147 protein-coding genes and 1 tRNA gene are annotated in these 172,997 nt (G+C 63.2%); 83 read left to right on the plus strand and 65 right to left on the minus strand.

The annotated features are described in order from the left end of the window. Nucleotides 1–112: 112 nt before the first annotated feature. Nucleotides 113–751 (minus strand): helix-turn-helix domain-containing protein, encoded by a 639-nt coding sequence (locus BMW89_RS31655; RefSeq protein WP_177196463.1) that lies wholly within the window; start codon nucleotides 749–751, stop codon nucleotides 113–115. A gap of 179 nt (nucleotides 752–930) precedes the next feature. Between BMW89_RS31655 and BMW89_RS31660 the strand changes: the two genes are divergently transcribed. From BMW89_RS31660 to BMW89_RS37565, 5 genes are all read left to right on the plus strand, one after another. Further along, on the plus strand, nucleotides 931–1,689 hold the full coding sequence (locus tag BMW89_RS31660; RefSeq protein ID WP_092033776.1) for an ABC transporter substrate-binding protein: 759 nt from the start codon (nucleotides 931–933) through the stop codon (nucleotides 1,687–1,689). A gap of 39 nt (nucleotides 1,690–1,728) precedes the next feature. Beyond that, the gene (locus tag BMW89_RS31665; RefSeq protein ID WP_092033779.1) at nucleotides 1,729–2,382 is read left to right on the plus strand and encodes an amino acid ABC transporter permease; all 654 of its coding nucleotides are present in this window, start codon (nucleotides 1,729–1,731) and stop codon (nucleotides 2,380–2,382) included. Further along, entirely contained in the window at nucleotides 2,379–3,110 is a 732-nt protein-coding gene (locus BMW89_RS31670) for an amino acid ABC transporter ATP-binding protein (RefSeq protein ID WP_092033783.1), read from the plus strand. The genes BMW89_RS31665 and BMW89_RS31670 overlap by 4 nt, the downstream gene beginning before the upstream one ends. Before the next feature lie 12 nt (nucleotides 3,111–3,122). Next, the gene (locus BMW89_RS31675; protein ID WP_092033787.1) at nucleotides 3,123–4,406 is read left to right on the plus strand and encodes an NAD(P)/FAD-dependent oxidoreductase; all 1,284 of its coding nucleotides are present in this window, start codon (nucleotides 3,123–3,125) and stop codon (nucleotides 4,404–4,406) included. A 64-nt stretch (nucleotides 4,407–4,470) separates the two neighbouring features. Next, nucleotides 4,471–4,935 carry a DUF4279 domain-containing protein gene (locus tag BMW89_RS37565; protein ID WP_143062864.1) on the plus strand — a complete coding sequence of 155 codons (465 nt, stop codon included), beginning with the start codon at nucleotides 4,471–4,473 and terminating at the stop codon, nucleotides 4,933–4,935. 13 nt (nucleotides 4,936–4,948) lie between these two features. Here the strand turns inward: BMW89_RS37565 and BMW89_RS31685 are convergent, their stop codons facing one another. Then, on the minus strand, nucleotides 4,949–6,541 hold the full coding sequence (locus BMW89_RS31685; RefSeq protein ID WP_092033793.1) for a gamma-glutamyltransferase family protein: 1,593 nt from the start codon (nucleotides 6,539–6,541) through the stop codon (nucleotides 4,949–4,951). Between the two features lie 111 nt (nucleotides 6,542–6,652). On the opposite strand from BMW89_RS31685, the gene BMW89_RS31690 reads away from it, so the two are divergent. Further along, the gene (locus BMW89_RS31690; protein WP_092033797.1) at nucleotides 6,653–7,426 is read left to right on the plus strand and encodes an enoyl-CoA hydratase-related protein; all 774 of its coding nucleotides are present in this window, start codon (nucleotides 6,653–6,655) and stop codon (nucleotides 7,424–7,426) included. Between the two features lie 22 nt (nucleotides 7,427–7,448). On the opposite strand, the gene BMW89_RS38180 is transcribed toward BMW89_RS31690, so the two are convergent. Beyond that, complete coding sequence (locus tag BMW89_RS38180; protein ID WP_177196464.1) at nucleotides 7,449–7,625, minus strand: hypothetical protein; 177 nt, start codon at nucleotides 7,623–7,625, stop codon at nucleotides 7,449–7,451. Nucleotides 7,626–7,634: 9 nt separating this feature from the next. Further along, nucleotides 7,635–7,868 (minus strand): DUF6894 family protein, encoded by a 234-nt coding sequence (locus BMW89_RS31695; RefSeq protein ID WP_092033802.1) that lies wholly within the window; start codon nucleotides 7,866–7,868, stop codon nucleotides 7,635–7,637. A 202-nt stretch (nucleotides 7,869–8,070) separates the two neighbouring features. Between BMW89_RS31695 and BMW89_RS31700 the strand changes: the two genes are divergently transcribed. The 3 genes from BMW89_RS31700 (at nucleotide 8,071) to BMW89_RS31710 (ending at nucleotide 12,193) form a co-directional block, all read left to right on the plus strand. Then, nucleotides 8,071–10,143 carry a PQQ-dependent sugar dehydrogenase gene (locus BMW89_RS31700; RefSeq protein ID WP_092033805.1) on the plus strand — a complete coding sequence of 691 codons (2,073 nt, stop codon included), beginning with the start codon at nucleotides 8,071–8,073 and terminating at the stop codon, nucleotides 10,141–10,143. Next, nucleotides 10,100–11,041: an SMP-30/gluconolactonase/LRE family protein gene (locus BMW89_RS31705; protein ID WP_177196465.1), complete on the plus strand. Its 942-nt coding sequence runs from the start codon at nucleotides 10,100–10,102 to the stop codon at nucleotides 11,039–11,041. The genes BMW89_RS31700 and BMW89_RS31705 overlap by 44 nt, the downstream gene beginning before the upstream one ends. Nucleotides 11,042–11,167: 126 nt before the next feature. After that, the gene (locus BMW89_RS31710) at nucleotides 11,168–12,193 is read left to right on the plus strand and encodes a histone deacetylase family protein (RefSeq protein ID WP_092033810.1); all 1,026 of its coding nucleotides are present in this window, start codon (nucleotides 11,168–11,170) and stop codon (nucleotides 12,191–12,193) included. A 3-nt stretch (nucleotides 12,194–12,196) separates the two neighbouring features. Here the strand turns inward: BMW89_RS31710 and BMW89_RS31715 are convergent, their stop codons facing one another. The 4 genes from BMW89_RS31715 to BMW89_RS31725 form a co-directional block, all read right to left on the minus strand. After that, nucleotides 12,197–13,174: an LLM class flavin-dependent oxidoreductase gene (locus BMW89_RS31715; RefSeq protein ID WP_092033813.1), complete on the minus strand. Its 978-nt coding sequence runs from the start codon at nucleotides 13,172–13,174 to the stop codon at nucleotides 12,197–12,199. Beyond that, nucleotides 13,174–13,905: a 4'-phosphopantetheinyl transferase family protein gene (locus BMW89_RS31720; RefSeq protein ID WP_092033816.1), complete on the minus strand. Its 732-nt coding sequence runs from the start codon at nucleotides 13,903–13,905 to the stop codon at nucleotides 13,174–13,176. Before BMW89_RS31720 ends, BMW89_RS31715 begins: the two co-directional genes overlap by 1 nt. Before the next feature lie 219 nt (nucleotides 13,906–14,124). Next, nucleotides 14,125–14,292 carry a hypothetical protein gene (locus BMW89_RS38185; protein WP_177196466.1) on the minus strand — a complete coding sequence of 56 codons (168 nt, stop codon included), beginning with the start codon at nucleotides 14,290–14,292 and terminating at the stop codon, nucleotides 14,125–14,127. Between the two features lie 142 nt (nucleotides 14,293–14,434). Then, nucleotides 14,435–20,881 (minus strand): non-ribosomal peptide synthetase, encoded by a 6,447-nt coding sequence (locus BMW89_RS31725; RefSeq protein WP_092033821.1) that lies wholly within the window; start codon nucleotides 20,879–20,881, stop codon nucleotides 14,435–14,437. A 136-nt stretch (nucleotides 20,882–21,017) separates the two neighbouring features. On the opposite strand from BMW89_RS31725, the gene BMW89_RS31730 reads away from it, so the two are divergent. The 5 genes from BMW89_RS31730 (at nucleotide 21,018) to BMW89_RS31750 (ending at nucleotide 27,178) form a co-directional block, all read left to right on the plus strand. Continuing rightward, nucleotides 21,018–24,488 carry an ATP-binding protein gene (locus BMW89_RS31730; RefSeq protein ID WP_092033826.1) on the plus strand — a complete coding sequence of 1,157 codons (3,471 nt, stop codon included), beginning with the start codon at nucleotides 21,018–21,020 and terminating at the stop codon, nucleotides 24,486–24,488. Next, complete coding sequence (locus BMW89_RS31735; protein WP_092033833.1) at nucleotides 24,485–25,279, plus strand: protein-L-isoaspartate O-methyltransferase family protein; 795 nt, start codon at nucleotides 24,485–24,487, stop codon at nucleotides 25,277–25,279. The genes BMW89_RS31730 and BMW89_RS31735 overlap by 4 nt, the downstream gene beginning before the upstream one ends. 107 nt (nucleotides 25,280–25,386) lie before the next feature. Further along, nucleotides 25,387–25,653: a type II toxin-antitoxin system Phd/YefM family antitoxin gene (locus tag BMW89_RS31740; protein ID WP_092033837.1), complete on the plus strand. Its 267-nt coding sequence runs from the start codon at nucleotides 25,387–25,389 to the stop codon at nucleotides 25,651–25,653. A gap of 8 nt (nucleotides 25,654–25,661) precedes the next feature. Next, entirely contained in the window at nucleotides 25,662–26,132 is a 471-nt protein-coding gene (locus BMW89_RS37570) for a hypothetical protein (protein WP_143062865.1), read from the plus strand. A 95-nt stretch (nucleotides 26,133–26,227) separates the two neighbouring features. Then, nucleotides 26,228–27,178: a DUF6492 family protein gene (locus tag BMW89_RS31750; protein ID WP_092033843.1), complete on the plus strand. Its 951-nt coding sequence runs from the start codon at nucleotides 26,228–26,230 to the stop codon at nucleotides 27,176–27,178. Between the two features lie 36 nt (nucleotides 27,179–27,214). On the opposite strand, the gene BMW89_RS31755 is transcribed toward BMW89_RS31750, so the two are convergent. Beyond that, a complete protein-coding gene (locus tag BMW89_RS31755; protein ID WP_092034257.1) occupies nucleotides 27,215–28,282 on the minus strand; it encodes an endo-1,4-beta-xylanase in 1,068 nt (355 codons plus the stop codon). Between the two features lie 97 nt (nucleotides 28,283–28,379). Next, the gene (locus BMW89_RS31760) at nucleotides 28,380–29,465 is read right to left on the minus strand and encodes a glycosyltransferase (RefSeq protein ID WP_092034259.1); all 1,086 of its coding nucleotides are present in this window, start codon (nucleotides 29,463–29,465) and stop codon (nucleotides 28,380–28,382) included. A 287-nt stretch (nucleotides 29,466–29,752) separates the two neighbouring features. Here BMW89_RS31760 and BMW89_RS31765 point away from each other — a divergent pair, with 287 nt between their 5' ends. Both BMW89_RS31765 and BMW89_RS31770 read left to right on the plus strand, forming a co-directional pair. Further along, the gene (locus tag BMW89_RS31765) at nucleotides 29,753–31,189 is read left to right on the plus strand and encodes a lipopolysaccharide biosynthesis protein (protein ID WP_092033846.1); all 1,437 of its coding nucleotides are present in this window, start codon (nucleotides 29,753–29,755) and stop codon (nucleotides 31,187–31,189) included. Between the two features lie 253 nt (nucleotides 31,190–31,442). Continuing rightward, the gene (locus BMW89_RS31770) at nucleotides 31,443–33,008 is read left to right on the plus strand and encodes a L,D-transpeptidase (protein WP_092033849.1); all 1,566 of its coding nucleotides are present in this window, start codon (nucleotides 31,443–31,445) and stop codon (nucleotides 33,006–33,008) included. A gap of 42 nt (nucleotides 33,009–33,050) precedes the next feature. Here the strand turns inward: BMW89_RS31770 and BMW89_RS31775 are convergent, their stop codons facing one another. The 6 genes from BMW89_RS31775 to BMW89_RS31800 form a co-directional block, all read right to left on the minus strand. After that, a complete protein-coding gene (locus BMW89_RS31775) occupies nucleotides 33,051–33,857 on the minus strand; it encodes a class I SAM-dependent methyltransferase (RefSeq protein ID WP_092033853.1) in 807 nt (268 codons plus the stop codon). A gap of 59 nt (nucleotides 33,858–33,916) precedes the next feature. Further along, on the minus strand, nucleotides 33,917–36,226 hold the full coding sequence (locus BMW89_RS31780) for a caspase family protein (RefSeq protein WP_092033856.1): 2,310 nt from the start codon (nucleotides 36,224–36,226) through the stop codon (nucleotides 33,917–33,919). A gap of 107 nt (nucleotides 36,227–36,333) precedes the next feature. After that, a complete protein-coding gene (locus BMW89_RS31785) occupies nucleotides 36,334–36,873 on the minus strand; it encodes a VOC family protein (protein WP_092033861.1) in 540 nt (179 codons plus the stop codon). A 39-nt stretch (nucleotides 36,874–36,912) separates the two neighbouring features. Further along, on the minus strand, nucleotides 36,913–37,881 hold the full coding sequence (locus BMW89_RS31790) for a Bug family tripartite tricarboxylate transporter substrate binding protein (RefSeq protein WP_177196467.1): 969 nt from the start codon (nucleotides 37,879–37,881) through the stop codon (nucleotides 36,913–36,915). Nucleotides 37,882–37,893: 12 nt separating this feature from the next. Continuing rightward, entirely contained in the window at nucleotides 37,894–38,787 is an 894-nt protein-coding gene (locus BMW89_RS31795; protein WP_092033864.1) for an MBL fold metallo-hydrolase, read from the minus strand. Nucleotides 38,788–38,790: 3 nt separating this feature from the next. Beyond that, complete coding sequence (locus tag BMW89_RS31800; protein ID WP_092033868.1) at nucleotides 38,791–39,996, minus strand: ABC transporter substrate-binding protein; 1,206 nt, start codon at nucleotides 39,994–39,996, stop codon at nucleotides 38,791–38,793. Between the two features lie 169 nt (nucleotides 39,997–40,165). Between BMW89_RS31800 and BMW89_RS31805 the strand changes: the two genes are divergently transcribed. Genes BMW89_RS31805 through BMW89_RS31815 form a run of 3 tightly spaced genes read left to right on the plus strand, consistent with a single transcriptional unit; the run spans nucleotide 40,166 to nucleotide 42,248 of the window. Beyond that, a complete protein-coding gene (locus BMW89_RS31805) occupies nucleotides 40,166–40,864 on the plus strand; it encodes a TetR/AcrR family transcriptional regulator (protein WP_092033872.1) in 699 nt (232 codons plus the stop codon). Then, nucleotides 40,842–41,393, plus strand: coding sequence for a carboxymuconolactone decarboxylase family protein (locus BMW89_RS31810; protein ID WP_092033877.1), 552 nt, complete (start codon nucleotides 40,842–40,844; stop codon nucleotides 41,391–41,393). Before BMW89_RS31805 ends, BMW89_RS31810 begins: the two co-directional genes overlap by 23 nt. A gap of 9 nt (nucleotides 41,394–41,402) precedes the next feature. Beyond that, nucleotides 41,403–42,248, plus strand: a complete 846-nt coding sequence (locus BMW89_RS31815; RefSeq protein WP_092033881.1) for an SDR family NAD(P)-dependent oxidoreductase — start codon at nucleotides 41,403–41,405, stop codon at nucleotides 42,246–42,248. A gap of 11 nt (nucleotides 42,249–42,259) precedes the next feature. Here BMW89_RS31815 and BMW89_RS31820 read toward each other — a convergent pair whose 3' ends face one another. From BMW89_RS31820 to BMW89_RS31835, 4 genes are read right to left on the minus strand one after another with little or no spacing between them, the layout of a single operon-like run. Next, nucleotides 42,260–42,769, minus strand: a complete 510-nt coding sequence (locus tag BMW89_RS31820; protein ID WP_092033886.1) for a DoxX family protein — start codon at nucleotides 42,767–42,769, stop codon at nucleotides 42,260–42,262. Continuing rightward, complete coding sequence (locus BMW89_RS31825) at nucleotides 42,766–43,548, minus strand: HvfC/BufC N-terminal domain-containing protein (protein ID WP_092033890.1); 783 nt, start codon at nucleotides 43,546–43,548, stop codon at nucleotides 42,766–42,768. The genes BMW89_RS31820 and BMW89_RS31825 overlap by 4 nt, the downstream gene beginning before the upstream one ends. After that, entirely contained in the window at nucleotides 43,538–44,446 is a 909-nt protein-coding gene (gene bufB / locus BMW89_RS31830) for an MNIO family bufferin maturase (RefSeq protein WP_092033895.1), read from the minus strand. The genes BMW89_RS31825 and bufB overlap by 11 nt, the downstream gene beginning before the upstream one ends. A 49-nt stretch (nucleotides 44,447–44,495) precedes the next feature. Beyond that, entirely contained in the window at nucleotides 44,496–44,801 is a 306-nt protein-coding gene (locus BMW89_RS31835) for a BufA1 family periplasmic bufferin-type metallophore (protein WP_092033898.1), read from the minus strand. 321 nt (nucleotides 44,802–45,122) lie between these two features. Between BMW89_RS31835 and BMW89_RS31840 the strand changes: the two genes are divergently transcribed. From BMW89_RS31840 to BMW89_RS31870, 7 genes are all read left to right on the plus strand, one after another. After that, entirely contained in the window at nucleotides 45,123–47,219 is a 2,097-nt protein-coding gene (locus tag BMW89_RS31840; RefSeq protein WP_092033902.1) for an adenylate/guanylate cyclase domain-containing protein, read from the plus strand. Between the two features lie 168 nt (nucleotides 47,220–47,387). Beyond that, nucleotides 47,388–48,230 (plus strand): shikimate dehydrogenase, encoded by an 843-nt coding sequence (locus BMW89_RS31845; protein ID WP_092033906.1) that lies wholly within the window; start codon nucleotides 47,388–47,390, stop codon nucleotides 48,228–48,230. Nucleotides 48,231–48,253: 23 nt separating this feature from the next. Continuing rightward, nucleotides 48,254–49,099: an amidohydrolase family protein gene (locus tag BMW89_RS31850; RefSeq protein WP_092033910.1), complete on the plus strand. Its 846-nt coding sequence runs from the start codon at nucleotides 48,254–48,256 to the stop codon at nucleotides 49,097–49,099. A gap of 27 nt (nucleotides 49,100–49,126) precedes the next feature. Beyond that, a complete protein-coding gene (locus BMW89_RS31855) occupies nucleotides 49,127–50,281 on the plus strand; it encodes an ABC transporter substrate-binding protein (protein ID WP_092033913.1) in 1,155 nt (384 codons plus the stop codon). A gap of 256 nt (nucleotides 50,282–50,537) precedes the next feature. Beyond that, nucleotides 50,538–51,059, plus strand: coding sequence for a hypothetical protein (locus BMW89_RS31860; protein ID WP_092033917.1), 522 nt, complete (start codon nucleotides 50,538–50,540; stop codon nucleotides 51,057–51,059). A 58-nt stretch (nucleotides 51,060–51,117) separates the two neighbouring features. Next, a complete protein-coding gene (locus BMW89_RS31865) occupies nucleotides 51,118–51,702 on the plus strand; it encodes a HutD/Ves family protein (RefSeq protein WP_092033921.1) in 585 nt (194 codons plus the stop codon). A gap of 112 nt (nucleotides 51,703–51,814) precedes the next feature. Further along, nucleotides 51,815–53,020 (plus strand): adenylate/guanylate cyclase domain-containing protein, encoded by a 1,206-nt coding sequence (locus BMW89_RS31870; protein ID WP_092033924.1) that lies wholly within the window; start codon nucleotides 51,815–51,817, stop codon nucleotides 53,018–53,020. 40 nt (nucleotides 53,021–53,060) lie between these two features. Here BMW89_RS31870 and BMW89_RS31875 read toward each other — a convergent pair whose 3' ends face one another. Further along, nucleotides 53,061–54,035 carry a LysR family transcriptional regulator gene (locus tag BMW89_RS31875; protein ID WP_092033927.1) on the minus strand — a complete coding sequence of 325 codons (975 nt, stop codon included), beginning with the start codon at nucleotides 54,033–54,035 and terminating at the stop codon, nucleotides 53,061–53,063. Between the two features lie 161 nt (nucleotides 54,036–54,196). Between BMW89_RS31875 and BMW89_RS31880 the strand changes: the two genes are divergently transcribed. The 6 genes from BMW89_RS31880 (at nucleotide 54,197) to BMW89_RS31905 (ending at nucleotide 59,160) form a co-directional block, all read left to right on the plus strand. Continuing rightward, complete coding sequence (locus BMW89_RS31880) at nucleotides 54,197–55,102, plus strand: amino acid ABC transporter substrate-binding protein (protein ID WP_092033931.1); 906 nt, start codon at nucleotides 54,197–54,199, stop codon at nucleotides 55,100–55,102. Between the two features lie 62 nt (nucleotides 55,103–55,164). Next, nucleotides 55,165–55,881 carry an amino acid ABC transporter permease gene (locus tag BMW89_RS31885; protein WP_092033934.1) on the plus strand — a complete coding sequence of 239 codons (717 nt, stop codon included), beginning with the start codon at nucleotides 55,165–55,167 and terminating at the stop codon, nucleotides 55,879–55,881. 2 nt (nucleotides 55,882–55,883) lie between these two features. Then, nucleotides 55,884–56,543: an amino acid ABC transporter permease gene (locus BMW89_RS31890; protein WP_092033937.1), complete on the plus strand. Its 660-nt coding sequence runs from the start codon at nucleotides 55,884–55,886 to the stop codon at nucleotides 56,541–56,543. Between the two features lie 85 nt (nucleotides 56,544–56,628). Next, nucleotides 56,629–57,066, plus strand: a complete 438-nt coding sequence (locus tag BMW89_RS31895; RefSeq protein WP_092033942.1) for a RidA family protein — start codon at nucleotides 56,629–56,631, stop codon at nucleotides 57,064–57,066. Beyond that, entirely contained in the window at nucleotides 57,066–58,259 is a 1,194-nt protein-coding gene (locus BMW89_RS31900) for an aminotransferase class V-fold PLP-dependent enzyme (protein WP_092033945.1), read from the plus strand. Before BMW89_RS31895 ends, BMW89_RS31900 begins: the two co-directional genes overlap by 1 nt. 103 nt (nucleotides 58,260–58,362) lie before the next feature. After that, nucleotides 58,363–59,160: an adenylate/guanylate cyclase domain-containing protein gene (locus BMW89_RS31905; protein WP_092033949.1), complete on the plus strand. Its 798-nt coding sequence runs from the start codon at nucleotides 58,363–58,365 to the stop codon at nucleotides 59,158–59,160. Here BMW89_RS31905 and BMW89_RS31910 read toward each other — a convergent pair. From BMW89_RS31910 to BMW89_RS31940, 7 genes are all read right to left on the minus strand, one after another. Beyond that, nucleotides 59,157–62,186 (minus strand): tetratricopeptide repeat protein, encoded by a 3,030-nt coding sequence (locus BMW89_RS31910; protein WP_177196469.1) that lies wholly within the window; start codon nucleotides 62,184–62,186, stop codon nucleotides 59,157–59,159. The two genes, BMW89_RS31905 and BMW89_RS31910, sit on opposite strands and share 4 nt — an antisense overlap. Nucleotides 62,187–62,456: 270 nt before the next feature. After that, complete coding sequence (locus BMW89_RS31915; RefSeq protein WP_143062866.1) at nucleotides 62,457–62,753, minus strand: DnaJ-like cysteine-rich domain-containing protein; 297 nt, start codon at nucleotides 62,751–62,753, stop codon at nucleotides 62,457–62,459. An 83-nt stretch (nucleotides 62,754–62,836) separates the two neighbouring features. After that, on the minus strand, nucleotides 62,837–63,880 hold the full coding sequence (locus BMW89_RS31920; protein WP_177196470.1) for an FkbM family methyltransferase: 1,044 nt from the start codon (nucleotides 63,878–63,880) through the stop codon (nucleotides 62,837–62,839). 620 nt (nucleotides 63,881–64,500) lie between these two features. Next, nucleotides 64,501–68,778, minus strand: a complete 4,278-nt coding sequence (gene eruA / locus BMW89_RS31925) for an NACHT domain-containing antiphage protein EruA (RefSeq protein ID WP_092033964.1) — start codon at nucleotides 68,776–68,778, stop codon at nucleotides 64,501–64,503. 355 nt (nucleotides 68,779–69,133) lie between these two features. Beyond that, a complete protein-coding gene (locus tag BMW89_RS31930) occupies nucleotides 69,134–70,783 on the minus strand; it encodes an amidohydrolase (RefSeq protein WP_092033969.1) in 1,650 nt (549 codons plus the stop codon). A 315-nt stretch (nucleotides 70,784–71,098) separates the two neighbouring features. After that, nucleotides 71,099–71,174, minus strand: a tRNA-Ile gene (locus BMW89_RS31935). A gap of 346 nt (nucleotides 71,175–71,520) precedes the next feature. Beyond that, the gene (locus BMW89_RS31940; protein WP_177196471.1) at nucleotides 71,521–72,495 is read right to left on the minus strand and encodes a Bug family tripartite tricarboxylate transporter substrate binding protein; all 975 of its coding nucleotides are present in this window, start codon (nucleotides 72,493–72,495) and stop codon (nucleotides 71,521–71,523) included. 107 nt (nucleotides 72,496–72,602) lie between these two features. On the opposite strand from BMW89_RS31940, the gene BMW89_RS31945 reads away from it, so the two are divergent. Beyond that, on the plus strand, nucleotides 72,603–73,568 hold the full coding sequence (locus BMW89_RS31945; protein WP_092033978.1) for a TAXI family TRAP transporter solute-binding subunit: 966 nt from the start codon (nucleotides 72,603–72,605) through the stop codon (nucleotides 73,566–73,568). A gap of 71 nt (nucleotides 73,569–73,639) precedes the next feature. Here the strand turns inward: BMW89_RS31945 and BMW89_RS31950 are convergent, their stop codons facing one another. Together BMW89_RS31950 and BMW89_RS31955 are read right to left on the minus strand one after the other, a co-directional pair. Further along, nucleotides 73,640–74,854, minus strand: a complete 1,215-nt coding sequence (locus BMW89_RS31950) for an ABC transporter substrate-binding protein (protein ID WP_092033983.1) — start codon at nucleotides 74,852–74,854, stop codon at nucleotides 73,640–73,642. Nucleotides 74,855–74,958: 104 nt separating this feature from the next. Then, complete coding sequence (locus tag BMW89_RS31955) at nucleotides 74,959–75,852, minus strand: substrate-binding domain-containing protein (RefSeq protein ID WP_092033986.1); 894 nt, start codon at nucleotides 75,850–75,852, stop codon at nucleotides 74,959–74,961. A 336-nt stretch (nucleotides 75,853–76,188) separates the two neighbouring features. Here BMW89_RS31955 and BMW89_RS31960 point away from each other — a divergent pair, with 336 nt between their 5' ends. Genes BMW89_RS31960 through BMW89_RS31975 form a run of 4 tightly spaced genes read left to right on the plus strand, consistent with a single transcriptional unit; the run spans nucleotide 76,189 to nucleotide 81,335 of the window. Beyond that, on the plus strand, nucleotides 76,189–77,028 hold the full coding sequence (locus BMW89_RS31960; RefSeq protein ID WP_092033990.1) for an ABC transporter substrate-binding protein: 840 nt from the start codon (nucleotides 76,189–76,191) through the stop codon (nucleotides 77,026–77,028). A gap of 54 nt (nucleotides 77,029–77,082) precedes the next feature. Then, nucleotides 77,083–78,189, plus strand: a complete 1,107-nt coding sequence (locus BMW89_RS31965; protein ID WP_092033994.1) for a molybdopterin-binding protein — start codon at nucleotides 77,083–77,085, stop codon at nucleotides 78,187–78,189. A gap of 13 nt (nucleotides 78,190–78,202) precedes the next feature. Beyond that, nucleotides 78,203–80,152, plus strand: coding sequence for a molybdopterin biosynthesis protein (locus BMW89_RS31970; RefSeq protein ID WP_177196472.1), 1,950 nt, complete (start codon nucleotides 78,203–78,205; stop codon nucleotides 80,150–80,152). 55 nt (nucleotides 80,153–80,207) lie between these two features. Continuing rightward, the gene (locus BMW89_RS31975) at nucleotides 80,208–81,335 is read left to right on the plus strand and encodes an FAD-dependent monooxygenase (protein WP_092034002.1); all 1,128 of its coding nucleotides are present in this window, start codon (nucleotides 80,208–80,210) and stop codon (nucleotides 81,333–81,335) included. Between the two features lies 1 nt (nucleotide 81,336). Here the strand turns inward: BMW89_RS31975 and mobA are convergent, their stop codons facing one another. Both mobA and fdhD read right to left on the minus strand, forming a co-directional pair. Beyond that, nucleotides 81,337–81,978, minus strand: a complete 642-nt coding sequence (mobA, locus tag BMW89_RS31980) for a molybdenum cofactor guanylyltransferase MobA (protein WP_092034005.1) — start codon at nucleotides 81,976–81,978, stop codon at nucleotides 81,337–81,339. Then, nucleotides 81,959–82,849, minus strand: coding sequence for a formate dehydrogenase accessory sulfurtransferase FdhD (gene fdhD, locus BMW89_RS31985; protein WP_092034009.1), 891 nt, complete (start codon nucleotides 82,847–82,849; stop codon nucleotides 81,959–81,961). The genes mobA and fdhD overlap by 20 nt, the downstream gene beginning before the upstream one ends. Before the next feature lie 209 nt (nucleotides 82,850–83,058). Here fdhD and mobB point away from each other — a divergent pair, with 209 nt between their 5' ends. The 8 genes from mobB (at nucleotide 83,059) to ybaK (ending at nucleotide 92,924) form a co-directional block, all read left to right on the plus strand. Next, nucleotides 83,059–83,586 (plus strand): molybdopterin-guanine dinucleotide biosynthesis protein B, encoded by a 528-nt coding sequence (gene mobB, locus BMW89_RS31990; RefSeq protein WP_092034012.1) that lies wholly within the window; start codon nucleotides 83,059–83,061, stop codon nucleotides 83,584–83,586. Between the two features lie 9 nt (nucleotides 83,587–83,595). After that, complete coding sequence (locus BMW89_RS31995) at nucleotides 83,596–84,852, plus strand: molybdopterin molybdotransferase MoeA (protein WP_092034016.1); 1,257 nt, start codon at nucleotides 83,596–83,598, stop codon at nucleotides 84,850–84,852. A 44-nt stretch (nucleotides 84,853–84,896) separates the two neighbouring features. Further along, nucleotides 84,897–85,160: a sulfurtransferase TusA family protein gene (locus tag BMW89_RS32000; RefSeq protein WP_092034019.1), complete on the plus strand. Its 264-nt coding sequence runs from the start codon at nucleotides 84,897–84,899 to the stop codon at nucleotides 85,158–85,160. A 320-nt stretch (nucleotides 85,161–85,480) separates the two neighbouring features. After that, entirely contained in the window at nucleotides 85,481–87,136 is a 1,656-nt protein-coding gene (locus tag BMW89_RS32005) for an OFA family MFS transporter (RefSeq protein ID WP_092034022.1), read from the plus strand. 92 nt (nucleotides 87,137–87,228) lie between these two features. Further along, on the plus strand, nucleotides 87,229–87,510 hold the full coding sequence (locus BMW89_RS32010; RefSeq protein WP_092034026.1) for a hypothetical protein: 282 nt from the start codon (nucleotides 87,229–87,231) through the stop codon (nucleotides 87,508–87,510). A gap of 250 nt (nucleotides 87,511–87,760) precedes the next feature. Beyond that, the gene (locus tag BMW89_RS32015; protein ID WP_092034029.1) at nucleotides 87,761–89,470 is read left to right on the plus strand and encodes an NADH-ubiquinone oxidoreductase-F iron-sulfur binding region domain-containing protein; all 1,710 of its coding nucleotides are present in this window, start codon (nucleotides 87,761–87,763) and stop codon (nucleotides 89,468–89,470) included. After that, a complete protein-coding gene (gene fdhF / locus BMW89_RS32020; RefSeq protein ID WP_092034033.1) occupies nucleotides 89,467–92,235 on the plus strand; it encodes a formate dehydrogenase subunit alpha in 2,769 nt (922 codons plus the stop codon). The genes BMW89_RS32015 and fdhF overlap by 4 nt, the downstream gene beginning before the upstream one ends. Before the next feature lie 215 nt (nucleotides 92,236–92,450). After that, a complete protein-coding gene (ybaK, locus tag BMW89_RS32025; protein WP_092034037.1) occupies nucleotides 92,451–92,924 on the plus strand; it encodes a Cys-tRNA(Pro) deacylase in 474 nt (157 codons plus the stop codon). A gap of 13 nt (nucleotides 92,925–92,937) precedes the next feature. Here ybaK and BMW89_RS32030 read toward each other — a convergent pair whose 3' ends face one another. Then, a complete protein-coding gene (locus BMW89_RS32030) occupies nucleotides 92,938–93,621 on the minus strand; it encodes a GntR family transcriptional regulator (protein ID WP_092034046.1) in 684 nt (227 codons plus the stop codon). Nucleotides 93,622–93,769: 148 nt separating this feature from the next. Between BMW89_RS32030 and tcuA the strand changes: the two genes are divergently transcribed. Genes tcuA through tcuB form a run of 3 tightly spaced genes read left to right on the plus strand, consistent with a single transcriptional unit; the run spans nucleotide 93,770 to nucleotide 97,339 of the window. Continuing rightward, a complete protein-coding gene (gene tcuA, locus BMW89_RS32035) occupies nucleotides 93,770–95,161 on the plus strand; it encodes an FAD-dependent tricarballylate dehydrogenase TcuA (RefSeq protein ID WP_092034049.1) in 1,392 nt (463 codons plus the stop codon). Between the two features lie 38 nt (nucleotides 95,162–95,199). After that, complete coding sequence (locus tag BMW89_RS32040) at nucleotides 95,200–96,228, plus strand: alpha/beta hydrolase (protein WP_092034052.1); 1,029 nt, start codon at nucleotides 95,200–95,202, stop codon at nucleotides 96,226–96,228. 4 nt (nucleotides 96,229–96,232) lie between these two features. Then, nucleotides 96,233–97,339, plus strand: a complete 1,107-nt coding sequence (gene tcuB, locus BMW89_RS32045) for a tricarballylate utilization 4Fe-4S protein TcuB (protein ID WP_092034055.1) — start codon at nucleotides 96,233–96,235, stop codon at nucleotides 97,337–97,339. A gap of 3 nt (nucleotides 97,340–97,342) precedes the next feature. On the opposite strand, the gene BMW89_RS32050 is transcribed toward tcuB, so the two are convergent. From BMW89_RS32050 to BMW89_RS38655, 3 genes are all read right to left on the minus strand, one after another. After that, on the minus strand, nucleotides 97,343–98,032 hold the full coding sequence (locus BMW89_RS32050) for an esterase/lipase family protein (protein WP_244547739.1): 690 nt from the start codon (nucleotides 98,030–98,032) through the stop codon (nucleotides 97,343–97,345). Next, on the minus strand, nucleotides 98,025–101,429 hold the full coding sequence (locus BMW89_RS32055) for an acyl-[ACP]--phospholipid O-acyltransferase (RefSeq protein ID WP_092034064.1): 3,405 nt from the start codon (nucleotides 101,427–101,429) through the stop codon (nucleotides 98,025–98,027). Before BMW89_RS32055 ends, BMW89_RS32050 begins: the two co-directional genes overlap by 8 nt. Nucleotides 101,430–101,781: 352 nt before the next feature. Beyond that, nucleotides 101,782–102,048, minus strand: coding sequence for a hypothetical protein (locus BMW89_RS38655; RefSeq protein WP_349516537.1), 267 nt, complete (start codon nucleotides 102,046–102,048; stop codon nucleotides 101,782–101,784). 51 nt (nucleotides 102,049–102,099) lie between these two features. On the opposite strand from BMW89_RS38655, the gene BMW89_RS32060 reads away from it, so the two are divergent. After that, complete coding sequence (locus BMW89_RS32060) at nucleotides 102,100–102,720, plus strand: TetR/AcrR family transcriptional regulator (protein ID WP_177196484.1); 621 nt, start codon at nucleotides 102,100–102,102, stop codon at nucleotides 102,718–102,720. A gap of 15 nt (nucleotides 102,721–102,735) precedes the next feature. Here BMW89_RS32060 and BMW89_RS32065 read toward each other — a convergent pair whose 3' ends face one another. Beyond that, nucleotides 102,736–104,043, minus strand: coding sequence for a GGDEF domain-containing protein (locus BMW89_RS32065; protein ID WP_092034072.1), 1,308 nt, complete (start codon nucleotides 104,041–104,043; stop codon nucleotides 102,736–102,738). Nucleotides 104,044–104,289: 246 nt separating this feature from the next. Continuing rightward, on the minus strand, nucleotides 104,290–105,594 hold the full coding sequence (pncB, locus tag BMW89_RS32070) for a nicotinate phosphoribosyltransferase (RefSeq protein ID WP_092034075.1): 1,305 nt from the start codon (nucleotides 105,592–105,594) through the stop codon (nucleotides 104,290–104,292). A 181-nt stretch (nucleotides 105,595–105,775) separates the two neighbouring features. On the opposite strand from pncB, the gene BMW89_RS32075 reads away from it, so the two are divergent. Next, nucleotides 105,776–106,513, plus strand: coding sequence for a class I SAM-dependent methyltransferase (locus tag BMW89_RS32075; protein WP_092034080.1), 738 nt, complete (start codon nucleotides 105,776–105,778; stop codon nucleotides 106,511–106,513). On the opposite strand, the gene BMW89_RS32080 is transcribed toward BMW89_RS32075, so the two are convergent. Both BMW89_RS32080 and BMW89_RS32085 read right to left on the minus strand, forming a co-directional pair. Next, nucleotides 106,510–107,469 carry a glycosyltransferase family protein gene (locus BMW89_RS32080; RefSeq protein WP_092034083.1) on the minus strand — a complete coding sequence of 320 codons (960 nt, stop codon included), beginning with the start codon at nucleotides 107,467–107,469 and terminating at the stop codon, nucleotides 106,510–106,512. The two genes, BMW89_RS32075 and BMW89_RS32080, sit on opposite strands and share 4 nt — an antisense overlap. 123 nt (nucleotides 107,470–107,592) lie before the next feature. Then, a complete protein-coding gene (locus tag BMW89_RS32085) occupies nucleotides 107,593–108,510 on the minus strand; it encodes a LysR family transcriptional regulator (protein ID WP_092034086.1) in 918 nt (305 codons plus the stop codon). Nucleotides 108,511–108,610: 100 nt separating this feature from the next. On the opposite strand from BMW89_RS32085, the gene pcaH reads away from it, so the two are divergent. Together pcaH and pcaG are read left to right on the plus strand one after the other, a co-directional pair. Beyond that, on the plus strand, nucleotides 108,611–109,393 hold the full coding sequence (gene pcaH / locus BMW89_RS32090) for a protocatechuate 3,4-dioxygenase subunit beta (protein ID WP_092034090.1): 783 nt from the start codon (nucleotides 108,611–108,613) through the stop codon (nucleotides 109,391–109,393). A gap of 3 nt (nucleotides 109,394–109,396) precedes the next feature. After that, nucleotides 109,397–110,023, plus strand: a complete 627-nt coding sequence (gene pcaG / locus BMW89_RS32095) for a protocatechuate 3,4-dioxygenase subunit alpha (protein WP_092034093.1) — start codon at nucleotides 109,397–109,399, stop codon at nucleotides 110,021–110,023. A gap of 3 nt (nucleotides 110,024–110,026) precedes the next feature. Here pcaG and BMW89_RS32100 read toward each other — a convergent pair whose 3' ends face one another. After that, the gene (locus BMW89_RS32100; protein ID WP_092034263.1) at nucleotides 110,027–110,932 is read right to left on the minus strand and encodes a helix-turn-helix domain-containing protein; all 906 of its coding nucleotides are present in this window, start codon (nucleotides 110,930–110,932) and stop codon (nucleotides 110,027–110,029) included. Nucleotides 110,933–110,982: 50 nt separating this feature from the next. On the opposite strand from BMW89_RS32100, the gene pobA reads away from it, so the two are divergent. Then, complete coding sequence (gene pobA, locus BMW89_RS32105) at nucleotides 110,983–112,155, plus strand: 4-hydroxybenzoate 3-monooxygenase (protein WP_092034096.1); 1,173 nt, start codon at nucleotides 110,983–110,985, stop codon at nucleotides 112,153–112,155. A 28-nt stretch (nucleotides 112,156–112,183) separates the two neighbouring features. On the opposite strand, the gene BMW89_RS32110 is transcribed toward pobA, so the two are convergent. From BMW89_RS32110 to BMW89_RS32120, 3 genes are all read right to left on the minus strand, one after another. Then, complete coding sequence (locus BMW89_RS32110; RefSeq protein ID WP_092034101.1) at nucleotides 112,184–114,334, minus strand: adenylate/guanylate cyclase domain-containing protein; 2,151 nt, start codon at nucleotides 114,332–114,334, stop codon at nucleotides 112,184–112,186. An 18-nt stretch (nucleotides 114,335–114,352) separates the two neighbouring features. After that, nucleotides 114,353–115,021, minus strand: a complete 669-nt coding sequence (locus BMW89_RS32115) for a hypothetical protein (protein ID WP_177196473.1) — start codon at nucleotides 115,019–115,021, stop codon at nucleotides 114,353–114,355. A 190-nt stretch (nucleotides 115,022–115,211) separates the two neighbouring features. Continuing rightward, entirely contained in the window at nucleotides 115,212–116,351 is a 1,140-nt protein-coding gene (locus BMW89_RS32120) for a response regulator (protein WP_092034110.1), read from the minus strand. Between the two features lie 287 nt (nucleotides 116,352–116,638). On the opposite strand from BMW89_RS32120, the gene BMW89_RS32125 reads away from it, so the two are divergent. The 12 genes from BMW89_RS32125 to BMW89_RS38190 all read left to right on the plus strand — a co-directional run bounded on the left by BMW89_RS32125 (nucleotide 116,639) and on the right by BMW89_RS38190 (nucleotide 128,816). After that, the gene (locus tag BMW89_RS32125; RefSeq protein ID WP_092034114.1) at nucleotides 116,639–116,962 is read left to right on the plus strand and encodes an STAS domain-containing protein; all 324 of its coding nucleotides are present in this window, start codon (nucleotides 116,639–116,641) and stop codon (nucleotides 116,960–116,962) included. Continuing rightward, a complete protein-coding gene (locus BMW89_RS32130) occupies nucleotides 116,962–117,327 on the plus strand; it encodes a response regulator (protein WP_008142319.1) in 366 nt (121 codons plus the stop codon). Before BMW89_RS32125 ends, BMW89_RS32130 begins: the two co-directional genes overlap by 1 nt. After that, the gene (locus tag BMW89_RS32135) at nucleotides 117,324–119,387 is read left to right on the plus strand and encodes a chemotaxis protein CheA (RefSeq protein WP_092034117.1); all 2,064 of its coding nucleotides are present in this window, start codon (nucleotides 117,324–117,326) and stop codon (nucleotides 119,385–119,387) included. Before BMW89_RS32130 ends, BMW89_RS32135 begins: the two co-directional genes overlap by 4 nt. Continuing rightward, complete coding sequence (locus tag BMW89_RS32140) at nucleotides 119,387–119,848, plus strand: chemotaxis protein CheW (RefSeq protein ID WP_092034121.1); 462 nt, start codon at nucleotides 119,387–119,389, stop codon at nucleotides 119,846–119,848. The genes BMW89_RS32135 and BMW89_RS32140 overlap by 1 nt, the downstream gene beginning before the upstream one ends. A 37-nt stretch (nucleotides 119,849–119,885) precedes the next feature. Beyond that, the gene (locus tag BMW89_RS32145) at nucleotides 119,886–121,583 is read left to right on the plus strand and encodes a methyl-accepting chemotaxis protein (protein WP_092034125.1); all 1,698 of its coding nucleotides are present in this window, start codon (nucleotides 119,886–119,888) and stop codon (nucleotides 121,581–121,583) included. A gap of 36 nt (nucleotides 121,584–121,619) precedes the next feature. Then, nucleotides 121,620–122,108, plus strand: coding sequence for a chemotaxis protein CheW (locus BMW89_RS32150; protein WP_092034128.1), 489 nt, complete (start codon nucleotides 121,620–121,622; stop codon nucleotides 122,106–122,108). A gap of 55 nt (nucleotides 122,109–122,163) precedes the next feature. After that, nucleotides 122,164–123,966 (plus strand): methyl-accepting chemotaxis protein, encoded by a 1,803-nt coding sequence (locus BMW89_RS32155; RefSeq protein ID WP_092034131.1) that lies wholly within the window; start codon nucleotides 122,164–122,166, stop codon nucleotides 123,964–123,966. A 142-nt stretch (nucleotides 123,967–124,108) separates the two neighbouring features. After that, on the plus strand, nucleotides 124,109–124,963 hold the full coding sequence (locus tag BMW89_RS32160; protein WP_092034135.1) for a CheR family methyltransferase: 855 nt from the start codon (nucleotides 124,109–124,111) through the stop codon (nucleotides 124,961–124,963). Between the two features lie 16 nt (nucleotides 124,964–124,979). Then, the gene (locus BMW89_RS32165; RefSeq protein ID WP_092034140.1) at nucleotides 124,980–126,071 is read left to right on the plus strand and encodes a protein-glutamate methylesterase/protein-glutamine glutaminase; all 1,092 of its coding nucleotides are present in this window, start codon (nucleotides 124,980–124,982) and stop codon (nucleotides 126,069–126,071) included. 5 nt (nucleotides 126,072–126,076) lie between these two features. Next, nucleotides 126,077–127,804, plus strand: a complete 1,728-nt coding sequence (locus tag BMW89_RS32170) for a chemotaxis protein (protein ID WP_092034144.1) — start codon at nucleotides 126,077–126,079, stop codon at nucleotides 127,802–127,804. 153 nt (nucleotides 127,805–127,957) lie between these two features. Continuing rightward, a complete protein-coding gene (locus BMW89_RS32175; RefSeq protein ID WP_092034149.1) occupies nucleotides 127,958–128,404 on the plus strand; it encodes a hypothetical protein in 447 nt (148 codons plus the stop codon). A 127-nt stretch (nucleotides 128,405–128,531) separates the two neighbouring features. Next, complete coding sequence (locus BMW89_RS38190) at nucleotides 128,532–128,816, plus strand: hypothetical protein (protein ID WP_177196474.1); 285 nt, start codon at nucleotides 128,532–128,534, stop codon at nucleotides 128,814–128,816. Nucleotides 128,817–128,844: 28 nt separating this feature from the next. On the opposite strand, the gene BMW89_RS32185 is transcribed toward BMW89_RS38190, so the two are convergent. From BMW89_RS32185 to rfbA, 4 genes are all read right to left on the minus strand, one after another. Next, nucleotides 128,845–129,210: a VanZ family protein gene (locus BMW89_RS32185; protein ID WP_092034265.1), complete on the minus strand. Its 366-nt coding sequence runs from the start codon at nucleotides 129,208–129,210 to the stop codon at nucleotides 128,845–128,847. 725 nt (nucleotides 129,211–129,935) lie between these two features. Then, a complete protein-coding gene (locus BMW89_RS38195) occupies nucleotides 129,936–130,109 on the minus strand; it encodes a hypothetical protein (RefSeq protein WP_177196475.1) in 174 nt (57 codons plus the stop codon). A gap of 221 nt (nucleotides 130,110–130,330) precedes the next feature. Next, nucleotides 130,331–131,392 carry a dTDP-glucose 4,6-dehydratase gene (gene rfbB / locus BMW89_RS32195; protein ID WP_092034162.1) on the minus strand — a complete coding sequence of 354 codons (1,062 nt, stop codon included), beginning with the start codon at nucleotides 131,390–131,392 and terminating at the stop codon, nucleotides 130,331–130,333. Between the two features lie 12 nt (nucleotides 131,393–131,404). After that, a complete protein-coding gene (gene rfbA / locus BMW89_RS32200) occupies nucleotides 131,405–132,295 on the minus strand; it encodes a glucose-1-phosphate thymidylyltransferase RfbA (RefSeq protein WP_092034167.1) in 891 nt (296 codons plus the stop codon). Between the two features lie 516 nt (nucleotides 132,296–132,811). Between rfbA and BMW89_RS38200 the strand changes: the two genes are divergently transcribed. From BMW89_RS38200 to BMW89_RS32215, 4 genes are all read left to right on the plus strand, one after another. After that, the gene (locus BMW89_RS38200) at nucleotides 132,812–132,967 is read left to right on the plus strand and encodes a hypothetical protein (RefSeq protein ID WP_177196476.1); all 156 of its coding nucleotides are present in this window, start codon (nucleotides 132,812–132,814) and stop codon (nucleotides 132,965–132,967) included. A gap of 146 nt (nucleotides 132,968–133,113) precedes the next feature. Beyond that, complete coding sequence (locus tag BMW89_RS38205) at nucleotides 133,114–133,284, plus strand: hypothetical protein (RefSeq protein WP_177196477.1); 171 nt, start codon at nucleotides 133,114–133,116, stop codon at nucleotides 133,282–133,284. A 74-nt stretch (nucleotides 133,285–133,358) separates the two neighbouring features. Continuing rightward, nucleotides 133,359–133,625: a hypothetical protein gene (locus tag BMW89_RS38210; protein ID WP_244547740.1), complete on the plus strand. Its 267-nt coding sequence runs from the start codon at nucleotides 133,359–133,361 to the stop codon at nucleotides 133,623–133,625. 51 nt (nucleotides 133,626–133,676) lie between these two features. Further along, on the plus strand, nucleotides 133,677–134,099 hold the full coding sequence (locus BMW89_RS32215; protein WP_177196479.1) for a hypothetical protein: 423 nt from the start codon (nucleotides 133,677–133,679) through the stop codon (nucleotides 134,097–134,099). 22 nt (nucleotides 134,100–134,121) lie between these two features. Here BMW89_RS32215 and BMW89_RS32220 read toward each other — a convergent pair whose 3' ends face one another. Then, on the minus strand, nucleotides 134,122–134,856 hold the full coding sequence (locus BMW89_RS32220; RefSeq protein WP_092034267.1) for a metallophosphoesterase family protein: 735 nt from the start codon (nucleotides 134,854–134,856) through the stop codon (nucleotides 134,122–134,124). Nucleotides 134,857–135,020: 164 nt separating this feature from the next. Next, a complete protein-coding gene (locus tag BMW89_RS32225; RefSeq protein WP_244547741.1) occupies nucleotides 135,021–135,299 on the minus strand; it encodes a hypothetical protein in 279 nt (92 codons plus the stop codon). A gap of 347 nt (nucleotides 135,300–135,646) precedes the next feature. Here BMW89_RS32225 and BMW89_RS32230 point away from each other — a divergent pair, with 347 nt between their 5' ends. Beyond that, nucleotides 135,647–137,071, plus strand: coding sequence for an undecaprenyl-phosphate glucose phosphotransferase (locus BMW89_RS32230; RefSeq protein WP_092034177.1), 1,425 nt, complete (start codon nucleotides 135,647–135,649; stop codon nucleotides 137,069–137,071). Between the two features lie 81 nt (nucleotides 137,072–137,152). Here BMW89_RS32230 and BMW89_RS32235 read toward each other — a convergent pair whose 3' ends face one another. From BMW89_RS32235 to BMW89_RS32260, 6 genes are all read right to left on the minus strand, one after another. Next, on the minus strand, nucleotides 137,153–137,941 hold the full coding sequence (locus tag BMW89_RS32235) for a hypothetical protein (RefSeq protein ID WP_092034181.1): 789 nt from the start codon (nucleotides 137,939–137,941) through the stop codon (nucleotides 137,153–137,155). Further along, entirely contained in the window at nucleotides 137,925–140,135 is a 2,211-nt protein-coding gene (locus BMW89_RS32240; protein ID WP_092034186.1) for a GNVR domain-containing protein, read from the minus strand. The genes BMW89_RS32235 and BMW89_RS32240 overlap by 17 nt, the downstream gene beginning before the upstream one ends. A gap of 18 nt (nucleotides 140,136–140,153) precedes the next feature. Continuing rightward, complete coding sequence (locus BMW89_RS32245) at nucleotides 140,154–140,825, minus strand: hypothetical protein (protein ID WP_244547743.1); 672 nt, start codon at nucleotides 140,823–140,825, stop codon at nucleotides 140,154–140,156. Nucleotides 140,826–141,080: 255 nt separating this feature from the next. Then, nucleotides 141,081–141,722 carry a transglutaminase-like cysteine peptidase gene (locus tag BMW89_RS32250; protein WP_092034194.1) on the minus strand — a complete coding sequence of 214 codons (642 nt, stop codon included), beginning with the start codon at nucleotides 141,720–141,722 and terminating at the stop codon, nucleotides 141,081–141,083. A gap of 158 nt (nucleotides 141,723–141,880) precedes the next feature. Further along, nucleotides 141,881–142,534 carry a hypothetical protein gene (locus BMW89_RS32255; protein ID WP_244547744.1) on the minus strand — a complete coding sequence of 218 codons (654 nt, stop codon included), beginning with the start codon at nucleotides 142,532–142,534 and terminating at the stop codon, nucleotides 141,881–141,883. 17 nt (nucleotides 142,535–142,551) lie between these two features. Next, entirely contained in the window at nucleotides 142,552–143,931 is a 1,380-nt protein-coding gene (locus BMW89_RS32260; protein WP_092034200.1) for an O-antigen ligase family protein, read from the minus strand. Between the two features lie 266 nt (nucleotides 143,932–144,197). Between BMW89_RS32260 and BMW89_RS32265 the strand changes: the two genes are divergently transcribed. From BMW89_RS32265 to BMW89_RS32290, 6 genes are all read left to right on the plus strand, one after another. Then, entirely contained in the window at nucleotides 144,198–145,382 is a 1,185-nt protein-coding gene (locus BMW89_RS32265) for an acyltransferase family protein (RefSeq protein WP_092034204.1), read from the plus strand. A 4-nt stretch (nucleotides 145,383–145,386) separates the two neighbouring features. Beyond that, nucleotides 145,387–146,745 (plus strand): hypothetical protein, encoded by a 1,359-nt coding sequence (locus tag BMW89_RS32270; RefSeq protein ID WP_092034208.1) that lies wholly within the window; start codon nucleotides 145,387–145,389, stop codon nucleotides 146,743–146,745. Between the two features lie 85 nt (nucleotides 146,746–146,830). Beyond that, nucleotides 146,831–147,880 carry an acyltransferase family protein gene (locus BMW89_RS32275; RefSeq protein ID WP_092034212.1) on the plus strand — a complete coding sequence of 350 codons (1,050 nt, stop codon included), beginning with the start codon at nucleotides 146,831–146,833 and terminating at the stop codon, nucleotides 147,878–147,880. A 38-nt stretch (nucleotides 147,881–147,918) separates the two neighbouring features. Beyond that, nucleotides 147,919–149,370: a lipopolysaccharide biosynthesis protein gene (locus BMW89_RS32280; RefSeq protein ID WP_092034216.1), complete on the plus strand. Its 1,452-nt coding sequence runs from the start codon at nucleotides 147,919–147,921 to the stop codon at nucleotides 149,368–149,370. Nucleotides 149,371–149,401: 31 nt separating this feature from the next. Then, the gene (locus tag BMW89_RS32285; protein WP_092034219.1) at nucleotides 149,402–149,953 is read left to right on the plus strand and encodes a serine O-acetyltransferase; all 552 of its coding nucleotides are present in this window, start codon (nucleotides 149,402–149,404) and stop codon (nucleotides 149,951–149,953) included. A gap of 193 nt (nucleotides 149,954–150,146) precedes the next feature. Further along, a complete protein-coding gene (locus tag BMW89_RS32290) occupies nucleotides 150,147–151,331 on the plus strand; it encodes an acyltransferase family protein (RefSeq protein ID WP_092034224.1) in 1,185 nt (394 codons plus the stop codon). Between the two features lie 249 nt (nucleotides 151,332–151,580). On the opposite strand, the gene BMW89_RS32295 is transcribed toward BMW89_RS32290, so the two are convergent. Further along, nucleotides 151,581–155,942, minus strand: a complete 4,362-nt coding sequence (locus tag BMW89_RS32295; RefSeq protein ID WP_092034227.1) for a hypothetical protein — start codon at nucleotides 155,940–155,942, stop codon at nucleotides 151,581–151,583. Beyond that, nucleotides 155,923–156,270 (minus strand): hypothetical protein, encoded by a 348-nt coding sequence (locus tag BMW89_RS37575; RefSeq protein WP_143062867.1) that lies wholly within the window; start codon nucleotides 156,268–156,270, stop codon nucleotides 155,923–155,925. Before BMW89_RS37575 ends, BMW89_RS32295 begins: the two co-directional genes overlap by 20 nt. Before the next feature lie 73 nt (nucleotides 156,271–156,343). Here BMW89_RS37575 and BMW89_RS32300 point away from each other — a divergent pair, with 73 nt between their 5' ends. Both BMW89_RS32300 and BMW89_RS32305 read left to right on the plus strand, forming a co-directional pair. Beyond that, on the plus strand, nucleotides 156,344–157,516 hold the full coding sequence (locus BMW89_RS32300; protein ID WP_244547745.1) for a glycoside hydrolase family protein: 1,173 nt from the start codon (nucleotides 156,344–156,346) through the stop codon (nucleotides 157,514–157,516). A gap of 255 nt (nucleotides 157,517–157,771) precedes the next feature. Further along, complete coding sequence (locus BMW89_RS32305; protein ID WP_092034233.1) at nucleotides 157,772–158,995, plus strand: glycosyltransferase family 4 protein; 1,224 nt, start codon at nucleotides 157,772–157,774, stop codon at nucleotides 158,993–158,995. Here BMW89_RS32305 and BMW89_RS32310 read toward each other — a convergent pair. The 5 genes from BMW89_RS32310 to BMW89_RS32330 all read right to left on the minus strand — a co-directional run bounded on the left by BMW89_RS32310 (nucleotide 158,992) and on the right by BMW89_RS32330 (nucleotide 165,629). Continuing rightward, entirely contained in the window at nucleotides 158,992–160,383 is a 1,392-nt protein-coding gene (locus BMW89_RS32310) for a hypothetical protein (protein ID WP_092034234.1), read from the minus strand. The two genes, BMW89_RS32305 and BMW89_RS32310, sit on opposite strands and share 4 nt — an antisense overlap. A gap of 71 nt (nucleotides 160,384–160,454) precedes the next feature. After that, on the minus strand, nucleotides 160,455–161,666 hold the full coding sequence (locus BMW89_RS32315; protein WP_092034236.1) for a glycosyltransferase family 4 protein: 1,212 nt from the start codon (nucleotides 161,664–161,666) through the stop codon (nucleotides 160,455–160,457). Nucleotides 161,667–161,722: 56 nt separating this feature from the next. Continuing rightward, complete coding sequence (locus BMW89_RS32320) at nucleotides 161,723–162,919, minus strand: glycosyltransferase family 4 protein (RefSeq protein WP_177196480.1); 1,197 nt, start codon at nucleotides 162,917–162,919, stop codon at nucleotides 161,723–161,725. A 33-nt stretch (nucleotides 162,920–162,952) separates the two neighbouring features. Next, complete coding sequence (locus tag BMW89_RS32325) at nucleotides 162,953–164,245, minus strand: glycoside hydrolase 5 family protein (protein WP_177196487.1); 1,293 nt, start codon at nucleotides 164,243–164,245, stop codon at nucleotides 162,953–162,955. Nucleotides 164,246–164,405: 160 nt separating this feature from the next. Further along, nucleotides 164,406–165,629 carry a polysaccharide biosynthesis/export family protein gene (locus BMW89_RS32330; protein ID WP_244547746.1) on the minus strand — a complete coding sequence of 408 codons (1,224 nt, stop codon included), beginning with the start codon at nucleotides 165,627–165,629 and terminating at the stop codon, nucleotides 164,406–164,408. A 544-nt stretch (nucleotides 165,630–166,173) separates the two neighbouring features. Between BMW89_RS32330 and BMW89_RS38215 the strand changes: the two genes are divergently transcribed. After that, nucleotides 166,174–166,317 (plus strand): hypothetical protein, encoded by a 144-nt coding sequence (locus BMW89_RS38215; protein WP_177196481.1) that lies wholly within the window; start codon nucleotides 166,174–166,176, stop codon nucleotides 166,315–166,317. Nucleotides 166,318–166,328: 11 nt separating this feature from the next. Here BMW89_RS38215 and BMW89_RS32340 read toward each other — a convergent pair whose 3' ends face one another. Further along, on the minus strand, nucleotides 166,329–167,489 hold the full coding sequence (locus BMW89_RS32340; RefSeq protein ID WP_092034246.1) for a glycosyltransferase: 1,161 nt from the start codon (nucleotides 167,487–167,489) through the stop codon (nucleotides 166,329–166,331). 82 nt (nucleotides 167,490–167,571) lie between these two features. After that, nucleotides 167,572–168,672, minus strand: a complete 1,101-nt coding sequence (locus tag BMW89_RS32345) for a glycosyltransferase family 4 protein (protein ID WP_177196482.1) — start codon at nucleotides 168,670–168,672, stop codon at nucleotides 167,572–167,574. 270 nt (nucleotides 168,673–168,942) lie between these two features. On the opposite strand from BMW89_RS32345, the gene BMW89_RS32350 reads away from it, so the two are divergent. The 4 genes from BMW89_RS32350 to BMW89_RS32365 all read left to right on the plus strand — a co-directional run. Next, nucleotides 168,943–169,971 (plus strand): NAD-dependent epimerase/dehydratase family protein, encoded by a 1,029-nt coding sequence (locus BMW89_RS32350; protein ID WP_177196483.1) that lies wholly within the window; start codon nucleotides 168,943–168,945, stop codon nucleotides 169,969–169,971. A gap of 165 nt (nucleotides 169,972–170,136) precedes the next feature. Continuing rightward, nucleotides 170,137–171,207 (plus strand): GDP-mannose 4,6-dehydratase, encoded by a 1,071-nt coding sequence (gmd, locus tag BMW89_RS32355; protein ID WP_092034249.1) that lies wholly within the window; start codon nucleotides 170,137–170,139, stop codon nucleotides 171,205–171,207. After that, nucleotides 171,179–172,129 (plus strand): GDP-L-fucose synthase, encoded by a 951-nt coding sequence (fcl, locus tag BMW89_RS32360; protein WP_092034252.1) that lies wholly within the window; start codon nucleotides 171,179–171,181, stop codon nucleotides 172,127–172,129. Before gmd ends, fcl begins: the two co-directional genes overlap by 29 nt. Before the next feature lie 176 nt (nucleotides 172,130–172,305). Then, on the plus strand, nucleotides 172,306–172,997 hold a 692-nt coding region (locus BMW89_RS32365; RefSeq protein WP_143062868.1), incomplete at its 3' end, for a UDP-glucose dehydrogenase family protein.

Below are 172,997 nucleotides of genomic sequence, written 5' to 3' on the forward strand. Positions count from 1 at the left end.
TCTGATGCTGGCCTCCGATCCAGCCAGCATCTTGAATCACAAACCGCCGCCCGACGGAATCCCTCCCGATTCAATCAATCGATGAACCGCTCTAGTGGCGTGAGGCGGAACGCTACCCGGCCGCCGCCGTCACGCAATTCACCCACAGCACCACGGCCTTCGCATCCTCGGCCGGATTGGAAAACCGGTGCGGCCTTCGGCTCGCAAATCTAAAACTGTCGCCCGTCTTCAGCGACCACGTCTCGCTGTCCACCGTCAGCAGCATCTTGCCTTCAAGCACGAGGCCGGCCTCTTCGCCGTCATGGGTGTAGAGCTCGTCGCCGGTGGAGCCGCCGGGCTCCAGATGCACCAGGAACAGGTTCAGCTTGTTGTCGGCGCTGGCCGGGCTGAGCAATTGCTTGGAGACGCCGGTGCGCCAAAGCTTGAGCTCGGGCCGCTGCAGTCCACGCGTCACCACCTGATCGGAGGTGCCGTCGGCGCTCGGGCTCGCACCGAACAGCGCGGCGATGCCGACGCCGAGCACGTCGGCGAGCGTTGCCAGCACGCGCAGCGACGGTGACGACAGGCCGCGCTCGATCTGGCTGAGGAAGCCGATCGACAGCTCCGTGCGCGCCGCGATCGTTTCCAGCGAGAATTGCCTGACGCGCCGGAGATCCCTGATACGGCGGCCGACCGCAACGTCCATCGCAGGCTCGGCCGGCTTCGAGATAGCCTTTGCCTTCGCCTTCTTTGCGGCGGCCGGTTTGCGCATTCTTTTGCCACCGCTCACGTCAAACCGCTTCCTTCATGTGCATGAAAACCGCTTGCATCACCCGTGAAAGTGTGACCAAATTTTCATATTGGTGAAAATAGGCCGAAACGGCTCGGCCCGCAACGTCTGATCACGACATGTGCGAGCGCCGCCATCGGCCGGACCCAAAGGGGAATGCGATGAAGCGTTTTGGTCTGGCCGCAGTCGCGGCACTCGCGCTGGCAGCCATGGTGCCGGCCTCGGCGCAGCAGGTGCTGAAGGTCGGCTCGACGCCGACGGGCATTCCCTTCACCTTCCTGGACACCAAGACCAACACCATCCAGGGCATCATGGTCGATCTCGTCACCGAGATCGGCAAGGACGCCGGCCTCAGCGTGCAGATCGAGCCGATGGCGTTCTCGGCGCTGATCCCGTCGCTGACCTCGAGCAAGATCGACATCATTGCGGCCGCTATGTTCATCACCGCGCCGCGCAAGGAAGTCGTCGACTTCTCCGATCCGATCTACACCTATGGCGAAGGCCTCGTCGTGCCGAAGGCCGACACCAAGGCCTATGCCACGCAGGACGATTTGAAGGGCGAGACTGTCGGCGCCCAGGTCGGTACCGCCTTCGTCGACGCGCTGAAGAAGTCCGGCCTGTTCGCCGACGTCAAGGCCTACGATACCATCCCCGACATCATGCGCGACGTGAACACCGGCCGCCTCAAGGCCGGCTTCGCCGACTACCCGATCCTCGCCTACAATCTGAAGCAGGGCGGCTTTCCCGATGTGCGGCTCGTCGACGCCTACAAGCCCGTTACCGTCGGCTCGGTCGGCATCGGCGTGCGCAAGGGCGAGAGCGCGCTGCTCGGCAAGATCAATGCGTCGCTTGCGAAGCTGAAGGCCAACGGCACCATCGACAAGATCCTCGAAAAATGGGGCCAGAAGGCCCAAGGCTGATAGCGGCTCATCGAAGGCTTTTCTGATGAGGGCTTGCCGATGAAAGGCTTCTGGCACGACGCCGTCGAGTTCTTCCCGATCTTGATGAGCGGCGTCGTGCTGACGATCGTCGTCACCATCGGCTCGCTGCTGCTCTCGACGGTGCTCGGCCTCGTTTGGGCGATGATGCGTGTCTCCGGCATCAAGGTGCTGTCGGTCCTCAGCGCCAGCCTGATCAATGTGATCCGCGGCATCCCGATCATCGTGCTCTTGTTTTACCTCTACTTCGTGATGCCCGATCTCGGTGTCACGCTATCGGCCTTGCAGGCCGCCATCCTCGGGCTCGGCATCGCCTACTCGGCCTATCAGGCGGAGAATTTCCGCGCCGGCATCGAGGCGATCGACAAGGGGCAGATCGAGGCGGCGCAGTCGATCGGCATGGGCTGGTGGCTGACGATGCGCCGCGTGGTGCTGCCGCAAGCCGTGCGCATCGTGCTGCCGCCTTACGGCAACGTCATGATCATGATGCTGAAGGATTCCTCGCAGGCTTCCACCATCACGGTCGCCGAGCTTGCTCTTCAGGGCAAGCTGATCGCGTCCTCGACCTTCAAGAACACCAATGTGTTCACGATGGTGGCGCTGATGTATCTGACCATGAGCATCCCGCTGATCCTGCTGGTCCGCCACTTCGAGAAGCGGGCCGGCAAGAAATGATCGATCTCAAGGACGTTCACAAGAGCTTTGGCGAGAACGAGGTGCTCAAGGGCATCACGGCGTCAGTGCAGAAGGGCGAGGTGGTCTGCGTCGTCGGCCCGTCCGGCTCGGGCAAGTCCACCATCCTGCGCTGTATCAACGGTCTAGAAAGTTACGATCGCGGCGAGATCAGCGTCGAGGAATTGAAGGTCGACCGCGACGCGCCGTCGATCGTGAAAGTCCGCACCCAGGTCTCGATGGTGTTCCAGCGCTTTAACCTGTTCCCGCATCGGACGGTTCTCGAAAACGTCATCGAGGGACCGCTCTACGTGAAGAAGGAGCCGCGCGCGGCGGCGCTCGAGCGTGGCCGCATGCTGCTGGCGCAAGTCGGCCTCGCCGAAAAGGCCGATGCGCATCCGCCGCAGCTTTCCGGCGGCCAGCAGCAGCGCGTCGCGATTGCGCGGGCGCTGGCGATGCAGCCCAAGGCGATCCTGTTCGACGAGCCGACCTCGGCGCTCGATCCCGAGCTTGTCGGCGACGTTCTCGGCGTGATGCGCAAGCTCGCCGACGACGGCATGACCATGGTCGTCGTCACCCACGAGATGGGCTTTGCCCGCGACGTCGCCGACCGCGTGCTGTTCATCGACGGCGGCGTTATCGTCGAGCAGGGGCCGGCCAAGGCACTGCTCAATCAACCCCAGCATCCGCGCACGCAAGACTTCTTGCGCCGCGTGCTGCATCCGCTCTGACCGGACTTCGCCATGACGCGTCTGCCTCTACCGCCCTCGCTCTATGCCGACACCGCCGTCGCGCGGGTGGCCACGCCGCCGCTCGATGTCGACAAGAGCGTCTCCGTCGCCATCGTCGGCGGCGGCTACACGGGGCTTTCCACGGCGTTGCATCTGGCGGAGCAGGGTGTCGATGCCCTGGTGCTGGAGGCGCAGGAGCCTGGCTGGGGCGCGTCCGGAAACAATGGCGGCCACACCAATCCCGGCCTGAAGCACGATCCTGATCAGATCGAGGCCGATTTCGGCGCCGAGCTTGGCCGCCGCATGATCGAGTTCGCCTACGGCACGCCGAATTTCACGCATGAGCTGATCCGCCGCTACCAGATCCCGTGCGAGGCGCGGCAGAACGGGACGCTGCGCGCGGCCTACAACGAGGCCAGCGCTGCCGCGATCAAGACAACGGCAGACCAATGCATCCACCGCGGCATGCCGGTGAAATATCTAAACCGCGAGCAATTGCACGAGATGACCGGCACGGACCGATACATCGGCGCGATGCTCGACTCCCGCGGTGGCGATCTGCATCCGCTCAGCTACGCCCGTGGCCTCGCGCGCGCCGCGATCTCCGCAGGTGCGAAGGTCCATGGCGAGACGCCGGCGCTATCGCTGCGCCGCGACGGCTCGCGGTGGCGCATCGAGACGCCGCGCGCAGTCGTGCATGCCGATAAGGTCCTGCTCGCCACCAACGGTTTTACCGACGATCTCTGGCCGGCAGTCCGCCGCACCATCGTGCCGGTGTTTTCGTCGATCGCTGCGACGGCCCCGCTCTCGGACGATATCGCACGCTCGATCATGCCGACGCGGCCGGTGCTCTACGAGAGCGGCCACATCACCGTCTATTACCGCATCGACCAGCAGAATCGCCTGCTGATGGGCGGCCGCGGCCCGATGCGCTGGATCAACTCGCCCAACGATGTCGCCTATCTCATGCGGTACGCCGAGCGGCTCTGGCCCCAGCTCAAGGGCGTCGCCTGGACCCATGGCTGGAATAGCCGGCTCGCGATCACCAAGGATCATTATCCGCACGTGCACGAGCCCGCTGAAAGCATCCTGATCTCGCTCGGCTGCAACGGCCGCGGCGTCGCGCTCTCGACCGCGATGGGCGCCCAGCTCGCGCGCCGCCTGATCGGCGGCGCCAAGGCCGAGATCGACATGCCCGTCACCGGCATCAAGCCGATCCCGATGCACGCATTCTGGCCGGTGGGTGTGACGACGGCCGTGATCGCTGGCCGTGTCCGCGACCGGCTGGGGATCTAGCTCGCAGGCCCTTTGTTGGTCTATTCTGTCTCGTTGCTGATGGAAACAACGAGAGAGGCTGTCTGTGACGGAAAACGCGAGCGCAAATGCCGGCGAGCCTAAGGTTGTTGATGTTGAATTATTCATCGTCCACCCGACCCTGTCTCCGGCTGAGATCAGTGCCGCGTTAGGGCTTGAAGGACGCGGGCATCGCGTTGGCGATCCCAGGATAACGCCCAAAGGCAGGCCGCTGGAGGGGACATATCAGGACACCAGGTGGCGGCATTCCACCCGTTGCGAGCTCACGGATCAATGGTTCGTCGATAAGATAGTGGCGCTGATCGAAATTCTCACGCCGCATAAGCAATTTCTTCGCCACGTGCGTGCCACGGGTGGCGAGGCGCAGATTATCGTTCAATTCCTGAGCGGCTATCTCTCAGACACTGTGCCGATCGACACGCTGTCCGCGATCGTCGACCTGCATCTGGATTTTGGGATTGAGGTTTTTAACGTGCCTCAATCGAGCCGGGATATCGCCCTCGACACGTAGCGCATTCGAACGATCAGGAGCCCTCCGCCACAGCATCCGCCCAGGGCTGGAAGATCTCGACTGCGCCGGAATTCGTGTCGCCGTTGCGCATCACGACGCTCGGGCAGGCGAATTTTTGCGGCAGGGACTGCACCCGCGCTTCCTCATAGTCGAAGCGCGCGGCGAGCGCCTTGCGCGTGTCAGCTGACAAACGCGCATCGCCGATCACGATCGCCCCCTCGCTGGCGTCGATACGCGGCTGGTGGATGGCGGTATCGAGATCCATTCCAAAGTCCATCGCAAAGGACACGAGCTGCATCACTGACGGCAGGATGCGCCGGCCGCCGGATGCGCCGACTGCGAGACGCTTGCCGTCCTTGGTTTCGGCGATGACGGGCGTGTAATTGGTGAGGCAGCGCTTGCCGGGGGCGAGCGAGTTGGTGCTGCCGGGCGTCGGATCGAACCACATGATGCCGTTGTTCATGGCGATGCCGGTGTGCGGCGTCACATATTTCGAGCCGAAGGACGAGAGCAGGGTCTGCGTCACAGCGGCCATGTTGCCGTGGCGATCGACCACGGAGAAATGCGTGGTGCAGGCGGGCGCCAGATATTCCGCGCCGAGCGAGCGCTTGCCGTCGGCATCGCCCATGTCCTTGAGCCGCTCGCGATAGGCTGCTTGCAAGGCCAGTGCATATTCGGCGTAAGCGGCTGCGTCGGGCGCGCCCGTGGGCTTGAGATTCTCCTGCAACAGGCGCAGTGCATGCGCCATGGTCGGCCCGGCCGTGAGCTCCGGCGTCGCATACACCTTGCCGCCGCGATAAGGGATCGCGAGCGGCTCGCGCAAATGGCTGCGGAACGCGGCGAGATCCTCCACCGACAGCGAGCCGCCGTCCGCCTTGATGTCGGAGGCGATGCTCTTGGCGAGATCGCCCTGGTAGAAATCGCGCGGGCCGGCTTCGGCGAGATGCGACAGCGTCGCCTTCAACGTCTCAAGCGGCAGCCGCGTCTCGGATTTGATGCCCCATGGTGCGCTCGGCGGCAGGCCGTCCTTCAGGAACGTTGCCGCGCTTCCCGGATAGCGCCTGAGATCGGCGGCCGATGCTGCAATCGTCAGCGTGGTCCACCAATCGACCAGCAGGCCTTCGCCGGCGAGTGCCACGGCCGGTGCGACCAGATCCCTCCACGGCAGCCTGGCGTGGCGGCGATGCGCCTCCTCCATGCCGGCGACGACGCCGGGTACGGCGACCGAACCGGGACCATGGATGTTGCGATCGTCCTTCACCCGCTGCCAGGGAAACAGATCGGCGGCCGCGCCCTCGCCGCTGAGCGGATAGTCGGCCGCGCGCAGGCTCTGCGGCGCGCACATGCCGTAGTCGATCACCTCGTAGCGATTTTCCTTGGCGCGGTAGAGCACCATGGCGCCGCCGCCGCCGATGCCGCTGTTCCAGGGCTCCAGCACGTTCAGCGCAAAGGTGGTCGCGACGATCGCGTCCACGCAGTCACCGCCTGCTGCCAGCACCTGCGCCCCCACTTCGGCCGCACGCCGCGATTGCGAGGCGACGATGCCGCCCTTGGATGTGACGGCGGGTTTGCGGACGGTTTGGGCGAGGCTGAACTGATGAGGCATGATGTCGCTTGATGTCTTGTGTCGTGGCTTGGTTGCGATGCTTCTCAATTGGCGAAGCGCGCGGACAATGGCACATTGCCGCCAACGAGAACATCCAAAGGGAGACGCGACATGGCAGGTGTGAAACAGGCGCGGGATGGCGCGGTCGGGATTTTGACGCTCGACGAGCCGGCAAGCCTGAACGCGATGACGCCGGACCTGCTCGGCGCGCTCGCCGCCGCCATCGTCGAGATGACCGGGGATGAGGACGTCCGCGCCCTGGTTCTCACCGGCGCGGGGCGCGGCTTTTGCTCAGGACAGAATTTGAAGGCGTCGGAAGCGCTGGGCGAGGATATCGCCGCAGGCGTGATGCGTTTCTACTGGCCGGCTTTCAGAGCGCTGCGCGAATGCCGTGTGCCGGTGGTCGTCGCCGTCAATGGCGTGGCGGCCGGCGGCGGCTTCAGTCTCGCGATGGCCGGCGACATGATTGTCGCTGCCCGGTCGGCGAGCTTCATCCAGGTGTTCAGCCGTATCGCGCTGGTGCCGGATCTCGGCTCGACCTGGCTATTGCCGCGCCTGGTCGGTCGGCAGCGCGCGCTCGAGCTGATGCTCCTGAACGAGCCGCTGACGGCCGAACGCGCGGAAGAGATCGGCCTGGTGCGGCAGGTCGTCGACGATGCGAAGCTGATGGATGAGGCGCTGGCGCTGGCGCGCCGTTTGGCCGATGGCCCGACGCGCGCCTTGGTCGCAACCCGTGCGCTGGTCGAGGAGAGCGAGCATGCGACCTACGAGGCGCAATTCCGCCGCGAGATCGAGCTTCAGGCCACGATCCGCAAGAGCGCCGACGCTGTCGAAGGCCGCAATGCCTTTGTCGAAAAGCGCAAGGCGAGGTTTACGGGCAAGTAGGGGATAAGGTGGTGGACCGCGCTCAAAGCCTGCGGTCGAGCCGGCTGGCCTGATACTTGGCGTGCCATTTCGGCCCCGGGCCGCGCATGTAGTGGAGTTCGGGGCGGTAGGGATTGCCGGCGATCCTCACCAGCTTCTGCCATTTGGTGGCGACGAAGGTGAGGGGCTGGCGGAGCAGGGTTAGCGAAGCTAACAGCATGGCATCACCTCAATGCGGCTTGCCGAGCATGGCGGTGAAGGGGAGATCGAAGATCTCCTCGCCGTCGGAACCGCTCACATGAATCACCCAGTCGCGCCAGTCTTCAGCGCCGGGCGTCAGGATCATCGAGTTCATGATCTGGGCGGCCCGGTCGCGTGCCTCGGTCAGGTTGGCGACGGCGGCGCCGTAGCGGTCGACCAGCGTGCCTTCGGTGTTGGAGCAGTGAAAATAGACCTGGACCATATGCGTCTCCTGTCGGGAGCGATTGGGATGGCAAACCGATACCACCCGAGGCCTTCGCGAAACATTCGTGTCGAGCCCGGTAAGGGAATTTACGGAGATTGGTCGGCGCCAAGGTCGTTACAGGTTTAATCACAGGCGGGTGATGACTGGACGGCGCCGAGGCGCCATGGAACAAGTTTCCCGGAAAGTCGGGGAGGCCACCGTGAACCAGTTCACATTCGGGAGCGAACGCCGAAATCTTTGCGCGTTTGCAGCGGTTTTGGCCGCTGCACTGCTCGGCTTCACCCCGGCCTCGTCCGAGCCGATCAGGAAGAGCGGCTATGCGATCGGCACCGAAATCTGCGGCAGCGGCGATCTCGCTTTTCCCAAAATCCAGATCGACATGAAGGCGGGATTTTGCGCCGGCCTCGTCGCCAGCGAGGAGGATCACCTTAAATTTCCGCGCTCGATTATCCAGGTGCCGGGCCGAGACCTGTTCGTGGTCGCCGACATGGGCGGCTGGGGCCACACCGACGGACGGCTGCTGCTGCTCGATCCGCACGCGCCCCTGGGCCAGCGCTTCAAGGAGCTGCTGACCGGCGTCGAGTATCCGTTCGGTCTCGTGATCGGCCCGGACAAGAAGCTCTATGCCTCGACATCCGAGACGATCTTCCTGTTCGATCCGCTCGCCGACAATCCGCGGAGCACGGTCGAGACCATCATCCGCCACATGCCGGGCCGCCGGATCACGCTGCCTGACGGCACCAAACTCGACGAGAGCGCGCATCCGCTCAAGCAGTTTGTCTTTGACCGGACCGGTCGGCTGTTCGTCAATGTCGGCTCGCACAGCGACGACTGCATCACGCCGGGGCCGATCACGCGGCCTTGCGCGGCGGCCGAAGGCGCCTCTGCGATGGCGTCGATCTGGCTGTTCACGCCGCCCACAGGCGGCATCTTCCCGGCGCTGAAGCCTGGCGATATCGATCCGCCGCACACCGTCTATGCGCGGGGCTTGCGCAATTCGATGGCGCTGGCGCTGCATCCGAATTTTCCGGATGCCGGCTACGCCTTCCTGCAAGGCGAGAACGGCCGCGATCTGCCTGATATCTTCAGACCGAACGAGGAGATCAACGCGATCGAGCAGGGCAGGCACTACGGCTGGCCCTATTGCTTCGACCTCGCGACGCCGAGCCCCGAGTTCAGGCTCGTACTGCAATCGGGCGTCTACAAATCGCTGTGCACGGCGAACGCGCTCTACAAGGCGCCGTTCTCGCTGATGCCGCCGCACGGCGCGCCGCTCGCGATGCTCTATTATCACGGCGCCAAATTTCCGGAGCTGGAGGGCAAGCTGCTGGTCGGCCTGCACGGTTATCGCCCGACCGGAAGCCGCGTCCTCATCTACGATGTCGACGACCACGGCTTTCCCAAGCCCGCCCCGGCGCCAGTGCGCTATCATGTTAGTTGCGCTGCCGATCCGACCCATAGTTTTCAGACCGACGCCGGCGAGGTCGCCGCCGCCCCCTTCGAAGAGCTGATCGCAGGCTGGCACCGCGTCAACGGCGCGCGGCCGCAAGGCGCGCCGGTCGGCATGACAGTCGCCGAGGACGGCGCGATCTGGCTGGTCGAAGACAAGAACCAGACGGTCATCCGCATCGATCGCGCCACGGGCGATGCGCCTCAGCCGCTGCCCTGCGACACGCGCAGCCAGGCGATGATCGAACAGCTCGCGGCCTTCGTCGCCAGGGACGCGCAAAACAGCACCCGTCTCACCACGCTGCGCAAGGGCCTCGTCGAGAAGCATTGCGTCGGCTGCCATTCTGATTTCGGCCTGAAGGCCGGACAACCCGATGCGGAGAAGGACAAGACGGTGCTCCGCTTCATGCTGTCACAGGACGGCTGGATCTATCCAGGCGATCCGGACTCCGGCAGGCTGCGCACGCGTTTGCGCGGCATCGGTGCCGAGAAGCTGATGCCGCCGGGCGGCGAAAGCCTGCCGAAGACCGAGCCCGGTTACACGCGCCTGCTCGATACCGCCGACCTGCTCGTCGCCAAAATGGTTCCGGGCACGCGGATGCGGATCAAGCCCGGTCCGCCGCAGCGCAAGTTCTTCGGCAAAACCAATAAGGAATGCGGCGAAATACCGGCCGGTAAGGTCGTCGTCGTGACACAAAGGAGCGCTGTAGACAAATCCGGCTTCAGCCGATTCTTCCGGCCGGCCGATCCCTATCTGAATGGCGAGTGCAGCGACGACGATGGCTATTACATCCGGCAGGAATTTCTGGTGCCTGTGCAGTAGCATTTTGCTCGTCGTCGCGACGCCGCTGGCCGCGACCGAGACGAAGCTGTTCGACAGCGTGCAGGTGACGCCCGACAGCGAATACACCTTCGGCATCGAAGGGCCCGCCGCCGATCTCGACGGCAATTTGTTCGTCGTCAATCTCGGCAAGCCCGGCACCATCGGCAAACTGCCTGCGGGTGGTGCGGCCTCGGAGCTGTTCACGGCACTTCCCGAGGGCAGCGTCGGCAACGCGATCCGTTTCGATCGCGGCGGCGCCATGTTCATCGCCGACTACAAGAAGCACAACATCTTCGCGATCCCAAAGGGCGCGACCGAGCCAGTCATCTGGTTTCACTCCGACGAGATGAACCAGCCCAACGACATCACGGTCGCGCGCGACGGCACGATCTACGCGAGCGATCCGAATTGGAAGGGCCGGGAGGGCCACATCTGGCGCATCGCGAAAGCCGCGGATGGATCGGTGCAGGGGCAGGTGATGTCGGCGCCGCGCGCGATGGGCACCACCAACGGCATCGATCTCAGCCCTGACGGCAGGACGCTCTATGTCGGGGAATCCAGCAATGGCCAGATCTGGTCTTACGCGGTGAACGGCAACGAGCTCACCGGTGCAAAGCTCGTCAAGACATTCCAACCCGACACCGTGGACGGCTTGCGCACCGACATTGCCGGCCGCCTCTATATCGCGCGCATCCTCAAGGGCACGATCGCGATGATGAAGCCGAACGGTGCGGTCGAGCGCGAGATTGTCCTGAAGGGCAAGGAGCCGACCAACCTCGCCTTCGGCGGCAGCGATGGCAAGACTGTCTTCGTCACGCAGCGCCAGGGTGGCTTCGTCGAGGCCTTCCGCACCGACCAAGAGGGCCGCGAGCACTGCCTTCAGCGCGGCCGCTGCTGAGCATCAGGGGCGGTCTGCTCTCGGCGCAGAGCGGCGCGGCAGAGGCGGCACTCTTCTTGCTTGCATCTGTCCGCCGCGGGGATCAAGACATCCGTGGCACCTTCAAAGCGACCACGGAGTGTTTGAGTGAAAGCCGTCCATACCGAACTGCACCGCAGCCACGATCCGCAATTCTTCCTGGTTCGCGGTGTCGTCAAGCGCACCACCGAGCAGCCCGAGCGTGCCGATCGCCTGCTTAGGGGGGTGAAGGACGGCAAGCATCAACTGGTTGAGCCGACCAAGTTCGGGCAGGGGCCGCGCGCGCGCATTCACAGCCCGGAATATCTGACGTTCCTCAGCGAAGCCTGGGACGCCTGGACCGCGCTCGGCGATTCCGGCCCGGAGATGATCGGCAACATCCATCCCGTTCGCCACGCCGCGACCTATCCGACCCATATCGTAGGCCGACTCGGCTGGCACACCGCCGACACCGCGGCGCCGATCGGTCCTGGCACCTGGGCTGCGGCGTGCGCCGCGACGGACGTTGCGGTTACCGCGGCGCAGATGGTGATGGACGGTGAAGATGCGACCTACGCGCTCTGCCGTCCGCCCGGCCATCACGCCTATCGCGACATGGCCGGCGGCTTCTGCTTCCTCAACAACAGTGCGATCGCCGCCGCACATCTGCGGCAGAAGCACGAGCGCGTCGTGATCCTCGACGTCGACGTCCATCACGGCAACGGCACGCAGGGCATTTTTTACGCGCGGCCCGATGTCTACACGGTGTCGATCCACGCCGATCCTGTCGCCTATTATCCTTATGTGTGGGGCTACGCGCATGAGCGCGGTGAGGGCCCGGGCCTCGGCACCAATCTCAACATCCCCCTCGCCATCGGCACCGGCGATGACGGTTACATCCGGGCCATGGACGTCGCGCGCAAGGCGATCGAGTCTTTTGCACCCGGCGCGCTCGTCATCGCGCTCGGCCTCGACGCCTCCGAGCATGATCCGCTCAAGGGATTGGCCGTCACCACGCCAGGTTTCCGCCGCATCGGCCAAGCCATCGCGAAGCTCGGCCTGCCGACCGTGTTCGTGCAGGAGGGCGGCTATCTCTCTGAGATTCTGGGCGCGAATTTGACCTCGGTGCTGGCAGGATTCGAAGAGGCGCGGTGAGGTTTAAAACAGCCCGCTTGCCGCCAGCGCCTTGCAGACGTGCTGCATCTCGGCCTCGTCCGCGACCATGTCGAGCATGACAGTGGTCAGGCCCTTCGCCGCAAACTCCTTCAGCTTCGCGCCGATCTCGGTGTAACTGCCGACGAGGTAGGGGCAGTCGGCCTGGAAGGTCAGGAACGGCAATAGCCAGTAGCCGTTGTCCGCGAGCTCGCCGCTCTGGCCGTCATAGAGATGTCGCTTCCACACGGAATCGCTGTTCTCCACGGTGAGCGCGAGCAGTTCGCGATCATCGGGGTTGTCGCGGAAACGAGCCTTGGCCGCCTGCCGCGCCTCCTCGCGACTCTCACGCGCGAAAATGCCAAAATTCATGCCTGATACGTTGAGACCGCGATCGAGATCGGGCGGCAGCATCTGCATCTTGATGCAGCCGGTCTCCTTCGCCACGCGCTGCGCCGCTTCCGACTGGCCAGCGATCAGGAATTCCGGCATCAGCTCCGCCGGCAGGCGCGGGCGAAGCTGCAAATTGCTTGCACGATAGAACCGGCCTTCGAAATTCACCGGCCGCGGGCTCGAGAGCAATTGGCGCATCAGCGCCACGAATTCGCCGAGCCGGACATAGCGCTCGCCATGCGACTGCTCGTCGCCCAGTCCCCGCAAGTCGCTGACCGCGGTCCCCGTGATCATGTTGAGATAGACCTTGCGGCCGTGGAGCTGCGCAAGGGACGAGACGAATTTCGCCGCTGCGAACGGGTGCATGTAGACGGGATTGACGGCGATCAGCGGCGAACTCCGCGTCGTCTCCGCCATGATGTGCTGGGCCATCGCCCAGGGCTCGACGAACACGTCATTGCCTTCGAACAGCAAAATGCCTTCGAAGCCGTTGTGGTCGGCGAACTCAGCCACGCGCATCAGCTCGCCGACATATTTCTTGGGATCGCGGTTGCGCGAGATTGCGGGAAAGACGCGCAGCCGCGCCGGCATTACTCCGCCGCTTCCTGGAGCGGCCACGCATTGCGCGTGATGGGAAGGCCGCCCTCCGCCCGGGAGCCGTCGGCGATTGCAAGGCGGTGCGAGGGTGACGGCGAGCATAGCTGGAATCGCCAGCCCTGGGGATCGTCGGCGATATCGGGCTTGAAGCTGATCTCGATCGCCTCGTGCGACACCTGCATCGCGAAGGCGTCGAGCGGCAGATTGAGCCCAAAGCCCCTGGCCTTCAGATAGGCCTCCTTGAGCGTCCAGTAATCGAAGAAGCGCTCGATTGCAGCGGGCTCCGGCAGTCCGCGCAAGGTCTCGACCTCCTCTGGCGCAAAGAACCGAAGCGCGGTCGACAGTGGTGCGACCCGCCGCGACACGGTCTCGACGTCGACGCCAACGGCTTCGTGCCCGGACACCACGCAAGCAACGCAGCCGTCGGCGTGCGACAGGCTGAAATGCAGCGCGGTCGAGGTCTTTGGCGATGCGACAAACGGCCGCCCATAGCGGCCGGCCGCAAAGGACCAATCGGTGGGATCAACATTCGGCGCGACTTGCGACAGCGCCAGGCGCAGCATCGCGTGCGCGAAAATATACTGTCGTCGATGCCGCTCGAACATGAAGCGATCGGCGCGGTGTCGTTCGTCGACCGAGAGCAAGCATCGGCACGCATCGGCCGCGCCGGGCGCGTCAATGGTCTCGATCAGTCCGACAAACAGTTCAATTCTGTCGTCTGCCATCAAATAGGCCTTTGGCGTCAGGCAGAGGCCTAATCCCCGGCCCTGACGGAAGAATCAACTGAGCAAGAAACGACTGAGCGGACCGCTTCTAACGGTCCACCCGGGCGGATTCTTGTCGATTGCTGGACGGTTTACGGACACAAGCTTGTGCGAGCCCCCCAGCTCGGCAGGCGTGTGGCCGTTGTCCGAAGATTCGTGCGGCGTCTCCGCCGACTAGTCTTACTTTTTCTTCTTGGCCTTCTTCGACCCGCCCAGCACCGAAAGGCTGGCGTCGACGTCCTTCAGTGCGGACTGCAGCTTCTTCTTCTCGGCGCCCAGCAGCTTTTGCAGGGCCTTGCGGTCCTTGTCGCTCAGCGAGGTACCCTTGGTAAATTTGATGAAGCCCATAATAACACTCCCCCGGTTGAAAATACGTCCAAATCAAAAACGCAGGAATAATGTTGCGCGATGGCGGCAAATAATCAAGATGCAACTTGATCACTCACAGCTTTGACGAGTGAACTCCTATTCTCTAGTCTTGTACAGCCGGTCATGCCGCCTTGCGCGCGAGCAATCGGCCGAGCGGCGTGTTGGGTTGGGTGACGGCGGTTCCCAGCAGCGCCACGAGATCCTCCATCCACGCGCCGACCATGCCGCCGTCGAGCAATTCGCGCTTGTAATTGCATGAACCGGTGATTCCGGTCGGGCGTTCCTTGAGCATCAGCGACAGCCAGGTCTGGTCGATCGGCAGCACCGGCTGCCCCTCGCGCGCGACGTTGCCGATCGATTGCACTGCAATGTCCGGCAAATCGAGCGGCTGGCGCAGCGGATTTTGCAGAGTGAAATAGACCTGGAGCGGCGTGGCCGGGTCGATCCCCTCCCGCTCCAGATGGTCGGCCAGCAAATTGAACGGCAGCTCCTGCCGCGCATGTGCATCCAGCACGCTCCCGCGGACCCGGACCAGGGCCTGCGCGAACGACAGATCAGGCGTGATTGTCGTGCGGACGATCACCGTGTTCTCGAACGGGCCGACGATCCGGTCGGTGTCCGGCTGGGCGCGATTGGCCATGGCGGTGGCGACGGCGATGTCGCTGCGGCCGGTCCGGGCGAGCAGCAGGGCCTTCAGGCCGGTGAGGAGGCACATGAACAGCGTGCAATTGTGCTGGCCGGCGAATGTCGTCAGCCTGCCGATCAGCTCGCGCTCGAGGCTGACCGGATGATGCCCGGTGGATGCGCCGGGGCTCGCCTCGCTGTCGAAGATCGGGGCCGCGCCGCGCAAATTCTCCGTCCAGTCGGCGGCCTGGCGGCGGGCGGCGTCGGTGCTGCACCACCAGCGCTGCCAGCGTGCGACGTCTGAAAAGGCCGGCGGCGGCCTCAGTAGCGGCGCTGAAGGGCGTCCGACCAGTGCCGCATAGCGGCTCGACAATTCCTCGAACAGCACGCCGATCGACCAGCCGTCGGCGACGGCGTGATGCAGCGTCAGCAGCAGCACGTGGTCGTCGGCATGGAGGCGCAACAGCCGCGCCCGCAATAGCGGCGGCCGCGCGGTGTCGAACGGGGTGTAGGTCTCCTGCTCGATCAGGAGATCGATCTTCCTGAGCTCGAGGGCCTTGCGCCGCCTGTTGTTGTGCGCCCGCCCGTCACCGATGATTTCGACGGTGAGCGCCGGTCCGAGCTCGCTCGGCGTGGCGATGCGGCTGACCGGCTCCCCGCCGCTCCAGCCGAACCCGGTCCGCAGCGATTCGTGGCGGCGCACGATGTCACCGAACGCCTGCCCGAGGATGGCCGGATCGAGCGGGCCCTCGAGCCGGAAGGCAAAGGGCAGGTTGAACAGCGGAAGTCCCGGCAGGTTCTGCTCGATGCGAATCATCTGATCTTGCGCGATCGAGAGTGTTGGCGGGCCGTTTTCGGTTAACCGAGACAGGCTTGCGGTGGGCTTGTGCAGCTTCGCCGCCACGGCTTCGTCGACCCGACGGGCAAGCTCCTCGATCGTCGGCGCTTCGAAGATGGTCTTGATCGGCAGCGACACGCCGAGCGCACGGGCCACGCGCGCCATCGCCTGGCCCGCCAGCAGCGAATGGCCGCCGAGATCGAAGAAATTGTCGGTGACGCCGAGGTTCTCGACCTTCAGCAGGTCGACCCAGATGTCCGAGAGCACTTTTTCGGTGAAGTGCCGTGCCGGCACGGCGGCGTCGGCCCCGGACGGCGCTTCCTGCTGCGCGGGCGCGAGCAGTGCCGACCTGTCGATCTTGCCATGGGCATTGAGCGGCAGTTGATCCAGGAACAGGAAGGCGGATGGGATGGCGTGGCCCGGCAGCCGGCTCTTCAGGAACTCGCGCAGTTCGCTGGCGCTGCTCTGGCTGCCCGATCTTGCAACGATATGGGCGATCAGCCTGACGTCACCGCTCGCCTCGCGACGCGGCTCGACGATGCCGGCGCGCACACAAGGGTGGTCGGCCAGCGCGTTCTCGATCTCCTTGAGCTCGATCCGGTAGCCGCGGACCTTGACCTGAAGGTCCGCGCGGCCAAGGCATTCGATCGTGCCATCAGCGCGGCGGCGGGCGAGGTCGCCGGTGCGGTAGAGCCGGCTGCCGGCCTGGCGCGAGAACGGATCGGGCAGGAAGCGTTGCCGGCTCTGCGCGGGATCGTTGACATAGCCGCGGCCGATTCCGGCGCCGCCGATGCAGAGCTCGCCGGTCAGGCCGACCGGCAGCGGCTGAAGATTTTGATCGAGCACGTAGAGCTGGGTGTTCGGCAGCGGCGCTCCGACCGGAACGTTGGTCGTCGTGGTCGCTGGCGCCTTGGTCAGGCGATGCAGCGAGACGTCATCAGAACATTCCGACGCACCATAGGCATTGATCAGCGGCACCTTTGGGCAGCGTGCGAACCAGGCCCGGCAGAGGTCGACCGGCAGCGGCTCGCCGGTCGAGATCAGCAGGCGCAGCTTCGCGAAGGCGCGCTGGACCCCTGCCTCGTCCATGCGGTCGAGGATCACGCGCAGCAGCGACGGGACGATCTCAAGCACGGTGATGCCCTCGCGCTCGATTTCGCCCGCGAGCAGGATCGGGTCCTGCACGATCGCGTTGCCGCAGACATGCACGCGCGCGCCGACCATGGGTCCTGCGAGAAACTGCCACACCGAGATGACGAAGCTCTGCGGCGCGGTCTGCGCAATCACGTCCCTGGCCGAGAGATTGAGTTCGGAGATGAGCGACGCCAGATGGTTCGAGAGGCCACGCTGCTCGATCATGACGCCCTTCGGCGCACCGGAGGAGCCGGAGGTATAGATGAGATAGGCAAGGCTCGCGGCCGCGGGCCGCGCCGCGCGGGCCGGTTTGGTCGCCCCTAGCGCGAGTGCGTCCTCAAGCTCCGCCACATGGACGCGCTCGACCAGCGGTTCGAGCAGCGCCTCGACCATGGATGATTGCGCGCGCCCGGTCAGCAGCATGCGGGCGCAGCTCGATCCCAAAATGGTCGCAAGCCGCGCCGGCGGCTGCTCGGGATCGAGGTTCAGGAAGGCAGCCCCCACGCGCTGCACTGCGATCATTGCGGCGAGCAGATCGGGCCCGCGCTCGGCGAGCAAGGCAACCACGCTCTCGGCACCGACACCTTCGCGGGCCAGCCAGCGCGCGATCGCCTGGCTGCGCCGCGCCAGCTCGCGATAGCTCAGGGAGGTGCGGCCGTCCGACACCGCGATCGCGTTCGGCGTTGTCTTCGCCTGACGGTCGAAGCGTTCGCTCAAATTGCCGCGCGCGGTGAAATTGGCCGGCACACCGTGGCCTTTCGTCAGCAACTGGCGTCGTTCGGCCTCGGTCAAAAGCGGCAGGCGCGAAATGCGCTGTTCCGGATTGGAGATGACGGCCTTGAGCAGGGTCTTGAACTGAGCGGCCATGTCTTCGATCGTGGCCGCATCGAACAGATCGGTGGCGTACTCGAAGAAGCCCGTGAAACGGCCGTCGGCCTCGACCAGCTCGAGCGTGATGTCGAACCGCGCCACCTTCGGATCGACCTCCAGCCGCCGTGTCGACATGCCCGGGAAGCGTGCAGCCTCGATCGAGGCGTTCTGGAGGATGAACATGATCCGGAACAGCGGATTGCCGTCGTTCCGGCGCGCGATCTGGAGCGCGCGCAGCACCTCCTCGATCGGAAGGTCCTGGTTGCGATAGGCGTCGAGCGTCACCTGCCGCACCCGTCGCAACATTTCGCCAAAACTCGGATCGCCGGCAAAATCGCTGCGCAGGATCAGGGTGTTGGCGAACAGCCCGATCAGGCGCTCGCTTTCGATCTGGTTGCGGTTGGCGATCAGCGAGCCGATCGCGACGTCCTCATGCGAGGTGTGGCGGAACAGCAGGCACTGGAATACCGCGAGCAGCGTCATGAAGGGGGTGACGCCCTGGTCCTGGCTCAGTGCGCGGACATCGCCCGAGAGGGCCTTGGAGAACTCGAAATAGTGACGGGCGCCGTGACCGCTCCAGACCTCCGGCCGCGGCCGGTCGGTCCGCAGCGGCAGCGTGGTGACGCCGTCGAGCTGCGTCCGCCAGTAGTCGAGCTGCTCCTTCGCCGCCGGCGTCTGCGCCCAGCTCTGTTGCCAGAGCGCAAAGTCGCGATACTGGAACGTGGCCGAGGGCAGCTCCGCCACGCCCTTCTTGCGCGCGGCGGAATAATGCGCGGCGAGCTCTTCCCAGAACAGCCGCTGCGACCAGCCGTCGGTGACGAGGTGATGCACGTTCACGACCAGTGCGTGGCTGGATTTGTCGAACGACAGCAGCGTGACCTTCAGCGGCGGTTCGTGCGCCAGGTCGAACGGATATTGTGCGAGCTTGAGCGCCTCGCGCCTGATCATTGCGGCCTGCTTGTCCGCGGGGCAGGGCTTGAGCTTGATCCGCTCGAATCGCGGCGGCGACTGCAGCACACGCTGCGACGGCTCGCCCTGATGTTCGATGAAGACCGAGCGCAGCGCCTCATGGCGGGCGCAGATCGCAGTGAGGCTCGCAGACAACGCAGCGATGTCGACCATGCCCTTGAGGACAGCGACTTCGACGACATTATAGTTGTAGCGGGTCGGGTCGAGCCGCGACAGCACGTACATCCGCTGCTGCTGGAACGACAGCGGCGCATCCGCGGCCGACGCCTGGCGCCACGCCGGCAGCAGCGTTTGGCGATGGGTCGTGGCGGTCTCGATCCGGGCCGCAAGCGCCGAGACCGTGGCGCAATCAAAGATGTCCTCGAAGGAGAAGTCGACGTTGAAGCGTTCGCGCAGCCGCGAGCGCATCTGCGTTGCCGCGAGCGAGTCCGCGCCGAGCGCGAAGACGTCCTGATCGATGCCAACCTGCGGCAGCTCCAGCAGGCCGGCCCAGATCTCCGCAAGCTGGATCTCCAGCGCGTTGCGGGGCAGCTGCGCCTCGTCGTCGTCCTTTACGGTCGCGATCAGATCGGTCAGCGCATTGCGCTTGACCTTGCCGCTGGCGCCCTTCGGCAATGCCGCCACGCTGCGGATCAGGCTCGGCACCTTGTAGGCCGCAAGCCGCTTTCGCGCGAACTGGCGCAGCTGATCCGAGGTCACCTCGGAATTGGGGCGCAGCACCACGACGGCCGCGACGTTCTCGCCGAGCTTTTGGTGCGCCACGGCGAACACGCCGGCCTCCAGCACCGCTGGATGGCTGAGCAGGACCTCCTCCACCTCCAGCGGCGAGATCTTCTGCCCGCCGCGGTTGATGACGTCCTTGATACGGCCGACGATGAAGAGATAGCCGTCGGCATCGAGATAGCCGAGATCGCCGGTCCGGAACCAGCCGTTGCGGAACGCGGCCTGCGTCGCTGCCTCGTCATTATAATAGCCGCGGCTCATGTTCGCTCCGCGCAGCACGATCTCGCCGTGCCCGCCGGGCGCGAGCGTGCGGCCGGTCTCGTCCATGATCGCGATCTCGGGGCCCGCGGCGCGGCCGACCGATCCGATCTTGCGCAGCTCGAACGGATTGGCCGCGATCTGCGAGGCTGATTCCGTCATGCCGTAGGTTTCGAGCACGGGAACGCCGAACATCGCCTCCAGTCCATTGAGGATCGCAGGCGCGAGCGAGGACGAAGCCGAACGGATCACGCGCAGCGATGACGACCGGGCACGATCCGGGTCGGCTTCGGCCGCTGTCAGCAGCGCGCGATGAATGGTCGGCACCGCCGTGTACCAGGTCGGTCGCAGCTCCCGCATCCAGCCGAAGAAGGACAATGCGTCAAAGCCGTCGGTGCAGATCACGCTGGAGCCCGCGGCCAGCGCCGTCAGGAGACCGGAGATCAGGCCATGGGCGTGAAACAGCGGCAGGGCGTTGAGCAGGCGATCGCGGGATCCGAGCGACAGCACGTGGCCGGCATTATAGGCGGACAGGCACACATTGCGATGTGTGAGCGGCACCATTTTGGGCCGTGCCGCCGTGCCCGACGTCAGCAGGATGAATGCATCGTCGTCGCCGCGCGAGGCGCCGCTGGTGCTCGCCGGCCCGATCACCGGGCCGACGAACGCGCAGCCGCCGAGATCGTCTTTTGGCCCCGGCACGAAATCGATCACTGCGATATCCAGCGCCCTGGCGACATCACGGCTCGGTGAGTTCATGTCCGCCCGGGTGACGAGCGCCCTTGGCTTCAATTCGCTGAAATAGCGCTGCAACTCGTCCGCGGTCAGGTCCGGATTGACGGGGATGCAGGCGCTGGCCGACGCAACTGCGATCATGGCGAGCGCACTGTCGGCGCCGCGCGGCAGTGCAACGGCGATCCGGTCGGCAGGCGCAATGCCGAGCCCGCGCAGCGTGCGGACGAGGTCCTGCGTCCGCTCGCCAAGCGCGCCGTAGGCGAGAGCCGGCCTGCCCGGTGCCATGAGGGCGGGCGCTGATGATGTCTTGCGGGCGTAGAAATCGAGAAGGCCGCCGATATGCGTGAATATCTTCGTTTCAGCGCTTCCGCCGGCCGATCCCTCTCCCGCTCCAGATGCAATGTCCGACAACGCCATTCCCTTTTGATCCGATTGAGCTATTCTTCCCAAGAGTTAGGGAACGCGTCCAGTCTGAGGTGAAGTTTGAGCCCCAAAATCTGTGGTTGAGGGGCCCTAAAGCCCTTCGACGGAGTGATGGTCGGGCAGAATCACCATGCTGGAGAATGAGCCTGTTACGGGGACGGAAGGCGGGCTGAAGCGCTGGCTCGAAGGCATCGGTCTCGGCCACTATACCGATCTCTTCGTACAGCACCGCCTCGATCTCGATGTCATGGGGGATTTGACCGAAGCCGACCTGGTCGAGCTCGGCTTGCCGCTTGGCGATCGCAAGCGGCTCCGGCGGGCGATGGCGGCGCTGTTCCACGCTGAAACCACGGAGCCCCCGGGGACAGTGGCCCGCCCGCAACCCCGGACGGAAGTCGGCGCCGAACGGCGTCAGCTCACCACCATGTTCTGCGACATGGTCGATTCGACTGCGCTCTCCGCGCAGTTCGATCCTGAAGACGTGCGGGACATGATCGCGAGTTTTCGCGAGACCTGCGTCCGCGTGGTCAAGCATTACGAGGGCTTTGCCGCCCGTTACGTCGGCGACGGTATTTTGGTCTATTTCGGCTATCCGACCGCGCACGAGGACGACGCCGAGCGCGCGGTGCGCGCCGGGCTCGAGATCGTGCGGGTGCTGTCGACCGCGCGCGCGATCGAGCCACGCGGTGCACTCAGCCATTCGCCGGCCGTCCGCATCGGCATCGCGACCGGTCTCGTCGTGGTCGGCGACCTCGTGGGGCAGGGCACCGAAGAGCGCGACTCCGCCGTCGGCGAAACCGTCAATCTCGCCGCGCGCCTGCAAGGCCTGGCACCGCCCAACGGCGTCGTGATCTCCGCTTCGACGCAGTCGCTGCTGAAGGGAAAGTTCGACTATCGCAATCTCGGCGTCCATGCGCTGAAGGGCATCTCGGAGAAGGCGCAAGCCTGGCACGTGGTGCGCGCCACGCGGGTGGAAACCCGCTTCGCCGCCGCGATGGGCACGCGGCTGACCCCGCTCGTCAACCGCGAGGAGGAGATCGCGCTGCTGATGGGGCGCTGGCAGCAGGCCAAGGACGGCGACGGCCAGGTCGTGGTCAAGTTCGGCGAGCCCGGTATCGGCAAGTCGCGCATCATTCAGGAGATTTTTGAGCGAATATCAGGCGACCGCCATGGCCAGGTCTCGTTCCAATGCTCGCCCTATTACACGTCCACGGCATTCTATCCGTTCTCCGAGCAGCTCAAATTCTCCCTCGGCATGGACCGCGAGGATGCATCCGCGCAGTCGCTGGCGAGCCTGGAGACCGCGATCGCGGCCGCACATGGCGACATCGAGCAGGTCACGCCGCTGTTTGCTGCGCTGTTGTCGATCCCGACCGGAGACCGCTATCCACCGCTGGAGCTGTCGCCGCAGCAGCAGAAGGATGCCACCGTCGCGGCGCTGGTCAGTCACTTCCTCGGCCTCGCGCGTGAGATGCCGCTGGTGATCGCATTCGAGGATTTGCACTGGATCGACCCGACCTCTCGTGAGGTTCTCGACCTCTTGATCGACCGGGTGCAGAATCGGCCGATTCTGGTCGTCATCACTGCGCGCTCCGAATTCCAGCCGAGCTGGAACGCCCACTCGCACATCACCACGCTGGTGCTGAACCGCCTGAGCCGGCAATTGCGCGCGACGCTGGTCGAGCGTGTCGCCGGCAGGGAGCTGCCCAAGGAGGTCGTCGAGGAGATCATCGTCAAGACTGACGGCGTGCCGTTGTTCCTGGAAGAGCTGACCAAGACCGTTCTGGAATCCAACCTGCTGACCGAACGGCACGGGCGCTACGTACTGTCGGGCCCGTGGCGGCAGCTTGCGATCCCGGCAACGCTGACGGATTCGCTGATGGCGCGGCTGGACCGGATGGGGCCGTTCAAGCGGATCGCGCAGATCGGCGCCACCATCGGCCGCGAGTTCTCCTACGAGACGCTTCAGGCCGTCGCCAACACGCCGGCGGAACAGATCGAAGCCGCGCTCAACCATCTGGAAGGGGCCGGGCTGATCATGCGCCGCGGCCATCCGCCCGATGCGCTCTACTCCTTCAAACATGTGATGATCCAGAACGCCGCGCATGAGAGCCTTTTGCACAGCGAGCGGCGCAAGCTGCATGCACGGATCGCCCAGGTGCTCGCCGAGATGTACCCGGAGAAGACCGACCGCGAACCGGAGCTGCTGGCCCATCACCTGACCGAATCGGGCCAGAGCGAGGGCGCCGCCAGCTTCTGGCTCAAGGCCGGCAAGCAGGCGGCCAAGAGCGGCGCCAATCTGGAGGCGATCGGCCATCTGCGCCGGGGCTTGAGCGTCGTGCAGGCCAATGCGCGCATGCAGGGCGCAGACGAGATGGAGCTCGAGCTGCGCATCGCGCTCGGCAACGCGCTGATCGCCGCCAAGGGCTACGCCGTGCAGGAGGTCGAGGAGAATTATATCCGCGCGCTCGAGCTCGGCCAGCAGCTCGACGACGACGAAAAGGCCTTTGCCGCTACGCGCGGGCTCTGGGTGTGCCATTTCATCCGTGCCGATCTCACCCGCGCGCACGATCTCAGTGTCGAGCTGTTGAAGTTCGCCAAGCGCGAGCGGCTGAACGAGCGGACGCAGCCGGCGCAGCAGACCGGCTATCTGATCGAGGCGCATCGCTCGATCGCGATGACCATGCTCTATCGCGGCCGCTTTGCCGCCGCGCAACACCATCTGCATCGTTGCATCAACCTCTACAGCCCCGATTTGCACTCCGATCTGATGGAGCGCCACGGCACCGATCCCGGCGTCGTTTCGCTGTCTTATCTCGGCTACCTTCTGTGGTTCCTGGGCCGGCCCGACGCGGCACGTCAGCACAGCGAGCAGGCGATCCTGCACGCGGAGAAGATTCATCATCCTTTCTCGCTCGCCTTCGCGCTCGTGTTCGGCGCCTATCTCTGTCAGCATTTGCGCGATATCGAAGGCACGCGCGACCATGCCAACCGCGCCATGATCATCGCCACCGAGCACAATTTCCTGCACTGGAAGCAGCAGGCCGCGATCCTGCGCGGCTGGGCGCTGGCGCAGCTCGGCGAGGCCGACGAGGGCATCAGCCAGATGCGTTTCGGTCTCGACGAATACGAGGCGATGGACTCCTGGCTTGCCGGCTGCTGGTTTCGTTGCCTGCTCGCGGAAGCCTACGCCAAGGTCGGAATGCGCGATGCCGCCTTGCGCGCGCTGGACGGCGCGCTCGCGACCGCAAGGCGGACCGGGGATCACTCCTACCTTGCCGAGGTCTACCGCCTCCAGGGCGAGATCACGCTGTCGGATGGCGGGCCGACGTCGGTGCAAGAGGCCGAGGATTTGTTCGGCCTGTCGCTCGAGGTTGCGCGCAAGCAGGGCGCGCTGTCCTGGGAGCTTCGTACCGCCGTCAGCCTCGCACGCCTGTCGCACGAAGCCGGCAAACGCGAGCATGCAAGTCTCCTGCTCGCACCGATCGTCGGCAAGTTCAGCGAGGGTTTTTACACGCCGGACCTGAAGCAGGCGATGCAGCTGCTCAACGAGCTCGGAGGGGACGTGCCCGTTCGTGAACCCGCCGATCCCGTGAAATGAGCGATCTCGATGCCGCGCGTGCGCGTTACGTCGCGCTGATTGCGAAGCGCGAGCGGATTTCTTCAAAGCGCCTGCTCGCAGCCCTCGGCGCTGTGCCGCGCGAAAATTTTCTGGCGAGGGGGCCCTGGCGCATCAAGAGCGAGGCGGGCAGCAGCTACCGGCTGACGCCGGACGCCGATCCCGTTCATCTCTACGACAATGTGCTGGTCGCGATCGACGCGCGCCGCAAGCTCGACACCGGGCTGCCAAGCCTGTGGGCGCATTTCATCGACGAGCTCGATGTTGGGGAGAAGGACCGTGTCGTCCAGATCGGCTGCGGGCTCGGCTATTTTTCGGCGGTGCTGTCAGAGATCGTGGGCCCAAAGGGCAGGGTGCGTGCCATTGAGTGCGACGAGCGGCTTGTAGCTCGCGCCGCGGACTACCTTCGGAGCTACCGCAATGTCGAGGTGATCAACGGTGACGGATGCATGGAGATCGGCGAACCCGCCGACGTGATCATCGTCCATGCCGGCTTTTCGCACCCGCATCCGCTCTGGCTCCAGTCGCTCCGTCCGCGCGGCCGCCTCCTGGTGCCGCTGACCCAGCGCGACCGCGAAGGCGCCGCCCTCAAGATCACGCGCAAGGGCAAAGGCTTCGAAGCCGAGGCCGTGCAGCAGATCCGGATCTTCCCCGGCCAGGGCCGCGGCGCGACTGCGCTCGACGACCGCGTCGCCGACTGGTGGCAGCGCGCCTCCGCCCTGGCCCCGCTGCGCTTTCGCGGCATCGAGCAGGGGCTGCCGTCGGATAGCTAGGTTTAAGTAATTGATATTTCTATTATTTTCTGACTCTCGATATTGCCATTGAATACATGAATAGTATGAAATACATAATTCGCGGCTTTGATGTTGTGCGGTGACATATGCGAAATCTAAAAGACTTCAGTGCGCAGGACCTCCAAAGGCGGTTAGGGGAGGTTCAGGACGCGGCCCTCGTTGCCCCGATCGCGATCACGCATCGCGGTCGCCGGCGGCATGTCATGATGTCGATCGATGAGTTCAACCGGCTCGAACGAGCCGCGAGCGCGAGGGTCTACACGATCGGAGAGTTGCCGGCCGATCTCGCCGAGGATTTGGCTAACGTCGAGATGGATTCCCGGCATGATCATCTCGACAAGCTGCTCGATTAGGTGACCGCTTGAGCGAGCATCTGCCGGCGCCCGAACCGGGCATGGTTGTTCGCTTCGACTACCAGTGGGCCGATGGCAAGCAACCTCGGAAGGATCGACCTGTCTGTGTTGTTCTCGTCAAGGTTCGGCCGGATCCCCGACTGCAACGGGCAGCCCATGAACCTGCCCTTCTCAACGAAGTCATCTACCTTCCGGTCAGCACCAAGTCGCCCCGCGCAGATCAGTCCGCTGTGAAGATACCTGATCAAGTTCGTCGGCATCTCGATCTTCCCGGGGAATCTTGGATCGTCATCTCCGAGTGCAATGTTCAGTTCTGGCCTAACGATCTGTCGCGCGTGCCGGGGTCCGGAAAGTGGTTGTATGGATTTCTGCCTCCGCGCTTCTTTCGCAGTGTGCGCGACCGGCTCGTCAAAGAGTTGAAGAGCCAGCGGCTGAAGATGGAGAATGTACGCTATCTGCCACCGCGCTCCCGGTCGTAGGCGGTCGTTTCGCTTTACCTTGATTCGAATCGTGAGTTTCCAGCATCTTCCCACGCCGCTATGACTGCGGGTTGATGGCCATTTGAGCGCGCTCCATGCATTCCGTTGCACTGCTGACTGCCAGCTATGCCAAGGATATCGAACGCTTTTCGCTGCTCAGCGAGAGCATCGATACGTGGCTGACGGGATACACGCGGCATTATGTTCTCGTTAACGATGAGGATGTGCCGCTGTTTGCGCGGTTCGCTTCCGACAAGCGCGTCATCGTTCCGGCCTCGCGCTATTTGCCGAAATGGCTCTTCGCGCTGCCGCCGGCGCTTCAGTTCATCAGCAGCCGCCGGGTTTGGCTCTCCTTGCTGTCGTCGCCCGTGCACGGCTGGCACATCCAACAGATCCTGAAGATCGCCGGCGTGCTCAATGCGCCCGAGCAACGCGTCTGCATTCTGGATTCGGACAATTTGTTCTTCCGCGAATTCGACGTCGGCCAATACGCCGGCGCCGAGAAGACGCCGCTGTTCGTCACGCGCAAGGGGATCGACGCCGACCACCCGTTGCATGTGCTGTGGCTCCGCACCGTCGATCAGCTTCTCGGTATCAAGCAGCGCTCCTTCCCCGCGGACGACTATGTCGGCAACGCGCTGGTGTGGGACAAGGACACTGCGCGCGCGATGACCGATGCCATCAAGTCGGCGACGGGCCTCAGCTGGGCTCTGGCGCTGTGCCGGAAGAAAAAATTCTCCGAATATCTGCTCTACGGAAACTTCGTCGCGAACTCGCCGGAACATCTGGCGGCGCATCGGGTGACGGAAGACAGCATCGCGGTGTCGCACTGGGACGATACCCGCCTCGATCGTCCGGCGATTGAAGCACTGATCGCAGCTGCCTCGCCCGAGCAGGTCGCGCTCTGCATCCAGTCCTATTCGTCGACCTCGATCGACGACATCCGCGATGTCTTCCGCCTGAATTCACGCGACCGGCGCGGTCCGAGCCTGTCTCCCGACCACATGGGCGACACGACTGCATTCGAGACGCCAAAGACACGCTAGGCTTGGCGCGCTAGATGTCGCGCGGCGCGTCAGGCCTCAGACGTCCCTGGTGAACTTGCTGATGACGTCCATGAACGGCTTCGGCTTGAACTCGCCGTCGAGCGGCAAGGGACGGTTCGGCTGCTTGTCCGCACGGGCAAAGGTGCCGTTGATCCAGCTATAGCGATCCGACAGGCCCCAGGTCAGGATCGAGCGCACCGGGCCGCTGGTCGAGATCGCGGTCAGGAGGTCGTTGACGCGCTTGGCGACGATGGCGTCGCGTTCGGCCGGATTGCCCGTCAGCTTCTGGTCGTCGACGTCGAGCTCGGTGACATAAACCTCCAGCCCCCAGGAGCGCAGCTCGGTGACGAATTCGGCCAGCCCGTGCGTGTCGATCTCGAGCTCGGCATGCAGATGCGATTGCAGCCCCACGGCGTGGAGCGGAACGCCCTGGTCGAGCAGGTCCATGATGAGATGGCGGTAGGCCGCGCGCTTCGCAATGAACGAGTCCTTCGCCGACTCGATGTCATATTCGTTGATCGCGAGCTTGACGTAAGGATCGGCCGCGGCCGCCGTGCGGAAGGCGAGCGGAATCCAGCCTTTACCCAGATGCTGCGTCCAGAACGTATCGCGCCGGTCGGTGATCTTTTTTGGATTGTCCGGGATCGGTTCGTTGACGACATCCCACGACGTCAGCTTGTCCTTGTAATAGGACACGACAGTGCCGATGTGGTCGACGTAAGCGCGCTCGACGCCCTTGCTGTCCTTGATCTGCTTGGTCCAGTCCGGAATGTCGTGATACCAGGCGAGCGCGTGGCCGCGCATCGTCAGATCGTTTTGCCGGGCGAAATCCAAGATCGCATCGGCGCGCTCGAAAGCAAAGGTGTGCGCGTCCGGCCGCAGCATCGGCCATTTCAGTTCGAGCACCGGCACGACCTGCGTGCAATAGGTGCTGATGGCTTCGCCGAGCCTGGGATCGGCTTGCAGGTCCCACAATGTTGCCGCAGCACCAAAGCCGGGGCGCCGCTGCGCAAGTTTGGACGCCGGCAATGCCGACGCGGATGCGCCCGCCGCGAGTGTCGCGGCGCTGCCGAGAAGAAATTCGCGTCTGTCGAGCCTGGCCAATTTGCGATGTTCCTTTGGGAACCAACGCGCCATCGTACCAAGCGCCGCTTTGCAACGCCCGGGTTTCCGATTGTTGGGTTAACTTTGCCGGACCTCGTCAGCCCGTCTGGCGCTGCAAGGCCGCTTCGGCAATCGTGGAGTAATGAAGCGCGCCCTTCTCGAGCGTCAAATTCTCCATCACATAGTCGCGAGGTGCAAAATCGCCGGCGCTGACATGCGACCAGAAGTCGCCCCACGCAGCGATGAAGCCACCCGCATCGGTGAAAGTCATGCCGCAACGTGCGTCGAAATAGGGCACCGAGGACACGCCGCCTTCGTATCTGACCCTGTGCGGGAAATACTCCGGATCCTGCCACGGACCGCCGCGGTCCCAGGCGAAGACGGGAACGCCGCTCGCCAGCGCCTGCTGGCAGGCGATGCCCTGGCTCTCATGCTCGCACAGGAACACCATGCTGCGGCAGCGCGCCAGCGCGGCCTTGTAGTCGTCTTCCTTGTAGTGGCCGTAGCGGACCAATTCGACCGTGCGGCCGCTTGCCTCGAGATGCCGGCGGATCGGTTCGATCAGCTCAGCATCAAAGCGGTCGTGCTCCCAGCGCACCTTGTCGTAGAGCAACACATCGACGCTCTTCTGCTCGGCAGGCGCAGGCGTCCACAAATCGGTCTCGATGCCGACCGGCCAGATCTCGACATGGGGCCAGGACGGACGGCACATGTCGGCGTACCAGTGGCAGGGCACCAGGATGGTCCTGGTTTGCAAATCGTGCAGATGCGCCGCCGCCTCCACGGGATGGTTGTACATGGCGACGCCCAGCAGGAGCGGGTTCTTCCATTCGAACCAGTCCAGCACGAACGGCCGCCCGATGATGCAGGCGAGCTCCTCCGGATGCTTGCGGATGTAACCGTAATCGTTGACGCGGTAGGGGATGCCGACCCTGTCGAGCCCAGCGCAGAGATTGAGGAACACGCGCCGCTGCCCGCTGATCCACGACTTGCCGAGCAGCATGCGCCGCAGCAGCGGCCGGATGTGACGGTCGCCCGGAAACCAGCGGTCGTCCCGTTCCTCGAAAAACAGGTTGAGCGTCATCCGCCCGCGGCCTTCAGGGGCCGCCGGAACCAGGGGGGCATCAAGGCCACCATGCGGCAGTTGAGCCGGATTTGCCCGTATACGCTCGGCAACGTCCATTTTGGTCACGTCCACGCACGACCAGGACGTCGGGCGACGACCTGAAATCATGGTTTCTTTTCGGTGATCGCGGCGGCCGGTTCAAGGAAAGGGCAAATTTAACGCTAACGCGCGAAAGCGGTGGAACCGCCCCATTCGGCGGCCGATTTGCAGACTTAAATGACTATCTTGGGGGATGCTGCGGCGCAGTCCGATTGCCAAGCTTTTGATAGCCAAGCCTTCGATAGCCAAGCCAAGGTCCAATTGATGAACGGCCGCCCACATCGCGCCGCCGGTCCCGTGCCCGCATGCTGAATCGCCATTTCTCGATCTATCTGGTCGCCTATATCCTGCCTGCCGCGGTGGGTTTCTTCGCGGTTACCGCCTACACGCGGCTGCTCACGCCTGCGGAATACGGCGTCTATGTCGTCGGCATCAGCTTGGCCGGCATTCTCGGCGCGATCTTCTTCGCCTGGATCAAGCTGTCGGTGTCGCGCTATCAGGCGATGTCGGCGGAGGTGGATTTTCGCGGCACGGCGATGGTCGCCTTTGGGCTCACGGTCGCGGTGCTCTGCGCCACGACCCCGCTGGTCTTTCTGTTCCGCAGCGATGTCAGTGTCGAGCTGCTGCTGGCCAGCATGTTCGTCGCGATCATGGCCAATGCGGTCGATGTCGGCCAGGAGTTCGAGCGCGCCAAGCTGCGGCCCTATCGCTTTGCGGCGATCTCGATCGTGCGTAGCGCGTCGAGCGTCGGCTTCGGCCTCGTCGGCATCTGGCTCGGCTGGGGCGGCATGGGCCTGCTCGCGGCGTTCGGCCTGGGTTCGCTGACCGGTATCATCCTCAATCTCATCGGCGACCGCACGAAGATCGCGCGCTTCGAGCGCAGCCAGTTCATGCAGCTCGCGCGCTATGGCCTGCCGCTGACGCTGGCCGGCCTGTCGGTCGCGCTGTACTCGACCTGCGACCGTCTGATCGTCGCTTATCTCCTTGGCAAGGACGCCGCCGGCATCTTCGGCGTTGCCGCTGACCTGCCGCGCCAGTTCATGGTGATGGTCGCCTCCAGCGTTGCTGCTGCGACCGTGCCTCTGGTGTTCCGGTCGCTGTCGGAGAAAAACAATGAGATCACGCGCGAGCGGCTGAACGAGAGCCTCGAGCTGTTGCTCGTCGTCGTCGCGCCGGTCGCGATCTGGCTGGCGCTCGCAGCGGACCAGATCGCAGGCACGCTTGTCGGCGTCGATTTCCGCGCCGGCGTGTCGGCGCTGCTGCCGACCCTGGTGCTCGCCCGCTTCTTCGGCATCGCCAATCAGTTCTACGTCCAGATCAGCTTTCAGCTCGCCGAGCGCCCCTTCATGCTGGCGGCGCAGTCCTTCGTCACGCTGGTGGTGAGCGTGGCGCTGATGTTCGCGCTGGTTGCAGGCTACGGCCTCCATGGTGCGGCGCTGGCGACGCTCGCGACCGAGGCACTCGGCTTCGTTGTCGCAATCGTCCTGATGCGCCGTGCCCATCCCGTCCCGTTCGATATCAACCGTCTCGCCGGCGTGGCTGCTTCCGCAGCAGTGATGGCAGCTGCGATCCTCGTTGCGCGATCGCAGGCGGGGGGCTCCGGCTTCGTCCCGCTCATCGTCGTGAGCCTCGCCGGCGGCCTTGCCTATGCTGCCGCCGCCTGGCTGCTCAACGTCGCAAATGTGCGCACGTTGTCGCTGCGTTTCCTGCGAACGTTCAATCGGAAGGCGCTGGGCGTCTAGCCTGACGTCCGGCCGGGGTCAGCGGTACCCCCGGGAGCAGACGGACCCTCTGCCGCGGCGATAAACCGCCAGCTTCGGACCAGCCCCGGCCGCAAGCCACCTTCCGCCTGCGCCAGCCGTCGTATATGAGAGATTTGTCGCCGGAACGGGCCGAATATCGCCACAGACGGAACGTATGGCGACTGCGATTTCTTAATCCAAAGACCGCAATCTGATATTTGACCGGCGGACTGGCATTTCGACCGAGGATGGCATGAAAAACCTGATGACAACGGCGCAATCCACCGTGGCGATGCGGCGTTGGGGGCCTCCCGGAATTGTGACCTTGGCGGCGATGCTCGCATTTGCCACGGTTGGCCCGGCGACCGCGGCCAAGCAGGCGCGCCAGCCGGCCGAGGCGGTGGCGCCGCGCGAGGCCGGCGAGCCGATCATGGCGGTGGTTTCGATCAAGGGCCAGCAGGTCACCTTCTACGACGCCGACGGCTGGATTTTTCGCGCGCCAGTGTCGACCGGAACGACCGGCCGCGAGACGCCGGCCGGCGTCTTCGCCATCGTCGAGAAGGACAAGGACCACCACTCGACCATGTATGACGATGCCTGGATGCCGAACATGCAGCGCATCACCTGGAACGGCATCGCGCTGCACGGCGGGCCGCTGCCCGGCTATGCAGCCTCGCATGGCTGCGTGCGCATGCCCTTCAACTTCGCGGAAGGCCTGTTCGACAAGACGAACATCGGAATGCGGGTGATCATCTCGCCGAACGACGCGGCCCCGGTCGATTTTTCTCACCCCTCGCTGTTCATGCCGAAGCGGGAGGCCATCGAGGCGGCGCCGCACCGTGTCGACAAGCTCTCTGGCGAGGCTGAGGAGGCCACAAGGGCCGCCGACGAGGCCAAGAAGGCGGCCGCATTGGCCGCGAAAGACGCCGTCTCGCTGCCGGCGTCGCTGCGCAAGCTGGAACAGCAGAAGACCCGTGCCGACGCCGAGCTCGCTTTTGCCGATAAGAAGCTCGCGACTGCCAAGACCGATCAGGCGCGGGCGCAGGCCGAAGAGCTGAAGCAGAAGCTCGCCACCAAGGCTGCGGATGCAGCGACGCAGCTCGACGCCGCCAAGGCGGCGGCGCAGCCAAAGCGCGACGCTGTCGCGGCGACAAAGGAAGCCTCCAAGGCTGCTGCGACCAAAAAGACCGAAGCCGTCAAGGCTGCGACTGACGCAAAACTCGCGCTCGAGCCGGTCTCGGTCTACATCAGCCGCGCGACGCAAAAACTCTATGTGCGGCGGAACACGCACAAGCCGGCGCCGGACGGCGGCGGCGAGGTGTTCGACACCAGCATCGAGGTTCCCGTCACCATCCGCAATCCCGACCAGCCGCTCGGTACGCACATCTTCACGGCGATGGCGAAGAACGATACGGGCCTGCGCTGGAGCGTGGTCACGATCGAAAACGGCGACGACGCCAAGGACGCGCTCGACCGCATCACCATCCCGCAGGAGGTGTGGGATCGCATCGCGCCGACCGCATTGCCGCGCTCGTCGATCGTGATCTCGGACGAGCCGCTGAGCGCCGAAACCAACTACCGCACCGAGTTCGTGGCGGTGCTGAGCAACCATCCGCAGGGCGGCTTCATCACGCGCAAGCCGACCGCGCCGCCTCCGATGGAAGTTGCAAGCGACGAAGGCTGGGGCAATGGCGGCAACGGTTTCGGCTTCTTCTTCCAGCAGCGCAATCCCGAGCCGCAGCCGGTCAATCCGCGCCGGCGCAGTGGCCAGTACCAGTATTATCAGCCGGCGCAACCGGTGCAGCGGGGCTTTTGGTAGGATTGCACGATGGTCTCGCGGCGGGGCTAAAGCCCGCTGCAACTACGGACGCGCCGTGATCACCAGGGCCTGAATTTTGGCTTCGACCGGTCCGGATCCATGGCGCGCCCGGATTGCCTCGGCGACCGCGTCGGTCGCAGCCTGAAGGTCGCCCCGTGTCTCGATCTCGCCACGCATTGGCGTACCCTGGCAGTAGGTGAACGCCACAAGGTCGGGCGTCGGCGCGCGGCTGAGCGCTGGCCGCATTTCGATCGTGATGTCGCGAAAGCCTGCGCGTTCGAGATCGGCCCTGATGATCGCCTGGTCAAAGTAGCCGTGTGGTGTCCGCGCCATGAAACGGGGCGGATCGTCAGGAAACAGCTCGCCGAGCGCCAGCGTCGCATCGTGCGCGAATATATTTTCTTCGATGCGGTCCCAGACATTGAACAGGAACGTGCCGTTTGGCTTCAGGACGCGCTTTGTTTCCGCATACGCCTTGACGCGGTCAGGAAAGAACATGACGCCGAACTGGCAGCAGACCGCGTCAAACTCGGCATCGCCGAATGGCAGGGACGACGCGTCGGCCTGACGCCAGGAAATACGATGGTCTTCACCCTGGCGCCGCGCCGCGACCGCCAGCATGGGATCGTTGAGGTCGGTCGCAACGTAGCGGAAATCGTGAGGCAGCGCGGCGGCCACGGCGCGCGTCACCGCGCCGGTCCCCGCTGCGATCTCGAGCAACGCCGAGGGAGCGAGAGCTGCGACACGTCTTGCGATATCGTCGGCGTACTCGGAGAAGATCATCGGCACAAAATAAGTGTCGTAAATCCCCGGGATCGAGCCCGCGAAAACCTTGTCAGCATCGGACATGGTCGCCTCCCTGAATGTTCAGGCGTGAAGTATGCCACAAAGCCCGCGGCGTCTGTGCTTTACCGCGCCAGCAGTGACATGAACCCCGCCGGTTCCTGCATCGCCTTGCGCGCCTCCATCGACATCGGCTCGTAGCGGCTGCCATTGAAGATGCTGAGCCGGCTTTCGACGCCGTTCGATCCGGCATAGCAGCCTTCCGGCGTGTAGCTGACAAAACCGTCGTCACCGAAGCCGATCGCGGTCAGGAGCAGGCGCCGCTCGGCGACGTCCCAGACCTTGATGGTCTTGTCCTCGCTCGCCGAGATCAGCCGCGTGCCGCCCGGGAAGAACGCGACCGCTTCGATATCTTCCTGATGGCCGGCAAAGCTTGCGAGCAGCCGGCCGCTCTCGGCGTCCCACAAATTGACCGATTTGTCGCGGCCGCCGCCGCCCGTGACGATGCGTTTGCTGTCCGCCGACCAGCTCGCCGACACGACGTAGTCGCGGTGTCCCACAAGGAGCCGCGACGCTCCGCTCCTGACGTCGAACACTTTTGCCGAGCCGAGCTCCGCATCCGAACCGGCGGTGACCACGCGCGTGCCGTCGGGAGAATAAGCCACGCGCAGCGCCTTGCGGCCGTAGGCATCCTTCGCGTCGACGGCACCGCTGGTGCGATAGAACCTGATCTTGCCGTCGTAACCGGCCGAGACGAACTCGCCCGAGCCCGATGGTGCGTAGCTCAGCGAACGCACCGCCGCGCGCGCGGGATCGGGGCTCTGGTGATCGAGCCTGCTCCTGGCGAGTTCGCGGGTGCCGAGATTCCAGATCCGCACCACACCGTCCTCGCCTGCCGAGGCCAGATATTTCAGCGACGGCTCCGGCGCAAAGGCGACCGCGAACTGTTTTGCTCCGGCATCGAAGGTCAGGCTCTGGCCGTCGCTCCTGAGGTCCCACACCTTGACCTTGCCGTCCCAACCGGCGGAGGCGAGCAGCGTGCTGTCGGCCCAATAGTCGAGCGCGTAGACCGCGCCGGAATGTCCCCTCAACACACGGGTCTGCCGGAACGAGGATGCATCCCACAACCGGATCACACCGTCGTCGCCGGCGGTGGCGATTTCCCGGCCGTTGGGCGAGACGGCGATGGTGCGGACGCTCGCACCTTCGACATTCGGCTTGATCGAGACCGGAATGAAGGGACCGCCGACGGCGTCACTGCCGCGCCGTGCGATCCGTGTGGTGCAGCTCGATACCGGCACGGCGGCAACGCTCTTGGTCTCGGTTGCGGGCGGGCTCGCGAGCGTGAGCGGCGTGATGGCGGCGGGCGCAGCCGCGAGCTTCGGTGCGGCAACGGGCTTTGTTGATTCAGGCTGCGGCGGCAGCACGGGTGTCGTCTCCACCTTCTTCGTTTCAATCGCGACGGTGGCCGGTGTTGGGGCAGGGCGGGCGGCAGCGAGCTTGTTGCGCTGGACCTTGGCAAGATCGGTGTAGAATCCGCTCGGATGCGCGGCGATGTAGAGGTCCCAGGCCTCCACCGTGCCGACGCGCTCTGAAAATTCGTAGTCGCGCGACGCGCTCGTGTCGGTGGATGCGACAGGCACGGGTGGTGGCGGAGGAGGCGCAGCCGCCGGTGCCAGCACGACATCGTCGCCGCCGAGCGAGCCGTAGATGAAAGGCTCCTGCCTGTTGGTCGTGGCCTGGAGCACCTCGTCGCGGACATAGCCGAACGCCTTGCGCAGATCGAGGCCCGGCGTCGCAAGGTGATGCGCCAGCGCGGTTGCGAACGGGCTGTTCTTGCCGTCGCCATCGAGCGCGGTGAGGCCAGCCTTCGCGGCAAAGGCAACCAGCGTGTTCGGGCTCGACGGCTCGACCTTCGCCAATCCGCGTGCAACCGCTCGTGACGCCATCGTGCGCTTCATGTTCTTCGAGAACGGATTGTCGCGGCAGGCATCGAGGATGACGAGGCGGAGCTTCTTCGCCGGCTCGATGGCGACGAGAATGCGATCGAGCCCGATGGTCTCGTCATAGACGTCGGTGTCGTTCTCCAGCTGGGCATCGACCGGAACGATATAATTGTTGCCGTCGATCTCGATGCCGTGGCCGGCGTAGTAAACCACGGCGATGTCAGCGCTCCGGGCCTTGGCACCGAAATCCCGCAGCGTGCGCCGCATGTCCTGAGCCGAGAGGTCGTTGCGAGCATCGACGACCGTGAAGCCGGCCTTCTTGAAGGTCTCGACCAGAAGGTTGGCGTCGTTGGTGGCGTTGGCGAGCTTGGGCGCGCGCTGATAGGCCGAATTGCCCATCACCAGCGCCATGCGCTGGTCGGCGAAAGCGGCGGACGGCTGGAAGGCGAGCGCCAGCGCGCTGAGAACAAAGAGACAAAATAATTTCATCACGGCCCCCAAGCCGGGATCTGGAAATGTCGGAAACAATATCCGACCGGGGCCGCAATACAATTTCTATTTGGCGCGGATCGGCGCTTCTCCTCGTCGCAGCGGGCTTACGATTTCGTCCCGCCGACCTCACGGATCGGCCGAGAGCCATCCCAATTCAGGGCCGCTTGCCGGACCTTCTCGAAGAACGGCCCCTTGGTGCCGCTGATGTCGGAGATCTCGACGATGGTTCCCGGATGCGCCTGCGTGTCGAAATAGGCAAAGCGGCCCTTGTCGCCCCCGATCTGGCCCTCGTGGCCGATCCTGTAGCCGAGCCCGAGTGCCTTGTCGTAGAGCGCCTGGTAGTCGTGGCTCCAATACGACATGTGCTGCAGGCCTTCGTGGCCGGCGTCCAGAAACTCCTTGTAGAGCGAGGGCGCGTCGTTGCGCTGCTGGATCAGCTCGATCTGGAGATCGCCGGAATTGGCCAGCGCGATGCTCATCTCGACCGCGGAATCCCGGCCGCGATGGCGGAACCAGTCGGTCTTGACGCGGTCCATGTAATACCAGGGGCCGACGCCCATCACCTCGATCCAGTGCTTCATCGCGGCGTGGATGTCCCGGACCACATATCCGTTCTGGCGCACCGCGCCGAAGATGCGGCTCATGTCCGCGCTCCTCTCTTCACGTTGCTCACTTGACCTCGATCACTTGACTTCAATGTTTGCGTCCTTGGCAACCTGCTTCCAGGCTGCGATATCGCGGGCGTTGATGTCGCGCTGCTCGTCGCCGGGCACGAATTGCGGGGTGATACCGAGCCCCAGTAGCTTCTCCTTCACCTCGGAATCGCCAAGCGCGTCCTTCAGCGCTGCCGACAATTTTTGTGCGATCGGCGGAGCCAGGCCCGCGGGCGCATACATCGCCCAGGACAGGCTGCGGTCGAACGGCACGCCTTGTTCCTTGTAGCTCGCGATATCGGGCAGGCTCGGCGAGCGCTCGCCACAGGCCGCCAGCGCCTTGATCGAGCCGTCCTTCACCAGCGGCGTCGCGGTTGCCACGTCGAGTGTCGCCAGCGAGATGTGGCCGCCGAGCAAATCGCCTGCGAGCTTGGCGATGCCGTTGAACGGGACGTGCTCCATCTTGATGCCGGTCTGCTGCATCAGGATTTCGGCGCAAAATTGTCCGGTCGAGCCGACGCCCCAGCTGCCGTACTGGATCGGCTCGCCCTTCTTGGCGAGCGCGATCAGGCCCTTGATATCATCGGCGGCAAAGTCCTTGGTCGCCACCAGCATGATCGCGGAGACGCCAACGCGGCCGATCGTCGTAAAATCCTTGATCGAATCGTAGGGCAGCTTTGGATAGATCGCCGGCGCCAGCACATGCGTGGTCATGCCGCCGACGGTGATGGTGTAGCCGTCGTTCGGCGACGTCGCGACCATCTGCGTGCCGAGCGTGCCGGCTGCGCCCGTGTGATTCTCGATATAGATGCTCTGTCCGAGCGTCTTGCCCATCTTGTCCGCGAGCAACCGGCCGACCACGTCACCACCGCCGCCGGCCGCGTAGGGCAGCAGCATCCTGATCTTGTGGGTGGGATAGGCGGCAGGATCCTCGGCGCGCGCGGCAGGCACGGCCGACAGCAATGCGAGAAACGAAAGCGTGACGGTGCGCAGCATCATGATGGCATTCCCTTAGTCCTCGAAGCGAAATCGATAGGCGTCGCCGTGCCGGATCACACGGCCCGCAGTCGGCGCCGGAAAATGGCCGGTGAGCAGATAGCTTGGCGTGTCCGCAAGCTCTTCCAGCAGTGCCATCCGCGTCGCGACCGCCGCGGCCGGATCGACATCGGCGGCGTTCGACAGCCATGGCGCGGCACACTGGATCGGGTGATGGATGACGTCGCCCGACATCACCGCATGATCGTGGCCGCCAGTGAGGTGGATCTGCATGTTGCCGGCGGTGTGGCCCGGGGCTGGTGCAAAGCGCAAAGCCGCGTCGCGATCGCTAAACAGGCGATGGTCGGTCTCGACGAATTCGGCGAGCCCGGCCGCGACCACCGGCAGCACAGAATCCGCGAACGAGCCGTGGTTCACCGGGCTCTTCGGTTCAGCATTATGCGCGGCCTCGAAATGGCGGTATTCCTCCCGGCCCATCAGATAGCGCGCGTTCGGAAAGGTCGGCACCCAGCGGCCGTCGAGAAGGCGCGTGTTCCAGCCGACGTGATCGACGTGCAGATGCGTGCACATCACGAAGTCGACCTCTTCGGGCCGAACGCCCAGCGCCTGCATGTTTTCGAGATAAGGCTGGTTGAGATCGTTCCATACGGGCACCCGCGGCCGCTTCTTGTGGTTGCCGCAGCAGGTATCGACGATGGCGGTCCAGTGCGGCGTGCGCACGAGATAGGAGTGATGGCTGAGGATGAAGCGGCCGGTCTCCGGCTCGATATAGCGGTGGTCGAGCCAGCTCCGGTTCTCCGCGATCACCGCGTCGGTGACGTTGGCGAACAGCCAGGTCTTGTCGAACGCAAGCGAAGCGATCTCGCTGACGAGATCGATCCGCATGCTGCCGACTTTGACCTGCAGCATCGCTCAGTTCTTCAGGAGATCGCCGAATGGCACCCAGCGCGTGCCGTCGAAGCGGATCAGCTGGAGGCTCGTCATCGGCGTGGTGTGTTCGGGCGAATTGTTGACCGTGGTGCCGTTGATCAGCATTGGCAGCTTCACGTCCTTGAGCGTCGTCGCCTGCTTCATGACATTGGCGCGGGTGAGATCGTTGCCGGAGGCCTTCAGCACCGTCACCAGCGTCTGGGCGATGGTGTAGCCATAGACATTAAGCCAGTCGCTCTTGTTGGCGTCGGGCAGGTACTTGTCCATGAAGGCGAGCCATTCCTTGTATCCGGCATCGTCCTTCGAGGCCGGGTCGGTCGCGTCCTTCAAATATTGGCTGGAGATCACGCCGGTGGAATTGTCCTTGCCGGCCGGCTCCAGCACGCCGCTGATCGAGGCCGAGACGTTGGAGATGATGGTCACGGGTTTCCAGCCGATCTCGCCGATCTTGCGGATCGCCTGGGCTGCAAATTTCGGCGTCGCTGCCACCAGCACGACGTCGGCGCCGGCGGTCTTCAATTGCAGGATCTGGGTGTCTACCGTCGGCGCCGAGGTCTCATAGGCGGCGCGCGCGACAATCGCTTCGCCGCCGCCGAGCCCTTCCTCCAGCGCCTTCAGATAGTCCTTGCCGAGATCGTCGTTCTGGTAGAGCACGCCGATCTTCGCATTGGCATGGCTCGCCTTGATATACTTGGCGTAGGCGATGGCCTCGTCGCGATAGGTCGGCTGCCAGCCGACCGTCCAGGGAAAGTTCTTCGGATCGTCCCACTTCGCCGCCCCTGAGCCCAGGAACAGCTGCGGCACCTTGCGGTCGTTGAGATATTTGTGCACGGCGCTGTTGGTCGGCGTGCCGACGCCGCCAAAGATCAGCAGCACTTCCTCGCTCTCGACCAGCCGTCGCGTCTGCTCCACCGTCTTCGGCGGGCTGTAGGCATCGTCAGCGATGATCATCTGGATGCGCCGTCCGTTGACGCCGCCGTCGTCGTTCACCTTGCGGAAATAGGCTTCGGCGGATTTCGCGATCTGGGCGAAGGCCGAGACCGGGCCACTCAGTGGCGCGGTGGTGCCGATCTTGATGGTCTTGTCGTCGGCACCGGGATCGTATTTTGCGTTTTGGGCAGAGGCGGTGCCGGCTGCGAGCAGCGGCAACAGGATGCAGGCCGCACGAAGGCTGGCAAAGCGCGCCATGAAATCGTCTCCCAAGATTTGCTCTCCGCCTCTCGATGGAGCGGAGTTGAAACGCGAGAACAGTGCCCGCGGTGAAGCTTGCGGGCCGCGACCCTCGTCGCCAAACTGGCGAAACGAACGATCGTTCGTCTGGTTGACTAGCGAACGATCGTTCGTTAGTCAAGCGATCATGGCTGTCCACACCTCCAGCGCGGCGGAAGCGGCTGCGCCCACGACCCGCCAGCGCATCCTGAGCGAAGCGCTCAATCTGTTTGCGCAGAGCGGCTATGGCGGCGCCTCGATGCGAGAGCTCGCGCGCCGGGTCGGCATTCGCGAAAGCAGCCTATACAATCATTTCTCAGGCAAGGCCGCGATCCTCGAAGCGATCGTCAGCGAGCACGGTCCGGCAAGCTCCGCGAGCCGGCTGGAAGAGCCGCGCTACAAGCAGCTGTCGCGTCAGCCCGCCGCGTTCTGCCGGCAGTTTGCGCTCGACCTCGTCGAGCAATGGTCCGATCCGCGCGAGCACCAGTTCCAGAAGGTCATCACCGCCGAGCGTAACCGCGTGCCCGGTATCCGTGCCAAATTCGCCGATCATTTCTATGCGCGCGAGCAGAGCATGATGACGGACTATTTTCGCGGCTTTGCGCTCGCCGGCCTGGTCTCGACGCCGGACCCGCGCGAGACCGCGCGGCTGTTTGCGGCAGGCCTGATCTACATCCGCCTCGAGCATTACGTGATGGGCGCGGCGCCCTCGCCGCGGCCGAAGGTGATCGAGGCGATCGACCGCTATCTTTCCTTCTTCCTGTCGCTGATTTCGGCAGGAAACGACGACGACAACAAGAAACGAAAACCCAAGGGAGAAACGCGTGGCAAGGCTGCCCCTGATTGATCCGGAGACGACGAGCGGCGACATCCGCGCCTCGTTCGACCGCATGCCGGTCAAGCTCAACATCTTTCGCATGATGGCCCATGCCGAGGCCAACATGATTCCGGCGATGCGGCTCGGCAATTCGATCCTGCACAAGCAGAAGCTCGGCGCGGTCAACCGCGAGCTTTTGATCTTGCAGGCCGCGCAGCTCGAAGGCGGCGCCTATGAATGGCGCCAGCACGTGCCGATCGCGCTCGGCGTCGGCTGCACGCAAGGACAGCTCGATGCGGTCGAGCGCAGCGACTACGACTCAGCCGCATTGAGCGAGGCCGAACGCGCCTTGCTGAAGTTCGGTCGCGAGGTGGTCGAGAACGTCCGTGTTCCCGAAGCCACCTTCGCTGCCGCGCGAAAGCATTTCAGCGACCAGGAGATCGTCGAATCCATCGTCGCGCTCGGCTTCTACATGATGATGGCGCGCCTCACCGAGGCCACCGAAACCGATCTCGATCCCGCAGCCGGCATGAAGGTCTATGACGGCGGCAAGAAATAGGCGGATGAGATGACGGAAACCGACAGCAAGCCGGAACGTTACGTCCGTCCGCCGAGTGCCGAGTCGTTGGGCGAAGCGCCGGGCAGGGGACGACTGAAAGGGCGCCGCATCCTGATCGTCGGTGGCGGCCAGCGCGTCTTCGACGCCGCCAGCGATCCGATCGGCAACGGCCGCGCCATGAGCATCCTTTGCGCACGTGAGGGTGCCAAGGTCGCGGTCGCCGATCTCAACTGCACCTCGGCACAGCAGACCGTCAAGCACATCACCGATGAAGGCGGTGAGGGCTTCGCCATCACCGCTGACGTCACCTCCGAAGCCGACGTCCAACGCATGATCGACGAAGCCCATCGCGCCATGGGCGGGCTCGACGGCATGGTGCTGAACATCGGCACCTTCGGCAAGACCGGGCTCGATGCCGTCAGCCCCGAGGAGTGGAACAGGATCTACGACGTCAACGTCCGCGGCCCCATGCTGTGTTGTCGCGCGGCCGTGCCGAAATTCGACAATGGCGGCGCCATCGTCTTCATCTCCTCGATCGCCGCGCTGAAGGCGGGATCGCAGATGGCGGTGTACGACTCGTCGAAAGCCGCGCTCGGCGGCCTGATGCGCAACATCGCCCATCTCGGCGCGCGCCGCGGCATCCGCGCCAACCTCGTCTATCCCGGTCTCGTCGACACCCCCAACGGCCGCGAAGCCGGCGCCGGCCGTCCCAACCGCGGCAAGGGCCACGTTCCCTTCGGCCGGCAGGCGACCGCGTGGGAGATCGCCTACGCCGTGCTGTTCTTCGTGTCGGACGAGAGCGTCTACGTCACCGCGCAGACGCTCGCGGTGGATAGTGGTCTGAGCGGGATGTGAGCCGCGCGCGCCTATCGCTCGGGCGATAGCGCACGGCCGATCAGATGGTCGAGCGAGACGCGGCCCGGCCCGTAAGCCATGATGGCGAGCGCCATCGCCGCCCAGGTGATATGGATCGGCCAGCCATCGGGCACCGTGAGCTCGACGATCAGCGTCATGAACAATAGTCCGAGCCCGGCAAACCGTGTGCCGAGCCCGAGGATCAGCAGGATCGGAAACATGATCTCGCCGCATCCCGACAGGAAGGCCATCACCGTCGGCGCCGGATAGTGATAGGGTCCGCCCGGCAGGTGCAGCATGAACTCGTCGCTGAACAGCGTCACCGCCGTGTCGTTGAGCTTGAGGAAGCCGGCCCATTTGAGCATGCCGGAGCGCCAGAACGGCACCGCAAGCGCGATGCGCAGCACGAGCTGAACGACCGACGGCAAGGCGATGGTCTGCACCAGATGATTGGCCTTGTCGACGAGGAGCCCGAGTGAGGGGAGACTGCTGCTTGCCGGCATGCGTTGGTCGGTGATCATCCTGCGTCTCCGAAAGAAATTGAGGTGAATGCGCCGGCCTCGATCAGGCCGGCAATGTTGGTGGCGATGTCGAATTCGGCTGATGCGTCCAGCGCCGATGCCGCGGCCTCGCCGAGCGACTGGCCGGACAACAGGCATGCGGCAAAGACAGCCCCGCCGGGCGGAAGGTGGCGCACGACGACGTCGAACTCAGGCCGGGTGATCAGCGCGTCTTCCGCAGCCGAGGCGTCGATGCGCTCAGCCGGTGCGCTATCCCGGTTGGCGGCAATGATCGTCACAGCCGAATATTGCGACCGCACGATCTGCGCTGCCGGATGCCGTGTGAAAACGAGATCGGCCAATCGCTCCGGCGCTACCGCTGCGAGCTGCGTCGGTGCCAGCGGCGCCGCATCGCGCGCGTGGTAGGCGTCGAGCCAGGCTCGCTCAATTCGGGCGACATCGGCGAGCCACGGCATGGTCCGCGCGTGCTCGTACCGTGCAATGAAGCCCGGAAAGCCGTGACCATATTCGAACAGCAGCGGCGAGCTCGGTGGGCTCTCGCGGACATGGACGCGCGCCATGGCGCGGAAGAAGTCGGTGCCGGTGATGCGTTGCACCGCCGGATAGATTGCGGCGAGCGCATCGATCAGGCTGACGGTGACGTTGTTGCGGTAGACGTCATAGCGTCGGCCTGCCGGCTTGCCGCCCCGGCCGGCCACGGCCGCCGGCACGTCGCGTGTGGGATCGAGCAGCGCCGGCGCGAAGGCTGCGGCAAAGCCAAGGTTGACTTCAGGCCGCATGGCGATCCTCCGTCTGCGCGGCCGGTTTGCAGCGATCGAGGATTGCCTGCGCAGCCGCGGCCTCAGCTTGCAGGATCGGCCAATCGGGGATTTTGCTGTCCCATTCGACCAGCGTGGGCACGGGGCCGCGGCGTGCCGCGACGATCTCGAACAGCTTCCACACGGCGTCTGCAACCGGGCCGTCATGGCTGTCGATGAGGAGGAGATTGCCTTCGTCGTCGCTCTGCTCGGCATGACCGGCGAGGTGAATCTCGCCAACGCACGACAGCGGGAAATCGCCGAGATAGTCGAGCGCTGAAAATCCGTGATTGGTCGCGGATACGAAGACGTTGTTGATGTCGAGCAGCAGACCGCAGCCGGTGCGCTCGGCAATGGCTCGGATGAAATCGGTCTCGCTCATCGACGATTCGCGGAAGGTCACATAGGTGGACGGATTCTCCAGCAACAGCGGACGACGGATCGCCTCCTGCACCTCATCGATGTGATCGCAGACATTGCGCAACGTCGCTTCGGTATAGGGCAGCGGCAGGAGGTCGTTGAAGAAGCTGATCTCGTGCGTCGACCAAGCCAGATGTTCGGAGACCAGCGCCGGCTGATAACGCGCGACGAGACTGCGGAAGCGCGCCAGATGCGCCCTGTCGAGCGGCTGGGGGCCGCCGATGGACATGCAGACGCCGTGCAGGGACAATGGATGGTCGCGGCGGATCGCTTCGAGCGCACGATGGGGCGGACCGCCCGCGCCCATGTAGTTTTCGGCATGCACCTCGAAGAAGCCGGCTTGCGGGCCGGCTTGCAGAATCGCCGGAAGGTGCTCGGGCTTGAAGCTGGTTCCGGCGATACCGCCGATCGGAAGCGAAAAGCGGAGCGGCACAGTGGCTGGTTTGTTTGCCGTGATCATGGTGCTTCTCCGCTTCCTCGCTGTTGACGTGATGTGTCGGCTGGCTGCGTCAGACCGGCTTCAGCGAGCCCTTCTTGCCGCCCGGCAGATCGATGCTGGCGCAGGTGCCGCCCTGGACGAATTTCCAGGCGTTGCCCTGGAAGTCAGTGGTCGAGGTGCCCTGGCAGGTCGTGCCCGGTCCGGCGGCGCAGTCGTTCTGGCCCTTCAGCGCGACGCCGAAGCACTTTTCCTTCTTGGCGGCGATGGCGGCATCGGCCTCGGCCTTGGTCAGCGGGGCGGCGGCGGCGAGGGTCGCGAGCGCGGTCGACAGGGCGCCGGCGAGGGCGAGCGTGGTGATGGCAAGTTTGGCAGACATCGCGTTCTCCTTTTGAGATGGCTTCGCTTGGCAAAGCGAGGGGCACATCGTCTCATTCGTCTCGTCCACAACCCGGGTTACTATCGAGCCGCTCACGAGTCCGTGAGATCGTTGGGTGGGGGCGCACAGGCCGTGCGCTTGGCCGGGATTAGCGGGCAAACTGCGCGGCAAAGCCAATGCCCAGGTGCTATCGAGACGTTAGCGGCAGAGCATTGGCGGCGGCGCATGGCGCTTGCGACAGGTAACGAACGCAAGCGCGACACGTAGAGCAGTACCAGGAGATGTGGCCAGTCGCGGCTTTGCCGGAGCACGGAAACTACGATGAACGTTGATCCCGGGCGGCACCTTCGTGCGATCTCAAGGCTGACGGTCAGCATTCGCCTCGCTGTTTCAGCGCTGGTCCTGGCTGCGATCCTGCTGACGGCAGCCCTCTCCAGCCTGTTGTGGTGGCGTACCGCGGAGGCGACCAGCCGGCAGCTCGCGTCCACCATCAACGAGCAGATCGTGGCGGCGGTCCGGAAAGAAGTCGCGGCCATCGTCGACGAGGCACGCGCCGCGCACACCGCGATCCGCACCTTGTTTTTGCAGAACGTGCTCGATACCCGCGAAGCCGACAAGCGCGAGTTCGTGTTCCTGTCGCAACTACAGTCGCAGGCGACGATTTCCTGGGTCGCCTTCGGCTGGCCCGACGGCTCCTTTTTCGCGGCGCACAAGCTCGGCGATCGCCGCCTGGAAATGATGGAGATCTCGCTGACCGATCATCCGGGCCAGCGCCGTGTCGATGAATATGACGTGGTGCCCGGCGATATCGAATTCGCCAATCGCCGCTTCGAGCCGACCGGATTCCATGTCGCCGATCAGGCCTGGTTCAAGGCCGGGCTCACCGCGGACGACCCGCAATGGTTCAGGGTGATGGACCATCCGACCGGCGAGCGGCCGTCGATTGCCTTTGCGGGCCCGATCGACGTCTATCAGGAGCGGCAAGGCGTTCTCGCCGTCGTCATCGAATATACAAGGCTTGCGCGCTTCTTGTCGCAGCTCGAGGTTGGGCGCACCGGAACCGCCTTCATTGTCGATGGCAGCGGCGAGCTCATCGCAGCACCCGACAAGGATGCCGACGAGCTTCATCTGGCGCACGGCGATACGACACTGCTGCCGCTCGCGCGCGTGGCGCTCGAAAAGGCGGGTGAGGCCGGCCGCAAAGAGGCCTGGCGAAGCCGGCTCACGTCCGGCGGCGCGGCTTACGAGGTCGCGCTGACGCCGCTGCCGTTTCCCGGCTGGTCACTCGCAACCGTGATTCCCGAGGCCGAATTTCTCGGCCCGGTCGAGACGACGCTGCGACGGCTGATCCTCGGACTTGCCGTCGGCGCCGTGCTCGCGGCACTGGCGTCGGCGATGCTGGCGCGTTTCGTCATTGCCGCGCCGCTGTCGCGCGTCGTCGGCGAGATCCGCCATGTGGAAACCTTTGCGCTGGAGCGGGTCCGCCGGCATCCGTCGCGCGTGAAGGAAATCGCCAGCCTCTCGGGCGCGATCGCCGAGATGGCGTCCGGACTGTCTGCATTCCGAAAATTCATCCCGGCCGATCTGGTCCGTGCGTTGCTGCGTCAAGGCGTCGAGGCGAAGCCCGGCGGCAGCATCCAGGAGCTCAGCGTGATGTTCATCGACATCGCCGGCTTCACCGGGCTGTCCGAACGGCTGGGCGATCGCGTGGTGCCGCTGCTGTCGCGCTATCTCGACATCACGTCGGAGATCATTGTCGCCAATGGCGGGACCATCGACAAATTCATCGGCGACGCCGTGATGGCGTTCTGGGGGGCGCCGCAGCCGCAAGAGGATCACGCCGCGCGATGCTGCCGTGCGGCGCTCGGCTGCCGCGGGGCGATAGAACAGTCCGGCCTGGCTGATGATCTCGGTCAGCCGCTCCAGATCCGGATCGGAATCAATTCGGGCCGCATGCTGGTCGGCAATATCGGCTCGGAGCTGCGGTTGAACTACACCGTGATCGGCGATGCCGTGAACGTCGCCAGCCGGCTCGAAGGCGCCAACAAATCCTATGGCACGCAGATCCTGATCGGCGAGACCACCGAACGTCTGGCGCGCGGTGCAATCATCGCACGTGAGATCGACAGCATCGCGGTTTACGGACGGGAGGAGGGGCTTTGCGTCCACGAACTGGTCGGGATCGGGAACGAAGGGGCCATCGACGGCGAGACGTTCGGCTGGATCGCGGATTACGAGCGCGGCCTTGCCAGCTATCGCGCGCGGCGGTTTGCCGCCGCGCTCGCCGATTTCGAGGCCGTGTTGAAGCAGCGCGGCCACGATCGTCCGGCCGAACTGATGCGCGACCGCTGTCGGCAGCACATTGCGGCCGCGCCCGATGCCAGCTGGCGACCGGTGGCGGCATTGACGTCGAAATAGCGAGGTCGGGAAATGCCGTGTCGGGCTGCTTCGGGGCAGTGGTCTGGCTGCTTCGCGACCACGAAATTCACGTTGCACCCGCTAGCCATTCCCTCTAACTAGCTTGTACAAACGACCAAATAAAATGGTCGCGCGCCGAAGGGCGTGGTCAGGGATGGAAAGCGCAGCATGTCGCAGGCGGACGGTTTTGGTTTGGCGGGCATCATCGGCATGCCGGTTGCGCATTCGCGATCGCCAATCATCCACAATTATTGGCTGAAGGCGCACGGCATCCGCGGCAGCTATGTGCCGCTGGCGGTGAAGCCGGAGCGGCTCGAGGACGCGCTCGACGGGCTGATCGCGCTCGGCTTCCGCGGCTGCAATGTCACCATGCCGCACAAGCAGACGGCGATGCCGTTGCTCGATCGCGTCAACGAAACCGCAAAACGCATCGGTGCCGTCAACACCATCGTGGTCGAAGCGGACGGTACGCTCTCCGGCTTCAACAACGACGGCAACGGTTTTGTGCAGAGCCTGCGCGACGCCAAGGCCGACTGGCGCGGCGATGCCGGGCCGATCCTGCTGCTGGGGGCGGGCGGCGCCTCGCGTGCGGTTGTGGTGGCGCTGCTCGAAAACGGCGCGCGCGAGATCCGCATCGCCAATCGCACGGCGGAGAAGGCGCAGGCGATCGCCAGGGAATTCGGCTCCGCCATCAGCACCGTCGCGTGGGACGATCGCGCTACGGCGCTCGCCGATGTCGCGCTGCTCGTCAATTGCACCGATCGCGGCATGGTCGGCAAGAGCGCGCTCGAGATCGACCTGTCGCGCCTGAAGCCCGCAACGCTGACCGCCGATCTCATCTACACGCCGCTGGAGACGCCGTTCCTGGCAGAAGCCCGCGCGCGCGGCTGCGTGACGGTCAACGGGCTCGGCCTGCTGCTTAATCAGGCCCGGCTTGCCTTCAAGGCCTGGTTCGGCGTGATGCCCGACGTCACGCCCGAGCTGATCAAGGCCATCGAGGCAACATTCTGAACCAGGTCGGGGAGCTTTGCGCCATGACAATGCCGGCGTCTCCCAGGATCGACTGCCACATCCACGCGATCGATCCCGTCCGCTTTCCTTACGCGCACGATACCCCCTACCGACCGAGCGGGCAGGAGATCGCGCCGGCGGCGCAGCTCATCCGCGTGTTCGACGCCTTTGATATCAGGCACGCGCTCGTCGTCGCTACCAACACCGGCTATGGCAGCGACAGCCGCATCCTGCTCGATACGCTGAGGCAAGGCGGTGGCCGCTTCAGGGGCGTGGCCGTCGTCGAAAACGACGTCGATGTCAAGGAGCTCGAACGCCTGAAGGCGGCGGGCGTGATCGGCGTCGCCTTCAACGTGCCGTTCCACGGCGCCGGCTATTATCTCCAGACAGCGCCGCTGCTGGAGAAGCTGACAAGCCTCGGCCTGTTCCTCCAGATCCAGGTCGAGCAGGATCAGTTGCTCGATCTGCTGCCGCTCATTGAAAAATCAGATGTGCGCCTGGTGTTCGACCATTGCGGGCGCCCCTCGGTCGTGCAGGGATTGCAAGGAAAAGCCTTTCAGGCCCTGCTCGCGATCGGCCGCGAGCGCGACGCGCATATCAAGCTGTCCGGCTATTACAAATTCTCGCAGCAACCGCACCCATACGAAGACACCTGGCCGTTCATCGCAGCGCTGGTCGACGCCTTCACGCTCGATCGTTGCGTCTGGGGCTCGGACTATCCGTTTTTGCGTGCACCCGAACGGCTCGACTACGGGCCGTTGCTCGCGGTGTTGACAAAGCTGTTTCCGGACGCGAGCGATCAGCATCGCCTCTTGTGGCGAACGCCGGCGCGGCTGCTGGGCTTCGACGATACGACAGATCAATCATAAAAACAGAGCAAAGGGGAGGAGGACATCATGAGGCATCTTGCAGGGGCGATCGGCATCGCCGTCGTGGCATCGCTGTTATCAGGTGCAGCCAGCGCGCAGAGCACGGTCTACATCCCCGACGTGATCGAGCTGTCCGGCCCCGGCGCCGTCTCCGGCACCAACTGGCGCGACGGCGTCGTGCTTGCAGTCGACGAGATCAACGCTGCGGGCGGCATACTTGGACGAAAAATCCAGACCGAGCATCTGGACACCCAGAGCAATCCCGGCATCTCGCGCGCGCAGGTGCAGAAGGTTTTGGACAAGGAGCCCTATGTCGTGCTCGGGCCGATCTATTCCGGTTCGGTCAAGGTCAACATGGCGCTGACGCAACAAGCCGAGATCCCGCAGATCGTCGGCGCCGAGGCGGCCGACATCACGACGCAGGGAAACCCATTCGTGTTCCGCACCGCCTTCGGCCAGCAATTCTCGATGCCGAAGATCGCCAACTATCTGCACGACAAGCTGAAGGTGAAGTCGGTTGCGGTTCTCTGGGTCAACAATGATTTCGGCAAGGGCGGCCACGACAATTTTGTCAAGGAGATGAAGACGCGCAACATCGAGGTCGCGTCCGACATTTCTACCGAACAAGGCCAGGTCGATTTCGGCTCCGACGTCATCAAGCTGAAGGGCGCCAAGGCCGATGCCGTGTTCGTCTACACCAACGAGGAGGAGAGCGCCCGCTTCCTGATCGAGGCAAAGCGTCAGGGCCTGTCGACGCCGCTGTTCGGCGAGACCACGCTGCTCAGCCAGAAAGTGGTCGAGCTCGCCGGCCCCGCCGCCAACGGCGTGCGTGGTCATGTCGGCCTGTCCGCCGATGCACCGGTGCCCGCGATCGAGGCGTTTACGACAAAATTCAGCGCACGCTTCAAGTACCGGCCCGACCACAACGGCATCAAGGGCTACACCGCCGTCTATCTCGTCAAATACGTCACCGAGAAAATCGGCAAGTTCGACAGCAACGCCTTTGGCGCGGCGATGAAGGGCCTGACGCTCTCGCCCGACAAGGCGCCCGGCATGCTGATGGAAGCAAGCTGGGACCAGAACGGCGACATCGACCGCGCCAGTTTCCTCGCCGAGATCGTGGACGGCAAGCAGAAGATCGTTGAGACTCTGCCGAAGCTGAAGGGCGGCAAGGGGGAATGACGGTGGACTTGTAGCCCGGATGAGCGAAGCGATATCCGGGGCAGTCCCGCATGTCGCTCCGCTCATGCGGGCTACGAGCGCGCAAGCCTCGCCCCATCATGCGATGGGATCAATCTGCCGGGCAATTTTTGCAGCGTCGCGCGACGTTGAGAGGACACCGGCTGGCTCCGCACGAGAAAGCCGATGAAAATCAACGACACTTTCGTGGCACATAAATTGCTGAATATTTCAACGCAATGACCACAGGAATGAAGCCGTGACCAGAGTCAGCTACACCGTCCCGCCGAACTGGACCGCGGGCTCCGACAAGACGGGTGCGGGCAAGAACAAGAATCCGAACGATCCGAACATGCTGACGACGGGCGCCTATGGCAGCGCGTTCGAGCTGATGCTCGACAGCAAGGCCAACAGCGACGGCAGCACGACGGATACGCTGACCTACAAGAGCTATGACGGCAAGACCAATGGCACGTTCGCCGCGACGGCCGAGACGGGGACGGGAGCCGATCTCGGCAGTGCGTATCAGGCGCTGCTCGGCACGCTCCAGGCCAACGGCGAGATGGACGACAAGGCCGCAGCCCAGCTCAACGACGCCATGGGCCAGCTCGATAGCAAATCCGACGGCGGCGCGAAGGATGCCGAAGTATCCGGTGGCGGCATGCTGGTGCAGGCCGGCGGCCCCGTCTATTTCAACGGTATCTCGGCCTATCAGAACCAGTTCGTGGACTCGCTGGTCAACGAGCTGAGCAGCAGGCTGAACCTCGACGCCAAGGCGTGAGACGAGTAATGATGTGCGGGTGATCCTGGCCACACGCTTTACCGGACGCTCGTAACAGATGAAAACCACGCTGCTCAAATCCGAAGACTACACCCGCTCGCCCTGGAAGAACGGCGGCGGCATCTTCACCGATATCGCGGACGCCCATCGCGCAGGCGCGCCAGCGAAGGATTGGGACAGCCTGCTCTGGCGCTTCGCCTCCACGCCGATCGTTGCGCCCGGTCCTTTCTCCTACATGTCCGGCATCGATCGCCTCCAGATGGTCATCGCTGGACGCGGGCTAGTGCTGAGAGCGCCGGGGCAGGAGTTCGACGAGCGCGAGCCGTTCACGACCGTGCGCTTCACCGGCGAGCACGAGATCGTGACCGTGCTCGAGGCAGGTCCGGTCGAAGTCGTGAACCTGATGGCCCGGCGCGGTGCTGCGGAGATCGAGCTGATCGCGCTCAGGGAGTCCGGCGATCGGCCATTGCCGGCCGGCACGCATCTCGTTTATGCGGTTTCCGGCGATTGCAGCATTCGTCTCAATGGCGAGGATTTTGTCATCCCGGACGGCTGCACGCTGAAGGTCGAGCTGACCGGGGCATCCGGACTGGCATTGGTTTCGGGGCTGGCCGTGTTGGGATCGATTCTGCTCATTGGTTGAGCGGCCATGGTCCCGGTCGGGCGATCGTACAATCCATGCAACTGGCCAGGTTGACGCGGCGGAGCCGGAGCACGATATCTGGCCTGATGCAGACCACCGCCCAGAACAGATCATGACCACGCCCGACAAAAATCCCCCTGCCACGCTGTCCGACGGCGTCGTCCACTGGCTGACCAACGGCACGCGCGACGAGCGCTTCATCGACAACATTTTTGCCGAGATGTGCAACCGCCTCCAGCAGGCGGGCATTCCGCTCAAGCGGTCGACGCTTCACATCGTGATCCAGCACCCGCAATGGTTGGGCGCCCGTATCATGTGGTCCGACGGCATGCGCGAGGCGGAAATCTCGCGGGTCGATTTCGACGTGAGGGAGCGCTCCGAGTATATCGGCAGTGCTGCCAACGAGATGCAGGACGGTGCCGCCGAGGTGCGCGAGAATCTCGAACGCGATCCGTCGCTCGGTCGCCAGCACGCGCTCTACGACGAGATGCGCGCGAAGGGCCTTACCGACTATGTCGCATGGCCGCTCTACCACACGCTCGGCAAGCGTCATCTCGTCACCTTCGCGACCGACCGGCCCGGCGGTTTCGACGATTCGCACATCACCGCCCTGAAGAACGTGTTGCCGGTGCTGGCGCTGGTCAGCGAAATCCGCGTCAAGAACCGCCTGGCGCGAACCCTGTTGGAGACCTATGTCGGCGCCCATGCCGGCGAGCTGATCCTGGCCGGCGCCACCAGGCGCGGCACCGGCACGACGGTGCGCGCCGCGATCATGATCTGCGACCTGCGCGATTTCACAAAAATCTCCGACAATTGGCCGCGCGACGACGTCATCGATCTCCTCAACGACTATTTCGACGCGATGTCCGAGCCGATCGCGCGCCACGGCGGCGAGATCCTGAAGTTCATCGGCGACGGGCTGCTCGCGATCTTCCCGCTCAGCCAGCCCGATGCCTGCGTGAACCTGCTGCATGCCGTGACCGAAGCACGCGAGGCGATGGCTGGGCTGAACGCGCGAAACAACGGCACGGGCCGCGCGCCGCTGAATTACGGCATCGGCGTGCATGTCGGTGACGTCATGTACGGCAATATCGGGTCATCGAGCCGGCTTGACTTCACGGTGATCGGCCCCGCCGTCAACATGGCCTCCCGCCTCGAGGCGCTCACCAAGCAGGTCCGCCGGCCGGTGCTGCTGTCGCGCGACTTTGCGGAGCAGGTCGCGCCGAAGTTCGAGCTGGAGCACGTCGGCAAATACGAGGTGCGCGGCTTCAGCGACCCGATCGAGCTGTTCGCGTTTCAATCGGGCGCCAAGACTTGATCTTTTTGGAAAACCGCAGCGCGCTTTTCCGGACCATGCTTCAGGCCCGTCCCCTGTGAACCGCTGCAGCAAGCTCCGGGAGTTCGACGACCGAGCGGGTTGTGACAAGATGTGACCAAAGGTCTTCCGCCCGCCGGCTGAGACGCCGCTGCGGTCGATAGATCCGGATGTCGAGATCGACATCCAGGTCAGGCAAGCCGGTGCGGACGAGACGGCCGCGGAGGATGTCCTGATGGGTCGTGGTCAGTGGCAGCCACGCAACGCCGAGCCCGGACAAGGCCATCGATCGCAGCCCATCGGCCAGCGAGTTTTCGTAGATGCGATTGAGCTGGGGCAGGTCTGTCGCATCGGCGAGCTTCTGGTCGATGGCCCAGCCGAGTGAGCATTCGCTGCTGTAACCGAGATACGAAATCGACCGCCGCGGCCCCGGCGCCAGATCATGCAGGGGCTGGTTGTCGTTGCCGACCGCCGACAACGGCACGAGCTTCTCTCGCCCAATGGTCAGCCACTGGCAGGTCGAGATCGACAGCGTCTTTCCGCCGGTCGCATTCAGCCGGTTGGCCTGATCCATGTAACAGACGACGAAATCGACAGCGCCGTCGTCGAAGGCGTCGCAACATCCCGGAAGGTTGTCGGACAGGATCGTCAACCGCGTCGATCCGATCGTTGCCTGGATTTGTGGCAGCCACTTTGGAAAGAACGTCACGGACAGCAGGTGAGGGGCGGCGAAGCGCACGCTCCGCGCCGCCTGATCGTGATCTTCGCGCAGGGCACGCCTGACGGCATTGAGCCGTCCGATGACGTCGTTTGCCGTGGCCAGCAATTGTGCTCCGGCATCGGTCAGCTCGATGGGGGATTTGCGGCGGTCGAGCAATGCCGAGCCGGCCCAGTTTTCGAGCGATTGCAGCCGGCGGCTCAGCCCGGATTGGCTGACATTCCGCAACTCGGCGGCACGCGTCAGGTTCTTGGTCTCCGCGACGGCGGCCAGATCCTCAAGCCAGCGGATATCGAGCATGATTGTAGCCTTCCCGCGATCTCTCGTGGTGAGCACGATAGCCGGTTTTCTCCGATCAGCCGATGCAAATTCCGCATCGGATCCCCGCGCATTCGCATTGGAAATATCCGGTATCCGCAAAGTAGCGTGCTGGCGGGCTGAGCGACTGGAAGGGACATCCGATGAGACTGGGCAAATTCGGCATCATGAGAATGGCATCGATCGCGCTGACGGCGAGCTTGGTCGCGGTGGCCTCCGCAGAGCCGCTCCCCGCGCAGCAAGGGCCCGGCAACAGCGTCATTCTCAAACGCATCCTGGAGCGTGGCGCGATCGACATCGGCCATCGCGAGGCCTCGGTGCCGTTCTCCTACATCAACGATGAGCAAAAAGTGGACGGCTATTCCGTCGACCTCTGCATGAAGGTGGTCGATGCCGTGAGGCAGCGGCTGAACAAGCCGGATCTCAAAGTGACGTTCACGTCGATCAACGTGACCAACCGCATCCCGCTGGTGACCAACGGAACAATCGACCTCGAATGTGGGACCACGTCGAATTTTCTGACGCGTCAAGAGCAGGTCGAGTTCTCGCCGATCTATTACGTTACGGGCACGCAATTGCTCGTGAAAGCAGCATCCGCAGTCAAGGAAATCGAGGACCTCAAAGGTCGGCGCGTTGCCGCCCTGCAGGGTTCGTCGAACGAGGCTGCCGTCCGCAAGCTCAACGACGAGAAGGCGCTCGGCGTCCAGCTTGTTTATGTGAAAGATCTCCCCGAGGGCGCACTCCTGGTCGAGAACGACCGTGTCGACGCGTTCGTCGCCGACGGCGTGCAGATCAAGGTCTACGCCGCCACCAAGGCGAGACCGGCAGGCTCGCTTGCGGTCGTCGGTCGCCTGCTCACCTACGACCCCTATAGCGCGATGATGCAGCGCGGCGACCAGGACTTCGCGTTGCTGGTGCGGGCGGCCTTTGCCGACGCCTTCCGGTCGGGAGAGGCCGAAAAGATCTACGCCAAATGGTTCGACCCGCTCGGCCTGAAAATCGAGGGCGAGCTGTTGGCCGCCTTCCGGGTTCAGGCCCTGCCGCGCTGAACGTTCGATCTTTCCTCAACCGGGCCCGCTTGCGATCGGGTCCGCCTGTCGAGCGGCGCCAGATGCAATACCGGTGGAACTGGAACGTCCTGTTCGTCGAGCCTTATTTCGGGTGGCTCCTCGCTGGCGTGACATGGACACTTCTCGTTGCCGGAGCGGCATGGATCGTCGCGCTCGCAATCGGCTGCGCCGTTGGTGTGCTAAGCACGCTGCCGAGCCGGATTTGCCGCGCCATCGCCTCGGCCTATGTGGATGTGTTCCGCAACATCCCTCTGCTGCTCCAATTGTTCCTCTGGTACTTCGTGCTGCCCGAGCTGCTACCCGCCGGCTTCGGATTATGGGTCAAGCGCGACCTGCCGATGCCCGAATACTGGTTCTCCGTCGCCGGGCTCGGCTGCTTCACCGCTGCGCGCATTGCCGAGCAGGTCCGCGCCGGCATTGAATCGATCGGCGTCGGGCAGCGTATGGCGGCGGCGGCCATGGGCTTCACCACCGCGCAGACCTATCGCTACATTCTCCTGCCCCTTGCTGCGCGCAACGTGCTGCCGCCATTGACGTCGGAAGCCCTCAACATCATCAAGAATTCCTCGCTCGCATTGACCATCGGGGTTTTGGAGCTGACTGGCCAGAGCCGCCAGATCGAGGCCAATACGTTCCAGGGGATCGAGGCCCTGACGGCCGCGACCATCATCTATGTCATGCTGACGCTCTGCGTGATCGTCGGGATGCGCGTCGTCGAAAGGCGGGTCGCGATCCCCGGGACGCTGGGACGCGGCTGACCATGCGAAACCTCGATTGGAGCGCCGTGGTTCATGCCTGGCCATTTCTTTGGCAGGGATTGCAAACCAGTTTTGTCCTGGTGGCGCTGGCGATGGCGGGCGGCATCCTGCTCGGGACGATGATCGCAATTGTACGCCTGTCGGCGTCGCGGCCGATCGCTGTGGTCGCGGCCGGTTATGTCAACGGCTTGCGCTCTGTCCCGCTGATCATGGTGATCTTCTGGTTCTATCTGCTGGTGCCGCTGTTCATCGGGCGGCCGGTCGGGGCGTTCACGTCCGCGCTCATCGCATTCACTCTGTTCGAGGCGGCCTACTATTCCGAGATCATGCGCGCCGGCATCAACGGCATCTCCCGGGGGCAGATGGCCGCAGCGCTGGCGATCGGCATGAGCCGGATGCAGGCCTATCGCTACGTGGTCCTGCCGCAAGCTTTGCGCCGCATGACGCCCATCCTGCTCACGCAGAGCATCGCCCTGTTCCAGGATAGCTCGCTGGTCTATGTCATCGGCCTTCACGACTTCATGACGTCGGTTGGCATCGTCGCCAATCGGGAGGCGCGTTTGATCGAATTCTATCTGTTTGCGGCCCTCGTCTATTTCGCGATCTGCTTCTCGGCATCTCGCGTCGTGAAGCGGCTTCAGCGCCGGATGGCCGCCGCATGACGCGTGGCCGGGCGATCGGGGTTGTGACGCCCGCGCGGGCCAAGTAATTTCTGTCGAAGATCCCAAATCACTGAAAGAGACGACCATGAACACTAATCTTCCAAAGACCAATGCGCCGGGCGGCGACTACGTGCCGGTCGTCGTTCACGGCGGAGTTGCCTATGTCAGCGGGCAATTGCCGCGCCGTGGCGATGAACTCCTGTTCAAGGGCAAGGTGGGGACTGAGGTCGATCTCGCGACGGCGCAGCGTGCCGCTGCCGTCTGCGCCGAACTGTGCCTCGCTGCGCTTGCGGAAGCCGTCGGTGGGCTCGACCGGGTCGAGCAGATTCTCCGGATCACCGGCTACGTCGCGTCCGCGCCCGGATTCGCACAACAGTCGCAGGTCATGAATGGCGCCTCGGAAGTCTTGGTCGCGCATCTCGGCAGCAGAGGCCGGCATGCGCGGACGTCAGTCGGCGTGGCCGAACTTCCGCGCGGCGCCCCGGTCGAGATCGACCTCATCGCGGCAATCCGGGCCGGATAATGATCTCCCGGGAGTCGGTGCGACATCCACCTGCGGCAGAGGGCGGGGGAGGCGCCTTCACGCATCTGAACGCCGCGGGGGCCGGTCTGATGCCCGCGAGCGTGGTCGCAGCAATCAAGTCCCACCTCGATCTCGAGGCGCGACGCGGCGTGCACTGGGCGGCGGCCGATGCGAGCGACGCCATTGAAGAGACGCGTATCCTGGCGGCCCGCCTGATGGGCGTGGCCCCGACCCATCTTGCCTTCGGCGAGCAGGCGAGCCGGCTCTGGGCGCTTGCTTTTGCATCGATGCCGCTCGGACGCGGCGATCGCATCCTGATCGCACGGAACGACTGGGGCGGGAATGTTCTGAATGCCCTGCGGCGTGCGGCAGCAGTCGGAGCGGAGGTGGTCAGACTGCCCATGACCGGAGCGGGAATCATCGACGTCGAGCAAGCCGCCGCACTGGTCGATGAGCGCACGGTTGCGATCTGTGCTTCGGCCGTTGCCAGCAGTTTTGGAATGCGCCAGCCGGTCGAAGCGCTTGGTGCCCTTTCACGACCGGATACCTGCCTCTATTTCGTCGATGGCGCGCAAGCCATCGGTCAGTTCGAGCTGACGCTGCCGGGGGCCTCTGCGGACATCATGGTCGCGCCCGGCCGGAAGTGGCTCAGGGGTGGGCGTGGTCAGGCCATGATGGCGCTGTCGGATCGGGCGCTGCGTCGTCTGGCCCAGCCGGTCATCGTCGACCAGAGCGCCGGCACATGGTGTCCGGATGACAGCTTCCTGTCGCGGGAGGATGCGCGACGCTTCGAGGCGTGGGAGTTTTCCGCTGCCGGTCGTCTTGGGTTGCGGGCATCTTTTCAAGAGCTGGATCGTATCGGCCTTGCGAATGTCCGCGCCCACAACAGCGAACAGCTGCGCCGTCTGGGCGCGAACCTGCGCAGTGTCCCCGGTCTTACGGTGTTCGAGGACGAGGAGGCCGGCGCGGCATTCCTGACCTTCCAACATGCGTTTGTGCCCGCGGATGACATTGTGGGAGAGATGGCAATGCGCGGCATCGCGATCGCGTCCGTGGCCCTCGACTATGCACGATGGGAGCTCGAAGCGCGAGGCCTCGAGAGGATTGTGCGTGTGGCACCTCATGTCTACTCGTCGGACGACGATATCGGGCGATTCACCGAAGAGCTCGGGCGTCTCGTGAAGCGGGTTTGAGATCGAGCTGGCCGATCTGCGCACGCTGTTGCCAACGCGCGAACGTCCAACTACGCTCCGTCTCAGGTTCGCCAAAAATGGTCCAGCGATTGGCCGTACATTCATGCCCAAATTCCTTCGCATCGGCCTGCATCAGTCGAACGTATCGGGATACACGTCCAAAGCATGGTGCGTCAGGCGGGTCGGCTCGGCGGTGTTCCTGAAGTGGGGCGCCGTGGAGGTCCAGGGCGCGGGGAGCGGGCGAAAGGTCCATTGGACGCGGCTGCCGCAGGAGAAGACGATCCGCTGCCGCACCGCGGCGCGTGCCCAGGACTACGCAAAGGCCGCGATCGCGCGGCGACGCAGTCATCGCTACGAACCGCTAACCGGGGCGATTGCGAACAGGCGCCCGTCCGCCGAGCCCAGCGCCAGCCTCAAGCAGGCATTCGCCACCATCCTGATCGTCGATATCGTCGGCTCCACCGCCAAAGCCGCAAAACTCGGCGATGCGCGCTGGACCAAGGTGATGGGCCATTATTACGCCGCGGTTCGTAAAGAACTGAAGAGTTTACGCGGCAAGGAAGTCGTCACGACCGGCGACGGCGTGGTCGCGACATTCAAGCTGCCGGCCGCCGGAATCAGTTGCGCGACCTCGATTCAAAAGGCCGTGCGCACGCTGGGCCTCGAGATCCGGGTGGCGCTGCACGCGGGCGAGTACACCATCAGCGGTGGCGAAATGGTCGGCCTCGCCTTTCACATCGTCACGCGCGTCGCCGCCAAGGCGCGCGCCGGCGAAGTTCTGGTGTCGAGCGCGGTCAAGGACCTGATGAAGACACAGTCCACGATCCGCTTCAGGGATCATGGCAGCCATCAGCTCAAGGGCGTGCCGGAGCGGTGGCGGCTGTATCGGTTGGAGGGTTAGGGCGCGAGGGCAGGGACCGGTTCGTCGCTCGCCTTGTCGTGGCTTCGCCGCGCCGGCACCAGGCCTTGCAGCTCGCGGCGAACGCGCTCCACGACGCTGGCCCAGTCGCCTCGCTTCGGTTGCCTGAACAGCCGCATCGACCGATACCACGGGCTGTCGTCGCGGTTGAGCAGCCAGCGCCAGTCCGGGTTGAACGGCAACATCGTCCAGACCGGCGCGCCGAGCGCGCCGGCAAGGTGAACGACGCTGGTGTCGACCGAGATCACCAGATCGAGACAGGACATCAGCGCCGCCGTGTCGCTGAAATCCGTCAGATGGTCCGAGAGATCGACGATATCTGGATGTTCGCCGAGGAAGGCCCGGTCCTGATCCCGGACGTCCTTTTGCAAGCTGACGAACTGGACGTCGCAATCGAGCAGAGGCGCAAGCTCGCGTAGCGCAATCGATCGATCGTGATCATTCTTGTGAGCTGCATTGCCCGACCAGACCAGACCGACGCGGAAGCGATCGCGGGCGCCAAGCCGGTCCTCCCACGCCTTCACGCGCGCCACCGGGGGCGCAGGAAGGTACGGCTCCGCGCCCGGGATCGTATCGAGCCGTGTCTTGAGCGCGAACGGCAGAGTTCCAAGAGGACAGTGCAGGTCGAACGCCAGCGACGTCGCAGACGGTCGACTGACACAATTTGCGACGCCGGACACCCCGGCCAGGAGCCGCTGGATCGGAGGCTGGACCTCCAGGATGACGCGCGCTCCGAGTGCGGCCACCATGGGGGCATAGCGCGCAAACTGAATCGCGTCGCCCAATCCCTCGTCAGCATGAAGCAATATGGTCTTGCCTTCGATCGGCTGGTCACCAAGCCATAGGGGTTGGGAAAAACCGCGATCGAGCAAACCGACAGGAAGTGTCCACCGCGTTTCGCGCCCAAGCCAGCCTTGCTCGAAGTTTCCAGTCAGCAACTGAAGTGTCGCCAGATTGTAGGTCGCCACCGCATTGCCGGGGTCGACCGTCAGCGATCTGTGAAAGGTCGCGGACGCTTGATCCAGCAATTGCAGATTCAGCAATACCAATGCCTTGTTGGAAAGCGTACCGGAAAGATCGGGGCGAAGCTCAAGCGTCCGGTCGAAACACGCAAGTGCCTGTTCCATTCGGCCGAGTTTCGCATGAAGCACGCCGAGCTTGTTGTGCGCGTCGGCCAGGCCGGGGTCCAGCGCGATGGACTTCTCGTAGTCGGCCTCCGCTTCCGCGAACCGGTTCGCCTCCATGAGGCAATCGCCGCGCATTTGATAGAGGGGCGCGGAACCTGGGTCCAACGTCTCGGCGATGTCCAGGCATTCGAGGGCTTCCGCATAGCGGCCGAGATGAAACAGCAGTCTCCCGCAACTGTTCGCTGCGTCCAGATATTGAGGATACAGCTGTAGCGCCCGCTGAAAATGCAGCACAGCCTCGTCCGTGCGTTTGCGTTGCCAGAGCATATTGCCGAGGTCATTCGCGAGAACCGCATCCCGTGGCTTGGTGGTCGGGGTCTTGCTCTGGTGTTGCAATGTTCCCGACCGCCATGCCGAAACCAGCCCGCCGAGTTCGAGGCGAACACGATCCACGACGCTCGCCCAGTCGCCTCGCTTCGGTTGCCTGAACAACCTCATCGACGAATACCACGGGCTGTCGTCGCGGTTGAGCAGCCAGCGCCAATCCGGGTTGAAAGGCAACATCGTCCAGACCGGGGCGCCCAGCGCGCCGGCAAGGTGAGCGACGCTGGTGTCGACCGAGATCACCAGGTCGAGGCAGGACATCAGCGAAGCCGTGTCGCTGAAATCCGTGAGATAGTCCGAGAGGTCGACGATATCAGGGTGTTCACCGAGAAACGCCCGGTCCTGGTCCCGGGCGCCTTTCTGCAAGGAGACGAACTGGACGTCGCAATCGAGCAGCGGCGCAAGCGTGCGCAGGGTCATCGATCGATTGTGATCGTTGTTGTGATCCGGATTGCCCGACCAGGCGAGACCGACGCGGAAGCGGTTGCGCGGACCAAGCCGGTCGACAAGCCGTTCTTGCCACGCCGTCACGCGCGCCGCCGGGGGCGCAGGAAGATACGCGTCCGCGAACGGGATGGTATCGAGCCGCGTCCCGCACGCCAGCGGCAGGCTTCCAAGCGGACAGTGCAGGTCGAACGCCAGCGACGGCGTCGACGATCGGCCGGTGCAAGTCGCGACGCCGGCGATGCCACCCAACAGCTGCTGGATCGGCGTCGGCACCTCCAGGATGACTTGCGCTCCGAGCGCGGCCAGCATGGGTGCGTAGCGCGCAAACTGGATCGAGTCGCCCAATCCCTCGTCGGCGTGAAGCAGGATGGTCTTGCCCTCGATCGGCTGGTCGCCGAGCCAGAGGGCTTGCGAAAAACCGCGATCGACGAGGCCGAGAGACGCTTTCCAGCGGGCCTCGCGTCCCGGCAAGCCCCGCTCGAAATCCCCGGTCAGCATCTGAAGCAGCGCGAGATTCCAGATCGTGTGCGCATTGCCTGGGTCCACCGCCAGCGATCTGTGCAAGGCCGCGAAAGCCTCATCCAGCAATTGCAGGCTCCACAGCGCCCGCGCCTTTTCGGTGAGCGCTGCAGGAAAATTCGGACGCAATGCGAGCGCGCGATCGAAGCTCGCAAAGGCCTGCTCCATCCGGCCCAATCGCGAATGAAGCGTGCCGAGGTTCTTGTGCGTCTCCGCTTCGCCCGGGTTGAGCGCGACAGACCTCTCGAAATCGGCCTGCGCCTCCGCGAACCGGCCGAGCCGCTGCAAGCAAAGGCCGCGCGTTTGATACAGGGGCGCGATACCGGGATTGTGCTTCTCGAACAGGTTGAAGCAGTCGAGGGCCTCGGCATAGCGGCCGAGATCGAACAGCGATTTGCCCTGCCTGGCGGCTTCCAGATGTTTTGGTGCGCTTGGTGGGGATTGCTTTGCCGCGGCCCGGCGCTCTTGACGGTTCATGGATTGGCCAGAAAAGTGGACAAGGTCAGTGGGCTCGCCGATATCTTGAGTCACCAGAAGGAGACGTGCACTGCACTTGCCTTCTCGGGCCGCCGGTTCGCGTGCAGCTGTGCTTGCGAGGCTACGAGCGCGACTGCGGAGCCCCGTCGAGCCAGTCTCTGGTGCGAAGCTGGTGTGAGGCTGGCGGGTGCTGGAGCGGTTCCTATGAGCGGACGAAAGCGGACCCGGCCCTTGCGCGGCGCCAGGACGAGCCCTGAACCCTGCCGAAATCGGCGGAGTCATTGCGTGCACCGGCACCGAAATCCGAGGTTCTCGACCCCGGCATCACCGCACGCCGGTGCCTTTGCAGCGCTGGCACTTCACCACCTTGTCGCCCTTCTTGAGCAAGCCCTTGCCTTCACAGTTCTTGCATTTCTGCTTCTTCTTGATGTTCGGGCCTTTTTCGCTGGTCATGAAATTCTCCTGCCGTGAGAGGTGCTTTGCACAGGCTCCGCTCGACGAGGCGATATCCAGACGGACGCCGACGACATTGCCAATTTCATTCCATACCATCTCCGCACGTGCGGCGACAGCCCAGGGCAATGCCATGCCCGAGGCCCTTTCTCGCGACGTCAGATCCATCCGTGCTCAAGAGAATGTTGGCCGCAATCCGGAATAAGTCTCGTGCCGGCTGCCGTCGCGCGTTGGCTTCGGCGCGGCTCGCCTCAAGAAGTCCTGCAATAGAGCACGGTTTCTTCGGGGTAGATCGTAAAATGATCCAGCCACATCTTGTAGCCGAGGTTCAGGGAATTGATGAAGAGGGGAATGTCGACCCAGTCATTGGGCTTGTGATAGACGCAAATCGCCAATGACGGTTTGAACCGATTGAGCGTGCCCACGGCGCCCTTGAGCGCGGATAGCTCGGCACCCTCGATGTCCATTTTGATGAAATCGACACGAGGCAGTTTCTTGTCACGAACCACATCGTCGATGGAGATGGTTCTGATTTCGGCTGCACCGTGGAAGAGCGGACGCTCGGAAACCTGGCTGCCCGGACCATTGTTCATCATATAGAGTATCTTTTCGGACGTCTCCCATACCGGTCTCTCGATGATCTCGATATTCGACGAATATTTGGGGTTCAGTGCGAGGTTCTCACGCAAGATATCGAGATTGTCCGGGATGAATTCAAACCCGATGACCTTGCCCGTGGGTCCCACCTTCGTTGCAAAATACAGGCTCGTATCACCGTAGCAGCTGCCGGCTTCGATGACGATATCGCCGGTCTTTGCCGCGATCGCCGGCTTTACGCCGCTGTACTCGTATTGCGTTTTCAAGAAGGTGGCGTCGATTCCGATGGGAGCGGAAAACAGATTGAGATCGTAGCCAATGTCCTTCAGATCGAAATGAGTCAGCTCGAAGTTCATATTCTTGATTTTTTTTGCAGGCAGACGGTTCGTCTGCAGACTCCGTGCCAGGCTCCGCTCTTGCCAGTATTTTGGAGAATTTCGAAAGATCTTGACGAGGTCATGCCCGATCACGCGCTGAAGATACAACTCCAACAGGACGTCTTTCGAATATTCGTCTTGCAGCAACTGATAGGTATCCAGCAGGACCAGCGGAAGCGACTTTGAGTTTTTCAGTCGCGCCATGGACAGGAGTTTGCTCTGATAATTTTGCATATCATGGCCCAGCGCTCGCTTGGGCTCAGGTCCATAGCGATCCGCCTCGTGGTTCTGTTCGAGATCTCTCGTGGCAATCTCGTACAATTTGGCCTGCAAGTGAGACAGGAATGAAATCGCAACGTCTGCCGAAATTTGAGCGTCTTGCGACATTTGAATGACTGAGCCTCTCTTCATCCAGCGGTAGGCGGACCCAACGGTGCACCACATTCCGAACCGTCGAACGGGCCAACGGAGTCGCTGACTGCACGGTCAACGTAAATTTGCGTTCCCGTGCCGTCAGTTCGCGTTCAGCTGTGCGTGCGGAGTCCTCCGAGCGCGGCGGGTGCGTGCGGTTGGGGGATTTTCTGGTACGATGCTGGTGCGAGGCTGGCGCGGGTTGAACAGTCCAAGACCCATTCTGGTCCTTCACGGCTTCATCGAGAAAACCGAGAGAGGCCGCCCCTATTAGGGTGACGCGAGCCTCGCGGACGATGCCCTCATGATGCGTGCTGAGGCAAAGCGGGTCAATCTAGTGCACTGTCAACGGAATTCCCAGATCAACACACCTAGCTTGCGGCGGCGGTCGCCTAGTGACAGCGCTTGAAGGACGCGACAAGAGCGCCACTTCGGCTCGACCGCCTTGGAATGAGCTAGGTGATCCTTGGCCGCTTTCGCTGGGCAAACACGTCGAGGCAAGTGTGACCGTTGTGAGTAGAAGCGCGCAGCTAGCAACGCGACTTCGTAGTTTCGCTCACCTTTCTGGCTTTCGACTGTTTGACGACACTATTTTTTGCGCGCTTGACGCTCGTTTTTGAAAGTTTAACGGCGACGTTTTTGACGCGCTTGACACCGGCCTTTGATCCCTTATTAGCCGCTGTTTTACTTAAAGCTTTGGAGATCGGCTTCTTAGCACGGCGCGCCGAAGGTTTCGCTGTTACCCTATTCGCGGCCGTTGTGCGGGTCTTTGTGGTCGCTGCAGACTTTGCGGGAGTTTTGGCAGTCTTCGTCGCCCCTTTTTTCTTCTTGGCAGTCTTCGCACGCGATACGTCGAGGACGTAGACATCTATCTTGCCGGCGAGTTCCGCAGGCATTCTCTTAATGATTTCCTCACGCAGCAGGGCGGGAGAAGTTATCAAAGGGTCTCTTCGGCCGGCGATTCTTTCATCGACGCCGAACCATAAGATCAGGTACACACCCTGATTTGCTGCTCCCGGGTATATGGTGTAACGGCCCGCCAGCTGAACCGAAGCTGCGGTGTAGAGTTCACGGTTCCATTGCCCCTTTAGTTCGGTCACGAGGATGACTTGAGATTTGTCGATTACGGCCGAGGCTGTAAAATCACAGCGCTTCTGGTTGGCCATCTGGTGCTCGACAACCACGCCAAGGTTGAGCGCACGAAACAAATCCTGAAGCCTATCGACGATCCGGTCTCGCGCTTTATTTTCGTCTACGCGCTTGTCGCCTGAATAAAACACCTCGGCGGGATTTGTGGCGTCTCCCTTTAGCCGGAGCTGAAATTCATCAAGAAGCTCGATCAGTAGGGCTCGCATATCCTCTACTGACGCAATTTTGCTGTCGTCGAGAAGGTGCGAAATGTCGGTGGGCGTTGGAGCGCGAAAATCCGATAGTGCTTGCTGCCTGACTGCTTCCGCGCGTTGGCTTTTAACCGAATTCCAAAAGTTAGAAAACCTGGTGTCTGACAAAATCCGATCGAACACTGGGATAGAGTTTGAAGGATCGTCTCTTCCGATGGTGAAAACTACATCGGTCAGGAATCTGTAAGCGATTTCTCCCGGCGGGTCGCCACTGCCCCAACTGTTTGGCAAGGGCAACTTTGGCCATGCTGCAACGAACCCGTCGAGAACACGATAAACCTGTTCGGCGTTGAGTTGCGGCCATCCCTGTGAGTCATGTCGGCCAAGCCGGCCCGAATAGTGCTCGATCTCAAGTATTGATTTCGGATCGGTGCTGAACTCTGCCCATTTTGCATCGGAAGTGAGCAGTATGAAAAAGAAATGGCGAAGCAGCCAGAACTTCCGGCGCTTTATACCAACATCGGAGGGGTCTATTGGGTCGTTGCAGCGCGTCTCAATCAACGCATTGAGCTGAGCTCTGTCCGCGTGAGTTGCGGCGATGCCGAATAGCGTCTCCCGCGAATGCCAGGGCATAGCCGGATACCGTGCGAGCCAATCAATAGCGAGCGCGCCTTTCACGTTCGCGAAGGTTTCATGGTGATCGAGCATGTAGACGTTGGTTGCGGCATCTCCCGGGCGAATCAGCTGCGGCTCGATAAGGCGAGTTATGAACTCGATCTTGTCCGCGTCGGATGAGAAGATCAGGCCGTCTATGGTTCGTTCGAAGCGTTCAGCTTCGCCTTCCTGGTATGCTGATCCCCCGATGCCACTAGCCTTTACGGCACGAAGCATATCAAGGGAAATGCCTGCTAGCGTTCCAGTCTTACGAAAGGTCGCAAGGCAGGCCGCTTCAAGGACCATTGAAACGTTGGTGCTGCCCCGCTCTGCTATAACTGCTATTGAGGGAATCTCAGGAGTAATGAAGCTAAAGCAGTTGAGAAGGGCGGTTTCGATGAGCTTTTCGTCCTTGATAACCAGATCATCTTCGTGTGCGCCGTGAAGATAGCGTTGGGCCAAAGCGATCAACCAGCCCCAGTGTCGTCCCGCTACGATCAGGACACGGTTAGCCTCAAAATTGGCGAGCAGGCCAGCTCTGCGCTCAACCTCCATACGTTTGTAATGTCTGCGCGAGTGACCAAATCTGACATAATCTCTTTGAAACAGCTCGCGACTAGCTCGATTGACCTTGGTCCAGATACGCAACAGTTCGGATGACGTACGAGCCTGAGCTTTCATGCGAGCTCTGGTTGGACTGGGGCCTCTTGCTGAAGTATCGTAAGGACTGTGAGAGACTATCAGATGCTGCCAAAGCACGTGATTTCCGATGGCAAGCGCATGGTCCACAAGCGCGTCGTAATCGCCTTCACGAAAGGCCAATCCGGAATGGGTTGAATTCATGAAAAAATGGACCCGAGTTTCGATGATTTGGTCCGGGTCGGATAATCCGCCTATCATTGAGATCTGGATCGCCCGGCGAAGACCGGCGTTCTGCGACATAGCTTCGACAGACCTGCTTTGGTCACCGCTCTTATGATTTTCAAACACGAGGCGTTCGGTCCACCGCCTGATTTGACATGCATCGTGAGGGCCGACCATAAGCTCGAAGTAATTGTCAAGAAGGTAGCCGGCAATCTTGCTAATTCCTCGGCGGCAAGTGCAACGATGTGGTTTGGTTTTGCCGCATGTGCACGCGAGGTTGCTTGTGACTCCATCAAGAAGGTATCGCGTGTCATTAAGGCTGAAGCTCGATATGACCTTACGAATGAAATATCTCGACCCTAACCCGCGTTCGCGTATTCCGCTTTCGGGATAGAGCATCGCAAGTGCTCTGACGAATACGAGGGCGTGAGGTTGCCCAATACGCGCTATCCCTTCGTCTCGGAGAATCGTCGATGCAATATCAAGCGAGTCCCGCGTCGCCTCCGCAACCAGCGCGTTGAAGTCGTTGATCAGGCCACTTTTCGAAATCGCTGCAATGTTTTGATAGGCCTGGTCCCGGTCATGCTCTTCGGCCTGAGAGTCCAGAAGGAGGGTCCGAAACTCCGGCTCAAGGCCTTTACCTGCTTCTGTGTCGTAAAGGAGTTCGAGTATCAACCCGCGCAAGTGCGTCCTGGAATTGGCTCCAGAAAGGAGAGGGCGGACATGCGCAATCATATCCGCCGTGAAGAACCCCGCGACATTAAACTTCCTCCACGAATCCATGCGCCGGAAAAATGGATCGTTTTCAGCTAGCGACTTTAATTCATTGAGCAGCAACGGTTTGACCGATGCGTGGAGCTGCGATGCATCGCCGTTAGCAAACACTGCATATGGGTCAAGCTTGACAATTGTCTCCTGCGTATTGCGGTTGCCCAGCGACGCCATCCATCCCAGCAGGCCCCGTAGCTCGTTGCGTACCGTGGAATTCGGGGCGACAACCGCAAGGCACCGCCTTAAAGAAAAAGTATTCGTCGGGTCTTCGATGCGCTTGATCAGGTAATCGGCCGCACAATACTCGGCGACGATCCGATGGACGGGATCATGCCGATTGACCGTGTCGGTCGGTTTAAAGAGGCGCGTGTTCAGAGCAAAGTCGGCGATTTCGGCGTTCGACGCGATGCCACGGAGATAGGGATAGACGTAGCCCTCTATTTCTTCGTTAGCTGAAACGCCCAAAGCGCCAGAAAGAAGCAGTTTGGCGAAGAGTTCGCTGGCTGCGGCAACGATGGTGTCGATCTCCGGACGCGCTGTCGCTCCCGGAGCGTTCGTTCGTTCGCTGGCAAGCCTGCGCGCCGCATCAGCGTAAATCTGCTTCTTTGACGAAAAGTGCCGCCCGCCCTGCACGTAAGCGTCGGCGAACAGCTTGAGAAATTGAGGATTTCCTAGGATGGGCGTGAGCTCGAAACGGGTCGCCTCGGCTCGGAACGCCTCGAAGTCTTCGGAAGGTAGATAGTCTGCGAACAACTGTTGTTGTTCGTCGTGATCGAATGGTTCGAGACGCAAAATGGTTGGCTCGACGCCGAAACAATCGCGAACCGCAGTCGAGCGCGCTTGATCCCAAACATATGAACGGCTTGCAAGAATCACAGTTGTCGCCGTCGACGCGCGCGCCTTTACAATGATCTCGTTAATCTTCTCCTCGCCGATCCGCGCCACTTCGTCGAGCGCATCGATCACAAGCACGCTCTTCGTAGCGGGAGCTTCGTGAACAAACTGACTCGCGGGCTGACGGGGAACCTCATAGCTCTTGCTTAGAAAGTCGAGTAAGTCCGACTTTCCAGCGCCGGGCTCGGCAAGAACGACAAATATCCCGCTCTGTCCGACCAACTCGCTGTCCATAGCGAGCTTGTCTCCGCGGTGCAGCTTTCTTTGAATGTAGAATTCCAGCATGGAGAAGCTATAAGAAAAAGAAAAGCAGCCAGCTAGATATTATGCTCGCAAGGCGCGATTCGTTCAACGGACTGATCAATGAGCTCTGAGCAGTGCGGGTCCAACTCCGTAGCCGCCCATCCTTCCCAGGTCGCGTTTCCGGCCTCTGCACCCCGCCAAAGTTCAGTGAAGTCTTACTTTAGGCATCGAACCCCTTCTTCGGTTTCTTCTTGAGCGAGCCATTTACGGTGACAGTGCACTCAATTAATGGGTTTTCGAACCCTGGCGCTCGGTGCGTTATTTCGGTAATCCGAAATGTCGCTGCAACGAACAACAAGCCGAGACCCGTGGGAGCAACACCTCGGCCCTCCAGCTCCTATTTTACGTTCGCGAAAACATCCGCCGCATACACTACCTTCCCGCCCACGAGCGTCAGCAGAGACGCCGTGGCGCCGATTTGCTCGACGGGGACGGACATGAAATCCCGATCGAGAATCGCGAAGTCGGCGAGCTTGCCGGCCTCTAGCGTGCCGCGCCGCGTCTCGTCGAAGCAGAACCAGGCGCTTCCCAAAGTATACAGCCGCAAGGCATCTTCGCGGCTGGGTGTTTCGTCCGGGCCGCGCGTCGCGTGCCCGCCGACCGTCTTGCCGTCGAGCATCCATTGCAGCGCCACGAACGGATTGTAGGATGCGACCCGATGCGCATCCGTTCCGGCCCCGACATGGACGCCGGTGCGCAACGCCGTGACGATGGGCGGCATGCTGCGCGTGGCTTCGCCGGCCTGCGCCACGATACGGTCGCCTCCGAGATACATGGCGTCCTGCATGGTCCAGCCGATACCGAGGGCCTTCATCCGTGCCAGCGTTCCGGGCGAGGTGTTGTCGAGATGGGCGATGGACCAGCGCAGCGGCGCGATCGGCGTCTCCTTGTTGACCTCTTCATAGAGGTCGAGGAGGTGATGGACGGATTTGTCTTCCTGCCAGTGGATGGTGACCGTCAGCCCTTGTTTGGCCGCCCAGCGAATGATCTCGAGGAACTTGTCCCTGGCGGCCGCGTCGGGCGCGTTGTTGTTGTACATGGCGCCTGTGATCCGCTCGCCGATGCCGTTGAAGCGCAGCATGTCGTCGCCGAATCCCATCGGCAGGAACGGCGTGAGGTTCTTGTACTCCTCGAATTCCGCGCCGACATTCTGGGCGAACAGGCTGTAGGCCACGCGCACCGTCAGTGATTTCTCGCGCCAGAGCTTTTGCAAGGCGGCGTAGTGGCTGGGATAGATGCTGAAGCCGCCGGGGTCCACGATCCCGGTAATGCCGAGACGATTGAGCTCGGTGAAGAACTGCCGGGTCCCGGCGACATTCTCCTCGAAATTCGGCCTCGGCAGGCGATCGAACAGCGCGGAGATGCTGACAATGGAGCCGTTGAACCAGCCCGTGGTTTCGCCCGATGCGGCGCGTTCGGCCGTCATGCCGGCCGGCAACTGATCCGCTGATATCCCGAGGGCCAGCTGCGCTTTCGGCGTCATCAGCACCGCCGCATAGAACAGCTGGATGTAAGCGGGATTGTCGGGAACCGCCGACATCACCTCGGCGAGCGTTGGCCGCCGCTTCTCCGCAAATTGCAAGTCGCTCCAGCCACCGGCCACGATGATCCAGGACGCCGGGCGCGCTTTTGCCGCCTGGCGCAAGCGTTCCATGGCCTCAGGGATCGTCTTTGCGCCGATCCAGTTGACCTCAGTCGCGTAGGTGAGGCCGGCGCGCACGGCGTGAATATGGGAATCGATCAATCCCGGAATGATGGTGCGACCACCTGCGTCGACACGGCGCGTCGCAGACCCGGTCAGGCCCTCCATGGCATCGTTGCCGCCGACTGCAACGATCTTGCCTTCGCGGACCGCGAGAGCCTGCGCGATCGTCGATGCGGGATCCAGCGTCACGATCTTTGCGTTCGTGACAACGAGGTCGGCCTTTTGTGCGTAAGCCAAAGTGGCCCAGCACGAGATCACCAAAATCGCGAGATGCTTGCGCATGTTCGGTCCCGAAATGAGAGGCAGGAGTGGAGAGGCAGGAGTGGAGAGGCAGGAGTGGAGAGGCAGGGCGACGCCACACATCCGGCGCTGGATGCCCTCGCGGACGTCGCGTGTCGCAGAGGGGAGTGTGGTGGTCCTGATCATGTCTGGCTCCAACAAAATCAGCCGGTCCACCGGAAAATTTGGCCAAGGCCCGAGGAATTGATTTTCAGCCCGCCTTCGCCCCTTGGGCTTCGGCGCGGCAGCCTTCGCCCGCTTCGCTTTTGATGTGTGGCGCTGGCTTGCCGAGCCGAAGCTCGCGAAGCGAGCGAAGGCTGGTGGGCCCGGCAGGACTCGAACCTGCAACCAGACCGTTATGAGCGGCCGGCTCTAACCATTGAGCTACAGGCCCCGCCGCGAGACGGCCGCTGCTATGCGCGGCCGGCAACGGTGCGCGGTTCGTTTACAGGGATGGAGGCGGGGGTGCAATGCTCGCTGAGCCGCGAGGAACGCAAGGGTGCGTGCGACCCACGCCCGTGACGGATGCTTGGAGATTTCGGAATAATCGCATCATGCCCCTGTTTTGCCCGACGGGTCAACGGATTTTTGCCGGCCATGGCCGGCCCCTCCTTAACTCCTTGAAATCGCTGGCCTCGTCTACTGTGCATGGGGTTGTTTTCGAATTTTGCCGGAGAGACTTCGCGACCTCTCCGACCCCCGTTGCCGGCGAGCTGCAAGCGCGCCGGAGTGAGGCGGGCCTAATCCACCGAGACGCCCGCGAACTCGACCACCTTCTTCCACTTCGCGGTCTCGCTCTCGACCAGCTTGCCGAACTCGGCTGCTGTCATTGGCTTGGGGATGCCGCCGGTCTCGGCGAGCCTTGCCACCACCTTCGGGTCCTTCAGCGCGTCGCCGACGGCCTTGTTGAGGATCTCGACCACTTCGGGCGGCGTGCCCTTCGGCGCGGAGATGCCGTAGAAGCCGACCGACTCGAAGCCCGGGACCGTCTCGGCGATCGCGGGCACGTCGGGCACGCTCGGCCAGCGCTGCGGCGAGGTCACGCCGAGCGCGCGGACGGTGCCGCCTTTCGACTGCTCAAGCGCGGACGGCAGATTGTCGAAGATCAGCTGCACCTTGTTGGAGATGATGTCGGGGAAGGCGATCGCCGAGCCGCGATAGGGCACGTGCACCATGTCGCACTTGGTCATCACCTTGAACAGCTCCGCCGACATGTGCACCGAGGTGCCGTTGCCGGACGAGGCGAACGAGATCTTGCCGGGATTGGCCTTGCAATAGTCGATGAACTCCTGAACCGTCTTCACCGGCATCGCATTGGAGACGACCAGCATGTTGGTGAGCTGCATGATGCTGGCGACCGGCACGGTGTCGCGCAAAAAGTCGAACGGCAGCTTCTTGTAGAGCGAGGTCGAGATCGCGTTGTTGGGCGCGACGAACAGCAGCGTGTAGCCATCGGGGGCGGCGTTGATCGCGGCGCCGGCCGCAATGTTGCCGCCGGAGCCGGCGCGGTTCTCGACGATGAATTGCTGGCCGAGGCTCTCCGAAAGCGCCTGCGCCATGATCCGCGCCACGATGTCGACCGGGCCGCCGGCGGCAAAGCCGATCATCCAGTGCACGGGGCGGTCGGGGTATGCGGCGGAGGCGGGAGGGGAGGCGCTGAAAAGACCCGAAAGCAAAACCAGCCCGAAAACACTGTTACGCAAAATTCGCAACATGACGCCTCCCATTGTTCTATTGTCGTTGGGACGCATGCTTTCACAAAAACGGGCCGCTGCCTACATCGCCGCAAGTCGGTGTTGACGCAGGCTCGCCGGGACCAGTCATGAGATTCGCTTTTCCCCTTTTTCTCGGCGCGGTGCTGCTCGCAAGCCCCGCCACTGCTCAAACCGGAGGCAAGGCCATTCCGACCACGACACTCAGTTTGGGCACCGCCACGCCCGGCGGCGGCTTTCCGCTCTATGGCAATGCTTTTGCCGAGGTGATGAATGCAGCCGATCCGCAAATCACCATCGCCCCCCGCAACACCAAGGGCAGCAACGAGAACATTCCGCTGCTGGAGAAAAGCGAGCTCGATCTCGCGCTGGTCGCGGGCGAGCCGGCCTATGAAGCCTTTGCCGGCATCGGGCGAACGCCGGTGCGGCTGAAGATTCTCACGGCGATCTATTCCAACCCCGGCATGTTCGTGGTGCGCGCGGACAGTCCCTACAAGACCATCCGCGATCTCGTCGGGCAGCCCGTTGCGTTCGGCGCAAAAGGCTCGGGCCTGCCGATCCTGGCGCGCTATGTGCTCGATGGTCTCGGCCTGAAGCAGGACGAGGATTTCAAGGCGATCTATCTCGACCGCGCCGGCGATGGCCCCGCGATGGTCGAGGATGGCCGCGCCGCGGCGCTCTGGGGCGCCGGCATCGGCTGGCCCGGCTTTGCCGCGGTCGCATCCAGCGCCTCAGGCGCGCGCTTCATCGCGCCCAGCGCCGAGGAGATCACGCGCATTCGCGCCAAGCATGCGTTCCTCAAGCCGCTGACGGTGCCGGCCGGCTCCTATCCAAAACAGCCCGAGCCGATCGCCTCGCTCGGCTCGTGGAGTTTTGTGCTGACGCGCGAAGATTTGCCCGACGATGTCGCCTATCGCCTCGCCAAGACGTTGCACGGCGCCGAGGCGACCTTCTGCAAGCAGCTCGCGCAGGCCTGCGAGACCACGGCAGCGAACACGGTCGCGGCAGCGCCGAGCGCGGCGCTGATCCATCCGGGCGTCATGAAATATTTTCGCGAGATCGGGGTTGTGAAGTAGCGAATGGCGAGTGGTGTATAGCGAATGGAGTCTGTCCCCATTCGCCACTCCCTATTCGCCATTCGCCAATCTCACTTCTTCACCATCGCACACGCCGGGTCCGGCGGCCCGAAGGCCTTGTCGCCCGAGATGGTCGTGAGGATCTTGTAATAGTCCCACGGATATTTGCTCTCCTCCGGCGTCTTCACCTGCACCAGCCAGAGGTCGTGCACCATCAGATTGTCATCGCGCAAGCGACCGTTGCGGGCGAAGAAATCCTCGACCGGCTTCTCGCGCATCTTCGCCGCGACCTTGAGCGGATCGTCGGTGCCGGCGTCCTTGATGGCGTTGAGATAGTGGATCACGCTCGAGTAGACGCCGGCCTGCCACATCGACGGCATCTTGTTCATTTTTGCGAAATAGCGCTTCGACCATGCGCGGGTCTTGTCGTCCATGTCCCAATAGAACGACGTCGTCAGCAACAGGCCTTGCGCGGCCTGAAGGCCAAGTCCGTGGATGTCGGTGATCAGCGCCAGCAGCGCCGCCATCTGCTGGCCGCCCTTGAACACGCCGAACTCCGAGCCGGTCTTGATCTCGTTCATGTTGTTGGGGGGACCGGCGGCAATGCCGATGATCTTGGCCTTGGAGGCCTGCGCCTGAAGCACGAAGGAGGAGAGGTCGGGCGTGGCCAGCGGCGGCTTCACCGAGCCCAGCACCTTGCCGCCATTGGCATTGATGACGCTGGAGGCGTCGCGTTCAAGCGAATGGCCGAAGGCGTAGTCGTCAGTGATGAAGAACCAGCTGTCGCCGCCGCGCTTGACCACGGCATCCGCGGTGCCGACCGCGAGCGCGCGGGTGTCGAACACCCATTGCATCGCGTAAGGCGAGCAGAATTTTCCGTGAAAGTCGGCGGTGCCGGTGGAGTGGGTGATGAACAGCCGCTTCTTCTCATTGGCGATGTTCTGTACCGCGAGCCCGACGGCGGAGACCGGCACGTCAACGATCAGATCGACCTGGTCGACGTCGTACCAGCGCCGCGCGATCGCGCCGCCGACATCTGCTTTGAGCTGGTGGTCGCCGACGACGATGCTGATCGGCTTGCCGAGCACGGTGCCGCCGAAATCGTCGATCGCCATCTGCGCCGCCGTCACCGAGCCCTGGCCGGTCGGCGCCGAGGCCGGGCCGTTCATGTCGGTGAGCACGCCGATCTTGACGATGTCGTCGGACACCTGCGCCGACGCCGCGCCCGGCAGCAGCGCTGCCACGAGGGCAGCCGCGACCGGCAGTCCAAATCTCGTTGGATTCACGCTTGTCCTCCCCTGATCCGGCGCGTTGGCCGAAAGTTGCTTGTGCCGGGTATGGCCCGGCTGAATTGGTTTCTTTTGCAACTATTTTGGGGTGGGCGTCAATCTCAGGCCGCGAAGCGGATCTGGCCGGCGGGCGAGGGATCGTAGCCGGTCAGCTCCTCCGCGCGCTGCCGCAGCCGCCGTTCGCTGAGGAGCCGGATCAGGGCCTGCATGGCGGGGAGAAAGTAGCTGCGCTGCCGCATCGCGAGGTCAAGATTCTCCCAGACCAGCGGCACGAAATCGAGCCCGGCCGAGCGCGCCGCGGCGCGCGTCGCGATGCCGCAATCGGCTTGTCCGGCGCGGACCAGCTCGGCGAGATCCGGTCCGGTGAGGGCCGGCGTCTCGATCCGCCGCAAATCGCGCGTCGTGGCGCCCGCGCGCGTCAGCAGCACGTCGAGCAGCATCTGCGCGCCCGTGCCCTGCTGCCGCATCGCCATCCTGGCGCTGAGCGCAAGCACGTCGGCGAGGCCGCGCAGCCGCTTCGGATTGCCCGGCGGCAGCACGAGACCCTGCTCGCGGCGCACGAACGCGATCAGCACCGCATCATGCAGGTCCGGAGCGTCACGCAGCGCCGTCGCACTGGCGTCGGAGGCAAGATTGCCCTCAGCGTCGAGGCTGTGGAAGTGTACCGCCGCAGCCATCACCTCGTCGCGTTGCAGGCGCTCGAGCCCGCGCGCGCTGCCTTCGCTCATCGATCCCAGGCCCGAGCCGGATTCGCGCAGGCTCCAGTCCAGGAGTTCATCCTGGCTGCCGCCCACGACCGGCGGCGGCTCCGCGATCAGCATGCCGGCCGGACGCGCCATTCCCGACAGTACCCAGAGATCGAGCTCGTGCCGCGGGAAGAGCCATTTTCCGGTCACCTTGGTGCATGGGATCGCACCGGTAGTGACGAGTTCGTATAGTTTGCGTTCGCCGAGCCGAAGATAGTCGGCGGCTTCGCTGGTCGTCAGGAATTCCATCCTGCATTCCTATGCAAATTCTTGCTTCTTTTTGACGTCCGACGCAGGTGGAATTCTGCATTGCAACTTATGTCGGCCGGGACCATGCCCGATCATCTCGCTGCTTTGCAACACATCCTCGCGCGCGATTTCTGCTTTGGTGAACGATCTTGGAGTGCTCGAATGGTGCGGGCCTTGCCCCGCACGGGACTTACCGCCTGCGCATGATTGCAATCAGCGTGCCGCTCGGCCGATTGCCGAAATGTCCCGAACGGAGGGCGCAAAGGGCGAACGCGTCACGAGTGCGGCGTAATCGATCACCATCATGCTCGCGTCATAGCCAATGGGAACCTGATCATGGGCCGCCTGTCCGTTGCATGCGCACTTCTCTGCGGCCTTGGCTGCGGCCTCGTCTTGGGCGCTGTGGCGTCATCCGCGGAGGATCGAACTATTGTGCTGGCCTCGACCACATCGACGCAGGAGTCCGGCCTGCTCGATCATCTCCTGCCGGTGTTCCGTGACAAAACCGGTATCGACGTCAAGGTGATCGCGCGGCGCGCCGACGAGGTGCTCGATGGGGCCCGAAAAGGTGAGGCCGACGTCGTGCTGATGCATGCGCGGCCGCAGGAGGAGAAGTTCGTTGCGGACGGCTTTGCCGTGAAGCGTTTCGACGTGATGTACAGCGACTATGTGCTGATCGGGCCGAAGAGCGATCCCGCTGGCGTGAAGGGCAAGGACATCGCCACCGCGCTGAAGGCGATCGAGGCCAAGGGTGCGCCGTTCGTGACGCGCGGCGACCGCTCCGGAACCCATGCCGCGGAGCTCGCGCTTTGGATCGTCGCCGGCATCGACATCGCCGCAGCCAAGGGCGCCTGGTATCGCGAGGCCGGGCAGGGCATGGGTGCTGCCCTCGACACCGCGCGCGCGGCGAACGCCTATGTGCTGTCGGACCGCGGCAGCTGGATTTCTTTCAGGGAGCGTGGCGACCTCGACCTCCTCGTCGAGGGCGACAAGCGGTTGCTCAACCAGTACGGCGTGATGCCGATGAGCCCGGAAAAATTTCCGAGCGTGAAGAAGGAGCTCGCGCAAGGCTTCGTCGATTGGCTGGTCTCGCCGGACGGGCAGGCGGCGATCGCCGGCTACAAGGTCGACGGGCAGCAGCTGTATTTTCCCAATGCGGAGAAGTCCGGAGGCTGATCGCCGGTTTCGGCGCGGTTGCCAAACCGGGCGATGCATGGTCCATCTTGGCACATGACCCAGCGCCTGCCGTCATCGCTGACACCGCTCGACACCGCGCTCGCCGCGTTGCTGCGAGGCGTTGATCCGATCGCGCCGGTCGAGTTGCCGTTGACGGAGGCTGTTGGCTGCGTCGCGGCGGGCGCCCCGCTGGTTGCGGCCTGGCCACCGCACGATATTGCCGCGACAGACGGATGGGCGCTACGCGCCAACGATCTCGTTGGTGTGTCCGCCTATTCGCCGCTGGCTCTGGCAACGGCGCCTGTCTGGGTTGATGCCGGTGATGCGATGCCGCCGGGATGTGATTGTGTGCTTGATGCTGACGTCGTCGAGATATCCGGTTCACTTGCCCAGGTGCTGGCCGAGGGCGTTCCGGGGCAGGGAATCAGGCGCACTGGAGGCGATATCGCCTCTGGCACGCCGGCCGGTGCAGAGGGGCATCCGGTCGGCCCAGCCGATCTGTTGCTCGCGGGCGTCGCGGCGGTGGACAGGCTGAGCGTGCGACGGCCGCGGCTGCGCATCGTCAATGTGCCTGATACGACGACGACGGCGCATATGATCGCCGGGATCGCGCGCGCGGCGGGAACGGATGTGCCGACGCATCAAGCCGTCGCGCGCGATGAAGCATCGATTGCCGATGCACTCGATCCTTCCTGCTGCGACCTGCTCCTGATTGTCGGCGGCAGCAGTGTCGGTCGCCATGATGCTGCCGTCGCTGCGCTGGCTCAGCGCGGTGACGTGATCGCCCATGGCCTTGCGCTCCAGCCCGGCCGTACCGCCGCGATCGGGCGGCTTGGAAAAGTTCCCGTTATAGCCTTGCCCGGCTCGCCGGATCACGCGCTCGCAGTCTGGCTCGCGCTGGTGCTTCCACTCGTTGATCGCCTGTCGGCGCGGCTGCCGCGCCGGCAGGTGGCGTTGCCTCTCGTGCGAAAAATCGCGTCCAGCGTCGGCATCGCCGAAATGGTGCTGCTCGCCGAGGAACATCATGCCTGGATGCCGCTTGCCGTGGGCGAATGGCCGTTGCAGGCCATTGCCCGTGCGGATGCATGGTTGCTCATTCCCGCCAGCCACGAGGGATTTGCGGCAGGCGAGCCGGTCGATGCTTATTTGATGCGGGAATGATATGGGTTCCGGCATGACGATGATTACGAAACCGCACGACCGCAGCGCGCTCGAGCAGGAGCAGTTCCTCAAGATCCTCTCGCGCGAGGACGCGATCGCGCGCTTTGAGGCGGCGTTGTTCCCGCGGGCGATCTCGAGCGAAATGCGTCGGCTTGCCGATGCACTCGGCGCGGCGCTCGCCGAAGATGTCACGGCACCGATCGACGTTCCACCGTTCGACCGCTCCAATGTCGACGGCTTTGCCGTGCGCTCTGCGGATCTCGCCGCGGCTGGCGAAGTTTCACCCGTTCGCCTTGTGCTGAATAATGAGACCATTCACTGTGGCACCGCGCCTACGCTGCAAGTCGCGGCAGGAACAGCGACGCCGATCGCCACCGGTGGTCCGCTGCCGCGCGGCGCGGATGCCGTCGTGATGGTCGAGCATACCCAGCCGGCCGGCTCGGATGCGATCGACGTCCGCCGCGCCGTCTCGCCGGGCCAGTTCGTGTCTTATGCAGGCTCCGACATCGCGCGCGGCGAGGCACTGCTGCGCACCGGCACGATCATCGGCTCGCGCGAGATCGGCATGCTCGCGGCCTGCGGTATTGCAGGCGTGACTGTCGCGCGAAAACCGCGCGTTGCCGTGATCTCCACCGGCGATGAACTGGTGCAGCCCGGCGAGGCGCTCGCGCCGGCTGAGATCTACGACACCAACGGTGCGATCGTCGCCGCCGCGATCGACGAGAACGGCGGCGAGGCGGTTTTCCTCGGCGCCATTCCGGACGATGAAGCCAAGCTCGAAGCTGCCATGCGCAGTGCGCTGGCGGATGCTGATATGCTGGTGCTCTCAGGCGGCACCTCGAAAGGCGCGGGCGATCTGTCCCATCGCATCATCAATCGGCTCGGCGCGCCCGGCATCATCGCGCATGGCGTTGCGCTCAAGCCCGGCAAGCCGCTGTGCCTCGCAGTGTGCGACGGCAAGCCGGTGGTGATCCTGCCGGGCTTTCCGACCTCGGCCATGTTCACCTTCCACGACATGATCGTGCCGGTGCTGCGCAGGATGGCCGGTCTGCCGCCGCGCTCCGATGCCAAGGTGAGCGCGACCGTGCCGGTGCGCATCGCTTCCGAGCTCGGCCGGACCGAATTCGTCATGGTCTCGCTGGTCGAAGGCAATAACGGTTTGATCGCTTATCCCTCCGGCAAGGGGTCTGGTGCGATCACGTCCTTCGCGCAGGCCGACGGTTTTCTGCGCATCGACGCGCTCGCCGACCAGATGCCGGCTGGTACCGACGCCGAGGTGACACTGTTCACGCCGCATGTGCGGGTGCCCGATCTGGTCATCGTCGGCAGTCATTGTACCGGTCTCGATCTTGTCACGGCGCAGCTCGCGCATGCCGGCCTTTCCGTGCGCTCGATCGCGGTCGGCAGCCTCGGCGGGCTTGCGGCGGCGAAGCGCGGCGAATGCGATCTGGCGCCGATCCATCTGTTCGACGACAAGAGCGAGACCTACAATACGCCTTACCTCGTTGACGGGCTCGAGCTCGTGCCGGGCTGGCGGCGGATGCAGGGCATCGTCTTCCGCAAGGGCGACAAGCGCTTCGAGGGTCTCGGTGCGACGGAAGCGGTTGCCGCTGCGCTGGCCGATCCCGCCTGCATCATGGTCAACCGCAACCAGGGCGCCGGCACGCGTATCCTGATCGACCGTCTGCTCGGCGAGGCGCGCCCGGAAGGCTACTGGAACCAGCCGCGTTCGCACAACGCCGTTGCCGCAGCCGTCGCGCAGCACCGCGCCGACTGGGGCATGACCATTGCGCCGGTCGCCCATGCGGCCAACCTCGGTTTCATTCCGTTCGCGGAAGAGCATTATGACTTCGCGCTGGTCACGGCGCGCAAGCAACGCCCGGCCGTGCAGGCCTTTCTCGATGCGCTCGGCTCGGACGAAGCGCGGACGGCACTGGAGCGAGCAGGCTTCCGGCCCGCGTAGGCGACAGACGACGACGCGGCATTCAAGCCGCGCGGAAAACAGGGTGGGAGACGCGATGGCAAGGCCGCTTTCGGTTGCGATCATCGGTGCCGGCATGGGCGGGCTTGCGACGGCCGCAGCGCTCAGGCGCGTGGGCATCGACGTGATGGTCTACGAGCAGGCCTCCCAGTTCGCCCGTATCGGTGCCGGCATCCAGATCGGCTGCAACGCGATGAAGGTGTTGCGCGCGCTCGGGCTTGAAGCGCGGATGCGCGCGCACTCGTTCTATCCGCGCTCGTGGAACAACCGCGACTGGAAGAGCGGTGACATCAAGTTCGACATGATCTTTGGCGAGAGCGCGGAAGAGAAGTTTGGCGCGCCCTATCTGCTCGCTCATCGCGGCGATCTGCACGCGGCGCTGGCGAGCGCGGTGCCGGATGAGTTCGTGAAGCTCAATCACAAGCTGGTCGGCCTCGACGAGACCAACGAGGGTGTCCGGCTGAGCTTTGCCGATGGCACCAGTGCCGTCGCCGATGCGGTGGTCGGTGCCGATGGCGTGCATTCGGCGGTGCGCGACATTCTGTTCGACACCGCACCGGTCAAATTCACCGGCCGCATCGCTTACCGCACTACCTATCCCGCCGCGCTGCTCGGCGCGAAGATCGATGATTGCACCAAATGGTGGGGCGAGGACCGCCACATCGTGATCTATTACGTCAGGCCTGACCGTAGCGAGGTCTATCTCGTCACCAGTCAGCCCGAGCCGGATTTTCGCATCGAGTCCTGGTCGGCGAAAGGCGACGTGCGCGATCTGCGCGCCTCGTTCGCAGGCTTTCATCCGCAAGTCGGCCAGGTGCTCGCGGCGTGCCCTGACGTGCATAAATGGGCGATCATGGATCGCGAGGCGCTCGATCGCTGGGCGGACGGCAAGGTGACGCTGCTCGGCGATGCCTGCCATCCGATGACGCCCTACATGGCACAGGGCGCGGCGATGGCGATCGAGGACGCCGCCGTGCTGTCGCGCTGCCTTGATGGTGTTGACCGCGACGGCGTTGCGGACGCGTTCCGCCGCTTCGAGGCGACGCGGAAAGAGCGCACGACGCGGGTGCAGGCAACCTCGCGCGCCAACATCTGGCTGAGGGAGCGGACCGATACGAGCTGGGTCTACGGCTACGACGCCTGGGAAGTGCCGCTGGCGGCGTGAGCTAGGCCGCATCATCCAGCGCGGCCAACCGTTCAGCCTCGGCGATGTCCTCGACCGTGTTGGCATTGAAGAACGGATCGAGCGGTTCGGCGGGCCACGTCACCGTCGCGAGCGGATAGCGCGCGGTCCAGCGGTCGATCTTGCGGAGGTCCTCGACCACCAGCGCGTGACGCAGCTCGTCGCGCAAGGCCACGCGCCACAGGCCGATCACCGGATGCGACTGGTTGCCGGATGCGGCAACCGCGAGCTGTGCGTTCTCCCGCGCGCGCGCCTCATGCAGGCGTGCGACGAGATTGCGCGGCAGGAACGGGCAGTCGCCGGCGGCGCTGAGCACCCATTCGATCTCCGGACGGTTCGTCGCAGTCCAGTCGAGCGCGGCCAAAATGCCGGCGAGCGGGCCGGGAAAGCCGGGTACTTCGTCGGCGATGACCTGCAAGCCGAATGCGGCGAAACGCGCGGGATCACCGTTCGCGTTGAGGATCAGCCCGCTGCATTGCGGCTTCAGACGCGCAATGACGCGCTCCAGAATCGTGCGGCCGCCGATGGTGCGCATCGGCTTGTCGCCGCCGCCCATGCGCCGCGCGAGGCCGCCGGCGAGCAGCACGCCTTGCGTGGTCGGAATGTCAGTCGTCACTACCTTCACCCTTGCGCTTGTGCTTGGTCGATTCTTCCTCGACGTAAGCGAGGTTCTGGTCGTAGACGATCCGCTCTTCGCCTGCGAGCACGATGAAGCGTTTTCCGCGGGCGCGGCCGACCAGTGTCAGGCCGACCTGGCGGGCGAGATCGACGCCCCAGGCGGTGAAGCCGGAGCGCGACACCAGGATCGGAATGCCCATGCGCACCGTCTTGATCACCATCTCCGACGTCAGGCGCCCCGTGGTGTAGAGGATCTTGTCGGAGGCATCGACGCCGTGGCGGTACATCCAGCCGGCGATCTTGTCGACGGCGTTGTGGCGGCCGACGTCCTCGGTGTAGCAGAGCGGCTCGCCCTCTTTGCACAGCACGCAGCCATGGATCGCGCCGGCCTCGAGGTACAGCGATGGCATCGTGTTGATGGTCTGCGTCATCTGATAGAGCCAGGAGGTGCGCAGCTCGGCTTTCGGCAACGCGACGCTCTCGACCGCCTCCAGCAGATCGCCGAAGGCGGTGCCCTGCGCGCAGCCCGAGGTCTGCGTGCGCTTCTTCAGCTTGGCCTCGAAATTGGTGTGGTGCTCGGTGCGTACCACGACGACCTGAAGATCGTCGTCGTATTCGACCTCGGTGACTGCGTCATTATATTTCAGCATGTTCTGGTTCAGCAAATAGCCGAGTGCCAGATATTCCGGATAGTCGCCGATCGTCATCATGGTGACGATCTCCTGGGAATTCAAATAGAGCGTCAGCGGCCGCTCCATCGGCACCTTGATCTCGATCCTGGCGCCGGCCTGGTCGGTTCCGGTCACGCTCTGGGTCAGGCGCGGGTCGTCAGGGTTGGGGACGATCAGGGGCACCGGGGCTTTGTCGATCTTCATCATGGCCGCGACGTTAGCATGACATTCGGGTCAAGCCGATATAAGCATGCTGACGGAAAGCGAAAATGTCTCTTCTCGTCATTGCGAGCGCAGCGAAGCAATCCAGAAATGCGTCCGTGGAAACACTCTGGATTGCTTCGCTGCGCTCGCAATGACGGGGAGGGGACAGTGGTTCCATCAAGCATGAAGTCGCGCGTGGAGACGGAGCTGGAATGAAAGTCATCGGCCTTGCAGGCTGGAGCGGTGCGGGCAAGACCACGCTGTTGACGCGGCTGATCCCGCATTTCAACGCGCAAGGCCTGCGCGTCTCTGTGATCAAGCATGCGCACCACCAGTTCGACGTCGACGTGCCCGGCAAGGATTCCTGGCGCCATCGCGAAGCAGGTGCGGCCGAGGTGCTGGTTGCTTCGGCTAACCGCTGGGCGCTGATGCATGAGTTGCGCGGGGCGACGGAGCCGCGGCTGCCGGAATTATTGAGCAAGCTCTCCGCGGTCGATCTCGTCGTGGTCGAAGGCTTCAAGCGGGAGCCGCATCGCAAGATCGAGGTGCATCGCGCCGCCAACGGCAAGCCGCTGCTGTTTCCCGACGATCCCGGAATTGTGGGGATTGCGACCGACACTGCGGTTGAAACCCGGCTGCCGACTGTCCATCTCGATGACATCGAGGCTGCTGCGGCGCTGTTGCTGCGCGCGGCCATGCCGGTCGAGGAAGCGGTCGCGAAAAGCGCCGCGATGCGCTGACGAGGCACCATGGCGCAACTGTCGGACGATTGTTTTGCCTTCGGTGGACCGATGATGTCGGTCGACGAGGCCGTTGGCTTGATCACGGCGCGCGTCAACGCGATTGCCGATCTCGAAACGATAGCGCTCGTCGATGCCGATGGCCGCGTGCTGGCGCGCGATATTGCTGCGCCGCTGCCGCTGCCGCCATTCACCAACTCGGCTGTCGACGGCTACGCCGTGCGCAACGCGGATATTCCGGCAAATGAGGAGCGCGCGTTCCCGCTCGACGGCCGCATCCAGGCCGGCGGTCTTGCACAGGTGCCGATCAAGCCCGGCCACACCGCGCGCATTTTTACGGGCGCGCCGATGCCGCCGGATGCCGAGACTGTCTTCATGCAGGAAGACGTCCGCATCGACGTATCAGGCCAAATCGTGCTGCCGCCGGGGCTGAAGCCGGGCGCCAACGTCCGTCCCGCGGGCGAGGACATTCCCGAAGGGCACGTCGCGCTGCGCGCCGGCCAGCGCATGCGGCCGCAGCATGTCGCGCTTGCCGCGGCATTCGGCCTTGTCGGGCTCGACGTCGTCAGGCGCATCCGTGTCGCGGTGTTCTCGACCGGCGACGAACTGGCCTCGCCCGGCGAGCCGCGCGCGGCCTCGCAGCTGTTCGATTCCAACCGCTTCATGCTGATGGCGATGCTGCGCCGGCTCGGCTGCGAGGTCTCGGATCTCGGCATCTTGCGCGACGAGCGGACCTCGCTCGCAAATGGCTTGAAGCAGGTCGCGGGCGCGCATGATTTGATCCTCACCACTGGCGGCGTCTCGACCGGCGAGGAGGATCACGTCAAGGCGGCGGTCGAGAGCATCGGCTCGCTGGTGCTGTGGCGGATGGCGATCAAGCCGGGGCGTCCGGTGGCGATGGGTATCATCGACGGCACACCGCTGATCGGTCTGCCCGGTAATCCCGTCGCGAGCTTTGTCACCTTCGTCCATGTGGTGCGGCCGACGGTGCTGGCGCTGGCTGGAGGTCTTCCCGAGCCGCTGTTGCCGATCCCGGTGCGCGCCGCGTTCGCCTACAAGAAGAAGATCGGCCGCCGCGAATATGTTCGCGTCTCTTTGCGGCGCGGAGAGGACGGCGCGCTGGAAGCCGTCAAGTTCCCGCGTGAGGGGGCCGGGCTGTTGTCGTCGCTGGTCGAGACCGACGGCCTCGTCGAGCTCTGCGAGGACATCATGCGCGTCGAGCCGGGGCAGAGCGTAGGTTTCTTGTCCTATGCCGATCTGCTCTGAGCGCTTGCGTTGACGCCATCGCCTCACCCCGCCATGTTGCGCCCATGACCAGAACGACACTCGATCTCACCGGGTTGAAATGCCCGCTGCCCGCTCTCAAGACGCGTAAGGCGCTGAAACCGTTGCAGCCGGGCGATCAGCTCGAAGTGCACTGCACAGACCCCTTGTCGGTGATTGACATTCCGAACCTGATCCGCGAGACGGGCGACACGGTGGAGATCACCGAGCGCAACGACGCGCGCATCGTGTTCTTGATAGAAAAGGTCGATGGCTCGATAGAAAAAGCCAATGGTGCGCTGCGCTCGTAGCGCGCGGTCACTCGGCTGATACCTACCTTTTATCTATCGACATCAATCATGGCTTCTGCCCAAATTGACTTTCTCCGCGCAGACGCGGAGGTTGAGTCTCGTCTGCGATACGCGGATCAACGGGCCACCCACGAAGCCTGCACGTCGTATCGGGCATAGAGCCCCGCTCAAGGGGTTAGAGTTTCGGACGCGCGTGACGATCCTGGCGCGTGTCGGATGATTGTGCGGAGCAGCAGGGACAAAAGCTGCACTGCAACGGGCTGAGGAACAGGATCGTAGCGGCAGGCTTGCTCGGAAGGGCGGCTGCAGGGGAGGAATGCATGACGACAATTGAGAGCGCTGGAAGAATTTCAGGCGCTGGCGCAGGGTTGCTCGATCGCGAGCACACGGTCGCCAAGGCCGGCTTCAATCGCTGGCTGGTTCCACCAGCCGCACTCTGCATCCATCTCTGTATCGGCATGGCGTACGGCTTCTCGGTGTTCTGGCTGCCGCTGTCGCGTTCGATCGGGATCACCCAGAGCAAGGCGTGCCCGGATATCTCGCTGTGGCAGGAGCTCTTCACCACGTCTTGCGACTGGAAGGTCGCGAGCCTCGGCTGGATGTACACGCTGTTCTTTGTGCTGCTCGGCGTCTCCGCGGCGATCTGGGGCGGCTGGCTCGAGCGCGCGGGTCCGCGCAAGGCGGGCTTCGTTGCGGCATGCTGCTGGGGCGGCGGCCTTCTGATCGGCGCCTTGGGCATCTACGTCCACCAGCTCTGGATCATGTGGCTTGGCGCTGGCGTGCTCGGGGGAGTCGGGCTTGGCCTCGGCTATATCTCGCCGGTGTCGACGCTGGTGAAATGGTTTCCGGACCGCCGCGGCATGGCGACCGGAATGGCCATCATGGGTTTCGGTGGCGGCGCCATGATCGGCGCGCCGTTCGCCAACATCCTGATCAACTATTTCAAGTCCTCGACGGATGTCGGCGTCTGGCAGACGTTCGTCGTGATGGGCCTGGTTTACTTCGTCTTCATGACCATCGGCGCCTTCGCCTATCGGGTTACACCGGCGGGCTGGCAGCCCGACGGCTGGACGCCGCCGAGCGAAAAGAAGTCGATGATCTCCGAGCACCATGTGCACCTCAACAATGCGCACAAGACGCCGCAGTTCTGGCTGATCTGGTGGGTGCTCTGTCTGAACGTGTCGGCGGGTATCGGCGTGATCGGCATGGCCTCTCCGATGTTGCAGGAGATCTTCGCAGGCAAGCTGATCGGACTGCCTGAGCTGACCTTCAGCCAGCTCTCGGGCGAGCAGAAGACCGCGATCGCGGCAATCGCCGCCGGCTTCGCCGGCCTGTTGTCGCTGTTCAACATCGGCGGCCGGTTCTTCTGGGCCTCGTTGTCGGATCACATCGGCCGCAAGAACACCTACTACACGTTCTTCATCCTCGGCATCGCGCTCTACGCACTGGCGCCGACCTTCGCGGCGATGGGTTCGAAACTGCTGTTCGTGCTCGGCTTCGGCATCATCCTGTCGATGTATGGCGGCGGGTTCGCGACAGTGCCGGCCTATCTCGCCGACATGTTCGGCACCCAGTTCGTCGGCGCCATCCACGGCCGGCTGCTGACGGCGTGGTCGACCGCCGGCATCATCGGCCCCGTGGTGGTGAACTACATCCGCGAGTTCCAGCTCGCCGCCGGCGTGCCGCGTGATCAGCTCTACAACACCACCATGTACATCCTCTGCGCCATGCTGATCGCGGGCCTGATCTGCAACTATCTGATCAAGCCGGTCGATCCGAAGTGGAACATGAGCGAGGCGGAGGTCGCCAGGCTCCAGGCCGCGAGCGCCAAGAGCGAGGCGGCGATCCAGCACGGCTCGTTCGGCATCGGCAGGGGCGGACTCGACGGCAAGGCGGCGCTGTTCTGGGCCTTCGTCGGCGTTCCCCTGCTCTGGGGTGTCTGGAAGACGCTGGAGAGCGCGGTCAAGATCTTCTGATCGCCATCGAAACAGCCGCGGGATGCTTATCGCAGCGTCCCGCGGCGTTCGCCTTTCAGACATCATCAAGAATGGGACTTAGGGGGATTGAAATGCTTCGTACTCGAATTTGCCTTGCGGCCGTGTTGCTCGTCGCCGGCCTTCACGCCGCGTCCGCGCAAACCGCGGCGGCGCCTGCCACCACCACGCCGACTGCTACGACCGAAGCCAAGCCGGGCAAGATCAAGCTCACGATGCAGAAGCTGAAGGACATGAAGGCGAAGTGGTCGGCCAACAAGCCCAAGCTCAAGGCCTGCCGCGCCGACGTGAAGTCCAAGGGCCTCGCCGGTGACGACCGCTGGTTCTACATCGAAGAGTGCATGAGCAAGACCTGAGGTCTGGTTCCACGTCGAGTTTGCGTAAGGGGGCGTGGCAGGGCGGCTGCCTGCCCCCCTAAATCATTATAGACACGTTCTAAATTTACTTGGCGTCTGGTATACCAGAGGCTAGAGTTGCACGGAATGAGACCTGATCCGCGGACGCGGGTGACGCGGTTCCTGATGGTCAGGCCTGGAAATAAGGGTGGATCGCGATGGCAATCCCGTCCTGAGATCATCGCGATTTTGAGGAGAACGCGACGTTTCCATGAGCAGCAACGACGACGTTCACGAGGTTCGCGAATTCGAACATCCCGGCCAGGGACGGAAGCGCGCGAAGTCCACGCCCAAAGGGCGTCAGGTCGATCCGACCGCCGCCCATGAGATCGAGCAACTGCTCGGCGACAAGCCGCGGCGGCGCGATCTGCTGATCGAATATCTGCATCTGATCCAGGACAGATATCACCAGATCTCGGCGGCGCATCTGGCAGCCCTTGCCGACGAGATGAAGCTCGCCTTTGCCGAGGTGTTCGAGACCGCGACCTTCTACGCGCATTTCGACATCGTGAAGGAAGGCGAGCCTGATGTCGCGCCGCTGACGATCCGCGTCTGCGATTCGCTGACCTGCGCGATGCTCGGCGGCGAAAAGCTGCTCGAGGATTTGCAGAGTGCAGCGGGACCCGGCATCCGCGTCGTGCGCGCGCCTTGCGTCGGTCGCTGCGACACCGCGCCCGCTGCGGAAGTGGGCCACAACTTCGTCGACCATGCGACCGTCGCCAATGTAATGGCGGCAGCGAAGTCCGGCGATACCCACGCGCATCTGCCAAAGTATATCGACTACGCCGCTTACGTCGCGGGCGGCGGTTACAAGTTGCTCAATCGCGTGCGCTCCGGCGAATTGTCGAAGGACGATCTGCTGAAGGGGCTCGACGACGCTTCGCTGCGCGGCCTCGGCGGCGCCGGCTTCCCGACGGGACGCAAATGGCGCGCCGTGCTCGGCGAGCCCGGTCCACGGCTGATGGCGATCAACGGCGACGAGGGCGAGCCCGGCACGTTCAAGGATCGCGTCTATCTCGAAACCGATCCGCACCGCTTCATCGAGGGCATGCTGATCGGCGCGCATGTGGTGCAGGCCTCCGACATCTACATCTATCTGCGCGACGAATATCCGGCGTCGCGCGAGATCCTTGAGCGCGAGATCGCAAAGTTGCCGCCGGGCGGCCCGACGCTGCACATGCGCCGTGGCGCCGGCGCCTACATCTGCGGCGAGGAGTCCTCGCTGCTCGAAAGCATCGAGGGCAAGCGCGGTCTGCCCCGGCACAAGCCGCCTTATCCGTTCCAGGTCGGCCTGTTCGGCCTGCCGACGCTGATCAATAATATCGAGACGCTGTGGTGGGTCCGCGACATCGTCGAGAAGGGCGCGGATTGGTGGAAGGGCAATGGCCGCCACGAGCGTCATGGCCTGCGTAGCTTCTCGGTCTCGGGTCGCGTGAAAAATCCCGGCATGAAGCTGGCGCCCGCCGGCATCACTGTGCGCGAGTTGATCGACGAATATTGCGGCGGCATGGCCGACGGCCATCAGTTCTATGCTTACTTGCCGGGCGGCGCGTCCGGCGGCATTTTGCCGGCGTCGATGGACGATATTCCGCTCGATTTCGGCACGCTGGAGAAATACGGCTGCTTCATCGGCTCAGCCGCGATCGTGATCCTGTCGCAGAACGACAGCGTGCGCGCGGCGGCGCTGAACCTGATGAAGTTCTTCGAGGACGAGAGCTGCGGCCAGTGCACGCCGTGCCGGGTCGGAACCCAGAAGGCGGCGCTGCTGATGCAGAAGCCGGTCTGGAACCGCGCCCTGCTGGAAGAATTGAGCCAGGCGATGCGCGATGCCTCGATCTGCGGACTCGGACAGGCGGCATCGAACCCGCTCTCCACCGTGATCAAATATTTCCCTGACGAGTTCAAGGAAGCGGCCGAATGACCAAAATTACGTTCGAGCTCGACGGCAAGCAGGTCGAGGCCAATGCCGGCGAGACCATCTGGCAGGTCGCAAAGCGCGGGGGACGCGAGATCCCGCATCTGTGCTATTCGCCGGCACCCGACTATCGCCCCGACGGCAATTGCCGCGCCTGCATGGTCGAGATCGAGGGCGAGCGCGTGCTCGCGGCATCCTGCAAGCGCACACCGTCGGTCGGCATGAAGGTCAAGACCGAATCCGCGCGTGCGGTGTCCGCGCAGAAAATGGTGATGGAGCTGCTCGTCGCCGACCAGCCGGCTCGCGCGACCTCGCACGATCCGGAATCCAAATTCTGGCACTGGGCCGAAACCACCGGCGTCACCGAAAGCCGCTTCCCCGCCGCCGAGCGCTGGGAGACCGATGCCAGCCATCCGGCGATGCGCGTCAATCTCGATGCCTGCATCCAGTGTGGCCTCTGCGTGCGCGCCTGCCGCGAGGTCCAGGTCAATGACGTCATCGGCATGGCTTATCGCAGCCACGCCTCGAAGATCGTGTTCGACTTCGACGATCCCATGGGCGAGTCCACTTGCGTGGCCTGCGGCGAATGCGTGCAGGCCTGCCCGACCGGCGCGCTGATGCCGGCCGTGATGCTCGACGACAAGCAGACCCGCGTCGTCTACGCCGACAAGAAGGTCGATTCGCTCTGTCCGTTCTGCGGCGTCGGCTGCCAGGTGACCTACGAGGTCAAGGACGAGAAGGTGATCTATGCCGAAGGCCGCGACGGCCCCGCCAATCACAACCGTCTCTGCGTCAAGGGCCGCTTTGGCTTCGACTACATCCACCATCCGCATCGCCTCACCAAGCCGCTAGTGCGGCTGCCCAACGCGAAGAAGGATTCCAACGACCAGGTCGATCCGGCCAATCCCTTCACCCATTTCCGCGAAGCGTCGTGGGAAGAAGCGCTCGACATCGCCGCCAACGGCCTGGTCAAGATCCGCGATACCAACGGCGTGAAGGCGCTGGCCGGCTTCGGCTCGGCCAAGGGCTCGAATGAAGAGGCCTATCTGTTCCAGAAGCTGGTACGCACCGGATTCGGCTCCAACAATGTCGACCACTGCACCCGGCTGTGCCACGCCTCGTCGGTGGCGGCGCTGTTCGAAGGCCTGAGCTCGGGCGCGGTGTCGGCGCCGTTCGCAGCCGCGATGGACGCCGAGGTCATCATCGTGATCGGCGCCAACCCGACCGTGAACCACCCGGTGGCCGCGACCTTCATCAAGAACGCGGTCAAGCAGAACGACGCAAAGCTGTTCGTGATGGATCCGCGCCGGCAGACGCTGTCGCGCCACGCGACCAAGCATTTGCAGTTCAAGCCGGGTTCCGACGTCGCCATGTTGAATGCGATGATCAACACGATCATCACCGAAGGCCTGACCGACGACCAGTATATCGCCGGCTACACCGAGGGTTTTGAGGACCTCAAGGAGAAGATCAAGGAATTCACGCCGGAAAAGATGGAGCCGATCTGCGGCATCCCGGCACAAACCCTGCGTGAGGTCGCCCGAACCTACGCGCGCGCAAAGTCGTCGATCATCTTCTGGGGCATGGGCATCAGCCAGCACGTTCACGGCACCGACAATGCGCGCTGCCTGATTGCGCTGGCGCTGATTACCGGCCAGGTCGGCCGTCCCGGCACCGGCCTGCATCCGCTGCGCGGCCAGAACAACGTGCAGGGCGCCTCCGACGCCGGCCTGATCCCGATGTTCCTGCCGGATTATCAGCCGGTCGGTCGTGACGATCTGCGCGCAAACTTCGAGAAGGTCTGGCAGCAGGAGATCGATCCCGTCCGCGGCCTGACCGTGGTCGAGATCATGAACGCGATCCATGCCGGCGAGATCAAGGGCATGTATATCGAGGGCGAGAACCCCGCGATGTCCGATCCTGATCTCCAACATGCGCGCGGCGCGCTCGCCATGCTCGATCATCTCGTGGTGCAGGATCTCTTCGTCACCGAGACCGCGTTTCACGCCGATGTCATCCTGCCGGCCTCGGCCTTTGCGGAGAAGGATGGCTCCTTCACCAATACCGATCGCCGCGTGCAGCTCGCACGCCAGGTGATCAAGCCGCCCGGCGATGCGCGGCAGGATCTCTGGATCATCCAGGAGATCGGCAAGCGCATGGGCCTGCCGTGGAATTATGCCGGCCCCGGCGAGGTCTACACCGAAATGGCGGAGCTGATGCCGTCGCTCAAGAATATCAGCTGGGAGCGGCTGGTCCGCGAAGGCGCCGTCACCTATCCGGCGGACGATCCGAACAAGCCCGGCAACGAGATCATCTTTACCACGGGCTTCCCGACCCCGAGCGGCCGCGGCAAGATCGTGCCGGCTCATGTGATCCCGCCGGATGAACTGCCTGATGCCGAATATCCGATGGTGCTCTCGACCGGCCGCGTGCTGGAGCATTGGCACACGGGTTCGATGACACGCCGTTCGCAGGTGCTCGACCAGATCGAGCCGGAGGCCGTCGCCTTCATGTCGCCGAAGGACATGTACAAGAAGAAGCTCGCGCCGGGCGATTTTATTCGGCTGGAGACCCGCCGCGGCGCGGTCGAGGTCAAGGTCCGCTCCGACCGCGACGTGCCGGAGAACATGGTGTTCATGCCGTTCTGCTACGCGGAAGCGGCGGCCAATCTCCTGACCAACCCGGCGCTGGATCCGTTCGGCAAGATCCCGGAGTTCAAGTTCTGTGCCGCCAGGGCCGAGCGCGCCGAGATGCGGGACGCGGCGGAGTAGGGGAAGTCTCGTCGTCCTCGCGGACGAGGCTTGCCACAAAACGCCGTCATTCCCCGCGAAGGCGGTGAATCCAGTACGCCGCGGCCCATCGATTCAATCACTATTGTCTCGGTGTACTGGATCGCCCGGTCGAGCCGGGCGATGACAGTGAATGTGTGATGCCGTCTTGCCTCACGTCGCTTCGCTCCTCGCAAGGACGGTGCTAAAAGTGGCCCATGTCCAAAGTCACCCCAGCCACGCGTGCGCTTGAAGCCGCCGGTGTTGCCTTCACCGTCCAAACTTACGACTACGATCCCGACGCCGAGAGCATCGGGCTCCAGGCCGCCGCTGCGCTCGGCGAAGACCCTGCGCGGGTGTTGAAGACGCTGATGGCGCTGGTCGACGGCAAGCCGGTCTGCGTGATCGTGCCGTCCGACCAGGAAGTCTCCATGAAGAAGCTCGCTGCGGCCGCGAGTGGCAAGTCGGCGCAGATGATGAAGCCGCCGGAGGCCGAGCGCGTCACCGGCTACAAGGTCGGGGGCATCAGCCCGTTCGGGCAGCGCAAGCAGGTAGGCACCGTGATCGAGCAGAGCGCGCTCGCGCATGACCATGTGTATGTCAATGGCGGCCAGCGCGGCTTGCAGGTGCGGCTCAAGCCGACTGATTTGCGGGATCTGTTGAAGGCGGTTGCCGCGGAATTGGTCGCCTGATCGCCGCGCTCTGCTACTGCTTCTGCAACAGTTTCAACCGGCAGCGCAGCGCCTCGCGGATATGCACGCGCGCGAGCTGCTCGGCCTTGTCGCCGTCGCGCGCGGCGATCGCCTCGATAATGGCCTGGTGCTCGCGATGGCTGGTCGAGGGACGGCCCGTCACGGTGAATGTGGTCGGGCCGAGCAGGGCGATCCAGTCCTGCAATTCACGCGAGGCGTTGTCGAGATAGCGGTTGCGCGCGGCGCGGCAGATCGCCTCGTGGAAGGCACGGTTAAGCCGCGCCATTTCGACGGCGTCGGTCTCGGACGCCTCGACAAACGCTTGCTCGATATCCCGGAGCGCGTCGATCTCGGGCGCCGAGGCGTGCTCGGCGGCCAAGCGCGCGGCGGCGCCCTCCATGATCTCGCGCATGGCGTAGAGCTCGAGCACCTCTGAAATGTCGAGGTTGCGCACGATCAGTCCACGGCCGCCGGCGGGCTCGACGAAGCCACGCGCCGCGAGCCGGCCCAGAGCTTCGCGAACCGGCGTGCGACTGACCTTCAACCGCTGCGCGACCTCTTCCTCGCGCAGCCGATCACCGGCGCGGTAGCTGCCGGCCTGGAGTGCCTCGCAGAGCGAGCGGAACACGGCTTCGCCCAGCGCCACTCCGCCGCCGCGCGCGATCGATCCGCCTGTCTTTGTCGGGCGTCTGGCCATGGTCCCTCAGGCGCATCCTGCCCATGCAGAGATGCCGCTTGCGCTGTCATTGTATATCTTTGTATACAAAAGTACGCAATGGCTGTCAGGTTGACCGGAGCCACCGGCGGGCAGAATGTCTCTAACTTCGTCGCATCGGGCAGACGGCATGAGCAGCAAATACGATGTGCTGGTGATCGGCGGCGGCAACGCGGCGCTGTGCGCGGCGATCAGCGCCCGGCGCGGCGGCGCCTCGGTGCTCGTGCTCGAAGGCGCGCCAAAGTTCTATCGCGGCGGCAACACCCGCCACACCCGTAACATGCGCTGCGCCCATGACGCCGCCACCGAGATCCTCACCGGCCCCTACACCGAGGACGAGTTCTGGGAGGACCTGCTGCGCGTCACCGGTGGGCAGACCGACGAGGTGCTCGCGCGCCACATGATCCGGGAGTCCAAGGACATTTTGAACTGGATCGTGGAGCAGGGCGTGCGCTGGCAGCCCTCGCTCGGCGGCACGCTGAGTCTCGGCCGCACCAATTCCTTCTTCCTCGGCGGTGGCCGCGCCATGCTGAACGCGCTGTATCTCACCGCGGAACGGCTCGGCGTCGACGTCGAGTACGATGCGGAGGTTACCGATCTCGTGATCGAGGACGGCATGTTCCTCGCCGCGCGCCTCAAGCGGCCGATCAAGGGCGAGACCGAGATTCGCGCGACGTCGCTGGTCGCCGCCGCCGGCGGGTTCGAGGCCAACATCGAATGGCTGAAGCAATATTGGGGCGAGGCCGCCGACAATTTCCTGATCCGCGGCACGCCCTATAACCGCGGCTCGATCCTGAAGATGCTGCTCGACAAGGGCGTGCAGGAGGTCGGCGATCCCACGCAGTGCCATGCGGTCGCGATCGATGCCCGGGCGCCGAAATTCGACGGCGGCATCATTACACGCCACGACTCGGTGGTGTTCGGCATCGTCGTCAACAAGCATTCGCAGCGCTTCTATGACGAGGGCGAGGACATCTGGCCGAAGCGTTACGCGATCTGGGGCCGGCTGGTCGCGGCGCAGCCCGACCAGATCGCCTACATCATCTTCGATTCTACCGTCGTCACCAGCTTCATGCCGACGCTGTTCCCGCCGATTGCCGGGCAGACCGTGGCCGAGCTCGCCGGCAAGCTCGAGCTCGATGCGGTCGCGCTGGAAAAAACCGTCACCGAATTCAACGCGGCGGTGCGGCCCGGCACCTTCGATCACACCATTCTGGACGATTGCGTGACCGAGGGCATCACGCCGCAGAAGACCCATTGGGCGCGCAAAATCGAGACGCCGCCTTATCTCGCTTATCCGGTGCGGCCCGGCATCACCTTCACCTATCTCGGCACGCGCGTGAACAAGGAGGCGCGGATGCAGATGGCTGACGGCAAGCCGTCGGCCAACATGTTCGCGGCCGGCGAGATCATGGCCGGCAACGTGCTCGGCAAGGGCTATGCCGCCGGCATGGGCATGACCATCGGCAGCGTGTTCGGACGGATCGCAGGACGGGAAGCGGCGCGCCACGCCAAGAACTAGAATCAGGAACTAGAATGAAGAAAAGACAGGGAGGAATCATGTCGCGCATTGCCATCGCCTCGATCACGGCGCTGCTGGTCGTCGGCCACGCCCGCGCCGCCGAGCCGATCACCCTGCGTGACATGGGTTCGTTCCATGTCGGCGGGCGTCTCGTCGAAATCTCCGGCAAGCCGGTAAGGGAGGTCGTGTTCGCGCCCGGCGGCGTGCCGGCCAAGGTCGATCCCAATGGCACCTATCAGGTCGAGCAGATGTACGTGCAGTATTTTCTGCCGGCCAACGAGAAGGGCGCTTATCCGTTGCTGATGTGGCATGGCGGCGGACTGACCGGCGTCACCTACGAGACCACGCCTGACGGACGCGAAGGCTGGTTGAATTATTTCCTGCGCAAGGGGTGGGCGGTCTACAATTCCGACGCGGTGGAGCGCGGACGCGCAGGCTGGGCGCAATATCCCGACATCTTCAAGAGCGAGCCGGTCTTCCTCACCACGGCCAATCCGTTCGAGCGTTTCCGCATCGGCGACGGGCCAAACTCCTACGATCCCGATCCCGCCAAGCGAAAGGTGCTGCCGGGTAACCAGTTTCCCGTCGAGGGCTACGAGAATTTCGTCAAACAGAACGTGCCGCGCTGGACCACGACCGACGATGCGACCGTCGCCGCCTATATCGCCGAGATCGATCGCGTCGGTCCCTCGGTGATCCTGTTCCACAGCCAGGCCGGCAGCTTCGGCTTCAAGGTCGCGCAAGTCCGGCCAGACAAGGTCAAGGCGCTGATTGCGATCGAGCCGGCCGGCATCGGCGATCCCGCCAAAGCGGATGCGCTGAAGAACATTCCGACCCTCATCATCTATGGCGACTATATCGAGCGCGATTCGCGTTGGCCCAAGATTCGCGCCAACGGCATCGCCTTTGCGGACGCCATCAAGGCGGCAGGCGGCAGCGTCGACATCGTCGACCTCCCGCAGGCCGGCATTAAGGGCAATTCGCATCTCGTGATGATGGACAAGAACAACCTCGAGGTCGCAGCCGTGATCCAGAAATGGCTCGAGGGAAAGAACCTGACGAAGTAGAGCCATGCACGGAACAAAAATTCTGGACGAAGCTGACCGTCTGATGACGGTCTGCAATTCCTGTCGCTACTGCGAAGGCTTGTGTGCGGTGTTTCCGGCGATGGAGATGCGGCGCGCCTTCTCCGACGGAGATCTCAACTATCTCGCCAACCTCTGCCATTCCTGCGGCGCCTGCTACGTCGATTGCCAGTTCTCGCCGCCGCACGAGTTCAATGTCAATGTCCCGCAGACGCTCGCGGTGGCGCGCGCGGAGTCCTACGCGGCCTATGCCTGGCCGCAGGCGTTGTCGGGCGCCTTCGCGCGCAACGGGCTGGTCATCAGCATCGTTGCGGCGCTCAGCATGGCGGCCTTCATCCTGGGCTTCGCCGCGCTCAACGACCGTAGTGTTCTCTTCGGTGTGCACACCGGTCCCGGCGCGTTCTACAAGTTGATGCCGCACAATGCGATGGCCGTTTTGTTCAGCGCGGCGTTTCTCTATGCAATCCTCGCTCTTGCCATGAGCGTGCGTACCTTCTGGCGCGACATCGGCACGCCGATCGGTGGCCGCGCCGACGGCGGCTCGATCTTCCAGGCGATCCGCGATGCCGGCGAGCTGCGCTATCTCCATGGCGGCGGCGTCGGCTGCTACAACGAGGACGACAAGCCGACCGACCGGCGCAAGCTTTTCCATCACCTGACCTTCTACGGTTTTCTGCTGTGCTTCGCGGCAACCTCGGTGGCCACGCTGTATCACTACCTGCTGGCCCGTGAGGCGCCGTATCCGTGGTGGGATCTGCCCGTGGTGCTCGGTACGCTCGGCGGTGTCGGCCTCATCGTCGGGCCAATTGGGCTGTTCATCGCAAAATCGCGCCGCGCGCCGGAGCTGCTTGACGAACAGCGCTACGGCATGGATGTCGGCTTCATCGCCATGCTGTTCCTGACCGGGTTCACCGGCATGCTGCTTCTGCTCCTGCGCGAGACCGCTGCCATGGGGCCGCTGCTGGCGCTGCATCTCGGCGCGGTGTTCGCGTTGTTCATCACCATGCCCTACGGCAAGTTCGTGCACGGCATCTATCGCTTCGCGGCGCTGGTGCGTTACGCGCAGGAGAGGCGGAGCGAAGCCGGCTCTTGAAACTCAGATAGCTTGGAAGCGCCCTTCGCTCAGAAAGGCGATCGTCTGCTCGATCGCGATCGTGTGGCGTGGCAGTCCGGTATGGGACGCTTTCACGACGATATGGTCGGCCATGTCGGGCAGTTTTGCGCTCGCGACTGAGACGCGTCCGTCATTGGGACGAGGCAGGACAAAGGCCGAGGCGATCGGCGCGATGGTGCGGCATCCCGCAATGATGCCGATCGCATAATCGGGTGACGGCAGGGCGGCGAGCACGGGGGCCTGCGTGGTCGTGAGCTGTTGGCCGGCCGGACCAAAAGCGGCACGATAGATCGAAAAATCCTTCAGCAGATCGGCGACCTCGCTGCCGCCGTTTGGCGTGCCAAGCATGACGACACGGCCGAGCCGCGCTGGGCGGTGCCTCGAAATATAGACCCGCGCAAGCAGGCCGCCCATGGAATGAGCGACGAAATGGATTGCGCCTTCGCATTGCTGCGCAAATTCGGCGATCGGCGCGTGGATGTCCTCCGCAAGCGCTTCGAGCGGCTTCTTGCGGCTGGCGTAGCCGAGGTTGAGCGTCGCGAAGCCGCGACGCTGTAGCGCTCGTTCAAGCGGCTTCAGTGACCAGGGACCCACCCCGATGCCGTGCAGCAGCACCACGCTGTCGCACCGCGCATCCGCCGGTGCGACAGCCGCAGGCTGGGCATTACGCAACCTCGCGCTCCGGCGAGGGCGCCTGCTCGCGGGCCATTGTCGTTGCCGTGACATAGTCGGTCTTGCCGGTGCCGAGCAGCGGCACCTTGTCGACCACCATGATCGCCGCGGGCACGGTCAGCTCGGAGGCGCCGATCGCCTTGGCCTGGCCCTGCATCGCACTGCGCTCGGCGTTCTTCTCCGTCGTCAGCAGCACGATGCGCTCGCCCTTGCGCTGGTCGGGGATCGACACGGCGACCGATGCGGCCTGCGGCCACAGCGCTGTGGCGATGTTCTCGACCGCCGAGAGCGAGACCATTTCGCCTGCGATCTTGGCAAAGCGCTTGGCGCGGCCCTTGATGGTGATGAAGCCGGCCGGGTCGATCGCTACGATGTCGCCGGTGTCGTGCCAGCCCTCGGCGAGCACTTCAAGCACGCCTGGATTCTCGGCCCTGAGGTATCCGAGCATCACATTCGGTCCACGTACTGACAGGCGTCCACCTTCCTCGATGCCGGGGACCGGATCGAGCTTGCTTTCCATCAGCGGCGAGAGGCGGCCGACGGTGCCGGGGCGATTGGCCATCGGCGTGTTCATCGCCAGCACCGGCGCGGTCTCGGTGACGCCGTAGCCTTCGAGGATGCGGATGCCGTAGCGCTCCATGAACACCTGCCGGGTGCGATCCTTCACCGCCTCGGCACCGGCGATCACCAGCCGCAGGGTGCGGAAATCGTAGGCGTGCGCCGAGCGTGCGTAGCCGCTGAGGAACGTGTCGGTGCCGAACAGGATCGTGGCGCCGGTCTGGTAGATTAGCTCCGGCACGATCCGGTAGTGCAGCGGCGAGGGATACATGTAGATCGGAATGCCTGCGAGCAACGGCATCATCATTCCGCCTGTCAGCCCGAACGAGTGGAACACCGGCAGCACGTTGAACACCTTGTCATTGGCGTTGGCGTCGACCCGCGCCAGCGCCTGCGCGGCATTGGCGAGGATGTTGCGGTGGGACAGCACCACGCCCTTCGGCGTGCCTTCCGAACCCGACGTGAACAGCACGACGGCTGGATCGTTGGCCTGGCGGACGACGCGCGGCGCGGTGCCGGCGAGCAGGCCCTTGATTTTGTCGGCCGTGCCGATCGAGGCGCGGACATCCTCGAGATAGACGACATGCGCCTCCGCAGAGATCGCGGCCATCAGCTTGTCGAGCTTGCCCTTCTCGATGAAGGCTTTCGAGGTCAACACGGTCTTGACCTGCGCAGCCTTCATGGCGGCGAGGACATTGACCGGGCCGGCGGAGAAGTTGAGCATCGCCGGAACCCGGCCGATGTTTTGCAACGCCATGAAGACGACGGCGACGCCCGCGGAATTCGGCAGCAGCACGCCGACATTCTCGCCGACGGCGGTGCCGGTCTCGAGCTTTCGGCTGAGAACCTGCGCGCCGAGGATCAGCTTGCGATAGGTCAGCTTGGTGCCGAGCGCGTCCTCGACGATGATTTTGCCGGTGTCTCGGTCGCGATAGGCGTGCCCGAGCGCTTCGAACAGCGTGTGATCGAGCATGGCGTTCTTGACCATCGCATCGATCATGACGTCCTGGAGCGCGGCGCCCGCGGCGTTGCGGCGCGCTTTGCCCTTCAGCGCCGGATCGACCGGCAGCTTGACCGGCGGCAGGATGGTGACCGTCACCCGCGGAAACCACGAGCGCTTGATCTGGCTGCCGTTGAGATAGCTGAGATGCGAGCGCTGCGCGCCTTCGATGCGGATCGGCACGACGACCGCGTCGGCCTTGTCGGCAATCATCGCGGTGCCGTCATAGACCTTCATCAGCGATCCCGAGACGGTGATGCGTCCTTCCGGGAAGATCACGACCGGTTCGCCGGCGGCGACGAGCTTGATCAGGTCGCGCGCGGCCAGCGGCTTGCTCGGGTCCATGGTGTAGTGCTTGACCACCCGCAGGAACGGTTTTGCCCACCAGGCCTTGGAGATGCCGGTATCCACCGCGAAGCTCGCGTCGATCGGCAGCACGGCGTGCAACAGCGGGCCGTCGATCAGGCTGACATGGTTGGGCGCGATCAGCATGCGCGTGCCCGGAGGCGGCAGATTCTCGAGCCCGCGAATCTCGGTGCGGAACAGGGCGCGGAACAACAGCCCGCCGAAATCGCGGACGCCTTCCTTGCCCCATTTGGTCAACACGAACCAGACCGCGCCGAAGCTGGCGAGGCCGAGGCCGAGGAAGATCCAGCCGACATGCAATCCGCCCGCCTGCAACAGCGCGACGAACAGCGAGCCTGCCACCATGAAGGCGGCCTGGAGCACGTTGCCGGCGGCGATGATACGGGCGCGCTCGTTCGGAGCCGACCATGCTTGCACGGCGGCGAAGGAGGGAACGACGAACAGGCCGCCGCCGAATGCGAAGGCGACGAAGTCGATCAGCATGCGCAGGCCGGTGAAGGAGGTCGCGAAGTCAACCGCGGCGATGTCCTGACCCTTGCTGGTCGCAGCGATGGCCCAGGCGAGGTCGAGACCCGCAAAGCCCATGATGATCGCGCCGATCGGCACCAGCGCGAGGTTCGGGCGAACATGGCTGAGGCTGGCGGCGAACAGCGAGCCGATGGCAATGCCGATCGCGAAGATCGCAAGGCACAGCGTGACCACGCCCTCGGAGCCACCGACGACGTCCTTGACCAGCGCCGGCAGCAGCGACAGCACGATGGCGCCGACCAGCCAGAACCAGGAGACGATCACGGTGCCGTCCCACAGCCGGTGGTCGGCGTGCAGCGTCTTCAACAGGCTGATCGTCGAGGTCCAGGGATTGGGATCGACGGGCAGCTCGGGCGCGGACGGCGTTGTTTGCGGAATGCGGGAGGCGAAGGCCCACGACAACAGGGCCAGCACGACGACGGCCGATGCGACCCAGCCCATATGGGCGGAGCCGGCCACGAACAGGCCACCGGCGACAGTGCCGAGCAGGATGGCCATGAAGGTCGCGCCTTCGACCAGCGCGTTGCCGGTCGCGAGCTCGCCGAGCGCGAGCTGGTCCGGCAGCATCGAGTATTTCACGGGGCCGAACAGGGCGGCGATGATGCCGAACAGCGCGAGCGCTGTGAACAGCAGCGGCACCGAATGCATGAAGAAGCCGGCGGCGGCAAAGGCCGCGGCAAAAATCTCCGCGAATTTGAGCCGCCGCGCGACGACGGATTTGACGTATTTATCGGCGAGCTGGCCGCCGAGCCCGGACAGGATGAAATAGGGGAAGATGAAGACGGCGCCTGCCACTGTCACCAGGGCATCGCCGTGGCCGGTCGCGGCGCTGTAAAGCAGGATGATGACGAGTGCGTTCTTGAGCACGTTGTCGTTGAGCGCCGAGAAGAATTGCGCCCAGAACAGCGGCGCGAAGCGGCGTGACGACATCAAATCCCTGATCATGACGAGTCCTGTTTTGGAAAGGCAGAGGTTGTTACGCAGTCGGTGAAACGTCACGACCGGAAGGGTATGGGACCAACGATTGCAGGGTGACGACGGTCGCCGGCCTGCCCCCTCGGTTCCTCCGATCCTGTTGGTCTCCAAGCGGTCTTGTTAGGTTCGCAAATTTCTGGTTGCGGCCGGGGTTCGGGCGGAAGGGCCGCACCTATCGCGATATCGCGCCGGGCGATGAGGAAAAGCTGAACCGCATCGCTGAAATCCGTGAGACCGGCTGCGAACGGCGGGACATGGTAATTCCTTCCTTGCAGCCGGATATTGTATTCGAGCCGATCGGAACGTCCCGGCTGTGCCTGCCTCAAGTGAGATGGGCGAGGTGGCGAAAGGGCGAGAGGCGGCCGAGCAGGCTGAAGCGGCGGCCCTCGCGACGGGCGTGGGAGCGATTCGCACGCCACATCCGGAAAGTCGCGCGGCGCTCGGTGAGCACGCCGGCAATGTCGCAGGCATTTGCGATGCGATCGATCGGCGCCATGGCGAGCTTGAGGACAGCTCGGCCAAGGCCAGTCACGAGAGCTGTGGCGTCGTCGACGAAGGTGGTGGCGATATCAACAGCGAGGGTTTGCATTTTGCAGGTCTCCGGGTTAATTTGAACAATGTTCAGGTGAGTAGCTTTAAAATGAACAATGTTCAAGAAGAATCGCTGCGGGACCAAAAAAAGTTTCGGAGGCGGCTCCAGATCCTGGAGATCGCCCGCGGCATCATTGCGACTAAGGGACTGAGATCGTTGAAGGTTCGGGACGTCGCGGAGGCCGCCGGCTGCTCGGTCGGCAGCGTCTATAATGAGTTCGGCGACTTCGACGGGGTGATCCTGACGGTCAATCGGGAGACGGTGCAGGCGCTGACGGTGCGACTCGGGGGCGTTCCAGCCGAAGATCCCGTCCGCCAGCTCTACGGGCTGGCCGAGACCTATCTCGACTTCTTCGCCACGCACGCCAATCTGCTGCGCTCGCTGTTCGAGCACCGGATGGAGGATGACCGTCCCTATCCCGACGACATCCTTCAGATGGTGATGGACGCCTTCGCGCTGATGCACGCGCCTTTGGTGCGGCTGCTGCCGGATGCGGACGACGTGAAGATCGCGCTGTTGTCGCGCACCCTGTTTTCAGCGGTGCACGGCATCATCTCGCTCGGCCTCGAGGAGCGCATGGTGGCCGTGCCGCCGCAGATGCTGCGCCAGCAGGTCGAACAGTTTGTGGACACGCATCTCGCGGGTCTTGGGATTCTGCCCGTCCGCTGAGCGGGCGAGCCGACGTTACGCGCGCGCGGCTTCGCGCGGCCGTGCCGGGACGAGGACGACGTCCGGCCGCAGACTGTCGAACTGAACGCGGTTGCGCCCCTTTTCCTTTGCGCGATAGCAGGCGGCATCCGCGCGTCGCATCGCGGCCTCAAGCGTAGTGCCGCGGTCGGCGATAGAGGTGACACCGATGCTGGCAGTCACCGCGAAGCAACGATCGTCCCAGACAAAGCTGAACAGCTCCAGTGATCGCCGCAGCCGCTCGGCGATATCGACGGCGTTGGCGGGCGAGCACTGCGGCAGGATCAGACCAAATTCGTCGCCGCCGAGCCGCGCCACCAGATCATGCGGTCGCCGGTCCTGTTGCAGCAGGCCGGAGATCTGGCAGAGCAGGCGGTCGCCGGCGAGATGGCCGCAGCTGTCGTTGACGTTCTTGAACTGGTCGAGATCGAGCAGGATCAGGGTGAGCGAGCCGGCGGCGATATTGTCCAGCTCGCTTTGCAGGCGCGCCTCGAAGGCGCGGCGGTTGGCAAGGCCGGTCAGCCAGTCGTGCGATGCCTGAAAGGCGAGGCGCTCCTTCTCGTCATGCAAGGCATCTTCGAACGCCTGCCGTTGTAGCACCAATCGCCGCGTGTGCCAGATCAGGAGCAGGATCAGCGTCACGGCGGCGGCGATGTTGATGCCGGTCAGCGTTACCTTGATGGCGCGGGAGCCCTCGCCGAGGACAGTGGAGAAGCGGTTGGCATGCACCGTGAACTCAGCGTTGAGCTCCGAGAGCCGCGACGACAGGATTTGCAGGCGGCCGCTGTCCTGAATGGGGCCCTTCTCCAGCTCGGACCGGATGACCTCGCCGAACACGCTCAGCTCGAGCAGCATGGGATCGGTGGCGGCCCATTCGTGGATCGCTTCCTGGAGGAAGCTGACGCGGTTGAAATTGCGAAACAGCCAGATCAATCCCGGAACATCGTCGGGGTGGTTGCCGCCTTGCAGGAAGCCGATGCGGGCGGCCTCGACGTCAACCGGATCGCGCTCGAGCGCCCAGCGCGCGAACTCGTCGCCGATGGGAACGGCGAGCGAGGCCTCGTACTGCGCGAACTGGCTCTTGTCGCCCGAATGCAGATAGAGATTGAGGAAATAGACCGCGTTCTTCTGCGAGCGCGACCATAGCGCTTCGCCCGCGACATAGGCGCGGACCGATGACATCACCTCGAGGCTGAATCCCGCGATCACCGCCTGGAGCACGACGACCATCACGAAAGGCGAGACGAGCTTGATGACGTGAAGGAAGCTGTGTCCCTTCGTCGACGACGCTGTTCTGCGAAGCACCCTGCGTTCCCCAAATCGATCAACGACCCCAGCTGAGCGTTGGGCGTGCAACGCCAAGTAGAGGAGAAGGTTGCTTAACTCGACCTGAAAGATGCGGGAGACCGAGGCGCAGGGTGAAGGCGTTGTGAAGTGGAAGCGCGCAAATTGCTGCAAATGCCGACAAACCGGAACCTGCGCGGCATTGGCGAACCAATGCCTCGGATTCGTCCTGCGCGGTTTGCCTGACCGATAGGGTCTGGGCCGGTGTTAAACCAGCACCGGCTGACGCACATGGCCGGCATCGCCGAACACGCGCAGATAACGCTCGATCTCCGAGGGAAGGCCGGTCGACTTCTCCGGATTGTCGGAGAGCTTGACGGCCGGATGGCCGTCGGCCGACGACACCTTGCAGACCAGCGAGATCGGATCGAGATTAAACGAGCCGTCCGGGGGGCAGCCGACGAAGTCGTTGGTGAGGTTGGTGCCCCAGCCGAAGGACAGCCGCACGCGGCTTGAGAAGTGGTGATAGGTCTCCTCGATCGAGCCGACGTCCATCGCGTCGGAAAACACGAGCAGCTTGTCCCTGGGGTTGCGGCCCTTCTTCTCCCACCAGGCGATGATCTCCTCGCCGGCCTGGATCGGCGGCGCGCTGTCGGGGCGGAAGCCGGTCCAGTCGGCGACCCATTCCGGCGCATCGCGCAGGAAGGCTTTGGTGCCGAAAGCGTCGGGCAGTGCGATCAGCAAATTGCCGCCATAGGTTTGGCGCCACTGGTCGAGGATGCGATAGGGCGCCCAGCGCAATTCCTCGTCGTCCTTGGCGAGTGCGGCCGCCACCATCGGCAGCTCATGTGCGTTGGTGCCGATGGCTTCGAGGTCATTGTCCATCGCGAGCAGCACGTTGGATGTGCCGATGAAGGACGGACCCAGGCCTTCCTTGACCGCTTCCACGCACCAGCGCTGCCAGAGGAAGCCGTGGCGGCGGCGGGTGCCGAAGTCGGATAGCCGCAAATTCTCCAGCTTGCGCAGCCGCTCGACCTTGGTCCACAGCTTGGCCTTGGCGCGGGCATAGAGCACGTCGAGCTCGAAGCGGCCGCGGCCCTTCATCGCCGCGCGCGAGCGCAACTCGTTGAGGATCGCGAGCGCGGGAATCTCCCACATCGTGGTGTGGGTCCACGGCCCGTGGAAATGCAATTCGTACTGGCCTTCGACCTTGCGCAGCTCGTATTCGGGCAGCCGGAATTCGGCGAGCCAGCGGATGAAGTCCGCCGAGAACATGTGGGTCTTGCCGTAGAAGGTATTACCGGCAAGCCAGATCAGCTCCTTCTTGCCGAAGCGGATGGTGCGGGCGTGGTCGAGCTGGGCGCGCAGCTCGCCCTCGTCGATGATTTCGGCGAGCCGCACATGGCGCGAGCGGTTGATGACCGAGAAAGTCACCTGCCGATTCGGGTAGTCTTCCCGAATCATCTGCAACATCAATAACTTGTAGAAGTCGGTATCCAGCAGGCTGCGGATGATGGGATCCAGCCGCCAGCTGTGATTGTAGGTCCGGCTCGCAATATCGGTCACTGTCATGGGGCAATTCTAGCGTGGCCGTGGCGGCGCAACCAGTGGGTTTGGAGAAGGACAGGGTATCGGCCGGCACTTGGCGGGAGGCGCCGACCGTAAGGCGCGTGGCCCGAAAGGGTGCGTTAGACAAACGGGTTGCAACTCTCCAAGATTGCCGCGCGATTGTTGGGTCATCCGAGGGGCGTTCATGAAATTCGCGACGGCGGTTGAGTTCCTGAAAGCCGAATTGAAGGGCTGGTTGAAGGACGCAGCTCTTGTTCGGCCGGACCAGGAAGCGATCTACATGGAGTTGTTTCGGAGAGACATCGCAAATGTTGGCGTCAAGGACAGGTTCTATCCCTTGGGAGGCGCCGCAAATTATAGCCTGCTCTATCTGTTGGCCCGCTGCGTTGTGGAATTGAAGCCCGAGATCGCGGTCGAGCTTGGTGCTGGTCAAAGCACCATGCTCTTGAACGATATGAGAAGATCCGGGGCGTGGAGCGGTCGCCGGATTACGGTCGAGCATGATGCCGGCTGGATCGCCGAACTTTCCCGGGACATCGATGACGAGGGCGCCCCGTGCCGGGTCGTTCATTCGCCCCTGATCGAGCAAACGGCGGCTGGACGAAGGATACGCGGCTACGACTTTACCGCTCTTGAAAAGGCCCCCATCAACCTCCTGCTTGTCGACGGTCCGCCGGCATACCGTCGCGGGGAACGGTTCTCGCGGCTTTGTGCCTTGCAGATCGTTGAAAGGCTCGATCCGAGCGGGTTTGTCATGATCATCGATGATTTCGAACGTGGCGGCGAGATCGTCCTGCTGGAAGAATGCATGAATCGCATGAACGAACTCGGCATCTCCTTTCGGAAGGGAGGAGGAGCCCAGGGTCGCAAGCGACAGGCCCTCCTCTGCGGTGGAAACTTTGTCAGGGCCGCGTATTTCTAGCAATCGGGTGCCTTCGGCTGCGCGTGCTCTCTTCGGCGGTGAAACAATTCAATGACCCGGCGCAGCGGCCCGGTGAGTTTCCAAGAGGTGGAGTTGCGGACGGCCGCCAGTTGCGTCCGCGCGGCGTCCCTCTCCGCCCGCAACCCGTGTCCTTCGGCCGCGACGGCCTGGAGTTTGGCCAAGGCGGAGTCCCGCTCCGTCGTGACCCAGTCGCGCATGGCAGCGTCGTCGCGCCACAGGCTGAACAAATGGGAAAACGTCTGACGCATTTGGGGACTCGCATGCTCGCGCAGAGGCGCGGTCATGGCGTCTGCCTCGATCATCCTGAGCCGAGTCGACGGATTGCCGATCCCTGCATAGTGGTGAACGATCGGATCAGGCGCCATGGCAAGACCCGGAATCGAATTCCAGGCGGTGTCGAGACGCGCGAGACAGGACCGGTTGGGCTCGTTGGGGCGGTCCGGTCCCAGTCCCAGACAGTCATCGTAGCCGAGAGCGTGGAGTATGGTCGCCTGGTCGAACCAATGATGAGGTAATTGGCCGATCTCCCAGACGTTCCTGAAAAACGCGCGCGACCAGTCGTTCACCCGGATCAGCATGACTCCCGAATTGAAATGCGGGATGAAATCCTCCGCCATGATCTCGGACGTCTCCGGACCGTGCCAGGCCATATGAAGATGAGCGTCGTCGACCGCCGCCATCCTGACGTCGACATCGCTGCGAAGCACGATGGTGTCGATATCCATCCAGAATATGAAGTCGAATCTGTCGTCGAGGGCCGCCTGGATCGCCTCGATCTTCAGCCATCCGCGCGGACGTTGACAATGATCGCCGTGGATGGCCCGTTGTTCATAACCATGCGCTTCGGCGAAGGCCTGCATGCGGGGGACGGTGAAGGCGGCGAGTGGCTGCTGAACGGTGTCGTAGGCAGTCAGAAGGCATACGATTGGCTTCACACGAGTTCTCCGGACGCCTTTGGCTGGCGCCCCATTCGCACCGTGGCGGAAATCCTAGCGTAGTCCTTGCAGTGCATCCAATAGGCTTGGTGTTAACGGGCATTCGCAATCGGCGCCCGACACTCAGGCTCCGGCCGTCGCCGCCACAGTCTCCAGTTGTGCTCTCATCCAGCGGTGCGCCGGGTCTTTCTGGTAGCGCTGGTGCCAGACCATGAACATCGGCAACTCCGCCAGCGTGCGCGTGCGCGAGGCCAGCGGTATCCGCGTTTGCGCGAAGCCGCGCATCACGCCGGAAGCGAGCAGGCTCGGCATGCTCGCCAGCATCTGCGAACCGCGCAGGAAGGACGGTACGCCGGAAAAGCTCGGCACGGAGATGGCGATGTCGCGATGGAAGCCGTTCGCCGCGAGCCTCCGGTCGAAATCGAGCCGTTCATTGTCGGTATAGACGACGGTGATATGGCGCGCGGCGAGATAAGCGCTGCGGCCGGCAGGTTCCGCACGCGCCTTTGGATCGTAGTAGCAGACGTAGTGATCGCTGAGCAGCCGCTTCTGCACGATGTCGATGCCGGACGGCGGCAACGGCGTGATCAGGAGGTCGCAGCGGTTTTCGCGCAGCATCGCGGGCGAGGGCGACTGCGATGGGATCACGCGCAGGTTCAGGCCCTTCACCTGTCCGGCGACGTGATCGAAGAACCGCGGCAGCAGCAAATCGCGCTGGAAATCATTGGCGGCGATCGTCAGTGAAAGTTGTGCGAGGGCAGGCTCGAAGGTTACGCCGCCGGCAAAGCTGCGCATCTCGTCGATCAGTGCGCGCGCCTTGGCGGCCAGCGCCTGCGCGTGGGCGGTGGCGACGATGCCGCGGCCGGATTTCGCGAACAACGGATCGCCGGCGATCCGCCGCAGCTTGTTCAGGGCGTGGCTGACCGCGGATTGCGTGAGGCCGAGGCGCGTCGCGGCTGCCGTCACCGAGCCTTCCTCCAGCACGGCCAGGAATAGTTCGAGGGCGTGGCCGTCGAGCGCCAAATGATCGATTTTTTTCATGAAATATATTATAATCGATCTATTTATCTATGGAATAGGCCAGCCCATGATCTCCCGATAAGCCGCGTACCCGGACCGGGGCGCCACAGGGAGAGACACGATGAACGCCCAGGCGCCAGCCTTAAGGGATCCCCGCCTCAACCGCCCCGAACCGTTCACGCCGCGCGACGGCGGCTTCTTCCAGCGCGACCGCTCTGTCCATCCGCCGGCGTATGCGCCCGGCTATAAATCCTCGGTGCTGCGCTCGCCGCGCCAGGCGCTGCTGTCGATCGAGAGCTCGGTTTCGGAGGTCACCGGCCCCGTGTTCGGCCATAACGATCTCGGGCCGCTCGACAACGATCTGATCCGCAACTACGCCAAGGACGGCGATCCCATCGGCGAGCGCATCATCGTCCATGGCCGTGTGCTGGACGAGACCGGCCGCGGCGTGCCGAACACGCTGGTCGAGTTCTGGCAGGCCAATGCCGGCGGTCGCTACCGGCACAAGAAGGACACCTATCTCGCCCCGGTCGATCCGAATTTCGGCGGCTGCGGCCGCGCGCTGACGGACGATACGGGCTATTATTATTTCCGCACCGTGAAGCCGGGCCCTTATCCCTGGCGCAATTTCGTCAACAGCTGGCGCCCGGCCCACATCCACTTCTCGGTGTTCGGCTCGGGCTTTGCCCAGCGCCTGATCACGCAGATGTACTTTGAGGGCGATCCTCTGATTCCGGTCTGCCCGATCCTGACGACGATCCCGGACAAGGATGCGCTCGACCGCCTCGTGGCGCCGCTCGACCTCAACGCCTCGACACCATTCGACTCGCTCGCCTACCGCTTCGACATCGTCCTGCGCGGCCAGCGCTCCACCTATTTTGAAAATCGCACCGCGGGGAATTGAGCCATGCCGCAGCCGCTCGACTATCTCAAGGAAACCGCCTCGCAGACCGCTGGCCCCTACGTCCATATCGGGTTGATCCCGGCTATGGCCGGCTTCGACATTTTCGAGAAGAACTTTTCCAACGTGCTGGTGACGCCGAACACGCAAGGCGAACGGGTCACGCTGGAAGGCAAGGTGATCGACGGCAGCGGTTCGCCGCTGCGCGACGTGCTGCTCGAAATCTGGCAGGCCAATGCGGCCGGCCGCTACAACCATCCGGCGGACCGGTCGGCCGGCGCGCTGGAGCGAGATTTCCGCGGCTGGGGCCGCGGGGGCTCGGATTTCGAAAGCGGCGTCGTCACGTTCGAGACCATCAAGCCCGGCGGCATGACCGACAAGACGGGGCGCAAATGCGCGCCGCACGTCAATGTCTGGATCGTCGCGCGCGGCATCAATATCGGTCTCAACACGCGGCTCTATTTCTCGGATGAAGAGGCCGCCAACGCCGCCGATCCCGTACTCAATCTGGTCGAGCCGCCGGTACGCCGCAAGACGCTGATCGCCACGCGCGGCGAGCGCGGCGGCAAGGTCGTGTACTCCTTCACGATTAATTTGCAGGGGTCGGACGAGACGGTGTTCTTCGACGTCTGAGGTCTACGTCTCATCGCCATGGAGCTGTGCGCGAAAGGCGCGCGGCGACAATCCCGTGGCCGCGGCGTAGACGCGGCTGAAATAAGCGGGGTCCTCGAAGCCGAGCGCGTAGGCAATCGTCGAGACCGGCAAATTGGTATAGACGAGGTTGCGCCGCGCCTCGCGGATCAGGCGGTTGAGGATCAAATGTGAGGCGGTGTCGCCGGTCGCCGCCCGCGTCACCCGGTTGAGATGGGTCGGCGTGATCGACAGCGCACCCGCGTAGTCCGCAACGCTCCAGCGTTTCAGATGGTGCTGCTCGATCAGTGCCTCGAAGCGGCGGAACAATCCGCTTTCCGCCGTGCCATTGCTACTGCTCTCGCTCGTGAGTGCGCGGGCGACCAGCCCGATCATGGCTGCCGACAGGGCGCGCAGCACATGCGCACGGCCGAAGTCGCGCGCGGCGTGTTCGGAAAAAATCTGCTTCATGGTGGCGCGGATCTGCGGCGTGCCGCGCACCACGGTTGATCGCGACAGGGCTGCGCGCAGGCCTTCAGCGGCAAGCAGTGCCTCGTCGAGAATCTCGGCGGCGATGGTCAGCACCCAGCCTTGGGTCTCGGGCACGAAGCGGAAGCCGTGGACGTGTCCGACCGGCACGTTGACGATCTGCATCGGCTTCAAGGGCACCACACGTCCGTCGAGCGTTGCCTCGCCGCCCCCGCGCTCGATCAGCAGCACCTGGTGCAGCCGGGCGTGCCGGTGCACGGCCAGCGTCCAGTCGTGCAGCACCGAGCGGGACGCAATCGTCTCGCAATGCACGACATCGGGCAGGTCGCCGGACTCGCCGAACAGATTGTAGACCCGGATTGCCGGGGCGGAGGCTGCGCTTCTCATGTTCGAATAGTACAAGATAAAGGCAAAAGCCTCCATCGGTTTGCGGCTCTGGATCTGCAAAAAGCGCAGTGACGGGAGGACGCAAAATGAAAGTTCAGGTCTGCATCATTGGCGGTGGGCCATCCGGGCTGCTGCTGTCCCAACTGCTGCACCTGAAAGGCATCGACACCATCGTGCTGGAGAAATACAGCCGCGATCACGTGTTGGCCCGTATCCGCGCCGGCGTGCTCGAGCACGGCTTTGCAAAACTGATGCGCGAGGCGCAATGCGGCGAGCGGATGGACCGTGAAGGCGAGATCCACAACGGCTTCGAGATCGCCCATGAGGGCGTGCTCTCCCATATCGACCTGCACAAGCATTCCGGCGGCAATTCGGTGCTGGTCTACGGCCAGACCGAACTGACGCGTGACCTCTACGAGGCGCGCGACCGCCTCGGCGGGAAGGTCGTGCACAACGCCGAGGACGTGACGCCGCATGATCTGGCGTCGGACTGCCCCTACGTGACTTACCGGACGAACGACGAGATCGTTCGCGTCGATTGCGACTACATCGTTGGCGCCGACGGTTTTCACGGTGTCAGCCGCAGATCGATTCCGAAGGACGTGCTGCGCGAATACGAGAAGGTCTATCCGTTCGGCTGGTTAGGGGTGCTGTCGCGCACCAAGCCGGTGTCATCGGAGCTGATCTATGCCAGGCACGAGCGCGGCTTTGCGCTGTGTTCTCTGCGTTCGCAGGTGTTGAGCCGCTACTACATCCAGGTGCCGCTGACCGACAGGGTGGAGGACTGGAGCGATGACGCGTTCTGGACCGAACTGAAGCGCCGCCTGCCGGGCGAGGTCGCTGACCGCCTGATCACGGGCTCTTCGATCGAGAAGAGCATCGCGCCGCTGCGCAGCTTCGTCGCCGAGCCGATGAGCTATGGCCGCCTGTTCCTCGCCGGCGATGCCGCCCACATCGTGCCGCCGACCGGCGCACGCGGGCTGAACAGCGCGGCATCCGACATCTATTATCTCTATCACGCCATGCTCGCGCATTATCAGCGCGGCGATGATTCCGGGCTCAAAGGCTATTCCGTCAAGGCACTGGCGCGGATATGGAAAGCGCAGCGCTTTTCGTGGTGGATGACGATGCTGCTGCATCGGTTTCCTGACCGCTCCGAGTATGAAGACAGGCTTCAACAGACGGAGCTGGAATATCTGCTCTCGTCCGAGACGGCGCAGCGCCTGCTCGCGGAGAATTATGTGGGGTTGCCGTTTTAGCTGGGAGAGGGGAAACTGGTGCTCCCGGCTACTTCCCTTCGAGCGTGTTGACCGGCGTCCACTCCGGCGACGGTGGATTAGCGGCGAGAGCTTTCGCGCGCTTCGCGAACATTGATGACGCAGGATCAATCTTCGCTATCCCGTCGAACGCATCAGCCGCCTTGGCGAATTCGCGTGCGCGCCAGTAGGCCAGTCCCACCGCATACGCTGCGGCGACCTTTGTCTGCTCAGTACTTCCCGCGCTCTTGTCGGCCAGCGGCTCGAACACCTTGATCGCCTCGCAGCGGCCCATCACCCTGATCGCATCGAGCTCGCGCCAGGCAAAAGTGCCGCCGCTCTGCGCCATGGTCGTCTCCGACGCCATGATCGCGGTGCCGTAATATTTGTTGGCGCCTTCCAGCCGCGAGGCGACGTTCACGGTGTCGCTCATCACGGTGTAGTTGAAGCGGCGGCGCGAGCCGATATTGCCGACCACGGCTTCGCCGCTGTTGAGCCCGATGCGGTGCGATAGGCCGCGGCCGGCGAACGCGGCGCTGCTCGCATTGAGCTCTGCGAGCTTCTCGTGGCACTTCAGCGCGGCATGGACGGCGTTGCGCGCGTGGGCGGGATCGTCGGCCGGTGCGCCGAACATGGCGACGATGGAATCGCCGATATATTTGTCGATATAGCCGCCATGGCTTTCGATGATGTCGGTCATCGCCGAGAGATATTCGTTCATCAGCGTGACCAGCTCGCCCGGTGTCATCGTCTCGGCAATGGAGGAAAAGCCGCTGAGATCGGAAAAGAACATGGTGACGTTGCGCATCTCGCCGCCGAGCGCCGGCATCTTGCCGGAGGCGACCATGGTGTTGATGACTTCGGGCGCGAGATAGAAGGCGAAGCTCCTGCGCAGGAAGCGCTCGTCGCGATCGGCCAGCACAAAGCGGTAGCCGATCATCATCGCGAGTGCTGCGAGGCTCGCGAGCGCGGGTTCGGTGAGCGGCAGCGCCAAGGCATGAACGAACGCGGCGACGGCCACGGCCGTGTAAATAGCCGTAAGGCCGAGCCAGGTGATCATCGCGCCGCCCGGCGCGAGCATGCAGGCTGCGAAGGCGATGACGGCGGCAAACGCGACAGTGAGAATGGTCCGTATGGGAAACCCGAGCTCGGTCACGGCGTCGTGCTCGATCAGGTTTCGCACGACGGTGGCATGCACGAACACGCCTGCGACGTCGCTACGCGCCTTCTGTACGCGGCTTATCGGCGCGGGCAGGGCGCATCGCGCAGCGGGCGTTCCGTCATATCCGCCGGACAGTCGCATCGAGGTCAGCTTGCGGTCCTCGAAGTTGAGGATGGTACCGAGCAGCACGACCTTGCCGTCGAAGGCGCGACGGAAGAAATCGCTGTCGCCCTTTTCGAGGCAGGCCCGCAGGTCGGCGAAAGAATAGGTCGGGATGTCGCGGCCCATGCCACGGTAGTTGAGCGTCAGCGTGTTCGGCACTGCGCTTGGGATGGCGTAGCCGGACAATATCGTTGCGCCAGACGGCGCGGTCTGCGGCGCTGCACCGAGTGCGTGCACAGCCAGCTCGACGCCCATGGCGGGCACCTGTTTGTCGCCGATGGAAAAGCTCAGAGGCATCCGCCGGATCACGTCGTCGGTGTCGGTGTGAACGTTGAGGGCGCGGACATTGTTTCTCACCGCAAGTCGCTGTGCGGGGTAAGGCACATCCGGATGGTCATTGCTGAGGATCTCGCCGAGCACCAGCTTGCCGTTGTCGGAAAGCTTCCGCAGTGCGATCAGATAGTCCCGGTCAAAGCCCTTCATGCGGGCGCCGATCGGCCCGTCTCCAAAGGAAATCTCCGATTGCTCGATCGAGCTTGGAAATATGACGTCGAAGCCGATCACCTTGGCGCCGCCGTCGGCGATGCTGGTGAGCACCCGGCCGATCTCGCGCGTCCAGGTCTGTGTCGGCGATCCCTTGAACGGCGGTGTGTCGTAGGTCTCTCCGTCGATCGCGACGACGACGACCGGTGATGTCGAGGGATCGCGGCTGTCGCCGATGATCGTGCCGCGTATCGCCGTGAGGATGTCAAGCGAGAGACCTTGCAGGCTCTGAAGCGGCGGAGACGTGAAGACCGCGCCCGCGAGGAGCGCGATCAGGATCGCCGCAACGAAGTCCCGCCCACCGATCCGCCGCATCGCCTGTCGCTAGGCCGCCTATTCGAGCCGCAGCAGGCGGCCGACGATCGGCGTCGGCGATGACGTGGCGCTGGCGTCGACCTGGAAGGCGTACCGCTTGGTGCCGAGAATGGCGAGATAGCTGCCGCCCGGGGTCAGCGACTTCCCGGCCTTGGCAAAGTCATAGAACTTGCCGCCGACCATGATCTCATTCTTGAGCGGCACGCTGATGCTGGGTTCCTTGCCGTCGGTGCGTTCGATCACCAGCGTGCTGCCGCTCTTGGCCTGCACCAGCGGCGCAACGCCGTAGATCGTGGGTAGCTTTGACTGCGCGCCCTTCGCATCGGATCGCATGGTGCGGAAGGTGGTCGCCGCGCTCTGGTTCGCCTCGCGCTCGGAGAGCTGCGCCGCATTGGTGTCGCAGGGCACCTTGTCCCGCTTCACGTCGCCGAGCTGCACGGTGCTCTGCTCGGCGCCGACCAGAACGACGCCTTCGCTGATGGTCTCGCGCACGCAGGATTTGAGATAGCTGAGCGTCACGCTCGCCTTCGGGCCGAGCTTGATGATCTTGCCCGGCGCCACATAGTCCATGAACGCGATGCCGTCGACCTTACCTTGGACGTCCTCGACGATCGCGGCCGGGGTCTCCGCCAAAGCGGGGGCTGCAAGACAGAACGCGCCGACAACGGCGCCGATCAGGCTCTTCATGGGAATACTCATCCAGTTCGATCGATGTTTTGCCGGTCCCCGTCCTGGTTCGGTGTTTAGCAGCCGCGCGCCCAGGCAAGTGTGACCAGAATCACTCTTTTAGATATTGGTGCCACTTTAGCAGCAACGGGTTCAAACCGGCGACCGGAGAAAACGGAGCCGCGGCAAGCTCTTGCCCGGATTGATCAGGTCAGTCGGCCGGAACGGCCTCGGGCGCGGGAGCCTCGACCGGACGGTTCTCGGCCGCACACTCCATAATAGGAGCTCGTGGAGCCTCGGTCTTCTGGAATGGCGTCGCCTGCTGTCCGGCGGCGATCTCCACGACCTCGTCCCAGCGCGACAAGAAAGCTTCGACGCAGGCCGGATCGAACTGCCGGCCCTGGTTCTCGACCAGATAGCTGCGCGCGACGTCCAGCGGCATCGGCTCTTTATATGGCCGCCGCGTCGTCAGGGCGTCGAAGACGTCGGCAACCGCGACCACGCGCGCGGCAACCGGGATCTCGTCTGCCTTGAGGCCATCAGGATAGCCCGCGCCGTCCCAACGCTCGTGGTGGCCTGCGGCAATTTGCGCACCGAGCTGGATCAGCTCGCAGCTGGAGTCCGCCAGGATTTTCTCGCCGATCGTGGCGTGGGTGCGGATCACCGCCATCTCATCGTCGGTCAGCTTGCCGGGCTTGAGCAGGATCTTGTCGGGGATAGCGACCTTGCCGACGTCGTGCAGGGGGGCGGCGAGATAGATGTCGCGGCAGAGCCGGGGCGGCAGGCCGAGCTGCTCGGCGATGATGCGGCTGTAGCGGGCGACCCGCAGCGTGTGCTCGCCGGTGTCGTTGTCGCGGTACTCGACTGCGAGCGCGAGCCGCAGGATGATCTCTTCCTCGCGCTCGCCGAGCTTTTGGGTCGCGGCGGCGACGGCGCTCGCCAGATCCGCGGCGCGGTCGTTCTGCTTGCGTACGGCTGCACCGAGGTGCACCAGATTACGCAGGCGCACCGTCATCTCGACGCTTTGTGGCTGTTTCGGTAAGAAATCGGTTGCACCAGCCTGCAGCGCTTCCATCTTGACGTCGTCGGTCTGTCGCGACGTGATCATCGCGATTGGGGTATCGGCGCAGCCGGGCAGGGCGCGGAAGGCGCGGATGAAGCTGATGCCGTCCATATGCGGCATCTCGTAGTCGACCAGCACGAGGTCGAACACGCGCTCGCGTGCGCAGGCCAGCGCCTCGACGGGATCGAGGAAGGTCGTGGCCTCGACCAGACCTTCGGCTTCGATATGTCGTTTCAGGAAATTGAGGACAGAGCGGCTGTCGTCAACCAGAAGCGCTTGGGTCAGCATCGGCGGCCGGTCTCGTTCGGATGGCGAGGCATGACCTCAACGAATAGCCTTTACGATTTAACGTGGAGCAAACGTTTGGGCCGTCGCAAACTGCCTCGAGACTGCGCGTGGCGCATGAGAATTGAGCGGGCCATGCACGTCTGCATGCATGCGCGAAGTTCTTCGATATGTGACCCGTAGTTGTACGGTGATGCCCATTAGGGGTTTGCACACTCTCCGTCCCGAATAGTCGTCGCGCGGGATTCGCGCCATACGTGCAACGAGTCCCGAGGAAATTTGGGGGACGAATGTCGTCTGATGCTACGGAGCCGAAGTGGTCCCTACGGCTGCCTGCGGATTGCAGCATCGCTGCGATCCGCAATGTCTATGATCTGATCCGCGAAGCTTTCAGCCGGCAGGACCGGCTCGAGATCGATTGTTCGAGCGTCGACAAGGCCGACGTGACGTCGATCCAGCTTCTGCTGTCGACCGCCAGGACGGGCGAGGCCCAGGGCCGCCCGGTGGTGCTCACATCATTCTCTCAGTCACTGCGCAACACGCTTCGCCGCGCCGGCTTCGCCAGCGAGGCGATGATCGATCAGCATTTCCCGCAAAAGAAAGATGGCACCTAATGGCCACGATTCTCACGGTCGACGATTCCCCCAGCATTCGGCAGATGATCAAGGTCGTGCTCGAGCCGGCCGGTCACAACGTGATCGAGGCCGGCGACGGCGCGCAAGGGCTCGCGAAGGCGCAGGCCGGCAAGCTCGACCTCGTCATCACCGATCTTAATATGCCTGTCATGAACGGGCTGGAGCTGATCCGGGCACTGCGCAAGCTGCCGAGCGCGGTCGGCATGCCCATCGTGTTCCTGACCACCGAATCCAACGACACGGTGAAGCAGGAAGCCAAGAGCGCGGGCGCCACCGGCTGGATCACCAAGCCGTTCAAGCCCGAGCAGTTGCTCGCCGTCGTCGGCAAGCTGGTGCGTGCATGAGCGCGATGGACCCGACCGAGGTCTTTCGCCAGGAAGCCAGCGAGCTGTTCGAGGTCCTGGAAGGGGCCTTGCTCGATCTCGGCCAGCGTCCCGACGACCGCGAGCTGGTCGATTCCGCCTTCCGCGCCCTGCATACGATCAAGGGCTCGGGCGCCATGTTCGGCTTCGACAAGGTCGCCTCCTTCACCCATGAATTCGAGACCGCCTTCGATCGCGTCCGCAAGGGCGAGATCAAGCCGACGCAGGATTTGATCTCGGTCGCGCTTGCGGCCAAGGACTATATCCGCGCGCTGATCGAGGACCCGCAATCGACCGACGACATCATCGGCGAAGCCATTCTCGACGATCTCAAGCGCTACGTGTTTCCCGACCAGCCCGCCGCTCCCGTGGCTGAAATTGCCGAAGCGCCGCCGCTGGCGCCCGCCGCGAGCAAGCAGGCCGGCTGGCACCTTTATCTGGAATTCGAATCCCACATCCTGCGCAACGGCTCGAACCCGCTCGACCTGCTGGAAGACCTTTGCAAGCTCGGCCCGTGTTTCGTCGTGCCCGTGACCGACGGCATCCCGTTCCTCGATGAGATGGATCCGGAAGACTGCTATCTCAAGTGGGACGTCAAGCTGCACGCGGCCTGCGACAAGGACGCAATCGACGACGTCTTCATGTTCGTCTCGGACGAGATGAAGCTGACGCTCTCGCCGCTGGAACATGTCGAAGCGCCCGCGCCGATGCCGCTGTTCCAGTTGCTCGACGAGGAGCCGGCCCCGGTGGCCGAGATGCCGGCGCCGATGGTCGAGGCTGTTGCTGCGCCCGTCGCCGAGCAGCCCGTCGCCAAGGCGGAGCCCAAAGCTGAACCGAAGCCCGAGGGCAAGCGCGACGACCGCGGCATCGCCACCGTCCGTGTCCAGGCCGAGCGTCTCGACGAGTTGATGGACCGGGTCGGCGAACTCGTCATCGCCCAGGCGCGGCTGACCCAGCTCGCCTCGTCCGGCTCGGATCTCTCGATCAAGATGATCGCCGAGGAAATCGAGCGCCTCGCCTCCAGTCTGCGCGATACCACGATGGGTGCGCGCATGGTGCCGATCGGCTCGCTGTTCGGTCGCTTCCGCCGCCTGATCCATGATCTGTCGCGCGATCTGTCCAAGCCGGTCGACTTCGTCACCACGGGCGAGGATACCGAGCTCGACAAGACCATGATCGAGTGCCTGGCCGATCCGCTGGTGCACTTGATCCGCAACGCCATCGACCACGGCATCGAGGACACCGCGACCCGCTCCGCCAACGGCAAGACCGAGCAGGGCCGGATAGAGCTCGCCGCCGTTCATTCCGGCGCGCAGGTGCTCGTCACCGTCAGGGACAATGGCGGCGGCCTCAACACCGCGCGCATCCGCGCCAAGGCGGAAGAGCAGGGGCTGATTGCCGCCGGCGCCGTGCTGACCGATCACGAGATCCACCAGTTCCTGTTCCACCCGGGCTTCTCGACCGCGCAGACCATCTCGGCGTTGTCAGGTCGCGGCGTCGGCATGGACGTGGTCAAGCGCACCATCGAGAACATGCGCGGCACGATCGATTTGTCGACCCGGCCGGGCCAGGGCACCACGGTGACGCTGCGCCTGCCGCTGACGCTGGCGATCATCGAAGGTCTTTTGATCCGTGTCGGCGAAGGCCGCTACATCATTCCGCTGTCGGCGGTGGAGGAATGCATCGAGCTGACCGCCGAGGACGAGCGTTCCCGCGGCCGCAACTTCCTCAACGTCCGCGGCAATCTCGTGCCGTTCTTGAGGCTGCGCGAGATCATGACTGCGTCGGGCACGCCCGACCGGCATCAGAAGACGATCATCATCTCGACCGGCGAGACACACGTCGGTCTCGTCGCCGACCAGATCATCGGCAACCACCAGACCGTGATCAAGTCGCTCTCCAAGCTGCACTCCGACGTCACGATCTTCTCAGGCGCGACCATTTTGGGTGACGGCACGGCGGCGCTGATCCTCGATGTCGCGCAGCTCGTCACGCTGGCGCAGTCGAAGGTCGAGAAGCAGCACATCAGCGAGGCGGCGTGATGACCGAGGGACAGACGGGCGAGCATCAAGCCGACGCGATGCAGGTCGTGATGATCGGGCTCGGCGAGGAGAAATTCGCGCTCGACGCGGGCCTTGTGCGCGAGATCATCGATCCCGTGCCCGTGACCAAGGTCGCCGGCGCGCGGGCCTTTGTTCCCAGCGTGATCAACGTGCGCGGCAACGTCATTCCGCTTGCGGACCTGCGTATCCGCTTCGGCATGCCGCAGCCGGAGAATTCGGCCGACACGCGCATCGTCGTCATCGAGCTTCAGCTCGACGGCGAGCCGGTGCTGGTCGGCGTCACCGCCGACAAGGTCTACGAGGTCACCGAGATTTCGCAGGCTGACGTGCAGCAGACGCCGCGCGTCGGCATGCACTGGAAGCCGGAGTTCATTCGCTTCATCGCCAAATGGCGTGAAGAGTTCGTCATCGTTCCCAACATGGAACGCATTCTGAATTGACATGAAGTCTCGGGCGAGACTGGGTTAGGGGCTGGATATGAGATTCACGGTCAAGGCAAAGCTTGCCAGCGCGTTCGGTGTTGTCATCGTCCTGTCCATGGTTGCGGGCGGCGTCGCCTACACGAAGCTTGGCGACATGATGGCGACCGCCGACAGCATGGTCCTGCGCGCCAAGCGCATGGAAAAGGCGATGGAGGTCGAGAAGGATATTCTCATCCAGCTTCGCGCGGAAAAGAACGCCATCATCGGCAACGAAAGCGAAGTCGAACTGGCCGCCGCCGACGCCGCCAAGCGTCGCGAGTCAGCCCTGAAGACCAAGGACGAAGTCTATGCGCTGGCGAGCGAGTCCGGCAGGAAGTTGCTCGACGGCTTTGCCGTGGCCTTTGCCAAAATGAATGCCTATCAGGAAGAGACGATCCGGTTTGCTAAGACCGACAAGGCCAAGGCGACCGAGCGTTCGATGAACGAGGGCCGCAAGGTTGTGAACGAGGCGCTCGAGTCCATGGGCGCATATGTCGAGAACACCAAGAAGCAGATGGCTGACCAGGCCGTTCAGTCGAAGGAAGAGGGGCATCAGGCGCAGTTCCTGCTGATGACGCTGCTCGGCGTCTCGCTGATCGTCGCGATTATAGCGGCTCTCTGGATTTCGATCTCGATCAGCCGTTCGCTCGGCCGCGCGGTCAACCTTGCCGGTGCGGTGGCTAACGGAGATCTCAGTCAGACGATCAATGTCTCCAGCAATGACGAGATCGGCGATCTCGTCAAATCGCTGAACTTGATGGTCGAAAAGCTCCAGCAGATCGTCCAGGAGGCCTTGACCGCGGCGCAGAACGTCTCCGCCGGCAGCCAGGAACTATCGGCCAGCGCCGAGCAGCTCTCCCAGGGTGCGACCGAGCAGGCCTCGTCCGCGGAAGAAGCCTCCTCCTCGATGGAGGAGATGGCCTCCAACGTGAAGCAGAACGCCGACAATGCCAACCAGACCGAGAAGATCGCCGCGCGATCGGCCCAGGATGCCGAAGCCAGCGGCGTCGCCGTCGGCCGCGCCGTCCAGGCGATGCAGACCATCGCCGAGAAGATCACGATCGTGCAGGAGATCGCACGCCAGACCGACTTGCTCGCCCTCAATGCGGCGGTCGAGGCCGCGCGTGCCGGCGAGCACGGCAAAGGCTTTGCGGTCGTGGCTTCCGAGGTGCGCAAGCTCGCCGAACGCAGCCAGGCGGCAGCCGCCGACATCGGCACGCTGTCGACGGAAACCGTCAAGGTCGCCCGGGAAGCCGGCGACATGCTGTCCAAGCTCGTCCCCGACATCAAGAAGACTGCCGAGCTGGTCCAGGAGATCACGGCGGCCTGCCGCGAGCAGGACGTCGGTTCTGCCCAGATCAACCAGGCGATCCAGCAGCTCGACAAGGTCGGCCAGCAGAACGCCAGCGCCTCCGAGCAGGTGTCCTCGACCTCGGAAGAGCTCGCCTCGCAGGCCGAGCAGCTTCAGTCGACCATCTCGTTCTTCCGCATTGAGAGCGCCGCTCGCAACGAAAGGGCCGCGCCCGCGCCGATCGACCGCGCGGTCGGTCAGCTCCGCGCCAAGGCCGCAACCATGGCGGCTGCTGATCGCAGTGCAAAGAAGCCCGCTCCGGTCCGCAAACCCGCACGTGCGCTGAAGGCGGCGAACGGCGGCGGTTTTGCGTTCGACATGCAGGACGGCGAAGACGACCGCGACGCCGAGTTCCAACGCTGACCGCAATTTGAAAACCATCTGACCCTGGACTGCATCATGGCCGCAACCTCGCAATATCTGACGCTCGGGCTCGCCGGCGAGACGTTCGGCATCAGCATCCGCAATGTCCGGGAGATTCTCGACATGCGGCCGATCTCGCGGCTGCCGCACGCGCCGAACTTCCTGCTCGGCATGATCGACGTGCGGGGTAGCGGTTATCCGATCGTCGATCTCAGGACCAAGCTCGGCCTGCCAGCCGTGCCGGCTACCGAGGCGACCCGCATCATCATCCTCGACGTGCCGATGAAGGACCGTCTGGTCGGCGTCGGCTTCGTCGCCGATTGCGTGTTCGAGGTCACCGACATCGACGAGCAGGCGATCGAGCCCATCCCCGAGGTCGGCGGTAAGTGGCAATCCGACTATGCCGCCGGCATCGGCCGCAAGGGCGAGAAATTCGTGGTGATCTTCGACCTCGCCAAGCTGATGGCGAACGACGAGATCCCGGAAGAACGTAGCGTGGCCGCGGATTCATCCCGCGCCGCCTGAGTTAGCAAATGCGTGGTCAAGCGTAAGCACCCCAATTCGAACCAACGAGACTGACATGAGATTCACCGTCAAAGCCAAGCTTGCCAGTGCCTTCGGCGTCGTCATCCTGCTGTCCATGATCGCCGGTGCGGTCGGCTACTTGAAACTCTCCGACATGGTGGGGACGACCGAGCAATTGGTCAACCGCGCCGGCCGGATGGAGAAGGCCGCAGAGCTCAAGGAAGGCGTCCTGCTCTTGGTCCGCGGCGAAAAGAACTCGATCCTCGCGGCGAGTGACGCGGAATACGATCAGTTCCTAGCCGACCTCGCCAAGAACCGCGAAGCGCTCACCAAGTCCAAGGACGAGATTACCGCTGCGGCCAGCGAAAGCGGCAAGAAGCTGATGGAGAATTTCTCCGTGGCGTTCGCCAAGCTGAACGCCTACCAGGACGAGACGGTCAGGCTCGCGAAAGCCGACAAGCCGAAGGCCCTTGACCGGTCCATGCATGACGGCCGCAAGGTCGTCGCGGACGCCCTGGAGGCGGCCGACGGCTATATCAAGAACGTCAAGAAGAACATGGCCGAGCAGGCCGAGCAGTCCAAGCAGGACGGTGCCCGTGCCGAAATGCTGCTGCTGAGCCTGGTCATCGCTTCACTCTTGATCGCCGTTGTTTCGGCGACCTGGATCGCGATGAACATCAGCCGCGCGCTGGCGCAGGCCGTGGGCCTCGCCGATGCGGTGGCGATCGGCGATCTCAGCCACAAGATCAATGCCTCCAGCAATGACGAGATCGGCGATCTCATCAAGTCCCTGAACGCGATGACGGTCAATCTGAATGCGACGGCGGCGCTGGCCAACCAGATCGCACAGGGCGATCTCACGGTCGAAGCCAAGCCGCTGTCGGACAGGGATACACTCGGCCTCGCGCTCGAGCGCATGGTGGAAAAACTCCGGCAGATCGTATCGGAGGCCCTGACTGCCGCGCAGAACGTCTCCGCCGGCAGCCAGGAGCTGTCCGCCAGCGCCGAGCAGCTCTCGCAGGGCGCGACCGAGCAGGCCTCGTCCGCGGAAGAAGCGTCTTCCTCGATGGAGGAGATGGCTTCGAACGTGAAGCAGAACGCCGACAATGCCAACCAGACCGAGAAGATCGCCGCGCAGTCCGCCAAGGATGCGGAAGCCAGCGGTGCCGCGGTCGGCCGCGCCGTCAACGCGATGCAGACCATCGCTGAGAAGATCACGATCGTGCAGGAGATCGCGCGCCAGACGGACCTGCTCGCGCTCAACGCGGCAGTCGAAGCCGCGCGCGCCGGCGAGCACGGCAAGGGCTTTGCGGTGGTTGCCTCCGAAGTGCGCAAACTTGCCGAACGCAGCCAAGCGGCCGCCGCCGAGATCGGGACGCTGTCGACGGAAACCGTCAAGGTCGCGCAGGAAGCTGGGAATATGCTGTCCAAGCTGGTGCCTGACATCAAGCGGACGGCGGAGCTGGTCGAAGAGATTACGGCAGCCTGCCGCGAGCAGGACGTCGGTTCGGCCCAGATCAACCAGGCGATCCAGCAGCTCGACAAGGTCGGCCAGCAGAACGCCAGCGCTTCGGAGGAGGTGTCCTCGACTTCCGAAGAGCTCGCTTCGCAGGCCGAGCAGCTTCAGTCCACCATCGCCTATTTCCGCATCGAGCAGGGACGCAGCCAGGCGGCCGCGCCGGTCGACCGGGCGGTCAATCAGCTGCGCGCCAAGGCGGCCACCATGGCGGCCGTCGAGCGTCCGGCCAGGAAGCCGCAGGGCAAGCCGGCACGCGCCGTGAAGGCTGCCGGCGGCGGCGGCTTCGCCTTCGACATGAACAATGGCGAGGACGATCGCGACGCTGATTTCCAGCGCTAAGACCGTCCAGAGGATCGGCCCGCCATTCAGCAGTGGGCCGATCCGTTTTCAGGTGCTGGCGTAAACGCGTAGGATTCAAGATGGCCCGTTCGGCCCGACATTCAGTGCAGGCGGCGGCCATCCCGAACGGGGGCACGCAGCGATGATGCCTGCCGTGCAGGATACGGCCGTCCATCTGTCGGACCGCCACTTCCGGACCATCGCCGAACTGATCGAAGGCCAGGTCGGTATCAAGCTGCCGCAGGGCAAGCGGCTGATGCTGGAGGGCCGGCTGCACAAGCGCGTGCGCGCGCTGAACTTCTCCGACCTCAACGAATATGTCGATAACCTGTTCGAAGCCCAGCATTTCGACACCGAGCTCACCCATCTCATCGATGTGGTGACGACCAACAAGACCGACTTCTTCCGCGAGCCGCAGCACTTCACCTTCATGCGTGACGTTGCGATCCCCGCGCTGCTCAAGTCGCACGGGCGCAGGAACGCGAACCTGAAGATCTGGAGCTCCGCGAGTTCGACCGGCATGGAGGCCTACACGACCGCCATGGTGCTCGACGACATGACGCGGAGCGGCTCCCGGTTTGAGTACCGCATCCTTGGCACCGACATTTCGACCGCTGTGCTCCGCCTCGCCAAGACGGCGATCTACACCCGCGATGTGCTCGCGCCGGTGCCGGAGCCCTTCGTGAAGCGATATTTCCTGTCGTCGCGGGATCGCTCCCGTAGCGACGTCCGCGTGGCGCCGGAGCTCAGGCGCATGACGCATTTCATGCGGATGAACCTCATGGACGGGTCCTATCCGGTGGATCGGGATGTCGACATCATCTTCTGCCGCAACGTCCTGATCTATTTTGACAAGCCGACCCAGCGCAAGGTTGTCGAGCAACTCTGCAATCATCTGCGGCCCGGCGGCTATTTACTGGTCGGACATTCGGAATCGATGATTCACAGTGCAGTGCCGGGTTTGAAGCAAGTTCAGCCAACCATTTTCCAGGTCTAGCCGGAGCGCAACCAAAATGCCGAAGGAGAAAGTTCGCGTGCTGATCGTGGACGATTCGGCGTCGGTGCGCCAAATCCTGCAAACCATCCTCAGCGAAGACCCTGATATCGAGGTGATGGGTACCGCGTCCGATCCGTTCGCGGCGGCGCGCCGTCTCCAGAACGAAATCCCCGATGTCATGATCCTGGATCTGGAAATGCCGCGCATGGACGGCATGACGTTCCTGCGCAAGATCATGGCGCAGCGTCCGATCCCGGTGATCATCTGCTCCTCGCTCACCGAAGAAGGCTCGAATGTGATGTTCGAGGCGTTCGAAGCGGGCGCGGTGGATATCGTGCCGAAGCCGAAGATCGACACGCGGCAGGCACTGTTCGAATGCTCCGCGCGGCTGCGCGAAGCCGTGAAGTCGGCGGCGCGCGCACGGGTGCGCCCGCGGGCAGAACGCCGCATGATCGAGAAGAAGCTGACCGCCGATGCGATCATCCCGCCGCCGGTGCAGGGCAAGGTGCGGCCGACGACGGAACGCATCGTCTGCATCGGTGCATCGACGGGCGGCACCGAAGCGCTCAACGACGTCCTCGAGATGCTGCCGCCGCATTGTCCTCCGATCGTCATCGTCCAGCACATGCCGGCCGGCTTCACCGCGGCGTTTGCGAGGCGTCTCGACAGCGTCTGCCAGATCCGGGTCAAGGAAGCCGAGGACGGCGAGCCGGTGCTGCCGGGCAGCGCCTATATCGCGCCGGGCGCCCGTCACATGCTGCTCCAGCGTATTGGCCTGCGCTACCAGATCGCGATCAAGGACGGGCCGCCGGTGTCGCGGCATCGCCCTTCCGTCGACGTGCTGTTCCGCTCGGCAGCCCAGCATGCAGGCGCCAACGCGCTCGGCGTGATCATGACCGGCATGGGTGACGACGGCGCGCGCGGCATGCTGGAGATGCGCAAGCTCGGCGCCTCGACCCGCGCGCAGGACGAAGAGAGCTGCGTGGTGTTCGGCATGCCCAAGGAAGCCATCGCCCATGGCGGCGTCGAGAAGGTGGTCTCGCTGCATCATATCCCGCGCGAGATCATGCTCTGGTACCAGGCCGGGCATCCGGCGCTGACAGGTTGATCGCAATGTCCGCCATTCCGACTCACACGCTCACTGAGGCGACCGCCGCGATCGAGGATGTCTCGTCGCGGATCGAGGACGTCTTCGCGCGGGTCGGGCAGGAGCTCGGCCGTGGCCACCTCATCTTTGGGGAGTTGAACCAGGGCCTCGCGACGCTCTCGGAGGAGCTCTCCGGAGCCGAGATCGAGGGGGCTGCCACCGCCTTGCAGGAGATTTCCGCGCGGCTCAGCGAGCTGGCAGAGGCGCTGCCGGCCGAGAGCGCGCTGCTGGCAACGATCGGCACCAGCACGGCGGAAGCGTCTTCGCTGCTCAAACCGCTGTTCAAGCACATCGGGATGATCACGATCATCGCGCGGAGCGCCCGGATCGAGGCGGCCTCGCTCGACGGCGATCGCGAGGGCTTTCTCGCCTTCACGCGGGAGGCCTACGATCTCGGCAAGGCCGTGCAGGGCTCGATCGAGGGCTGCGCAAAAGACCAGCAGCGTTTGTCGGAAGCCGTCGCCACCGCATCCGGCCGGCAGAAGGAATTCGAGAGCCGCTACGGCAAGCAGTTGGTGTCGGAAAGCGCCGAGCTCGGCGCGGCCTATTCCGGGTTGCGCGACCAGCGCCGCAACAGCAGCCAGCTCGCCGTTCTTGCCAGCACCAGCACCAAAAAGATCGCTGAGGCGGTCGGCGGCGCCATCATTTCCTTGCAGGCCGGCGACAGCACGCGCCAGCGCCTCGAGCATGTCGGTCATGGCCTCGGCTTTGCGTCAGGACCCAGCCCGGGCCTCGTCCCTGATGCGGTTGCGAGCGACGACGGCGCGCGCGCGATCTGCCAGCTGCAGGCGGCCCTGCTCAGGGATGCCCAGCGCGAGTTCGGCGGCGACATCGGCCAGATTGTTCGTGCGCTGACCGCCATCCTGCACGACGCGGGCAGTGTCGTTGGCCATGGTCGCACGCTGTTTGGTGGCGCCGATGGCGGCTCGTCGTCGTTCCTGACGCGCATCAAGCAGACGCTGGCACATGCTTCGACCTTGATCGCCACCTGCGAAGGCGCCGGCCGCGCGGTCGACGAGGCGCTCGCCATCGTCGAGGACACGCTGGCGAAATTTCGCCATGCGATTGCCGGGCTCGCCGAGGCGACCGTCGACATCACGCTGATCGGCATGAATGCCGGCCTCAAGGCGAGCCATCTCGGCAGCCGCGGCAGCGCCTTCGTCGTGATCGCCAACGAGCTCAAGGCGACCGCCGACCAGGTCTCGGCGGGCGCAGGGCGCTTGCGGCCCGTGCTCGACGGCATCGAGCGCTCGGCAAGAGAGCTGAAAGAACTCCGCGTGCAGGGCGACCCCACGCAGCTTGCCAAGCTCGAGCCGCAGATCCTCCAGGCGTTGCGCGAGGTCGAGGCCGGCAACGAACGGCTCGGCAAGCTGATGAGCCGGCTGGTCAACGAAGGCGCGGAATTCGAAGGTCTGATGAATTCGGCCCAAGGCCTGATGACCACGCTCGGCGAAAGCTCCGCGACATTGCCTGCGGTTGCCGCACGGCTCGAGACTGCGAGCGCCGGCGCGCAGCGGCCGCAGCCGGCGGTGCAGGATCAGGCCATGCTCGACGGTCTCTTCGCGCGCTACACGATGGAGCGCGAGCGGGACGTCCACCGCGAATTTTTGCAAGCGCTCGGGCTGGCGTCGATCGCGACCACGCGGCGCGTCGAGGCGGTCGAGGCCGCGGATGACGGCATAGAATTGTTTTGACGTTCGCCGCCGGCTCGCCTCGCGCATCGGCGGCAATTCGACGGATTGGGTTTTTAGAACGTTAACCTTGCCGAAAGCGCTGGCCGTTCGGTCATTGTCGCGCCCCAGAGTTGGTTGCAAATACAGTTCAATTTTCACCTCGGGAAATTTCCCATGTTGAGAGACGGCAAATACGCTGCCTGGTTCAGGACTCCCCGTGGTCAGGGCACCGGCGTCGTGGATCTGATCGCGGGGCGCATCGCGGGCCGCGACAGTTTCTTCACTTACGGCGGCTCGTATCAGGTCGATCAGCAGCGTTTCACGGCCATACTGACCGTGAAACGGCATGCCGAAGGCAATCAGAGCGTGTTCGGTCCTGACGAGGTCGAGGTCACTCTTTCGGGCGACTGCGGCGGCGCAGTGGCAACCTGCTCAGGGACGGCCAGGGAAGCGCCGGATGTGAAGTTCGAGGCGACGCTGATTTACAGCCAGGACGATGCGCCGGCTGCCGACGCCAAATGCGCGATCGTGAGGCTCAATGCCGACAAGCTGCCCAAGGGCCTCGACAGCCGTTCCCGGCCACGTCATCCGTTCACGCCGCCCAAAGCTCCCGCATCTTAGAAGGCGACCGTGTCTTAGGTTTGCATTGACGCTGTCGTCGCGAAAACATGGCGCGACTGCACTGCGGCAACCCTGCCTTTAGAAGTGAAATCTAGGTTGTGGCCCATAACAAAAGGCGGACAGGGACATGCCTCAGATCTGGATGACATATGACGAACTCGCGGCACTCAGCGGCTGTAGTGCTGCCGAGGCCAGGATGCAGGTGATGCATCTGTCGCTCGATCGCCGCAAGAGTCGCGACGGGAACACCCGCGTCAAGCTGAACCTCGCCTTGATGGCCCGGTTCTTCGAGACCATCCGCGAAGCCGAATTCGACCCCAACGACGCGATCACGGCGTTGCGCGAGACCCACCGGCAGATGTCGGGAGCTCTCGTGACCGGGCAGGAGGGGCTCCGGCGCGGCGTGGCGTAAGTCCGCAGCGTCGGCCGAGGCGCTTCCCTTACGAGGGCGGCCTCGGCAGAAAAGTCAGGATGGTTTGGGCAAGAAGGACGCCGACGGTGCCGCCGGCGGCCTTTTGCAGCACATCGATGAATCCTGGGTCACGATCCGGTGTCACCGCCTGCAGGACCTCGAGCCCGACTGCGACGGCCACCACGAAGGCGCAAGCCAGCTTGACGCGTCCCGGCAGCAGGAATGACAGCAGGAATCCCAACAGGCCGTAGGCGCTGAAGCGCTCGATGACGACGACCCAGTAAGCTTCCGCGTGGCCGATCAGCGCCGGTCTGCCCGCGAGCTTGGCCAGCGTGGCATAGGTGATGAGCGCGAGACAGATAACGGCGGCTGCTATGAGAGGGTTGCGGCGCATCGCGCCAACATAACCGGTTGGTCGGCCGACCGCTTTCAAAAGCCAAGAATATCGTTAAGCTTCATAAAGTTTCTGCGGGATGAACCGAGGTTCACGGATCAGCGGCAGAGTCGTTACGACAGCCGGTTCCGTGTCCATTCGTTCTTGCCCAAATGCTCGTCATGGACGAACCAGGCCCACCACGTCAGGCACGTAGCCCCGCGCCTGACGAAGTGGTTCGCAGCGATCGGCGTTCAGCGCCGATTGTAGGACCAGCCCTTGTCAACATTGGTCGGGTAATGGGCCGCGAAATACGGATTCTTGAGGCAGTTTCGCGCGGGATCAAAGATCCAGTCGGCGCATTCCTGGTAATTCAGGAATCGGCAGTCGAAACCGAAGGCACACCATGGTGCGCCGTTCGGAAATCCGAACCGCACGGGGACTTGCGCCGACGCCACTGACGGCAGAGCCAGGGACGGCAGAGCCAGGAGCAAAGCTACGGCGAGTGCGCGGGACAACATGGTGCATTCCTCCAACAAACGATCGAGCGGAGACCGAAGCCGGTCCAGAGACCGTTCTCCACCGGAAAGGGACGATGTTCAATCTTCATCGTCCAATAGCTTAACATCAGGGCGCGGAGAGATCGAGAGTGCTGAGGGCACCGAGGGCTGCGTCGATTGGGGGCCGCCATTCATCGATCGATGAGGCAGGCGCGCCCGTCCATGAAGTGTCGGGCGCGGCCGGGGCTAGCTCTTCTTCGAGCCCTTGGTTTTCAGCGCCAGGCCGAGACGCAAGGCCATGCGCTTGATCGCATCGGGCGAGCGCCCGAGAAGTTTCGCCGCCTCTTCCAGCGAAGTCGAAGACTTGGCCAGCTCCATCAACCGGCGATCTTCCTTGAACGACCAGGGCCTGCGCGCCATAACCGAAATCATCCTCTCATCGACACAACGACAAAGCCGCCAAGCGGACCCATGTTCGCTCGACGGCTTCGCTTGGGTGGGGCCGGGCTTGGGGGAGCCCGGTGTGATGATGGATATGCGATCGGTGTGAGTTCGCAACAAACAACGCTGGTTAAGCTAACTGCTCAACCTTACCGGGATGAAATTGGCGTCTATCGCTCCGTAGTACCACGGGGTTTTCGTCAACCGAGGCCGATCCGCGCGCGCTGGTAACCGCGATCGAGGATGCTCTGCCACCATGTCCGGTTGTCGCAGAACCAGCGGACGGTCTTGATCAGCCCGCTCTCGAAATCCTCGCGCGGGCGCCAGCCGAGCTCGCGCTCGATCTTGCCGGGATCCATGGCGTAGCGGAGATCATGGCCGGGCCGGTCGGTCACGAAGCTGATCAGGCCGCGGCGCCTCGCGGTGCCGGGCGAGATCTCATCGAGCAGATCGCAGATGCGCTCCACCACGTCGATGTTGGTCCGTTCGCAGCGCGCGCCGATGTTGTAGGTCTCGCCGACCCTGCCGTGCTCGACGATCTGCGTCAGCGCCTCCGCGTGATCGGCGACATAGAGCCAGTCGCGGACGTTGCCGCCGTCGCCATAGACAGGCAGCGGTTCATTGGCCAATCCGCGAATGATCATGTGCGGGATCAGCTTCTCGGGAAAATGATAGGGGCCGTAATTGTTCGAGCAGTTCGTCACCATGGTGGGAAGCCCGTAGGTCTCCCGCCAGGCGCGGACGAGATGATCGGACGATGCCTTGCTCGCCGAATAGGGCGAGTTCGGCGCGTAGGCGGTGTCTTCGCTGAACTGGCCACTGGTGCCGAGCGATCCGAACACCTCGTCGGTCGAGACATGAAGAAAACGAAAGCGCGCGCGGCTCGCAGGCGTCAGTCCCCGCCAATGGCGCAGCGCTTCCTGGAGCAGGGTGAACGTGCCCACCACATTGGTCTGGATGAACTCCGCCGGGCCATCGATCGAACGATCGACGTGGCTCTCCGCGGCGAGGTTCATCACCGCGTCCGGCCGATAGGTCTCGAACAGCGCCCGCAAGCCGGCGCTCTCGCCGATGCATTGCTGCGCGAAGACATAGCGCGGATGATCGGAGGCTCCCGGCAGCGAATCGAGATTGGCCGCGTAGGTCAGCTTGTCGATGTTGACGACGCGCGCGCCGGTATCTGTCAGCAGATGGCGGATCACGGCCGAGCCGATGAAGCCCGCACCGCCCGTCACGAAGATGGTGATGCCGTCAAAGCGCATTCGGTCTCTGCTTCAGGCGCCGCCCGCCTCGCGCCCGAACGAGCGGTAGACCGACAGCAGATATTGGCCGTAGCTGCTCCTGGCGTTCTTTTGCGCCAGCTTCTCGAAGGCTTCAAGGGAGATGTAACCCTGCCGCAGCGCAATCTCCTCGGGACAGGCGATGCGCAGCCCCTGTCGCTGCTCCAGGATCTGGACGAAATGGCTGGCTTCGACCAGCGAGGAATGCGTACCGGTGTCGAGCCAGGCCATGCCGCGGCCCATCAGCCGCACGTACAGCTCTCCGCGCGCGAGATAGACCCTGTTGATGTCGGTGATCTCGAGCTCGCCGCGCGGGGAGGGGGTAATTCCGGCGGCGATGTCGAGAACGTCGTTGTTGTAGAAATAGAGCCCGGTCACGGCGATATTGGAGCGCGGCTGCGTCGGCTTCTCCTCGATGGACAGCGCGCGTCCGCTGGCGTCGAGCTCGATCACGCCATATTGCTCGGGCGTGTTGACGGGATAGCCGAAGATCGTGGCTCCGTGCCCGCGTGCCGCAGCCTGGCTCAGTATTTCCGGCAGGCCGTTGCCATAGAAGATGTTGTCGCCCAGCACCAGGGCGACGGAATCCTTGCCGACGAAGTCGCGGCCGACGATGAAGGCGTCCGCCACGCCGCGCGGGCTGTCCTGATGGGCATAGGAGAAGGAGAGGCCGATCTCGGAGCCGTCGCCGAGCAGCCGCTGAAACAGCGGCTGGTCCTGCGGCGTCGTGATGATGAGGATATCCCTGATGCCGGCGAACATCAGGGTCGACAGCGGATAATAGATCATCGGCTTGTCGAAGACAGGCAAAAGCTGCTTCGACACCACGGCGGTGACGGGATAGAGCCGGGAACCCGTTCCCCCTGCCAGGATGATGCCCTTCATATGTCCTCGAAGCCCAAATCCAAGCCCAAATCCAAGCTCAAATCCAAGGCCAAATCCAGGGCCAAAAATCCGAGCCCAAGTCAGCAACCTCCACTTGATAATGGATGGGGCGGCGGGTGCAAGCCGGTTCTGGGCCGCCGATCGGCCCCGCCGGCCGCTCGCCCTTATCAATGATATGAGCCGAGCTGCCGAAGCAGGCGCGACCCGCGCCTCGTCGCTTCGGGGGGCATCGTGAAACCGAATGCTTCGTCCCGCGTCCACACTTGTGCGCGATCAGGAATTATTTGTTGCGGGATCGCGCCGCAGATTCGCAGAATCAATTGGAATTGAATCGCGGCAGGGTCGCGCACAACAGCTTTGAACGAGAACAGATTTAAACGCGATGCGGATCGGCGATCGCGACGAGCAGTATTGCACTTTCGCTCAGACAACCGTCACGAGATCGTCGAATTCGTTCGGCTAAGTTCGCGCGAACGACGACGAACAAATCACAATCGGCGAATCAAGAAGATCAAGATGCTTCAGAAAGCGCGAGCGGCACTTCCCCTCTCGAAGATCAGAGACCGGGCATTCGAAGGCGCATTTTTCAGCGTTGCGCTGATTGCGATGGCGGGCTGGGTGTATTTCATCACGCTGTTGCTGGTGAGATTGTTCGTCTGGTTTTTCGGCTGAGCGCGGCCGGCCACTTCTCAAGCACGTGCTGCCCAAAAAATCTCTTGCATGACAAGAAATTCAGCGGCGCTCATCATGATCTCGACACAACTCGAAGATGAGACTGACGCTTCACGAAGACGAGACGCGCCCGGAGAGAATTTCGCATGATGCTAGTCGCGATCCTGGTCTCGATCCTCGCCGGCTTTGGTGCGGGCTATGCGACGCGCGCGTGGGAACATCGCGAACGCGTGGAACGCGATCCGCTCCGCCGGCTCCACAGTCCCACCGCGTTCCGGCAGAGCAATTCATTGGTGAGGGCGCGGCGAGCATTCTGAGGATTTACAACCGGAATGCGGCGCCTGCTCGTGTCGCGGCAGGGGGGACCATGACGAGAACGCGGGTAGACGCCATGACCGATCCGACGGGCACCGCGCCGCGGCGTTATTTCGTCGATGCGGGAGGCCGGCGGGTCCTGATCGGACTGACGCCCGAGGAGACGTTCGAGTTCGAGCGGCTGGACAGCGGCGAGGCGCAGGCTGCGTCGGACGGTCGCGGTTTGCGGCCGGATGCCGGCGAGCGGCGCCGGCTGGAGCTCTACGAGAAGCACGAAGGGGCCTGGAAGGCCTGGATGGCGCAAAGCCGGACCGAACGGCCAAGCGAATTCAACCTTTATTAACCATCCCGGGCCCATTTTCCGGTCTGGCGCCTCGAACCGGAAAATGCACGCATGTTTCAGCTCTTCCTGCGGGCCCGCACCCATAATTTCCTGAAGGACCGTTTCGGGGGGGAGCAGACGTTCCGCGCGCGCTCGCCCGAGCGCGACGCCGAGACTGATCGCACGCGCGTCGAAGCGATCATGATCGCGATCGAGGACGCCCTTCACGCGGCGGAGCGGGAACAGTCGGGCCTCAACCGCCGGGTGGAAGACGTGTTGGCGCGTGCGGCCGTGACCTTCGGTAATGGCGACGACGAATATCTCGAGCGCGAGGCGCTCGACAATCACCACCAGGATCTGTTCGACAAGGAGATCCTGAATGGTCAGCGCCGGCTCAAGGAGCTCGGCGCCTCGATCGCACATTTCAGGTTCCTGAAAGCGGCGATGCTGAGCCGCTTTCCGGAATACAAGTCTCGGGCAAGCTCCACGAATTAGAAGCCGCCGCGAGCATCGGCCGCTAGATCGCGAGCATGCTGTTGCCTTGAATGGACAGCAGCGTCAGGTTTCCCGTGGCATAGGCGCCCGTGTCGATGTTGGCGCGGTTCTCCAGCAGCTCGGCCTGTTTTACCGGCGTGTGACCGTGCACGACATATTTGCCGAAACGCCGCTTGCTCTGGAGGAACTCGTCCCTGATCCACAACAGGTCGGACTCGCGCTGTTCGGAGAGCGGAATGCCCGGGCGCACCCCGGCATGAACAAAGAAGAAATCGCCGCACGTGAATGTCGACCGCAGCTGGCGCAGGAACGCGATGTGTTCCGGCGGCATCGCGGATGTGAGTTCGCGTACCAGCTCGGACAGCTCGTCCCTGCCGAGGCCGGGCGCGGCCGACACACCGTACGACATCAAGGTCTGGAGCCCGCCGAACTGAAACCATTCTGTGGCGCGGGACGGATCGTCCAGCACCGAGGTGAAGTAAGCCTCGTGATTGCCCTTGAGAAAGACCGTGTTGCGGCGGCGGCTGCGCTGGATCAGGAGCTCGATCGTGTGGCGCGAATCCGGTCCACGGTCGATGTAGTCGCCGAGGAAGACCTCGATCGCGCGATATGGACGGCTGTTCGCCATGTCCGCGTCGATCACGGCGAACATCTGCTCAAGCAGATGCGCGCAGCCGTGGATGTCGCTGATCGCGTAGATGCGCACGCCGTTCGGTAGCTTCGGCCGGGGCGAATTTTGGGGCGCGGTCGTGGGCATGGGGTCCATGCTCTTTCAAAGAGCTTCGCCCGGGATGTCAATATGCTATCGGCGAAATCAGGGCTCCGCGAATAGCTTTTTCTCTACCATCCGCCGGTAAAGGTTGATTTGTGCGCCCGACCGAGTGCGTCGCGAGCCGCTGATTCCCGGCGCTTCCAGGCCGACTAGCCGAAGCTGCGGCCGTCGAACGATGGCGTGGCCTTGCTGCCATGGGCGGATGCCCGTGCGCGAAGCAGAGCCGCGCCGCAGAAATAGCCGAGCTGGAGCACCACCGAAAAGACGAGAATCGTAACAACGGTGTGAGCCGAATCATGTCCTTGCCAGGCCGAGCCCGCACCGAGGACGGCTGCACCGAGAACAATGGCGGGCGGCAGGATGAAGATTCGGAATCGGCCTCCCAGCAACGATCCGATCAGCAGACTGAAAACGGCAACCGTACTCACGACACAACTCCCCGAATTGGTCACGAGTGTTAATCGGGGCGACCTAATACCGGCTTAAGCGGCATGGTTGAACAGCCGTTCAAATGCGCGCGACATGTTGTGTAAAAATGACGCGATTTGGCGGGAAACACGGCGAGATGCCCGCTTAATTGTCACGTGTGTGACAGTAGTTTGAGCATTCACTCACTGCGGCACTGCGTTGCATAAAAATCGATTTGATTTTTTCGCTGCACTGCCGCAATGTCGCTTTGTTTAGTTAAGATATACTCTCCCGCACGTCTAAAGATTTAGATCGATTTGCTCGCAATTCTTCATTGCGAAATGCGCGACGAGGCAGCGAGGTTCGGATGGCTGTAGCAACTTACGGTTCGGAAAATTATTATTCGGTTATATCGAACCGGCGCGGCGCCCTCCAGAGACCCCTCCAGGTGGCCCTGATCGCCGGCGACTTCGTCGCCGTGCTGCTCAGCTATTTCGCGGCGAACGGTCTGTATCGTGTGCTCGTGGCCGATCAGGATTCGTCGGTCGGCGCCGGCCTCGTCGTCGGCGCGGTGTTCGTGATGATCGCCTACTTCCAGGGCGTCTACGATCACCATCGCCTGCTGAACACGATGTGGCAGCTGCGCAAGACCCTGGCGGTGTGGCTGATCGCGCTGACCATTCTCGCCGTCGAGGCGTTTCTGCTCAAATCGTCCGCGGATCTGTCGCGGGGAACCACGCTGCTGTTCGCCGCGACCGGCGTCATCGCCCTTGGCGGGGTGCGGGTGTTGTGGCGCCTGGGCTTGACCTCGAGCTATGCCAAGGGCCGCCTGGTCGACCGGAAGGTCGTGCTGCTCAGCCTCAAGTCGCTCGATTTCACCTCGAGCCGCTTCAAGGATCTGCGCAAGCACGGCTTCAACGTCGTGCGGCATTTCGTGCTCGAGCCTTCCGAACAGGGCGCAGGCTGGGATCGCGAGATTCGCGACATCATTCGTCAGGCCCGGACGGCGGATGTGGAAGAATATCTCCTCGTCATGGACTGGGACGAGATGCCGCTGCTTCAGAAGCTGAGCCAGCATTTGCGCGTCGTTCCGCAGCCGATTCGCCTTCTGCCTGATTTCCCGATCGCCGATCTGGTTTCGCGTCCGTTCCAGCCCGTCAGCGGCACCGTCGCAATCGAGCTCCAGCGCGCGCCGCTCAGCGTGTTCGAGCAGGCGCAGAAGCGCTGCCTCGACATCGGCATTGCTTCGTTCGCGCTTCTGTTGCTGGCGCCGCTGCTGGTGACGGCCGCGATCATGATCAAGCTCGATTCCAGGGGCAAGGTGATCTTCAAGCAGTTCCGGCGCGGCTTTAACGGCAAGCAGTTCGAGATCTGGAAGTTCCGCTCCATGACGGTGGCGGAGAACGGCCACGTCGTCACGCAGGCAACCAAGAGCGACGTGCGTGTCACCCGTGTCGGCCGCGTGCTGCGGCGGACCAGCATCGACGAGCTGCCGCAGCTCTGGAACGTGTTGCGCGGCGAGATGTCGCTGGTCGGGCCCCGCCCACATGCGCTCGCGCACGACAATTACTACGATCAGCTCATCAGCAACTACGTCTACCGGCATCACATGAAACCGGGCCTGACCGGATGGGCCCAGGTGAACGGTTTCCGCGGCGAGACCCCGACCATCGATCTGATGGAAAAGCGGGTCGAGTACGACATCTGGTACGTCAGCAACTGGAGCATCTGGCTCGATATCAGGATCATCCTGAAGACCGCGATGGCGCTGATCCATCAGGAAGCCTACTAGCCTGCGGCGCTGTCGCTCTCCTTCGACTACGAAAAAGCCCGGTCGCTGAATTGGCGCTCGGGCTTTTTCATTTCAGCTCGTTCAGCCGTGCGGGCGATCCTCGAAGGGATAGCAGCGGTGACGAAGCGGCAATCCCTTCTCCGTCACGAAATGCATCAGCAATTCCCGGTCGATGTCCGGGGCGTTGCATGTCCGGTCCAGCAGCGCGGGGCGGGCGCTCGCCGCGGCCGCCTGATAGAGCGAGGCGGCACTGGGAAACAGGCGCGCCTGGAAGATGTCGGCAAAGTCCTGAACGGCGTGATCCCTGAGCTCGGGCGAAGCCGCATTGAAGATGCGGAGCGCCAGCGGCGCGCGGATGAGCTGGAGCCAGGCCTCGTGCGGCGCGAAACGATAGGACAGGTCCAGCAACTGCGCCGTTCGCGGCCCGAAGCCGGCCTGGCGAATCTCGGCCCAGTAGCTGCCGAACCAGCCCAGTCCTTCGGTCGGTGCACAGGCCAGCAAGGCACGGCTCGTGGACCCGACCGCCTCCGCATCGATGTCGGTCTGCTTGAGGTCTCCGGCGCGCGTCGACTCGTCGGCGATGGCGAGCTGGAGCAGCAGGAGTTCGCGCAGCGTCTTGGCGCTGCATAACCGGCGGGCCGATGGCAAATTCTCTGCCACGATCGATCTCAGCCGATCGAGATCATAGCGCTCGCCGCGTGCGACGCGGCCGGCAATCTGCGGAACGGCGGGATCGGTGATATCAGGCGCGACGGATGCGGCCCAGATCACCGTGATCGCGGCGAGAGCGACGGTCGAGCCGCGCAGAACCCAGCGAAACGCCGATCCCGCCGGCTGGGCCGGCGGCTCGCCGCTAGGCTCCCTCGACATAATAGCTGTTGTAGTGCGAGCCCTTGTACGCCTCGATCCGCTTGAGCATCTTCGGATTGGCGCGATTGAGCACGGCGCCCAGGAGCTTCTTCTGGATGCCTTCGGAACTCGCCATCGATTCCTGGAGCGCGCTGCGGGTCGTACGGCCCCATTCGATGACGTAGACCATGGCATCGACGAGGTGGCTGACGGCCTTGGCGTCGGACACCGGCATCACCGGCGCCAGATCGATGATGATGTATTCATATTCCTCGCGAACCACCGCAAGCAGGTCGGCCATCGACTTGGATGCAATCACGTCCGCCGAGTTCACCATGCGTGATGCAACGACCGAGGGCATGAAGTCGAGCCCGCTCTCCTTGCTGCGCTGGATGTGGTAGCCGAACGCGCGCGGGTCCTTGAGGGCTTCGACGAGGCCGGTCTTGGAATGCGGAGCCAGCGCCCGCGTCAGCGAGCGGGTGTGGAGGTCACCGTCGATCAGCAGCGTACGGTGTCCAGTCAATGCGGTCAGATGACCGAAATTGGCCGCGACCGTGGTTTTTCCTTCCTTCGGGAGCGACGACAGGATGCCGATCACCTTGACCTCGCGCGAGAGCCGCGCGACGTCGATCGAGACCTTGATGTTGCGCAGCGTTTCGGCAAATCGCGAGAACGGGTGCTCGACGACATAGCTGGAAACGTTGACGTCCGGGCTGTCCGCCGTCGCCCTTGCCGGACGGATATCGGGAAGCACGCCCAGGCATTTCACGCCGAGCTGATCCTCGACATCGCTCGGCGAGCGCAGCACGTCGCTCAGCAGCTCTCTCGCGAAGGCGGCGCCGAAACCGAAGCACAGGCCGCCGAACAGGCCGCCCATCAGCGCCAGCAGGGTCTTGGGCGAGCTCTTCTTGTCGGGCTTGACCGCCGTGCTGATCATGCGCGATTCGCTGATCGGGAAGCTCTGGTTCTGCGTCGCGTTCTGAAGCTTCTCGAGGAAGCTGTTGTAGAGGTTGCGATAGGTGTCCGCCGCGCTCTCGAGATCGCGCAGCTTGACCTGGGCCTGGCTGGTGCTGCCGGCCTGGGACACGAGAGTTTTGAGATTTTCCTCGAGCGAGGTCTCGCGGCTCTTGGCGATCTCGTATTCGCTGCGATACGCATCCGCGATACGGCGCACCTCGTCGGCGATTGCCTTGCGCAGCTCGTCCATGCGGCTAGCGAGGTTCATGGCCGCCTGGTGGGTCTTGCCGTAACGGCTCGACCAATCGGCGTACTGAGCCGCGAGGTCGAGATATTGGGCGCGCAGACGCGTGATCACGGTGTTGTTGAGGGCATCCGTCACGGTGGGCTGGACCAGGTCCTTGTCGAGCAGCGCCTCGATCCGGTCGAGCCGCGCCTTGGCCTCTGCGGTTGCGGCATGTGCGGAGATGAGCTGAGAATTGACGTCCGCAAGCTGCTGCTCGCTCATCAGGCCCCGGCTGGTGCCGACGATGTTGTTCTCCGCCTTGAAGGTCTGCACGGCGCGGTCGCTCGCGGTGGCCTGCTCGCGCAGCTCGGCGCTGCGCTGCTGGAGCCACTCGCCGGCGCGCTTGGTCGACTGATACTTCGCCTCCAGCGCACCCACGATGTAGGCGTCCGCGATTGCGTTCGCGATCTTCGCGGCCTTGTTCGGATCAATCGAGCGGTAGTTCAGGGAGAGGACGTAGGTCGTCAGCACGCGCTCGACCTTGAGATTCTTCTGGAGCAGCTCGACCGCGCCCCGCTCGACCCGCTCCTTGCTGGGAGGGCCGTCAGATCCGAACAGCGACATGACCTTGCCGACGACCAGCGGAAGCAATCCGGGCTCGGAGCCGTTGAATTCAGCGTCTTCGGTGAGCTTCAGGCGGCGGACGATCGAAAGGATCAGGTCGTCAGACTGGAGAATCTCGACCTGACTGTCGACGAAGCCCGGGTCGATCAGCGCGTTGGCGGTCCCGCTGTCCTTGTCCAGCACCTGGGTCTGACGTGTGTCCATCAGGATGCGCGCATTCGCCGTGTACATCGGCGTTGCGCTGATCAGGTAGACGAGAACGAGTGCGAGTGTACCGGCCAGGATGGCGGCGATCAGCGGCCATTGGCGACGCACGATGTCCAGAGCGCGCTCGGCGCTGAGCGTCGTGCCGCCGACTTCGATGGCATATCTCGGACGTTGCGGAAACTGATCTCGTGGCTGAAACATTTATGAATCTCGAGGTTGTCACTCGGGCAGGGGGACGGGTTTGAACGGATCGGCGAGTTCGGTCCTCCATTCACCCGTCATCAGGCCGGCGCTCGAGCTCGGACCTGCCGGCAAGTTATTGGCTGTAGGTGGAGCGGGGATACCCGGAGCGGGCGCCATCGCGGTGTCCTGATCCGCGTAATATCCCTTGAGCACGGCGCCGTCATGCAGCTTGTCGACGAACTCGCTGATCCTGCGTGCGACGTCGGGCTTGGTGGACACGCAACGGCCTTCGGCACGATGAAGCCCGACGCCGATCGCGATGCGATCTGCCTGGCTGGCTTCACGCAACATGTCGCGGACCGAATCGAGGGCCGCGATATCGGTCACCAGCAAACCGGTCAGCCGGCCCGTCAGCTTGTCTCTGTCATTCTTCGACAGCCGGAGGATGACCGACGGGTCCAGGATGAAGGCGCTGACGGCGCCCGGAGGCGCGCGCTCGGCGCGATCGACGCATTGAGCCCGCGCCGGCGCTGCAAATGTTGCAGACAGCGCAACGGCCACGACCATGGCGATCCGTGAGGTCCGAAGCGGACCACGCAACAAGTTATCGAGTTTGAGGAGCATCGCGCTCATTTCTCGTTGCGAACTATTGAATGTATCGATTGAGGTGAACGTATCGATTTGGACCGTAGGTCTTTGATGAACCAAAACTATGTCAAATTCTTGTGCAGCGCAAAATATAAACCAGCGCGGACCAAATTGCCATCCTCGTCGGGCTTCGCACCTTGATTCAACATGAACGACGCTTGTGCTGCGATCAGGCGCAGATTCAGCGAAAGATTGCTCACGTCTGCACAGGTTAAGCACGATTCTTAGGCAGGGTCATACAAAGACAAAGGCGCGAGGAATCTCCTCGCGCCTTTGGCAACCTGCGATTGGGGGGCTCGCGAAACTTCGCGCGATCTATTCGACGGTCCGCAGTACCGCAAGACGCGTGGTGCGCAGCCGCTCGCCGTGGTCGCCGACCGCGACCCAGAAGCGCGGGTTGCCGCCGGACTGCATCGAGATCCACTCGTACTCCGCAGCGTTCCACGGACGCACCGAGGCGGACAGATTGTCCAGAACGAAGTCGCCGTCTGCAAGACGAGCGACCAGCACGAGATGGCCCTGGCCGCCATTGGTCAGGACGACTGCAAGGCGCAGCGCCGACTTGGGCCAACCCATCTCGATCAATTGATGACGCTTGGTGACTGCGTAGTCGTTGCAATCGCCGGCAGAGGGCGAAAGCGTCCAGCGCGCAACCATCGGATTGGTCGATTTTTGCATCGGCGTGATCGACGCGTTGACCGAGCTGTTCACCTCGCGCAGCATGCTCATTGCCCGGTCGCCCGAAGGCAGTGTCCGGTCGGCGGCGTCGGCTGCACATTCGGTGTCGTTGTTCATGCAGAACTTGACGAATTGCAGCGGCGCCAGCGCATTGTCGTATTCGCGGATGAACGCGCTTTTCGCTTGGTTGGGCGAACTGTCGTTCACTATCTCGGCCTTTGCGGCGGTCCCGGTCGTCGCGATCCCGATCGCGACCAGCGATTTGATAATCCAGCTCATGACATCCCCGTCTCGTCTTTTCTTTTTGACGCTACGGGTATCTCACAAACGATTTGAGCTTTGGTTCCGCGGAAATTTACAATTTTAACGAAATCGGCCGGTCGCTGGACCGGCCGGGGTGGTTGGTTAACGCGCTGCCAATGCAGCGGTTCCGGCCGTCAGCGCGACGGGCTTACGGAGGTCAGAACCGCGGTGGTTGTTGCCGCAAACAGCGTCTGCTGGGAGGCCGCACCGGGGCCGCTCTGATTCACGACCGTGGGCTGGGTCGAGCTCGCCGCACCACCACGCCCGTCCGCCGCGGTCGAACCCGGCCCGCCGCCAGCCGAGGTCTCGCCGGTCGGATCTGCACCGTTGGTCGCTTCCGTCGGGATATCGCCGGTGATGCTGGTGAACGATGCGATCAGGTCGGGATTCTCTGTCTTGAGAACCGCCTCCTGGATCAGCTGGGCAACCTGAGGCTGCGACAGGACACAGGTGGAGGCGGCCGTGCCGAGGCCCGCGCCGATGGCGCGGCTTTGATCCGTGCTGCTGGCCTTCGCCAACGAGCCGATGCCCTCGACGGTCTCGGGGCGGGCGGTCAGGAGGTCACGGACAGCCGAGGCGAGACCGCCCTGTCCGTCCTTGAACTGATCGAGCAGGCCGCTCGGATTGGCCAGAAAGTCGGTGGCGCGCTCTGCCGAAACGATGCCGGTGTTGGCAACGCAGCCCGAGCTGACGCCCGTCGCGCCGAACGCTGCCGGCATTCCGGCGAAAATCGCCAGCGCTCCGACGACCAGGGTAAAGCGCGTACCAGAATTCCAAATCATTGCCATGCCCATTTCCAATAAATTTAGCTTAACTCGACTTGCACAGATTTGCCACGTTCTTTTCGCATGTGTGATGGTAGCGATTGCGCGAGGCCGCACCCGACGATCGCCGCGAAGAACACGCCGTAACCCGGTATTTGCAACGAGAAATCGATGCAGCTATGCGCAACTCCCAATACAGCGACGCTGGCACCGATCACGGGTATGTAGCGGTCGCGCTTTCGGTGCAAGCTTCCGGTAAATAAATGGTAAAAATACCAGAGGCTCGCGAGCGCGATGACGATGAAGGCGGGAATGCCCAATTCGACGGCAATTTCAAGCGGCGTACTGTGAGCGCGGTCCCAGATGCCGAGGCTGCCGAGTGCTGTGGGTCGTTCGGCGGGAAAGACTGCCTCGAAATTGCCCAGCCCGACACCGAGTAGCTGATGATCGGCGATGATCCCCAATGAGGCCTCGTAGGCTGCAAGCCTCTGAGGATCGATCAACCCGTGTTCGACGATGCGTCCCGCGACCAGGCCGCCGACGAGCTGCAGCAGCACGAGGCCTGCGGCCGCCGAGCCGCCCAGAACCAGCCATTTCCGTGATCTGCCGAGCTCGAGCGGCACGAGATAGAGGATGATGGCCAGCACGAACGTGCCGACCGACAGCAGCAGACCCGCTCGCGATCCGGTCATGGCAAGCGCGATGGTGCAGATTGTGAAGCCTGTGCCGAGGGCAACCGGCGCGGAGAGCATCTGCTCCAGCCGCGCCCGCCAACCCGGTTGCGCCGCCGGGCCGCCGTCCTGACGGTGCATGGTGCGCAGGAGCGGCACCAGAAACAGCAGGGCGCAGGTGCCCCAGAACGTCGCCGCCGTATTTCGGTTAACGAACGTTCCGGTGGCAAAGCCGAGATAAGCTTCCTTCTGCCTGAACAGAATCATGTCGGGCGCGAACAGCTCCGCCAGGATTCCGTAGAGTGCGTACAGGCAGCCCGCCCATGCCAGTATGCGTAGCAGCGAGCGCGCGTCGCTCGCGTCGCTTGCAAGAATCACGGCGCGTGCGAAGGCGAGCGACAACAGCAGAACCGATCCGAACGCCAGCCACGGGCCACGCGCGGTCGTGGAGAGGCGGTCGGGCAATGCAAGACCGAAAAGTTGCCGCGGCAGTTCCCAGACGGTCGCTGATTGCGCAGCAGGGATGCTCCACATTTGCAACGCGACCATGACGCCGACGGTCGCGATCATCGCTGCCAATGGAATGAGCAACATGCCGTTGCGACGGCTCACAGCCGACAGATCGGCGGTGAGCAGGCTGCAAACGAGCAGAAAATTCCAGAAACAAATCCACGCGAGGTCGATGGATCCCAGCGGAAGTGGCGCCAGCACGAACACGGCTGCGGCGAAAAATCGCGATATCGCGCCCAAAGGCCCCTCTGTCGTTCAGCTCAGCGACGATGGAGCTATCAGAACTTCGCGCGAGATCAAGTTAATGCGCGTCCGGTCACGATTTCAGCACGATCGGCGCGTTTACCTCCACGCGATGCAACACCGGACGTCGAGCGACGATGAGCGCTAAGCATTTCGGTAAATCTCGGTTCAATTTGACGGTTAACGGTTGAACCGCAGGTCGAAGAAAGGCATTATGCTGCGACGCAGCATTTCGTTTCTAGCTCATTGTCAGGTGCTCTGCCGTGGTGGTTCATAAACCAAAAGCGCACTACGTGCCGCTCGACAGCGTTCGAGGTCTCGCGGCCCTGTGCGTGGTCGTGCACCATTTCGTCGGCTCGGAGACACTCAAGACGGTCCTGCCGAGCAGGGCGTGGATCGACGTCGCGTTCTTCCACAATTCGTGGCTCTTCGTCGATCTGTTCTTCGTGCTCAGCGGTATCGTCATTTCGATGAGCTACATGCAGTCGGAACTCAGCGGGTTCGACTTCCGTGACTTCGTCGCGCGGCGCATTGCGCGAATCTATCCACTTCATTTGGCGACGTTGCTCGCCTTCCTGTCGTTTCGCCTAATGAAGCTCGGCCTGGTGGCGGTCGGTGTCCTGCATTTCGTGCCGCCCGAAATGCCGGTCAACAACTATGTCTCCTTCATCGTGAACCTGCTGCTGCTCCAGGCGTCCGGCGTCATCGGCTATATCAGCTGGAACGGGCCGAGCTGGAGCATCAGCGCGGAATTCTACACCTACCTCGTGTTTGCAGCCGTCATGCTCGCGGCGCAGGCCGCGAGGAACCTCCGGATGGTCTACGCCCTCTCGATATTGCTCGTCGTCGGCAGTCTCGGCATCATCCTGTTCGTGCTCGGCATGGAAAGCCTCGATTTTCACTACGAGTTCGGCATCGTTCGCTGCATCCTCAGCTTCTTTCTGGGCGTGCTGACGGTTCGCGCCGTGGCAATTGTGCGGCCGGGCGCGAGCCCGCTGCTGCAGTCGGCCGTCCAGATCGGTGCGGCGGTCACGGCGATCGTGATCGTCTCGGTGGTCGGATGGGTGCCTTCCATCAGCTTCGTCGCGCCGGTGGTGTTTGCGATCCTGCTCGGCTCGCTGATGCTGTTTCCCAACTGCCCGTTGCCCGTACTGCTGACGGCAAAGCCCCTGGTGTGGCTCGGGAAGCGGTCCTATTCGATCTACATGGTCCATGCACTGGTGCTCGTCCTGCTCGAATATTTCGCGCGCGGCGTTGGACTGGCTCGCTTCCAGTCGCTGGATGGCCTGATGTCTGGCCTGCCTTCGTCGCTGCTCCTCGCCGTTTTTATCGCCGCCGTGCTCGCGCTCTCGAACCTGACCTACGCCACCATCGAAGTGCCGGGTTCGCGGCTGTTCCTCGGGCTGCTCAGGCCCCGCCCGGCCAAAGCGCTCGCTGCAGCCGAGTGACCTGATGGCCGCCAATTATTCATCCCCAGCGCTCGCCGCCTCGGACTTCCGCTTTGCGGAACCGCCCGTTGACGACGGCATGCAGGCGAGCGGCCCGACCTTCAATCTCGAGGCGATCGCTCTGTTTCTCTACTTCTATCGCGACGCGCTCGCCGGCGCATTGCGATATTATCTGTCGGTCGCCAAGATCGATGCCATCTGGTTCCTGCCCGACATCTTCGCGATGGTGTGCATCCTCGCGTTCATCCAGCGCTACATCCTGATGGGGAGGAGTCTGGTTGCCATCCTGACGCTGCTCTACATGGGGTTTGCGCTCTATCTCGGATACGTCTTCCTCGGCTACTTCACCGGCATGATTTCGTCGTTCAAGATGATCGCGCCGGTGTTCGTGGGGTTCTGCTTCTGCGGCCGCAATTTCGGCGAGTACCGGCGACTGCTGGCCTGGATTCATCCCCTCTTTTACATCACGATCTTCGGGATTGTCCTGTCCTCCCGCATGCAGCTGCCGTGGGTCGGTTTCGCCTACGAGGCCTTCGGAGGAACGCGGCAAGCGAGCCGGCTCTGGTGGGCGGCGTCGGAGGCGCGGCTGGCCGGCTTCGCGGCCGATAGCACGATGGCGGCCTTCTTCGTGTTCATCACCTACGTGGTGACGTCCGCGCGTCGCAGCCTGCTGTGGTGCCTGTTCTGGGCGCCGATCGGTCTCTATGCGATCAAGCTGACGACCAGCAAAACCTCGCTGGGCGTGATGGCGATCTACGTCGTTTGTCTCGTCATCGTCCGGCTCATGCCCGAGCGCGAGAAATTTCCCATGCTGCGCCGAATGGCGCTGCTTTCGTTCCTGTCGATCCTCGTACCGGCGCTGCTGATCGCCCTGTTCTCCGGCAACTCGCTCGTCGGCGTGTCGCGCTCCCTGTACAGCCTGCAGGACCGCGTCAACAACAGCTGGCAATTGCCGTTCGTCTATATGGCCGATCTCATGCCGGTGGGTTTCTTCGTCGGCTGCGGCCTCGGATGCTTCAACTATCCGCAGCTGCTGTTCTCGAACAAGCTCAGCTACTACGTGCCGGTGGATAATTTCTACCTCGGCACGTATCTGATGTTCGGGCCGATCTTCGTGGTGTTCGTGATCCTGGTCATCCTCGCGGTTGCGAGGACCAGGGATATCTACAAGCTCTCTTTCGCGATCGCGATGAATCTCTTCACCATCACGGTTCTGGCCTATGGTCCGGCAAGTGGCTTGATCATGCTGAGCGTGGCGTTCAGCGAGGTCTTCGCGCGAGAAAAGGGTAAGAGTGACAGGATCGCCTCGAATGCGGCGCCGCTCGCGCCTGACGTCGATGATCTGATTTCGCGGCCGGCGTGATGGCCATGTTGCCGCATGCAATGAGCTGCGGTGTGCGGCACGGGCTCTGGTCCGGAACTTTCCTTCATCTTGGTATCGGATCGTAATGGCGAGCGGAAACAGCAAGAATTTCGTCGAGGCGATCCAGGGGCTGCGTGGCGTCGCCGCGCTCAGCGTGCTGATTGTCCATCTTCAGGACATGCCGCTTCTGGCGGGCTTCCTGCCTCCGATCTGGCCGTGGTTTGAAGCGACGGTCAACATGGGCGGGCACGGGGTCGAGCTGTTCTTCATGATCAGCGGCTTCCTGATTCCTGCGAGCCTGGTGCGTCACCGCAGCGTCGCGAAATTTTTCCTCGATCGCTGCCTGCGCATTCTTCCGGTCTTCGTGATCCTGCACGTGATTCTCTTCACGATCGGGCCGCTGGTCGGCTACAAGTTCTTCAAGGGCATCGACCTGCCGACCTATCTCAAATTGTTCTTCGTCAACCTTGCGTTTCTGCCGGACGCGCTGGGATTGCCGATCGGTCAGCAGAATGCCTGGACCCTGAGTTATGAATGGGCGTTCTACATCCTGTTCGCGCTCGCCTTCCTGGCGGCGGCGAGGAACTGGATGCTGGCGGCGCCGTTTGTCGCGCTCGCCGCCGCAGGCATCATTTACCGCCCGATCGCTGCGTTCTTTCTGGTCGGACTGCTGTTCAGCTTCGTCGACCTGCGGATCCGCATCGCCGGGTGGCCGGGCGTGCTGGCCGGAATCCTCTGCGGTGCCGCGATGTACATGTCGATCGAATATCTGCACCCGCTAGTGGGGTTGATTCCTGGCGCGCTGCTGTTTGGGATGGTCATTGCTCCGGACTCCGGCGTCGCCGTGGCCCTGAGCGGCAAATCTCTCCAATTCCTCGGAAAGATCAGCTACAGCCTCTATCTGGTCCATCCCTTCGCGCTGTTCCCGTTGCAGATCATCGGGACCAAGCTCGCCGCGCACGGCGTGAACCTCTGGCTTCTCTGGGCGGGGTTTGCGGGCCTTGGGTTAATCGTGGCCCTGATTGCCTGCACGGTGAGTTACGAGTTGATCGAGGTGAGACTGCGCCGTCTGCTCGATCCGGCGCTGCGGGGCCTGTTTTTCGGAGTGCGTCGTGAAGCCCGTTATGTCGCCTGAGCGCCATCCCTCGCAAACAATCACGCACGGGTGACGTCATGATCATCAAGAATCTGCTCTCGATGTCGAGTGTGAACGTCGTGAAGTCGGCGGTTCAGTTCCTCATCACGCTGCTGATCACCTATTTCGTGACGCCGACGGAATTCGGGCTGGTGGCGTTCTCGCTGCCGTTCATCGCGTTCATCTCCATGCTGACCGATCTCGGCCTGTCGAGCGCGATGATCCAGCGGACGTCGCTGACGAAAGAGGAGGCCGGCGCGGCGACGACGCTGATGGTCGCGATCGGGATCGGTTGCGCGCTCGTGCTGGCTGCGATGTCGAAGCCGCTCGGCGCCGCCGTCAACATGGCGGGACTGCCGTCCGTGCTCGCCGCTTTCTCCGGTTCCGTCGTCCTGTCCATTTCCGCGATGGGCCCGCGCGCGGTCCTGGAGCGCTCCCTGCAATATCGGACCATCGCGCTGATCGAAGCCGGTGCGGCACTCGCTTCCGCGGCGGTGGGCGTGGCCGGAGCCCTGCTCGGATGGGGGATCTGGGCGCTGATCGCCTACTATGTCCTGATGCAGGCGTTGCGCGCCATCGCGTTCTACGTGAACACCAGGCGCCACATCGATCTGTCCTTCAAATGGCGCGGCGTCGCCCTGATGCTGTCGTTCGGCGGCTGGGTGCTGGCCTCGAACGTCCTCAATTTCACCGCGAGAAACGTCGGCAATCTCATGATCGGCGCCAAGCTGGGCGCGGCGGCGGTCGGCCTGTTCGGCCTCGCATTCCAGTTCATGACGCTTCCGCTGATGATTCTCTCATGGCCGGGCGGAGGCGTTCTGATGGCGACCCTGAGCCGGATGAACAGCGCCGGAGAGCAGGAACGGCGCAAGGCCGCGATCTGCGCGGTCCTCGGCATGACGGCAATGATCACGTTCCCGGCGATGATCTATCTGACGTTCGGGCTGAAATATCCCGTTGCGGCGTTCCTCTCGCCGCATTGGCAGGAGGTGTTGCCGCTGATCGCGATCCTCGCGCCGGCAGGCGCGGCACAGTCGATCGCGGCCTATGCCGGCCCGATCCTGTTGGCTCACGACAAGGCCCGGCTCCAGTTCTGGGTCTCCACCGCCAACAGCGCCAGCATGATCCTCGCCTTTGTCGTGGCGCTGCCGTTCGGGCTCACTGCCGTGGCCGTCGTGTACCTGGTCGTTTCGATCCTGGTTTGCGCTTTCATGCTGATGGTCGGCGCCCGCAACTGCGCGGTGTCCTATGCGTCCTTGTTCGGCGCCCTGATGCCGGCCACGGTCGCGACTTTGCTCGGCGCAGTGTGCGCGCTCGTCGCGACCAGGGGGGACGTCGCAAGCCTGTCCCATTGGCTGATCGCAACCGCCGTCTATACGCTGATCGTGCTCGGCAGCTACGTGGTCTTCAGGCGCCGGATCTGGAGCAGCGTGCAGTCGTTGCTTGGCGGTTCGGCTCCGGTCCAGGCAAACCTTCCCTCGGCAAGCTAGTAGAGATTGGCGGATGTCTTCAGGAGCGGGAATGGGTGACGAGCGCCAGGCAGGAATTCCGTGGCGCGAGGACCTGATGGCAAATACCGGCAAGTCCGGTGTGAGCGCGGCCTTCATCGCCTTGCTCACGAGCCCCGGCTTTGCCGTGATCACGACCTGGCGCATCGCCAAGATGCTGCGCTTCCAGACACGCTGGGGTCATCAGATCACCTGGCTGCTGGTGCGGGCGCTGATGCGGCGAGGTTGCTATATCTCGGTTCTCGCAGAGATCGGCCCGGGATTGATCCTGCCGCATCCGACCGGTGTCGTGATCGGTGAGGGGACGCGGATCGGTCGTTCGGTCATGCTGTATCACAACGTGACCCTCGGCCGGCGTGCGTGGGACGAACCGGGCTGCCCAACCATCGGCGACAATGCCGTCATTTATACTGGTGCCGTGCTCGTCGGTCCGATTTCGCTTGGCGCGGGTGTCAACGTCGCCGCCAACGCAGTCGTGACGCGTGACGTTCCGCCGAATGCCGTCGTTGCGGGCGCGCCGGCGCGGGTCGTGCGCGCGCAAGCTCCAGGCCTGATTCGGGCCTGAAGCAGCGGGACGCGCGCAAGCGTCCTGCCGATGATCGCGTCATTGCGCTCGAAAGAGGCTCATCTTCAGCTCGTATCAGTCTTCGCACGGTTCAGAACCAGCAATGGTTCCGCGCCGCAGGCGGCTCCGACTCTCGAGATGGCGGAGGCATGACCTGCAACTGAGATGATCCATCGGGACAGGCAACTCTCGCATGAACCCGGTTGCATTGCTGCTCATCTCTAATCGTGTTGCATTGCATCTCGTCTCTATTCATTATGTGTTTAGGTATTTCTATTCTGGAACAATCTCGATGACGCTTGAGGACAAGATCGCGGCGGCCAGCGGGCGGCCCACTGGATTTGACTACCTCAGACTGGCTCTCGCTTTGAGCGTAGTCGCAGTGCATATTTTCCAGACCGGTTTGGGCGACGAGGCAGCTAACGCCTTTTTTCCGCCTGCCGTTCGCCCATTCGCAGCCTGCATATTGCCTATGTTTTTCGCACTGAGTGGTTTTTTGGTAGCCGGAAGCTTGGCGCGAACGTCTACCCTGGTGGAGTTTTTTGCACTTCGTATCATCAGGCTTGCGCCCGCGCTCATCGTCGAAGTTCTTTTGAGCGCGTTTCTGATCGGGGCGTTGTTTACCGCGCTACCGCTCTCCGAGTATTTTTCGCATCCGAGATTTTGGGCTTATCTCCTGAACATCGTTGGATGGATCCATTTCACGCTACCTGGCGTGTTCCTGGACAATCCGCGGCCGAACATGGTCAATCAGCAGCTTTGGACAGTCCCGTGGGAGCTGGATTGCTACATCGTGCTCGGAGCTCTTGCGTTTGCAGGCTTGAAGAAAAGCAGAGCGTTGCTGATCGTCGCAATCGTCGCAGCTCATCTTTTCGCGGTGTTTTGGTATAGCTTTCATGAAGCAAAGTCGCCCTTGATCGCCAAGGCCGGAGTGTTGCCGATATCGTTCCTCGTCGGCGTCCTGTTCTATTTCTACGCCAGCAAGATCAAGTGGTCTTTCGCGCTGTTCGGCATTTCCGTAGCGGTGATGTATCTCTTGTTTCGACTTCCCAATGGGGACCTTCTCGTAGCCTTGCCGGCGACATATGTCACAGTGTTCCTGGGCGTTGCGAATCCCGCCAGGAATCAGGTCGTGCTCAGCGGAGATTATTCTTACGGCATCTATCTGTACGGATTCCCGCTCCAGCAGGCTTTTGCCCATCTATGGCCAGGTTTGAACCTGGCATCTGCGGCCGCGATCGTCATGACCGTCGGTTTCGCAGCCTTTTCGTGGTGGTTTGTCGAACGTCCGGCGCTGGCTGCCAGGAAGCTCATCAAGAAAATCAGATGGCCTGAACGACTGCGCTATCAGCGCCAGATCGTTCAGCAGTCTGATTGAGCGCCGATCACCGGTCTTCTTCACACGCTATACGATTGCCGAGATCGCAATCGACACCGGATGCGCCGGTCGAGGTGAGGAATGGCGACCCTCATGCGCGGCGGAAAGCTGAAGTTGATGCTGTTGCGGCAGCTTTCGCCGCTCGCCGAGAGACCGGCGCGGCAACGGTCGTGCGGCCGCGCTGAGGTCGTTTTTTCTGTCGTCCCAAAGACGCGCCGGCAGGCGAACCTGCCGGCGTGCTTGTCCGTGTCAGACGAACAGGAAGTTGCCGTGATCGAGCGTCGTCGAATTCACGTTCTTCAGCAGGATCGAGTCTGTCGTCGAGAGCTGGATCAGCGTGTCCGAGCCCGACTGCGAGACCTGCAAATGGCTGTAGTCGGCCACCAGTGATTTGAGAATCTCGATCGTGTCGTGGTTGGACGCTGTTCCGGCGTGGAAGCTCTTGATCTGGTCGTTGCCGCCGCCGAACATGATGGTCGTGGTGCCCGGCGCTGCGGAGAAGACGTCGTTGCCGGTTCCGCCGTTCAGCGTCAGTCCCGTGCTCACCGCGGTGACGGTGTGGGTGCCGTCACTGTTGGCAACGTCGATCGAGAGCAGCGAGCCACCGGAATTGTAGCTGTCGTGCTCGACGGCACCCGGCAGGCCAGAGAGCTTGAACTTGAAGATGTCCGAGCTGCCATCGGCGTTGTTGAGGGTCTCGGTCGTCTTGACCCCGGTGCTGTCGTAGACATCCGTGACCTTGCTGCCGTCCGATTTGAGAGCTTGCGTGTAGTCGAACGTGCCGTCCGCGTGCGAACGTTCGATCAGGGTCACCGCGCTCGAGGCGTCGAGATGCTGATGCTCCGTGACATAGCTCTTGCCGGTGATGTTGTACGAATAGTTGTCGTGGGTGCCGTCGGCATTGTTGATGTACGCCTTGGTCTTGACGCCCGACGTATAAAAGGTCGTCGAATTCGACCCGTCCTTGTTCAGAACGTAGTCGCTGGTCAGACTGCCGCTGCTGTCGAACAGCTTGGTGTCCTTTGTGCCGTCGGCGTTGACGACGTAGATCGACGTGGCCAGTCCGTTGGCGTAGTTCGAGGTCGTGACGTCGCCGCCCGCGGTCTTGACGACGTGCTGGGAGACGTCGCCGGTCGAATTGTAGGCGTCCGTCGTGGTCGATCCGTCGGTGCCGTTCAGGATCTCGCTCGTCTTGTGACCGGTGCTGTCGTAGAGGTCGGTGACCTTGCTGCCGTCGCTGTTGATGACCTGCTTGTAGGCGAGGGTGTCGTCAGCGTGGAGGCGGGTCAGGATCGTCAATGCACCGGCAGCGGTGGTGTGCTGCATCTCCGTCGTGTAGCTCTGGCCGGTGATGTTGTAATAGGTGTTGTCGTGGCTGCCGTCGGCGTTGGTGACGTAGACCTTCATCTTGACGCTGGCCGTATAGACCGTGTTCGAGGACGAGCCGTCCTTGTTCTGGACCAGGTCGCTGGCGAGCTTGCCACTGGAATCGTACAGCTTGGTGTCCTTTGACCCGTCGGCGTTGACGACATAGACCGACGCCAGCAGCGAGCCGCTGTAGTTCGTGGTGGTCGTGTTGCCGGAGTTGGTCTTGACGATCTCCTGCTTCAGAACTCCGGTCGATGCATCGTAGGTGTCGGTGGTCGTGGCCGACGAGGTGACGGTGACGGCCGAGGTCTTGTGACCCGTGGAGTCGTACTGGGTCGTGACCTTGCTGCCGTCGCTGTTCAGCACCTGGCTAGAGGCCATCGAGCCGTCGGCGTGGGTGCGGCTGACCAGCAGCAGGCTTCCGCTGGGGTCGATGTGGTCGTGCTCGGTCGTGTAGGACTGGCCGGTGATGTTGTAGTAATAATTGTCGTGGCTGCCGTCGGCGTTGGTGACATAGACCTTCATCTTGACGCCGGCCGTATAGACCGTGTTCGAGGACGAGCCGTCCTTGTTCTGGACGAGGTCGCTGGCGATAAGGCCGTTGGCGTCGTAGAGCTTCGAGTCCTTTGACCCGTCGGCATTGACCACGTAGGCCGACGCCAGCAGCGAGCCGTTGTAGTTCGTCGTGGTCACGTTGCCGGAGGTCGTCTGCACGACCGTCTGTTTCAGCACGCCGGCGGTGGTGTAGAAATTGGTCGTGGTGTTCGTCGACGTGACGGTCACGACCGAGGTTTTGTGACCCGTCGAGTCGTACTGGGTCGTGACCTTGCTGCCGTCGCTGTTGAGGACCTGGCTGTAGGCCATCGTGCCGTCGGCATGGGTCTGGCTTATCGACAGCAGCTTGTTGTTCGCATCGAGATGATCGTGCTCGCTGGTATAGGACTGGCCGGTGATGTTGTAGGAATAATTGTCGTGGCTGCCGTCGGCATTGGTGACATAGACCTTGGTCTTGACACCCGCCGTGTAGAACGTGTTGGAGGACGAGCCATCCGTGTTCTGAACGGAGTCGCTGGTGATGACGCCGTTGGAATCGTACAGCTTCGAGTCCTTGGAACCGTCGGCGTTGACCACGTAGACCGACGCGAGCAGAGAGCCGTTGTAGTTCGTGGTCGTCACGTTGCCGGTGGTCGTCTGCACGACCGTCTGCTTGAGCACGCCCGCCGTGGTGTAGAAGTTGGTCGTGGTGTCCGTCGACGTGGCGGTGATGACCGAGGTCTTGTGGCCGGTCGAGTCGTACTGGGTCGTGACCTTGCTGCCGTCGCTGTTGAGCACCTGGCTGTAGGCCATCGTGCCGTCGGCATGCGTTCGGCTTATCGACAGCAGCTTGTTGTTTGCATCGAGATGATCGTGCTCGCCGGTGTAGGACTGGCCGGTGATGTTGTAGTAATAATTGTCGTGGCTGCCGTCGGCATTGGTGATGTAGGCCTTGGTCTTGATGCCGGCCGAATACAGCGTGTTCGAGGACGAGCCGTCCTTGTTCTGGACCATATCCGCGGTGAGATTGCCGCTGGTATCGTAGCTCTTGGTGTCCTTGTTGCCGCTGGCCGAGAGGGTCACGTCCTGGACGAGCTTGCCGCCGCTGTAGGCCAAATTATCCGATGAACCGTCGGTGTTGACGGTGACCTTGCTGGTGATGACGCCGCCCGTGAAATTGGACGTGCTGGTCGAGAGCAGTTTGGCCGCGGAGTCGTAGACCTTGGTCACGCTCCAGGTCGAAGTGGAGTTGGTGACGGAGAACTGATAGCCGCCCTGGATGGCTGCCAGCGCAGTCGCGTAATGCGAGATCATGTAGCTCATGGTCGCTTCCGAAGCGACCGGAAGGACATGGGTATCGGTGAGCGTGATGGTCTGAAGCGAGCCTGAGGCGTTCAGATCGGACATCTGCGACACGATGTCGGCGGCGGTTCCGCTGACGTCGGTTACCGCGGGTGGAGCTGAGCCGCCGCCTGCCGGAGCGTCGATCTCGATGATCAGGGGATGATCCGTGACCGGAACCACGATCTGGCTGACGTCGGTGTAGGTGGCGATCGGCGAGGTGCCCTTTAACGGGTCGTAAACGCTGATCAAATGGTGGACGCTACCCAGATTGATGGTGACGGAATTGGTCGGATTTGCGATCTCGGTGTCGGTGGCGTCGTTCCAGATCTTGGGCTCGGCCCAGACCACCAGCTCGTAGGCGCCGTTGCTCTTGCCGAGAACCATGCTGTTTCCGGTCGCCGGCATTCCGTCGAGCGTATAGTTCAGCGAGGCAGTCGGCGTGTGGCCGCCCTTGCCGTCGTCGGCCAGGATGGTCGTCAGATTGTGGATCGCGGTCGCTGCGAGCTTCGGGGTTCCGTCGCTGTTGAACAAGCCGTAGTGCGACTCGGGGTTGGACGGATCGTTGTCCGCCGAAGCGTCGAGCAGTTGATAGAGATAGGTGGTGCTGACGCCGTCCTTATAGGCATCGACCAGCGTGTTCAGGATCGACTTGGCCTGCACGTTCTCGTCGGCGCCAATATAAGGTGTGTCGCTCTTGGTGGTGTAGCCGGTCTCGGTGATCACGACCGGATCGCTGCCCGTGACCGACTTGGCATTGGCAAGCAGGGCCTGAAGGGCGGCCGCGGGCGTCAGGCTTGTGCTGACATAGGCGTGGGAGTTGGCGTAATCGGTCGCTCCGGAGAGGTCGCCGAGCTTTACGTAATCGGTGGAGTCGTTATAGCCCAACGACAGGTTGTAAACCGAAATCTTGCTGAGCGTGGCGTCGGCCTTGATGGCGTTGTAGTAGGCGGCCTGGAATTGCGCCGCGACCTCGACGGTCAGGGTTCCGTTCTGGCTGAACGCATCGACGTTGACTTCGTTGAGGCCCTCGAGCGCGATAATGCTGCCGGGATGGCTGGTCTCGAACGCCTTGACCGAATCCAGATAAGCCTGAAGCGCGGAAGCACCGCCGGCCGGGACATTCGACTGAACCACGAAGTCGAAAGTGTAGCCGTCTTTCGCAAGTCCATCGAGGATCGGTTGTGCCGACGGGCTCGACGCGAGTCCGTCGCGCAGCTTGGTGACGCCGAGATATTTGAGGTCGTCCTCCACGAGGGCGAGATTGTTGTAGCCCCCCCACGAATAGCCAGTGTGGGTATTGACGCCGATGGAACTAATGAAGGTGCTCGCCGACAGGATCGTCTGATCAGGTGATGCGGTAGTCATCGGAATTCCAAAGCCTTTTCTGGAGCGCGAGATTTCGTTGCCGCTTGTATCTGTCGTATCGGCCAATCTCTCTTTTTCGAGTTGGTGAGATTGGTAAAAATAGACGCACCGCGGAGATTCTCTCCACCGAAGCGTCTCGCACGGTGCGGGCCAGCGAACGAATCTGCTTGGACTGATTGATCTGTGAATCACCACGCCAATGTGCTGTCAGCGTGACGTCGCGATGGCGATGCAACGACGATGTTCGATCGATGTTGTGCCGCTGCTCAATCGAAGCGCATTTGCTTGTTGCACAGGCAGCATCGAGCTCGATTGCGTTAAGCGGCATTAAGACTCTGGCCAGAGCAGATCGAATTGCCTAGAAGCGGGGTGCCGTAAAAACACGGGCCGAACTTTCGAATGTGACAAATGTTCTGGCGTTGAAGGCTCGACTGGAGTCTTCCGAAGTTTCCCGAGAGCCGCGAGGAGTCAGAGATCGGATGCGATGGAACTTTCTGCGGAAGATCAGTGCGCTTCTTTTTGTCGCTGTGACGAGCGCGTCGGTGCCGTCGTCTGCCGAGGCGCTGGAGTGGGGCCTGAACGGACCTTCAGCGATGCGCAAGGATCCCGAGCCGTTCTTTCGCGTGATGAAGGAGCGCGGCTTCACCGTGCTCAGATGGGGCGTGAACCTGACGAAGGACAACGAGCAAACGGGAGGTCCGGCGTTCGCGAAGACGAACCAGCTGGCCAAGGCCTACGGAATAAGGCTGCAACCGATTTTCGGCTTCCCGTTCCGTTGGGGCGACCGCACCGATTCCGGCCTGTATCCTGCCGGGGATCGCGAGGCTCTGTATCAGCAGGGATACAACCGGACGTATGCATTCGTGAAACAGTTCAAGGATGAGATCGACCAGTGGGAGCTGGAGAACGAGATCAATCTTGTTGCCCGCGACCGCAACGACAAGCGCCTCTTCGGCAGCGGAATGAGCGCCGCGGAATTCGAGATGCCGGCCATGGAGGATTGGGCCGCCGTGCTGCGCGGAGCGTCCGACGCGATCGACCGGATCAATCAGGAGAGCGGACTCCATCTGAAAAAGATCCTGAATACGACGTCCACCATGTTCGGCTTTCTCGATTTCATGGAGGCGCGCGGCGTTCACTACGATCTGATCTCGTACCATTACTATGAAGTGTTGGGACAGGATCCGCATCACGCCTGGAACGGCTGGAACCCGCGCTTCGACCTGTTCAAGAAGCTCGCCTCCTATCGCAGGCACGTCCTCTTCAACGAGGTCAATTGTGGCGAGATCTACAAGCCCGATTACGGCAACGCGCCCGGGGATGCTGCAACCGAGCGTTGTCTTCAGAATTTGAACGGCATGCTAACGGCCATTCGAGATCAGAAGGACGTTGTGGTCGACAGCGTCAACATCTACCAAATCGTCGATGAGCCCGGCAAGAAACCTCCGGAAAACCGCTTTGGCCTGATGTACGATCTGAACCGGCCGAAGATCGCGCTCTATCTCGTGTCACGCTTCGCCGGAGGCAAGCTCACTCCGGCGGAAGCCGCCGAACTCCAGAAACGGGGTTTCTGAAGCGGCTTTGTCGGCCGGGCGCGGCGTCGCAGATCCGCAACGTCAATATGTCGGGTGCGCATCGCTGGTGCATGATCCGGAAAAGTGCGAAGCGGTTTTCCGAAAAGATCATGCGCAAACAACAACCTAAAGCGCGATGACGATTCATCCCAATCTCATCGCGCTTTAGTGCGGGCAAACAGCTGGCACGGCACGAAATTTGCCGCTAAGCACTGGTTAATGTCTCGTTTGATTGAACGGAGTAAGGCCATTCCCATGCAAGATCCCGCCCCGAATGTGATGTTTCTGGTTGAGGTCGTGAATTGCAATGACGGGATTGCATCCTATTGCGAGACCCTGGCCACGGGATTGCACGCCCGGGGTGTGCAGATCCACCTGGTTTCCGGCGCCGTGCGGTCGGACGAGAAATCGGAATACAAGCGCCAGAAGCTCGCCGCGGCCGTCAAGGAATGGCACGTCGTCCCCGGACTTCGGAAGCTGCCTTCGCTGTCGATCTTCATGCAGCTGTTGAAGCTGATCCGGAACAACAACATCACCGTGATCAACGTCCACGGGCTCGGCATGCTGATGTGGGGCAGGCTGCTGTCGCTGCTCACCGGCGCGCGCTGCGTCGCGACCTATCATCCCTCGGTGCTCGGGAACATCGAGAAGGTGCAGAACGCGCCGCAATCGACCTTCAGCCCGGTCCAGGTCCTGTTCTTCAACCTGTTCTTTCCCCACACCCTCATCCTGATGTCGGAGGAGTCGCTCGAGCATCTCAAGCGCTACGTGCTGTTCGGCAAGAACCGGATCGCCAAGGTCTATGGCGGCGTTGACACCGCGCATTTCCGTCCGCCCTCCGATGCCGAGCGCCGCGATGCGCGTGCGAAGTTCGGCGTCGCCGAGGGTGAGTTCATGTGTCTGCTGGCAGCCCGTCTCGCCTGGGTGAAGGGCCACGATCTCCTCATCAAGGCGGCGCGCAAGATCCGCGACAGCGCTAGTCCTTCGCCGATCGACATCAAGTGCTACTTCGTCGGCAGCGGCGGACCCGAGCGCGAGAAGGAGATCAAGTCGTTTGCCTACGCCGGTGCAAAGGACAAGGACACGTTCAAGTTCCTCGGGTTCATGGGCGACGTCCGCGAGATCCTCTGGGCCGCCGATGTGTTCGCGCTGCCGAGCCGGTTCGAGGGCTTCCCGCTCGGCGTTGCCGAGGCCATGGCGACGGGTCTGGTGCCGGTGCGGACTCCGGCCGGAGGTGCTTCGGATCAGATCATCCAGGGGCAGACCGGTTTCATCGTGCCGTTCGAGGACGTCGATGCGCTCGTCGGTGCGCTCGAGAAGTTGGCTGATCCCGCGACGCGCGCCGTGCTGTCGCGCAATGCCCTGGCACGCGCCCAGCAATATTTCGGTGTCGGGCCGATGGTCGACGAGACCCTCAGGATCTACGGTTTGATCGGCGATGCCAGCGGCAATTCGCTGGCTCACGCGGTGAAGGTTTAGCTGCGCGCCAAGGCCAGCAGATCGCCTCGCCACGTCACCAGGACGACGGCGAGGCCGGCAAAGGCGATCTTTCCAGTAAGCCAGAGCAGGGAATCCGACGGAGCAGCCGCGAGCGCGGCGATCGCGGCTGCCGCGACGGTTGCCTCGACGATCAGCAGCCCTCGCGGTGCGGCCCGGAACCGGATCAGCGGGCCGCTGGCGAAGAGGATGACGAGCGCGGTGGCCAATGCCGCGCTCGCGATTTGTCCGGCAACCGATATGTGCAGCAACGCGCCGATCGTGGAGGCCGCTGAGACCAGCACCAGCTGGCATGCCGCGACCACCACCAGCCGCGTCGCGGATTTGGTCAAATGCGGCACGATCGCGAGTGTGGCCTGAAGATGGGTGTGGAAGAAATAGAAGAGCGCCGCGACCGGCGCTGCACCTAGAAAATCGACCAGCAGATCGGCCGGGACGAACAGGTGCGCCGCATCGGGCAGAAGGCCGATCAATCCGCCCAGCATCACGATCGTCGCACACAGGATGAAATCGAGCATGCGGGCAGTTGCTCCGCGTGCTTCGCCGTCGACGCCGCGTTCGAACTGGACGACGACATTGGGATAGAAGACGGTGTGAATGGCGGCGACGAGAACGGAGAACGGCCGCTGCAGGAGGTCGATCGCCATCGAGAAGCCGGCGGCTCCCGTCGATTCTCGCCCAAGCGTGGCGATCACGATCAGGCGCAATGTGACGGGGACGGAGAGATGAATGACGGAGGCGGCCGCGGCCATAACGCCGTAGCGGCAGAAATTGCCCCAATCCGTCAGCATGGCGTGTCGCGACGGTCGCCCGAGCGAGGTGCGATGCACGATCAGGCTCACGAGCAGCACCGCGCCGTAGCCTGCAGCGATGCCGCACAGCGTTGCCGCGGCGCTGCCATAGAGCTGCGCGGCCGCGACGGCGCCGGCCAGAAGCACGCTGGCGCGCAGGATCAGCAGCGCTGATGCCGTCGCCAGCCGATCGGACACGCGCACGATCATGAAATACAGGTCGGTGGCGCCTTGCAGCACCGCCATCGCCAGCGCGAGGGCAACGACGCTTGTCTCCAGCGTACCCACCAGCCCCGCCACGCTGCCGACGAGCAGCAGAACCAGCGCACTGAGCAGTCCCGCCGCGAACAGCGAGAAGCGCAGGCGCGCGGCTTCCGCGCCGGACGCGGCGGCGAGGAAGCGAACGCCGGCCAGCTGCAGCCATTCGAACACGAAGACGCAGAACAGCTGGCTCGTGGCCAGCGCCAGCGAAAACGAGGTGTACTGGGCCGGAGAAAGGATATGGCTGACGGCGAAGATCAAAATGATCGCGGTCGCACTCTGGTAGATATAGCTGCCGAATGCGAGCAGGCTGATCATGTCTGACGATGCGTGAGAGAACACACGGCGGGATGGTTGAAGGGCGTTGGCGGCATCGCGGTCCGCCTCTGCTAGGTCCGAGCCATGCCGCGGCCGCGTATGAGCTGGTCGAAGACGTTGCGATAACCGGTGACCACGTCGTCAAAGGCCCATTTGTCGATACCGGACTTCAATCGTCCGCTCATCTCCGCGATTTGCTGGGGCGCTTCGACGATCGCAGCAATGCTCTTGGCGATCGAGGCCGGATCGGGCGACGTCAGCCAGCCGGTCAGGCCGGGCTTGATCGCTTCCTGAATGCCGCCGAACGGCGTGCCGAGCAGGGGCTTGCAGGCGGCCTGGGCGTCGGCGACGACCAGCGGGCTTGGATCTTCCCAGACCGAGGGGACGACCACGACGTTCACCTGTTCGTAAAACTGCTTCGGCTGCACGAAGCCGAGAAACTCGATCCGTGCATTCGGAGCCAGCTCCTTGATGTGCTTGCGCTGGCCCTCGGATGCGTGCCCCGCGATGACGAGCCGGATGCGCTCGGGCGCAATCGTCGCGATAGCGCGAACGAGATTGTAGATGCCCTTCTCTTCGGTCAGCCGGCCGATGAAGCCGAACGTGACGGTGCCGTCGACTTTGGTCGCCTCTTCGCTGCCGACGTCGGCCGTCGAGGCGTTTCGAATGACGATCTTCAGCGGTGTCTGCGTAAAGAGACCGAGCCGGGTATGGATGTCGAGAATGCGCTGGCTGACGCCGACGACGGCGTCCAGATGTCTCGTCGCGCCGCGGCGGCGAAGCGTCAACAGCTGGCAGCTCATGCAGCTCGCCTCGCAGGCATGCCCGTCCGAGAAGCGCGAGCAGCGCGGGCAGGTCAGATAATAGTCGTGAAGCGTGTGCAGGACCGGAATGCCCATCTCTGCCGCAGTCCGCCACACGGCTGTCGTCAGGCCGGAGAGATTGTTGGAGTGCAGGATATCAGGCTTGAAGGCCTTGATCCTGGCCGCGACGATCTCCGACATCTGCTGCCAGTCCTCGATCGCGTGCCAGATGCCGCGCACCGGCGCGCTGTGCTGCTTGGCGAAAGGAAAATAGATGTTGCGCACGGGCGCCGAATACACGTCGATGCCGTTGCAGCTCTCCATCTGCTGGTTCGGTGCGGAGGCCGCGCGGATCACTTCCACGCTGTCGTTCTGCCCGACCAGGGTCTCGGCGAGGCGGCGGACAAACGTTTCCGCGCCCCCGACCACCTTAGGAGCCAACGGCGTCGGATAGAGGGATGACGTGATAAGGATCTTCATCGAAAAGGTCTGTCCAGCTACCCTGCCAAATGGCTTCTTGAAATCTCCGTTTCGGCTTATTGCCGGTTGGTTCGATTGTTATTCAAATAGACGTCCAAATATTGTCCTGTCACTGAATCCGCTGAGAACCTTTCGGCAAATCCGGGCTGGGGAGGCCGCGCAATCTTCCAGTGTGATCTCTCGTCGAGGGCCTTCAGCATCAATTCTCCCAGTCGTCTATGATCGTTGGGCTCGTAGGACCCAACCATGTTGGAAAACCCCGCGATCTCGGGAATCCCTCCCGCTGTAGAACAAATAGTCGCCCGGCCCGCGTTGATGCTTTCGATCAGCGTTCGCGGCAGCGGCTCCGGCCAGACCGAACTCACCAGGCAGACGTCGATGCTGGCATAGAATTCGGCTGCCTTGGCGAAGCCAAGCCATTCGACATTCCCTCTGCTGCGGCTTTTGAGCGCCCGCACGTAATCCTCAAGTCCCTTTCCGGCAATTTTCAGTTGCCAGCCCTCGGCAGGAAGCTGCTCGGCGGCCTTTAGAACTACTTCGATACCTTTTTCAGCCTCGATCCTGCCGATGAACCCGAATATCAGATCATCCGAGCTCGAAGCTGGTGAAGGCACCACCGAGCTTGGATCGGCGATGTTGAAGATGACCCGACCGTCGGTGCCGGGGAAATATTTCAGCCTGGTGTGCTGGTCGAGCACGAACTGGCTGTTCGAGACCACTGCATCGACCATGCGCGAGGCCAGCAGATAGGGCGAGGTCATGGTCGCGCACAGTGTGCAGCGGTGCGCACATGTCGCGTCCCCGCGAAACAAGGTCGAACGTTTGCAGAGCAGGGAATAGTCGCGCAGCGTATGCACGATGCGGATGCCGCGCCGCTTGGCCTGCGACCACAATGAGACCGAAAATCCGGTGAGGTTGTTGGTGTGGACGACTTCGGGCTTTTCTATGTCGAGAATTTCGGCGAAACGCGCCGCGGATCTGCGATTCCATGTGTCCTGCAGATGCCACTTCAGGCGCTGCACCGAGGATGGCTTCCTGTCGTTGCCGAACGGCCAGTAGTCGTTGTCCAGGGGCATACGGTACACGCGCACACCCTTGAGCTCGTCGATGGTACGATCCTGCTTGTTTTGAAGGCAGACCACCGCAACCTGGTGGCCGCGCTGGACCAGCGCTTCTGCGAGCAGCGACACGGACACTTCGGCTCCGCCGATGATTTCGGGCGGATAGAGCGTGTTAACGATCAGTATTTTCAAGGGTAGCCCCGAATTCAGCAGCCCGCCGCAGCGTCAGTTCGATGGCCGGATTTCGACATCCGGCACGGCCGTGCCCTTGACGCTGACAAGCAACGGCGTCGTCGACAACGCCGTCCAGGCACCGGCGGCAGGGCCCGGCGCTTGCTGACATACATAGCTGATCTCGGCATTAGGTTCCGCATTTTTTAATCGAACTTCGAAGCGCTTCGACGGCGTCTCCGACCACAGCGCCAGTTTCGTTTCCGATCCACTCTCACTTCGGATCTGCACGACGCCCGGCGCTGGTATGGTTCGCGTTGCCTTCAGGCTGCTGCGGATGAAGGCCCAGCTCTCGCGAATGGAACAGACCGCGGGCTTCGGCGAATTGTCGAAATGATAAATGCCGAAATTGTCCTCGAGTTCGCCGGGCTTCGTTCCGCTGTCCTTCAACTCGTACAGCCATATCCCCTTGAGCCAGGAACCTGCGGTCGAGGCCCAGAGGATGATCTGCGCCATGTTGTCGGCGGCAAGCTGCTCGGTCACGCCGCATTTCGCAGTTGGAGTCGGCCAGCCCGTTTCGGTCAGATAGATCGGATAGTCGGGATTGCCGGTCGCCTTTGCGACGCGTTGATGAAGTGTTTCCAGCCGCTCGATCGCTTCCGCCGCGGTGCGCCCGGCTGGCGCAGAGCAATGGTTGTAGATGTGGATGGACATCCCGTCCGCGATGCTGAGCAGGTCGGTCTTCAGCAGCGCATCGGTCCATTTCCAGCCCGGATCGTCGCCGAGCGCGCCCACCACGAAGGGCGCGGACGGCACCGCCTGCTTGACCGCGGGCTGCACCAAATGCGCGAGCGTCACGTAATTTTCGACGGTGAATTGCGGCTCTGCGCGTGCTCTGAGGTTGTACTCGTTCCACAATTCGAAGATCGGCTTCCGCATCGCGACCGCTTGCGCGGCTGTCGCGGCATAGCTGACGAATCGCTCGCGCGCTTCGTCGGTCGTCGGCGGATCGGAGTTCGGGACGAGGTGATGGCCGGCCCCGAGAATCAGCAGCGGGATTGTGCCGCTGGTCCTGATCTGGGTCTCGAGGCGGCCGTTCAGGGCATTGAAGCCGAGCCGCTTGCCGGGCAGCTCGAAATCCGACCAGGGGAAGTCGTCGCGGAACGAGGTGACCCCGAGCTCCTTGATCTGCTTGATGGCGATCGAAGGGACGTAGCCGCGGGCGCTGGTGATGCCGCCGAGGCCCTGGTGCGTGCCGACGCCCAGCAGGAAGCGCTGGTCGAGTGGCTGCGCATTCTGCGCGCTGGCAGGATATGAGAGGCCGGCCGCGACGCAGAGCCCGCACATCAGAACCTGGAAACGACGAGTTGCGCGTTTCCTCTTTTGCTCGGTCACGCCTGTATCCACTCCTGCTCGCGTCAACCCGGCAGGGTTATTCCTCTTCTGTGGCCCCAATAGGGTGAAGCAACCATGTCGGCGCGCTCCTGAGCGAGCGCGCCGGGTTGGGCTATTTGGAGTTCACGACCACCGAGCTGATGTTGTCCGCATTGGTGGTCGCCGCGTTCAGCGGGTTCATCAGCTTGATGAACTCGGTTGACGGCGATTCCGCCACCGAAATCACGTCATGATCGCGCATCCGGAACGTATCCGCCTGGAACCAGCCGTCGGGCTTGCTCATGTCGAACTTGTAGACGGCGGGGACGGTCTTGGTCGGGAATTGGGATACGCCGACGCCGATCTTCTCCAGCAGCGGCTTCGGCTCGAAGCGATAGACGTAGATCGACTTGGAGTCCGCGCGATTGCCGTCGAGGCCGCCTGCCTTCGCGATGGCTTCAGCCAGCGACATGTTGTCGTTCTCGAACGAGAAGCGGCGGTTGTTGGTGCCGCCGATCGAGCCCGGAGACGGCGTCGAGCCGAACACCATGTAGACGCGCGGAATGCGGGTCAGGAAGACCACGTCGCCCGGCGCGAGCAGCGCATCCTCGTTGGGGTTGTGCACCACCGAGGACATCGTCTCGCTGTAGGTGCGGCCCTCGCGCTTGATCGTGATCGTGCTCTCGTAGGACGGATATTTCGGGCCGCCGGCGCGCGCGATCGCGCCCATCAGGCGAATCCCGCCCGGATCGACCGGAAAGCGCAGCGGCGAGTTGACCTCGCCGAGCACGCTGATCTGGTTGCCGCGCTGTTCGGCGACGCTCACGACGGCCTGCGGGTCGATGGCGCGGTCCTTGAGGCGCTCGCGGATGATGTTCCCAACGGCGCGCGGCGTCAGCCCCGCGACCTTGATCGCACCGGCGTACGGAATGTTGATGTTGCCGGACTGGTCGACCTGCTGGCGCGGAATGTCCACGAAGTTGCCCGGCCGCACGCCCGCTTCACGCGGAATGAACAGGCCGCCAGCCTGCGCTTCGTACACGGTCACGGTGACGATGTCGCCGATGCCGATCGTGACGTCGCGATAATTGCCGCCGGGAAGGCGGGAGAACATCATTCCGGAGGAGTCCGTGAAAGCGTTGGTCGCCTGCAGGATCGCCGGATTGACCGGCATCAGCGCATAGGCGAGCGGCGCGGTCGGCTCGGTGATGAGCGCAGCATTTGATTGCGTTGTGACGGCATCAGGAGCGTCTAACGGAATGAAGCCATTGCAACCCGCCAGGGAGATGCCGATCGCAGCAACAGCCAGGATTCGGCTAATCCCGAAATCAAAATTAAAACGTTCGGTCTTAGCCACCAGAATTCCCTCGTACTCATCTAAAATCGGAATCACCGTACAAATCCCATGCTGCAGAGTCACTGCTACCTCTTCGACTTTATGGTAAAGCACTTATGGCTGTGACCTTATTGCCACTCGTGAACCCGCATACACGCGCGAATTGCTGTTTAATTTTTGTGCGCTACGTCCTCTTTAATAAGCAGTTCGCAAACCAGACACACACGTGTCGGATCGACGTCACGATTGAGGCGGCGATCGAACTTGTGAGCAGCGCGCGGCGATGGACCTGCATCAGCGACGGCATCGTCGCGAGATGATATCGCCGTAAACTTCAAGTGTTGGATTCGCTTCCGAGTTACTTGGCGTTGTACTTTCGTCGTCCTGCTGCGGACTAGGTGCTCGGGCTGACGTCTCGCCGGGGTATCGGATCAATATTTCTGCGACGGGATTCCACCTCCGTTAACGCTTAGATTCGGAAGCTGGCGTCGCGCTGGTGTCCGTAAGGTCTTCCTAAATCCCGATCCGGCTAGTGGTCGGTCAATCAATAAGGAAGGCTAAGACGATGTTGCACGCCGGATCATTGCTGTTCGCGGCCGGTTTTCTCATCTGCGCGATGGTCGTCATGTTCGCGATCGCGTGGTCGTTCTCGGACAACCGCGTCATCGACGCCGAATTCGCGCAGGATGACGCCCGCCGGCTGGCCTGATCGGCCGGTCGCTACGATCGCAGATTGTTCGGGAAGTCGGATTGCAACTCCGCCTGCTGCCCGGATTCGCTGATCCGCATGTGCAGGACGTCGGTATAGACCTCGCTGAGGGTGCGGTGGGTCTGCTCGATGTCGTAGAGACGGGTGAAGCGCTCATATCCGGCGCGGCCGACCGCAGGCAGGTCCAGCCCGGTTGCGCGTTGAAAACCTTCAACCAGCTTTTCGGCCGAGACCTCGTCGCACAGCACGCCTGTCGCGTTGTCTTCGACGATCTCGGGCAGCGCGCCGATGCGGAACGCGATGATCGGCTTGGCCGCCCGCATCGCCTCGATCGCGACGAGGCCGAACGCCTCCCAGCGTGAGGGAATCGCGACCATGTCGGCCTGGTCGAGCTCGGCCTCGATCTGGTTGCGGTTCATCCAGCCCAGAAACGAGACGTTGGCGGGCAGGTCGCTTCTGCGGAATTTGCTGACGACGGAAGCGCCGATCAGGCGCACATCGAGCTTGTCGCCGAGCGCGCGCGCCGCCTCGATCAGGAGGTCATACCCCTTCTGGCGGTCGAGGCGTCCGATGAAGAGGACCTTGATCTTGTCCGACCGCCACGGCGCGGCGCCCTTGTCGAGCGCGGGGCGCTGCCTGGAAATCCCGTTGTGCACAAGAGCGAGGCGATTTGCCGCGATTCCGACCTGCTTCGCGTCGGCCTGCTCGCTTTCCGAGATGCAGACGATGCGATCGGTGAATTTCGACAGCACGCGCTCGGTGAACTTGGTGACCTCGCGGCTGAGGCGGCCGGTCTCGCGGCCGAACGCCCAGCCATGCGGGCAATAGACGATGCGCGAGCGCCGGTAAGTCAGCCACAGCACCGGGCGCACCACGAGGCCGGCGAACGACGAGTGCAGATGGATGATATCGGGCCGAAGCTGCCGGACCGCGCGCATGGTCGCAAACAGCATGCGAAACAGGCCGATCGCGTTGCGGCCGTCGCGCGGAAACGTGGTGACGGCCTCATCCTCGATGTTCACCAGGTCGCTGCGATGGTCGGACGGAACCACATAGTTGACGTTGCCGTGCCCGAAGCTCGCGCTCTGATGCGGATGCAGCTCGTTAAGGTAGGTTGCGATGCCGCCCCTGACCGTTTCGGCGACATGCAGAACTTTCAGGCCGCTGGACAACGGTCAATCCTTTCTTGTCGTGCAGACTCCAGATCTGGCAAACGCACGTCTAGTGCCTCTAAGCAGCAATAATTGGGCCGCGTCATCGTGTCGGGCCGGACGCGGGTTTGGCGAGGAATTCGAGCATCGCCGCGGCGGACTTGGCCCAGGAATATGTCGAAAGCCGCTGCCGCTGTTTTTCTTGTTCCGCAGGCGAAATCCCGCCGAGTTCAATTCTTTCGCGCATCCGTGCAGACAACTCGCCTGCGTTGAGCGGGTCGAAATAGACCGCGGCATCGGCGCAGGTCTCGCGCACTGCGTCGGCGGAACTCGCGATGACAGGACAGGCAAAGAACATCGCTTCCAGCGGAGGCACGCCGAAGCCCTCATAGAGGCTCGGAAAAACGAAGGCTGCAGCTTGCGAGAACAGCGCCGCGATCTCCTCGTCCTTCAGGCGCCCGGCGATGACGATCCCGGCTTTCTGCTCGGCAGCGCCGCCGCCAAACACCTTGCTGTTGTCGCCGCCGACCACGACCAGCGGAAAATCGGCGCGGCCAAGCTGCTCGGCCGCACGAATGGCGGTGTCGACGTTCTTGTTCTTCGTCATCGACCCGACGAAGAGAAAGAACCGATGGGGTGCAAGACGCAGCTTCTCGATGATCGAGATATCAGGCGTAATAGTCGCGAAATGTTCTGCACTATTCGCGATGACGGGGATCGATGCCGGATCCAGCGACAGCACTTCGGCAAGTTCGTTGCGTGAAAACGCGGAAACTGTTGCGATCGTTGCTGTGCGCGCCAGCAGATGGCCGAGCGTCCGGTGCAGGGCGAGGTAGCGCCAGCTGAAGAAGTCCGGCCGCCTGAAAACCTGCGCGTCGTGAATCACGACGAGATGATCGCGGTGGAGCACGGGGCCGGAATTGGCGAGGCTGACGAGGCGCGTGCCGGCGGCCGCGCGCGCCAGATCGATCTGGTCCCAGGCGTGGCCTTGCAACGATCCGACCTGCTTGATGGTGATGCGGCGAAGACCGGGAAGCGTCTGCGCATTCAGCGGCGCAAGGATCTGCCACTCTGCATCCAGCAGTTGCCGCGGAGCCTCTCCGCTCGCGAGCAAACGGTCCATCGCCTTGACGATTTCGGCGGCGTATCGCTGCACGCCCGTAAGCGATTGTGACAGGAACCTGCCGTTGATGGAGAGTTTCAAATTCGATCTTTTTCTTTGCGGGTTCTTGCGCGTGCCTTGCGCGAGCAATGCCTCAAGACTGAGCATGCGCGACGAATATACGTTCTATGACGTGTAGCACAGTTGGCGCTATCGTCAGAGCATCCTCGCAGGCGGATAGCATGCGACGATGCATGGCGCCATCATGTTTCCTACACATTTCGATGCGCTTACATGGAGCGCTGATTTGATGATTGTCGCAATCGTCCAAACCTTGCCTCTGTTGTCCTGGTCTGGCATTGCAATCGCGGAATGAACGAGGTGACAACTTTGCGGCCAGTGATCGTGACCGGTGCAGCCGGCTTTATCGGAATGCACGTTTGTGAACGGCTGTTGGCGCGCGGCGAGCAGGTCGTTGGCATCGATGCGTTCACCCCGTATTACGATCCCGCGCTGAAGCGTGCGCGCCTCGCAACGCTCGAGCATCGTCCAGGTTTCAAATCCTACGAGATCGATCTCGCAGACTTCGCTGCAGTGACGCGCGTTTTCGACGAGGTCTCGCCCGATCGCGTCGTGCATCTGGCGGCGCAGCCCGGCGTGCGTGCCTCGATCGACGATCCCATCACCAGCATCCGCGCCAATTGTGACGGCTTCGTCACCGTGCTCGAAGCTGGCCGGCGCCATGGCCTGGCGCATCTCGTCTACGCCTCGTCGAGCTCCGTGTACGGCGCCAACCGCACCCTGCCGTATTCGACCGAGCATTCGGTGAATCATCCCGTCAGCCTCTATGCCGCCAGCAAGAAGGCGAACGAGCTGATGGCGCATACGTTCGCCCATGTTCATAAGCTGCCGGTGACCGGCCTTCGCTTCTTCACCGTCTATGGTCCGTGGGGCCGGCCCGACATGGCCGCCTGGCTGTTCACGCGCGCCATTTTCGCAAATGAGCCGATCAGGATTTTCAATAATGGCGACATGTGGCGCGACTTCACCTATGTCGACGACATCGTCGAGGGCGTGATCCGCACCCTCGATCGGCCCGCGGCACCGAATCCCGCGTGGAATGCGGAAGCGCCGGAAAATTCGTCGAGCTATGCGCCGTATCGCGTCTACAACATCGGCAACAACCGCTCGGTCAATCTGATGGAGTTCGTCGAGACGCTGGAGAAGATCATCGGCAAGCCGGCAATCCGCCAGCTGCTGCCGATGCAGGCCGGCGACGTCCTGGAGACGCGCGCAGACATTTCCGCGCTCCAGCGCGATGTCGGCTTCTCGCCGTCGACGTCGATTGCGGACGGCCTCGGCCGCTTTGTCGCATGGTATCGAAAGTACCACGGCGTCTGATCCCGCGATCGACGGTACCCGGCGTGCCGCCCGGGAATGCCGGTTCTTATGCTGGTTCTTGCGCTTTTGGTGGCCGCCGACCTTGTCAGCGGGCGCGAACGGTGGTTATCCGTTCCCTGAACATCTTTCCCGGGAACCGGGCGCAGGCCCAAAGCTGAGTGGATCATGTCTGAGCGGATCGCTCTCATCACCGGCGTGACCGGCCAGGACGGCGCCTATCTCGCCGAATATCTGCTGTCGCTCGGCTATGTCGTGCACGGCATCAAGCGGCGCTCGTCCTCGTTCAACACCGCGCGGGTCGATCATCTCTACCAGGACCCGCATGTCGGCAACGTGCCGTTCCTGATGCACTATGGCGACATGACGGATTCGACCAATCTGATCCGCCTGGTGCAGCAGATCCGGCCGACCGAGATCTACAATCTCGCCGCCCAGAGCCACGTTGCCGTCAGCTTCGAGAGCCCGGAATACACCGCCAATGCCGACGGCATCGGCGTGCTGCGGCTGTTGGAAGCAATCCGCATCCTCGGCATGGAGAAGGAGACGCGGTTCTACCAGGCCTCGACCTCCGAGCTTTACGGCCTCGTGCAGGAGATCCCGCAGAAGGAGACCACGCCGTTCTATCCGCGTTCGCCCTACGGCGTCGCGAAACTCTACGGCTACTGGATCACGGTCAACTACCGCGAAGCCTACGGCATGTTCGCGAGCAACGGCATCCTGTTCAACCACGAGAGCCCGATCCGCGGCGAGACCTTCGTCACCCGCAAGATCACCCGTGGCGTGTCGCGCATCGAGGTCGGGCTGGAGCAGACTCTCTATCTCGGCAATCTCTCTGCCAGGCGCGACTGGGGCCATGCGCGCGACTACGTCGAAGGCATGCACTTGATGCTGCAAGCCGACAAGCCCGACGATTTCGTGCTCGCCACCGGAGAGATGCACTCGGTGCGCGAGATGGTTGAGCTGTCGTTCGCGCAGGTCGGCCGCCGCATCACATGGCGCGGGGCGGGCGTTGATGAGACCGGCATCGATGAGGCGAGCGGCAAGACGGTCGTGAAGATCGACCCGACCTATTTCCGTCCGACCGAGGTCGATCTCCTCGTCGGCGACGCCAGCAAGGCGCGAGACGTGCTCGGCTGGAAGCCGAAGCGGAGTTTTGCAGAGCTCGTCGCGGAGATGATGGCGAGCGATCTGGCGCACGCAAAGCGGGATGCTGGCAGTGGCAAACGCACTGTTTGAGCTGAAGGGCAAAAGCGTCTATGTCGCCGGCCATCGCGGCATGGTCGGCAGCGCGATTGCGCGCCGGCTCGAACGGGAGGACGTCAAGCTCGTCACGGTCGACCGGCGTGAGCTCGATCTCTGTAACCAGGCCGCGGTGTTCGACTGGTTCGCGAAGGTGCGGCCGCAAGTGATCTTCCTGGCCGCCGCAAAAGTCGGCGGCATCGTCGCCAACGACACGCTGCGTGCGGAGTTCATCTACGAGAACATCGCGATCGCGGCGAACGTGATCCAGGCCGCGCATCAGAACGGCGCCGAGAAGCTGATGTTTTTGGGCTCGTCCTGCATCTATCCGAAGCTGGCCCCGCAGCCGCTGCGCGAGGATTCGGTGCTGACGGGTCCGCTGGAGCCGACCAACGAACCCTATGCAATTGCAAAAATCGCCGGCATCAAGATGGCGGAGGCCTATCGCAGCCAGTATGGCAGCGACTTCATCAGCGTGATGCCGACCAATCTCTACGGCCCCGGCGACAATTATCATCCCGAACTGAGCCACGTGGTCGCTGCCCTGATCCGCCGCTTCCACGAAGCGAAGGTTGCGGGCGCGAAGAGTGTCATCGTCTGGGGCACCGGCACGCCGCGGCGCGAGTTCCTTTATGTCGACGACATGGCGGATGCCTGCGTGCACCTGATGAAGACCTATTCGGGTGCGGGACTGATCAACATCGGCACCGGCGAGGACATCACCATCGCCGAGTTCGCGCGTGTTGTGGCCGAGACAGTCGGTTACGGCGGCGAGATCAGCTTCGACACCGCGCGTCCCGACGGCACGCCGCGCAAGCTGCTCGACGTCAGCCGCCTCGCAAAGCTCGGCTGGCGTGCCACGACCTCGCTCGAGGATGGCTTGAGGCGTGCATACGCGGCGTATCTATCGCATATGTAGAATGCAACAAATGCATGTCGCGTATTTCAGGCGTTGTCCGCAACGCCTGTTACGCGCGGCGGCTAAGGTTTATTCAGTTCGCTCTGCAACTTGCCCTAATGTTGGGCGAGCGGTCGGATAGAGAAATGGTCTAGGGTGTTCAGCGGAACATCCGTCTTCAACGGAAAGAGTTTTTCATGCGAATCGCGATGATCGGAACGGGCTATGTCGGACTGGTGTCCGGAGCCTGCTTTGCGGATTTCGGTCACGACGTCATTTGCGTCGACAAGGACGAGAAGAAGATCGCGGCACTTCATCGCGGCGAGATCCCGATCTACGAGCCCGGCCTGGACGAATTGGTTGCGGCCAATGTGAAAGCCAAGCGGCTGGAGTTCACCACCGATTTGTCGAAGCCGGTTGCGGATGCCGATGCCGTCTTCATCGCGGTCGGCACACCATCGCGTCGCGGTGACGGTCACGCCGATCTGTCCTATGTCTACGCGGCCGCGAAAGAGATCGCGCAGTCGCTGTCCGGCTTCACCGTCGTAGTGACCAAGTCGACTGTCCCAGTGGGCACAGGCGATGAGGTCGAGCGCATCATTCGCGAGGCCAATCCCAAGGCCGACGTCGTCGTCGCCTCGAATCCCGAGTTCCTGCGCGAGGGCGCGGCGATCCGCGATTTCAAATTCCCCGACCGCGTCGTGGTCGGCACCTCCGACGAGCGCGGCCGCAAGGTGATGGGCGACATCTACCGCCCGCTGTCGCTGAACCAGGCGCCGTTGATGTTCACCGAACGCCGCACCGCCGAGATGATCAAATACGCCGCCAACGCGTTCCTCGCGACCAAGATCACCTTCATCAACGAGATCGCGGACCTCTCCGAAAAGGT

Source organism: Bradyrhizobium sp. OK095 (assembly GCF_900109945.1).
Lineage (GTDB): Bacteria > Pseudomonadota > Alphaproteobacteria > Rhizobiales > Xanthobacteraceae > Bradyrhizobium.

Excerpts from the sequence above, each read along its gene's own strand:
- BMW89_RS31655 (WP_177196463.1), bottom strand. The coding sequence starts at position 751 with ATGCGCAAACCGGCCGCCGCAAAGAAGGCGAAGGCAAAGGCTATCTCG.
- BMW89_RS31660 (WP_092033776.1), top strand. The coding sequence starts at position 931 with ATGAAGCGTTTTGGTCTGGCCGCAGTCGCGGCACTCGCGCTGGCAGCC.
- BMW89_RS31665 (WP_092033779.1), top strand. The coding sequence starts at position 1,729 with ATGAAAGGCTTCTGGCACGACGCCGTCGAGTTCTTCCCGATCTTGATG.
- BMW89_RS31670 (WP_092033783.1), top strand. The coding sequence starts at position 2,379 with ATGATCGATCTCAAGGACGTTCACAAGAGCTTTGGCGAGAACGAGGTG.
- BMW89_RS31675 (WP_092033787.1), top strand. The coding sequence starts at position 3,123 with ATGACGCGTCTGCCTCTACCGCCCTCGCTCTATGCCGACACCGCCGTC.
- BMW89_RS31685 (WP_092033793.1), bottom strand. The coding sequence starts at position 6,541 with ATGCCTCATCAGTTCAGCCTCGCCCAAACCGTCCGCAAACCCGCCGTC.
- BMW89_RS31690 (WP_092033797.1), top strand. The coding sequence starts at position 6,653 with ATGGCAGGTGTGAAACAGGCGCGGGATGGCGCGGTCGGGATTTTGACG.
- BMW89_RS38180 (WP_177196464.1), bottom strand. The coding sequence starts at position 7,625 with ATGCTGTTAGCTTCGCTAACCCTGCTCCGCCAGCCCCTCACCTTCGTC.
- BMW89_RS31695 (WP_092033802.1), bottom strand. The coding sequence starts at position 7,868 with ATGGTCCAGGTCTATTTTCACTGCTCCAACACCGAAGGCACGCTGGTC.
- BMW89_RS31705 (WP_177196465.1), top strand. The coding sequence starts at position 10,100 with ATGGCTATTACATCCGGCAGGAATTTCTGGTGCCTGTGCAGTAGCATT.
- BMW89_RS31715 (WP_092033813.1), bottom strand. The coding sequence starts at position 13,174 with ATGCCGGCGCGGCTGCGCGTCTTTCCCGCAATCTCGCGCAACCGCGAT.
- BMW89_RS31720 (WP_092033816.1), bottom strand. The coding sequence starts at position 13,905 with ATGGCAGACGACAGAATTGAACTGTTTGTCGGACTGATCGAGACCATT.
- BMW89_RS38185 (WP_177196466.1), bottom strand. The coding sequence starts at position 14,292 with ATGGGCTTCATCAAATTTACCAAGGGTACCTCGCTGAGCGACAAGGAC.
- BMW89_RS31725 (WP_092033821.1), bottom strand. The coding sequence starts at position 20,881 with ATGGCGTTGTCGGACATTGCATCTGGAGCGGGAGAGGGATCGGCCGGC.
- BMW89_RS31730 (WP_092033826.1), top strand. The coding sequence starts at position 21,018 with ATGCTGGAGAATGAGCCTGTTACGGGGACGGAAGGCGGGCTGAAGCGC.
- BMW89_RS31735 (WP_092033833.1), top strand. The coding sequence starts at position 24,485 with ATGAGCGATCTCGATGCCGCGCGTGCGCGTTACGTCGCGCTGATTGCG.
- BMW89_RS31740 (WP_092033837.1), top strand. The coding sequence starts at position 25,387 with ATGCGAAATCTAAAAGACTTCAGTGCGCAGGACCTCCAAAGGCGGTTA.
- BMW89_RS31750 (WP_092033843.1), top strand. The coding sequence starts at position 26,228 with ATGCATTCCGTTGCACTGCTGACTGCCAGCTATGCCAAGGATATCGAA.
- BMW89_RS31760 (WP_092034259.1), bottom strand. The coding sequence starts at position 29,465 with ATGGACGTTGCCGAGCGTATACGGGCAAATCCGGCTCAACTGCCGCAT.
- BMW89_RS31765 (WP_092033846.1), top strand. The coding sequence starts at position 29,753 with ATGCTGAATCGCCATTTCTCGATCTATCTGGTCGCCTATATCCTGCCT.
- BMW89_RS31770 (WP_092033849.1), top strand. The coding sequence starts at position 31,443 with ATGAAAAACCTGATGACAACGGCGCAATCCACCGTGGCGATGCGGCGT.
- BMW89_RS31775 (WP_092033853.1), bottom strand. The coding sequence starts at position 33,857 with ATGTCCGATGCTGACAAGGTTTTCGCGGGCTCGATCCCGGGGATTTAC.
- BMW89_RS31780 (WP_092033856.1), bottom strand. The coding sequence starts at position 36,226 with ATGAAATTATTTTGTCTCTTTGTTCTCAGCGCGCTGGCGCTCGCCTTC.
- BMW89_RS31785 (WP_092033861.1), bottom strand. The coding sequence starts at position 36,873 with ATGAGCCGCATCTTCGGCGCGGTGCGCCAGAACGGATATGTGGTCCGG.
- BMW89_RS31790 (WP_177196467.1), bottom strand. The coding sequence starts at position 37,881 with ATGATGCTGCGCACCGTCACGCTTTCGTTTCTCGCATTGCTGTCGGCC.
- BMW89_RS31795 (WP_092033864.1), bottom strand. The coding sequence starts at position 38,787 with ATGCTGCAGGTCAAAGTCGGCAGCATGCGGATCGATCTCGTCAGCGAG.
- BMW89_RS31800 (WP_092033868.1), bottom strand. The coding sequence starts at position 39,996 with ATGGCGCGCTTTGCCAGCCTTCGTGCGGCCTGCATCCTGTTGCCGCTG.
- BMW89_RS31805 (WP_092033872.1), top strand. The coding sequence starts at position 40,166 with ATGGCTGTCCACACCTCCAGCGCGGCGGAAGCGGCTGCGCCCACGACC.
- BMW89_RS31815 (WP_092033881.1), top strand. The coding sequence starts at position 41,403 with ATGACGGAAACCGACAGCAAGCCGGAACGTTACGTCCGTCCGCCGAGT.
- BMW89_RS31820 (WP_092033886.1), bottom strand. The coding sequence starts at position 42,769 with ATGATCACCGACCAACGCATGCCGGCAAGCAGCAGTCTCCCCTCACTC.
- BMW89_RS31825 (WP_092033890.1), bottom strand. The coding sequence starts at position 43,548 with ATGCGGCCTGAAGTCAACCTTGGCTTTGCCGCAGCCTTCGCGCCGGCG.
- bufB (WP_092033895.1), bottom strand. The coding sequence starts at position 44,446 with ATGATCACGGCAAACAAACCAGCCACTGTGCCGCTCCGCTTTTCGCTT.
- BMW89_RS31835 (WP_092033898.1), bottom strand. The coding sequence starts at position 44,801 with ATGTCTGCCAAACTTGCCATCACCACGCTCGCCCTCGCCGGCGCCCTG.
- BMW89_RS31840 (WP_092033902.1), top strand. The coding sequence starts at position 45,123 with ATGAACGTTGATCCCGGGCGGCACCTTCGTGCGATCTCAAGGCTGACG.
- BMW89_RS31845 (WP_092033906.1), top strand. The coding sequence starts at position 47,388 with ATGTCGCAGGCGGACGGTTTTGGTTTGGCGGGCATCATCGGCATGCCG.
- BMW89_RS31850 (WP_092033910.1), top strand. The coding sequence starts at position 48,254 with ATGACAATGCCGGCGTCTCCCAGGATCGACTGCCACATCCACGCGATC.
- BMW89_RS31855 (WP_092033913.1), top strand. The coding sequence starts at position 49,127 with ATGAGGCATCTTGCAGGGGCGATCGGCATCGCCGTCGTGGCATCGCTG.
- BMW89_RS31865 (WP_092033921.1), top strand. The coding sequence starts at position 51,118 with ATGAAAACCACGCTGCTCAAATCCGAAGACTACACCCGCTCGCCCTGG.
- BMW89_RS31870 (WP_092033924.1), top strand. The coding sequence starts at position 51,815 with ATGACCACGCCCGACAAAAATCCCCCTGCCACGCTGTCCGACGGCGTC.
- BMW89_RS31875 (WP_092033927.1), bottom strand. The coding sequence starts at position 54,035 with ATGCTCGATATCCGCTGGCTTGAGGATCTGGCCGCCGTCGCGGAGACC.
- BMW89_RS31880 (WP_092033931.1), top strand. The coding sequence starts at position 54,197 with ATGAGACTGGGCAAATTCGGCATCATGAGAATGGCATCGATCGCGCTG.
- BMW89_RS31885 (WP_092033934.1), top strand. The coding sequence starts at position 55,165 with ATGCAATACCGGTGGAACTGGAACGTCCTGTTCGTCGAGCCTTATTTC.
- BMW89_RS31890 (WP_092033937.1), top strand. The coding sequence starts at position 55,884 with ATGCGAAACCTCGATTGGAGCGCCGTGGTTCATGCCTGGCCATTTCTT.
- BMW89_RS31895 (WP_092033942.1), top strand. The coding sequence starts at position 56,629 with ATGAACACTAATCTTCCAAAGACCAATGCGCCGGGCGGCGACTACGTG.
- BMW89_RS31900 (WP_092033945.1), top strand. The coding sequence starts at position 57,066 with ATGATCTCCCGGGAGTCGGTGCGACATCCACCTGCGGCAGAGGGCGGG.
- BMW89_RS31905 (WP_092033949.1), top strand. The coding sequence starts at position 58,363 with ATGCCCAAATTCCTTCGCATCGGCCTGCATCAGTCGAACGTATCGGGA.
- BMW89_RS31915 (WP_143062866.1), bottom strand. The coding sequence starts at position 62,753 with ATGGATCTGACGTCGCGAGAAAGGGCCTCGGGCATGGCATTGCCCTGG.
- eruA (WP_092033964.1), bottom strand. The coding sequence starts at position 68,778 with ATGCTGGAATTCTACATTCAAAGAAAGCTGCACCGCGGAGACAAGCTC.
- BMW89_RS31930 (WP_092033969.1), bottom strand. The coding sequence starts at position 70,783 with ATGCGCAAGCATCTCGCGATTTTGGTGATCTCGTGCTGGGCCACTTTG.
- BMW89_RS31940 (WP_177196471.1), bottom strand. The coding sequence starts at position 72,495 with ATGTTGCGAATTTTGCGTAACAGTGTTTTCGGGCTGGTTTTGCTTTCG.
- BMW89_RS31945 (WP_092033978.1), top strand. The coding sequence starts at position 72,603 with ATGAGATTCGCTTTTCCCCTTTTTCTCGGCGCGGTGCTGCTCGCAAGC.
- BMW89_RS31955 (WP_092033986.1), bottom strand. The coding sequence starts at position 75,852 with ATGGAATTCCTGACGACCAGCGAAGCCGCCGACTATCTTCGGCTCGGC.
- BMW89_RS31960 (WP_092033990.1), top strand. The coding sequence starts at position 76,189 with ATGGGCCGCCTGTCCGTTGCATGCGCACTTCTCTGCGGCCTTGGCTGC.
- BMW89_RS31965 (WP_092033994.1), top strand. The coding sequence starts at position 77,083 with ATGACCCAGCGCCTGCCGTCATCGCTGACACCGCTCGACACCGCGCTC.
- BMW89_RS31970 (WP_177196472.1), top strand. The coding sequence starts at position 78,203 with ATGACGATGATTACGAAACCGCACGACCGCAGCGCGCTCGAGCAGGAG.
- BMW89_RS31975 (WP_092034002.1), top strand. The coding sequence starts at position 80,208 with ATGGCAAGGCCGCTTTCGGTTGCGATCATCGGTGCCGGCATGGGCGGG.
- fdhD (WP_092034009.1), bottom strand. The coding sequence starts at position 82,849 with ATGATGAAGATCGACAAAGCCCCGGTGCCCCTGATCGTCCCCAACCCT.
- mobB (WP_092034012.1), top strand. The coding sequence starts at position 83,059 with ATGAAAGTCATCGGCCTTGCAGGCTGGAGCGGTGCGGGCAAGACCACG.
- BMW89_RS31995 (WP_092034016.1), top strand. The coding sequence starts at position 83,596 with ATGGCGCAACTGTCGGACGATTGTTTTGCCTTCGGTGGACCGATGATG.
- BMW89_RS32000 (WP_092034019.1), top strand. The coding sequence starts at position 84,897 with ATGACCAGAACGACACTCGATCTCACCGGGTTGAAATGCCCGCTGCCC.
- BMW89_RS32005 (WP_092034022.1), top strand. The coding sequence starts at position 85,481 with ATGACGACAATTGAGAGCGCTGGAAGAATTTCAGGCGCTGGCGCAGGG.
- BMW89_RS32010 (WP_092034026.1), top strand. The coding sequence starts at position 87,229 with ATGCTTCGTACTCGAATTTGCCTTGCGGCCGTGTTGCTCGTCGCCGGC.
- BMW89_RS32015 (WP_092034029.1), top strand. The coding sequence starts at position 87,761 with ATGAGCAGCAACGACGACGTTCACGAGGTTCGCGAATTCGAACATCCC.
- fdhF (WP_092034033.1), top strand. The coding sequence starts at position 89,467 with ATGACCAAAATTACGTTCGAGCTCGACGGCAAGCAGGTCGAGGCCAAT.
- ybaK (WP_092034037.1), top strand. The coding sequence starts at position 92,451 with ATGTCCAAAGTCACCCCAGCCACGCGTGCGCTTGAAGCCGCCGGTGTT.
- BMW89_RS32030 (WP_092034046.1), bottom strand. The coding sequence starts at position 93,621 with ATGGCCAGACGCCCGACAAAGACAGGCGGATCGATCGCGCGCGGCGGC.
- tcuA (WP_092034049.1), top strand. The coding sequence starts at position 93,770 with ATGAGCAGCAAATACGATGTGCTGGTGATCGGCGGCGGCAACGCGGCG.
- BMW89_RS32040 (WP_092034052.1), top strand. The coding sequence starts at position 95,200 with ATGTCGCGCATTGCCATCGCCTCGATCACGGCGCTGCTGGTCGTCGGC.
- tcuB (WP_092034055.1), top strand. The coding sequence starts at position 96,233 with ATGCACGGAACAAAAATTCTGGACGAAGCTGACCGTCTGATGACGGTC.
- BMW89_RS32055 (WP_092034064.1), bottom strand. The coding sequence starts at position 101,429 with ATGATCAGGGATTTGATGTCGTCACGCCGCTTCGCGCCGCTGTTCTGG.
- BMW89_RS38655 (WP_349516537.1), bottom strand. The coding sequence starts at position 102,048 with ATGCAAACCCTCGCTGTTGATATCGCCACCACCTTCGTCGACGACGCC.
- BMW89_RS32060 (WP_177196484.1), top strand. The coding sequence starts at position 102,100 with ATGAACAATGTTCAAGAAGAATCGCTGCGGGACCAAAAAAAGTTTCGG.
- pncB (WP_092034075.1), bottom strand. The coding sequence starts at position 105,594 with ATGACAGTGACCGATATTGCGAGCCGGACCTACAATCACAGCTGGCGG.
- BMW89_RS32075 (WP_092034080.1), top strand. The coding sequence starts at position 105,776 with ATGAAATTCGCGACGGCGGTTGAGTTCCTGAAAGCCGAATTGAAGGGC.
- BMW89_RS32085 (WP_092034086.1), bottom strand. The coding sequence starts at position 108,510 with ATGAAAAAAATCGATCATTTGGCGCTCGACGGCCACGCCCTCGAACTA.
- pcaH (WP_092034090.1), top strand. The coding sequence starts at position 108,611 with ATGAACGCCCAGGCGCCAGCCTTAAGGGATCCCCGCCTCAACCGCCCC.
- pcaG (WP_092034093.1), top strand. The coding sequence starts at position 109,397 with ATGCCGCAGCCGCTCGACTATCTCAAGGAAACCGCCTCGCAGACCGCT.
- BMW89_RS32100 (WP_092034263.1), bottom strand. The coding sequence starts at position 110,932 with ATGGAGGCTTTTGCCTTTATCTTGTACTATTCGAACATGAGAAGCGCA.
- pobA (WP_092034096.1), top strand. The coding sequence starts at position 110,983 with ATGAAAGTTCAGGTCTGCATCATTGGCGGTGGGCCATCCGGGCTGCTG.
- BMW89_RS32110 (WP_092034101.1), bottom strand. The coding sequence starts at position 114,334 with ATGCGGCGGATCGGTGGGCGGGACTTCGTTGCGGCGATCCTGATCGCG.
- BMW89_RS32115 (WP_177196473.1), bottom strand. The coding sequence starts at position 115,021 with ATGAAGAGCCTGATCGGCGCCGTTGTCGGCGCGTTCTGTCTTGCAGCC.
- BMW89_RS32120 (WP_092034110.1), bottom strand. The coding sequence starts at position 116,351 with ATGCTGACCCAAGCGCTTCTGGTTGACGACAGCCGCTCTGTCCTCAAT.
- BMW89_RS32125 (WP_092034114.1), top strand. The coding sequence starts at position 116,639 with ATGTCGTCTGATGCTACGGAGCCGAAGTGGTCCCTACGGCTGCCTGCG.
- BMW89_RS32130 (WP_008142319.1), top strand. The coding sequence starts at position 116,962 with ATGGCCACGATTCTCACGGTCGACGATTCCCCCAGCATTCGGCAGATG.
- BMW89_RS32135 (WP_092034117.1), top strand. The coding sequence starts at position 117,324 with ATGAGCGCGATGGACCCGACCGAGGTCTTTCGCCAGGAAGCCAGCGAG.
- BMW89_RS32140 (WP_092034121.1), top strand. The coding sequence starts at position 119,387 with ATGACCGAGGGACAGACGGGCGAGCATCAAGCCGACGCGATGCAGGTC.
- BMW89_RS32145 (WP_092034125.1), top strand. The coding sequence starts at position 119,886 with ATGAGATTCACGGTCAAGGCAAAGCTTGCCAGCGCGTTCGGTGTTGTC.
- BMW89_RS32150 (WP_092034128.1), top strand. The coding sequence starts at position 121,620 with ATGGCCGCAACCTCGCAATATCTGACGCTCGGGCTCGCCGGCGAGACG.
- BMW89_RS32155 (WP_092034131.1), top strand. The coding sequence starts at position 122,164 with ATGAGATTCACCGTCAAAGCCAAGCTTGCCAGTGCCTTCGGCGTCGTC.
- BMW89_RS32160 (WP_092034135.1), top strand. The coding sequence starts at position 124,109 with ATGATGCCTGCCGTGCAGGATACGGCCGTCCATCTGTCGGACCGCCAC.
- BMW89_RS32165 (WP_092034140.1), top strand. The coding sequence starts at position 124,980 with ATGCCGAAGGAGAAAGTTCGCGTGCTGATCGTGGACGATTCGGCGTCG.
- BMW89_RS32170 (WP_092034144.1), top strand. The coding sequence starts at position 126,077 with ATGTCCGCCATTCCGACTCACACGCTCACTGAGGCGACCGCCGCGATC.
- BMW89_RS32175 (WP_092034149.1), top strand. The coding sequence starts at position 127,958 with ATGTTGAGAGACGGCAAATACGCTGCCTGGTTCAGGACTCCCCGTGGT.
- BMW89_RS38190 (WP_177196474.1), top strand. The coding sequence starts at position 128,532 with ATGCCTCAGATCTGGATGACATATGACGAACTCGCGGCACTCAGCGGC.
- BMW89_RS32185 (WP_092034265.1), bottom strand. The coding sequence starts at position 129,210 with ATGCGCCGCAACCCTCTCATAGCAGCCGCCGTTATCTGTCTCGCGCTC.
- BMW89_RS38195 (WP_177196475.1), bottom strand. The coding sequence starts at position 130,109 with ATGGCGCGCAGGCCCTGGTCGTTCAAGGAAGATCGCCGGTTGATGGAG.
- rfbB (WP_092034162.1), bottom strand. The coding sequence starts at position 131,392 with ATGCGCTTTGACGGCATCACCATCTTCGTGACGGGCGGTGCGGGCTTC.
- rfbA (WP_092034167.1), bottom strand. The coding sequence starts at position 132,295 with ATGAAGGGCATCATCCTGGCAGGGGGAACGGGTTCCCGGCTCTATCCC.
- BMW89_RS38200 (WP_177196476.1), top strand. The coding sequence starts at position 132,812 with ATGCTTCAGAAAGCGCGAGCGGCACTTCCCCTCTCGAAGATCAGAGAC.
- BMW89_RS38205 (WP_177196477.1), top strand. The coding sequence starts at position 133,114 with ATGATGCTAGTCGCGATCCTGGTCTCGATCCTCGCCGGCTTTGGTGCG.
- BMW89_RS38210 (WP_244547740.1), top strand. The coding sequence starts at position 133,359 with ATGACCGATCCGACGGGCACCGCGCCGCGGCGTTATTTCGTCGATGCG.
- BMW89_RS32215 (WP_177196479.1), top strand. The coding sequence starts at position 133,677 with ATGTTTCAGCTCTTCCTGCGGGCCCGCACCCATAATTTCCTGAAGGAC.
- BMW89_RS32220 (WP_092034267.1), bottom strand. The coding sequence starts at position 134,856 with ATGCCCACGACCGCGCCCCAAAATTCGCCCCGGCCGAAGCTACCGAAC.
- BMW89_RS32230 (WP_092034177.1), top strand. The coding sequence starts at position 135,647 with ATGGCTGTAGCAACTTACGGTTCGGAAAATTATTATTCGGTTATATCG.
- BMW89_RS32235 (WP_092034181.1), bottom strand. The coding sequence starts at position 137,941 with ATGTCGAGGGAGCCTAGCGGCGAGCCGCCGGCCCAGCCGGCGGGATCG.
- BMW89_RS32240 (WP_092034186.1), bottom strand. The coding sequence starts at position 140,135 with ATGTTTCAGCCACGAGATCAGTTTCCGCAACGTCCGAGATATGCCATC.
- BMW89_RS32250 (WP_092034194.1), bottom strand. The coding sequence starts at position 141,722 with ATGAGCTGGATTATCAAATCGCTGGTCGCGATCGGGATCGCGACGACC.
- BMW89_RS32255 (WP_244547744.1), bottom strand. The coding sequence starts at position 142,534 with ATGGCAATGATTTGGAATTCTGGTACGCGCTTTACCCTGGTCGTCGGA.
- BMW89_RS32270 (WP_092034208.1), top strand. The coding sequence starts at position 145,387 with ATGGCCGCCAATTATTCATCCCCAGCGCTCGCCGCCTCGGACTTCCGC.
- BMW89_RS32275 (WP_092034212.1), top strand. The coding sequence starts at position 146,831 with ATGGCGAGCGGAAACAGCAAGAATTTCGTCGAGGCGATCCAGGGGCTG.
- BMW89_RS32280 (WP_092034216.1), top strand. The coding sequence starts at position 147,919 with ATGATCATCAAGAATCTGCTCTCGATGTCGAGTGTGAACGTCGTGAAG.
- BMW89_RS32285 (WP_092034219.1), top strand. The coding sequence starts at position 149,402 with ATGGGTGACGAGCGCCAGGCAGGAATTCCGTGGCGCGAGGACCTGATG.
- BMW89_RS32290 (WP_092034224.1), top strand. The coding sequence starts at position 150,147 with ATGAACCCGGTTGCATTGCTGCTCATCTCTAATCGTGTTGCATTGCAT.
- BMW89_RS32295 (WP_092034227.1), bottom strand. The coding sequence starts at position 155,942 with ATGACTACCGCATCACCTGATCAGACGATCCTGTCGGCGAGCACCTTC.
- BMW89_RS37575 (WP_143062867.1), bottom strand. The coding sequence starts at position 156,270 with ATGCCGCTTAACGCAATCGAGCTCGATGCTGCCTGTGCAACAAGCAAA.
- BMW89_RS32305 (WP_092034233.1), top strand. The coding sequence starts at position 157,772 with ATGCAAGATCCCGCCCCGAATGTGATGTTTCTGGTTGAGGTCGTGAAT.
- BMW89_RS32310 (WP_092034234.1), bottom strand. The coding sequence starts at position 160,383 with ATGATCAGCCTGCTCGCATTCGGCAGCTATATCTACCAGAGTGCGACC.
- BMW89_RS32315 (WP_092034236.1), bottom strand. The coding sequence starts at position 161,666 with ATGAAGATCCTTATCACGTCATCCCTCTATCCGACGCCGTTGGCTCCT.
- BMW89_RS32325 (WP_177196487.1), bottom strand. The coding sequence starts at position 164,245 with ATGTGCGGGCTCTGCGTCGCGGCCGGCCTCTCATATCCTGCCAGCGCG.
- BMW89_RS38215 (WP_177196481.1), top strand. The coding sequence starts at position 166,174 with ATGTTGCACGCCGGATCATTGCTGTTCGCGGCCGGTTTTCTCATCTGC.
- BMW89_RS32350 (WP_177196483.1), top strand. The coding sequence starts at position 168,943 with ATGAACGAGGTGACAACTTTGCGGCCAGTGATCGTGACCGGTGCAGCC.
- gmd (WP_092034249.1), top strand. The coding sequence starts at position 170,137 with ATGTCTGAGCGGATCGCTCTCATCACCGGCGTGACCGGCCAGGACGGC.
- fcl (WP_092034252.1), top strand. The coding sequence starts at position 171,179 with ATGCTGGCAGTGGCAAACGCACTGTTTGAGCTGAAGGGCAAAAGCGTC.